Annotated in this window: 264 protein-coding genes, 1 tRNA gene and 4 riboswitches (2 of these 269 running past the window's edge); of the genes, 64 read left to right on the plus strand and 201 right to left on the minus strand. The window is 43.2% G+C overall.

All coding sequences use genetic code 11. The features are described from left to right. On the minus strand, positions 1 to 207 hold the beginning of the coding sequence (locus ACXQIQ_RS06660) for an oxidoreductase (RefSeq protein WP_439299547.1). 903 nt of this gene lie to the left of the window's left edge; 207 of the gene's 1,110 nt are visible here — the first part of the coding sequence; the start codon lies at positions 205 to 207; the stop codon falls past the left edge of the window. Between the two features lie 163 nt (positions 208 to 370). Continuing rightward, positions 371 to 445, minus strand: a tRNA-Gln gene (locus tag ACXQIQ_RS06665). A 128-nt stretch (positions 446 to 573) separates the two neighbouring features. Here ACXQIQ_RS06665 and ACXQIQ_RS06670 point away from each other — a divergent pair. After that, on the plus strand, positions 574 to 834 hold the full coding sequence (locus ACXQIQ_RS06670; RefSeq protein WP_439299546.1) for a DUF6154 family protein: 261 nt from the start codon (positions 574 to 576) through the stop codon (positions 832 to 834). Here the strand turns inward: ACXQIQ_RS06670 and ACXQIQ_RS06675 are convergent, their stop codons facing one another. Both ACXQIQ_RS06675 and ACXQIQ_RS06680 read right to left on the minus strand, forming a co-directional pair. Beyond that, a complete protein-coding gene (locus ACXQIQ_RS06675; RefSeq protein WP_439299545.1) occupies positions 835 to 1,191 on the minus strand; it encodes a hypothetical protein in 357 nt (118 codons plus the stop codon). After that, positions 1,188 to 2,054 carry an STAS domain-containing protein gene (locus tag ACXQIQ_RS06680; protein ID WP_439299544.1) on the minus strand — a complete coding sequence of 289 codons (867 nt, stop codon included), beginning with the start codon at positions 2,052 to 2,054 and terminating at the stop codon, positions 1,188 to 1,190. Before ACXQIQ_RS06680 ends, ACXQIQ_RS06675 begins: the two co-directional genes overlap by 4 nt. Before the next feature lie 158 nt (positions 2,055 to 2,212). Here ACXQIQ_RS06680 and ACXQIQ_RS06685 point away from each other — a divergent pair, with 158 nt between their 5' ends. Continuing rightward, on the plus strand, positions 2,213 to 2,725 hold the full coding sequence (locus ACXQIQ_RS06685) for a DUF1572 family protein (RefSeq protein WP_439299543.1): 513 nt from the start codon (positions 2,213 to 2,215) through the stop codon (positions 2,723 to 2,725). Between the two features lie 14 nt (positions 2,726 to 2,739). On the opposite strand, the gene ACXQIQ_RS06690 is transcribed toward ACXQIQ_RS06685, so the two are convergent. The 4 genes from ACXQIQ_RS06690 to ACXQIQ_RS06705 all read right to left on the minus strand — a co-directional run bounded on the left by ACXQIQ_RS06690 (position 2,740) and on the right by ACXQIQ_RS06705 (position 4,846). Beyond that, positions 2,740 to 3,054 carry a hypothetical protein gene (locus ACXQIQ_RS06690; protein ID WP_439299542.1) on the minus strand — a complete coding sequence of 105 codons (315 nt, stop codon included), beginning with the start codon at positions 3,052 to 3,054 and terminating at the stop codon, positions 2,740 to 2,742. Positions 3,055 to 3,070: 16 nt separating this feature from the next. Then, positions 3,071 to 3,796, minus strand: coding sequence for a class I SAM-dependent DNA methyltransferase (locus tag ACXQIQ_RS06695; protein WP_439299541.1), 726 nt, complete (start codon positions 3,794 to 3,796; stop codon positions 3,071 to 3,073). 96 nt (positions 3,797 to 3,892) lie between these two features. After that, positions 3,893 to 4,318 carry a hypothetical protein gene (locus tag ACXQIQ_RS06700; protein WP_439299540.1) on the minus strand — a complete coding sequence of 142 codons (426 nt, stop codon included), beginning with the start codon at positions 4,316 to 4,318 and terminating at the stop codon, positions 3,893 to 3,895. 9 nt (positions 4,319 to 4,327) lie between these two features. After that, the gene (locus ACXQIQ_RS06705; protein WP_439299539.1) at positions 4,328 to 4,846 is read right to left on the minus strand and encodes a hypothetical protein; all 519 of its coding nucleotides are present in this window, start codon (positions 4,844 to 4,846) and stop codon (positions 4,328 to 4,330) included. A gap of 190 nt (positions 4,847 to 5,036) precedes the next feature. On the opposite strand from ACXQIQ_RS06705, the gene ACXQIQ_RS06710 reads away from it, so the two are divergent. Next, positions 5,037 to 6,272: an aminopeptidase gene (locus ACXQIQ_RS06710; RefSeq protein ID WP_439299538.1), complete on the plus strand. Its 1,236-nt coding sequence runs from the start codon at positions 5,037 to 5,039 to the stop codon at positions 6,270 to 6,272. 40 nt (positions 6,273 to 6,312) lie between these two features. Here the strand turns inward: ACXQIQ_RS06710 and ACXQIQ_RS06715 are convergent, their stop codons facing one another. The 8 genes from ACXQIQ_RS06715 to ACXQIQ_RS06750 all read right to left on the minus strand — a co-directional run bounded on the left by ACXQIQ_RS06715 (position 6,313) and on the right by ACXQIQ_RS06750 (position 10,814). Then, the gene (locus ACXQIQ_RS06715; protein ID WP_439299537.1) at positions 6,313 to 6,573 is read right to left on the minus strand and encodes a VVA0879 family protein; all 261 of its coding nucleotides are present in this window, start codon (positions 6,571 to 6,573) and stop codon (positions 6,313 to 6,315) included. A 312-nt stretch (positions 6,574 to 6,885) separates the two neighbouring features. Then, complete coding sequence (locus ACXQIQ_RS06720; RefSeq protein WP_439299536.1) at positions 6,886 to 7,458, minus strand: competence protein ComK; 573 nt, start codon at positions 7,456 to 7,458, stop codon at positions 6,886 to 6,888. Positions 7,459 to 7,648: 190 nt separating this feature from the next. Continuing rightward, on the minus strand, positions 7,649 to 8,191 hold the full coding sequence (locus ACXQIQ_RS06725; RefSeq protein ID WP_439299535.1) for a GNAT family N-acetyltransferase: 543 nt from the start codon (positions 8,189 to 8,191) through the stop codon (positions 7,649 to 7,651). A 16-nt stretch (positions 8,192 to 8,207) separates the two neighbouring features. After that, the gene (locus tag ACXQIQ_RS06730; protein ID WP_439299534.1) at positions 8,208 to 8,633 is read right to left on the minus strand and encodes a hypothetical protein; all 426 of its coding nucleotides are present in this window, start codon (positions 8,631 to 8,633) and stop codon (positions 8,208 to 8,210) included. A gap of 139 nt (positions 8,634 to 8,772) precedes the next feature. Then, entirely contained in the window at positions 8,773 to 9,630 is an 858-nt protein-coding gene (locus ACXQIQ_RS06735) for a CPBP family intramembrane glutamic endopeptidase (RefSeq protein WP_439299533.1), read from the minus strand. Beyond that, the gene (locus ACXQIQ_RS06740) at positions 9,630 to 10,076 is read right to left on the minus strand and encodes an NUDIX hydrolase (RefSeq protein WP_439299532.1); all 447 of its coding nucleotides are present in this window, start codon (positions 10,074 to 10,076) and stop codon (positions 9,630 to 9,632) included. The genes ACXQIQ_RS06735 and ACXQIQ_RS06740 overlap by 1 nt, the downstream gene beginning before the upstream one ends. 16 nt (positions 10,077 to 10,092) lie before the next feature. Next, positions 10,093 to 10,293 carry a hypothetical protein gene (locus tag ACXQIQ_RS06745; RefSeq protein ID WP_439299531.1) on the minus strand — a complete coding sequence of 67 codons (201 nt, stop codon included), beginning with the start codon at positions 10,291 to 10,293 and terminating at the stop codon, positions 10,093 to 10,095. A 14-nt stretch (positions 10,294 to 10,307) separates the two neighbouring features. After that, the gene (locus tag ACXQIQ_RS06750) at positions 10,308 to 10,814 is read right to left on the minus strand and encodes a hypothetical protein (RefSeq protein ID WP_439299530.1); all 507 of its coding nucleotides are present in this window, start codon (positions 10,812 to 10,814) and stop codon (positions 10,308 to 10,310) included. Positions 10,815 to 10,942: 128 nt separating this feature from the next. Here ACXQIQ_RS06750 and ACXQIQ_RS06755 point away from each other — a divergent pair, with 128 nt between their 5' ends. Next, entirely contained in the window at positions 10,943 to 11,704 is a 762-nt protein-coding gene (locus ACXQIQ_RS06755) for a MerR family transcriptional regulator (RefSeq protein WP_439299529.1), read from the plus strand. A gap of 49 nt (positions 11,705 to 11,753) precedes the next feature. Here the strand turns inward: ACXQIQ_RS06755 and ACXQIQ_RS06760 are convergent, their stop codons facing one another. The 3 genes from ACXQIQ_RS06760 to ACXQIQ_RS06770 form a co-directional block, all read right to left on the minus strand. Next, on the minus strand, positions 11,754 to 12,242 hold the full coding sequence (locus tag ACXQIQ_RS06760; RefSeq protein ID WP_439299528.1) for a GNAT family N-acetyltransferase: 489 nt from the start codon (positions 12,240 to 12,242) through the stop codon (positions 11,754 to 11,756). A gap of 18 nt (positions 12,243 to 12,260) precedes the next feature. Then, positions 12,261 to 12,536 carry a hypothetical protein gene (locus ACXQIQ_RS06765; protein ID WP_439299527.1) on the minus strand — a complete coding sequence of 92 codons (276 nt, stop codon included), beginning with the start codon at positions 12,534 to 12,536 and terminating at the stop codon, positions 12,261 to 12,263. A 154-nt stretch (positions 12,537 to 12,690) separates the two neighbouring features. Then, positions 12,691 to 12,789, minus strand: coding sequence for a putative holin-like toxin (locus tag ACXQIQ_RS06770; RefSeq protein WP_439299526.1), 99 nt, complete (start codon positions 12,787 to 12,789; stop codon positions 12,691 to 12,693). Between the two features lie 238 nt (positions 12,790 to 13,027). Between ACXQIQ_RS06770 and ACXQIQ_RS06775 the strand changes: the two genes are divergently transcribed. The 3 genes from ACXQIQ_RS06775 to ACXQIQ_RS06785 all read left to right on the plus strand — a co-directional run bounded on the left by ACXQIQ_RS06775 (position 13,028) and on the right by ACXQIQ_RS06785 (position 15,294). Beyond that, the gene (locus ACXQIQ_RS06775; protein WP_439299525.1) at positions 13,028 to 13,495 is read left to right on the plus strand and encodes a flavodoxin; all 468 of its coding nucleotides are present in this window, start codon (positions 13,028 to 13,030) and stop codon (positions 13,493 to 13,495) included. Positions 13,496 to 13,561: 66 nt separating this feature from the next. Beyond that, positions 13,562 to 15,049 carry a flavin monoamine oxidase family protein gene (locus ACXQIQ_RS06780; RefSeq protein WP_439299524.1) on the plus strand — a complete coding sequence of 496 codons (1,488 nt, stop codon included), beginning with the start codon at positions 13,562 to 13,564 and terminating at the stop codon, positions 15,047 to 15,049. A 56-nt stretch (positions 15,050 to 15,105) separates the two neighbouring features. Then, positions 15,106 to 15,294, plus strand: a complete 189-nt coding sequence (locus ACXQIQ_RS06785) for a hypothetical protein (RefSeq protein ID WP_439299523.1) — start codon at positions 15,106 to 15,108, stop codon at positions 15,292 to 15,294. Positions 15,295 to 15,472: 178 nt separating this feature from the next. On the opposite strand, the gene ACXQIQ_RS06790 is transcribed toward ACXQIQ_RS06785, so the two are convergent. The 3 genes from ACXQIQ_RS06790 to ACXQIQ_RS06800 all read right to left on the minus strand — a co-directional run bounded on the left by ACXQIQ_RS06790 (position 15,473) and on the right by ACXQIQ_RS06800 (position 18,446). Beyond that, on the minus strand, positions 15,473 to 16,315 hold the full coding sequence (locus ACXQIQ_RS06790; protein WP_439299522.1) for an STAS domain-containing protein: 843 nt from the start codon (positions 16,313 to 16,315) through the stop codon (positions 15,473 to 15,475). A 136-nt stretch (positions 16,316 to 16,451) separates the two neighbouring features. Next, positions 16,452 to 17,777 (minus strand): TrkH family potassium uptake protein, encoded by a 1,326-nt coding sequence (locus tag ACXQIQ_RS06795; protein WP_439299521.1) that lies wholly within the window; start codon positions 17,775 to 17,777, stop codon positions 16,452 to 16,454. Positions 17,778 to 17,780: 3 nt separating this feature from the next. After that, a complete protein-coding gene (locus tag ACXQIQ_RS06800) occupies positions 17,781 to 18,446 on the minus strand; it encodes a potassium channel family protein (protein WP_439299520.1) in 666 nt (221 codons plus the stop codon). Positions 18,447 to 18,577: 131 nt separating this feature from the next. Next, positions 18,578 to 18,734: riboswitch (cyclic di-AMP (ydaO/yuaA leader) on the minus strand. 244 nt (positions 18,735 to 18,978) lie between these two features. On the opposite strand from ACXQIQ_RS06800, the gene ACXQIQ_RS06805 reads away from it, so the two are divergent. Then, positions 18,979 to 19,800, plus strand: coding sequence for an MBL fold metallo-hydrolase (locus tag ACXQIQ_RS06805; protein WP_439299519.1), 822 nt, complete (start codon positions 18,979 to 18,981; stop codon positions 19,798 to 19,800). Between the two features lie 98 nt (positions 19,801 to 19,898). Here the strand turns inward: ACXQIQ_RS06805 and ACXQIQ_RS06810 are convergent, their stop codons facing one another. After that, on the minus strand, positions 19,899 to 20,465 hold the full coding sequence (locus ACXQIQ_RS06810; RefSeq protein WP_439299518.1) for a beta-class carbonic anhydrase: 567 nt from the start codon (positions 20,463 to 20,465) through the stop codon (positions 19,899 to 19,901). A gap of 198 nt (positions 20,466 to 20,663) precedes the next feature. Between ACXQIQ_RS06810 and ACXQIQ_RS06815 the strand changes: the two genes are divergently transcribed. Together ACXQIQ_RS06815 and ACXQIQ_RS06820 are read left to right on the plus strand one after the other, a co-directional pair. Continuing rightward, positions 20,664 to 21,236, plus strand: a complete 573-nt coding sequence (locus ACXQIQ_RS06815; RefSeq protein ID WP_439299517.1) for an LOG family protein — start codon at positions 20,664 to 20,666, stop codon at positions 21,234 to 21,236. 115 nt (positions 21,237 to 21,351) lie between these two features. Beyond that, complete coding sequence (locus ACXQIQ_RS06820) at positions 21,352 to 22,059, plus strand: DUF4396 domain-containing protein (RefSeq protein ID WP_439299516.1); 708 nt, start codon at positions 21,352 to 21,354, stop codon at positions 22,057 to 22,059. Between the two features lie 31 nt (positions 22,060 to 22,090). Here ACXQIQ_RS06820 and ACXQIQ_RS06825 read toward each other — a convergent pair whose 3' ends face one another. The 8 genes from ACXQIQ_RS06825 to ACXQIQ_RS06860 all read right to left on the minus strand — a co-directional run bounded on the left by ACXQIQ_RS06825 (position 22,091) and on the right by ACXQIQ_RS06860 (position 31,443). Further along, positions 22,091 to 23,617, minus strand: a complete 1,527-nt coding sequence (locus ACXQIQ_RS06825; protein ID WP_439299515.1) for a diguanylate cyclase — start codon at positions 23,615 to 23,617, stop codon at positions 22,091 to 22,093. A gap of 342 nt (positions 23,618 to 23,959) precedes the next feature. Beyond that, positions 23,960 to 25,228, minus strand: coding sequence for a glycosyl hydrolase family 18 protein (locus ACXQIQ_RS06830; RefSeq protein ID WP_439299514.1), 1,269 nt, complete (start codon positions 25,226 to 25,228; stop codon positions 23,960 to 23,962). Positions 25,229 to 25,331: 103 nt separating this feature from the next. Then, positions 25,332 to 26,120, minus strand: a complete 789-nt coding sequence (locus ACXQIQ_RS06835; protein ID WP_439299513.1) for a C40 family peptidase — start codon at positions 26,118 to 26,120, stop codon at positions 25,332 to 25,334. A 257-nt stretch (positions 26,121 to 26,377) separates the two neighbouring features. After that, positions 26,378 to 27,010, minus strand: a complete 633-nt coding sequence (locus ACXQIQ_RS06840) for a hypothetical protein (RefSeq protein WP_439299512.1) — start codon at positions 27,008 to 27,010, stop codon at positions 26,378 to 26,380. A 103-nt stretch (positions 27,011 to 27,113) separates the two neighbouring features. Then, positions 27,114 to 28,367 carry an MDR family MFS transporter gene (locus ACXQIQ_RS06845; RefSeq protein WP_439299511.1) on the minus strand — a complete coding sequence of 418 codons (1,254 nt, stop codon included), beginning with the start codon at positions 28,365 to 28,367 and terminating at the stop codon, positions 27,114 to 27,116. A 368-nt stretch (positions 28,368 to 28,735) separates the two neighbouring features. Beyond that, entirely contained in the window at positions 28,736 to 29,551 is an 816-nt protein-coding gene (locus ACXQIQ_RS06850) for an aminoglycoside 6-adenylyltransferase (RefSeq protein WP_439299510.1), read from the minus strand. A 17-nt stretch (positions 29,552 to 29,568) separates the two neighbouring features. After that, positions 29,569 to 30,132, minus strand: a complete 564-nt coding sequence (locus tag ACXQIQ_RS06855; RefSeq protein ID WP_439299509.1) for a pyridoxamine 5'-phosphate oxidase family protein — start codon at positions 30,130 to 30,132, stop codon at positions 29,569 to 29,571. Between the two features lie 12 nt (positions 30,133 to 30,144). Continuing rightward, on the minus strand, positions 30,145 to 31,443 hold the full coding sequence (locus tag ACXQIQ_RS06860) for an MFS transporter (protein ID WP_439299508.1): 1,299 nt from the start codon (positions 31,441 to 31,443) through the stop codon (positions 30,145 to 30,147). 149 nt (positions 31,444 to 31,592) lie between these two features. Between ACXQIQ_RS06860 and ACXQIQ_RS06865 the strand changes: the two genes are divergently transcribed. Continuing rightward, positions 31,593 to 32,282 carry an aspartate/glutamate racemase family protein gene (locus ACXQIQ_RS06865; protein WP_439299507.1) on the plus strand — a complete coding sequence of 230 codons (690 nt, stop codon included), beginning with the start codon at positions 31,593 to 31,595 and terminating at the stop codon, positions 32,280 to 32,282. A gap of 41 nt (positions 32,283 to 32,323) precedes the next feature. On the opposite strand, the gene ACXQIQ_RS06870 is transcribed toward ACXQIQ_RS06865, so the two are convergent. The 4 genes from ACXQIQ_RS06870 to ACXQIQ_RS06885 form a co-directional block, all read right to left on the minus strand. Next, positions 32,324 to 33,679 (minus strand): GntP family permease, encoded by a 1,356-nt coding sequence (locus tag ACXQIQ_RS06870; protein ID WP_439299506.1) that lies wholly within the window; start codon positions 33,677 to 33,679, stop codon positions 32,324 to 32,326. A 12-nt stretch (positions 33,680 to 33,691) separates the two neighbouring features. Continuing rightward, positions 33,692 to 34,822, minus strand: a complete 1,131-nt coding sequence (locus ACXQIQ_RS06875; RefSeq protein ID WP_439299505.1) for a glycerate kinase — start codon at positions 34,820 to 34,822, stop codon at positions 33,692 to 33,694. A 116-nt stretch (positions 34,823 to 34,938) separates the two neighbouring features. After that, complete coding sequence (locus ACXQIQ_RS06880) at positions 34,939 to 35,994, minus strand: CdaR family transcriptional regulator (RefSeq protein ID WP_439299504.1); 1,056 nt, start codon at positions 35,992 to 35,994, stop codon at positions 34,939 to 34,941. Positions 35,995 to 36,007: 13 nt separating this feature from the next. Next, the gene (locus ACXQIQ_RS06885) at positions 36,008 to 36,265 is read right to left on the minus strand and encodes a hypothetical protein (RefSeq protein WP_439299503.1); all 258 of its coding nucleotides are present in this window, start codon (positions 36,263 to 36,265) and stop codon (positions 36,008 to 36,010) included. A gap of 107 nt (positions 36,266 to 36,372) precedes the next feature. Here ACXQIQ_RS06885 and ACXQIQ_RS06890 point away from each other — a divergent pair, with 107 nt between their 5' ends. Continuing rightward, complete coding sequence (locus ACXQIQ_RS06890; RefSeq protein WP_439299502.1) at positions 36,373 to 36,999, plus strand: metal-dependent hydrolase; 627 nt, start codon at positions 36,373 to 36,375, stop codon at positions 36,997 to 36,999. A 41-nt stretch (positions 37,000 to 37,040) separates the two neighbouring features. Here ACXQIQ_RS06890 and ACXQIQ_RS06895 read toward each other — a convergent pair whose 3' ends face one another. After that, on the minus strand, positions 37,041 to 37,442 hold the full coding sequence (locus ACXQIQ_RS06895) for a GNAT family N-acetyltransferase (protein ID WP_439301921.1): 402 nt from the start codon (positions 37,440 to 37,442) through the stop codon (positions 37,041 to 37,043). Positions 37,443 to 37,498: 56 nt separating this feature from the next. Continuing rightward, a complete protein-coding gene (locus ACXQIQ_RS06900) occupies positions 37,499 to 38,494 on the minus strand; it encodes a serine hydrolase domain-containing protein (RefSeq protein ID WP_439299501.1) in 996 nt (331 codons plus the stop codon). A 317-nt stretch (positions 38,495 to 38,811) separates the two neighbouring features. On the opposite strand from ACXQIQ_RS06900, the gene ACXQIQ_RS06905 reads away from it, so the two are divergent. Next, the gene (locus tag ACXQIQ_RS06905; protein ID WP_439299500.1) at positions 38,812 to 38,970 is read left to right on the plus strand and encodes a DUF1540 domain-containing protein; all 159 of its coding nucleotides are present in this window, start codon (positions 38,812 to 38,814) and stop codon (positions 38,968 to 38,970) included. Between the two features lie 455 nt (positions 38,971 to 39,425). On the opposite strand, the gene ACXQIQ_RS06910 is transcribed toward ACXQIQ_RS06905, so the two are convergent. From ACXQIQ_RS06910 to ACXQIQ_RS06930, 5 genes are all read right to left on the minus strand, one after another. Next, on the minus strand, positions 39,426 to 40,661 hold the full coding sequence (locus ACXQIQ_RS06910; RefSeq protein WP_439299499.1) for a homoserine dehydrogenase: 1,236 nt from the start codon (positions 40,659 to 40,661) through the stop codon (positions 39,426 to 39,428). A gap of 113 nt (positions 40,662 to 40,774) precedes the next feature. Next, on the minus strand, positions 40,775 to 42,097 hold the full coding sequence (locus tag ACXQIQ_RS06915) for an O-acetylhomoserine aminocarboxypropyltransferase/cysteine synthase family protein (RefSeq protein ID WP_439299498.1): 1,323 nt from the start codon (positions 42,095 to 42,097) through the stop codon (positions 40,775 to 40,777). Positions 42,098 to 42,116: 19 nt separating this feature from the next. Continuing rightward, positions 42,117 to 43,181 carry a homoserine O-acetyltransferase family protein gene (locus ACXQIQ_RS06920; RefSeq protein WP_439299497.1) on the minus strand — a complete coding sequence of 355 codons (1,065 nt, stop codon included), beginning with the start codon at positions 43,179 to 43,181 and terminating at the stop codon, positions 42,117 to 42,119. 99 nt (positions 43,182 to 43,280) lie between these two features. Beyond that, positions 43,281 to 43,398: riboswitch (SAM riboswitch) on the minus strand. A 137-nt stretch (positions 43,399 to 43,535) separates the two neighbouring features. Further along, positions 43,536 to 44,096 carry a GNAT family N-acetyltransferase gene (locus ACXQIQ_RS06925; protein WP_439299496.1) on the minus strand — a complete coding sequence of 187 codons (561 nt, stop codon included), beginning with the start codon at positions 44,094 to 44,096 and terminating at the stop codon, positions 43,536 to 43,538. Positions 44,097 to 44,308: 212 nt separating this feature from the next. Then, positions 44,309 to 44,494, minus strand: coding sequence for a hypothetical protein (locus ACXQIQ_RS06930; RefSeq protein ID WP_439299495.1), 186 nt, complete (start codon positions 44,492 to 44,494; stop codon positions 44,309 to 44,311). Positions 44,495 to 44,704: 210 nt separating this feature from the next. Here ACXQIQ_RS06930 and ACXQIQ_RS06935 point away from each other — a divergent pair, with 210 nt between their 5' ends. Beyond that, positions 44,705 to 45,484, plus strand: a complete 780-nt coding sequence (locus tag ACXQIQ_RS06935) for a sulfotransferase family 2 domain-containing protein (protein WP_439299494.1) — start codon at positions 44,705 to 44,707, stop codon at positions 45,482 to 45,484. Positions 45,485 to 45,524: 40 nt separating this feature from the next. Here ACXQIQ_RS06935 and ACXQIQ_RS06940 read toward each other — a convergent pair whose 3' ends face one another. From ACXQIQ_RS06940 to ACXQIQ_RS06955, 4 genes are all read right to left on the minus strand, one after another. Next, on the minus strand, positions 45,525 to 45,947 hold the full coding sequence (locus ACXQIQ_RS06940; RefSeq protein ID WP_439299493.1) for a hypothetical protein: 423 nt from the start codon (positions 45,945 to 45,947) through the stop codon (positions 45,525 to 45,527). Further along, positions 45,944 to 46,774, minus strand: coding sequence for a TIM barrel protein (locus ACXQIQ_RS06945; RefSeq protein ID WP_439299492.1), 831 nt, complete (start codon positions 46,772 to 46,774; stop codon positions 45,944 to 45,946). The genes ACXQIQ_RS06940 and ACXQIQ_RS06945 overlap by 4 nt, the downstream gene beginning before the upstream one ends. Positions 46,775 to 47,032: 258 nt before the next feature. Continuing rightward, positions 47,033 to 47,566 (minus strand): hypothetical protein, encoded by a 534-nt coding sequence (locus tag ACXQIQ_RS06950; RefSeq protein ID WP_439299491.1) that lies wholly within the window; start codon positions 47,564 to 47,566, stop codon positions 47,033 to 47,035. 379 nt (positions 47,567 to 47,945) lie between these two features. After that, entirely contained in the window at positions 47,946 to 48,965 is a 1,020-nt protein-coding gene (locus ACXQIQ_RS06955; protein WP_439301920.1) for a CotS family spore coat protein, read from the minus strand. Between the two features lie 308 nt (positions 48,966 to 49,273). Between ACXQIQ_RS06955 and ACXQIQ_RS06960 the strand changes: the two genes are divergently transcribed. The 5 genes from ACXQIQ_RS06960 to ACXQIQ_RS06980 all read left to right on the plus strand — a co-directional run bounded on the left by ACXQIQ_RS06960 (position 49,274) and on the right by ACXQIQ_RS06980 (position 52,680). Beyond that, on the plus strand, positions 49,274 to 50,404 hold the full coding sequence (locus tag ACXQIQ_RS06960; RefSeq protein ID WP_439299490.1) for a glycosyltransferase family 4 protein: 1,131 nt from the start codon (positions 49,274 to 49,276) through the stop codon (positions 50,402 to 50,404). A gap of 177 nt (positions 50,405 to 50,581) precedes the next feature. Then, on the plus strand, positions 50,582 to 51,646 hold the full coding sequence (locus tag ACXQIQ_RS06965; RefSeq protein ID WP_439301919.1) for a CotS family spore coat protein: 1,065 nt from the start codon (positions 50,582 to 50,584) through the stop codon (positions 51,644 to 51,646). Then, complete coding sequence (locus tag ACXQIQ_RS06970; RefSeq protein WP_439299489.1) at positions 51,639 to 52,106, plus strand: hypothetical protein; 468 nt, start codon at positions 51,639 to 51,641, stop codon at positions 52,104 to 52,106. Before ACXQIQ_RS06965 ends, ACXQIQ_RS06970 begins: the two co-directional genes overlap by 8 nt. 120 nt (positions 52,107 to 52,226) lie before the next feature. Then, complete coding sequence (locus ACXQIQ_RS06975; protein WP_439299488.1) at positions 52,227 to 52,442, plus strand: hypothetical protein; 216 nt, start codon at positions 52,227 to 52,229, stop codon at positions 52,440 to 52,442. A 37-nt stretch (positions 52,443 to 52,479) separates the two neighbouring features. Further along, complete coding sequence (locus ACXQIQ_RS06980; protein WP_439299487.1) at positions 52,480 to 52,680, plus strand: hypothetical protein; 201 nt, start codon at positions 52,480 to 52,482, stop codon at positions 52,678 to 52,680. Positions 52,681 to 52,751: 71 nt separating this feature from the next. On the opposite strand, the gene ACXQIQ_RS06985 is transcribed toward ACXQIQ_RS06980, so the two are convergent. Both ACXQIQ_RS06985 and ACXQIQ_RS06990 read right to left on the minus strand, forming a co-directional pair. Beyond that, on the minus strand, positions 52,752 to 53,708 hold the full coding sequence (locus tag ACXQIQ_RS06985) for an NAD-dependent epimerase/dehydratase family protein (RefSeq protein ID WP_439299486.1): 957 nt from the start codon (positions 53,706 to 53,708) through the stop codon (positions 52,752 to 52,754). Next, positions 53,705 to 54,988 carry a UDP-glucose dehydrogenase family protein gene (locus ACXQIQ_RS06990; RefSeq protein ID WP_439299485.1) on the minus strand — a complete coding sequence of 428 codons (1,284 nt, stop codon included), beginning with the start codon at positions 54,986 to 54,988 and terminating at the stop codon, positions 53,705 to 53,707. Before ACXQIQ_RS06990 ends, ACXQIQ_RS06985 begins: the two co-directional genes overlap by 4 nt. Positions 54,989 to 55,162: 174 nt before the next feature. Between ACXQIQ_RS06990 and ACXQIQ_RS06995 the strand changes: the two genes are divergently transcribed. Further along, on the plus strand, positions 55,163 to 55,978 hold the full coding sequence (locus ACXQIQ_RS06995; RefSeq protein WP_439299484.1) for a UTP--glucose-1-phosphate uridylyltransferase: 816 nt from the start codon (positions 55,163 to 55,165) through the stop codon (positions 55,976 to 55,978). Positions 55,979 to 56,266: 288 nt separating this feature from the next. Here ACXQIQ_RS06995 and ACXQIQ_RS07000 read toward each other — a convergent pair whose 3' ends face one another. The 3 genes from ACXQIQ_RS07000 to ACXQIQ_RS07010 are packed head-to-tail and all read right to left on the minus strand — an operon-like array spanning position 56,267 to position 58,721. Next, positions 56,267 to 57,397, minus strand: coding sequence for an MGDG synthase family glycosyltransferase (locus ACXQIQ_RS07000; protein ID WP_439299483.1), 1,131 nt, complete (start codon positions 57,395 to 57,397; stop codon positions 56,267 to 56,269). Next, entirely contained in the window at positions 57,394 to 57,984 is a 591-nt protein-coding gene (locus ACXQIQ_RS07005; RefSeq protein WP_439299482.1) for a DedA family protein, read from the minus strand. Before ACXQIQ_RS07005 ends, ACXQIQ_RS07000 begins: the two co-directional genes overlap by 4 nt. Further along, entirely contained in the window at positions 57,981 to 58,721 is a 741-nt protein-coding gene (locus tag ACXQIQ_RS07010) for a polysaccharide deacetylase family protein (RefSeq protein WP_439299481.1), read from the minus strand. Before ACXQIQ_RS07010 ends, ACXQIQ_RS07005 begins: the two co-directional genes overlap by 4 nt. A 260-nt stretch (positions 58,722 to 58,981) precedes the next feature. On the opposite strand from ACXQIQ_RS07010, the gene ACXQIQ_RS07015 reads away from it, so the two are divergent. Beyond that, positions 58,982 to 60,061, plus strand: a complete 1,080-nt coding sequence (locus ACXQIQ_RS07015) for a CotH kinase family protein (protein ID WP_439299480.1) — start codon at positions 58,982 to 58,984, stop codon at positions 60,059 to 60,061. Positions 60,062 to 60,082: 21 nt separating this feature from the next. Here the strand turns inward: ACXQIQ_RS07015 and ACXQIQ_RS07020 are convergent, their stop codons facing one another. Next, positions 60,083 to 60,706, minus strand: coding sequence for a class I SAM-dependent methyltransferase (locus ACXQIQ_RS07020; RefSeq protein ID WP_439299479.1), 624 nt, complete (start codon positions 60,704 to 60,706; stop codon positions 60,083 to 60,085). After that, positions 60,693 to 61,550, minus strand: coding sequence for an alpha/beta fold hydrolase (locus ACXQIQ_RS07025; protein ID WP_439299478.1), 858 nt, complete (start codon positions 61,548 to 61,550; stop codon positions 60,693 to 60,695). Before ACXQIQ_RS07025 ends, ACXQIQ_RS07020 begins: the two co-directional genes overlap by 14 nt. A gap of 137 nt (positions 61,551 to 61,687) precedes the next feature. Between ACXQIQ_RS07025 and ACXQIQ_RS07030 the strand changes: the two genes are divergently transcribed. Next, positions 61,688 to 62,278: a hypothetical protein gene (locus tag ACXQIQ_RS07030; protein WP_439299477.1), complete on the plus strand. Its 591-nt coding sequence runs from the start codon at positions 61,688 to 61,690 to the stop codon at positions 62,276 to 62,278. Between the two features lie 62 nt (positions 62,279 to 62,340). Here the strand turns inward: ACXQIQ_RS07030 and ACXQIQ_RS07035 are convergent, their stop codons facing one another. The 17 genes from ACXQIQ_RS07035 to ACXQIQ_RS07115 form a co-directional block, all read right to left on the minus strand. Next, positions 62,341 to 62,763, minus strand: coding sequence for a DoxX family protein (locus ACXQIQ_RS07035; RefSeq protein ID WP_439299476.1), 423 nt, complete (start codon positions 62,761 to 62,763; stop codon positions 62,341 to 62,343). A gap of 21 nt (positions 62,764 to 62,784) precedes the next feature. Continuing rightward, on the minus strand, positions 62,785 to 63,489 hold the full coding sequence (locus ACXQIQ_RS07040; protein WP_439301918.1) for a pirin family protein: 705 nt from the start codon (positions 63,487 to 63,489) through the stop codon (positions 62,785 to 62,787). Positions 63,490 to 63,669: 180 nt separating this feature from the next. After that, on the minus strand, positions 63,670 to 64,518 hold the full coding sequence (locus ACXQIQ_RS07045; RefSeq protein ID WP_439299475.1) for an alpha/beta fold hydrolase: 849 nt from the start codon (positions 64,516 to 64,518) through the stop codon (positions 63,670 to 63,672). Between the two features lie 161 nt (positions 64,519 to 64,679). Beyond that, positions 64,680 to 65,183, minus strand: a complete 504-nt coding sequence (locus ACXQIQ_RS07050) for a DUF4188 domain-containing protein (RefSeq protein ID WP_439299474.1) — start codon at positions 65,181 to 65,183, stop codon at positions 64,680 to 64,682. A gap of 2 nt (positions 65,184 to 65,185) precedes the next feature. Then, entirely contained in the window at positions 65,186 to 65,743 is a 558-nt protein-coding gene (locus tag ACXQIQ_RS07055; RefSeq protein WP_439299473.1) for a PadR family transcriptional regulator, read from the minus strand. A 303-nt stretch (positions 65,744 to 66,046) separates the two neighbouring features. After that, complete coding sequence (locus tag ACXQIQ_RS07060) at positions 66,047 to 66,496, minus strand: GNAT family N-acetyltransferase (RefSeq protein WP_439299472.1); 450 nt, start codon at positions 66,494 to 66,496, stop codon at positions 66,047 to 66,049. Beyond that, complete coding sequence (locus tag ACXQIQ_RS07065) at positions 66,493 to 66,915, minus strand: ester cyclase (protein WP_439299471.1); 423 nt, start codon at positions 66,913 to 66,915, stop codon at positions 66,493 to 66,495. Before ACXQIQ_RS07065 ends, ACXQIQ_RS07060 begins: the two co-directional genes overlap by 4 nt. 118 nt (positions 66,916 to 67,033) lie before the next feature. After that, positions 67,034 to 67,327, minus strand: a complete 294-nt coding sequence (locus ACXQIQ_RS07070) for a DNA-binding protein (protein WP_439299470.1) — start codon at positions 67,325 to 67,327, stop codon at positions 67,034 to 67,036. A 70-nt stretch (positions 67,328 to 67,397) separates the two neighbouring features. Further along, positions 67,398 to 67,739, minus strand: coding sequence for an ASCH domain-containing protein (locus tag ACXQIQ_RS07075; protein WP_439299469.1), 342 nt, complete (start codon positions 67,737 to 67,739; stop codon positions 67,398 to 67,400). Beyond that, positions 67,729 to 67,974 (minus strand): hypothetical protein, encoded by a 246-nt coding sequence (locus ACXQIQ_RS07080; RefSeq protein ID WP_439299468.1) that lies wholly within the window; start codon positions 67,972 to 67,974, stop codon positions 67,729 to 67,731. Before ACXQIQ_RS07080 ends, ACXQIQ_RS07075 begins: the two co-directional genes overlap by 11 nt. A 97-nt stretch (positions 67,975 to 68,071) precedes the next feature. Then, positions 68,072 to 70,477: a S8 family serine peptidase gene (locus ACXQIQ_RS07085; protein WP_439299467.1), complete on the minus strand. Its 2,406-nt coding sequence runs from the start codon at positions 70,475 to 70,477 to the stop codon at positions 68,072 to 68,074. A 463-nt stretch (positions 70,478 to 70,940) separates the two neighbouring features. Next, entirely contained in the window at positions 70,941 to 71,561 is a 621-nt protein-coding gene (locus tag ACXQIQ_RS07090; protein ID WP_439299466.1) for an FMN-binding negative transcriptional regulator, read from the minus strand. Positions 71,562 to 71,572: 11 nt separating this feature from the next. After that, a complete protein-coding gene (locus ACXQIQ_RS07095) occupies positions 71,573 to 72,103 on the minus strand; it encodes a GNAT family N-acetyltransferase (RefSeq protein ID WP_439299465.1) in 531 nt (176 codons plus the stop codon). A 27-nt stretch (positions 72,104 to 72,130) separates the two neighbouring features. Next, a complete protein-coding gene (locus tag ACXQIQ_RS07100; protein WP_439299464.1) occupies positions 72,131 to 72,580 on the minus strand; it encodes a GNAT family N-acetyltransferase in 450 nt (149 codons plus the stop codon). A 133-nt stretch (positions 72,581 to 72,713) separates the two neighbouring features. After that, complete coding sequence (locus ACXQIQ_RS07105) at positions 72,714 to 73,925, minus strand: M14 family zinc carboxypeptidase (protein WP_439299463.1); 1,212 nt, start codon at positions 73,923 to 73,925, stop codon at positions 72,714 to 72,716. A 155-nt stretch (positions 73,926 to 74,080) separates the two neighbouring features. Continuing rightward, positions 74,081 to 74,362, minus strand: a complete 282-nt coding sequence (locus ACXQIQ_RS07110) for a hypothetical protein (RefSeq protein WP_439299462.1) — start codon at positions 74,360 to 74,362, stop codon at positions 74,081 to 74,083. Positions 74,363 to 74,490: 128 nt separating this feature from the next. Continuing rightward, positions 74,491 to 76,032, minus strand: coding sequence for a BCCT family transporter (locus ACXQIQ_RS07115; protein WP_439299461.1), 1,542 nt, complete (start codon positions 76,030 to 76,032; stop codon positions 74,491 to 74,493). 198 nt (positions 76,033 to 76,230) lie between these two features. On the opposite strand from ACXQIQ_RS07115, the gene ACXQIQ_RS07120 reads away from it, so the two are divergent. Further along, on the plus strand, positions 76,231 to 77,136 hold the full coding sequence (locus ACXQIQ_RS07120) for a DMT family transporter (protein WP_439299460.1): 906 nt from the start codon (positions 76,231 to 76,233) through the stop codon (positions 77,134 to 77,136). A gap of 168 nt (positions 77,137 to 77,304) precedes the next feature. On the opposite strand, the gene ACXQIQ_RS07125 is transcribed toward ACXQIQ_RS07120, so the two are convergent. From ACXQIQ_RS07125 to ACXQIQ_RS07235, 23 genes are all read right to left on the minus strand, one after another. Then, positions 77,305 to 77,931 carry a DJ-1/PfpI family protein gene (locus tag ACXQIQ_RS07125; protein WP_439299459.1) on the minus strand — a complete coding sequence of 209 codons (627 nt, stop codon included), beginning with the start codon at positions 77,929 to 77,931 and terminating at the stop codon, positions 77,305 to 77,307. 151 nt (positions 77,932 to 78,082) lie between these two features. Further along, positions 78,083 to 78,280, minus strand: coding sequence for a hypothetical protein (locus ACXQIQ_RS07130; protein WP_439299458.1), 198 nt, complete (start codon positions 78,278 to 78,280; stop codon positions 78,083 to 78,085). A 22-nt stretch (positions 78,281 to 78,302) separates the two neighbouring features. Beyond that, on the minus strand, positions 78,303 to 78,653 hold the full coding sequence (locus ACXQIQ_RS07135) for a DUF2200 domain-containing protein (protein WP_439299457.1): 351 nt from the start codon (positions 78,651 to 78,653) through the stop codon (positions 78,303 to 78,305). A gap of 23 nt (positions 78,654 to 78,676) precedes the next feature. Continuing rightward, on the minus strand, positions 78,677 to 79,123 hold the full coding sequence (locus tag ACXQIQ_RS07140) for a VOC family protein (RefSeq protein ID WP_439299456.1): 447 nt from the start codon (positions 79,121 to 79,123) through the stop codon (positions 78,677 to 78,679). A gap of 415 nt (positions 79,124 to 79,538) precedes the next feature. Beyond that, positions 79,539 to 79,979 carry a hypothetical protein gene (locus ACXQIQ_RS07145; protein WP_439299455.1) on the minus strand — a complete coding sequence of 147 codons (441 nt, stop codon included), beginning with the start codon at positions 79,977 to 79,979 and terminating at the stop codon, positions 79,539 to 79,541. Between the two features lie 494 nt (positions 79,980 to 80,473). After that, positions 80,474 to 80,920, minus strand: coding sequence for a hypothetical protein (locus tag ACXQIQ_RS07150; RefSeq protein WP_439299454.1), 447 nt, complete (start codon positions 80,918 to 80,920; stop codon positions 80,474 to 80,476). Next, a complete protein-coding gene (locus ACXQIQ_RS07155) occupies positions 80,920 to 81,339 on the minus strand; it encodes an NUDIX hydrolase (RefSeq protein WP_439299453.1) in 420 nt (139 codons plus the stop codon). Before ACXQIQ_RS07155 ends, ACXQIQ_RS07150 begins: the two co-directional genes overlap by 1 nt. Positions 81,340 to 81,350: 11 nt before the next feature. Next, entirely contained in the window at positions 81,351 to 82,100 is a 750-nt protein-coding gene (locus ACXQIQ_RS07160) for a phosphorylase family protein (protein ID WP_439299452.1), read from the minus strand. Between the two features lie 99 nt (positions 82,101 to 82,199). After that, positions 82,200 to 82,901, minus strand: coding sequence for a DUF459 domain-containing protein (locus ACXQIQ_RS07165; RefSeq protein WP_439299451.1), 702 nt, complete (start codon positions 82,899 to 82,901; stop codon positions 82,200 to 82,202). Between the two features lie 434 nt (positions 82,902 to 83,335). Then, positions 83,336 to 84,046 (minus strand): hypothetical protein, encoded by a 711-nt coding sequence (locus tag ACXQIQ_RS07170; RefSeq protein WP_439299450.1) that lies wholly within the window; start codon positions 84,044 to 84,046, stop codon positions 83,336 to 83,338. Positions 84,047 to 84,193: 147 nt separating this feature from the next. Then, complete coding sequence (locus ACXQIQ_RS07175; protein ID WP_439299449.1) at positions 84,194 to 84,637, minus strand: GNAT family N-acetyltransferase; 444 nt, start codon at positions 84,635 to 84,637, stop codon at positions 84,194 to 84,196. Then, positions 84,627 to 84,842 carry a short-chain dehydrogenase gene (locus ACXQIQ_RS07180; RefSeq protein ID WP_439299448.1) on the minus strand — a complete coding sequence of 72 codons (216 nt, stop codon included), beginning with the start codon at positions 84,840 to 84,842 and terminating at the stop codon, positions 84,627 to 84,629. Before ACXQIQ_RS07180 ends, ACXQIQ_RS07175 begins: the two co-directional genes overlap by 11 nt. A gap of 26 nt (positions 84,843 to 84,868) precedes the next feature. After that, positions 84,869 to 85,408: a GNAT family N-acetyltransferase gene (locus ACXQIQ_RS07185; RefSeq protein ID WP_439299447.1), complete on the minus strand. Its 540-nt coding sequence runs from the start codon at positions 85,406 to 85,408 to the stop codon at positions 84,869 to 84,871. Positions 85,409 to 85,419: 11 nt separating this feature from the next. Next, the gene (locus ACXQIQ_RS07190; protein ID WP_439299446.1) at positions 85,420 to 85,677 is read right to left on the minus strand and encodes a hypothetical protein; all 258 of its coding nucleotides are present in this window, start codon (positions 85,675 to 85,677) and stop codon (positions 85,420 to 85,422) included. Positions 85,678 to 85,770: 93 nt separating this feature from the next. Continuing rightward, positions 85,771 to 86,904, minus strand: a complete 1,134-nt coding sequence (locus ACXQIQ_RS07195) for an aminopeptidase (protein WP_439299445.1) — start codon at positions 86,902 to 86,904, stop codon at positions 85,771 to 85,773. Positions 86,905 to 87,029: 125 nt separating this feature from the next. Beyond that, positions 87,030 to 87,401 carry a hypothetical protein gene (locus tag ACXQIQ_RS07200; protein WP_439299444.1) on the minus strand — a complete coding sequence of 124 codons (372 nt, stop codon included), beginning with the start codon at positions 87,399 to 87,401 and terminating at the stop codon, positions 87,030 to 87,032. 2 nt (positions 87,402 to 87,403) lie between these two features. Beyond that, positions 87,404 to 87,928, minus strand: coding sequence for a hypothetical protein (locus ACXQIQ_RS07205; protein WP_439299443.1), 525 nt, complete (start codon positions 87,926 to 87,928; stop codon positions 87,404 to 87,406). Between the two features lie 5 nt (positions 87,929 to 87,933). Continuing rightward, positions 87,934 to 88,461, minus strand: a complete 528-nt coding sequence (locus tag ACXQIQ_RS07210; protein WP_439299442.1) for a P-loop NTPase family protein — start codon at positions 88,459 to 88,461, stop codon at positions 87,934 to 87,936. Continuing rightward, complete coding sequence (locus tag ACXQIQ_RS07215; RefSeq protein WP_439299441.1) at positions 88,454 to 89,350, minus strand: hypothetical protein; 897 nt, start codon at positions 89,348 to 89,350, stop codon at positions 88,454 to 88,456. The genes ACXQIQ_RS07210 and ACXQIQ_RS07215 overlap by 8 nt, the downstream gene beginning before the upstream one ends. Before the next feature lie 20 nt (positions 89,351 to 89,370). Continuing rightward, positions 89,371 to 89,838: an 8-oxo-dGTP diphosphatase gene (locus ACXQIQ_RS07220; protein ID WP_439299440.1), complete on the minus strand. Its 468-nt coding sequence runs from the start codon at positions 89,836 to 89,838 to the stop codon at positions 89,371 to 89,373. A 13-nt stretch (positions 89,839 to 89,851) separates the two neighbouring features. Next, positions 89,852 to 90,349 carry a GNAT family N-acetyltransferase gene (locus ACXQIQ_RS07225; protein WP_439299439.1) on the minus strand — a complete coding sequence of 166 codons (498 nt, stop codon included), beginning with the start codon at positions 90,347 to 90,349 and terminating at the stop codon, positions 89,852 to 89,854. 1 nt (position 90,350) lies between these two features. Then, positions 90,351 to 91,061 (minus strand): class I SAM-dependent methyltransferase, encoded by a 711-nt coding sequence (locus ACXQIQ_RS07230; protein WP_439299438.1) that lies wholly within the window; start codon positions 91,059 to 91,061, stop codon positions 90,351 to 90,353. Between the two features lie 15 nt (positions 91,062 to 91,076). Beyond that, a complete protein-coding gene (locus ACXQIQ_RS07235) occupies positions 91,077 to 91,559 on the minus strand; it encodes a hypothetical protein (protein WP_439299437.1) in 483 nt (160 codons plus the stop codon). A gap of 223 nt (positions 91,560 to 91,782) precedes the next feature. Here ACXQIQ_RS07235 and glsA point away from each other — a divergent pair, with 223 nt between their 5' ends. Next, a complete protein-coding gene (gene glsA / locus ACXQIQ_RS07240; RefSeq protein ID WP_439299436.1) occupies positions 91,783 to 92,736 on the plus strand; it encodes a glutaminase A in 954 nt (317 codons plus the stop codon). Positions 92,737 to 92,765: 29 nt separating this feature from the next. Here glsA and ACXQIQ_RS07245 read toward each other — a convergent pair whose 3' ends face one another. Then, a complete protein-coding gene (locus ACXQIQ_RS07245; protein ID WP_439299435.1) occupies positions 92,766 to 93,338 on the minus strand; it encodes a DedA family protein in 573 nt (190 codons plus the stop codon). 217 nt (positions 93,339 to 93,555) lie between these two features. Between ACXQIQ_RS07245 and ACXQIQ_RS07250 the strand changes: the two genes are divergently transcribed. Continuing rightward, a complete protein-coding gene (locus tag ACXQIQ_RS07250; RefSeq protein WP_439301917.1) occupies positions 93,556 to 94,599 on the plus strand; it encodes a DUF2332 domain-containing protein in 1,044 nt (347 codons plus the stop codon). Between the two features lie 46 nt (positions 94,600 to 94,645). On the opposite strand, the gene ACXQIQ_RS07255 is transcribed toward ACXQIQ_RS07250, so the two are convergent. Next, complete coding sequence (locus ACXQIQ_RS07255) at positions 94,646 to 94,816, minus strand: hypothetical protein (protein ID WP_439299434.1); 171 nt, start codon at positions 94,814 to 94,816, stop codon at positions 94,646 to 94,648. Between the two features lie 173 nt (positions 94,817 to 94,989). Here ACXQIQ_RS07255 and blaOXA point away from each other — a divergent pair, with 173 nt between their 5' ends. Both blaOXA and ACXQIQ_RS07265 read left to right on the plus strand, forming a co-directional pair. Then, positions 94,990 to 95,799, plus strand: a complete 810-nt coding sequence (gene blaOXA / locus ACXQIQ_RS07260; protein ID WP_439299433.1) for a class D beta-lactamase — start codon at positions 94,990 to 94,992, stop codon at positions 95,797 to 95,799. A gap of 31 nt (positions 95,800 to 95,830) precedes the next feature. After that, the gene (locus ACXQIQ_RS07265) at positions 95,831 to 96,181 is read left to right on the plus strand and encodes a VOC family protein (RefSeq protein ID WP_439299432.1); all 351 of its coding nucleotides are present in this window, start codon (positions 95,831 to 95,833) and stop codon (positions 96,179 to 96,181) included. 710 nt (positions 96,182 to 96,891) lie between these two features. Here the strand turns inward: ACXQIQ_RS07265 and ACXQIQ_RS07270 are convergent. Both ACXQIQ_RS07270 and ACXQIQ_RS07275 read right to left on the minus strand, forming a co-directional pair. Beyond that, positions 96,892 to 97,719, minus strand: coding sequence for a DUF4397 domain-containing protein (locus ACXQIQ_RS07270; RefSeq protein WP_439299431.1), 828 nt, complete (start codon positions 97,717 to 97,719; stop codon positions 96,892 to 96,894). A gap of 148 nt (positions 97,720 to 97,867) precedes the next feature. Further along, positions 97,868 to 98,530, minus strand: a complete 663-nt coding sequence (locus ACXQIQ_RS07275; protein WP_439299430.1) for a peroxiredoxin — start codon at positions 98,528 to 98,530, stop codon at positions 97,868 to 97,870. 211 nt (positions 98,531 to 98,741) lie between these two features. Between ACXQIQ_RS07275 and ACXQIQ_RS07280 the strand changes: the two genes are divergently transcribed. From ACXQIQ_RS07280 to ACXQIQ_RS07290, 3 genes are read left to right on the plus strand one after another with little or no spacing between them, the layout of a single operon-like run. Then, positions 98,742 to 99,194 (plus strand): PH domain-containing protein, encoded by a 453-nt coding sequence (locus tag ACXQIQ_RS07280; protein WP_439299429.1) that lies wholly within the window; start codon positions 98,742 to 98,744, stop codon positions 99,192 to 99,194. A gap of 15 nt (positions 99,195 to 99,209) precedes the next feature. Then, positions 99,210 to 99,662 (plus strand): hypothetical protein, encoded by a 453-nt coding sequence (locus ACXQIQ_RS07285; protein ID WP_439299428.1) that lies wholly within the window; start codon positions 99,210 to 99,212, stop codon positions 99,660 to 99,662. Between the two features lie 30 nt (positions 99,663 to 99,692). Continuing rightward, positions 99,693 to 100,016 (plus strand): hypothetical protein, encoded by a 324-nt coding sequence (locus tag ACXQIQ_RS07290; protein ID WP_439299427.1) that lies wholly within the window; start codon positions 99,693 to 99,695, stop codon positions 100,014 to 100,016. Positions 100,017 to 100,053: 37 nt separating this feature from the next. Here ACXQIQ_RS07290 and ACXQIQ_RS07295 read toward each other — a convergent pair whose 3' ends face one another. From ACXQIQ_RS07295 to ACXQIQ_RS07315, 5 genes are all read right to left on the minus strand, one after another. Beyond that, positions 100,054 to 100,461, minus strand: a complete 408-nt coding sequence (locus ACXQIQ_RS07295; RefSeq protein ID WP_439299426.1) for a hypothetical protein — start codon at positions 100,459 to 100,461, stop codon at positions 100,054 to 100,056. A 66-nt stretch (positions 100,462 to 100,527) separates the two neighbouring features. Then, positions 100,528 to 100,980 carry a hypothetical protein gene (locus ACXQIQ_RS07300; protein ID WP_439299425.1) on the minus strand — a complete coding sequence of 151 codons (453 nt, stop codon included), beginning with the start codon at positions 100,978 to 100,980 and terminating at the stop codon, positions 100,528 to 100,530. A gap of 83 nt (positions 100,981 to 101,063) precedes the next feature. Next, the gene (locus tag ACXQIQ_RS07305; RefSeq protein WP_439299424.1) at positions 101,064 to 101,231 is read right to left on the minus strand and encodes a hypothetical protein; all 168 of its coding nucleotides are present in this window, start codon (positions 101,229 to 101,231) and stop codon (positions 101,064 to 101,066) included. A gap of 26 nt (positions 101,232 to 101,257) precedes the next feature. Continuing rightward, positions 101,258 to 101,812: a DJ-1/PfpI family protein gene (locus ACXQIQ_RS07310; RefSeq protein WP_439299423.1), complete on the minus strand. Its 555-nt coding sequence runs from the start codon at positions 101,810 to 101,812 to the stop codon at positions 101,258 to 101,260. Between the two features lie 108 nt (positions 101,813 to 101,920). Next, positions 101,921 to 102,769, minus strand: coding sequence for a DUF1206 domain-containing protein (locus ACXQIQ_RS07315; RefSeq protein WP_439299422.1), 849 nt, complete (start codon positions 102,767 to 102,769; stop codon positions 101,921 to 101,923). A 138-nt stretch (positions 102,770 to 102,907) separates the two neighbouring features. Here ACXQIQ_RS07315 and ACXQIQ_RS07320 point away from each other — a divergent pair, with 138 nt between their 5' ends. Further along, on the plus strand, positions 102,908 to 103,438 hold the full coding sequence (locus ACXQIQ_RS07320; protein WP_439299421.1) for a hypothetical protein: 531 nt from the start codon (positions 102,908 to 102,910) through the stop codon (positions 103,436 to 103,438). Between the two features lie 135 nt (positions 103,439 to 103,573). Here the strand turns inward: ACXQIQ_RS07320 and ACXQIQ_RS07325 are convergent, their stop codons facing one another. The 5 genes from ACXQIQ_RS07325 to ACXQIQ_RS07345 form a co-directional block, all read right to left on the minus strand. Beyond that, a complete protein-coding gene (locus tag ACXQIQ_RS07325) occupies positions 103,574 to 104,098 on the minus strand; it encodes a GNAT family N-acetyltransferase (RefSeq protein ID WP_439299420.1) in 525 nt (174 codons plus the stop codon). A gap of 116 nt (positions 104,099 to 104,214) precedes the next feature. Next, positions 104,215 to 105,132 carry a cytochrome c oxidase assembly factor CtaG gene (ctaG, locus tag ACXQIQ_RS07330; RefSeq protein ID WP_439299419.1) on the minus strand — a complete coding sequence of 306 codons (918 nt, stop codon included), beginning with the start codon at positions 105,130 to 105,132 and terminating at the stop codon, positions 104,215 to 104,217. A 23-nt stretch (positions 105,133 to 105,155) separates the two neighbouring features. Next, entirely contained in the window at positions 105,156 to 105,746 is a 591-nt protein-coding gene (locus tag ACXQIQ_RS07335) for an SCO family protein (RefSeq protein ID WP_439299418.1), read from the minus strand. Between the two features lie 89 nt (positions 105,747 to 105,835). Further along, entirely contained in the window at positions 105,836 to 106,279 is a 444-nt protein-coding gene (locus ACXQIQ_RS07340) for a FixH family protein (protein WP_439299417.1), read from the minus strand. Positions 106,280 to 106,432: 153 nt separating this feature from the next. Continuing rightward, entirely contained in the window at positions 106,433 to 106,903 is a 471-nt protein-coding gene (locus ACXQIQ_RS07345; RefSeq protein WP_439299416.1) for a hypothetical protein, read from the minus strand. A 168-nt stretch (positions 106,904 to 107,071) separates the two neighbouring features. Between ACXQIQ_RS07345 and ACXQIQ_RS07350 the strand changes: the two genes are divergently transcribed. Next, positions 107,072 to 108,625 (plus strand): alkaline phosphatase family protein, encoded by a 1,554-nt coding sequence (locus tag ACXQIQ_RS07350; RefSeq protein WP_439299415.1) that lies wholly within the window; start codon positions 107,072 to 107,074, stop codon positions 108,623 to 108,625. Between the two features lie 164 nt (positions 108,626 to 108,789). Here ACXQIQ_RS07350 and ACXQIQ_RS07355 read toward each other — a convergent pair whose 3' ends face one another. Next, the gene (locus tag ACXQIQ_RS07355) at positions 108,790 to 109,614 is read right to left on the minus strand and encodes an MBL fold metallo-hydrolase (protein ID WP_439299414.1); all 825 of its coding nucleotides are present in this window, start codon (positions 109,612 to 109,614) and stop codon (positions 108,790 to 108,792) included. 157 nt (positions 109,615 to 109,771) lie between these two features. Between ACXQIQ_RS07355 and ACXQIQ_RS07360 the strand changes: the two genes are divergently transcribed. Further along, positions 109,772 to 109,960, plus strand: a complete 189-nt coding sequence (locus ACXQIQ_RS07360) for a hypothetical protein (protein WP_439299413.1) — start codon at positions 109,772 to 109,774, stop codon at positions 109,958 to 109,960. On the opposite strand, the gene ACXQIQ_RS07365 is transcribed toward ACXQIQ_RS07360, so the two are convergent. Continuing rightward, complete coding sequence (locus tag ACXQIQ_RS07365) at positions 109,957 to 110,121, minus strand: hypothetical protein (protein ID WP_439299412.1); 165 nt, start codon at positions 110,119 to 110,121, stop codon at positions 109,957 to 109,959. The two genes, ACXQIQ_RS07360 and ACXQIQ_RS07365, sit on opposite strands and share 4 nt — an antisense overlap. 69 nt (positions 110,122 to 110,190) lie before the next feature. On the opposite strand from ACXQIQ_RS07365, the gene ACXQIQ_RS07370 reads away from it, so the two are divergent. Then, positions 110,191 to 110,484 carry a hypothetical protein gene (locus ACXQIQ_RS07370; RefSeq protein ID WP_439299411.1) on the plus strand — a complete coding sequence of 98 codons (294 nt, stop codon included), beginning with the start codon at positions 110,191 to 110,193 and terminating at the stop codon, positions 110,482 to 110,484. Positions 110,485 to 110,504: 20 nt separating this feature from the next. Here the strand turns inward: ACXQIQ_RS07370 and ACXQIQ_RS07375 are convergent, their stop codons facing one another. Further along, the gene (locus ACXQIQ_RS07375; protein WP_439299410.1) at positions 110,505 to 111,038 is read right to left on the minus strand and encodes a hypothetical protein; all 534 of its coding nucleotides are present in this window, start codon (positions 111,036 to 111,038) and stop codon (positions 110,505 to 110,507) included. Positions 111,039 to 111,150: 112 nt separating this feature from the next. On the opposite strand from ACXQIQ_RS07375, the gene ACXQIQ_RS07380 reads away from it, so the two are divergent. Next, entirely contained in the window at positions 111,151 to 111,567 is a 417-nt protein-coding gene (locus tag ACXQIQ_RS07380; protein ID WP_439299409.1) for a DUF3888 domain-containing protein, read from the plus strand. Positions 111,568 to 111,618: 51 nt separating this feature from the next. On the opposite strand, the gene ACXQIQ_RS07385 is transcribed toward ACXQIQ_RS07380, so the two are convergent. Further along, positions 111,619 to 112,164, minus strand: coding sequence for a YhcN/YlaJ family sporulation lipoprotein (locus ACXQIQ_RS07385; protein WP_458025987.1), 546 nt, complete (start codon positions 112,162 to 112,164; stop codon positions 111,619 to 111,621). A gap of 143 nt (positions 112,165 to 112,307) precedes the next feature. Here ACXQIQ_RS07385 and ACXQIQ_RS07390 point away from each other — a divergent pair, with 143 nt between their 5' ends. Together ACXQIQ_RS07390 and ACXQIQ_RS07395 are read left to right on the plus strand one after the other, a co-directional pair. Next, a complete protein-coding gene (locus ACXQIQ_RS07390) occupies positions 112,308 to 112,490 on the plus strand; it encodes a hypothetical protein (RefSeq protein ID WP_439299407.1) in 183 nt (60 codons plus the stop codon). Positions 112,491 to 112,596: 106 nt separating this feature from the next. Then, positions 112,597 to 113,661, plus strand: a complete 1,065-nt coding sequence (locus ACXQIQ_RS07395) for a DmpA family aminopeptidase (RefSeq protein ID WP_439299406.1) — start codon at positions 112,597 to 112,599, stop codon at positions 113,659 to 113,661. A gap of 150 nt (positions 113,662 to 113,811) precedes the next feature. On the opposite strand, the gene ACXQIQ_RS07400 is transcribed toward ACXQIQ_RS07395, so the two are convergent. The 5 genes from ACXQIQ_RS07400 to fabI form a co-directional block, all read right to left on the minus strand. Beyond that, positions 113,812 to 114,114, minus strand: coding sequence for a DUF4190 domain-containing protein (locus ACXQIQ_RS07400; RefSeq protein WP_439299405.1), 303 nt, complete (start codon positions 114,112 to 114,114; stop codon positions 113,812 to 113,814). 104 nt (positions 114,115 to 114,218) lie between these two features. After that, entirely contained in the window at positions 114,219 to 114,716 is a 498-nt protein-coding gene (locus ACXQIQ_RS07405; protein WP_439299404.1) for a GNAT family N-acetyltransferase, read from the minus strand. Further along, complete coding sequence (locus ACXQIQ_RS07410) at positions 114,713 to 115,063, minus strand: YunG family protein (protein WP_439299403.1); 351 nt, start codon at positions 115,061 to 115,063, stop codon at positions 114,713 to 114,715. Before ACXQIQ_RS07410 ends, ACXQIQ_RS07405 begins: the two co-directional genes overlap by 4 nt. 82 nt (positions 115,064 to 115,145) lie before the next feature. Beyond that, positions 115,146 to 117,596: an EAL domain-containing protein gene (locus ACXQIQ_RS07415; RefSeq protein WP_439299402.1), complete on the minus strand. Its 2,451-nt coding sequence runs from the start codon at positions 117,594 to 117,596 to the stop codon at positions 115,146 to 115,148. A 154-nt stretch (positions 117,597 to 117,750) separates the two neighbouring features. Next, complete coding sequence (gene fabI / locus ACXQIQ_RS07420; RefSeq protein ID WP_439299401.1) at positions 117,751 to 118,530, minus strand: enoyl-ACP reductase FabI; 780 nt, start codon at positions 118,528 to 118,530, stop codon at positions 117,751 to 117,753. A gap of 130 nt (positions 118,531 to 118,660) precedes the next feature. Here fabI and ACXQIQ_RS07425 point away from each other — a divergent pair, with 130 nt between their 5' ends. Further along, entirely contained in the window at positions 118,661 to 119,152 is a 492-nt protein-coding gene (locus tag ACXQIQ_RS07425; protein ID WP_439299400.1) for a GyrI-like domain-containing protein, read from the plus strand. Positions 119,153 to 119,196: 44 nt separating this feature from the next. On the opposite strand, the gene ACXQIQ_RS07430 is transcribed toward ACXQIQ_RS07425, so the two are convergent. The 10 genes from ACXQIQ_RS07430 to ACXQIQ_RS07475 form a co-directional block, all read right to left on the minus strand. Continuing rightward, positions 119,197 to 119,667 (minus strand): hypothetical protein, encoded by a 471-nt coding sequence (locus ACXQIQ_RS07430; protein WP_439299399.1) that lies wholly within the window; start codon positions 119,665 to 119,667, stop codon positions 119,197 to 119,199. Positions 119,668 to 120,039: 372 nt separating this feature from the next. Then, the gene (locus ACXQIQ_RS07435) at positions 120,040 to 120,318 is read right to left on the minus strand and encodes a hypothetical protein (protein ID WP_439299398.1); all 279 of its coding nucleotides are present in this window, start codon (positions 120,316 to 120,318) and stop codon (positions 120,040 to 120,042) included. Further along, positions 120,319 to 120,684, minus strand: coding sequence for a hypothetical protein (locus ACXQIQ_RS07440; RefSeq protein WP_439299397.1), 366 nt, complete (start codon positions 120,682 to 120,684; stop codon positions 120,319 to 120,321). A gap of 18 nt (positions 120,685 to 120,702) precedes the next feature. Next, a complete protein-coding gene (locus tag ACXQIQ_RS07445) occupies positions 120,703 to 121,173 on the minus strand; it encodes an immunity protein YezG family protein (protein ID WP_439299396.1) in 471 nt (156 codons plus the stop codon). 5 nt (positions 121,174 to 121,178) lie between these two features. Continuing rightward, on the minus strand, positions 121,179 to 122,975 hold the full coding sequence (locus ACXQIQ_RS07450; RefSeq protein WP_439299395.1) for a DNA/RNA non-specific endonuclease: 1,797 nt from the start codon (positions 122,973 to 122,975) through the stop codon (positions 121,179 to 121,181). A gap of 153 nt (positions 122,976 to 123,128) precedes the next feature. Continuing rightward, positions 123,129 to 124,178, minus strand: a complete 1,050-nt coding sequence (locus tag ACXQIQ_RS07455; protein ID WP_439299394.1) for an ATP synthase beta subunit C-terminal domain-containing protein — start codon at positions 124,176 to 124,178, stop codon at positions 123,129 to 123,131. Positions 124,179 to 124,309: 131 nt separating this feature from the next. Continuing rightward, positions 124,310 to 124,660 (minus strand): VOC family protein, encoded by a 351-nt coding sequence (locus ACXQIQ_RS07460; protein WP_439299393.1) that lies wholly within the window; start codon positions 124,658 to 124,660, stop codon positions 124,310 to 124,312. 76 nt (positions 124,661 to 124,736) lie between these two features. Next, positions 124,737 to 125,393, minus strand: coding sequence for an RNA polymerase sigma factor (locus ACXQIQ_RS07465; protein ID WP_439299392.1), 657 nt, complete (start codon positions 125,391 to 125,393; stop codon positions 124,737 to 124,739). A 312-nt stretch (positions 125,394 to 125,705) separates the two neighbouring features. After that, the gene (gene argF / locus ACXQIQ_RS07470; protein ID WP_439299391.1) at positions 125,706 to 126,689 is read right to left on the minus strand and encodes an ornithine carbamoyltransferase; all 984 of its coding nucleotides are present in this window, start codon (positions 126,687 to 126,689) and stop codon (positions 125,706 to 125,708) included. Between the two features lie 189 nt (positions 126,690 to 126,878). Further along, a complete protein-coding gene (locus tag ACXQIQ_RS07475; protein WP_439299390.1) occupies positions 126,879 to 129,347 on the minus strand; it encodes a S8 family serine peptidase in 2,469 nt (822 codons plus the stop codon). A 425-nt stretch (positions 129,348 to 129,772) separates the two neighbouring features. Between ACXQIQ_RS07475 and ACXQIQ_RS07480 the strand changes: the two genes are divergently transcribed. Then, positions 129,773 to 131,257 (plus strand): S8 family serine peptidase, encoded by a 1,485-nt coding sequence (locus ACXQIQ_RS07480; protein WP_439299389.1) that lies wholly within the window; start codon positions 129,773 to 129,775, stop codon positions 131,255 to 131,257. 75 nt (positions 131,258 to 131,332) lie between these two features. Here ACXQIQ_RS07480 and ACXQIQ_RS07485 read toward each other — a convergent pair whose 3' ends face one another. Beyond that, positions 131,333 to 131,557, minus strand: a complete 225-nt coding sequence (locus tag ACXQIQ_RS07485) for a hypothetical protein (protein ID WP_439299388.1) — start codon at positions 131,555 to 131,557, stop codon at positions 131,333 to 131,335. 221 nt (positions 131,558 to 131,778) lie between these two features. On the opposite strand from ACXQIQ_RS07485, the gene ACXQIQ_RS07490 reads away from it, so the two are divergent. Further along, positions 131,779 to 132,246 carry a hypothetical protein gene (locus tag ACXQIQ_RS07490; protein ID WP_439299387.1) on the plus strand — a complete coding sequence of 156 codons (468 nt, stop codon included), beginning with the start codon at positions 131,779 to 131,781 and terminating at the stop codon, positions 132,244 to 132,246. Positions 132,247 to 132,378: 132 nt separating this feature from the next. Beyond that, on the plus strand, positions 132,379 to 132,624 hold the full coding sequence (locus ACXQIQ_RS07495; protein WP_439299386.1) for a hypothetical protein: 246 nt from the start codon (positions 132,379 to 132,381) through the stop codon (positions 132,622 to 132,624). A 54-nt stretch (positions 132,625 to 132,678) separates the two neighbouring features. On the opposite strand, the gene ACXQIQ_RS07500 is transcribed toward ACXQIQ_RS07495, so the two are convergent. The 5 genes from ACXQIQ_RS07500 to ACXQIQ_RS07520 form a co-directional block, all read right to left on the minus strand. Continuing rightward, positions 132,679 to 133,632 carry an alpha/beta hydrolase gene (locus tag ACXQIQ_RS07500; RefSeq protein ID WP_439301916.1) on the minus strand — a complete coding sequence of 318 codons (954 nt, stop codon included), beginning with the start codon at positions 133,630 to 133,632 and terminating at the stop codon, positions 132,679 to 132,681. A 111-nt stretch (positions 133,633 to 133,743) separates the two neighbouring features. Next, positions 133,744 to 133,998: a YczI family protein gene (locus ACXQIQ_RS07505; protein WP_458025988.1), complete on the minus strand. Its 255-nt coding sequence runs from the start codon at positions 133,996 to 133,998 to the stop codon at positions 133,744 to 133,746. A 112-nt stretch (positions 133,999 to 134,110) separates the two neighbouring features. Further along, entirely contained in the window at positions 134,111 to 134,599 is a 489-nt protein-coding gene (locus ACXQIQ_RS07510; protein ID WP_439299385.1) for a small multi-drug export protein, read from the minus strand. Positions 134,600 to 134,631: 32 nt separating this feature from the next. Beyond that, positions 134,632 to 135,054: a hypothetical protein gene (locus ACXQIQ_RS07515; protein ID WP_439299384.1), complete on the minus strand. Its 423-nt coding sequence runs from the start codon at positions 135,052 to 135,054 to the stop codon at positions 134,632 to 134,634. Further along, positions 135,054 to 135,263: a helix-turn-helix transcriptional regulator gene (locus ACXQIQ_RS07520; RefSeq protein ID WP_439299383.1), complete on the minus strand. Its 210-nt coding sequence runs from the start codon at positions 135,261 to 135,263 to the stop codon at positions 135,054 to 135,056. The genes ACXQIQ_RS07515 and ACXQIQ_RS07520 overlap by 1 nt, the downstream gene beginning before the upstream one ends. A gap of 588 nt (positions 135,264 to 135,851) precedes the next feature. On the opposite strand from ACXQIQ_RS07520, the gene ACXQIQ_RS07525 reads away from it, so the two are divergent. Continuing rightward, positions 135,852 to 136,559 (plus strand): CPBP family intramembrane glutamic endopeptidase, encoded by a 708-nt coding sequence (locus ACXQIQ_RS07525; RefSeq protein WP_439299382.1) that lies wholly within the window; start codon positions 135,852 to 135,854, stop codon positions 136,557 to 136,559. Here ACXQIQ_RS07525 and ACXQIQ_RS07530 read toward each other — a convergent pair. Further along, positions 136,556 to 137,278 (minus strand): MerR family transcriptional regulator, encoded by a 723-nt coding sequence (locus ACXQIQ_RS07530; RefSeq protein ID WP_439299381.1) that lies wholly within the window; start codon positions 137,276 to 137,278, stop codon positions 136,556 to 136,558. The two genes, ACXQIQ_RS07525 and ACXQIQ_RS07530, sit on opposite strands and share 4 nt — an antisense overlap. A 460-nt stretch (positions 137,279 to 137,738) precedes the next feature. On the opposite strand from ACXQIQ_RS07530, the gene ACXQIQ_RS07535 reads away from it, so the two are divergent. Together ACXQIQ_RS07535 and ACXQIQ_RS07540 are read left to right on the plus strand one after the other, a co-directional pair. Next, positions 137,739 to 138,197 carry a LytTR family DNA-binding domain-containing protein gene (locus tag ACXQIQ_RS07535; RefSeq protein ID WP_439299380.1) on the plus strand — a complete coding sequence of 153 codons (459 nt, stop codon included), beginning with the start codon at positions 137,739 to 137,741 and terminating at the stop codon, positions 138,195 to 138,197. Continuing rightward, on the plus strand, positions 138,190 to 138,588 hold the full coding sequence (locus ACXQIQ_RS07540; protein WP_439299379.1) for a DUF3021 domain-containing protein: 399 nt from the start codon (positions 138,190 to 138,192) through the stop codon (positions 138,586 to 138,588). Before ACXQIQ_RS07535 ends, ACXQIQ_RS07540 begins: the two co-directional genes overlap by 8 nt. Positions 138,589 to 138,704: 116 nt before the next feature. Here the strand turns inward: ACXQIQ_RS07540 and ACXQIQ_RS07545 are convergent, their stop codons facing one another. The 7 genes from ACXQIQ_RS07545 to ACXQIQ_RS07575 all read right to left on the minus strand — a co-directional run bounded on the left by ACXQIQ_RS07545 (position 138,705) and on the right by ACXQIQ_RS07575 (position 144,030). Continuing rightward, complete coding sequence (locus ACXQIQ_RS07545; protein ID WP_439299378.1) at positions 138,705 to 140,087, minus strand: L-cystine transporter; 1,383 nt, start codon at positions 140,085 to 140,087, stop codon at positions 138,705 to 138,707. 186 nt (positions 140,088 to 140,273) lie between these two features. Next, on the minus strand, positions 140,274 to 140,567 hold the full coding sequence (locus ACXQIQ_RS07550; RefSeq protein ID WP_439299377.1) for a hypothetical protein: 294 nt from the start codon (positions 140,565 to 140,567) through the stop codon (positions 140,274 to 140,276). A gap of 152 nt (positions 140,568 to 140,719) precedes the next feature. Further along, positions 140,720 to 141,664, minus strand: coding sequence for an ABC transporter permease (locus tag ACXQIQ_RS07555; RefSeq protein WP_439299376.1), 945 nt, complete (start codon positions 141,662 to 141,664; stop codon positions 140,720 to 140,722). Continuing rightward, positions 141,661 to 142,596, minus strand: a complete 936-nt coding sequence (locus ACXQIQ_RS07560; protein ID WP_439299375.1) for an ABC transporter ATP-binding protein — start codon at positions 142,594 to 142,596, stop codon at positions 141,661 to 141,663. Before ACXQIQ_RS07560 ends, ACXQIQ_RS07555 begins: the two co-directional genes overlap by 4 nt. A 236-nt stretch (positions 142,597 to 142,832) precedes the next feature. Next, a complete protein-coding gene (locus tag ACXQIQ_RS07565) occupies positions 142,833 to 143,303 on the minus strand; it encodes a DinB family protein (protein WP_458025990.1) in 471 nt (156 codons plus the stop codon). 89 nt (positions 143,304 to 143,392) lie between these two features. Further along, positions 143,393 to 143,719: an antibiotic biosynthesis monooxygenase family protein gene (locus tag ACXQIQ_RS07570; protein ID WP_439299373.1), complete on the minus strand. Its 327-nt coding sequence runs from the start codon at positions 143,717 to 143,719 to the stop codon at positions 143,393 to 143,395. Between the two features lie 146 nt (positions 143,720 to 143,865). Then, positions 143,866 to 144,030: a hypothetical protein gene (locus ACXQIQ_RS07575; RefSeq protein WP_439299372.1), complete on the minus strand. Its 165-nt coding sequence runs from the start codon at positions 144,028 to 144,030 to the stop codon at positions 143,866 to 143,868. A gap of 189 nt (positions 144,031 to 144,219) precedes the next feature. Between ACXQIQ_RS07575 and ACXQIQ_RS07580 the strand changes: the two genes are divergently transcribed. Next, entirely contained in the window at positions 144,220 to 145,143 is a 924-nt protein-coding gene (locus ACXQIQ_RS07580; RefSeq protein ID WP_439299371.1) for a DMT family transporter, read from the plus strand. A 111-nt stretch (positions 145,144 to 145,254) separates the two neighbouring features. On the opposite strand, the gene ACXQIQ_RS07585 is transcribed toward ACXQIQ_RS07580, so the two are convergent. From ACXQIQ_RS07585 to ACXQIQ_RS07600, 4 genes are all read right to left on the minus strand, one after another. Next, a complete protein-coding gene (locus ACXQIQ_RS07585) occupies positions 145,255 to 145,818 on the minus strand; it encodes an alpha/beta hydrolase (protein ID WP_439299370.1) in 564 nt (187 codons plus the stop codon). A 71-nt stretch (positions 145,819 to 145,889) separates the two neighbouring features. Continuing rightward, entirely contained in the window at positions 145,890 to 146,030 is a 141-nt protein-coding gene (locus ACXQIQ_RS07590) for a hypothetical protein (RefSeq protein WP_439299369.1), read from the minus strand. Between the two features lie 311 nt (positions 146,031 to 146,341). After that, the gene (locus tag ACXQIQ_RS07595) at positions 146,342 to 147,850 is read right to left on the minus strand and encodes a sodium:solute symporter family transporter (RefSeq protein WP_439299368.1); all 1,509 of its coding nucleotides are present in this window, start codon (positions 147,848 to 147,850) and stop codon (positions 146,342 to 146,344) included. Between the two features lie 113 nt (positions 147,851 to 147,963). After that, entirely contained in the window at positions 147,964 to 149,349 is a 1,386-nt protein-coding gene (locus tag ACXQIQ_RS07600; protein ID WP_439299367.1) for an LLM class flavin-dependent oxidoreductase, read from the minus strand. 76 nt (positions 149,350 to 149,425) lie between these two features. Beyond that, positions 149,426 to 149,530: riboswitch (SAM riboswitch) on the minus strand. A gap of 117 nt (positions 149,531 to 149,647) precedes the next feature. Beyond that, a riboswitch (SAM riboswitch) is annotated at positions 149,648 to 149,752 on the minus strand. Positions 149,753 to 149,975: 223 nt separating this feature from the next. Between ACXQIQ_RS07600 and ACXQIQ_RS07605 the strand changes: the two genes are divergently transcribed. After that, positions 149,976 to 150,443: a hypothetical protein gene (locus ACXQIQ_RS07605; protein ID WP_439299366.1), complete on the plus strand. Its 468-nt coding sequence runs from the start codon at positions 149,976 to 149,978 to the stop codon at positions 150,441 to 150,443. Between the two features lie 79 nt (positions 150,444 to 150,522). On the opposite strand, the gene qoxD is transcribed toward ACXQIQ_RS07605, so the two are convergent. From qoxD to qoxA, 4 genes are read right to left on the minus strand one after another with little or no spacing between them, the layout of a single operon-like run. Further along, complete coding sequence (gene qoxD, locus ACXQIQ_RS07610) at positions 150,523 to 150,807, minus strand: cytochrome aa3 quinol oxidase subunit IV (protein ID WP_439299365.1); 285 nt, start codon at positions 150,805 to 150,807, stop codon at positions 150,523 to 150,525. Between the two features lies 1 nt (position 150,808). After that, complete coding sequence (gene qoxC, locus ACXQIQ_RS07615) at positions 150,809 to 151,405, minus strand: cytochrome aa3 quinol oxidase subunit III (protein WP_439299364.1); 597 nt, start codon at positions 151,403 to 151,405, stop codon at positions 150,809 to 150,811. A 2-nt stretch (positions 151,406 to 151,407) separates the two neighbouring features. After that, complete coding sequence (qoxB, locus tag ACXQIQ_RS07620) at positions 151,408 to 153,342, minus strand: cytochrome aa3 quinol oxidase subunit I (RefSeq protein ID WP_439299363.1); 1,935 nt, start codon at positions 153,340 to 153,342, stop codon at positions 151,408 to 151,410. Between the two features lie 48 nt (positions 153,343 to 153,390). Then, positions 153,391 to 154,338 (minus strand): cytochrome aa3 quinol oxidase subunit II, encoded by a 948-nt coding sequence (gene qoxA / locus ACXQIQ_RS07625; protein ID WP_439299362.1) that lies wholly within the window; start codon positions 154,336 to 154,338, stop codon positions 153,391 to 153,393. Positions 154,339 to 154,925: 587 nt separating this feature from the next. Between qoxA and ACXQIQ_RS07630 the strand changes: the two genes are divergently transcribed. After that, a complete protein-coding gene (locus ACXQIQ_RS07630; protein WP_439299361.1) occupies positions 154,926 to 155,462 on the plus strand; it encodes a sigma-70 family RNA polymerase sigma factor in 537 nt (178 codons plus the stop codon). Next, positions 155,455 to 156,081 carry a hypothetical protein gene (locus ACXQIQ_RS07635; protein ID WP_439299360.1) on the plus strand — a complete coding sequence of 209 codons (627 nt, stop codon included), beginning with the start codon at positions 155,455 to 155,457 and terminating at the stop codon, positions 156,079 to 156,081. Before ACXQIQ_RS07630 ends, ACXQIQ_RS07635 begins: the two co-directional genes overlap by 8 nt. A 38-nt stretch (positions 156,082 to 156,119) precedes the next feature. Here the strand turns inward: ACXQIQ_RS07635 and ACXQIQ_RS07640 are convergent, their stop codons facing one another. The 4 genes from ACXQIQ_RS07640 to ACXQIQ_RS07655 all read right to left on the minus strand — a co-directional run bounded on the left by ACXQIQ_RS07640 (position 156,120) and on the right by ACXQIQ_RS07655 (position 159,103). Further along, on the minus strand, positions 156,120 to 157,463 hold the full coding sequence (locus ACXQIQ_RS07640) for an FAD-binding oxidoreductase (RefSeq protein ID WP_439299359.1): 1,344 nt from the start codon (positions 157,461 to 157,463) through the stop codon (positions 156,120 to 156,122). Between the two features lie 127 nt (positions 157,464 to 157,590). Then, positions 157,591 to 158,148 carry a hypothetical protein gene (locus ACXQIQ_RS07645; protein WP_439299358.1) on the minus strand — a complete coding sequence of 186 codons (558 nt, stop codon included), beginning with the start codon at positions 158,146 to 158,148 and terminating at the stop codon, positions 157,591 to 157,593. A gap of 1 nt (position 158,149) precedes the next feature. Then, on the minus strand, positions 158,150 to 158,698 hold the full coding sequence (locus ACXQIQ_RS07650) for a DUF1697 domain-containing protein (RefSeq protein WP_439299357.1): 549 nt from the start codon (positions 158,696 to 158,698) through the stop codon (positions 158,150 to 158,152). Between the two features lie 3 nt (positions 158,699 to 158,701). Further along, entirely contained in the window at positions 158,702 to 159,103 is a 402-nt protein-coding gene (locus ACXQIQ_RS07655) for a bleomycin resistance protein (RefSeq protein ID WP_439299356.1), read from the minus strand. 480 nt (positions 159,104 to 159,583) lie between these two features. Between ACXQIQ_RS07655 and ACXQIQ_RS07660 the strand changes: the two genes are divergently transcribed. After that, positions 159,584 to 160,339, plus strand: coding sequence for a hypothetical protein (locus ACXQIQ_RS07660; protein WP_439299355.1), 756 nt, complete (start codon positions 159,584 to 159,586; stop codon positions 160,337 to 160,339). Between the two features lie 34 nt (positions 160,340 to 160,373). On the opposite strand, the gene ACXQIQ_RS07665 is transcribed toward ACXQIQ_RS07660, so the two are convergent. The 12 genes from ACXQIQ_RS07665 to ACXQIQ_RS07720 form a co-directional block, all read right to left on the minus strand. Further along, the gene (locus ACXQIQ_RS07665) at positions 160,374 to 161,291 is read right to left on the minus strand and encodes a hypothetical protein (RefSeq protein ID WP_439299354.1); all 918 of its coding nucleotides are present in this window, start codon (positions 161,289 to 161,291) and stop codon (positions 160,374 to 160,376) included. 93 nt (positions 161,292 to 161,384) lie between these two features. Then, positions 161,385 to 162,527 carry a CehA/McbA family metallohydrolase gene (locus tag ACXQIQ_RS07670; protein ID WP_439299353.1) on the minus strand — a complete coding sequence of 381 codons (1,143 nt, stop codon included), beginning with the start codon at positions 162,525 to 162,527 and terminating at the stop codon, positions 161,385 to 161,387. Positions 162,528 to 162,698: 171 nt separating this feature from the next. Next, entirely contained in the window at positions 162,699 to 163,121 is a 423-nt protein-coding gene (locus tag ACXQIQ_RS07675) for a very short patch repair endonuclease (protein WP_439299352.1), read from the minus strand. A gap of 108 nt (positions 163,122 to 163,229) precedes the next feature. After that, positions 163,230 to 164,357, minus strand: coding sequence for an AIPR family protein (locus tag ACXQIQ_RS07680; RefSeq protein WP_439299351.1), 1,128 nt, complete (start codon positions 164,355 to 164,357; stop codon positions 163,230 to 163,232). Between the two features lie 143 nt (positions 164,358 to 164,500). After that, the gene (locus ACXQIQ_RS07685; protein WP_439299350.1) at positions 164,501 to 165,838 is read right to left on the minus strand and encodes a DNA cytosine methyltransferase; all 1,338 of its coding nucleotides are present in this window, start codon (positions 165,836 to 165,838) and stop codon (positions 164,501 to 164,503) included. A gap of 112 nt (positions 165,839 to 165,950) precedes the next feature. Beyond that, positions 165,951 to 166,931: a PD-(D/E)XK motif protein gene (locus tag ACXQIQ_RS07690; protein WP_439299349.1), complete on the minus strand. Its 981-nt coding sequence runs from the start codon at positions 166,929 to 166,931 to the stop codon at positions 165,951 to 165,953. Continuing rightward, positions 166,921 to 169,587: a Z1 domain-containing protein gene (locus ACXQIQ_RS07695; protein ID WP_439299348.1), complete on the minus strand. Its 2,667-nt coding sequence runs from the start codon at positions 169,585 to 169,587 to the stop codon at positions 166,921 to 166,923. Before ACXQIQ_RS07695 ends, ACXQIQ_RS07690 begins: the two co-directional genes overlap by 11 nt. Then, a complete protein-coding gene (locus ACXQIQ_RS07700; protein WP_439299347.1) occupies positions 169,580 to 170,941 on the minus strand; it encodes an ATP-binding protein in 1,362 nt (453 codons plus the stop codon). Before ACXQIQ_RS07700 ends, ACXQIQ_RS07695 begins: the two co-directional genes overlap by 8 nt. Before the next feature lie 92 nt (positions 170,942 to 171,033). Further along, positions 171,034 to 171,399: a Swt1 family HEPN domain-containing protein gene (locus ACXQIQ_RS07705; RefSeq protein WP_439299346.1), complete on the minus strand. Its 366-nt coding sequence runs from the start codon at positions 171,397 to 171,399 to the stop codon at positions 171,034 to 171,036. 12 nt (positions 171,400 to 171,411) lie between these two features. Further along, a complete protein-coding gene (locus ACXQIQ_RS07710) occupies positions 171,412 to 172,278 on the minus strand; it encodes a phosphorothioated DNA-binding restriction endonuclease (protein WP_439299345.1) in 867 nt (288 codons plus the stop codon). A 140-nt stretch (positions 172,279 to 172,418) separates the two neighbouring features. Continuing rightward, on the minus strand, positions 172,419 to 174,116 hold the full coding sequence (locus ACXQIQ_RS07715; protein WP_439299344.1) for a DUF2207 domain-containing protein: 1,698 nt from the start codon (positions 174,114 to 174,116) through the stop codon (positions 172,419 to 172,421). Positions 174,117 to 174,228: 112 nt separating this feature from the next. Further along, on the minus strand, positions 174,229 to 174,933 hold the full coding sequence (locus tag ACXQIQ_RS07720; RefSeq protein WP_439299343.1) for an MBL fold metallo-hydrolase: 705 nt from the start codon (positions 174,931 to 174,933) through the stop codon (positions 174,229 to 174,231). A gap of 231 nt (positions 174,934 to 175,164) precedes the next feature. Here ACXQIQ_RS07720 and guaC point away from each other — a divergent pair, with 231 nt between their 5' ends. From guaC to ACXQIQ_RS07735, 3 genes are all read left to right on the plus strand, one after another. Continuing rightward, positions 175,165 to 176,148, plus strand: coding sequence for a GMP reductase (gene guaC / locus ACXQIQ_RS07725; RefSeq protein WP_439299342.1), 984 nt, complete (start codon positions 175,165 to 175,167; stop codon positions 176,146 to 176,148). Between the two features lie 118 nt (positions 176,149 to 176,266). Continuing rightward, entirely contained in the window at positions 176,267 to 177,496 is a 1,230-nt protein-coding gene (locus tag ACXQIQ_RS07730) for a DHH family phosphoesterase (RefSeq protein ID WP_439299341.1), read from the plus strand. Between the two features lie 242 nt (positions 177,497 to 177,738). Continuing rightward, positions 177,739 to 178,992, plus strand: a complete 1,254-nt coding sequence (locus ACXQIQ_RS07735; protein WP_439299340.1) for a beta-propeller fold lactonase family protein — start codon at positions 177,739 to 177,741, stop codon at positions 178,990 to 178,992. Positions 178,993 to 179,240: 248 nt separating this feature from the next. On the opposite strand, the gene ACXQIQ_RS07740 is transcribed toward ACXQIQ_RS07735, so the two are convergent. The 12 genes from ACXQIQ_RS07740 to ACXQIQ_RS07795 form a co-directional block, all read right to left on the minus strand. Beyond that, positions 179,241 to 180,413, minus strand: a complete 1,173-nt coding sequence (locus ACXQIQ_RS07740; RefSeq protein WP_439299339.1) for an MFS transporter — start codon at positions 180,411 to 180,413, stop codon at positions 179,241 to 179,243. Positions 180,414 to 180,657: 244 nt separating this feature from the next. Further along, a complete protein-coding gene (locus tag ACXQIQ_RS07745; RefSeq protein ID WP_439299338.1) occupies positions 180,658 to 182,682 on the minus strand; it encodes a peptidase G2 autoproteolytic cleavage domain-containing protein in 2,025 nt (674 codons plus the stop codon). A 359-nt stretch (positions 182,683 to 183,041) separates the two neighbouring features. Beyond that, positions 183,042 to 183,542: a VOC family protein gene (locus tag ACXQIQ_RS07750; RefSeq protein WP_439299337.1), complete on the minus strand. Its 501-nt coding sequence runs from the start codon at positions 183,540 to 183,542 to the stop codon at positions 183,042 to 183,044. A gap of 116 nt (positions 183,543 to 183,658) precedes the next feature. Then, on the minus strand, positions 183,659 to 184,369 hold the full coding sequence (locus ACXQIQ_RS07755; RefSeq protein WP_439299336.1) for an ATP-binding cassette domain-containing protein: 711 nt from the start codon (positions 184,367 to 184,369) through the stop codon (positions 183,659 to 183,661). A 15-nt stretch (positions 184,370 to 184,384) separates the two neighbouring features. Beyond that, complete coding sequence (locus ACXQIQ_RS07760; protein WP_439299335.1) at positions 184,385 to 185,143, minus strand: ABC transporter; 759 nt, start codon at positions 185,141 to 185,143, stop codon at positions 184,385 to 184,387. Positions 185,144 to 185,177: 34 nt separating this feature from the next. Continuing rightward, positions 185,178 to 186,131: a YcaO-like family protein gene (locus ACXQIQ_RS07765; protein WP_458025994.1), complete on the minus strand. Its 954-nt coding sequence runs from the start codon at positions 186,129 to 186,131 to the stop codon at positions 185,178 to 185,180. Positions 186,132 to 186,299: 168 nt separating this feature from the next. Then, positions 186,300 to 187,421: a YcaO-like family protein gene (locus ACXQIQ_RS07770; protein WP_439299333.1), complete on the minus strand. Its 1,122-nt coding sequence runs from the start codon at positions 187,419 to 187,421 to the stop codon at positions 186,300 to 186,302. Then, a complete protein-coding gene (locus tag ACXQIQ_RS07775; protein WP_439299332.1) occupies positions 187,418 to 188,248 on the minus strand; it encodes a nitroreductase family protein in 831 nt (276 codons plus the stop codon). The genes ACXQIQ_RS07770 and ACXQIQ_RS07775 overlap by 4 nt, the downstream gene beginning before the upstream one ends. Further along, positions 188,241 to 189,104: an McbB family protein gene (locus tag ACXQIQ_RS07780; protein ID WP_439299331.1), complete on the minus strand. Its 864-nt coding sequence runs from the start codon at positions 189,102 to 189,104 to the stop codon at positions 188,241 to 188,243. Before ACXQIQ_RS07780 ends, ACXQIQ_RS07775 begins: the two co-directional genes overlap by 8 nt. Positions 189,105 to 189,167: 63 nt before the next feature. Next, a complete protein-coding gene (locus ACXQIQ_RS07785) occupies positions 189,168 to 189,329 on the minus strand; it encodes a hypothetical protein (protein WP_439299330.1) in 162 nt (53 codons plus the stop codon). A 184-nt stretch (positions 189,330 to 189,513) separates the two neighbouring features. Further along, a complete protein-coding gene (locus tag ACXQIQ_RS07790; protein ID WP_439299329.1) occupies positions 189,514 to 189,678 on the minus strand; it encodes a hypothetical protein in 165 nt (54 codons plus the stop codon). A gap of 227 nt (positions 189,679 to 189,905) precedes the next feature. Beyond that, positions 189,906 to 190,709 carry an alpha/beta fold hydrolase gene (locus tag ACXQIQ_RS07795; RefSeq protein ID WP_439299328.1) on the minus strand — a complete coding sequence of 268 codons (804 nt, stop codon included), beginning with the start codon at positions 190,707 to 190,709 and terminating at the stop codon, positions 189,906 to 189,908. Between the two features lie 229 nt (positions 190,710 to 190,938). On the opposite strand from ACXQIQ_RS07795, the gene ACXQIQ_RS07800 reads away from it, so the two are divergent. Then, positions 190,939 to 191,508 carry a biotin transporter BioY gene (locus ACXQIQ_RS07800; protein WP_439299327.1) on the plus strand — a complete coding sequence of 190 codons (570 nt, stop codon included), beginning with the start codon at positions 190,939 to 190,941 and terminating at the stop codon, positions 191,506 to 191,508. Here ACXQIQ_RS07800 and ACXQIQ_RS07805 read toward each other — a convergent pair. The 3 genes from ACXQIQ_RS07805 to ACXQIQ_RS07815 are packed head-to-tail and all read right to left on the minus strand — an operon-like array spanning position 191,488 to position 196,723. Then, complete coding sequence (locus tag ACXQIQ_RS07805; protein ID WP_439299326.1) at positions 191,488 to 192,972, minus strand: SagB family peptide dehydrogenase; 1,485 nt, start codon at positions 192,970 to 192,972, stop codon at positions 191,488 to 191,490. The genes ACXQIQ_RS07800 and ACXQIQ_RS07805 overlap by 21 nt on opposite strands. 14 nt (positions 192,973 to 192,986) lie before the next feature. After that, positions 192,987 to 194,912, minus strand: a complete 1,926-nt coding sequence (locus ACXQIQ_RS07810; protein ID WP_439299325.1) for a TOMM precursor leader peptide-binding protein — start codon at positions 194,910 to 194,912, stop codon at positions 192,987 to 192,989. Further along, on the minus strand, positions 194,909 to 196,723 hold the full coding sequence (locus ACXQIQ_RS07815) for a putative thiazole-containing bacteriocin maturation protein (protein WP_439299324.1): 1,815 nt from the start codon (positions 196,721 to 196,723) through the stop codon (positions 194,909 to 194,911). Before ACXQIQ_RS07815 ends, ACXQIQ_RS07810 begins: the two co-directional genes overlap by 4 nt. 190 nt (positions 196,724 to 196,913) lie before the next feature. On the opposite strand from ACXQIQ_RS07815, the gene ACXQIQ_RS07820 reads away from it, so the two are divergent. Continuing rightward, on the plus strand, positions 196,914 to 197,330 hold the full coding sequence (locus ACXQIQ_RS07820; RefSeq protein ID WP_439299323.1) for a hypothetical protein: 417 nt from the start codon (positions 196,914 to 196,916) through the stop codon (positions 197,328 to 197,330). Here ACXQIQ_RS07820 and ACXQIQ_RS07825 read toward each other — a convergent pair. Genes ACXQIQ_RS07825 through nikA form a run of 5 tightly spaced genes read right to left on the minus strand, consistent with a single transcriptional unit; the run spans position 197,327 to position 202,351 of the window. Continuing rightward, the gene (locus tag ACXQIQ_RS07825) at positions 197,327 to 198,082 is read right to left on the minus strand and encodes an ABC transporter ATP-binding protein (RefSeq protein WP_439299322.1); all 756 of its coding nucleotides are present in this window, start codon (positions 198,080 to 198,082) and stop codon (positions 197,327 to 197,329) included. The two genes, ACXQIQ_RS07820 and ACXQIQ_RS07825, sit on opposite strands and share 4 nt — an antisense overlap. Then, on the minus strand, positions 198,051 to 199,049 hold the full coding sequence (locus ACXQIQ_RS07830; RefSeq protein ID WP_439299321.1) for an ABC transporter ATP-binding protein: 999 nt from the start codon (positions 199,047 to 199,049) through the stop codon (positions 198,051 to 198,053). Before ACXQIQ_RS07830 ends, ACXQIQ_RS07825 begins: the two co-directional genes overlap by 32 nt. Positions 199,050 to 199,060: 11 nt before the next feature. Continuing rightward, complete coding sequence (gene nikC, locus ACXQIQ_RS07835; protein ID WP_439299320.1) at positions 199,061 to 199,894, minus strand: nickel transporter permease; 834 nt, start codon at positions 199,892 to 199,894, stop codon at positions 199,061 to 199,063. Further along, entirely contained in the window at positions 199,891 to 200,832 is a 942-nt protein-coding gene (gene nikB, locus ACXQIQ_RS07840) for a nickel ABC transporter permease (protein WP_439299319.1), read from the minus strand. The genes nikC and nikB overlap by 4 nt, the downstream gene beginning before the upstream one ends. 1 nt (position 200,833) lies before the next feature. Beyond that, positions 200,834 to 202,351, minus strand: a complete 1,518-nt coding sequence (gene nikA / locus ACXQIQ_RS07845; protein WP_439299318.1) for a nickel ABC transporter substrate-binding protein — start codon at positions 202,349 to 202,351, stop codon at positions 200,834 to 200,836. A gap of 303 nt (positions 202,352 to 202,654) precedes the next feature. On the opposite strand from nikA, the gene ACXQIQ_RS07850 reads away from it, so the two are divergent. Further along, a complete protein-coding gene (locus ACXQIQ_RS07850) occupies positions 202,655 to 203,551 on the plus strand; it encodes an alpha/beta hydrolase (RefSeq protein WP_439299317.1) in 897 nt (298 codons plus the stop codon). 41 nt (positions 203,552 to 203,592) lie between these two features. On the opposite strand, the gene ACXQIQ_RS07855 is transcribed toward ACXQIQ_RS07850, so the two are convergent. Continuing rightward, positions 203,593 to 203,889: a hypothetical protein gene (locus tag ACXQIQ_RS07855; protein WP_439299316.1), complete on the minus strand. Its 297-nt coding sequence runs from the start codon at positions 203,887 to 203,889 to the stop codon at positions 203,593 to 203,595. A gap of 186 nt (positions 203,890 to 204,075) precedes the next feature. On the opposite strand from ACXQIQ_RS07855, the gene ACXQIQ_RS07860 reads away from it, so the two are divergent. Together ACXQIQ_RS07860 and ACXQIQ_RS07865 are read left to right on the plus strand one after the other, a co-directional pair. Continuing rightward, positions 204,076 to 204,411, plus strand: a complete 336-nt coding sequence (locus tag ACXQIQ_RS07860) for an ArsR/SmtB family transcription factor (protein WP_439299315.1) — start codon at positions 204,076 to 204,078, stop codon at positions 204,409 to 204,411. Positions 204,412 to 204,453: 42 nt separating this feature from the next. Next, positions 204,454 to 204,975 (plus strand): SRPBCC domain-containing protein, encoded by a 522-nt coding sequence (locus ACXQIQ_RS07865; protein WP_439299314.1) that lies wholly within the window; start codon positions 204,454 to 204,456, stop codon positions 204,973 to 204,975. A gap of 69 nt (positions 204,976 to 205,044) precedes the next feature. On the opposite strand, the gene ACXQIQ_RS07870 is transcribed toward ACXQIQ_RS07865, so the two are convergent. Next, a complete protein-coding gene (locus ACXQIQ_RS07870; protein WP_439299313.1) occupies positions 205,045 to 205,221 on the minus strand; it encodes a hypothetical protein in 177 nt (58 codons plus the stop codon). Between the two features lie 333 nt (positions 205,222 to 205,554). On the opposite strand from ACXQIQ_RS07870, the gene ACXQIQ_RS07875 reads away from it, so the two are divergent. Then, positions 205,555 to 205,752 (plus strand): DUF2188 domain-containing protein, encoded by a 198-nt coding sequence (locus tag ACXQIQ_RS07875; protein WP_439299312.1) that lies wholly within the window; start codon positions 205,555 to 205,557, stop codon positions 205,750 to 205,752. Between the two features lie 189 nt (positions 205,753 to 205,941). Here ACXQIQ_RS07875 and ACXQIQ_RS07880 read toward each other — a convergent pair whose 3' ends face one another. The 4 genes from ACXQIQ_RS07880 to ACXQIQ_RS07895 all read right to left on the minus strand — a co-directional run bounded on the left by ACXQIQ_RS07880 (position 205,942) and on the right by ACXQIQ_RS07895 (position 208,821). Next, the gene (locus ACXQIQ_RS07880) at positions 205,942 to 206,151 is read right to left on the minus strand and encodes a hypothetical protein (protein WP_439299311.1); all 210 of its coding nucleotides are present in this window, start codon (positions 206,149 to 206,151) and stop codon (positions 205,942 to 205,944) included. A gap of 105 nt (positions 206,152 to 206,256) precedes the next feature. Beyond that, complete coding sequence (locus ACXQIQ_RS07885; protein ID WP_439299310.1) at positions 206,257 to 206,964, minus strand: nitroreductase family protein; 708 nt, start codon at positions 206,962 to 206,964, stop codon at positions 206,257 to 206,259. A 113-nt stretch (positions 206,965 to 207,077) separates the two neighbouring features. Then, entirely contained in the window at positions 207,078 to 207,488 is a 411-nt protein-coding gene (locus ACXQIQ_RS07890; protein WP_439299309.1) for an RrF2 family transcriptional regulator, read from the minus strand. A gap of 61 nt (positions 207,489 to 207,549) precedes the next feature. Next, positions 207,550 to 208,821: an alpha/beta hydrolase gene (locus ACXQIQ_RS07895; RefSeq protein WP_439299308.1), complete on the minus strand. Its 1,272-nt coding sequence runs from the start codon at positions 208,819 to 208,821 to the stop codon at positions 207,550 to 207,552. Between the two features lie 119 nt (positions 208,822 to 208,940). Here ACXQIQ_RS07895 and ACXQIQ_RS07900 point away from each other — a divergent pair, with 119 nt between their 5' ends. Next, positions 208,941 to 209,312: a hypothetical protein gene (locus ACXQIQ_RS07900; RefSeq protein ID WP_439299307.1), complete on the plus strand. Its 372-nt coding sequence runs from the start codon at positions 208,941 to 208,943 to the stop codon at positions 209,310 to 209,312. A 151-nt stretch (positions 209,313 to 209,463) separates the two neighbouring features. On the opposite strand, the gene ACXQIQ_RS07905 is transcribed toward ACXQIQ_RS07900, so the two are convergent. Beyond that, the gene (locus ACXQIQ_RS07905; protein WP_439299306.1) at positions 209,464 to 210,357 is read right to left on the minus strand and encodes a hypothetical protein; all 894 of its coding nucleotides are present in this window, start codon (positions 210,355 to 210,357) and stop codon (positions 209,464 to 209,466) included. Between the two features lie 121 nt (positions 210,358 to 210,478). After that, entirely contained in the window at positions 210,479 to 211,654 is a 1,176-nt protein-coding gene (locus ACXQIQ_RS07910; protein WP_439299305.1) for a S8 family peptidase, read from the minus strand. Positions 211,655 to 211,979: 325 nt separating this feature from the next. Between ACXQIQ_RS07910 and ACXQIQ_RS07915 the strand changes: the two genes are divergently transcribed. Then, complete coding sequence (locus ACXQIQ_RS07915) at positions 211,980 to 212,108, plus strand: FbpB family small basic protein (protein ID WP_226548057.1); 129 nt, start codon at positions 211,980 to 211,982, stop codon at positions 212,106 to 212,108. Between the two features lie 43 nt (positions 212,109 to 212,151). Here the strand turns inward: ACXQIQ_RS07915 and ACXQIQ_RS07920 are convergent, their stop codons facing one another. From ACXQIQ_RS07920 to ACXQIQ_RS07940, 5 genes are all read right to left on the minus strand, one after another. Continuing rightward, positions 212,152 to 213,084, minus strand: coding sequence for an aminoglycoside phosphotransferase family protein (locus ACXQIQ_RS07920; RefSeq protein WP_458025997.1), 933 nt, complete (start codon positions 213,082 to 213,084; stop codon positions 212,152 to 212,154). Continuing rightward, positions 213,065 to 213,373 carry a MazG nucleotide pyrophosphohydrolase domain-containing protein gene (locus ACXQIQ_RS07925; protein WP_439299303.1) on the minus strand — a complete coding sequence of 103 codons (309 nt, stop codon included), beginning with the start codon at positions 213,371 to 213,373 and terminating at the stop codon, positions 213,065 to 213,067. The genes ACXQIQ_RS07920 and ACXQIQ_RS07925 overlap by 20 nt, the downstream gene beginning before the upstream one ends. Before the next feature lie 67 nt (positions 213,374 to 213,440). Continuing rightward, positions 213,441 to 214,415: an NAD-dependent epimerase/dehydratase family protein gene (locus ACXQIQ_RS07930; RefSeq protein WP_439299302.1), complete on the minus strand. Its 975-nt coding sequence runs from the start codon at positions 214,413 to 214,415 to the stop codon at positions 213,441 to 213,443. A 120-nt stretch (positions 214,416 to 214,535) separates the two neighbouring features. After that, on the minus strand, positions 214,536 to 215,432 hold the full coding sequence (locus ACXQIQ_RS07935; RefSeq protein WP_439299301.1) for a vanadium-dependent haloperoxidase: 897 nt from the start codon (positions 215,430 to 215,432) through the stop codon (positions 214,536 to 214,538). 208 nt (positions 215,433 to 215,640) lie between these two features. Beyond that, the gene (locus ACXQIQ_RS07940; RefSeq protein ID WP_439299300.1) at positions 215,641 to 217,110 is read right to left on the minus strand and encodes a methyl-accepting chemotaxis protein; all 1,470 of its coding nucleotides are present in this window, start codon (positions 217,108 to 217,110) and stop codon (positions 215,641 to 215,643) included. Positions 217,111 to 217,326: 216 nt separating this feature from the next. Here ACXQIQ_RS07940 and ACXQIQ_RS07945 point away from each other — a divergent pair, with 216 nt between their 5' ends. The 4 genes from ACXQIQ_RS07945 to ACXQIQ_RS07960 all read left to right on the plus strand — a co-directional run bounded on the left by ACXQIQ_RS07945 (position 217,327) and on the right by ACXQIQ_RS07960 (position 221,039). Continuing rightward, on the plus strand, positions 217,327 to 218,562 hold the full coding sequence (locus tag ACXQIQ_RS07945) for a glycoside hydrolase family 18 protein (protein ID WP_439299299.1): 1,236 nt from the start codon (positions 217,327 to 217,329) through the stop codon (positions 218,560 to 218,562). Between the two features lie 50 nt (positions 218,563 to 218,612). After that, a complete protein-coding gene (locus ACXQIQ_RS07950) occupies positions 218,613 to 219,620 on the plus strand; it encodes an oxidoreductase (RefSeq protein ID WP_439299298.1) in 1,008 nt (335 codons plus the stop codon). Between the two features lie 134 nt (positions 219,621 to 219,754). After that, positions 219,755 to 220,654 carry a DMT family transporter gene (locus ACXQIQ_RS07955; protein WP_439299297.1) on the plus strand — a complete coding sequence of 300 codons (900 nt, stop codon included), beginning with the start codon at positions 219,755 to 219,757 and terminating at the stop codon, positions 220,652 to 220,654. An 85-nt stretch (positions 220,655 to 220,739) separates the two neighbouring features. Further along, positions 220,740 to 221,039: a DUF3243 domain-containing protein gene (locus ACXQIQ_RS07960; protein ID WP_439299296.1), complete on the plus strand. Its 300-nt coding sequence runs from the start codon at positions 220,740 to 220,742 to the stop codon at positions 221,037 to 221,039. Positions 221,040 to 221,085: 46 nt separating this feature from the next. Here the strand turns inward: ACXQIQ_RS07960 and ACXQIQ_RS07965 are convergent, their stop codons facing one another. The 4 genes from ACXQIQ_RS07965 to ACXQIQ_RS07980 form a co-directional block, all read right to left on the minus strand. After that, complete coding sequence (locus tag ACXQIQ_RS07965) at positions 221,086 to 221,493, minus strand: VOC family protein (protein WP_439299295.1); 408 nt, start codon at positions 221,491 to 221,493, stop codon at positions 221,086 to 221,088. Between the two features lie 120 nt (positions 221,494 to 221,613). Further along, complete coding sequence (locus ACXQIQ_RS07970; protein WP_439299294.1) at positions 221,614 to 221,751, minus strand: hypothetical protein; 138 nt, start codon at positions 221,749 to 221,751, stop codon at positions 221,614 to 221,616. 73 nt (positions 221,752 to 221,824) lie between these two features. Beyond that, positions 221,825 to 222,541: a 5'-methylthioadenosine/adenosylhomocysteine nucleosidase gene (locus ACXQIQ_RS07975; protein ID WP_439299293.1), complete on the minus strand. Its 717-nt coding sequence runs from the start codon at positions 222,539 to 222,541 to the stop codon at positions 221,825 to 221,827. Between the two features lie 67 nt (positions 222,542 to 222,608). Then, positions 222,609 to 223,458 carry the 3' portion of a sigma-70 family RNA polymerase sigma factor gene (locus ACXQIQ_RS07980; protein ID WP_439299292.1) on the minus strand. 98 nt of this gene lie beyond the right edge of the window, so the window shows 850 of its 948 coding nt (coding positions 99-948); its start codon lies off the right edge, out of view — the gene reads right to left on this strand; it ends in the stop codon at positions 222,609 to 222,611.

Here is a 223,458-nt window from a genome sequence, read left to right on the forward strand (position 1 = left end):
TCCCTGGCTGTACGACTCATCCAGATAAAGCCCTTCAGAGATCACGGTACCGAATCCGCCTTCAGCATAACGCTCGTAATAGGCCTTCATTCGGTCGTTAGCCTGACCATCTTCATCAGCACTTACCCGTGTCATTGGGGCGACGATGTATCGGTTTTTCACGGAAACATTTCCTAATTTACCTTCTTGAAAAAGTTCGTTTGACATTGTATCCCTCTTTCTTTTTGTTAGTTATTTTACATTTTAAAGTTACCATGATGATATCAAGGATTCATAATAGGTCCAAATGTTACGCTTCAACGAGGTTAGGTTACCCTTATTATGCATATAAAAAAACACTCCAAACTCTGGAGTGTTTTCATGTTATGTATGGCTGGGCTAGCTGGATTCGAACCAACGCATGACGGAGTCAAAGTCCGTTGCCTTACCGCTTGGCTATAGCCCAACGACCACATTTTCTAGTATGAAGTTATCGTTCGATTTTATACTCCCATTATACAAAATTTCTTTGAAAATCTCTACACGTATGAGGGCATTTGTACGTGGGTAAATTAACACGGAGGTGATTGCACAATGAAATTGGTCGACGAAATATATGACACGTTCAAATTCCACTTCTCAGCCGATGAAGAGGACATCTACCCGATTGTGTTCGGCATCCTGGATTCAAAAAGTAAAGAAGAGATCTTCGACCATCTCGATGAGTTGGCACATGAAGATCTCGCTGAAATGGTGACGCTCTATGTATTGGAACAACTGCAGAAAAAGCTGGCGGAAGAAGGAATAGGTAGAGTAACGCTAGGACAAGATTACACCGACGATTATTTGCAATAATCATACTGATTCGTTCATCTCGTTTGTACCTTCGTTTATCTTTTTCTTATGTTCGATAAACCAAGGTAACAATAAACCGAGGAACGCTGAGGAAACTCCATCATGTCCCTCCATATATAAGTTGAGTGCCAACATGAATCCGGTCAATCCGAAAACCCCTGCCATCAACCAATAAATCCTTCTAGTCAAAATGACTTTTTGCCAGGTTATGATCAACTGTATGAAAAAGAATATCCCTAAAAAAATGCGCTCCAATATATATTCGCTTAGATCCACCCCGATCGGTTTGATCAACCACTGAAGCAGGAGCAACAGGACGACGAGCTCCCAATTGATATACTTTTTCATATGGATCAAATAATGGTTTCCTCTTTCACTTTCCCATATCCTAATGCTTCTAGAGCAAGCTGCAGTGTCGTATAGATATTCAAGTCGTTCAACTCGATTCCCAGATTGACGGCTGTAATCGCTACTGCTGATCGGATGCCTGTAATGGCCGTTTTCACACCGAGCAAGCGTAGGGTTTTGACCAGTTGGAAGAGATGCTGTGCAACCATCGTATCTACTACACTCACACCAGAAAGATCGATGATGATTCGATCAAGCTTCAATTCCTCGCAACGCTCAATTGCACGTTCTTGAATATGCTTCGCCCGATTCGTATCAATATCTCCTATGATCGGCAAAACAGCTATTCCATCAAATAGTGGAACGACGGGTACAGAAAGTTCAAGTAGCGTGTCCTGATAACGAAGGGCTACTTCAATGTTGTATTCTACATAACTTTTGCTGTAACCATAGACCGCTTGATCGAGGATTGGATCCAATCGGTTCGCAATCTGAATGATCTGATCATTCGTCAGCGCTTCAGTTTGTGCAAAATCAGCAATGTAAGCCCAGAGGACTTGCCGATAATAGGGTGTATTTCTCAAAGCTTCAGATATCGGAGCATCCAATACCACTGCTTTCTTCCCCTTTTCAGATCCCCATCGGATGATTTCTTCGTATTCATCTTCTCTATCATTAGGCAGGTGTTCAGCGATGAGAGTGATCATTTCGACCGCTCTTTCCTTCAGCGATTCCTCGGAAAAGAACTCATTTTCTGTATCCATGTTGTTCATGCGTAAAGATACAATATCATCAGCGATTTTCAGTTTATGTTCAATTAATTGTTCAGATAGTTTTTCCACTTTGCGTTTGTCTTGAATATGATTCGGCATTTTATTTCCCCTTCTTTTCTACTATATTTCGACTAACTACTTCGTTACTATATTCATAATCCCTTCCTACATTCTAAAATCGTTCACGGCGAATTAAAAGGGTTTTTCCTAAGTAACTTCGAATGACTGAAAGGAGACTACAAAAATGAGGTGTAAATATGTCAGAACTAGAGAAGGTCTATCTTGAAGAGATCAGAGAGAACTACAGAGGGCTGAAAAAGCAAGCAGAAAGGGTTTTCGATCAACTCAGTACCGAGGAGCTTGCTTGGACACCGAATGAAGAATCGAACAGTATTGCAATCTTGATTAAACATATGAGTGGCAATATGAAGTCGAGATGGACCGACTTCCTTACTACAGATGGTGAAAAACCGGACCGTTATCGAGATAACGAATTCATTGATGATATGGAAACGCAGGAACATATGCTAGAGGTTTGGGAAGAAGGCTGGGGTGTCTTATTCAATACGCTCAATTCCTTGACGGAAGCGGACTTGTTGAAGACGGTCTACATACGAAGCGAACCGCATACCGTCATTAAAGCATTGCAGCGCCAAGTCACCCATTACGCAGCACACGTTGGTCAGATCATCTATATCGGTAAACTCGCCAAAAACAAAGAATGGAACACACTAAGCATTCCAAGAGGAAAATCCGAAGAATACAAGTAGGTGCCAGGCACCAATCAGAAACTGTTGCGTTTCAACGGTTCTGTTTCGGTGCCTGGTACGTTAATGGAGGTTTCGATGTCGCGAATGAAGTGCTCCCTTTCGTATTCGTTCTTCAAGAGGAGTCTGACGTTTCTCCGCTTTTTCAAGAATTTTTTCAGCTTCTGGTCCTTTTCCATCAATGCATCAAAATCATTTCCATACAATCGGCTGAACCATTGCTCCTTTTTCAAACGGTCGATGTTCCGTTGAAGTTTGCTCTTTTCTGGCATGAACCAGAAAAGGAATTCTCCAAAAGCTTCTAATAATAGGAAGAACAATTCAAAAGCCACCGCTAATCTCCTCCAATCAAGGTTTCCGGGCAGATAAGATGAGGACTACAGGAATCCTACTTCTACGTTCATATTCTTCTGTTTGGCTGAAGAACCGTTCATCCGGCGTTCCTTCTTTCAAGCCTTCCAATTGAAAGCCTGCTTGCAATATTTCGGTTATGTATTGCTCCGTCGTCCTATGGTATTTTGTCACCATCTGATCCATCCATGGTTCTGTGCGCTCCCCTATTTTGAAATAATCATCTACGATCCAGTTTTCACGTTTCCCACCGCTTGCGCTCTTCATTGAAGCTGTTATGACAGGGTGCTGCACACTGAAAACGAAACGACCTCCATGGGTTAAGCTATGAAACACCTTTTCAAACACAGGCTGTACGTCTTTCAGGTAATGAAAAACGAGCCGGGACACAACCAGGTCATAATGGTTTTGTTGAAGTTTCAATCCTTCTAAAGAGCGGCATTGGAATTCTACTCGTGTATCCTCGAAACCCTTTCTTGCTAGTTCAACCATCCGTTCCGATCCATCAATTCCGTGATAGTGCACTGCGCCTCTTTCAAGTAACTCTTTTCCAAACAAACCGTCTCCGCAGCCGAGATCGAGAATCCGATCTCCTTTTGGACTGCCAATTAAATCATTGATTGCAGGTCCTTCAAGAACATTGTTCGGACTTTCCGAACGATTCCTCCGCTTTTGGAACTGGTTGAAAAATTGTTCATTTTCATAAAAAGTAGATCCGTTCATCCATATTCAGCTCCCTATCTAACCTTATTTACGACTGTTGTAGCCAAAAGTTCCCATAAAAAAGCTTGGCTAAGCCAAGCTACTTAAAAATCAAATCTAAGAATAGTGTCGTTCCAGCAACTGAAAATCCTTTGTCTTTTGGATCTCAATCTGATGTGCAATTGCAAACTGTTCCAGTTTAGCACAGTACGTTTTAGGTTCAAAGTCAATCAATCGGATATTCTTTCCCTGTCGAATATGAATGACCGCACTTTTCCTCGTCCAACTCGTTCTTTTGAATGTAATTTTTCTGATTTGCTCAGGTTTGATCGTTTTTTTATAGATGGCATATTTAAAGATGAGTACCTCGAACTTTAAGTTTTGCTCATATATTTGAATAATAAAATTAAAAGAGCTAACGAGATATGTAAGCAGAAATACTGCCAGGAGATAATACCAGCCGTAAGTCTGTAAAACGAACGTATAGAGAGGAACAAATACGAGCATGAAGTAAGGAGAGATGCTAGATTTATATGTGTCCATCCTATTCACCTACTGAGTCTTTTCGGAAGATCGAATGACATCTACCTCGACTTCCACTTCCTGATCCTGATCATTTTCTAAAAGTTCAAGGACGTGTGGGTTCGCTTCCTTTCCTTCAATATCCTGCTCAAATAAAGCCAACAATTCATTATACAGTTCAATTGAAGGTTCTTTTAATTGATAAAAGTCCCTTCCTAATCCATCTTCTATTTCAGTTAGAACTAGTCGTCCGTCATTCAATACAAGCAATGTTGTACTTGGTACTTCCTCCGTCGTTTCAACCATCAAATCAATCGATTCATATTCAGGTTTATTCCTGAGCATATGGATCTTTTTCATTTCCTCTGTTGAAGCTTTCATTAATTGTTTATCGTTAATGAGTTCAATTACAGACTGGATCTGAGCATCTTCTTTCGTCCTGACAGTCGGCCGATCCAGAACACTAACCTGAATTTCTTCCGTCTTCTTAATCTCGAAAAACGTGCTACTCTCAACCATTTTGTCAGAACAACCAACGCTCAACACCATTAAAATAACACCTAAAAAACCTGACACAAGCCTTTTCTTCAAAACCTCACCACCATAATTTTCCTAATACGCCTACCAAAATCATTCTATCATACCTGTGTCATAATTTGGATAATTCTAAATACAATTGCTCATTCCTAACACCTTTCCAGAAACTATGATAAAATTTGCCTAGAGGAGGGTTATACATATGAAAACATTTGAAGAAAAGTTAGATCAATATGCACAATTGGTAGTCAAGGTCGGACTGAATATTCAAGAAGGACAACGCTTGTTGATCCTTTCTCCGATCGAAGCCAAGGATTTCACTCGTAAGGTAACCAAGTACGCTTATGAGAATGGATGTAAGCGTGTCATGGTGAACTGGGTCGATACAGCTACGACTCGCATCCATTTGGAAAATGCACCTGAAGAGACGGTGAAAGATAACCTGCAACCATGGGATATCGACAAGTTCAACAGCTTGTCTGAACACAACGATGCGATGTTGAACATTACAGGTGATGATCCAAACGCCTATGCTGGTGTTACACCTGAGCGTCTCATGTGGGTGCAAAAGGACAAAGGAGAAAAGCTTCAAGCGTTCTCTAAAGCTCAATTGAACGGTGACATGCATTGGGCGATTGCTGGTGTACCAACAGCTGGTTGGGCGAAAAGTGTATTCCCAGAAAGAAGTGAAGAAGAAGCGATCGAAGCACTATGGGATGCGATTTTCCACACGGTACGGATTGACCAGGAAGATCCGGTCGCTGCATGGGAAGAGCATGGTAAGACGTTGACGGAAAAGGTCGACTACTTGAATGAAAAACGTTTTAAATCGTTGCATTACACATCTGAAGGTACAGACCTTCGCATCGATTTACACCCGGATCACCTCTGGATCGGCGGTGGTCACACGTCTACATTTGGAACATCTTATATTCCGAATCTCCCAACTGAAGAAGTATTCACGACCCCACATAAAAATGGCGTCAACGGAACAGTAGCGAGCAAGAAACCTCTATCTGCAATGGGGAATCTCATTGATAACTTCAGCCTGACGTTTGAAGATGGTAAAGTTGTAGATTTCTCAGCTGAAAAAGGTTATGAGACGCTGGAACAGCTGTTGAACATTGATGAAGGTATGAAATTCCTTGGGGAAGTCGCATTGGTACCATACGATTCTCCAATCTCGAATTCCGGCATCATTTTCAACAACACACTTTATGATGAAAATGCAGCTTGTCACCTTGCAATCGGAACGTCCATTACGATGTCCGTGAAGGATGTCGGTCATTTGAAGAAGGAAGAACTAGAAGAGATCGGTGTCAACCAAAGTCGTGGACACACCGACTTCATGATCGGGTCTGCTGACCTTGATATCGTCGCGGAAACGCAAGACGGTGAGAAAGTGCAACTCTTCAAAGATGGCAACTGGGCTATCTAAATAACTATGAAAGAGGCTAACCCTTGGGCTAGCCTCTTTTTCATGCAAAATCGAAGACTTCGAGATTATGATTTTGATTGACTTGGACGATTTTCCCTTTGCCGAAGGTCCCTTGCTTCGCTTTGTAATGGCAGGTTCTACAATAAGAGTAGGCGAGATCCGGAGGATAACCTTCTTTCAAGAATTCTTGGACGGACTGGATGTGAAAGCAATTCGGACATTGAAAGTACCATTTCCGCTTTTCTTTTCCGAACAGCACAAGGCCATGCATTTCCCATTCATACAACGAATATTTCAGCATCGTAAGGATACACCATCCTCTACTCATTGTGATCTTATTCAAAAACCTTATCGTCACCCTAAATCATAGAAGAACATTATTAAACTTGTTTTAATGAATCATGTGGATTTGATTACAGGGAAGAAGTGTAAAGAAAACTTGATAAGCCTAGACTTTTGGCGAAGGCATATTTGCACATATACTGAAGAAAGTATTTAAACTTTCTTCAGTGAAAATAGACAGCTACTCGAACCGTAGCTGTCTACCTTCTCTCCCCATTTTTCCCTCGACCTCTCGTTTATGTATGCTGTTGTCTTATCATGATCCGTTCCTTTAAACGTGAGGATTGTGTTCATTGAATGAATAAGCACCTGTTGTTTCCATGATGAATGCTTGCTCTAAATTCATCATTTCTGATAATGGACGTTCCATTTCCCTCTGCTGGAGACTCATCAGATGTCTGTATTGTGCTGCCCGGTTGACTTTGGATTCCATTGCGGCTCGGCTGATTTGGACTGGGACTGTCGTCTTGTTGCGCAGTACGACTGAGCTGCTCTCAGCAGTAACAGAAAGGATTTCTTTTATATACTCGTGTGCAAACCATATACAGGCTTCACTCTTAGGAGATTGAGTCGGAAAGAAATAGATGCCTGATCGGTTGCAAACGACAATCGGAACCATCCGATTATATTTCGTCAAATGTGAGGCTCCTTCCACCCTTCCTTGATAACTCGATCCGTAATAGAGACAACTGTTGTTGATGATTTCCATCGGTTTCTGTGCAACGACCAAATCCTGACCAAGCTCCGATACCAGTGAGTATAGATGACCATGCTCATTATAATGCGGTAAGATGACCATCGTTTCTCCATTGATCAAATACTCATGTTTTTCAACCTTCTCCATTCATATCCCCCTCGAATTGAACTTTTTTTGAAGGTCTAAGGTGCTCATCCATCCCTCCTCCCTGTTGATTAGACCTATAGTACCATATAATGGAATTAAAATGTATGATTATTTAAATTTTTTGTTAAAATTTAATATATTTAATATTATTAGAGTGAAAAAGAAAGAAACATGCTGAATACATGTTCCTTCATTGAGCCTTATGTGGTTGATAATCTGCTTGTAAAACACTCATTATGTATGAATCTTGCCACTTCCCGTTGTGGAAACGTGCCTCCCTCAGACGGCCTTCCTGAATGAATCCCAGTTTTTTATACATTTGGATTGCGCGTTCGTTGTCTGCAAACACCCGCAAGGACAATCTATGCATGTTCATTTCCGCGAAAACGTATTCCATCATCAGCTCCATGGCTTCATAACCGATGCCTTTTCCTCTATACTCCGCTTCGCATAGTGCAATATAGCATTCTACATTTTTATGGTAGTGATTGATGTTGAACAATCCAAGATAGCCGACCGGCTTTCGATCCTCTAAATGTTCAATGATGTAATTTCTCCGGTTGTCCGCCCCTAACAAACTTTGGAGATTCTTTTCGACCTCTTCGAGGGATTGTAGTTCGATGAATGGATTCACCAACGGCGCAATTTCCATATCATTCTGCCAGCGATGATAATGCTCTGCATCCCCCAGTGTCATTTTCCTTAAACAAACTTGTTCTCCTCTGAACAGCATGGCTCCGCCTCTTTTCTTAAGATTGGATTGGTTCTTTTGGAACGGATGAAATAGGGACACTTGCTTCAATGTAGCTTCTGATTAATTTCCAATCACCGTTCATTTGTTTGAAAGTATCAGTGAAAAAATGTGCAGATTGGACCTTAATACCATCAAGTTCTAATGTCACCCAGAAAGATATGAGCATTTCACCTCGCCGAAGCGGCATCCTATTCACCTCATGAAAGTCCCATTTAACTTCTTTATCTTGAAAGGCCTCGAATGCTTTTTTCCATCCTTTTATGGACTCCGCATACCCGTAATCCTGAACAAGAAATTCACCATCAATTTCTCGGACTTCTCTTGCCTGAAAATCTTTCCAGGTGCTCAGTTCGATGACCTCCAGAGAGCAATTTCTCCATCCAGTTATGTATTCTTCAAGGAATGTGTCGAATTCCTTCAAGCTTTAACCCCTCCTTTTTACCCACCCCCATTACTTTCGATTCATGACACGAAATTCCTCTAATTAGGTCAGCTATGAGTAGCTGAAATCTACAGAAATCCCAATTTCCAACCACGCTCACATAAAAAAAGCTGTGTTCTCACACAGCTTTTTCATCACTTTTAAGCACATGTTCAGTTTCACGTAATCCTTTGATCATTTTTACAGCGATCCATATAAGTAGCCCCAAACAAATGAAAGCATAGATGCCGACATAAGGACCGACCATTTGGATCTCAGCAACCGCTTGTGAGAAATCCAATTCACTTCCTCCATCTACCGTAGCGGAGGAGAAGGCGATCAAGTTATTCAAGGCATGACAGAGAATCGGAACCCAGATGTTCTGTGTTTTCAAGTAAAAGATACTCAAAAATACACCCATGGTAAAATGACCGATCATACCGCTGTTCATATGGATCAAACTGAAGATCGCAGATGAAATCAGAATTCCGGCAACAGTACCGAACCTCACCCGAAGCTTCTGCAGCAACGTCGCTCTGAAGACCAATTCCTCCACGATAGGAGCAACCAGTACGACGAGCAGGAACGAAGGAATTGTCGTCGATGCCATGAATGAGCTTGTGGACATATTATCCTCTAAAATATCAAAAAGAAAATCCGGTACGATCAAAGAAAAAAGATAAAACAAAAATACCGCGATGGAAAGGGAAAACGTCAAATGAAACAGGGTAAACCCCAATTTCTTCACTAGCCCATCGGACTTCCGGATCGGCTGGAACACAGATTTCAATTGAAGATCATTTTTCCGATAAGCCCGTTTCAGCCATAGAAGCTGAACCGCGTATATCGCAAATTGACTGAACAGGATCACACTCGTAAGTGCTGATGGTCCATTCTTCATGACATAGAAGAAGCCCCCACCGAAAAGAACAACTCCGGTCAAGATCATCCAAAGAATCAGATAGCGGAATTTCACACCACGGTACGCAGGATTCATCAGCGGGCCTCTGCTTTCTCCTGAAGGACTTCTTCTGCCCTCCTCAGGCTTTCTACGAGATACTCTGGTGCTCTCGGGTCAGCGGCTATTTCTTCGTAAGTCATCCACCAGACGCCATCCACTTCATCTTTACTCTTCGCGTAGGCTTCGCCACTTTCATGCTCACATAAGAAGACGATATCGACGACATGGATATCGTCACCTACCGTAAAGGAAGTACTATGTACGTATGTCATTTCACTTTTCACATGAATACCAACTTCTTCAAGGACTTCACTTTGGACCGTCCTTTCCAAGATGTCGGATAGATTGCCTTCCGGTTCGACTTTTCCACCGACCAAGGAGAGCAGCCCCCCAGCATGCTCTTCCTTTTCACTGCGCTTAATGATCAACCAGCGCCCATTTTTGTAAATTGCACCCTCGACATTTACAATGAATCGATCCATACCTTACCCCCACGTGCTAATCGTTTTTCTTGTTCCTCTTCTTTTTCTCTGTAACGATCGCCAAATACAAGACTCCGATAAGGCCCATTAGACCAAAGGCTAATGCAACGATATCGGCAGTGTTGTACGGTTTATAATAGAAGAAATTCGAAATAACAATGACACCAAGTACGATGAACAGAACCCAGTGCCCATATTGACAGAATAGTTTTTTCAAAAGTTAAAACCTCTCTATTTGTACGTGCCTGACCAATGCCCATCGTCCGATTTTTTGAAATCGGTTGTTCTCACATCGGTTATTTTCCACGCATTGAATCCATCCTCGACTAAATGAAAAACAGCTTTTCCAGTGTAATTCCCTTCATGGATGTAGTTGTCTTTTTTAGCGGCAGATGGGTCATATCGTACGATTTCAAACGAGACAAATACCATCTTAACATGAGGATGGATATTTGACATACTTTCTTGATAGATGATCAATTGTTGGATGTGCGGCTCCAAAAAATGTTCAGTTTCAGTCGTGATTTTGAATACAGGGAAACCATAAAATTTCGGCCCCTGAATTAACTCCTTCAATTGATTACGCTGATCGGTCGTGATTTCTTCACTGTTTTCTAAATTCAGCATGATATCTTTCACTTCTTGAACAGGAGTGACCATTATAACATGATGGTACACTAAATAGAGAATGAAAATAATAGAAAGTAGAATCAACATAGATTTCAGAAGCTTCATCATACAACTCTCTTTTTTTGGCGTACGACTTTTATATCGGTCAGCAGGTGCCTATTTTTCACATTATTTCAAAAAAAGCAATTGACCCTTACGTTACGTCATAGCTTACGATTAATCTTGAGGTGATTGAGATGTATAAAGTGAAAGATGTTTCGAACATCGTTGGCGTCAGTGTGCGCACACTCCACTACTATGACCAGATTGAATTGTTGCAGCCAGAATCCATTACCCCGGCCGGGTATCGACTTTATACAGATCGAAACCTCGAGCGACTTCAGCAAATCTTGTTTTTCAAGGAGATCGGTTTCCCACTTACAAAAATCAAGGAAATACTCGACAGGCCTGATTTTGACCGGATGCATGCGTTACATGCTCACAAGGAAATTTTACTGGAGAAAAAGAAACGGATCGAAGAGATGCTCAGCACGGTCGACCAGACGATCCACTCAATTGAAGGAGGAACGAAAATGAACGAAGAGGATATGTTCAAAGGCTTTGATATGAAGGAAATTGAAGAACATCAGAAGAAATATTCCGATGAAGCGAAACAGAAATATGGAAAAGAGATCGTGGAGACGGCAGAAAAAAGAACAGCCAAATACACGAAGGAAGATTGGGTACGGATCCAACAAGAAAATAATGACATTTACAGAAAGATTGCCGATCGGATGCATGCTGGACCTTCTGACCCTGAAGTCCAACAAGCGGTATCCGACTGGAGACAGCATATTACAGACCATTATTATGACTGCACGCTTGAAATCTTCAGAGGACTCGGTGATTTATACGTGAACGATGAGCGCTTCACGAAGAACATCGACAAATTCAAACCTGGATTAGCCGCTTTCATGAGGGAAGCGATGCACATTTATTGTGATCAACAAGAAAGTTAAACCTACAAGAGCTGCCTCTCACCTATTCAGGTGGTAGGCAGCTCTCCTTTTATATTTCTAGCGTTAATAATTGTTGTGGACCGATTTTTCCCATCTTCCGTTTACCATGATCCACAAAGCCACAAGACTGATAGAGCTTTTGCGCGGCAATGTTTTTCTCATTTACGGCTAAAACGACTTCCCTTACTTCAGGAAAGTTCGTTCGGACATAATCCGGCAGAAGTTTCAGTCCTCTCTTTGCATAACCTTTTCCTTGATGATTCGTATCAATAGAAAAAGCAATCAGCAATAATCCGTTCTTTTCATCCGTATACTGCTCCACACGCTCTCCTGCTTGTAATACGAAAAATCCGACAGGGTAATCCTCTGAAAGGATGATGACAGGATGACGGGTAGCGTCCTCCTTTGCCAACCGAATCATTTCCTCAGGATAAGCCGTGAATCGTAGTTGTTCGTCAGGAAGATAAAAGGAAAATAAAGCCTTGTCATATATGGGACTGTACGAAATCAACTGAACATTCTTTACCGATTTCAGCATGTGCGAAAGAACTCCTTTTTATCCGAAAAGTGCTCCGATGAAAACAATGAAGGTGAGCATGATGGACAGTGCTCCAGTCATCAGAACCGTTGAAATCGTCCGAGCTGCAGACTTCCAATTGTCCACTCCGATTGTGCCGACGACTCCTATGATAAAAGTAAACACAACACATCCGAAAATCAAGGGATAGCCGAGAGACTGTGGCAAATACGCTTCAAAGAATACTTGAGTCAAAAACCACACGACACACACCAGCATAAGTAAGAAGGACCCGATATTCAGAAAAGAACCCATTACAATCCCCTCCTTATTCGCGTTACTTTTATATTTAATCTATTCGCTTCTTTTCTTCTAATATCCTTTAACGAATGAAAGTCAAATACCGCTATGGAAAAACAAAAAAGAAGCGGTTCCTCCAAGGAAGAACCACTTTCAACAAAATACCTCTTCAATTCACTGCGTTCATGATCAAAATCGTGACGGTGATGATACCGATCGTGTACATCCCGAACTGGAGCATCAATCCAATCGCTTTTTCAGGTGACATACCCATTTCCCCTTTCAGTATTGACCTTCTCAAGGACCCGCAGTGTCACAACTTTGTCTCTTATGTACTAGGATGTCTGAATCAAGCTTGTCTCAAACACGCAAAAAGCATTTTTCAATGTTTCTTTTTTATGACGGAGAAGGATGTTGACAGTGAGAAGTATTCTCAACTATGATAGGAATATAAGTGATAATGATTCTCAATTTCAAATAAAATAAATACATAAGGAGCGATGATGATGAAACGGGTTTTGATACTATTCGCAAGTATGTCAGGAAATACCGAGGATATGGCGGACCTCATCGAACAAGGGATGAGTGACCAGAACGTGGAGATTGTGAAAAAGCAAATCGAAATTGACGAGATTGCTGTAGAAGAATTAAAGGATTTCCACGGAATCCTCTTCGGATCCTACACGTGGGGTGATGGCGACTTGCCAGATGAATTAGAGGATTTTTATGATGAATTGGATGTATTGAATTTCACGGGTATTCGGGCAGCGACATTCGGCTCTTGTGACTCGATGTATCCGAAGTATGGCGCTGCAGTCGATATTCTTAGTGACAAACTTCATGAACTCGGGGCGGAAATCATCCTAGGCGGGTTGAAAGTGGAACTCACACCAGAAGACGAAGAAGTAGAAAGATGTAAGCAGTTCGGCAAGACATTTGCGGAACTATTATGTAAAGAGAGTGTACAATCTTAAAACGAACTCTCCCTTCATATTTCTATCCCTCCTACAATATATTTCTTATTCAGGGGGTATGGAAACATGTGGAAAGGACTAGATGAGACACTGAATGGCATATTGTCCTATCCGGATGAAATGCTATCCATCATTCAAAACGGGTTACAGAAAAACACCAAACCAAAGCATGTAATGATCCTGGGTGCTGGCATGGCCGGACTCGTTGCAGGTTCGTTATTGAAGCGAGCCGGTCATACAGTTTCCATTTTGGAAGGAAATAGTCGAGTCGGCGGAAGGATTTTTACCATGCGTCAACCGTTCTCAGAAGGGAATTATTTTGAGGCTGGTGCCATGCGAATTCCGGAAACCCATGTACTTGTTTTAGAATTGATCAAACGTTTCAAGCTCCCTTTGAATCCGTTCATCAACTCGACTCCCTATGACATCATTTACGTGAACGGAATCCTTACGAGACGCTACCTATATGATAAGGATCCTGACGTTTTGAAATACCCTGTAGGAGATAAATACAAAAAGCAGACTGCATTGAATATTTTTTTGGAAGCCGTGCAGCCTTTTTTTGATTTGTATACGAATGCATCCCCTGAAGAACGGATCCGACTGAAAAAGAAATACGATTCGTATTCTTTCGGTTCGTTCTTGAAAAACAACCCCTTTGGAAAGTCTCTGGATGCCTCTACGGTCCATCTCATACAAATCTTGTTGGGTATTGAAGGTTTTCCGGAGTTATCATTCGTCGATATCATCACCGACATCGTGTCGAACTTATTCAGCAGTGATTTGAAATACTATGAGATCATTGGCGGGAATGATCGACTCCCCTGGTCATTCATGAAAGAACTCTCCAGCAATCTCTATCTCTACGAAAATGTTACTGATATCAAACAATATGACAAATCTGTTGTTGTTTCTACTGTTGATCCAAGAACCGGAAAAAGAAGCGGAATACAAGCAGATTATGCCATCACGACAATTCCCTTCTCCGTCTTCCAGTTCATCAACATTGAACCTTTTTCATCCATCTCGTTCGAAAAAAGAACCGCCATTCAAACGATGCACTATGTTCCTGCAACGAAAATAGGACTTGAGTTCGGTTATAAGTTCTGGGAAAAAGACCAGTTGTTCGGTGGCAGTATGACAACGGACTTCCCACTCCAATTCGCTTATTATCCGAGTCATAACATCGGTAAACCAGGTCCAGGAGTGATGTTGGGCAGTTACAGTTGGGAAGATAATGCGGCGTTGTGGGATGCACTACCAGAAGACCGCAGGATTCAGGAAGCGCTTCAAATGCTTGCCAGAGTCCACGGTCCAGTTGTGTTTCAGACCTTCCGGAAAGGCGCGTCTTTCAGTTGGGCTCAAAACCCATTCTCTGGTGGCTGCTTCACTTTGTTCAAGCCTTATCAATATTCAGAGTTTGGTCAGGTGATCAAACAGCCTGAAGGTCGACTTCACTTTGCCGGTGAACATACCTCCTCTTTTCACGGGTGGATTGAAGGGGCAATCGAATCCGGCGTTCGAACTGCTTTTGAAGTGAACGCACGTGATTGACCCTTTTCCGTCTTTTCTATTTTTTGGTATAGTGGAATTCATAGGGGGGATGGAAAATGAAGATTTCTAGACTAGTATTACTTGCTATGGTGATCGGTTCCATCAATTTGGGGCTATACGCACACCGTATGTATACGACAGGGGAACTCGGCTACAGCATCACGCTTGTTGTATTGTCACTCTTCTTTATAGGATTGACGATTTTCGGAATTTTACGGAACATCAAGCTTTCTCAAAGTGAATGACTGTGTGATTGAAGAAAATGAGCCACCTGTGCTCGATGGTGTTGATCGTGCTCAACCATTCCTGATACATAATCGGGAAGACTGATGACAGTCTTCCCAATTTTCAAAGTCCAATCACTGTTATCTCTAGCCAATGATCCATAGATTCTTCCATTCAATCAGCCTCCAACTCTACTTGTCAGCAAGATTGTAAATCACCTAGTAAGACTTCTGTAATCGCTTGTTGGAGATTACCTTTCACTATTGCTTTACCCTTAAACGAAAGCCCCTCTCTCACCATCTTACTCGCAATATCGGCACGAGTTCCTGTAATGATCGCTTCACATCCCATTAAAGAAATACCATCAATGACTTTAAGCAAGTGATGGGTGACGGAACCCTCCATGTCGACCACACCTGACAAGTCAATAATCAGGGTTTGGATTCTGCCTCTACCTACTTCAGCCAAAACCTTATCTTCTATCGTCTCGGAACGATATCCATCCATTGTTCCAATTAACGGGAATATTGCTGTGTTTGAACTGATTGGTATGATTTGGACAGATAGGTTTTCCACCAGCTCCCGTTCAGCTTCAAGAAGCTTATCTTTATAAGTAGAATAACTGATAAAAAATACATTCAGGAATTTGTCGATCTGTTCATTGATTGTTTTTTCAAGTGCATAAAATTCTTCTATACGATCTGATTTATCTTGCGCAACATCATATCTATATAGAAAACTCCATAACGTTCTACGTATTGCGTGAATCCAATCGAGTTTAAACATCAATGTCATGGAATATTTCGCCCACACGATTCCTTCTTGTTCAGCAAATTTCTCAAGATCTTCGGTTTGCTGTTCCACCACATAACCGATAAGTTTATGGGCGTTTTCAATCAAATTGATGTTACCGATCATCTGGATTTCTTCGATTTTACCTCTTACATTTTCAGCTTCTGAGAGCAAGTTTTCTTCGATTTCTTTTTGATGTTGATTAAAGAATTCCTTGATTTGTTGTCCTTCTTGCAAAACTAAACTCATATCAATCACATCCCAATATCTAGATTTAGGCTAGTCATGTAAATGGTTTACTTTATTTTAGCAAAGTCTGATAATTCCGCAAATTTTTTATGGTCGTGTGGAATCCAGAATCTCAAGACAGCTCATAGTGATGTCATTACCCTGCCAAGATATCTTCTTTCGGATAGCGAATATTTTCAAGACTGTGTCTGGACAATGTAAAAGCAAGCGTCAACGGCCCAAGTTTTCCAAGGAACATGATGAAGATGATCATAAATTTGCCGAACATCGTAAGATCCCCGGTCAAACCCATCGATAGTCCCACGGTACCAAACGCCGAAAAGACTTCAAATATGATGTGCAAAATCGGTGCATTCTCAGTCATGCTCAACAATAAGATTGCAGTGAACACGAACGTCAATCCGATCGTTGAGATCGCTAATGCTTTTACGAGTAGATAAAAATCGATCGTTCTCCGCAAGATAACGATTTCATACTTGCCTTTCAAGAAAGTGAAAACGGCGAACGTGATAATCAGGAATGTCGTCAGCTTGATTCCCCCAGCTGTTGATGCACTACCTCCACCAACAAACATGAGCAACAGCATGAAAAAGATGGACGGATCCTCCATACTGCCGATATCCAACGTATTGAATCCGGCCGTTCGTGGCGTTACCGCCTGGAAGTAGGATGCTAGGATCTTCTCTCCTGATGATAGCTGACCGATTGTAGCTGGATTATTGGATTCGAATATGAAAATGATTAGAAAAGCAACGATGTTGATGATGAAAGAACCGATGATCATCAACTTCGAATGAAGGCTCAGATTCCGGAAGTTCTTACTGTGCCAAAAATCTGTGAGAACCGTGAATCCGATTCCACCTGTTATGAACACGGCCGTGATGACGATGTTGACCACCGGATCGCCGACAAATCCCATCAAGCTGTCTGACCAAATTGAAAATCCTGCATTATTAAAAGCGGAAATGGAGTGGAACACAGCAGCATAAAAGCCTTTCCCCCATCCCATCACTGGACCCCAATGAAGGGTCAAGAAAAGTACCGCAACAGACTCGATGGCAATGGAAAAGATGAATAGTCTTTTCACGAGCAAGATGACGCCGCCTATGGACGTCTGGTTGAGTGCCTGTTGCACGAGCAATCGATGTTTCATGCCGATTTTTTTCCCGATCATGATGAAGATCAATACGGCAAAGGACATGATTCCAAGACCGCCGATTTGGATCAGTGCCAGGATGACAATCTCACCGAACAGAGTAAAAACCGTTCCTGGATCGATTGTGACGAGACCTGTCACGGTCATGGCGGACGTCGAAAGGAACAGTGCATCCGTCCAGCTGACTGTCTCTTCGGTTGCAAACGGAAGCTTCAATAACAATGTTCCTAGTAAGATAAAAGCTAGGAACATGAGCACCAAAAATTGTGGCGGTGTGATATTCAGTTTTCTCGGTAACCATTTCATAGGCTACAATCCCCGATCCTCAAATCGTTTTAAATCATCATTCGTTCCGATGATGATGAGCGTATCCCCTTCATGGAGTTCCACTTCCGCAGACGGGGAAACCATGATTTCAACGCCTTTTTTGATCCCAACAACATTGCACCCGTACTTCGCCCGAATATCCAAATGTCCGAGCGTCTTTTTATGGACTTTATGGGTTGCGATCAGTTCAACGATACTATGATCAGGTGATAGCTCGATGTAATCGATGATCTTTTCAGAAACGACATGGTGCGCAAGTCGCTTCGCAATATCCCGTTCTGGGTGGATGATCCGGTCTGCACCGATCTTCTCGAGTACCATGCGGTGATATTTCGATTGCGCTTTTGCCCAGACCGTCTTGACACCAATCTCTTTCAGGACGAGTGTCGTCAATATGCTCGATTGGATGTCATCTCCTAAGGAAACGATGACCAGATCGAAGTTCCGGACACCAAGCGATTTCAACACGCCTTCATCCGTCGAATCTGCTACAACGGCATGCGTCGCAAATGAAGAATACGCGTCCACTCTGTCTTCGTTGCGATCGATTGCTAGTATCTCTGTATTCAACTCAGCGAACTCCTTACACAAACTTCCTCCGAAATTCCCGAGTCCGATTAGTCCGATTTGTTTCAGTCGAGTGGCCATAATCCATTTCCCTTCCTACCGGTTATTCCTATTTTGCCTGTATTTAACAATAACTATGATGATTTTTTACGCATACAAAAAACCACAGAGGTAAGACACCCGTGGTCAATAAAGTGGTTCGATCACTGTTATCATCCTCTCCTTATACGCTTACGAGGTTAGCTGTCGGATTCGGGCGTAAAGAGTCGCCCTACCTCTTTCTAACAAGAGGATTCACCCCAAGTGATGACTTCCCATCACATCAAGAATTGGTTCCCCCGCTTTTTTCAAATTCAGCGTTATGGATCAAAAACTATTTGATTGAGATGAACATAATAATACGCCTCTCAAACTCCCGATGTAAAGTGGATTTTCCCACCAAATTTATCCGAATTCATTCATTTGTCGTCATTTAATATGAATTAGATTCTCTTTTCTAATCCTTAGAAGATATTAATCGATGTTGCACTGTTTTTCAATACATTCTGTTGTTTTTTTGGATGCTTTACAGGATTTTTAAAAATCTTATGGAAAGGGTTAGGATAGATTTTTTATGGAAGAAGGCATGATGATGACCACACAACAGATTGGTAACGTCGAAAGCCTGCATGTGAAGTGTTATGCAGGAGACATGTATTTGAATTACTTCCTCTACTATGTGGATGGAATGCTGGTGGACACAGGCCCGAAGAGCTGCGCAAGTGAAATCCACCCATTTCTAGAAACGAAAAAGATCAATACAGTCGCGTTGACACATTTTCATGAAGACCATACCGGGAATGCTCGATGGGTTCAGGAGCAGATGAATCCGGAGATTTACATCCATCCCATGGCGATGGAAATCTGTGCGAGAGACGGGGAATATCCTGATTACCGGAATGAGTTCTGGGGTCCGAGGGAAGGGTTTGAGGCTAAGCCGATTCGAACGAGCGTTCAGTCAGATAAGTTGGAATGGGAAGCGATTCATACGCCCGGCCATTCTCGAGATCACCTTGTATTCTTTAATGCTAAAACCGGTATGCTGTTCTCCGGTGATTTGTTTGTCACACCGAAGCCGAAAATTTCAATGTGGCAAGAATCCATTCCAACCGTCATGGATTCGATCCGAACCGTGTTGACGTATGATATCGGGGAGATGTTCTGCGCACATGCAGGGTACATTGCGGATGGGCGTAAAATTTTAGAGAAGAAGCTGGATTATCTGGTGAGGACACATGAAGAAATTCAGCATTTGTATGGGAGAGGGCTATCTGTGGAAGAGATTGATGCTCAGTTGTATCCTGAATCCTCACCGCTCAAGTACATATCAAAGAGAGAATGGGATTCCAAGCACTTCGTCCGATCGATGGTGATGGATGAGCCGAGTTTGAGGTAAAACGCTCTTTCTGTCCTTCATTTTTGGTTTTCCGCTTTTTCAGGGACAGAATCAATAAAGAAAAGACTGGCGATTGCGCCAGTCTTCCCATTTTCCAATTACTTTTCTTCATATCCGTTTACTACGAGGTCCAATTTACCTGTATCAGGCGCGATGACGAGACCATGCACTGGAGTTCCCTCTGGAAGTAGCGGATGGTTTTTCACGATTTCCACGCTATCCTGAACACTCTCTTCAACACTGTCGAATCCTTCGAGCCAACCTTCAAGATCAAGCCCTGCATTTTCGAGGGTTCTTAGCGTATCCGCAGAAACGCCTCGCTCCTGGAACTTCTTGATCATTTTCTCAGGATCGACACTCGACATGCCGCATTGGTGATGACCAATGACGAACACCTCGTCCGCATTTAGTTCATAAACGGCTACTAGAATGCTGCGCATGACACTGTCGAACTGATCCGTTACGATCGCACCGGCATTTTTGACGGATTTGAAGTCACCGTTTTGCAAGTTCATCGCTTTTGGAAGAAGCTCAACTAGACGTGTATCCATACAAGAAAGGATGACCATCTTTTTGTTGGGCAGATTTGATGTTTCGTAGGGTTCATAGCCCTTCTCTTTTACAAAGGACTCATTAAACTCCAAGATTTCATTCAATAATTGCATATTCTTCTCCCTCTCTTCTACTAAATTCACTCTACTTCAACTATACCAATTTTACGTGCGAGTGTCATTTGAAGCTCTTGCGGGGTGGCGATCATGGATTTTCAACGAGATTGGGGTGCGCAAGACCACTTCCAAAACTTTCATACGAACTTAATATTCTTCATATATAATATAAATAGATGAAAGGTGGAATGCGGAATGTATCGTTTTTCTTCCATTTGTGTGTTTTGTGGTTCAAGTTTCGGGACAAGCAATCTCTACAAGGAAGAGGTCAAAAAGCTAGGCAAACTATTGGCGAAAAACAACATCAAGCTAATCTACGGCGGTGGGAATTCCGGTCTGATGGGTGTTCTGGCACATGAGGTCATGGAAAACAATGGTGAAGCGACAGGCATCATTCCGAGGAGGATTTTTGAGAATGTCGATCATCTGGAACTGACTGAGCTGAAAGTCGTTGACAGCATGCATGAGCGAAAAGCAATGATGTATGAGCTGGCAGATGCTTTCATCGCCCTACCAGGAGGCATCGGAACGATGGAAGAGATGTTCGAAGTGATGACCTGGAATCAGATCGGCTATCATTTAAAGCCGCTCGGCATATTTAACATCGACCACTACTATGATCCACTCAAGGAAATGATCCAGCATATGTCCGAAGAAGGATTCGTTCAGAAGCAGCATTTGGATCAGACCATTTTTGAAGACGACGCTGAAAAACTATTAAACCGACTCAACTCACAAGAAATCACAGAAATGAATAAGTGGAATTGACTGAGAAACTTGCCGATTAGGTGAGTTTCTTTTTTACATATAAATGGGATCATCCGTTTAATGAATGCCCCCATAGGGTATCCAAAATAGACAGTTTTTCTATGGAGGAGGTAGCATGATTACACTAACAACCATCGCTTACATTGCGGTTATGATGGGAGTTGGATCTGCACTGTTCATCCTCATCGACGTCATCAGACACCCTCAACCGATGTTCATCATGAATATCGTCTGGCCAATCAATGGCTTATATTTGGGACCAATCGGGGTTCTGGCTTATTGGCAAATGGGACGGTCCGATGCTCAAATACAGCATGATCACGAAAACCATCACACAAATCACGAGGACATGCATTCCGAAAAACCCTTCTGGCAGAGTGTATTCGTCTCAACCAGCCACTGTTCGAGCGGTTGTGCATTCGGTGATGCTGTGGGTGTTCCGCTTGTCGCTATGACCGGACTCACCATCGCTGGTTCAACCCTGTTGACCCACTACGTCGTCGAGTTTACGCTCGCCTACCTATTCGGCATCTTTTTCCAAGTATTCTCGATTGTACCGATGAGCAAGATGATGGGAGACCATATGGGCTGGGGTCGAGGCTTCATTCAGGCAATTAAAGCAGACACGCTTTCTTTAGTTGCGTTTGAAGTCGGCATGTTCGGTTGGATGGCAATCGTCCATTTCTTCCTGTTCACCGAACCACCTAAACCGGACACGATGACCTTCTGGTTCATGATGCAGATTGCGATGATTCTTGGCACGGCAACCAGCTTTCCAGCAAATTGGCTCCTTGTAAAGAAAGGTATTAAACACGCAATGTAAAGTCCATCGTACAAAAAAGCGCCAGGTGCAATCACCTGACGCTTGTTTCTTCTCCTTGCACTCTCTCTGACTGATCCGTGTCATTATAGAGATGAACTTGATTCCGTCCATTTTTCTTAGCGGTATAAAGAGCTTCATCCGCATCCACGACTAGCTGAAGATGATTCATATCCTCAGTAGGCTCTACGACTGCCACCCCTACACTGACAGTGACAATCGGTTTTACTTTTGAATTGACGTGCGGAATCGCCAATACTTGTACACTCTTTCGGATCGCTTCCGCTACTTTTAGAGCACCGTTCTCTTTTGTATCCGGTAAAATGACGGCAAACTCTTCTCCGCCATAGCGTGCTATCAAGTCATGTGGTCTGTTCAACACCGTTTTCCCAACGTTAGCAATCTCCTTGATACATTCGTCTCCCTGTTGATGACCGTACGTATCATTGTAAAACTTGAAGTAATCGATATCGAACATGATCAATGTTAGTGGCGTTTTGTGATGGATCGCCTTCGCCCATTCTTCCTCCAGCATCGAGTCAAAATAACGTCGGTTGAAGATTTCCGTAAGACCGTCCATATTGGATAACCGCTTCAATCGGTTGTTTTTCTCGATCAGGTCACTCTCTAAATCTTTACGGAGATCGACATCTCGGGAGGAACAGATCAGTTCATTCTTTTCAATCCCAAGGTCTGTCATCCGTTTAGAGGTGGTTTCTAACCAAACATAGCTTCCGTCTTTCTTCCTGAACCTGTATTCCACAACCGATTCCTCGCTGGATTCTTTTACTGTATTATGAGAGTCCGTAATTCTTTCAAGGTCCTCCCAATGATAAAAGTCGTACGGATTTTTTCCTATCAACTCGTCCGGTTCATAGCCTAAAATAGCTTTACTAGAAGGTGATACATATTTGAATCTACCATCCAGGAAATGCGTTGAGATCAGGTCAGATGAATTCTCAGCAAGCAATTTGTAATACTTGATATCCCGGTGATTCTGGTTCGCTTTTTTCAAGGTTTCCGCTAAAAAGTATGTAAAAATGTTGCCCCCGATTGCAAAGGGGATGAAATAGGAAAGAACGAGAGTCGTTAACCCCGTATCCTTCAGTAGATAGAACAATGTAGCTGCAAAAGCGAGCATCCCAAAAGCATTCAATAAAAGGTAACGATAAAGGGTTTTCGGTAGTCGGATCAAGGAGAGAAGTCCCATGATCACACCTGACAAAATCGTCACTGCACACGCTACAAGCGAGGCAGTGCTTATCCCATATAACCCAATCCGCATGACACCAATGACTACCGCAGACAGAATCGCTGATAGTGGTCCCCCGAACACTCCTGCCAAAACCATCGCCAAATGACGAAGATCGACGATGACCGTTTCATTCGGATGAATGGAATTCAACATGAGTAACGTTCCGAGAATCCCCCCACCTACACCAAGCATCAGCTTGGTTTTATAGGTATTATCCTCATTTAACGGGCGGTTCTGGAATGCCTTCCCCGCCACGAACAGAAATGCAGTCGTTATCGCAATATTATTCAATAGATCAAGAAACATCAGCCTCAGCTCCATTAGCTTGCAAAATCATAGTAAGAAAATCCCAGTTTTTATGTATATCGGTTTAAATAGCACGTTCCTATAGAGCAGAACGTTAATAATTATACCTTTCTTTCATTATTTTGGAAAACTACTTTTTTGTTGCCGTCATTCGTACCATAGAATCACACTCAGCCCACTTTTGACAGTGCGAATATGGCTGTTTCGTACCGTGAGATAACACCCACCCCTCTTTTCACGGTACGAATAACGCTCTTTCTATCTGCGAATCCACTTCACTACCACTCTTCACGGTACGAAAAAAGCTTATCGGACCACCTTCCGATAAGCTTCCTCAACCTATCACTTCAACACGAGTAAGTTCTTTTTCACATATGCCCAGTTCTGCGGGAATTTAAATCGGAGTCTCCAGTAGGTGGCCCCGAGCAAATTGTACACTTCCAGCTGTTTGTATTTCGCAGTGACGCTTTGAATGTCTTCGAACCAGACTTCATGATCAGCATTCATTTTCCGATATCGGTAAAAAGGCGCCTCAGCTGTCCAGTCATATTGAACTGGGATCCAACCATCAATCGCACGGTTTTGTGCATTTTGGACGGAGAGCATTTCAGCCGCTTTCCCTTGAACTTGAGGAACCGTCCAATCATAGCCGTATAAACTCATCGCCATCATCACTTTACGCCGGTTGATTTGACCGGTGGCATACATCAATACCTGTTCCACCCACCAGGTCGGTGAAATCGGATCAGGTGGACCGATTGCATAGCCATAATCGATCGTCATCACCGAAACGATATCGACTATCTGGCCAATTGCTTTATAATCGAGAAAACCGACCAACCTGTTCGTCGGCAGATCACTGCTTTTCGCATGCGCATTCACTTGCAATATCCGATTTCCGAGTGCTTCTTTCAACTCTTCTAAGAACAGGGTGAAATCATCCCGCCGTCCTGGAGGCACGAATTCAAAGTCTATGCTTACGCCTGCGTAGCCATTATCATTCACTGTGTTCACAAGGTTTTGGATCAACGTGTCCCGCACGTCAGACTTTTGAAGCACTTCCTCTGCGAGTTCTGGACTGAATTGGTTTTTTTCATAGTTGCTGATGACAAGCAGAGGCTTGATGTTCAATTCCTTGCACTTCTGTAAAATCGCCGCATCCTCAACCGGCACCAGTTTCCCGTCTCGCAAAAACGAATACGTGAAAATGGCAAGATACGAGATGCTTGGAGCTAGATCTTCCAGGAGCTCCAAATACTTGGAAGTCTCCAAAGCATCAAAGAACACGAGCGATTGCATCGGATACTTTTGCCAAGTCGGAATCCGGACCCGCTGGCCGATGGTAAGCGCATTGGGATTGAGATCTGGGTTGGCGGTCATAATGGCTTGAACGGACGTCTTGTAAAGCTGGGACAGTTTCCAGTAAGTATCACCTGACCGGATCTGATAGTAACGTTCGGGCGGTTGTTGGTCCGGAATATACAGATGCAATCCTGGAATCAAGGCATCTGAGACGAGACCGTTCACAAGCTTCAGCGTCGAAATCGGTACACCGTACGCGATGGAAATCTTCCACAAGTAATCGCCGGGTGCCACAGTATGAATCGCCATCCCCATCCCCCATTACGTAAAAAAGTCTTTACTGAGATACTTATTTCAGGAAAGGGCTCGACATGATAAAAAACCCTTCCATTTGGAAGGGGTCAATTCATAACTAGTTTGGAATTTTGAAAGTTTTACCTGGATAGATCGTGTTCGAGGATAGATGGTTCGCACTCTTTAATGCACCGACCGTTACGCCGTGCTTTCGGCTGATGCTCCAGAGTGAATCCCCTGATTTTACCGTATACGTTGTCGCGTTGGAACTTGATGTAGTACCTGCGACTTTCAGCTTTTGTCCAATATAGATGGTGTTTGATGAAAGATGATTCAGTTGCTTCAGTTTGGAAACAGTTGTGTGATGCTTTCTACTGATTCCCCATAATGTATCTCCGCTGCGAACCGTGTATATGGAGCTGTTAGAAGTCGTTTCACTCGCGACTTTCGTATCAGAATTCAACACACGTCTTGCTTGTACAAATCGATCCCCCCAGTAGTACCGTGAGAACGCATCTGTAAAAGCAACACCTGTCGAAGACTGTGCCCCTAGCATCTTCCCATTTCCTGCATAGATCGCAACATGGTTGACGGTGCCATTATAGTTCGTATCATAGAAAAGCAGGTCGCCTTTTTGTAAGTTCGATTTGGATACAGCATGACCGACCTTTGCTTGTTCCCTACTTGAACGAGGCAAGTTGATACCATGTTCCTTGAAAACGGTTACAGTAAAAGACGAACAATCGAATGAACTTGTATTTCCGACGGGTGCTCCATAATGATATGGTGTACCTAAATAATCATCCCCTGTGTCAATGATGTCACTCCCAGTTGCGCCAAACGCTTGTCCAGCTCCTGAGAAAATGATCCCTGCTGCAAGAGCAATCGGTAATAACTTTTTCTTCATTTTTTCTCCTCCAATTGGAATTTTGTATTTTCTGGTTGGTAAACCAATTGGGAAGAGCGTCTATAAAGTAGAAAAACAACTTTTATCTTCTATATATATCAGCATATCTTTATCTATCGCCTCTTTTTCTAAAACCTTCTACTTTCAACAACCTCCCCCATAACCCATTATTATCGTAACATAACATGGAGTTTTCTAACTTTACAGAATTATTACAAATATTAACGTTGGTTGGAGAACATAAAAAAGAGCCGACTTCAATTGTCAGCTCTTTCATATGCGAGACCGGTATATTCGAAAAATTCAAGTTCAGGTTTCATAGCTTTGGTCCCCTTCTCCGATTTGAAATAGACCATCTCATCTTCTTTATAAAGTACTTCAATTCCCAGATTTCCAATTTGGAGTTTACTATTCTTGCTGTGAGGTTCAGTTGTTTGATTCCAATCTAAACTCGAATTAATGAGGTCGACGACTTTCTGTATCGTTTCACGATCTTCAATCGTACGACATGTGTCATCGCTCGCTTTTTCATACACACACATCGTTTCAGGAGCTTCATCAATCCAAACGGTGGCCGTGTGAATGTCGTGCTTATCAAAAACAACCTCTGTTTTCTTATCGCTTTGATCGTACATGGAACGAACATCAAGCTCCCAATTATACCCCTCTTTTACCCAGGTAGAATAGAAGCCCCCCCAGTCATTTTCCGGGTCGTCATCGTCCAATGATGAACCTTTATGTTGAAGTTTCCATCCATTGGCAGGAAGCTCCTTCATGTAAAAATCATAAACCTCTTGCCATTGATCACCTTTTACCGTATAGCGCTGTTCATCGACACGCAAACCTTCATATAGTGGGATGTCGTCATGTTCTTCAGGTATGATCGACATTCCATAATACGGATCATGCGTGTAATAGTCGTAGAAGAAATATCCCCCAGCAATAACAGCGACTGTGATGATTGCTGCAATCCACGTTTTGATAAAATCCCCCCTAACCCGCTTGCTTTAATTCTACTTCTGATTTCCGTTCATCTAATCCTGGTGTAATCATGAAATAAATCATTGTTCCAACAAGTCCGATGCTTGTAATGAGAACCGTCATGACAACCGAAGGAAGGAATGCTCCAAGAGTAACTGTTACAGAAGAAATCAACATGGAAAGATTGAATTTCAGACCGTTGAACGCCATGTATGAGCTTCTCGCATCATCTGGAGGGATTGAGGCCATGTAGGCATTTTCCACCGGAACCCGGATGACCTCAGCTACTGTTAAGACGGCCATCATCACGAACAAGATAACCAGGTTGTTGGAATAGGATAAGACCCCGTATCCGATTGTGAAAAAGAAACAGCTCCACACGAGCGTTGATTTATCTTTAAACGTCTGTGTCCATCTCGTGATGAACAACATCAAAATCGCCACCAGGATCGTGTTCTCACTTCGCAAGAAGCCCATCGTCTGGACCCCGTCAATTTCCCAGAACAAGAATTGTTGCGTCTCCATCTCGGCACTTAGACGGATCCCGATGTAGTTCGTCAATTGGAATTCCATCGACAGAATCAATACACCTGCGACCGTGAACATGACGAACAACTTGTCATGCAGCACTTTTTTATAATTGGAAAAGAGCTGTAAGACGTGACCGCCTGGTGTAAGGTCTGAATCGACCGGCGCGTAGCTTTCTTCGATGAAAAAAGCGACAAGGAGTGCTGCGATGGCTGCTGCCACACTCAATGCCAGGAAGAGCTGGAACAAGTAATCTTTGAACAAGAAAGCCCCGATGATCCCACCGATGGCGATGGACAAATTGTTCGCCCAGTATGTAATAGAATACATGAGCTTCCGTTGCGGTGGTGTACTGACATCAATGAGCATTGCCTGGTTGGCAGGTCCCGCAAGCCCCCAACAGATGCTGTTCACGGTCATCATCGCGAATGTGATGCCTGGTGATTCGAACCAAGGTGAATTGCAGATCATCATCGTGACGAAAGCGAGAAAACGGAGCGTCTCCGCGAATAACATGATTCTTTTCCGACCAAATTGATCCGCGAAATAACCACCGATGAAATTGATTCCGATTCCAACTCCTACATTAATTAATAGTAAGAGTCCTGCAATCTTAGCACCGAAATGGACGGCGAGGTAAATCGACATGAATGGGAAGATCATACTTCCGATGAACCGACTGATAAATGACTCTATGATCCGGATTTTGATATTTTTGTGAAAATCTCTGAATCTCATAGTATCCCTTCTCTCTCTATTGATACGTCAATTGTAAGCTGTTCCCGACAAATCCGAATCATGTCGTGGTATCAACTTTCCTACAACTTTGGATGTACGTCTCTCTCCCGGAGCTCTATCCGTTGTGCTTTTGACTTAGTATGGTTTTGGCTATATTGTAATCCTCTTTACGAACCCGAATGGTGTGAACCACCGGACCCGCAAATTGGATATCCGATATATTTGATTGTACTTGGTAGTCTAAAATGCCGCCTGCTTCCAGTTGCAGTTTTGCATTTAAAAAAGCTCCCGCATCTCTTGTATGATAGACAGTCATGTACGGAGTGAAAAGCCTTCTGATGAGGTTCCTTATCAAGGTATCGCTCCCTTTAACGAAAAAGATTGACGACTTCATCAAATTGACTCTGTTGTTCTTCTACATTCAATTTGTTACATAGATTCTTATATGTTTGATTCGCAGCTGGAATCATTTCATTCAAGACTGGTAAAAACTGCTGTTGCTCTTGAGGCAAGTTCCAAGCTTGCAGCATCTCTTGTTGTGCTTGATTCAACGGACTTCTAGAGCCCTCCATCTTCGACCAATCCCCGAAGGCATTCGGTTGGATTCCCTTTTCCATATACCAACCAGCTGCAATGAGCCATTTCAGACCGAGGATCATGGTTTGGGCGTAAGACAATTCTTCTCTCATAATTCGGCGGTACACTTCATGAAAATATGCGAACAGTTTCCCTTTCCATGCATCAAACTCCTGAATCGTAGGTTGATAGGATAGCCCTTGGGACAGTAGCTGGATTTTTTCCAGAGTTCCTGTTGCATCTTTCACAATACGAATCTTTTTCAGCCATATGGAAGGCTTCAAATCTTCCATCCTATAGTAAAAGCAATCTACTTTTACAAACGAGCGATAATGGACCACTGTGTAGGAAAGTTCGGGGTACGCTTGTTCATAAAACAGAACATCTCCCCATGCTTTCGCTCGTTCCATTTTGTCCTCTATATATGGTGAAAAAGCACTTTCTGAAACGACGATGCGGAGGTCGATATCAGAGTAAGGATCTGCATTCCCAGCTCCAATCGATCCACCATAGAAGACGCCTGTCACGTTGGTGTCTGCTAAGAGATCCGCTTCAATCCTCTCTATCAATTGATGTCGTTTTACTGTTAAGTTAAATTCCAATCCCACACATGTTGCTTCATCTCCTACTCTATGTTCTTCAGCTTTCTTCCTATTGGCGTCTCTATCCCATCCAGTGTGTAGCTGTTTTTCTGAGCTTGATAGTCTTGAAGTTTGTCGCCTTTTTTAATGCCCCATTCTTTCAATTTTTCTCGATCCCCTTCATATGAGAAAAACGGGACGCCATATCCGCAAGAAGTCTGGACTTTGTGTATGTCGGCTATGATGATCTGACGGGCGGCAGGAAGTTCGTCAAAGTGTTGGATGTATTGATTCCATTCAGCTGAGCCTTTTACGGCGACTTTTCCTTTTCCATAAAGCCTCAGAATTAAAGGTGCCCCTTCAAATGCACAGAACATGAACGTGATCCGGCCGTTCTCTTCCAGATGACCGCTTGTTTCGTTTCCGCTTCCGGTCAAGTCGAGGTAAGCGACTTGTGTCGGACTCAAAACTCGGAGTGTGTCGTAGCCTTTCGGAGACAGATTCACATGTCCATCTTCATTCAACGGTGCCGTTCCGACAAAAAAGAGCTGTTGGTTTTGGATGAACTCGATATGCTTTGGCATCATTTCAGTAAATTGTTGCCCCATCTTTTTTCCTCCTTACATCGCTTCTGCGGTTTGTTTTTCCTCATAATATGCGTGACCTGTCGGTAGCCATGTCATGAACAATAATGCTAAGGATACGAGCAGCATGAGTACGGATCCTGAAATGACAGCGATTTTGACATTGATGAGTTCTACTGTCATTCCGATCAATAGGATAAATGCCATTGTGAGAACGGATTCGAAAACATTAACAACACTTACGACCCGCCCCATGATATCGACTGGTAGGTTGTTTTGGTAAAAGGTGATGAAACCCGTGTGTGCACAAGCAAGGGCAAAGGAAAGAACAAATACACCAATTGCTCCTCCTATAAATGTACTCGACATGGCGTACATGAGGTATCCGACTGCGGTCATGGTCGTCCCGATCCCGATCATGTGCTTCAGCTTCAAGTAATTCGTCAGGACTGTCACGAAAACGGATCCGAGGATGAACCCGACTCCCGCAATACTGACGAGGACGCCGTAGCTTCCCTCCGAAAGTCCGAGAACTCTTCGTGTAAACACGACTTCCGTTGAATCGAGCGCAGCCGTGAACAGCATCGCTGCTTCGAATAAGGCATACACGCCCATGACATAGGCTGCGTTTTTACTAAAAGCAAGAACGACCGCCCAGTCTTCCTTCAACATTTTGAAGGAGAGGTTTTCCTCTGTGCTTGCCCGTTCCCCTTCCATACTCGGTAAAAAGAACAGCACCAAAGCGGATAGCAGGAACGACAGGGCATTCATGTAGATGGCAAAAGCTACCGAGCCCACAAAAACGAGTGCACCAGCGATGGCTGGCCCGATGACGAATGAACCGGAAGAAATCAAGTTTTGTAACGAGTTGAAGCGTTTCCTCCGTTCCTTGGGTACCAGCTTGGTAATGTAGGTGGTGGAAGTCGGAAAGAAGAACGAACTTCCCATATTGATGAGGAACACACATACATAAATGATTGGTAACGAACCGATGAATGGAATGATCGCGACAAGCAGAGCGCGCACGATATCGAGTGTAATCATGATCCGGCGTTTGTTGAAGCGGTCGATTATGCTCCCGGACCAAAAACTCGTGCACATGGAGGCGAGAGGTTTCAACATGTACAAGCCCGCGACTGCCGCTGCTGAGCCCGTCATGTTCAAAATCATGAGGTTTAATGCGATAAGGTAAATCCAATCCCCTAGATTTGAAATGCCAATGCCAGCTAACAGTATTGATGGATTCTTCCAATCCCTCTTCCAACCTGATAATGATTCTGTCCCAAATGAACCAACACCTTTCTGAACCCTGGATTTAAAGATTTCTATATACATTATCTCAACTGGGAAAAATACACAATAGGAAATTTTGTTTTTTGTAAAAATAAATTAAATTCTGTTAAAAGGCTTCCCGAACGAGTGGAAGTAGACTATAATGAGCGATAACTTTGTGAAAAATCAGGACGGACGAGGGGTGTTCATGAATGAAAACGATCGGCATGATCGGCGGGATGAGTTGGGAGTCTTCAGCAGAATATTATCGAATCATCAATCAGGAAGTGAAGAGGAGGCTTGGTAGTCTTCACTCTGCGAAGTGCTTGATGTACAGTGTCGACTTTGCGGAAAATCAGCGCTATCAGGCGGAAGGCGAATGGGATAAGGCTGGCGAAAACCTTGCGCATGTCGCGCAGTCTCTCGAGAAAGGCGGTGCGGATTTCATCGTCATCTGCACGAATACGATGCATAAGGTCATCGATGACATCGAACGCGCCATCACCATTCCTGTGTTACATATCGCGGATGCGACAACGGCTCGGATTCATGAGGATGGCATCCAGAAAGTCGGATTGCTCGGTACGAAATATACGATGGAGCAGGATTTTTACAGATCAAGACTTGAAGCGAACGGGCTCAGTGTGCTCGTTCCTGATGCCGCCGATCGGGCCATCGTCAATCAGACGATTTACGAAGAGCTCTGCCTTGGAAAAATCGAGCCTACATCGAAGGAAGCGTTCAAGCGGATCATCCAACAGCTTGTCGACAATGGTGCAGAAGGCATCATCCTCGGCTGCACTGAAATCGGGCTTCTCATCAAAGCGGAAGACGTGGACGTTCCGATTTACGACACCGCCCACATTCATGCCATTGAGGCGGTCAATCTTTCACTCGAATAGCAGAAAAAAAGGTTTCAGCATTACGCTGAAACCTTTCTTATTTAGACGAATATCAACCAGAGCAGCAAGGTCACAATGAGTGCGACGATTCCCTGGATGAGGGTAGCTGCTGTTTGACCTTTGTAAGCATCCGTAACGGTCATGCCGCTGAACTCCTTCACGACCCAGAAGTAGCTGTCGTTCACGTGGGAGACGACCATCGCACCGGCTCCGACAGCCATGACGACGAGGGCTAACGGTAACGCGCCTTCGATCCCGACCTGTGTCAAAAGTGGCGCAATCAACGTCGACGTGATGACGATGGCTGCGGTAGACGAACCTTGGGCTGTTTTCAACGCTGCCGCAATAAAGAATGGGATGAGCAGGAAGAATGCTCCGCCGATCAGACTGCTGTCACCGAATCCCTGGATGAATTCGGCAACGGGTGTCGCTTTGATGACCGAGCCGAATGCGCCACCCGCACCTGTAATCAACAGAATCGGTGCAGATTCCTTGATGCCGTGGCCGATCCACTGGGTCAATGTTTCTTCATCCAGCTTCGGAAGCAGTGTAAACGCAAACATTATTCCGATTAACAAGGCGACGACGGGCGAGCCTAAGAATAAGAGAATTTCGAAGAACTTCCCTTCCCAGCCGGCGAACGTGACAACAGAACCTAACCCAATCAACAGGATGGGAACGACGATCGGTGCGAACGATTTGAATGTGGACGGCATTTCACCGAAACTCGCCGCAATTTCATCGACATCGTACTCCAACTTGTCTTCATCTTTGACTTTGATTTTCGTTCCGACTTTGATCGCCCAAATGTACCCGGCGATGATGGCAGGAATCGCGACCACGATCCCGACGAGAATGATGACACCAAGATAGTTCTGTGCGCCGATGTTACCTGCTGCCGCAATCGGTCCTGGCGTCGGCGGTACGAGTGTATGGGTTGCGAATAATCCTGTGGAAAGCGCAATCGCCATAGAAGCGACCGCAACCTTCGCGCGACGTGCGAGTGACTTTTTCAATGAAGATAAGATGACGTAACCGGAATCACAGAATACCGGTACACTGACAATCGCACCGATCAAGCTCATCGCGAGCTGAGGCCGTTTCTCTCCGACGATCCGGAGCACGACTTCAGCCATTCTGAGTGCAGCCCCTGATCGTTCCAAAATGACACCGATGATCGTCCCGAACACGATGACGAGTCCGATCCCGCCCATCAATCCTCCGAATCCTGAATTGACTGCCGTAACGACATCTGCAAGTGGAAGTCCAGCCAGGATTCCCATCGCAAATGCGGCAATCAACAACGAAAGAAACGGATGGACTTTCAGCTTGGCTGTTGCAAAAATAACGAATAATACTCCTAGTGTAATGACAATTATGAGTCCAATACCTTCCATGATTGCATCCCCCTATTTTTGAAATGATTGAATGAAATGAAGTACATTCTTCGTTTGCTCGTAAAGCAATTCTTCACCTGACTCCATGCACGCTTTCAGCGGCATCGCACCGTTCGCTATTGAAAAACATCCTGCAAACTTTTCGTGTAAAGCGTCCAACTCTCCTCGTAGGCTGCCGGATAAAAGCACCGTCTTGACCTGGTGTTTCGCTGCGATCTCCGCGACATAACCTGGCGCTTTTCCAAAGAGCGTTTGTTCATCGCTCTGCCCTTCACCAGTCAGAACAAGATCCGCGCTTACTATCGAGCTTTCCAAATCAATCGCCTTTGCGATGAGCTCTGCGCCAGAGACGAGTTCTGCCCCGATGGTCATCAAGGCGAATCCGAGTCCACCCGCTGCACCGGCACCTGGTTTCTCTTTCCACGAACGTCCGGTTTCTTTTTCGATGAGGGCACTGTAATGATCAAGCGCAGTATCGAGGAGCAGGATCTGTTCGTGCGTTGCACCTTTCTGTGGACCGTAAATGTGACTTGCGCCTTTTTCCCCACATAACGGGTTCTCCACATCGCTCGCCACTCGGATCGTTACCTCATTCAACCGAGTGTCCATGCCCGAAAGATCGACGCGAGCGACTTCCGGCACGTTTTTACCGAAGCCATCGACCTCTATTCCCGACCGGTCGAGGAACCGGGCTCCCAACGCCTGAAGCATGCCGAGACCTCCGTCATTCGTCGCACTCCCGCCGAGCCCGATCAGGATCGAGTCAAAGCCATCATCGATGACCCGAAGGATCAGTTCACCTAAACCGCGAGAAGTCGTGAAGTACGGATCCCTGCGATCTACTGGAACTTGCGTGAGACCTGCAACCTGAGCCGTTTCAATGACTGCTGTCTTTCCATCACCGAGCACACCGTAAGCGGCTTTGATTTCATCGCCCAGAGGTCCTGTGCACTTTTCGTGTAAGCGCTTACCTTTTGTTGAAAAAATAAGCGTATCCAAAGTCCCCTCTCCTCCATCGGCCATCGGTTTCAGAATCGGTTTTTCATCTGGGAAGACCTCTCGACAGGCTCTTGCCATGGCTCGTCCCGCTTGCTCGGATGTCATACTGCCTTTGAATGAATCGGGAGAAATAACGATTTTCATAGCGCACTCCTTTATCTGTATTTATCTCTATTAAATAGAAAAACCAATTGCTAAACAATTGGTCGAATCCATGAAATATTCTAATTTTCTGTCTATTGATTTGTGCATGTGCACAACTACTGTTTGAAACAAAGGATATAAAGTAGCATCGCATCCGTGAACATCCGTGGGTTAAGACCTACTTTTTCATGAATCTGATCGAGTCGGTACATGAGCGTGTTCCGGTGGATGTGCAGTCGTTCAGCCGTCTCCTTCAATTCAAGATTGGACCGGAAATAAATGCGCAAGGTCTCCTCATAACTATCTTCCATGTTTCTGAGACATTCTGCATAGGTCGCAAATACATCCTCATATGTATGGTGCGGGATCTGATCGATCAGTTGCTCGAGCTTCCACTCTTCGATTCGGGTGAACCGTTTTTCCCTAGTGAACTTCATCGCTTGTTTAGCCTGGTCATACGATTCCCGAATACCCTTGACCCCTTTACCAGAATTTCCGACGCCTATAAGAAGATCCGGATTGGACTCTAGTAAAGGAAGCAGCACTGGCTCAAGTAGTTCAGTCTCTTTTACCGCGAGGACCAGTTCATCTTCCTCATGTCTGGAGACGAACACAGCATCCAGCTTCTGTCGGATTTCCTCTGTAAAAACAGCCGGATTCCTCGCTTGCAGTACGACCACTATGAGCGGTTCCGTTAGTTTGATCTTCAGAATGTGCTTCGCTTCCTGCTCGAGTTTTTCCTCATCAAAACCGTACGGATGCAGAAGCTGTAACAGCCAGTTGTACAGCGTGTTCTCCTGGAAGGCCGTTTGCTTCTGAAGATGGATCTGTTCGAGCGCAATTTCAACAGCGGCCTTCGTAATGTTCGCCGCTTGAATCACTTGATCCGGATGACCTGTAATGCCGACCACACCGACGAGCTCGCCGAAAAAATACATCGGCAGGTTGACGCCCGGTTTCGTTCCTGGGTAATCCACAACATCCTCCGGGTATAAGAGCAGCTCTTGTTGAATTTCGATCGCACGGATCGCACCACTGTGTAACTGGTCGACGCGCTCCGGGTCGGAACTCGCTACAATTTTACCGCTCGTATCCATTAAATTGATCGGCACGTCCAGATGCGGCCGCAACCGTTGGATGACCTCATCCCCTAGTTCATATGTCAATTCCATCTTGTCCACCAACTCACCTTAAATAAAAATAAAGCCCCATGACGATGATTGTAAAAAGGAAAGTGAACGCATAGATGAGCGTCAACACCTTGATGTTCAATCTCACGGATTTCGTTTCATATTCGTTGGAGCGTTTCAGCTGTGCTTCAGTCCGATTCGATTCTCGCTTATACTGTTCAGCTTCCTTGTCCACCTTTCTGCCTATGACCAATGTGCCGACCAGTGAAAGAATACCTACGGCAACGACGATGATGGTTAAGTATAAATACATAAATGCACCCCCAAGCATTTCGTTCTTTCCTTCTATTATATACAATATCTACTACTGCCCCTAACTTCACGCATAGAAAACCATACATAGAGAGATAGGTGAACGACATGAAAGGAACATCACATTTATTAGTCGGGGGCGTCGCAGGACTGGTCACATCCAATGTCTTCGAGACCGATCCCGTCACCACGGGGATTCTGATTGCAAGTGGCGGGATAGCAGGACTGATACCGGATATGGATGTGGACGGGACGTTGAGCAACAAAATTACCAATTCGCATAAATTCATCCAAACCCTCGCTCAAATCATCGGTGTGCTCATTATCGTATACAGCTTTTTGACAGGTGTCGGACAAGAAAAGTGGAACGGTGTCGGAGCGGGTGTTGGCATCATTGTGATTGCTTCCTTCCTTACAAGGAGACACATGCTGCTCGTTTCGGGACTTGGTGTTGTCGCCGCCGGATTGTTTCTGGAAGAAAACTGGTTGTTTTTATTCGGCGTATATATAGTTGTTGCTTCTATCGTTCCCCACCGCAGTTACACGCACTCCATTCTTGGGGTCATCTTCTTTGGCGTGATTGCCCGGCAAGTGGAAGCTGCTTTTGGTATAGAAGGCTTGTTTTGGGCACTCCTTGCCGGCTATGCGAGTCATCTGGTCGGCGATATGAAAGTGCTACCTGTTAACAAGCGCGGCATTAAGCTTCTCCTGCCGTTTTCGAATCAAGATTTTTAAAGTGTAAAAAAAAGCGTACACATTCGGTACGCTTTTTTCTGTTAGAGCTGCAATTTTAGTCCTTCATGGGAGGCTTTGAACCCGAGTTTTTCGTAAAACCGGATGGCGTCCTTTCGTTCTTTGTCAGATGTCAGTTGGACCAACTGACATCCTCTTTCTTTTGCTCGTTCAACGGCATATTGGATCAGCTGTGAACCAAGGCCTTTTCCGCGTGTTGCCGATGAGGTCCGAACACCTTCAATCGTTGCGCGCCAACCACCTTGTCGGGCAATGTGCGGTGTATAGGTGATCTGGATGACGCCAACGACTTCATCCCTTAGGCAAGCGACGATCAACTCGTTGTTCGGATCTTTGTCGATCGCGTGAAAAGCATCCGTATAACAATCTGGTAGTGGCTTTTCAAACCGCTCCCGCTTGCTCCCTAACACATCATCAGCAAGCATTGCTACGATTTTTTCCAGGTCGTGTTCTATCGCTGTTCTGAACTCTAGTTCTGTGTTCACTGGACTTTTTCTTTTATGAGTAACGGCTTTATTTGATCCATCAACTCAAAGGTGTTCACTTTTTCAAAGTTCCATAGCATGATGATGTTGATTTTCTCTTCGGGATATTGCCATACTTCCGATTTAAAACCAGGTGTTCCCCCAGGTACAAGTCTGAAATCCTTCCCTAAGAACCACCCATAGCCATATTTCAGATTCGGTGAAATTGTCGTCTGATGATAAGGCGTAAACATTTTCTCAGTTGATTCTTCAGAAAGCACAGAACCGTTGAGGATGGCGTTGCACCACGTGCTGAGGTCTCCAACCGTCGAATAGAGCTCGCCAGGCGCATCTACATCCGCCAACCTGTCATTTTTTGCGTTGATATACGTACCATCCTCAATAGAGTGGCCGTATGCGCGTCCGATGTTGATATTCTTCGGATCGTCTTGTCCCGTATTTTTCATATCGAGTGGTTTGAAAAACAGGTGATCAAGCAGTTGTTCGAACTTGAGACCGGTCACTTCCTCCATAATATAGCTCGTCATGATAAAACCTGTACTGCTGTAATCCCACTTCTCACCAGGTGTGAACATTTGCTCTTGATTGGATAAGTAGGTGAGAAAATCACCTTCCTCTTTATTCAGTTCGGCCATTTTCAACCTTAAGTCGTTTTCACCATAGATGTCGGGAAGTCCTGAAGTGTGATTAAGTAAGTGATGGAGTGTGATTTCTGGGTGGAGGTTTTCAAGGCTAGGTATGTAATGGCTCGGTTTTTGTTTCAAATCCAGCAATCCTTGTTCTTCCAACTTGAGGGCTGCAGCAGCGATGAACATTTTCGTCACAGAGGCGATATGGTATTTCGTCTCTACCGAATTGGGGACGCCAAGCTGAATGGATGCCTCCCCATACGCTTTTTTCATTAGGACCTCCCCATCCCTCTCGATCAGGATGGATCCGCTCAAGTAATTTTTCTCACTATACGCGTCAATTACTCTTTCTAACTCATTCATAAAAACTTTCCCCTCCCCAAAGATAAAAACTGCCATGCATCAATGATTATGGACAGTTTTGTTTCAAGTGATTTATGCGAGTGTCTCGATATGAGGTATTCTGTTTTTATTTGGAATATCCTGCTAGGAACTGTGACTCCCTCCACAGTTCCTACTTTCGACTCAAATTGATATGTTATTTAAATTTTCTGTCATTTTAGTGTACATTTTAAGAATTGAGGGTATGTAAGAGGCAATTGAATATAAATGATCCCACTTGATTGTATGAACTTTTGCGAAAAGGTCAACTCTAAAAACATGAAGGGTGGTGAATGATCATGGCACAAGATGTTTTATGTGAAGTAAGCAATTGTGTGCATAATCGTGATGGAAAGCAGTGCATGGCTGAGAAAATTTTCGTAGTCAGCCATAAAGGTGAAAAGGCACATAACAGTGAGGAAACAGATTGCAAGACGTTTGAACCACAAGGACTATAATGAAAATAGGGAAGGCAGCCAATGGCGTGGTTGCCTTCTTTCCTATTATTGATAATAATTATCAATCTTATACCCGACTAAGTCCATCATGGAGAGTAATTTATATGGTTCTTGAATAGCGGACAGATATGTACTTTTCATCTTCTTTATTTGCGTATCCTTCTTGTTCTGAGTGGTATTGAAATCCTTTTGCACAACCTTTATTTCGACTGGTCAGTTCCATTTCCTTCCTATACAAGTATCTGGCTTTCTGCAAAATGAGAATATAATCCGAAATTCAGATTTATAAACCAAAATAAGAATTTATAATCCAAATTCAGAAATTATAATCCAAACCCGGAAATTATAATCCAAACCCGGAAATTATAATCCAAACCCGGAAATTATAATCCAAAATCAGGATTTATAATCCAAAATTGAAAAAACACTCATCTGAAAATGAGTGTTTCTCCCCGTTATGCCGTTACGGAAGCTTTTCGGACTCCGGAAGGAAAGGTGCCGGAAATCGGATAGGCGACCAATCCAGGTGATTTTTCAACGATTTGCTCGACAACGGTCGGCCTCACTGTGACTACCTTTACCGCATGCAACTGACCATGGATCTGCAATGTGTGATCGATTTCCACCTTTCCTGGAACAGTCGTTTTACAGTTTCCGATTAGAAGGTAGGATTGCTCTTGCTCAACAGCGCATATATTAAGCTCTACTTTTCCAGGTAATACAGGCTCTTGAACGCCACGACCCACGTTCACCAAATCCTCCACTACTGCACTCGCTGTCGGGAACTTTCCGGCACCTGGTCCTTGGAGCTTCAACTGTCCGACGAAATCCCCTGTGATGACGAGAGCGTTGTCGACCCCTTCGACAGAATAAAGGGGATGATCTTCAGCTACCAATTTCGGTTCCACTCCGAGCGTCAACTTTCCTTCCCGCAACTCGAGTGATGCGATGTGCTTCAATCGGAATCCAAGCGCTTCCGCCACTTGAAGATCTTTTACCGAAACGTGCCGGATCCCTTTGTGGTTCACCTCGTCCCAGTTGACCCTGACCCCATACAATAACTCTGTCAGAATTACGGTTTTGAAAAAAGCGTCATGTCCATCGACGTCGTTGGACGGATCAGCCTCTGCATACCCCGCTTCCTGTGCCGCTGCCAACGCATCTGAGAAAGAACGACCTTTTTCACGTATTTCGGTCAGGATATAGTTAGAGGTTCCGTTCAGAATCGCGTCGATCTTCACCACCTGGTTGGCTTGGAGAAGCTGCTTCAACGTGCCGATCACCGGGATTCCGCCTGCGACTGCCGCTTCAAAAGACACCTCTACTCCATGGACTGCTGCCAGCTTTTTCAACTCATGCCCTTTATGTGCGAACAACTCCTTGTTCGCTGTGACCACATGACACCCTTTTTCAATGACACGCTTTAAGTACGTATAACCCGGTTCCACTCCGACGATTGCTTCAACCACAATATCCAAATCCGGTATGTGAAGAATCTCCTCGAAGTTCGATGTCACCAGTACGTCCTCATCAACCTCGCGAGATTTCGTTTCATCCTGGATCAGGACTCCGGCGACCTCGACCTCTTTGCCAAAAATCGTCCGGAGCCTATCTTGCTGTTTTTGAATGATCTCATACACACCGCTTCCAACAGTCCCGAAACCGAGTAACGCTATCTTCAATTTGGCCAATTTTTTACCTCCTTTTCTCAAACTACTATGAACCTGACCACCATACCTACCAACACGAGAACGAGAAAACTTCGAACATCCATAAGTGGTATGCGTTCTTTTTTCATAAAAGTTTAGCCGACCACTTTCGTTGTGTTGAAGGAGGAGAAGCCAGTCGCAACTTCGATCGCCTGCTCAAGGTCCTCAATCAGATCTTCGACGTTCTCGATGCCGACCGATAAACGGACCAGATCTTCCGTCACTCCTGAATCTTTCAACTGGTCCGGGGACAACTGCTGGTGCGTCGTACTTGCCGGATGGATGATCAAGCTCTTCGCGTCACCGACATTGGCGACATGCGACCAAAGAGCAACACTGTTGATGACCGCTGATCCTGAATCCCTTCCACCCTGGATACCGAACACGACAATCGAGCCTGCTCCTTTCGGCAAGTATTTTTTCGCCAGTTCATGGGATGGGTGATTTTCACTTTCCGGATACAACACCCATTTGACCGCCGGATGGTTTTCCAAGTATTCCACCACTTTACGAGTATTGGCGACGTGCTCCTTGATTCGCACGTGCAAGGTCTCCAAACCGAGTGCGATCTGGAACGCATTGTATGGGCTGATAGATGGCCCTGTATCACGTAAAAGCTGTACGCGCGCCTTCACGATGAAAGCTGCTTCAGGCAACGCTTCCGAATAGATGATGCCGTGATAGCTGTGATCCGGCTCTGTAAAACCAGGAAACTTCGGTGAGTTCCAGTCGAACTTTCCGGCGTCGACGATGATGCCACCGAGCGATGTGCCGTTCCCTCCAAGCCATTTCGTCGCAGAATGGATGACGATATCCGCTCCGTGATCGATCGGTCGCGAGAGATACGGTGTGGCGAACGTGTTATCGACGATCAACGGGATGCCTGCGTCATGGGCGACTTTCGCAACCGCTTCGATATCCAATACGTGAAGTCCCGGATTCCCGATCGTTTCTGCGAAAATCGCCTTCGTTTTCGGTGTGATTGCTCTTCTGAAGTTCTCTGGATCCTTCGGGTCGACGAAATGTGTCGTGATGCCGTGCTTTGGCAGCGTTGTCGCAAACAAGTTAAACGTCCCACCGTACAGAGTGGATGCGGAGACGACTTCATCCCCCGCTTCTGCGATGTTGAAGATGGCCGTTGAAATTGCCGCCATTCCGCTGGCCAGCGCCAAAGCGCCGATACCGCCTTCAAGTTGCGCCACCCGCTCTTCCACCGTCGTCACCGTCGGATTATGGATTCGCGAGTAAATGTAGCCTTCTTCTTTTAACGCGAATAAGTCCGCAGCATGATCCGTATTTTCGAACTTGTATGCGTTCGATTGATAGATTGGTAGCGCTCGCGCACCTGTTACAGGATCAGCCTGCAGACCACCATGTACCCCGATTGTTTCTAAACGATATTTCTTGTTTTCACTCATTTGAACCTCTCCTTTTCATTTATGCTTGTTTGTGTTGGACCAATGTGTCGAGCTCGGTTAATTTTTCCTGAATGAACCAGCCCCATTTTTCAAATTCGACGAGAAAGCCGTCATGACCGAATTTTGATTTCACCTCGTAAAACTCCGCGTATCCTCCTTCTTGCTGAATCGCTGAAATGAAACCTGCCAATACTTCCGACGGATAGACGAGATCCCGGGTGAATCCGACACCGAAAACCGGAACCTGATACCCGTGGATGACTTGCTCGAGGCCACCTCTTCCCCGGCCGATGTCGTGTGTGTTCATCACATCAAGCAGCGTCAAATAACTGTCTTTGTTGAATCGTTCCTGCAATTTTTCCCCTTGATAACTTAAGTAAGAAGCGATTTCGTACGTTGGAATTCCATCTTCTGCAATGCGCTGGTTTCGGTTGAACCGCTCATTGAAGAGCACATCCGAACGATAGGTCATCATGCCGATCATACGGGCGATGCTCAAGCCTTGGTCCCCTCCGTTCCGGATCGCTTCACCGGAAATATGGTTGAACGCGATGCCGTAGTCGCTTAAGGTTGGCGTCACTGCAATCGGAAACAGCGCATTCACGAACTCCGGATACATGAGTCCCCACTCAAGGACCTGCATGCCCCCAAGTGAACCGCCCATCACACCCTTCAACCGTTTGAACCCTAAGATTTTCAAAGCGACGTATTGGACTTCGACGAGATCCCGGACTGTGAGACGCGGAAAATGCTCCCCGTATGGCTCACCCTTTTTCGGATCCATTGACTGCGGACCGGTCGAGCCGTTGCACCCACCGAGTACATTGAAGGTGATGACCTGGTACTCTGTTGTATCGATATAGCCGCCATCCTCAATCAATCCTTTCCACCAGCCGGGTTCATCCTCTGTTCCCACAGTCAGATGTTGACCGGTCAGTGCGTGGCATACAAGAATCGCTGGGGCATCCCGTGGTCCGCACCGTTCATAAGCGAGTTCCACCTCCACCAGGCTCTCACCCGACTCAAGCGTAAAATTAGGAATCTGCACGATGCCCGTTTTGTAAAAGTTTTTCTGACTACTCACCAAATCGATCCCCCTTTGTCTCAGATTGATTTATGAAGATTCGAGAAACGTAAAAAGCCTCTCTGTATAGACAGAGAGGCAAAGTTAGCGAATTTGTCTCTCTCATCTCCCAAAGCGCATAAACGCCTTGCAGGATTTGGCACCATTTCAAACGTGACGTACGTTTGACGGTTGCCGGGCTTCATCGGGCCAGTCCCTCTGCCTCTCTTGATAAGAGCTTGCATATGAAATTAAGTTTTAAATTATCTGAATCTTAGCACGGTGATTTCAACGTGTCAACATCCAGATTTCAATTTTCCGAGTTGTACATCTATTCCTATTCAGAGTATAGCGAAAAAGTTCCAGCCAATTTTTTTAAACGGATTCTTTCTTCGGAACGATCGCACCTTTCTTGGAACGTAACGTCGTAATGAAACCGTCCAGCACCTCGTTGCTATAGACGAACCCTTTTCTTTTATAAAATTCGAGGGCCTTCTCATTGCCGTTGGAAACGAACACAAAGTAGTCCTCTACTTCCCGGTAGCTGTCGAGCCATTCCATCGACATGTTGAAAAGCTTGGACCCGATGCCGAGATCGCGGTACCCTTCATCGATGTAGAAGTTCGCCAAGCAGCCCACTTCTTCTCCCTCCACCGTATCCAGGTCGAAGAACGTGGCGAAATCCATGTCGTACGTCTCCTTAGGGGCGATGTTGGAATACACGTAAGCCACCGCTTTTCCATCGATCTTCGCGACCACGGTAAAATTATGTGTAGACCGTTGTACGGCAGGAATCATGCGCGATTCGAAGCTCATCGAGTCGAACAGCTCTGGGCGGAAATGCGCCATCGACTTCTGGAACTTCATCAATTTGTTGCAAAGGTCCCTGCAACATTCAATTTCGTCATCTTTGACGATTTCATATGTAATTTCCACTGGATTCACTCCTTTTTCAGCTCAAAACCTCCACTCGGTGGTCGGTTTTGGCACTTTTCGTGGGCGGTTTTGTAAAAAACAGCGTCGGTTTTAGAAAAATCAGGGGTGGTTTTAGAAAAATCCACTCTGGTTTTGCAAAAAATCACTGACGTTTTGTAAAAATGAAGGGTCGTTTTAGAAAAACGACCTACATTATTTTATGTGTGGGCCACCTATTTCTTTTTCACCGACTTCGACTTCGCTGATCCCGTAAACGGATTCATCTCGTACGTTAAGTCTTTACCAGCCGCTTGTTCCTCTTCATGAACTGCTTTTCCAATTGCTGCATAGTACCAGATTCCCGCGCCTAATGCGATGATTCCACCGACAACCGGCACCCAGACAAAGAACTGATCCATGTCGACCTCCTATGTCCTTTTACTCTTTTTCAAAGTTGTATACACTGAACCGCTATAAAACTAGCAGTTCGGCACCTTATACTCTTCTCCTTCTACATGAAAAATCCTCTTCCTAGGTGTGGAATAGGTGTTTCCTCCCATCACACAGGGATAAGGTCGTTCATATGATATATAATCGAGCATTGGACAACCCTTCTGGAGGTACACAATATGACAAGTCATAGTTTTCATAAACGTAAAATTGCGAACCACCTGATTACCCGGCCAATCCCTCTTTTTGATGAAGATTTTCCTATCATATTCTTCTGGAATCCTAAATGTGGATGTACTTCTCTCATAAAATGGTTTTTCTATCAAATCGGGAAGCTACAGGATGCTACGGAATACGATGAAATCATCCATACTTACAGAATGAAAATATTTGAACAACAAGACAACCATACGAATAAAATCCGGAAGCATTTGTTGGATGGGACGAAAGATGTTTATAAACTTGTCCGTGATCCTTATACGAGAGCCGTCAGCTCTTACTTCCATACACTCCGGACCCCGAGCATCATGAACTCGGTTGCTCCAGGCATGGATCAGGGATTGTCGTTCAAACAATTTCTGTATCGTGTTCAAAATATGGGAGTTGAACGTGGTAACATCAACGGGCATATGATACAGCAATATCTTGATGGTGAGAAGATGTTCATCAAGAACTTTATCAAGCTTGAACAATTCGCTCCCTCAATCAAAAAGATAGAGGAAAAGTATCAGCTACCCCCTTCACCGCTGGAGGAAATTATCAAATCTCCTCATCACGTCACCCAGAAGATGAATACCAGCGACAACCGTAACTTTGCCAACATGAGATTATCTAGCCAATCATTTTATCAACCTTTGCCACCATATGAAAATTTCTACGATCAAGATACCTTGCAATTAGTCAGTACAATTTATCAAAAGGATTTCATCAATTATGGGTACGACCTCAAAAAGATCTAAAGAAAAAGAGCTGATATGAAGTCAGCTCTTTTCTCATGATTTAACGTCCTGATGAAGTGCTAAAGTGCGTTTCTTCCCCGTTTTTGAAAATCGCAAGACGATCATAATCTCTGTCGAATTGGACTTCATAGATCATCCTGTTATCTAGCTCTTTGTTTTTATCTTCTGTTGTAGTTTGTTCCTCATAATAAATGTTCAAGGTATCGCCTTCTGGATCAACTTCGAAGTTACTGAAGCTTGAGGCTGCTTCACCTTGTTTCACGTTCCACCCGTTCAAAAATACATATATTCTTTCCCCTTGATCTTGAAAAAGGTAAATCCCATTCTCATCTTGTTCATTGAGAAAAAATGAGCTGATTTCTTTATCCAATTCATCCATTTTGACTTCCTTATGGACCAACTCGTTTTGACTACACCCTGCTGATAGAAGGAACACAACCAACATCACAAGTATTTTCTTCATCTTGAGATCTCCTGTTCTTGAGGAGCGATCGACTTCACCCATTCGAATCCTTCTTTTACAAAAGACGCACTTGGATCGGTATGCGGTGTGTGCTCAAATACAAACCGCAGCCCTTCAATACTCGCCAGATACTTCAGCAAAGGCTTTAGTGTGTACAACTCTCCTTCATAAGATGGATGTACCATCGTCCAAATGTACTTGTCACCGTGAAAAGTCACATTATGAATATGCGCGACAGCGATATGTTTTTCCCACTTTTTTATGTAATCGAGTGCGGATTCACCTTTTGCCATCAGGTAATCCCCAATGTCGATACAGAGCTTCAGACCATACGTGGACCACGTCTGCTCTGAAAATTGATGTAAATATTCGATGCCTGCAGTTGACCTGTTCAATCCAAGTTTCGGTTCACATACAATCGGCAGCTGATATCGTTCTTGGATAGTGCTTAATTTCTGAAGACCTTCCTCAATGCGCTCGTTGGCGTCTCCATCATTCTCCCCTTTAAAAAATGGAAAATGGACGAGCAGATACTCCGCACCTAGCGACGACAAGCGCTCCGCTTCCTCTTCAAGCCTTTTCCAGGCAAACGACGGATCGTGGACGACTTTTTCCAAAAGATCGTATTTACTATCCTGTCGAAACACTGGTGAATGAACACCAAAGCTTGCCCGATGTTTTTTACAAGTTTGCAAGAACAATTGAAAGTCTTCTTCCTTCGCAAATTCGCCAATTTCAATATGTTCGATTCCCTTCCAGAACAGATCCTCAAATCGATCTGGATCAGATAAGATGGTACTTCCGGATACTGCATAAGTCAAAGCCAAACTAAAACCCCCAATGAACAGCTATATTTCTACCATAAACATTTCATTATGAGCTCTTCATTTTCCTTCTATGAATTTGAGAAGTACATAAACGCAAAAAAGCATCCAACAGCGGATGCTCATAAGCGATTTCGTATAAAAAACTGGAAGAACTCCGCCCGAGTGGTTGGAGTCCTTGTGCTAGATATTAGAGCCCACTCTGAGCATAGTTGGAAAAAAGGCAGGGTGTTTGTCCATTTTCGCAAAACGAAAAAAGGATTACCAGCGCTTTTTCTTCTTTTTCTTGCAACGGCAAGTAAGCGGGTACGGAGAAGTCAAGATGTGTGTGTAAGAATCTACTGCATAGCCTTTAGAGCATTTGCATTTCTTGTGCTTCTTATGGCTCTTTTTGTGGTGGTGGCTGGATTTTTTACCTGAAGATCCTGAAGATCCTGAAGAACCATACGGATCATTGTACATGTACTTTTCGTTTCCATGTTTGCTTGCTTTCTTGTAAGCTTCAGATACCTTCTTGCAGCTTTTCTTACCTTTAGAATGTTTTTTGCCGGAAGATTTACCAGAGGACTTGCCTGAAGATTTGCCTGAGGACTTTCCAGAGGATTTACCAGAAGATTTGCCTTTACTGCATTTTCCAGATGACTTTCCGGATGATTTTCCAGAAGATTTACCGGAAGACTTACCAGAGCTCTTTCCTGAAGACTTTTTCTTCTCCTTTTTGTCATACTCAATTTCTACATGTTCTTCTTTTTCGGAGCTAGAAGAACATACGTAAATCTTTTCATTACTTTCCATTAAGATTTCCTCCTATTTTAGATGTGAAAGCTTGTACTTGCATTATATGTAGGGCGTGAGGAAACGTTATGGTCATCCGTTTAAATCTTCATCCAATTCGTATGAAAGACTAGTAAACACCCATATTTTCCATATCACTGGACTGAAGAAAAAGAGAATAGAGTACGAGACATCGTATAACAAACATAGGCCTTTTATCTTAATTGACGTAATAATCCGTTCAAATGATCAGAATACGCACTGAAATGAACAGAATAAGCAGTGAAATGCACAGATTCATCCTCAGATGACCAAAAAAAGCGTCCAAATGACCAGAATACACCTCCAAATAACAAGAAAAGGAGCGAACGACTAAGTTCACTCCTTCAAATCCTCTTTTTTATCCTAGATCCGAAATGATCCGGTTGATTTCAGTGACTTTCGCCCGCTCGAACTGCATCGCGATGGCCAATTCATCTTCCAGCACTTCATTTTTCTTTCCATACTTTTCGCGGGTAATTTCATGTAATTCATACGGAAACAGCATGTCAGTGAGCATGACCTTTTTCTGATCGACAGATAATGGATTGACTGACTCGTAGCCTTTCAGCATATGGTTGATGACATCGTCATTCCATACGCCTGTATCACCCATTGAAGGTATGATCATTTTACGTAAGTCCCGGATCGGTAAGTCGAATGTCGTTGTATCCAAGTCGATGACCCAAACTTCGTCATTCGCCAAAAGGGTATTCCCTGTTCCATAGTCCTGGTGGCATAGATTCGGTCTTGCCTTACACTGTGCGACCCACTCCGGATAATGAGAGTCTTGTAACTTCAGTAGCGTCTCTTCTCCAAAATCTATGAAATAATCAATCTCCTGCACATATAACTTGGAAAAAGGATCCTCAGGCGTCTTTTCCGCAAGCATCTTCCATGAGCGCATTTGCTGGCACCTTTTCACATAGTGGTTCGGCCATCTACCGAGCTTCGTAAAAATTGGGATTCCACTAGGCGGCACATAACCGACAGAATCCAAATGGTAGTTTGCAAGACCTTTCATGATCCATTCCATGTCCTCGGGTAGCGTGATGTCGAAGGTACGTCCTTCTACCCAATCATATAAGACGAAAAGGAACGGTCCCTGTTTCGCATACAGGCTACCCTGTTTCGTCGGTATGATCCCGGGTACTCTCGCACCTTTTTTCGCTAGATAATTCTGTGCATTGATGGAAAACAACGACTTCTTCTCAGGACGGTTCATCCTCTTCAAACAGCGCGGACCATCATCCGTCATGATCTTCCATACCAATGCCATCTGCCCGCCCTGGATCAGTTCGATACCTTGTACATTCACATCCCAGTGAACGATCAGCTTTTCTGCCAACCGCTGCAGACTCTCCAGCATCTCGGGGGTCATATCGGGGTTTGCCTCGGTCTCCTCGACCTCTTCTGTTTCCTCTACCCATTCTCTTTCATTGTTTTCTTCAAACTCTGAATTACGAGTTGCCATTCTTTCACCTTCCTATTGCTTAACATTCTCTTATTATGTGTATGGCGGAATAGAAGATATGTCCTAGTTACTCGTCCATCCCTTGCAAATAGGGCGGTTGATTCAGTAGATTCGCCTTTTTTGCATTCCGATTTAAGGATTTTGCACAAAGACTCGTCTAGCTTCGTAACATGAAGAGAACCTAAAAAAATTGGAAAAGCTTTGGAGGAAAGAGAATGAAAATAGCTTTAATTGCGACAGAAAAATTGCCTGTTCCTGCAATTAGAGGTGGAGCGATACAAATATACATCGAATCTGTTGCACCGATCATGGCAAAAAGACATGAAGTCACCGTGTATTCGATCCAAGACCCGAAATTACCGCATAAAGAAAATGTACAAGGGGTCCAGTACGTTCGGTTCGAAAGTGAGAACTTCTTAGATGGAATCATCCAACATATGAAGGAAGAAAGACACGATGTCGTTCATGTTTGCAACCGTCCACACTGGATCAACATTTTACATGACAAAGTTCCTGGACCGAAGTATATCTTGAGTGTCCATAATGAAATGTTTGCGGACGGTAAGATTGAACCAGAAGACGGAGAACGCTGTATTTCGACCGTTTCGAGAATCGTCACAGTCAGTGACTTCATCGGACGTACGATCACGGAACGATTTCCGAGTGCGGATGGAAAAGTGAAAACCGTCTACAGCGGTGTGGATCTGGATAGCTACCACCCAAAATGGACAAGTGAAGGGCGAAAAATCCGAAACCGTATGAGAGAGAGTCTAGGAATTGAAGGGAAGAATGTCATCCTTTTCGTAGGAAGGTTAAGTAAGGTAAAAGGACCTCATATCCTCATCCAATCCTTACCTGAAATCATCAAACAGCATCCGGATACGTATTTGGTATTCGTCGGATCGAAATGGTTCGGAGATGATTTCGTCAACAACTATGTCAAGTATCTATATCGACTTGGAACGTTGCACATGGATAACGTGAAATTCATCAAATTCGTTGAACCTTCCGATATCCCGAACTACTATTCCATGGCCGATGTTTTCGTATGCTGTTCGCAATGGCGTGAGCCGCTGGCACGCGTACACTATGAAGCTATGGCTGCTGGTCTCCCGATCATCACGACCAACCGGGGCGGGAATAAAGAGGTCATCCAGACGGGTGGCAACGGTTATGCCATCGACAATTTCGATGATCCGTTCGAGTATTCGAAGCACATCAATAAGTTGCTGGATAGTCGATCTCTATGTGAAAAGATCGGTAAAAAAGGTCGTTCCATCGCTGAAGAATCTTTCGGATTCGAACGAGTGGCACGACAGCTTCAACAAGTATATGGAAACGCTTAACCTTAAAAAACACGACTACGATAAAAACGAAAGGATGGGACTTGAATGGAGAATGAACAACTCCGACACGATTTCATCGAGGAAATCGATGAAGAACAACTTGAAAAAGCGATAGAAGAACTTGAAGAAGATGATGGCCAGAATCTTCTCGAAGAACTGCCCGATGAAGAAGAGGAAATGTCTTCTCAGTTAAAAGACGTCAATCAATATGCCGAGCGCGTATTAAGATATTACCCGATCAAGGTGAATGGAATCAAACTCAAATCCAGCAAAAGCGGACGTACGAAATGGATCGTGGATACCGATCAAGGAAAAATGGTGCTGAAACAAGCCATCATGCCACCCGGAAGAATGCTTTTCATCAGCAACGCACACGAGCACCTTCAGGAGAACGGCGTTCCAATCGCAAAAATCATCAAAACCAAAGGCGGGGGCCTCTGTGTAGCCGCGGATGACCATGCATTCATCCTTTATGAACACCATGAAGGTAAAGAAGTGCTGTATTACAGTCGGAACCATTTGAAAAAAATCATGGAATTCATGGCAGACTTCCACATCAAATCGAAAGGATTCCATCCGATTGAAGGAACGAAGAAACGACGTCGAGTCGGAAAATGGGAAAAGCTTTATCGCTGGAAGCTTCAAGAATTGGAAGGATTCAAAAAGCTCGCCCAGAACTATCAGACCGATCCATTTTCTGAACTGTTCCTTCAACATGTCGATCAAATGCTGGAACTAGGCAGACAATCTTTAGAAGAACTCGACCATGCGGAATTCGAAAGCTGGACGAAAGATGTCATTGAATCGAAGATGTTCTGTCAACAGGACTTCACTTTGGCTCGATTGATCTTGAAAGACGATGAAATTTTCATGAGTGAACTTCATTCCGTCAACCACGATCTCCCTTCTCGAGATTTGAGATTGTTCCTGACTAAGGTCATGAAGAAGCAACACGTATGGGACAGCCAGCTATGTTGCGAAATGTTGAGAGCTTACGACCGCAAAAACCCACTCACAAAAGGGAATTACAAAGTCCTCTGGACCGATCTGAAATTCCCGCACCTCTTCTGCGCGATCATCCACAAATATTATTTAAGCCAAAAGAAAGCCTGGTCCGATGAAAAATATTTAGCAGCGCTGAAAAATACGATCGCGGTCGAAACGACAAAAATGGATTTCATCCACCAGTTCGATGACATGGTCGAACGCATCAAATTAGAAGGAGCGAAGGACAATGAGTAAACACATTGATATTCCAGTCGTCGATCTCGAGGAATTCGTGTTCTCCCCACCTGGTGCAATGGGTTGGAGTGAATCCGAATATCAAAGAGTGATGGACGAAGAACCGGATGCTTCAATGACCAACTTCTCCAACCTCTATAACATCCGAAAAGAATCCAAGCAATTGAATGTACTCCCACCTGTCGGAGAGATCGATTTAGAAGAAACGTATACCATCGAACAAGAAGAAACGCACAAAGAACCTATTCATGAACCTGTCTTGGAAGAAGTACCACAACTCGAAGAAACAGAAGTGGAAGAAACGGAAGAGATTGAAGAAGAGGAAAAAGAACTTGTGGCACCACACAAAATTCCGGAAGTGGTCCTCAATTACAAATTGAAGGTCAAGAAGTTGTCGACGACCCCATCTCTCAACAACAAAAAGAATGTGAAACAAAGCAGCATCTTCGCAAGAGGGTAAGCTTCAGTATATCTCGATTTGAAATTCTTCCCCCTCGTTCAGCACGTACCCAAACAAATGATAGGAAACCCCATATCTTAATGGTAGTAAGATTAACTCAATAAAAAGGAGGAGTATGTCTTGTTTCGTAATAATGATGAAGTTTTGGCTCTTATTACAAACTGTTTGAGCAAGAAAACTTTCTCAGAAATTGAAGTCAAGATCAAGATGCCGAATGGAGACGAAGTGGAGATCGAATTGCAAGGGGATTCTTTACCGAAAGGAAAACCTTCAAAGCCTTGGGTTTCGAATGAAGTGTTAGTGAAGAGGATCAACTCTGCCCCTTCCCTACGCTAAGGAATTCAGATCACCCGAATAGAAGGAGGGGTATAAAGTGTCAAAACACAAAAACCGGTTGTTACAAGAATTAGCCGAGTGTTTATCGGGACATCCCGGTTCTAAGATCAGCATTAAATTCAAGCATCATAGTGGAGACGATATCGAATTGTTCCATGACGTCATCGAGCTGGACGATGAAGATGATGAGGAACTGGATGATGATTTTGACGATGAAGAAGGTTTTGGTGACGAATAATTCGTCCATCAAATAAAGGATGAAGGGGCTGACGTACGTGTCGTGAGAGCCCCTTTTTACATTGTCACCATTTAAGGCAACTTCAGGTTATACAGTTTCAACAAGTCATCAAGCTCATGCTTCAACCCTTCCTTCAAACTTGTTGAAGGATTGTAGCCGAGTAATTGCTGTGCAGTGGAAATGTCTGCCCACGTATGTTTCGGTTCCCCTTTGGCATCTGGGCCAAATTGTAAGGTCGCTTTTTTGCCGACGAGTTCCTCCATGATCGAGATGACCTCCAAGATCGTTGCATTCTCTTTTCCACCGATATTCATCGTCTTTCCGATGCAAGCATCACAATCGAGCACAGCTGCTGTTCCTTTTACACAATCCTCAATGTAGGTAAAGTCCCTGCTCTGCTTCCCATCCCCGTTGATCGTTATCGGTTGGTTTTCCAGCATCTGTTTGATGAATATATGGAAAGCCATGTCTGGCCGTTGTCTCGGCCCGTACACCGTGAAATACCGTAAAATTGCAATCGGAATCTGCCAGCTTTTGTGGTACGCATGACACAAGTACTCCCCTGTCAGCTTCGTAATGCCATACGGTGAGAGTGGATCGGGCTTCAAATCCTCAGACACTTTCCCATGCTTTTCACCATACACAGACGAGGTAGAGATATAGATGAATTTTTTGATCGGTAAACCTTTACTGGCTTCTAGTAAGCGTTGCGTCGCCAGGATATTGTTCTGTACATATTCTGTGAACTCGTTCCCCCAGCTCGACCGGACACCCGGCATCCCTGCAAGATGATACACAACATCGATTTCTTGTAAAATCGGTTTCAATTCGTCCGTCGCCAGATCGACGGGTAAACATTGAAAGCGAGGATGATTGACGAGATAGCTCAAGTTTCGATTCTTGATCTCAGGCTCGTAATTGTTTGTCAATTTATCAATACCGACAATGTAGTGATTAGGATCTCGAAGCAAATATTCACTTAGATGAGAGCCAACAAATCCGGCAGCCCCGGTGATGAGAATCTTCAATGCCTGCCCACTCCCAAGTATTGAAACCCGTATTGGTGCGCAACTTCCGGATCAAGGACATTTCGTCCGTCCAAAATCACACTGCCTTTCATATTCTGCTTCACTTTGTTCCAGTCGACATTTTGGTGAAACTCTTCCCATTCGGTTACAAGGATGAGTGCATCGCAATTTTTGACGGATTCATATAGATCATCCAGTTGTCGGAAGGAAGGATGGTTCAGGACGGCAACAGGATCATATCCTTGCACTTCACATTTGTGCTCGGAAAGACGCTCCAGTAAGCGGATTGCCGGTGAGTGCCGTGTATCATCCGTCCCTGGTTTGAACGCGAGCCCCCATAAAGCAATTCTGGCGGTTGAGAGATCCGGTATGGAATCCTGTAATTTTTCAAGGTAATAATCGACCTGCGTATCATTCACTTTTTGCACAGCATGAAGTAGATAGGGTACGACTTGTTTGCTGATGGCTGAGAATGTCAATGTCGTCAGGTCCTTCGGAAAGCATGAACCTCCATACCCGATACCGGCATTTAAAAAATGTGGGCCGATTCGAGGGTCTGTGCCCAAAGCTTTGGAGATGGTTTTGATGTCCACATCGAATGCGTCACTAATTCGTGCCAACTCATTTATGAAGGAAATTTTAGTGGCCAAAAACGCATTGGAAGCATATTTGATCAATTCCGCTCCATTCAGATTCGTCACGATATATAACGTATCAAGCCCCTTATACAATTGTTTGACGGTATCGACCATCTTCTCATTCGTCGTCCCAACGACGATTTTATCGGGGTTCAGCATATCTTTAATGGCTGTCCCCTCTTTCAGGAATTCTGGATTCGAAACGAGATCGAACAGATCAGGTCGGACGCCTTTTTGAATGAGTGTCCTGTTCATCCATTCATTCGTGCCCACAGGAACGGTGCTTTTGGTGATGATGATTTTATAAGAATTAATGCTGTTGGCAAGATCCTCAATAACACTTTCCACATAAGACAAATCAGTCGTTTGATCCGGTCGTAATGGTGTCCCGACGGCAATCATGATGATTTCGTTCTGTTGAATGGCTTTCTGGACTTCCGTGGTGAATGACAACGTCCCTTTTTTCGCATTTTCTTGTATCAGTTCTTCCAGTCCCGGTTCATAAATCGGAACCTTTCCATCGTTCAATGTTTTGACTTTATTCTGATCTAGGTCTACACAGGTGACGTGATGACCAAGTTGTGCAAGAACTGCACCAGTGGTGAGGCCGACATAACCAGAGCCAATTATACATACGTTCATTCAGATCATCCTTTGCTAACGGCTCTTATATCGTATTAACCATTTCAGCGTACGTGCATCGGTACAAACATGGACAATTGAAAAATAGGCAATCGGACATTTTGTCTCCCTTTAAGCACGTACTTGTTTACATAGGAATAAATAATAAAAGTATGATATTTAGGGGGAGGAATATTGATTAAAAAAGCGATCATCCCAGCAGCTGGTTATGGTACCCGGAGTCTTCCGGTTACAAAGGTCATCCCGAAAGAAATGTTCCCGATCGGTGGCAAACCAGCCATTCATTATATTGTAGAAGAAGCGATCCAATCAGGAATCGAAGAAATATTGATCGTCGTTTCCAAATGGAAAAACATCATCGTCGATTATTTCGACGCTTCTCTTGAATTGGAAGCGTTTTTAGAAAAGAACAATAAACTGCATCTATTGAAATATACAGAGATGCCTGACGTTCATATCCAATATGTCCGCCAGCCTTATTCGAGGGGATTGGGAGATGCGATCTTACTCGGAAAGCGGTTCGTCGGCAATGAACCTTTTGCTGTGTTGCTCCCGGACGACATCATCATCAACGCCAAAACTCCCGCTCTTTCTCAACTTGTGGAAACATATAACTCCACAAACGCAAGTGTCATCGGACTGAATCAAGTCAGTCCGGAGCTCGTCAAGAAGTACGGCGTTATCGATGGAACCCCTGTGTCCTCGAACGTTTACAAGCTCAACGGGATCGTTGAGAAGCCTCAAAGCAATCCTCCATCCAACCTGGCTGTCATCGGCAGATACCTTTTTGATCCTGCTATTTTTTCTTTTTTAGAACAGGTGACACCAGATCAATCCAATGAAATACAGTTGACTGAAGCGATATCAAAAATGCTTGGTGGGCATGATTGTTACGGGGAATTGATTGATGGGGACCGATTTGATATCGGAAGCGATGATGAATATACGGAACTGGTGAAGAAATTTACTCATCCTAAGGGAAAAAAGTAAGCCGCCTTTGTCGGCGGCTTCTATCATTATTGAAGAGTGGACGTGGGTTGAAAGGGTCATTCGTGCATTTCGGCTTATACTCCAGATTTCGAAATTATAAACCCAAATCGTCAAATTATAATCCAAAATCGGGATTTATAATCCAAATCCCGAAATTATAATCCAAATCCCGAAATTATAATCCAAATCCGGAATTTATAATCCAAATCTCGAAATTATAATCCAAAACAAAAAGAGGCTGAGATTAAAAGGACATTGCACTTCCTTTTGAATCAGCCTCTTTTTACCTTAACCTGGTTGAACACTGAGCATCGGTGGTGTTTCAATCAGCTTGACGATTTCGTTCTTCGGACAGCTTTCTTTCGAATCCAGATAGTCGTCCATGCGCTGGAAAATCTGCTTGCGGCGCCATCTATTTTCCAATACGTGCGCAATGTTCTCTTCAAAATTGTCCGCTTCAATCGGTATGATCAGCTGTTTTTCACTTAAGCCCTTCAGGTTGTATTGTTCCTGACCGGGGAGTGCTGAATGAACGAAAATCAACAGCCTCTTCTTCAATGCTTCACTGATCGTGATGCCTCCAGGCTTCGTAATAATCGCATCAGCTTGCTCATATAAACGGTTCATCTCGCCACGACTCTCGATATACGGTCTGGGCTCGATATGCGCGACACCCCATGATTTCAGTTCCTTGTAGAGCTTTTCATTTTTACCGCATAAGACCGTGTAGCGATATCGGGAGTCAGAGCGAACGGGTTTCAAATATTCGAGTATGCTTCCGACCCCACTGCTGCCGCCAGCGAGCAGTATGTGCTTTTTCTCAGATGGTCGTCGTACTGTATATGAAACGATGTCCTCACTCGTCGGTATGCCTGTAATCACGATTTGATCTTCAGCAACCCCATGGTTCATCATCAGATCTCGTTTCATCAGCTCATCATTGACAAGATGGAGATCGATGCCTTCCTTCCCCCAGATGCCGTTGATGAAAAAGTCCGTATACACGTTAACGGTCGGAACATCGACGCGATGGTCCTTTTTCAACCGGTTCAGAATACTGGATGGAAAACAATGCGTACAAACGATCAAGTCGGGTTGTTCCTCTTCAATCAATTCGAGCATTTTCGCTTCAAATCGGAGCAACTGCACATAATCGAGTGGCATTGCGATCTGTTGATTCCGAGTTTCATACATGAAGTGCTTGTACACCCAATGATACGTTTTCGGGAGGGAGTTGATCCACTTCAAATACATCTTTCCGATTGTCTTTTCCAGCGTCTCATTCCAATAGCTGAGGAAATCGATTTTCTTACACTCGATTTCATCCTCGGAATTCCGAATGGATTCGATCAGCGCATCTGCCACTTGATGATGACCTGATGGCATTTGGAACAACGGCAGGAACAGTATTTTCTTCATGCTTCGCTCCCTCCTCTCCATCTCCACTTTTTCACCAAAACAACCCCGACGAATACAACGAGTGCAAGGACACTTAACCATGGTAAAAATTGCAGCGGAATCCGATCGCCGATCCAGAAACCGACCATAATGTAACCTATTGTCCAAAGGGCACTACTGATGAGTCCAAGAACGGTGTAGACACCGATCGGGTAGCTGCTTGTTCCGGCAACGTACGGAGCAATCTGTCTGAACCCAGGAACGAACATGCTGAACAGGATGGTCACTTTCCCGTATTCATGGAACTTCCTGCTGACTTTTCCCCACAGATCAGGCGTGATTTTCACATAATGCCCATATCGTTGGATGAACGGTACGCCGAAATAACGGCCGATGGCGTAAGAAACGGCTAGCCCTAAGATGGTCCCGGTGAACGCACTGAATAACGTCCAGCTGAGCATCAAATGGAACTGAGCTGCCAGCATGCCAATCAACACCATAAACGTTTCTTCCGGTGCAGGAATGCCGACGATTCCACAGAACAACGTTAACAGAATGATCCAATATCCATATGTCTCAAGTGCAATCATCACATTGTCAAAACTCATAGTATCCTCTTCTTCTGTTCCTTTTGTAATGATTTCCTATCAAGGTGTTCGTCCAGGTTGACGCATTTATAGCCTTTATTCAACGCTTCTGGCAAGAAACGTTTCAGAGCTTGAATCGTGCTTTCAGGTGCAGTCATATCCGCTGTTCGGTTCGATCCATCATCATGTAAAAGATAGATTTCCCCGTCGGACAAACGGTCGAGCATCTTTTCCTTCAGCTGACCAGGGTCTTGCACTTTCCAGTCTTGAAAAATCGAAGACCATAGCACCAATGTATATTCCTTTGCATAGTGGAAGGTAAACCAGTTCAGGCGACCATATGGCGGTCGATAATAGACGGGTCTAATTCCGGTTGTTTCTTCAATCAAATCTGCGGATCTCTCAATCTCTTTTTTCAAAGCAAAAGGTGTCAGGTACCAGCTGTCAGTATGCGTATAATGATGAACCCCGACCTGATGTCCTTCTGCCACCATCCGTTTTACCATTTCAGGATGTTCTTTCACATGATCAGCTACGACAAAAAAGGTCGCTTTACAATCATATCGTTTCAATAGTTCCAACAATTGCGGTGTATATTGCGGGTTTGGCCCGTCATCAAACGTCAATGCAAGTGTCTTTTCCTGATGTCCTTTTTTAATCATGCCAATGGATGATGTGCGGAACAGCACCGTAGGAACGACTCCATAAAGGAGAAATGCGCACAAACCTACGACAAAAATCCACAAAATGATATCCATTTCTACTTCACCTTCATACATTTGATAAATACTTTCACAATCATAACACATCCATCACAGGTGGCTGTTGAAAAAGCTACAACCTCCCTGATTCTACCAAATTCGAGCTTGTTCGGGAAGTGAGTTTAATAGCTCCAAGGTAAAATTTGTGCGTTCCCCTCAAACTTCCTGAATTCCTTTGTTCCCCTTACAAACGACCATACACTCCCTCTCAAAATACATATAGTGATAGGAGGAAATAAAACGTAAAGGAAGATTGGATGAGTAACAAGCTCCCCTCTTTTTATATAGATCTTGATCGATTCGACTGGAAAGCGATGAGGAACAATTTTTGGTCGGATGAGCTGTATGATGCGACCTTGACTGCACATAACCAAGAACACGATATCGGGTTTGCCTTTCGTGGTAACCATACCCGTAAAGTGGAAAAGAAATCATATGAATGTATTTTCCCTTTGGTGACCCAAGGAATTAAAGAGTTGCATTTGAATGCTGAATTCTACGATAAATCGTTGATCCGGAACAAATTGTCTTTTGAATTTTTCTCAGATCTAGGCGTACTTGCCCCAAAGTCTGAGCATATCACCCTGACCATCAACGATCGATTTAAAGGTGTTTACTTGCAAATCGAATCTGTAGACCGGTTCTTCTTGAAAATCAGAAATCTACCTAGTGGTGCAATCTTTTATGCAGAAAATGATAACGCGAATTTTTCATTGATGAGTCCGATCCGGAATGAACTGAAACGGAGACTGGATTCAGGATATAGCTGTAAAGAAGGAAATGAAGAGGATAAAGAAGCTTTGAGGGATCTCGTCTATCAGATCAATACGATTGAGAGTTCGAGATTCGAAAAGGACATTCAGGACTATGTCGATGTAGATCGATACTTGCGCTGGTTAGCAGGCGTTGTTTGTACGCAGAACTATGACGGATTCATCCATAACTATGCGTTGTATAAGCGGAGCGATACGGGTTTATACGAGATGATACCGTGGGATTACGATGCTACATGGGGTCGCGATATTCACGGAGATATCATGGAATTCGACTATACGCCGATCACCGGATTCAACACGTTGACTGGCCGAATCATAGATACACCCGCTTTCCGCGAACGCTACTACCACTTGATGAAGGATATCCTGGATCGAGAATTTACGGAAGAATATCAACGACCAAGAATCGAAGCGATGTATGAGAGCATTGCGCCTTATGTGGAAAAAGACCCCTTTCTGCAAGATACACTCCATCATTTTTACGATGAACCAACCGTTATCTACAACTATATCAACGGACGTAACCGATTCTTACGTGAACAATTGAACCAATTGAAATAAAGGCGTTTCATGGAACGCCTTTTAATTTTTTCGTAAAATGACCGACTGGAAGTGGAATGGTCCTCCGACGAGCTCTTTCGGTACAACATTGAAGTATTCGATCTGGAAGATTTCTGATAGGACTTCTTTCAGGTCCTCGTCCTGGAAAAACGAAAAGAACCGTTTCGGCTCGTGGAAATCGCCTTCCCAAACGCCTTCTGAATCCTGACCGCCATAAACACCCATGTAAAAAAGACCACCCGGCTTCATCACTCTTTTGATCTCTTTTAACACGGAAGGCAAATCGGATTTCGGAATATGAAGAAGACAATTCAGAGCCCAAACGGCATCAAACTTCTCGTCCGGAATCTCCAGGTTGTCGAAGCTCATCACCTCTGCATCAAGGCCTTTTTCACGGCAGATTCGAACCGATTCAGGTGAGAGGTCGGTACTTAACGTCTTTAGACCTTGTTGTTGGAAAAACAGACTGTCTCTCCCAGGTCCTGCGCCGACTTCAAGTAATGTCTGCTTTTCTTCGTTTTGGAGATGTGTTAGGAAGACATCCCGCTCAGCGACCTTCCAATCTTGTGTCGGACTCTCATTTCGTGCATCGGACTGTTGATCATATGCTGTGGCTAAATTCTTTTTGATTTCACTGTACAACATCTGCATTCTCCTCGATCCATTTAATGATTTCTTTTGCTACATCCTCCGGACAGTCCCAGTGGACGTTGTGTTTTGTATTCTCAATTCCTATAACATTCAGATCGTTAATTTTCTCATATATGCTCTTTATGGCTGCACTTCTTGTAGGGTCCTTTTCCGGTTGGGTCGCATGGAACAACAACACAGGACAATGAATGTATTGATATGTCGTCGAACAAGGTTCTGAGTAAAATGCTCTTATGGTTGAGATGACACTGAATACGTCTGCCTTCAAATGATATTTCCCATTCACCTCACGAAAGTTTGACCTGATGAGATGATTAAACGAGGCATCCAATGCACCTGTCGTATAATCCTGATAAGTATTGAGAACCCCATTCCAATCTTTGTATCTCGCGGATTCCATGTATGCTTTCCAAGCTTCAAGTGCTTGTTCTTCTGATAGGTTTACGTTTTCCGGGAACATGTAACCCCCATCAATTAATACAACTCCCCTCACCATGCTCGGGAATTCTTTTGCAAAGTGAAGCGCAAGATCACCACCCCACGAATGACCGATTATGGAAAATGGTTCTGTTGTGATGGTCTCGACAACTCGATTGAGCTTATCGACCATTGTGGAAAACCGATAATCCCTCTCCTTTGTAAAAGGATCCGTATCACCATGGCCTGGAAGATCCAAAAGAATCAGGTGAAACTTCTTATTGAGAAATTCCGTAAGTTGAACAAAAGAAAAAGAATCACTCGTCAATCCATGAAGACAAAGGATTTTCGGGTTCTGAGGATTTCCGGATTCATAACCGTAGAACGTGTGACCGTCTATTGTTCTTGTGAAATCTCTCATAACGTCTCCTCCATTTTTAAACTTCCACTCTGTTGTATACGAGATTTGAAGTTGGTATTCCTGCTTTTCATCGCTTTTAACGACTGTTGGGAGACTGGATTTCATGATACACTGTTTGTTGGTTTGGAGGAATGATTATGGAAGAACCCCCGTTAAATATACATAACACCTATGTGATCGAAGAAGGCGCATTTACTACTCGGCAAATCCGGTATTGTTCGGTGGATGGTGAGCTTGTATTTCAGATAGAGGATACGAAGAAATCCATCAGTGAGCGGATCTTGAAGGTCATCCCCCTTTATTCATTGTTGAGCTCAATAAGAAGATCTCATTTTATCTCAACCGCACCCGATCGGGAGCAGCCACTTTTTCATGTGGAAAAGAAACCAGGATTTACGGAGCACTATCGGGTTTATGATGAAAATGGTGATTTCGTAGCACAAATTCGAAGTGCCTCGAAGTGGAAATTCCAACTTGATGTGGGTGTCTACGAAGAACACCTTGGTACCATTGAAGGCGGAAGTGGTTGGTGGACGTTTGACTCTCCGGAAGGATCCCGCTATTTAGATTACAAACAAAACAGTTATTTACCTGAATATAAAACCAAGAATCCTTTGACAGGCCCAAATGTAGCCAAAATCTCAAACACCTCATCCAAAACACTTTCAATCGTAACCCACGCGATTCCTTTTATAATTGAAGAATTCACCCAAAGACAAAGTTCATAAGGAACGACTCACTATTCAACAAGAAAAAAACACCGGGAACGAATTTCCCGGTGTTCTCCTATTTATGCAGTTTCTTTCAGTTCCTTGTTCTCTTTGTTGAAAAGGACTTGGTCTAGGGCGAAGAGCTTACTGCCGCTTACTGCAAGGTAGATCGTCATCGCTAACAGCGCGAGATCAAATTCATATCCTGCCATCTCCCCATTCCCTGTGAATCCGACTGAAAGTTTTACCGTAAAGATTGCTCCTACCATGATCAGACCGAGCAAGATGGATACAATCCGAGTAGCAAAGCCGATGATCAACGCAATCCCTCCGACAAGCTCAATCACAGCAACCACATAAGCAAGAAATCCGGGCAGGCCGATACTACTGAACCATCCAGCAGTATTCTCCAGTCCTCCCTGGAACTTTCCGAGTCCATGTACAAAGAAAATGATTCCTAACGTAATACGTAAAATGACTGCTCCGATTTCACTGGTGTTCATTTTGTCATTCCTCCTTTTTCATTATGGTAAATCAATCAACATGAAACGCGCGCCAGATTCCGAGACAAGTGCCAATTCATCCAACTCTGTGATGCGTGCAGAATCTCGGTTGTTTAAGATGGCTTCCTCATTCACTGCCACATCTCCTTCAATGACGAATAGGAATATCCGACGATTTTCACCTGGTGCAAAAGTAATCTTTTTCCCTTTTTCAAGTTCGGATAGGTAGATGGTCAAATCCTGATTGATGTTTGCAACGTCATCATTCGAAGCGTTTTTGCTTACAACCGGCAGCAGCTGGTTCTTCATTTTTTCCACATCGAAATTCGTTTGTTCGTATGATGGTGTAACGCCTGCGACCTCGGGCTCGAACCACATTTGCAGGAAGTTCACCTTCTCCGTTGCAGACGGGTTCATTTCTGAGTGAACTACACCGGTACCGGCAGACATGCGTTGTACACCACCGAAAGTGGTTGTCGCTGTATGACCGCCATTGTCTTCGTGCTGCAGATGTCCGTCGAGAACGATCGATACGATCTCCATTTCCTTGTGCGGATGAGCACCGAAACCTCTCATCGGTTCTACGATGTCATCATTCAATACCCGCATCGGTCCGAAATTCATGTTCTTTGGATCAAAATACTCCGCAAACGAAAAACTGAAGTTGCTTTTCAACCAGCCATGATCGGCTGTGTATCTGGAATCTGCTGGATAAACTTTAATCATCATGATTGCCTCCTCATAGTTATCTTGAATTCGAGATATTAGGGTAAAAAAATCTAGTGGACCTTTAAGAAATTATCTCGAATCCGAGATATATTGTATAACTTGCAGTCTTGACTTGTCAACACTCCATATAAAAGAAGACCTCACTTTAAATGTGAAGTCCCCTATCGTACAATTATTTTACTGTAAAAAAGCAATAGAAACGAGGCTCGATTCGACTGGATGAGAAAGCATCAACAAGTGATCAGACTTATTGATCTGTGTAATTTGCAAGTCCGACATGATCCTCTTGTATTCGAAAAGATCGATTTCATTTGAATCACGGAACTCTTTCGGTAAAATCAATTGATCCGCCAAAATCAGAAGGATCGGCGCTTTAACTTTGGATGCGACATCCTTTCTGAAGTTCATCGACGCAACATCCTCAAGATACCCTCTCAGAGCATCATCCGGCGTTTTATGGACGAAAACCCCTTCCTCAGTCTGTTCAAAACAGATTTTGTGAGCGTTCTTAATAAGGGGAATGACATCTCTCGTTACTTCGACTCCTGCCAGCTTCATCTCTTTGATATGTTCACTCAAGTGGCTGTCCAGCTCCCGCTCTGTTTTGAAAGTCGGCTGCGACAGATCGCCTTCGACTGAGTCCACTTCGTAATAACCGCCATCCAACAAAATCACACGATCGACTTTTTCAGGGTAATGGAGCGCAAAATACTGAGCGACCCAACAAAAATAAGAACCAGCGACAATGGAGACGAACTCGATTTTCAAATCTTCCAACACGAGCAAAAGATCCTTTGATGCCTGTTCAAGTGTGTAAGGGCCTTCTACAAGCGAGTCCCCGTGCCCTCTGAAGTCCAAGGCAATACAGCGATATTGACCCGCGAACTGCTCAATCATCTTCTCATAAGATTCTTTTGTTTCTCCCAATCCATGTAAAAACACGACCACCGGAAGGTTCACCTCAGCTGTATCTATAAAAGAGATTCCGTCGACATAAGAAATATTTTTCGTCAATGAATTGGTCATCTGATCTCTCTCCTTTTTTCGAGGATATGTAACCCTTCGAGAAATGGATTAGTTTTCCTTTAACCTTTTTGTAAAAAATGTCGCTGATGAATACTGAGGACTTTCGAAGTGTATTGAAAAAGCGACCTCACTCTATCGTGAGATCGCAGGCTGTATGTGGGTTAGGAATGGACATGCTCTTTCTTCGTTTTCGTTCGAAGTCTTTCGCTTGCTGTTTTAGTCGAGTGACTCACCGGCTTCAGTCCTAATGCTTTTGCTAATCCGAACTTCGGCATGTTCCCATAGATTGATTCAAATTGATTCGGCTTGATCAGATACGTTTCGTGATAAATGCCGACCGCTTCATTTTTACCCACTTTCTTGTTGAAGTCATTCCATGCTTTCAGATGCTTCTGGCCTCGGGAATACTTCATCAAATCCTCTTCCGTTTCCCAATACTGTACCATGAGGGTCGTTCGTAAGTTGAAAAAATTCTCCATCGTCAGGAATCCTAACTGTTTATTCGTGTATAGCTCTTTGATCATTGGTGGCATCGCGAGAAAGACGGGTAGCCATTTGTGGATGGCCCACCATTTGTTGATTCGCATGCCAATCAGAAACACCACGAACTCATCCGAACCGCTTGTTTCAACCGTATACCTTCCTTGAAGAATCTCCTTCGCCATCCTTACTCCTCCTTAAGGTTTAATATGGTTTGTTTCGTTTTCACACACCAGTCCATTGCCGCTTCTGTCGTACACAGTCCATAATCCAAAGTAATGATCCAAAATGGTGCATCTCCTTCATTGCATAAATCGGATAAAATCATCTCTTTAATCCCTGCATATGTGTTGTATCTCTCGTTGAGTTTTTTGTGGTATGTGTCCAGTAAATCAATCGTAGTGGATGTTTGTTGATGACGGCTGAAAAACAGCTTCAAAAGCAGGTCGTTCTTTTCAGAAGGCAGTTCTTGGATGGGTTGCTGGAGCCAGTTTCGTAGGGTTTCTTCTCCTGTTGGTGTAATAAAGTATTCTTTTTTGTCTGGCTTTCCTTCTTGAGAGGAAAGCTTCACGTCCGCAAATCCTTGATCTACGAGCCGTTTCAATGTCGGGTAGATTTGTCCGTAGCTGATTTTCCAAAAATGATTCAGGCTACCGTCGATCATCTTCTTCATCGCGTATCCGGTATGATATCCCGTAGTCAACAGTCCGAGAATGGCATATTGCGTGTAGTTTTCTTTAGCCATTGTACACCTCATTAGTAATGTATCTTTTTGATACATATCTATTTGATATATACTGTAACAACTTTACACTCGTAAGTAAACCTTTTAGTTGAAAAAATGGTCCCGGATCTTTTTGTAGGGAGGAGGATTGCACTGTTTTCAATACCGATGAGAAATGATGAACCCAGATTCGTGATTTATAATCCAAATCCAAGAATTATAATCCAAAACCTCATTCTATACTGAAAAATTTCCGATACGATCGGAAATCTCCTCATTAAGAAAAAGACCCCGAAGGTACTTCCTTCAGGGTCTCCCTTAAACTTATAACGTTTTAACGACGGCCATTTCTTTTCCAAAGCGATCGCCATGGTCGACAAATCCAAGGCTTTCATACAATTGGTGAGCCCCTTTGTTCTCTGGATGATAGCCAACGACGATTTTCTTCGCATCCGGTAGCTTTGCCATTTCACCGAGCATCAATTCAGTTGCAATTTTCCCGATACCTTTTCGCTGATACGCTTCATCGAGCATGATTCGGTAGATCCAGTAGCCATCGAGCTCTTCTTTTTCACTATTGAACATCAAGAAACCGACGACTTTTTCACCATAATAGATCGCAAAAGCTTTCAAAGAGGGTTCAAATTTCGTCTGTGCAATGGAGACTGCATTCGATTCCATGTAAGCTTCTTGATCCTTTGTTAAGGTTAACTGACAGCATTCATACCAATTTTCTTCATTCAATTCTACGATTTCTACTTCGTTGTTTTTCATGTGTTGACTCCTTTTGCTTGTAGTGGCCGTAATTGATCCAATACGTGAAGGTCGCTCATTTCACACCAGATCTCTTGGATCCGACCTTCTTCAAACCGGATGATCATCAACCCGGTTTCTTTTACACGCTGGTCGGTAGACGGAATGTCCAACCACCCACCCTTGTACGTCATGTGACCTGTGTATCGGACTACAGCCTTTTCTCCACTTTCAAAATAATCCTCAATGATCCACTCATCATCAACGAAAACATTTCTGAACCATCCCATGAAGTCGGCAATGAATTCTTCTTGCCCGTTGAAGGCATGATTTGGAACATGCACGATTAAATCTGAATGAGTAATTTCTTTTAAACTATGTACATCCCCTTTGGTAAAAACCTCGCTGAACCATTTCTTGACGATATGTATGTGTTGCATAGGATCACTCCTTGGACTAAGGTTACTACCACCTTCTCCTTCTGTTGAAGGACCCCTTCCAAAAGAAGCGAATGGTCATAAAAAGGACATACTTTTATCTAGTGGATGTTAATTGAGATTAATGATCCCCTAGTTCAGTCATCCACTTCATTACTTTTTTCCGCGGATAATATATATTCCCATTCAATCGGATGTGTGGAATATCCGGGTATTCTTGGATTAATGCTTTCGCATCTTCTTTCGAAACTCCAATATGATGATGAATCTGGTCTTCCTTTACAAAGTTATCAGAATCCGATGAATCAAGGCTATCCATCAAACTTTTGCCATTTGGATTTTTGAAGTTCTTCAGCCCTTCTCCAATAAAAAAAGCAGCCCCGACCAGACCGAGCCCAATCCACATTAAATCCATTCCAATTCCCCCATGATTGTTGTTATGTTCCTTTTATACGTTTTGAAAAATTAGAAGTTTCAGGTGAGCACTATGTTACACGAACCTCAATGGCCAGTACTCCATATTGCTTCTCTTGCTCAGGTGTATAAATTTCATAAGTTCCGTCTACTAATTCTTGAAGTGTCCAGCCTGCGCATCCCATTTTTGAGTAAGGGAGATCTTCGTATAATTCATTGAAAGTTTGATAGTGTTTCAGCTTAATAACATCCACTTGCAATGTCTCATCCTGATCTGGCAGTTTTGTAAACTCGATTGTGTCCCCGATTTGAATACGTCTTCTCTTCTCATCATTCAACCGGATTTCAATCGTCTTATGTCCAGACTCCATCAAATCAAAATACTCTTCATACAAGCTCATCTTATGTAACATGTTCATCTCTCCCGTTCGCCTGTTCCTGCAAATAATGCTCGTATGCTTCAACGTGTTTTTCTTTATCGGGTACGAGTACGTCCATTTTCTTCTTCAACTTAAGTATTTGATATAGTCCGTAGAGGATGCTGCCAAAAACAAGCCCGAATGCGAGAATTCCTCCTATTAATGGCCCCATGCTCATGAGCACGAATCCTAATATACTGGCTAACACAATAAAAATAGGTAAGTACATCTCATCCCCTCCCCCAAACCATGTTAACATATATTTCCTTTATTGAATGAACTAAAAAAGAAGCCTTCACATGCAGAAGGCTTCTTCTTAAACGTTATTAATAGTTATTAAAAAAGCGTGTCATCGCTACTGCAAAGTCACCTCGCGTCAGTTCTTTCGCTGGGTGGAACTCTGCATGGATGGTCGGTTCCTTGTCGTAAGGGCCTTGGCTTGATGTGAAGTGTGCGTTGAAGATACCAAGGTCTAGTGCCAACTGCACGTATCCTTTCAATTCTGCCGGGATGTCTCCAGCATCCTCCACCGGCAGTCTTTCTCCTTTATAAGCGACTGTCACATCGCCTTCAAAGCTACGCGCTTCCTCTTGAAGTCCTAAGCTTTGGATGAGCGTATAAGCGAGTTCCGCTCGAGTAACGCTCTCCTCACCGTCCACTGAATTCATAACGCCATCGTGTGTATACTCACCTTTTAACGCTGAACCTTTCGTAATCACTGCGTCAACTGCCGCATCAGAACTTGTCTGATCGACTTGGCGGATTCCCGCTCCCATGAGAAGGTAGCTTGCCAGGTCTCCTTCAGTCAACAGGTCATCTGCGTTAAAATCGCCTTCGGCTTCCGCATCAAACAACCGCTCGTTGATTCCAAGCTTGATTGCATCTGCTGCTGCATGCCCTTCAATGTCTCCGAGACCATTCATGACACTCGCTGTTTTTTGGGTGAGTGTACCGACGACTTTTTCCGGTAAAGCGACTCCTGGATAAGCACTCACTTCAAGCTTCCATTCACCTGCAACCGGATTGTCGACCGTAATCGTGTTAACGAGGTCGATGCTGTACGTCGGGTTGAAACCTGATTCATACACTTCTCCGTTCGGATCCGTAATCGTGAACACGAGCGGATTTCCACCTTCTTCAGTAAACGTGTCTCCGTCCGCATACATTTTCGCTACGAGCTGTGCTTGGTTTTCTTTTACGTTGAAAGTCGTTTCGTTCGTTCCAGTAGGATCATAATCCATTTCATAGTTTTCACGTGTGACGTCCATAGAACTATAAGCGTTGAACGTCTTGTCTTTGTTCACCGTCGCTCCGTACTTTTTATCAGGATGGAAAGCCAGGTCGACTGCGCCGTATGCATTCACATATCCAGAGCCGACTTCATACGCTTCACGACCTGGAATGTTCGTTGCCGTACGACTGATGAGCTCCTTCACTTCACTCGGTGACAAGGTCGGATCTGCATCTAAAAGTAAAGCGACGATACCAGCGACATGAGGGGTCGCCATCGATGTTCCGTTCAACATCGTATAGTACGGTAGGTAAGCTGCCGGGATGTTGTCTTTATCTTTATCCGTCGCGATGACACCGACAGGAGAAACGGTCCGCGCTGAGATGATATCCACTCCAGGAGCGGTCACTGTCGGCTGGTCCTTCCACGTCCATGTTTCTCCATCGACTTCAAACGTTTCTTCCACGCCTCTCGTTCCACGGGATGAAAAGCTTGCGAGCGTGCCATCCTTCACACCTGCTGCTACTGAAATGACCCAAGGCGCTTTTGCATATGGATTGTGTGTATCCTCATCCGGTCCTGCATTCCCAGCTGCGAAAAGAACGGTGATTCCGCGATCAAAACAGTCTTTCGTCGCAACGTTCACTGGATCGTCTACGAAAAAGTCGTCATTCGATCCCCAGGAGTTGGTGATGACGCGAATGTTGTACTCATTCTGATGTGTAATCGCATAGTCGAATCCACCGACCAGATCGAGAATCAGCACGCCTCCTCCTGAGCCATAACCAATCAGGTCTGCGCCGGGTGCAACTCCTTCATAAATTCCGCCTGAAGCTGCGCCAGTTCCTCCAACCGTTCCAGCTACGTGCGTTCCATGTCCAGAGTTCGTATCCGTATTCACCACATCTTCTTGGTAGACAATAGGCGTCAGTCCTGTCGTCTTCGCCATGTTCGTCGTGGCTAGTACGTTTTGCACGAGATTCTTACCAAGTTTCAGGTCTGGGTGCGCACCATCAACACCACTGTCGTTGACGACAACGCCGATTCCTTTACCAGATACAGGGAACCCGTCGTTCGCCTTCTGCATGTCTTTGTCAGTTCGAACTTTGTTGACGCCTGTCAATTCCGTCGCGTCCCCATTGTACATCTCCACTTTACGGTTCAAGTAAAGGGAACGGACATCGTCCTTTTGAGACAATGCTTCAATTTGATCAGCGGTTGCCATCACACCTGCAATCGGTAGGGATTTCATCGTAATCCCCGTGTTGATGCCTAATGCTTTTAACAGATCCACGTTCTCTATTGTTGGAGCCCCTTCACCATGGAAGGTGACGATGACATTCAGCAGCCCAGTCGAGTCTTTCATTTTATCCAAAAGGTGCTGGTCGATCGTTGCTGTGCCATTATCCGTTGTTGCACTGCCACTACTTGTTGGTAAAAATAATCCGATAACCAATACTGCAGCCATCAGTATTGAAATGAGTGATTTGTTTCTCTTCAAATGAACGCACTTCCTTTTCCTGAAATTTCTGACATTCTCACTACATCAATTATCACACCGTTCAGGCCCGTAATCTATTAGGAGAAAGGCATATTTGCAGGTGAAAGAAAGTAGTAGATCGAGCTAGTACCTAAGGGGTAAGCCATGATATTTGGTCTAATAAAAATGCGACTACCTTTTACAGGTAATCGCAATATGTACAATTTAAGCATGATCAGTGAAGACTTTTCGGTAGGTAACGAGCAGTCCTCCAACTAACACGGATAAGACAACGAATGAAAGCACAAATAGGATAGGTGATACAGTAAAGCCAAATGCCACTTCATTCGAGAGAGGTGTTCCATTTGATAGTTCCGGGGTATAGTTCCATGTTTGAACAAAACCTATAACAAGGATGGAAACAAAATAAATAAGGTGTAAGATGGCAGAAACCATCATGGATTTCAGTATTAATTTCTTCAATTTAAAACTCCGTTCCTTTCCATTTCATTTTCATTCGGGATGCGATCTCTTGTTCATTCGTGCCTGGGCTTTTCTCCAGTTCTTGTACGACACGTTTTTGTCGCTCTGGAGAATGATTTTGACTCAGCTTCTCTTTGCCTTCCACTTGATCAATCTTGATCCTGAAGCCCTGAACCGCTTTACTCATTCCCTCAATATAACCGGTATCCACTTCATTAAGCTGATAAGGACTGTCTTTCTCTTCATATTTTTGTACCATTTCACGAAATGAACCCATCAGCTCTTCTTGGTCGGTCACAAGCTCCAAGGTTCCATAGACGTGGACCGTCACATAATTCCAGGTCGGAACCGCTCGATCCGTTTCATACCAGGAAGGAGAAATGTAACTGTGTGGACCGTGGAATATGGTAAGCACACGCTGGTTCTCAATGTCCTTCCATTGCGGATTCGCACGTGCAAAATGGCCGTATAGGTATGTCCGATCATCATTGATCAGAATCGGCAAATGGGTTGCAAACGGTATACCATCATGCTGGGAAATGAGGGTTGCAAAGCTATACTCATCTATGAACTTATAAGCCATTTCAGGCTCTATCATTTTAAAATGTGAAGGGATATACATGAGGTCCTCCTCTAGACAAGCTTATACATCAGAATATCATCTGCGTATTCATTTTCGTTGAACTTGAATTCGTTCACCTTTCGTCCTTCTTCTAAGAAACCTAAGCTCTTATACAATGAAATCGCTCTATGGTTCGTTGAAAATACACCCAAACTCACTTTTTCAATCAATGAGTTCTCTTCTGCCCAATTTAAGAGAGCACTTACGAGCAATCGTCCAAGTCCGCGGTCTCTAAACTCTTTTCGTATCATCAATCCAAAGGATCCTGTATGAGCCATACGCTTTCGTTCTTGTGCAATGAACACGATCCACCCAACTACATGGCCATCAATTTCAGCCACTAGCAATGTATCCCGCTCATTCTCGATTCTCGCTTGAACCCATTCTCTTTGTTCCTCATGTGTTCTCGTAAACTCGTCAGAAACTGCAATGAAGTAGTCACCTTCCGTAATCACATCGATATGTATGTCCAAAACCGCTTCGGCATCTTCTAATACGGCAGATCTAATCAGGCAGATTTGATCATCTTTTAACACGGTCATCTCGGTCTCCAATCTATCTCTAAATACTTATCCAGCTTTCCATTCATAAAGTATATCGGGCAGATTCTCTTCGTTTTCATGGCCTCTGCCAATGATCTCAAATCCCTTTTTCTCATAAAAATGCTGTGCTTTCTTATTCACCTCAAAAGTGTACACCTGCAATTTCCCAGTTGAGTGTGCCATTGCGTTCTCAAGCAGTCTACTCCCGATTCCTAAGCGTTGATAACCGGTATGAATATAGAGCTGGCTTATTTGAGAATCATGATATGCGATGACGCCAACCACTTTCTCCTCCACAACTGCTATCTCAATTTTGAATTCTGTAGGTAAGATGTGATCTAGAAAGTATACATGATTTTCAAAGCTATGCACTTCTTTCTGACCAATCGCCTCGTATTTGCTATCTCGCCACATCTTGACTGTTTGTACAGCATATTTAGGATCATAAGGAATAATCATGATGTCATTCTGTTTCAATGCATTACATCCTTTCGATTACAATCATCTCTTGTTCACAATCCGCAACTTAAAGTTTCGATTTATTCGTTGCTGAATCCTTTATTTGTCATAGAAAAAGAAGCTGCTTGTTACAGCAGCTTCTTTCAACAAATCAATGGTGTCCGTAATGTTGGCTTCGGTCCGTGAGCGGAATGTCATCGTAGCGATCCGGATCGATGTCATACACATCTCCTGATGCCATGCCATTGATTATACCGTACAGACCCCTCTCAACCGCTTTGACAAGTTGTCCAATCCGCTTTTGACCATAGCTTTGCGTTTGACCTGTCACTTCGAACAGCACTGCTCCACTTCCATTAAGAGCAAAAGATCCAAGTGCCGTACCTGGGAGATCAAGATTTTGTGGATATAATGAAATATTGCCGAACGGTGAATTGCCCATTTCTTGCAACGCATCATAGGCTGCAACATTCAATTGCTTGGATAAATCACCATCATACGTGTCGGCATACTCACTATACTTCTCACCTTCAGATGAACTCGGATCTGGTACGAAACTTCCTGATAGGGATAGGGTTACAGGCTCTCCGCTACCTTCAACCTTATAGACTCCTTGATGATGAAGGTCGATGAAACCATCAACTGTACCAAATTCCTCAGTCAAGTTTTTATACACATCTCGTACTGTTTGGGCTTCTGGTGTAATGTACCATCCTGGCTCAGAAGATTGACCTGGGAAATCTTCCGGTTGAGGGACGTAATCCAAGTCTGGATTGAAATCCCGGTTTACATCGAATCCAGGATTAGAAGCATAGTCCCAATATTCATTTTGGAACGTGTAGTAATTCCATGAAGGAGTGACCCCTTCTAATTGTGGAAAGTCCTCTTCTACTTCACTCCAAGATCGATCGTTTCCACGGCGATCCAATTCGGTCGCATCGGGATTGATCATCGGCATGGCAACAATCGTCACTTCATCTCGAATTTTTTGAGCTTCAGGCGAGTTATTGGATCCCAAATGCTGAAGAATGTTCAACAGTGCTCTTGTTCCTGTTTTCTCGTTTCCGTGGATCTCACTTTGGATCAACAAGACTTTATCTCCATTACCCACTCTGGCAGTGTAAATTTCACGGTCATGATTGGAATATCCAGCAACCTCTACATCAACAGTTCCTTTGCTGTTCTTTTCAATCTGTTCAAGCTTCCGGCTTAACTCATCATGACTGATGAAACCTGAAGTTGACTGGTTTTGGTTCTGATCGTTGTTGGGACTATTACCTGGCGAATCCGCATAAACAGGACTGATTAATCCAGAGACTAAAAGAATCGAACTGCACAACATGGCCATCTTCTTACTTCGCATAGAATCCCTCCTGATATTTTGATCTTTTTTAACATTCTTTTTCATATTTCGAACTCCTTGCCAAAAAGAAAAAACACAACATTCGTCGTGTTTTGTAAGGTCTTTATTTAGTTCAATCTCATTAAGTGTAGGTACATGTAAGCATACCTTATTGTTTAAAAGTACTTCTTTCCTTTCTTATTCACTAATGTGGTGATGGAATCAGAGACCATCATGATGATGCTGCTTCCTAACAATCCAGCAGCAAAGATGACCGCACCAGTCGCGATATCCTGAGACTGATGATAGGTTGCCCATCCCAGAGCGAATATCCCGTATAGAATAGAAACCATAACCATCGCTAAGCCTAGCTTCATGTTCGAACGGCGGTGCATTTTATTTCGATAAAACAACAACCAACCTCCCAAGAACAAAAAGAGAGCCAACACCTCAATCATTTCGCATCCCCCTCCTTGGTCAATCCCTACTTGTAACATTCGATTTTATCGTGATAATACCTCCTTATTCATTTTGAACCATAAAAAGAACGCAATTCACAAATGAATTGCGCCCTTTTCAATATTTTTCACCCGTTCGATAGTGCAGATTTTTTCTTCTGTCGGATGCTTTGTAGGTTTTCGGCGTTCTTCGCCTTCACTTCTTTAAAGGCAGCTTTATAGAACGCCATTCCCATCAAGAGGATCACCAATGAAAATGGGAGTGCTGTAATAATCAACACATTTTGCAAGCCCTGGGTACCCCCGAAATACATGATGATGGCAGCCATCGTCGATAAGGTAAGTCCCCAAATGATCTTTACTCTGCTCGCCGGATTCAACGATCCTTCAGTCGAAAGCATACCCAGTACGAAAGTGGCTGAATCGGCTGAAGTAATGAAGAAAATAGCAATGACGAAAATGGTGATGAACGACATTAAGGTTCCTAACGGATATTCCTGTAGGACTCCGAATGTCGCCGTTTCTAAGGCAAATTGAGAGATTGTTGCCAACCCGTTCTGTTCCAGGTACAAGGCAGATACCCCAAATACTGAGAAGAAAATGAAACAGACGAGAGAGGGTACGAACAAGACACCGAGCATGAACTCTTTGATCGTTCTTCCTCTTGAAATCCGAGCAATGAATATGCCGACGAACGGAGACCACGAAACCCACCATGCCCAATAGAAGATGGTCCAGTTATTGACCCACGTCCGATTCTCTTCATTCAATGGTGCGATATTGAAACTCATGTTGAAGAAGTTCGTGATGTACCCTCCAACGCTCTGTGTAAACATATTCAAAATGTATAAAGTCGGACCGACAATGAACAAGAGTACCAATAGTAAGAACCCCAGTCCCATATTGATATTGCTCAAGTATTTGATGCCCTTATTGATTCCAGACCATGCTGAAATGATGAATAAAACGGTCGAGACGGCAAGGATCAGGATTTGAACGGTAAAATTACTTGGTGTTCCGAATAAGAAGGACAACCCTTCATTAATCTGTGCTGTCCCGAAGCCAAGTGTAGCTGCTACACCGACAACAGTCGCGACGATCGCCAGAGTATCAATCATCTTTCCTAAGATACCTTTCATTCTCTCTACTCCGAACAAAGGAACCAACGTTGCACTGATCAATCCAGGATAACCTTTATGGAATTTAAAATAAGCAAGAACGAGTGCCACCACTCCATAAATCGCCCACGCATGTAATCCCCAATGGAAAAATGAATATTGCAAGGACTCAAGGATGGCTTTGTCCGAACCGGTCTTAGAAACAGGTGCATTTTTGAATGCGTGCGAAATCGGTTCTGCTGTCGTCCAGAACACCATCCCCATTCCCATACCTGCACTGAATAACATCGCGAACCAGGTCGGTAATGAGAACTGTGGTTTTTCATTCTCTCCACCTAGTTTGATTTTTCCAAACCGAGAAAAAATCAAATACACGCAAAAAGCAAGCATGACCACAATGATTAAGAGATAATACCACCCAAATTTATTTGAAATCCATCCAGTTAAGCTACTCGTCATCTTTTCCAAATGAGAAGGTGCAAAACCTCCCCACAGAACAAAAGCTGTACATATGGTAACTGCGTACCAAAACACTGATGTCACATTCTTCATATTTCCACCTCGTATATATGTAATCGTCTTCCCCCACCCATTTCACACGAGTGTACTTACCCTTCATACCACCGGTAGTGGAAAGAAAAACATTTTTCAATTACGTTTTAGCCAGAAAAATTCTGGGAAAAGCGGGTAACACAAATGTTTCAACACGGTCAAGCTGTATCGGTTTAAAGCATAAGGGAGGACTCTACGATGGAAAAAGCACAAAATAATGTAGCATTTTATTATGGACTCGCGTTTGTGATGTTCGCCTCATTCCTATGGGGAGTGACAGGTGGACTTTCAGGTTTCTTGCTTGATAGAGGCTGGGACCCTCTTGTCATTGCGACTTTCCGTGGATTGGTAGGTCTTCTCTTTACGGTGCTTTGGTTGCTCAGCAAGGGAACGATAAAAATCACTCTCAACCGTCATCTCATTCTCTGGTCTGTATTTGCCGGTGTGGGAATTGCAGGAAACTATGTATTTTATTACTTTAGCATCTCTCAGACCAGTGTGGCGATCGCCGCAACCCTGATGTATACTGCACCTATTTTTGTCATTATGATATCCGCGCTTTTGAACTTGGAAAGAGTGACAACATTAAAGCTTGTCTCCATTGTTGTCGTCATCATCGGCATTATCCTGTTGACGGGTTCCTATAAAAAAGACCTAGCGGATTTGAATCTATTCGGCATCATTGCTGGATTACTTTCTGGTCTCTCTTATGCAGTGTTCATTTTCGGATTGAAAAACAGCTCCAAAAATGGAGATCAAATCAGCGTATTGGTACTGGCATTCCTCGTCCAGTTTCTACTCGTTTTCACGTATGCTGATAAACAACAAATCGCTCAAGTGTTATTCGAGTTCAAGGACATTTGGTGGTTCATCCTGACAGGTATTGCCGGCGCTGGACTGTCGTTCTTCTTTTACATTAATGGGTTGAAAAAAATCAACCCAGGGATTGCCTCGATTGTTGCGATGATTGAACCCGTAACGGCTTCTCTGTTCGGAGTTCTTATTCTCGGCCAATTCTTATCACCCGTCCAACTCGTCGGAATGGCGATGATCCTCTTCATCATCACTTTCTTGTGCAAACAAACGCTCAGAAGTGGAGAATGAAAATTGTCATACTTGAGGTTAAAAGACTCGTTAGTTGCGAGTCTTTTTATTCGTGTTATTTTGCCTATGCGCAACTTTATTTCTTGTGTGCTACAATAAGTCTGCAAGGTAGTTCGTATACGAATCAGTCCCCCAGGGTGGTAGCTGGGGGACTCCTCCATTTAATTTTTATTTCTCTAACGTCTGCAATAAATCATAGAAATATTTTGCGTCACTGGTATCAAAGTAGTTGTACCAAGCTTCAAGCGTATCCTCAGAGAATAAATCTAACTTCTCTATAATAGTACGGGCGAAAAGTAATCCACCCCCGGAACTTGCAGTGATCAAATTACCATCCACTATTGCTTTCTCATCTCTATAGTAGATTTCTCCATCATAATTCGGACAAAACATCTTCAGATACTCAAGACTGTTACTCGTATGTAGTCGTTTGTCCAATATTCCAGCCTCGGCAAGTACAGTTGTTGCGCCACAAATCGCCCCAACGGTACCACCACACTTTAGTAGCTCTTTTGCTTTTTCAACGATAGGAGCATGCTTTGGATCATCCCACGTATCAGCTCCAGGTAACAATAAGACGGACGAAGAATTGAGGATCATTTCATCCACTTCCATGTCTGGGATAACTGTCATACCTCCTTTTGTCACGATAGATTCTTTTGTAGCTCCAACGGTTTTTATGGAAACAAGCTCGCTATCTTTTTTAAAATACTGACCTGAATTTAGTTCAGCAGTAACATATCCAAGTTCCCAATCCGCTAGTGTGTCCAATACATAATTGTAAACATTAATCATACATACCCTCCTGGTTTCTTGCAGCGATATTCTTAATACTACATAACTTCTGAAGCAAAATCATTAAACAATCCGTTTTACAAAAGCTCTTGACCAGAACAAAAGAAGCTTATCGTATCCCGATAAGCCTCTAATAAATTCATAGAATAGATTATGCAACACTTCTGTCCTTTTTAATTTGATTCAGAGTAATCATCAAGCCAGTAAAGCCGGCAGCAAAAGATGGTGGAAGACTCCACGCAAGATATCCCCAATTCCCTGTATTCATGGATACAAAGAGAAACAGAATTGGAAAACCGATTAAAACAATTAATGAAATCATAAGTGCGGATCTGTTATTCTTTTTCATAGCGAACCTCTTTCCCAAAGCATTATTTTCTCAAAATCTTCTCCATTGATTTTCCCTTCGCTAACTCATCAACGAGCTTATCCAAGTAACGGATTTCCTGCATGGTCGGTTCTTCAATATCTTCAACTCTGACGCCACAAACTACACCTTTAATCAAAGATCTTGAAGGATTCATGTGCGGAGCCTCAGCAAAGAAGGTCTCAAAGTCTGTCTTTTTTTCCAGTTTCTCTTCTAATTGTTCCTGGCTATAGCCTGTCAACCAACGTATAATTTCATCGACTTCTGATTTTGTCCGCTCTTTTTTCTCTGCTTTGGTGATGTAATGGGGATAGACACTTGCAAAACTCATCGTATAAATTCTATGTTTAGTCATGATACATCCTCCTTTAGATTAACTTAATTTAGAAAACTAATTTTCTCTGCCAACTCTAAAATAATTCCTTCTGGCCCTCGAACGTAGCATAATTTATATGTATTTTCATAGTTTTGTATCTCGCCTATAAGATCTGCACCTTTCTCTTTCAATCTTACAACAACGCCTTCAATATCATCCACAGCAAATGCAATATGTCGTATACCTAAGGTGTTTGCGAAAGAGGGCTGCATCCCTAGATCATCTGATGGCGTATGGAATTTGACCAACTCCAAAGTTGCCTCGCCGTCCGGCAACCCCAACATGACAACCGTACTTTCAACGTCATTAAGCCCTACGATCCGTTCTACCCACTTGCCTTTGACTTTAGCTTCCCCTAGTTCTTCCAGTCCGAAAACAAGAAAAAACGCTTTAGCTGCCGATAAATCATTCACCACTACACCCACATGATCTATCCTAAGGGCTTTCATCTCTCATACCTCCGATATTCTTAAGGTATTTACAACTTCCTCCTAAAGCTTCTCAACAAATGAACGCCGTTTGCTTCTTTTTGCTCTCCAGCCATTTTCTTCTTAACTAACTATCATTTTTACTGATTCTCTTTATACTGGGGTATCCCTGTTTATGGTGTGTTATGATCTTCTAGTTTTTTCGTAATCTGTTTTATTTCATTCCTTAGTGATCTAACTTCAACCGAAGAGTCGATACCAGTTTTCACTGCATAATGGATTATTAAGTAAAACAACCCCAACCCTAAAAGTCCGTAGAATAACAAAGCAAGAATATTAATGATTCCCAATTAACTATCCCCCATAGTATTTAAGATTTTGACTTGCACACTCCTTCACTTATAAAAGTTAATTGTTACACCCTAATCTAAACTACTTAGTCATCTTCATCATAATCAATCCAATCACCATTTTTCGCTTTTACTTTAGAAATGGTGACTTTACCCGACATAAATTCAATTGTGTATTCTTGGTCTTTATACTTTGTAATAGGATACTCAACCGTCAATAACTCATAATTAAGATGTTCATCTATTACATAGAAGGCGTGAAAGGCTTTGTCTAAACCTTCTCGGACTTCTTCAGCCACCAAAGCATATTTCTTAGAAGACTCTAGCCTTTGAGCTAATTTCCTTTGATGATGTACAATTTCTAAAAACTCAGTACGGGATACGACTTTGGTTTCAGTAAAAACTTCTTTGTTATGATCAAACGAATATTTAATCAGTTGTGCTTGTAAAGAAGGTATGTACATGAAAACGATTAAAAGAAGAAAAACCACTGAAATAATAATTAATAGTCTCCTATTTTTCTTCAACCTTTCAACCCAGCCCCCATCTTATCGATAAACTCATCCCCATATAAAATCCCAAGGGGGATGAATTTGTTTTTTAATTAATAAAGATAAACTACAAAAAGAAGAGTAACGACAATATATACAATCGTGCCTGCTAACTCTGGAGTCAATTCAAACTCATTAGAAAGCGTTGACGGATAACTACCTTCAATTCTTTTATCAGCTTCAATATTGTTTATACTTTGTAGTTAATGATTAACCTTTTTAGGATTAAGTATGTAGGTACATAGATTACTAAGAAAATACTGAATTCAGCTAGTAGCAATAGTAAATTAAACTTGTCTATAACCCAATTATAATCAAGCCCGATAAGATAATGGATCCAATCAGAGACAATTTCTGAAATGAAGATGCTAATAAAAATGATTATGAGTTCCTTCATAACACCACCCCCTTGGAAATAATTTATGCCATTCGTCAATTATACTTTTTCAGTCGGCTTCGTTCATTGCCTTCTACTTCCATTTCTCGTTGTATGTTTTGATCCATTCGATATCAATCGGTCCGTTGACAACTTCGTAGTATTTTCCGTTCAGAATGTGAACGTAGTTTTCCATTGAATGGACGATCGCTGGATTGGCCTGCCTATGATAGATGGTCGTTTCGAAATTTTCCTCAAGTGCCAAAAATTGATTGTATGTATCTTCGTCGATTCTTTTCACACGGTATTGACTTAGGAAGTCCATTAGTTCATCTGCTGATTCCTGGTCCCTCGATTCCCATTCAAAGAAACCATCCCCGACTTTTGAACGATCTTCAGTAAAGTGGATCCAAAGAAAATCCTTCGGTTGATAAGGGATGAGATCAACAAGATCCCTCTCACGGTAGTCGTTGTAAACTCTGATGGAAAGCGCAGTGAGGATACTTACCACTACAATAAGCACAAATCTTTTTTTGTTCATCAGTATCTACCCTGATACACATACGGAGCAGCGGCACCTAGCAAACCACGAACTCCACCTGTGTAATATGGCATGAGCTCATTTGCTGTCTCTATGTCTTTCCACTGCACATCGGATATGGTTGCTGTGTCCTGGATAGCAATCTCACCTCCAACGATCTTTGCTCTGAATGTTATGAAATACGCATGGACGTCTTTTGTCTCCAGAAATGCTTCATTCACGCTAACGATTTCTTCAACGTCAATGGTAAGACCGGTCTCTTCCTTTGCCTCTCGAATGGCTGCTTCCCGTAGCGTTTCGCCTTTTTCCACAGCTCCTCCTGGCAACGACCAGTTATCATGTCTGATGTTTTGGACCATCAATACTTTGTCAGATTGCTCATCATAGATCAAAGAATAAACGACATCTACTCTTTCCATACAAAATCTCCTTATCTCTTTAACGTTGAAAGATACAACGCGATTTCTCTGATTTTCTCATCTGTTTCGTCAATTTGTTCGTCTCTTGAATCTCCAACTGAATAGAATGTATCGCCCTTAATGATATGATCAGATAAGTTCAACAAGCCGACTGCCTTTCGGTTGAATCTTTCAGCGATCGCAAACGTTGTAGCGGTCTCCATATCCACGCCGATATGTCCTTGTTCCGCCCACCCCTTTACCATTTCTGAAGTTTCGACCATGATCGCTCCAGTTGTAAAAATAGATCCAGTCACATAGCGGTAGCCCTTTTCTTCACAATACTTGATCGCTTCTTCAACAAGTTGTGGATCAGCAGCAACGGTTTTCCGATCGTTCACGTACCACTGGGAAACCCCATCCTCCATTACAGCCGACGTCACAATGAAAATGTCGCCGTACTGAACCTCATGGGATAATCCGCCAAAATATCCAGTTTGGACGAAAGTCTCTGTGCCTAGTACAGCGAAGCGATGGACGATAGCTGCTGCAATGGGGCCACCGAATACATTCGCAAAGCCGATTTGATGCTTCTTATACTTTCCGACGATGGTATTCCAGATCGGAATCCATTGCTCTTCACTTAAGATTTCTTTCCATGTAGATAAGTTCCACTCATGCTCCCATTCCCCATGTAAAATGAATGATGGCGGAACCTTCTCTTCAGTTATTTTGAATGCTTCTAACCAATCCTCTTTTGTAAAGTCACCATATAATTTCATACTAAACCCCCGACAATTTCCAATAAATAAAGAGCCTTAACCTTTGTTAAGACTCTTCCATTTATGTCCTATTCGACTTTTATTTGGATATTCCTATGTCTAAAAATCATATTCTTTTACGATTCGTTGCGTAATCAGCTTATAGCCAGACTTGTTCGGATGGAGGGAGTCGCTGAAATATTTGTGTGACTTCTCTTCAAAAAGATTGTCTGTCGGAATGAACTTCATATGGTCATGCTGTTTGACGATTTGCTGACTCGATCGGTTCCACTCATCAATGACTTGCTGAATTTTATCAGACGATGGATAAGGATTATATAGTCCTAAAAATAAGATTCGCGCGTCTGGATTTTTTTCACGGATGATTTTGAAGATCTTCTGGAGATTATGCTCATAATCTTCTTTACCGATCTCCAATCTGTCTTCACGAATCGGATTTAAGTCCTTACCATTGCTCTTCACCAAGTCATTCATACCAATAAACACCGTGATGTAATCCGCTTCTTCAACATCATTCAACACTTCTGGTTGCCCTAATTGAGCGAGCAATCCATCGGACTGTTGACCGGGAATTCCGTGATTTTCAACCGTCACTTCCTCCTGTTGGTTTTCCTTAAGTAAATATTGAAGATCACCGACATAACCGCTTCCCTGCTGGTCACCCACGCCATGGGTCAAAGAATCACCTAATGCGACAAACACTTCACTGTTCTTCATCTTTACATCTTCAACCACATTGATCATCATAAATACCGCAAGAATCAGAATTGGAATAAGAGAAATCAGCAGTCGTTTATCCATGATGCCCTCCTTCGACTTACAACCTAGAACTACCCGGTAGGACATAAGCTTAAACAAGCCACCATGAAAAAAGACCAGAGTGTCACCACTCTGATCAGATTGAACCTATGTAACTGTAAGATAAGTAAACGCATAAGATTGCGGCGATGAACATCGGGACTGAAACTTTGAGATTTCTACGATATTTAAGACCAAAAGTACAAAAGAAAACCGCCGCACTGCCCTTTGCGATACTTTCGAATAAGGGGTTATGGGAGAAGTAAGTACTACTGAACACGATTGAACTGATGAAAGTAGCTAGGATCAGTACTTTGAACCACATCGGCTCTCGAAGGAATAGCTTGAAAAATCCTTTGATTTGGTTCACGGAACGCCTCCCTTGTGTAAATCTAAATTTTTTCAAGAGTATGTTCGTGTTGCAACGAATAGTACGCTTAGAATCTCTTCACGCGTTCATTGAGCTTCTTCTCAATCTGGTCTTGAACGGATTCGATCTTTTCTGGCAGGATGAAAAGATATTCAATGAGTCCCTCTAACAATTCCATCAACAATACCGCTGTCTCGTCGTCAATTTCACGCTCCAGATCAAGCATCGCATTGAAGGGACGATCAGGATGTACGAGTTGACTCAAGGAATAGATCGGTTTCGTCAAATCCACATGTTCCGGCAGCTGCTCGAATTGTTGGGCAAGAGACTGATCTTTCGTCCGCTCTCCCATGAAGTTTTTCAAAACACTCTCAAGGACTCTTTTCGACATGACGGCAGTTGCTGAATTATCTTGAGACTGACTGACGTTCAACGCGGATGTATAGGAACGGACAAGGTCAATCGGCATATTCTTGTTCTGTTCAAAATGCTCAAGACGTCCTTCCGAAGCGGTCGGATCGTATATGTAGATGTCGGCTTCTTTCACCTGTTGATTCGGTTGATCTTTCAGCATGATGACGAACTCGGACGGCTTCTTACACTCTGAACAGATCCCCTCCCCGAACAATCCGGTTTTCCGAACCTGGTAAAAGTTCGCTTTTAACGCAAATTCTCCTGTCTTGCTGCACTTTGGACATTTGGTTTTGATGTTCTTTGCTACCTTCAAGTAACCGTATTGTGTGTAGGATAGAATAGACCCCGGCAAAATTTTTCTCACGTTGTACCTCCCTGGATTCTAACCATGTCTTTAGGTTACTTTTTCTATACACAGATAGTAATTTCCTCTAAGATTCCATGATTTGTGTAACAAGATTTCACCAAATTCTACAAAAAACACCCAATTGCACAGGATTTTTACAACATGTTAGGCGAACTTTTTCACTAAGGTGTAATGGCTGACGCCAGGTGGATAGTCTTTAATTTCACCGACGACTTCAAATCCATGCTTTTCATAAAAAGAACGAGCCTGGAATTCAAAGGTCGTGACAAGTACTTTCGTGACTCCTTTCGCCTTTGCCTCTTCCTCCATTTTCTCGAGCAATTGTGCGCCGAGCCCTTTTTGACGGTACGCCTCACTAATCCAGAAATAATGGAGTTCGCACCAGTCCCAATAAACATCTGCAGTCAACCCGCCGATCCATTGTTCCTGATCATCGGTCAAAATGACGCGAATTGGCTTGCGCGAACCTTCTTTTCTCGATTCCTTATGATGAATGGATTTTGAATTGTTGTATTCCTTGAGCTTGTTCGTAATGAATTCAGAGAACGCTTCGTACTTTTCTGTAGAAACTTCTATTTTATAGTTCATGATGGTCTCCTTCGTTTTTAGTAGGACCTTTTATTTCAAACCACTCAACAAACCATTGGTTTTTATCCAAAATAAACGTACCAACTATCGTGGCAAGGAAAAATGAAATGGAGGGAAATGCTGTTTCTAGTGTGGAAGTCACAATAAAAAACAATAGAAATGAAACTGAAAACAAAGCACACACGTAAGCTAGTCCTTTTCTCATGTGATCCCCCCTATAGAATTTATCTACTATTCCCATTCAGGCATTAACAAAGAGAAGATGAGCGCATCGTGAGACTGTTGATTTTGATAGAGATAGCCTCTTAATCTACCTTCTTCCTTGAAACCAAGATTCATGAGCAGATTAATAGATGCTTCGTTTTGTGGATATGTGACTGCTCCCAACCGGTACAATTCCAGCTCGGTGAACGAATAATCCAACACTGCTTTCACCGCTTCAGAAGTCAGCCCCATTTTCCAGTAGTCAGGGTGCAATTCAAATCCGATTTCCGATTTATTGCTCCAGAGACTCAAATTGTTCAAGCCTAAAGTGCCGATGAACTCCTCTGTTTCTTTATGCACCATTCCCCAACGTATCGCTTGTTTCTTTTCAAAATGACTTTGGAATGAATCAATGATTTTAGATGCCTGGTCCATGCTCGTCAGGCGATCCATTCCATAATATTGGATAACATCATCCCTTGATAGGATGTTGTAGAAGCTTTCAGTGTGTCCCTGTTTAATTTGAACCAGATGTAGTCGTTCTGTTTCCAGCTGCTGAAATTCCATTCGATCTCTCCCTATGTAAGATAAGCTGTACTTGCCCATATGAGTAGGCCCACTGTAACGAGAACAAAAAGATAATCACTTTTGCGACTCTTCTTATTTTCAAGTTTATCTCGAAGTAAATAATGGATGCCCTGGATGAACATCATCACAATGAGCAGATATTGGCCATAATGGTCGTTATTCGGGTTATCATCGTATAACATTTCTATGATTCCAACGATTATTACAATATATATAACTGAAAAAGTGTATGTAATGACTTTCTTCATGGTGCACTCCTTACACTTAAATAATGAACCTATCAAATGGAAAAACCGAGTACAAACTTTTCCGTTCATACTCGATTTTCATTCCACCTTCTATCAAACCTGTACTTTTTCTTCCTTTTTCACCAGTTGTTCTGGGTTCAATCCTTGCAGCTCCGCTGGTTGGAAGATGCCGTTCTTCTGAATCAGTTGATCATCGAAGTAGATTTCTCCGCCACCGAAGGCTTCCTTCATGATCAATACCATATCCCAGTGGACCATGGAGCGGTTGCCGTTGTCCGCACTTTCGTACGCTTGCCCTGGTGTAAAGTGGATACTTCCATTGATCTTCTCATCAAACAAGATGTCTCCGACTGGATTATTGATGAGTGGATTGAGTCCGATTGCGAACTCACCTATATATCGAGCTCCTTCGTCTGAATCGAGGATTTCGTTCAATTTTTCCGTGTTGTCACTCGTCGCCTCAATGATTTTACCGTCTTTGAACGTAAGGGAAACATTGTTGAACGTTACACCGCGATATGGACAAGGCGTGTTGAATGTAATCGTTCCGTTTACGCTGTCTTTTACCGGTGATGTGAAAATCTCACCATCTGGAATGTTTCGTTTCCCATGGCTTGCAACCACTGGGATATCTTTAATGGAGAACGACAAATCTGTGTTCGGTGCAACAAGTCGGACTCGGTCGGTTCGTTCCATCAATTCCACAAGTGGCTTCTGTTTTTCCGCCATCTTCTCGTAATCGACACTGCATACTTCCAGCAGATAATCTTCATACTGTTCTGTACCCATCTTCGCTTTTTGAGCCGCTGCAGGTGTCGGATAGTTCAACAGCACCCACTTCCGTTCGTTCATGATACGGGTGTTCACACTACGAATGACTTTTCCATACTGCTGGAGGATTTCAGAAGGTACGCCCGACATTTCCGCATCGTTCTCATTCACACGGACAAAGATGAAGGCATCAAGGTCTTCAAGTTTTCGTTCCATCCATCCCTTTTGGATTTCCGCCGTACGTTCTGTGGAATCTTTTACAATCTCCACCAACAACTCGTCGTCTTTCAAATCCAAGAAGGGCAAGCCACCGATCCGATATACCTCACGGATGATTTCTTTCATCAACGGCTTGGCGATGACACTGCCTGATATCAAAACCTTTTCATTTTCCTTTAATTCCACTGAATGATTGACAAGTGTTTTTGCTAATTGAACAAGTCTTTCGTCTCGCATTCCTTCATCTCCTAACGATTGGTTTCATCTGAATTCTATTTCGCTTAATTGGAAGGGAATCCCTTTTTATTGTTATGGATTTGTCGTCTGTTTTCTCTCACTTAACTCAACAAGCTCCACCTTCATCATCTTTCAAAAAACGCCTTCACGTCATCAGGTACAGGTTTCACATCAACAATTTGGTAATGTTCATCGTCTTCCAGTTTTGGAGCGAATTCTACAAGCAGCATTTCCCCATTGGTAAAAGTGACAAGCATATGCTCTCGAAAATCGGTACTTGCAGTTGTCAACTTACCAAGTTCATCAAACTCTTCCATTGTGACTTCCCCTTTGGATGCTTCATGGAACAACTGTTTAAACGCTTCATAGTTTTCAATATTCATTCGGTGCTTCATCAATGTGGCAGCATTCATCGCAGTATCTGGCTCTAATACTTTTTCATTATTGCAACCGGACAAAAGGGCAAACAAGAAGATGCATAGTATAGATTTTTTCATTTCTACTCTCTCCTGAAAGACACGCATACAAAACAAATAATTGTCGCAACAACCGTGACAATCATCGCCATGATGAGTCCGATGGCAGCCATAAAGGTATCCTCACCTGGATAAGAGGGCTCAATATTTATGTACATGTAAAGGAAAATAAGAAACATAATGAGATAAAAGCTACTACCCAAAGTTCCCAACTTATAACGGCTACGTTTAGTTCCTTCATAAGAACTTCCTACTGTCACCCATGAAAGGATGCTGACGATGACCGCACTTAGCATGACTATCAAGTGGATATATGGGATGTGAATCAACATGAGTAGATAGAGAATGAGTATCGTTAATCCGAAATATAATGCATTCATCAAGAACACCAATCCCCCGCTCAACCATGGGCTCCGAAACCACTTTTGAGAAGCCATCCATTTGGTGAGCCGATTGTTAAATCCAGCCGTTTGATACATCTGTTTCCTTCGAGTAAGAAGGAAGAAAATAATGACAACACCCAATAGAAAAATCAATGATAATGACAACTTAATTATTCCTTTCTATTCCTAGTTTCATCTAGGAACCTTTCAATCTCTTTGTTGTTTTTTAAAATGACAAGTTTCTGTTCGTATGAGGCGAACTGCTCCAGCAGATCGTCTTTGCCTCGATATTCAAACTTGTAGTTCCATTTATACAACTTGAACAGATGCCGGAACTCATGCTTGTAATTCAATTGTTCATAGCCCAGCTTGAACCGGACGTAACGCCTTAATATGCGGTAGTTCCGGATCCAGAGATGCGGATACAGCATGATGATCAGGTCCGCTCTTCGGAAGCCTTCGCTCGTCCACCCATATTGTGCACCTTCAATGATCCATTCCTCTTTGGAAATCAATTCAGCGAACTGGCGGTTCCGCTCTTTTTCCGGATGACGAACATCCTCTGTTCCCGAGCGATCCCACACGACATTATCAATCTCGTAAAAAGGAATGCCCATCACCGAGGACAATTTCCTCGCGAAGATAGTCTTCCCACTGCCGACCGAACCGATGATGTGGATTTTCATTTGATCATTCATGGGCATCGTCTTTTGCATTCAAAACGGGTTCAAATAGGTAATTGGCATAGGTTGTACAATCTTCCACTTTTCCAGAATAGCCACACATATCGACTGTATATCCATAGACTGGGAGTTGATCATTCGTGATTTCAAAAACTTCACTTCCCGTTACCCCATACTTTTCGTTTTCTTTCACAGCATAATAGGACTTGGTCAAATAATGAGCCGTCACATGAAACCTCTTAGAAGATTCACCAGGTTGCATTTCCCTCAAGTCCACCTCATCCAACATACGGAAAAATTGGTTGACTGTCAGCTTTTCTTGTTCTTCCTGCCAATGAGGAGGTTGTTCATACTCTGAACGAGATCGCTGCACATGCCATTCCTCGGAGCCTTCCAATTCGATGAAGTAACGAACCTGGTCAATACCATTACTATGATCTTCCGCCTGAAAACGGAAATATTCGATGTGCCCATCCTTTGTATACTTTAGATCAATCATCTCGATTATGGCAAAATTGATATTGAACTCTTCCTTTAGCTTTTTCCAGTTATCCTGAAACTGAAAATCATAGATGCTGTTTGGTCCTTTCGCCTCGACCTCACGCGGAAACTCGTAAAATTTCTCTTGAGCGTAAGGAATCGTGATGGAAAGAATCACAACCGCCAACCCTGTATAAACGGCGTAGGATTTTACTTTTTGATTGATGGTAGGTTTTAATAATAGAAGGAATATTACAAGCCCTAAAGGAATAGGGAACCCATTGAATTTGAACGTAAAAATGCCCAGCAAATAATAGCCAACGAGCTTCCATCCCAAATGTCGCTCCTCGTCCTCTCTCCTCTTGAACCAATACCATAAAACGAATGCCACTAACCCTAACAAAATCAAATCTATGTATTCCATATGGTAAACCAACCTATCATTCATGTTCGATTAATCGTCACCTCTTCTTCCTCGTTCTGCACGTTGTCCCAGACGACATGTATTTCAAAGGTCCCATCTTCAAAAAACAGCGGGAACCTCCGCTTGAACGACTTTTGCATCGGAAGTTGAAGGGCTTCATCAATCGGCACCCAGTAAAGTTTCCCTTCCGGTGGATTCTCCAGCAGTTCGCCTTCAAAGTCTTTCGTCAAGTAATTGAAGATCATATAACGAGCATTCGTCGTAGGATTCACGTATTCATTCAGCCCTTTGAACTCCAGGTTGCGCACCGTCAGTCCAGTTTCTTCCTTCACTTCACGTATGGCACAGTCCATGATGGACTCTGGGAATTCCACACTGCCTCCAGGCGGAATGAAACCTTTGAATACTTCTTTCTGTCGGTCGATCAGCAAGATCTTGTCTCCGTCCTGAATCATACAAAATGTCCATATTTTATAGTTGACCGTCATGCTCTCTCCACCTTTAAATCAGTTTCGCCATGTAATATTCATCAATGTAAGTACCATTCACTTGCATGGAATGACGCTTGACCCCTTCAATTTCATAGCCTGCTTTATTATATAATGCGATCCCTGCTTCGTTATGGACCATCACCGTCAACTCGAGTCGATGCATTCCATTTTGCTTCGCCCATCGTTCCACTTCCTCAAAAAGCTTTCTGCCGATGCCCTGTCCGACCCACTGTTGTAAGATCCCGATTGCAATATGAATGCTATGACGCCTTCGGTTTTGCGCATTTCCCATCGCTCCGAGGAATCCGATGAGTCGGGCTTCTTTTTCAACGACAAAAATGGTCGAATGCGGGTCATGGGTAATGGATTTAATCTTGGAAGCTTGCTCATTGATCGTCGTTGTCCGCTCTCCGTCTTCAAAAAGCATGAACTCGGTCTCGCCATCCAATTGTTTAAGAAGCTTAAGGAATGCTTTGGCATCAGACTCCTTGATCTGGCGAATCTTCATCTCATGCTTCATCCTCTTTCTGGAACAATCCGACCCATAAAAACGGAACGCCGAACGTGTCCGCGGGCTGTTGAATGTCTTTCATTTTTCGCATCTCCACTGGTTTGAAAGCATTGAAGATCTCCTTCAGCTTCTCATCGGTATACCCGAGCCCGCCCTTCATGCTGCCTTGACGATACACTTCCCAGTCCGAGATTTCTGAGCCCATGTCCCCTGCCGCAAAACAGGTGATGACAAAAAGACCGCCTGGCTTCAACGCTCTCTGGATGAGGTTCACAAACGTCATCCGACGGTGAGGCGGAATGTGATGGAAACAGCCGGAATCATAAATGATATCATAACTGGCTTCCTCCACTTCCAGCTCATAGAGGCTTCCGTTCATGAAGTTGATCTGGACCTGCTTTTCGTCCGCTCTTTCCTTCGCCCATTGGAGCGCTTCTATCGATAAGTCGATTGCATCCACCTCACACCCTTGCTCTGCGAAGTAGACCGAGTTGCGACCAGGACCACATCCTAACTCTAGCACGCGTCCCGGTTTTGCCCATCCTTTTTCGAAATACTCGACGAGGTTCTCATCCGGCACATTGACGAAGAATGGGATCTCCTTCTTCCGATCTTCGTAAAATGAATCCCAAAATGCTGCCTCGTCACGCAGCATCGAGTCGAGCATCTTCAGCACATCTTCCGTATTATGTATGGTTTCGGTCTTCATCTCTAATCCTCCATCCTATTTTTCCTTGATCCAGTAGGTAGATCCGTCTTCTTTCACAGCTTTGATGGGATAGTTGTAGCCGTTGGGTTCAAGGTGGATAAAATATTTGAAATTCCCTTCGCTATTATAAAATTGAGCTGGCTGTTCACCAATGAGAATCTCTTCAACATCAGGCTCAATTACAATACCCGTATAGAACCATTCCGGTCCAACAGTGAAAAAGCCCCACCCATCATCTTTTATTTCAGTACCTCTTAAGAGGTTCCATAAACCGAGTTTTCTTTCAAAACTGACAAGATACAGCTCATCCCCCTTGGAGTACGTCACAAATCCGTATTGTTCGAAAGTCTCCTGATGGATGATTGCATCATTGGATACATATTGTGCAACCACTTCATTGAAGTCCGCTCGATTGACTTGGTTCACGTACCAATCTGCTGTGTAAACAACTACAAATACAAGTACCGCAAGCCAAACAGGAGCCTTGTAATCTTTCATGTTCCACACCTCTTTTTCTGCGCCTACAATACTTCTGTACATGGGTGTCGAATTCCTAGCAAAATACAAAAATTACTGGAAAACTGAAACAGTGCCAGGTACCGATCGAGAACCGTTGCCCTGCAACGGATTCCCATCGGTACCTGGCACCATCTTAGTTTCAAATTCCCTAGGAAGTGGAAAGCTACTGTTTAGGAGTGCAATTCGATTGGGGTGTTAACATATGAAGAAATTGACGAATGAGTTTCTGGATGAACTTGTGACGGAATGCAAGCCTTATTCACGAGAAGGAGAAGTCGTGAAAGATATACCGGGGCAAGATGCGGTAGATCAGAACAAACTCGGGGTGTGCATCATCGACATGAACGATCAGGTCTACTCTGCGGGTGACACGGATCTACGCTTCACGCTCCAGAGTGCTTCCAAAATCGTGAGTCTGATGATGGCACTCGATGACTTTGGGAAGGAAGAAGTCTTTCAGAATGTCGGCATGGAACCGATGGGCGACTTTTACAACTCCATCAGCCACCTCGAGTCCCATGACGTAAGTAAACCATTCAATCCGATGGTCAATGCAGGTGCAATTGCCGTTGCAGCGATGATCAAAGGAAAGGACACGGACGAAAGATTCAACCGTGTGCTCAAACGCTTGAGACAAATCACGCATAACAATTCCTTGAAAATGAACCAAGAAGTGTACGAATCGGAGAAGCGGAAGGGAGATCGAAACCGTTCCCTTGCCTACTTCATGAAAAGTACCGGAGCGATTGCTCACGATATCGAGGAATCACTGGACCTGTACTTCCGGATCAACTCCATCGAGGTAACGACGACCGATATTGCGAAGATCGGCGTGTTTTTCGCGAATGGCGGCCTTTGCCTCAGAACCGGGAAGCAACTCATTCCAATGCATCACATCAATACGATTGAAGCGATCATGATGACATCGGGTATGTATAATGAAGCTGGAAAGTACGCTGTCGAAGTCGGATTCCCCGTCAAAAGTGGCGTCAGTGGCTGCATCGTCGGTTCCGTCCCAGGTCGGTACGGTATCGGCATCATTGGTCCCGCCATCAATGAAAAAGGGAACAGTACTGCGGGTGGTGAATTGCTTCAACGCATTTCGCGACAGCTGGAACTGAATATCTTCTCTGTCATACGACAACAAAAAGATTGACCTCGAATGGTATCGAGGTCAATCTTTTTTTATCCTGTCTGATGGGCTTTCCGCTGTCTGTACACAAAATAGATCAGTACAGCCAGTCCAAGTGCGACGAACCCATATAGTTGAATTTCATCGAGAAACCCTTTGATGGATTTCAAGTTTCCTGTACTTCCCAACCAGAGCATCGTCATCGTCCACGGAAAGATTCCAATGAAGGTGAGGATCCCGAACTTCCATACGTTCACCTTACTGACGCCGGCAATGTAAGACACATAGTTTCCGAGTCCAAGCGGTCGCGTTAAGGCTATGCTCCAGCTTCCACATTTCTTGAACCAACGCTGTGCTTTTTCAATCTTGTTCGTGTTTGTCTTTTCCTTCAACTTGTCCTCAAGCTTATGCCCGATTCCATAAGGGATGAAGCTGAACAACGTGTACACGGCACTTGCCATTAACGAGTATGTGAATAGCTTCGTCCATGACGGATCCAGGAAATAACCGAAGGTCAGCGTAACCAGCCCTCCTGGGAAAGGTACAGATGAGGCTTCCAATGCGACACTTAACAGTAATCCCCAAACACCATATTCTTTTATCAAATCTATCACCATTTGAAACATACGCTTGTCCTCTTTCGTTTTAGACTTTTTCCTACAGCTGTAGTTTCCTTTTTCACCGTTCTGATGGGATTTAAACATTACGGACCGGTAATATTACTGGAAAATTTGTGGCGAACGAGCAGGATCTCCTGCTCGTTCACTTTTTCTGGGAAGGAGATTGTGAGGGGAATGTGTAAAGTAGAACGTGTGGAAAAAACGAGTGCAAACGAGGAGGTCTATCATGAATACAACCCAATTATCCGAACGATTTATCAACTTCGCAAAACTGGAATGCAGTGGATCGAGTGATTTATATGAGCACTTATCCTACCAGATTGCAGAAGATGACGATTTGCTAGAAATATGTACACACGCACAAGAAGGTCAGCCAGTGCCGAACCTGTTCTTAGGTGCCGTCCACTATCTACTGTTAAAAGGAAAAGATCATCCATTACGCGCTTATTACCCGAGCGTAACAGATGATCCTAAAGCACCTGAGGAAGCGTTTGACCATTTCAAGGACTTCTGTCTGATGCATCGTGAAGAGATCCTTCCAATTTTACAAACCAGACTCGTGCAGACGAATGAGGTCCGCCGGTGTGCGTACCTTTATCCGATATTCTGCTATATCCACAATAAAGTCCAGAAGCCCCTTTCGCTCATTGAAATCGGGTCCAGTGCTGGCTTGCAGCTTTTATGGGACAAGTATCAATATTCCTATGGTACAGACGAAGTGTATGGTGACCCGTATTCACCTGTACATATCACATCCGAAATCAGAAGTGCGCATACACCGACTTTCCAAAAAGAGAGTCCTCCCGTCGCTTCGAAAATCGGATTGGATCTCCATATCAGTGACCTGAGTGATGAGGACGATTTCCTGTGGCTGAAGTCACTCATCTGGCCGGAGCATGGAGAGCGTCTCGAATTGTTTGAAAAAGCGGCTAAACGATTCAACGAGGAACCGGCGAAATTGATCGAAGGCGACGGTGTCAGGTTGTTGCCTGAAATCGTGGAAACCCTTCCGGAAGATACACCGATCTGCATCTTCCACACCCATGTCGCCAACCAAATCCCTGAAGAGCTGAAGCATGAGCTGTCGTCTACAATCAAAACACTCGGGCAGACACGGGACGTCTTCCATTTGTACAACAACATGTGGGACCGTGAGCTGCACCTTGATTTTTACTTGGATGGAAAAGAATACACCAACACGATCGGAAAAACCGACGGACACGGAAGATGGTTCGAGTGGAACCTCGAGGCTTCAGTAGTGAAATAACTAAAGTAGAGCGATTACTGACATTCGTAATCGCTCTTTTTCCCATCTAGAAGAAGTTGTTAAAATCGTTTCTGTCCTTATTGTAGTAGGCTCTGTTGTTTTTGAGGTTCTCGTTCAGTTTTCTCTCGTCAATTCTTCGTTTTGCCCGCTTGTCATAGATATAGCCGAATAACATCAGCAAGCCGAAAACAAGTAGCAGCCAACCGAAAAAAGGCATGTGAGTCCTCCCCTTGGATGATAAGTTGTGAACGTTTCTAAGTGTATGTGCATTGATGAGATGGTATTAATCAATAAGGGAAAATAAGACATTCACACTATTTATAAAATAGGGATTTTGCCTTTTCCTCATCTCTTTACCAACGTTTAAGATGAGTAAAGGAGGCGATTCTCATGAAGAAAATAATCTGGTTTACAGTAACCTTTTTACTTTTTAGTATGGTGGGATGGTCAGTAGGTACAAATGCGGATGGTGAGAAACATGGAAATGGGAAAATGAAAGAGATTGATGTTAGTGACGCATTCGGTGAACATGAAGGAACTTTCATTCTAAAGGATCTCAAGCGAGACAAGACCTACGTCTATAACCCTGAACGGGCGAATGCCTCTTTCACACCAGAATCGACCTTTAAAGTGCCAAACGCATTAATTGGCTTAGAGGTAGGAGTCGTCCGAGATGAGTATGATGTGAAACGTTGGGATGGTGTTGAACGGGAATTTGACATCTGGAATGATGATCACACTCTTGGTTCTGGCATACGATACTCTGTCATCTGGTATTACCAGGAGATGGCGAGAGAAATCGGGCATGAGCGGATGCAAACATGGGTGAACGATCTTTCTTATGGTAATCAAGATCTCTCAGGAGGTATCGACCGATTCTGGCTCGATAATACACTGGAAATCACACCACTTGCACAAGCCGATTTTATGGAAAAGCTATTTGAAGAGGACCTCCCTTTCTCTGAAAAAAGTATGAAAACCGTCAAACGGATGATGATTCATAAAGAAAACGACGATTACATCGTATACGGAAAAACCGGGACTCGTTTGTCGGACTACGGACTAGGATGGTTCGTCGGTTTCGTTGAGAACGAGAAGGGAGCATATATCTTCGTCACCAACGTCAGTTCATCTGGTACGACTGCTACGAACATTACCTATGACATTTTAAGAGACCGAAACATCATAGCTGATGAATGAAAATCTTGAAGTTATGGGAGTGAGATTGGATATGAAAGTATTAAGGATTGTCTCAAATATTGATACCACTGAAATCGAGAAGGCGAAACGCTTTTATCAGGATGTTCTCGGACTTGAAGAGTTGATGAACCATGGTTGGATGGTCACATATGGATCAGAGGGAACATCAAAAGTTCAAGTGAGCTTTGCATCGCAGGGTGGTTCAGGCACACCGACACCGGATCTGTCGATTGAAGTTGACGATTTGGATGAGGCGTATCGGGTCATGAAGGAAGCAGGTTTTGAAATAGAATATGGACCTGTAGAAGAACCTTGGGGCGTGCGACGGTTCTTCGTCCGGGACCCATTCGACAAACTGATTAATATCCTTACTCATATGTAAAAAAACAGGCAGCTCATCTTAACCGGTTCGGTTATCTATCACAAACAATAAATATGTTGACTAAAATGTGCCCCGAATTGCATAGCAATTTGAGGCACTATTTTTGTTGATAAATAAGGATTATTGCTCAAATAGAACAATTTGTAACCTTACAGAATCCCCTGTATGTTTGCAAATTGACCTGCATTTTACTATTAATTGTTTTTGTTAGAATGCGGTAGGTAATCAAGATTTTAAACTTATTGTTATTCAACAAAAGGACAGGATTGTTGAAGGTGGGAGATAGGGTTTAACGGACATCAGATCCGTTATGTGTGACAAAAACGCCAATTTCGGTGTGCAAACGGACATCAGATGCGCTATTTTTTAAAAAGTATATTGTTTTTGATGATTTTGAACCAAATAAGGTATCATATGTCCGTTAAGTTTAGTGAAAATGAATAAGTTATAGAAATAAGGTCCTCAATGTCCGTTAGATTTATGAATTAGTCATTCTTCATTAATTATCGAGCGCTTTAGTTTAAAAAACTGGAATAAAATAATAGCCGCACATCGATCCGTAATGGATTGAAAGTTCGGCTTATTTTTTATCTTATACGATATGAAATACAGTGAAATTATCTATGCATTTCCATATGCAATTTCTTAAGTAAATTACGGTTTTGTGACAGGTATCAGAACCCGTTAAGCTCATCTGCCTGTTTTCTTGTTTATGGTTGTAAGAAGACGGCTTCAAGCGGAGGATCTTCTCCCGCCAAACCGACCGCCGTTGCCGTATAGACTTGATTCGGCTCAAGCGTCACTTCCGGAATGGTCAACACCGGTTGCTCGGTACCAGCGATACGAACTTCTAAGTCTGACGTGGTCGGTGGTAACGTCAGATAGCGAGTCGCCTTTCCGAATGGGACATTTCGGAAAAGTACGTCCCCACCTTTGACTGCGATATCGACAGCCGGGGCATTCGGAGATAAGTGCCAGACCCTAACTTTGGATTGACCAGGTGAAACGTTGTCACTGTCTAACACAGCAATCAAGCGCAGGTTTTCCAATGTGTCTGCTGCAGCGACCGTGTACATCTTGCCAGGTTCCACCATCACCATCTGGCTGAGCACGGGTTGATTCATTTTACCAGCGGGATAGATTTCAATCTGATATTGACCTCCAGGTACGCTTATATACTCGCTCTTCTGTTGATAGGAGATGTTCTCCAGGATTTGTTGGCCATTCACGTACACATCCACGGCAGGGGCATCCGGTGACGCGTGAAGGACCCGGACCTTCGCCATACCCATATTCCCCATACTTCCCATGCCCATGCTGTTCGGCATGCCCATTCCCATGCCATTGCCCATAGCATTGCCCATACCCATCCCATTGCCTTCTCCCCGCTCATACATGACCCATCTCTGCATACACGCCAGATGTTTTTTATAGTAGTAGATGTGTTTTTGCGGATCGCAGTATTTGTAATAGTTGGAAAGCATATCGTATTTTATAGCCTGCCATGCCAGTTGATCGCAGTTGTCATAATAATTCATCGGCAGCCTCCTTTTATCTAAAAATCTCCCATCATAAACCTATTCATTTTTTTGAAAAAGAGAACTATTTGGTGCGTGTTTGATAAGCATGTATTGCATTAAAAGATAAAAAAACATGTCGCTCTTTCGAACGACATGCTTCATATATTTATTCGGCTTTCTTTTTACAAAGATACCAATCGATGCATTCCAGGCTATCATCCTGTGATCTTTCTTCAGCCTCTTGCTGCGTTTTCGGTGGCGGGACAAGAACATTTTCACCTGGCTGCCAATTTGCAGGGGTAGGTACCTTTTCCTCTTCGGTTTTTTGAAGCGCCTTGACCAGCCGAAGAATTTCTTGCATATTCCGACCAGTGGTTAATGGATAATAGATGATGGATTTCACTGTCTGTTCGGGGTCTATGACAAATACAGCTCTTGTCGTTTCGGTGGAGCTTTCTTCCGGCATGATCATTCCGTACTTCGTTGAAACATTGCGATCAAGATCTGCTATTACTGGAAATTCAATTGACGTATTAAAATTCTTTTCAATGTTCCGTATCCATGCAAGGTGAGAAGAAATACTGTCTACACTTAGACCAATTAGTTCCGTGTTCAAATCTTCTAATTCACTAAAGATTTCTTGGAACGCGACAAACTCTGTTGTACATACTGGAGTAAAGTCAGCTGGGTGAGAGAACATCACCACCCATTTTCCTTTATAATCCGATAATCGAATCTCCCCTTGAGTCGTATTTGCTGAAAAGTCAGGAGCAGTCGATCCAATTCGAGGCAACGACACCTGCTCGACTTCTTCTTTTACACCTTCCATTCTGAATTCCCTCCTTAAGCTTCGTATGGTTTAGGTGTACCCACTCAAGTTATGTAATAACAGAATTGCAGAAATCTAGTTCTTTTTTAATGGTGTCCGTTTTCACATATAGGGTGAATAAGTCTGTAGTGGTGGTTCTCAAAACAATAAAGTCCCTTCCCCTACTGGAATATTTTTCATATAATGAGACTGAAGGATTAGGAGGGAGATTATGAGATTCGAGACAAAGTATGACGGGACGTTTCTATCCATAATCGGTGGGACAATCATTATGATTCTAGGCGTCTTTCTCATTCCTCTTTTTTTGGAAGAGAGCCTCACAGCTATCGAAATAATTGTTTCTCTATCCATCGTGATCGGCGTCATCGGTTCCTTGCTCTGGCTTATGTTTTCCACCTCTTACACCTTATTGGACAACCATCTACTTGTTATAAGTGGGCCGATTCGAAGCAAAATTCCATATGAAGAGATTACTAGAATTGCGCCAACAAGTCAGATTATAGTCGGATACAGAATCCTAACTTCTAAGGATGCCATTGATATCTCATACAAATCCGGATGGATGGGAAGCGTCAAAATCTCGCCGAAACAGAAAGAACGGTTTGTAGGAGAGCTGTTTAAACGGTGTCCGAATGCGAAAGTTGAAGGATTTGATTTAGGATAGAAAGGATTACAAGGGATGACCCAATATTGGTATATTGCCTCACCTATTAAACTACCTGTAGGCTCATACGGGTTAACTCCCGTATCACTTGAACGACCAAATGTTTTTCGTAATGAACTGGATTTCACACATTTGTACTTTGAAGATAATATTGAAAACAGGTCAAAGAAGAGGATTTCTTTCAGTCCTCATTTCAGTTTTGAATATCAAGTAGACACAAGCCATAACTTCATGCCCTTGAAAGGTTCAGAAACCGGACATCCTAATGAGGAAAAATGTCTTCATATTCTTTATTGCTATTTAGATGAAGCACTTCATGACAGTGGAATTGTTGAGATTTTTACGTGTGTTAGTGGAGATGAGCATCGAGCAATAAACAGTAAGAAACAAGTTAAATGGAAGGATATCCAATCCCCATATGACCTTGTAATGATGGATCGGGAATTTTGGGTGATTCATTTAAATTAAGTAAAAATCAAGTTTGAGGAGTTGTAAGGCATGCCGTTAGAACAAGAAGCACTTTCTATGATTTCAGGAGGAATGACGATTGTTATAGGGATAACGTTCTTCTTCACAATTCTTTTCTGGCTCAGACAGAAAAAACATCACGCAGGGTTTGCTTTGACTATTTTATCCCTATTGTTACTGTCTCTTGCTGGCCGGTTTATGGTAGAGATTTTTCAATATGATGTGACACATCCAATGGCATCTGAAGAGATATCACTTCAACTCGGGGTATCGGGTGTAACCTGGGCGTTCAGTATGGTGTGCTTGGTATTGGGAATCTATCATTTTACGAAGAATAGGACGAACGTTGGATAAAATAAATAAGCAGCCAGTTCTGGTCTCGTGTAGTCCATTACTGTCTGCTTAACCTTTCAATATCGGATTCAACTTTGTACACTCTTTTGTTTAAAGCTCCCGTTTTGTCATCAACATGATCCATAATTCTATCCGTGAATCCACCTAAACTCTCGATAATATTCTTTTGCATCTTTTCTTGGCTTTCTTCTAACCTTCGTTGGCCTTGCTTCAAGTCGCTGATGTCTGTTTTCATATCAGAAATATCTGTTTTCATATCACTGATGTCTGTTTTCATACCAGAATTATCTGTTTTCATGCCACTGATGTCTGTTTTCATACCACAAATATCTGTTTTTATATCACAGATGTCTGTTTTCATTCCAGAGATTTCTGTTTTCATATCACTTATATCCGTTTTCATGCCTTTGATTTCACTTAGGATTTGGTTTAACGTATTCTCCATATTCACTCCTCCCTTCTCTTTTCCTGCTTATTATACCATTTTTAATCTTGTTTTTGAGCCGCACCATTATATGACTTCTTTTAATTGTACCTCTATATTGTCTCCGTTAAGCATGCAATTGTCGGCCCTTACAATGGTGTATGTAAAGGATTTGTCCCCGATTATTAAAGGTTCTTTCTGAGTTTCTTCTGTATATGAATAATGGAGTGTGATCCCTTTAAAGAATTGGGACTCCCCTTTATGTATCATAATTGCTTTGTTGTCTGTATGCTTCTTCCCAATGAAAATATAAGGTGTCATTTCATAAGAAAACATAAAGCATGATAATTGTTTCTCATCGTTCAAGAAGTATTTGTTTACCTTCATCATCATTAAAAACCGTTTGCGAACTTTTTCATCCAATTCATCCATTGAGAATTGATGAAACCCTGGCCTTTGTTCAGATTGAGATTTCTTTATTGAAAAGTAAAGTCCGATGATGGGTAATGCAAATAATAGAATGATTAAGAATTTCCACATAAAATTCTCTCCTAGTTGTTGTCATTTAAAGTGAAAAATCTTCTAAGCAACATACCTATTTCTCTTTTTCCTTACCTAACTTCTTAGTTCCTATCAAATCTGAATAAACTAATCATGAGTATGAACAAAGCACCAATCAAACCAATCATGATGTTTTCCCATCTGATTTCCTCGAACATGAAAAAGCTCGCAATGGTCCATCCTATGAAAAATCCTATTGCAATACGTAATCCTTTCTTATGTATGTGCATCTCTATCTCCTTGTTTACTCGTTTGATTATGATTTTAATTCATACCAGGCCTTGTTATATTGAAGATGTAATAAGTCTCCGAACTTAAAGGCAAAATCTATGAAAGCTGACCCTCTTGCGGTAACGATATAATCATCTACAACTACTGGCAAATCGACATAGTTCGTTCCATCAAACGTGCCCAGAAACTCTCTTTGTTCCCTTGTTAATCCAGTAGTATATTTTTTATCACCCAGTATGCCACTCATAGACAACAAATACGGTGCACTGGAGATGGCAGCTATAATTCTCTTTTGATTATCTATCTTTCTTAAAAAGTCAGACAAAACGTTGTGGTCAACTAAGTGTTCAAAATCATCCACTCCAGGTAGAACGACACCATCAAGTGTTTGAACGTCAACCTCTCTAATGGTCGTTTCAGGTACACAAGGTAATCCAGCTTCTCCTATAACAACCTCATGATTTAATCCAATATAAATCGGCTGTTTCCCACCTTGCTTAATAACAGAAAGAAGGACCGACAATTCATACTCACTGAATCTTGGGTAAAGTAGAATTCCTACCTTTTTAGAGTTGTTCATTTACCTACCACCTTTGAAACTTCATTATCCTAATTTTACCATAATGAATTCGCAGTTTGGGCTTATTCTCCATTAAAAAAACGACTCGTAACCACGAGCCGTTTCCGTTTAGTAAAGTCCCATATGACGGTTTTTCCCTTTGAGGAGCTGGAAGACTCCATAGAGGAAGAGTCCGATGGCAACTGCTCCAAGCATGAATTGCCCGAACGGTTGCTGGGCGATTTTCGCAAGTGCGCCATCCAGTCCAATCACTTTATCGGTATCAGTCGTCAATGCCGTTTGAATGAGGAAATAGCCGATGATGGCAAACGTGATGCCTCGGGCAATCAAACCGATCTTACCGATTTTCTTCCCTACTCTTAATTCGTGTGAGCTCATTTCACTCGTTTTGAACCTTTTCGTAAATTCCTCACGGTAGCCTCTAATCATCTGCTTTACACCGAAACCGATGATGATGACACCGATGATACCGACCATCCATACGCCGAAGGGCTGACTCATCAATTTTGCCGTCCAAGTCTGTTTGGAATCCCCCGAGCTTCCAGCATGCATCGCCACTTTAAATGCTTTAAGCGCCAAACCACCGTAGATGATGCCACTGATGAGATATCCAATCCTTGCTCCGATACCTTTCAAGCTATTTCCTTTATTTTCTGGGTCCCAGAATGTCTGGATCAAGCGCCAACAAACGTATCCGATGAGTCCTACACCTACGATCCAGAGAAGAACTTCCCCGAATGGTTTGCTTGCAACTGAAGCAAATGCACCAGATGAATCCGTCGTTTTACCACCGACACCTGCGGCGGCCAGCATGGATAAGACACCTATGAGGATATATACCGATCCTTTTGAGAAATAGCCGAATCGCGCGAACCACCGGATCCATGGCTTCACATCGTTTTGGGCTTGCCTCGCTTTACGGCTTGTTTTGACTTTATCTAGAACCGAATCCATCATACATATTGCTCCCTTCGTTTATCAATCAGCAGTGCTTACAAGATTCCCTGAAACTTTGAAAAAGAAACTTATTATAGGAGAAAAGGAATTCAGATGTATGTAACGAAGGTGTAGATAACAATTCGAGGAGGGGGGCTCATGTACAGAATTCTGTTCCTTGCCTGTATACTTTTGCTTTTTGTAACTGTGGAAGGTCAAACGTCTACACGAGAGCAGTTGTCACCTGAAGAAATTTTTGAAAAAGCAGATGTGATCGTTTTAGGGAAATTACAACTGGACAAAGAGCCCGTATCAAATTTCGTTTTTCGCGGATATCCATTCGAGGTGGAGAAGGTGATCAAAGGGGAAGACATTCCGAAAGTGATCACAGCTGGCATTGAAATGTATGATGTACCCTCTATGGAAAATTTCCAAAAGAATGAGGGACGTTTCTTATTGTTTTTGGAGGAAAATGAACTTACCGGGTTTTTGACATCCGTAGGCGGTTCTCAAGGGATGGTCTCAGTGAAGCATTCTGTCATCCTCTCACCAGAATATATTCAGTTCAACGGTCTTTTGCATAAGGATCTCGTGCAAAATCGGGTGTTCCCGGCTATTTTCTGGCTGATTTTGTTAGGTGGAGCTGTTGTTGGGGTTATTGTGATGCGAAAAAGGAAGAAATCACTCTAAATTAGTACTCTCATTTATCGTGTTTCTCGATTTTTGAGATTTGTCTTGCCAAAAAGAGGTTAGGTTCGGCTATTCGGTCCTATCTTACTACCTATAATGTAAAAAAAGAGTGATCCACTCACTCCTTTCCTTATTCTAAACTTCCAAAAAAGCATCCGGGTAGCGGACGGTGCCTTCCACTTCATCCAACGCTCCTGGATCAAGCTCCAACACCATAAACACTTCATCGGAAACATCAAACGGCGGTTTGATGCCTTTTTCACTTGCCGGGATGAATCCGAACTTAGGGTAGTACGTCGGATGACCGAGCACAACGACCGACTCGTAGCCAATTTCCTCAGCTCTCTTCAATCCTTCACGTACAAGCGCAGAGCCGATTCCCTTGTTCTGACTCTCGGGTTTGACCGCCATTGGAGCGAGTGCCAGTGAATGTGAATCCACCATCCCGCTCTCTGTCTCAATCCTGATGCGGCTGAAAAGAATATGCCCGATGATCTCTTGTTGCTCTGTCTCTGCTACAAGAGACAACTCTTCAACAAACGCCTCCGACTCGCGGAGTTTCGCGATCAACTTGCCTTCGTTCTCCTGCTCGAAAGCCGAATCGTTCACTTCTCTAATCTTCTCAACATCAGACGGCTGCTCAGCCCGAATCGTATACATCTCCAACATCCTCTCTCAAATGGAAGTGCCAAATGGAAGTGCCAGGTACTGTTTAGGAACCCTTGTTGCACAAGGAGTTCAAAACGGTACCTGGCACCGAAATCACTTCTTCTTCTTTATTCCAACCGTGTTGCTGGTCGTGTTGCAGATAGCAGGCGGTTGATCTCTTCGTCGTCCTTCGAGCGTTCTGTGCGCACCCATTGGAAGAACACGTAGCCTAGGACAGATCCATAGATGATCTCCTGCATGACCTTCATGATGATACCGCCAAGCTTCTGATCTTCAAGCGGTGCCATCGGCACGAACTGGCTGTACAACTCTGGTGAAACCGGTCCACCCAGCTGCAAGCAAAGCCCCAAAGCATACGACCATGTCGCCGGGTTGCTGTATGTTTCATACAACATGGAGTCTGAGAAGATGATCAGCGCACATGCTGGCGTCAGCAAGACCCCGTTCCCGAAGATGTACGCGACTTTTTTCAAACCGGACATCGTATCCCATTCCGGAATCGGACAGATCATCGGCCACCACATGATGACCGCGGCAACGAACAACACCGCGAGGAACAGGATATGTTCCACGTAGTTCGTCATTAAGTAATCAAAAACGATCGGGAAATGGTAGAACGAGAACATCATGTTGAACAGCACCAACGCCACAAGCGGCTTCGTCAAGAACGCCAACGGTCGCAAGAACCCGCCATGTTTCACGAATGGACGAAGCATCCATCCCGGTGTCCCGTACAACAGCAACGGCGGCACCAATAAGAAACAGACTGACATTTGCACCATGTGGATGCTGAACATCAAGTGGGAGATCAGATAAAGCGGACCTCCGAATCCGACGTAGAACGTCAGCGCTCCTGCCACAAAGGAGGTTTTCTTTTTCCAATCAACAGGTTCTGCACCAGCAATCTTATGCCGCCATGGTCCCGTATATAGGATGTATAGCAATATGACAATGAGGGTTCCCGCTAGGAAAATCGGGCTCCACAACTGGCTGAAGCTGAAGTTGGTTGTGATTTGATCCCACATAGTAACACCTTCTCATTTCGCACTTATTGTTGAAGTGCTTTAATATCGTTGATGACCTCTTCGTCATCTTCGTTCGAACGGTTCACCCCGTCGTAACGTGTACGGACAATGCCTTCCTGATCGACGAGATAGAACGCCGTCCCGTGTGTGACCTGGTCATCGTCTTTCGGTTTCTGCACAATCGTCTTGAAGCTATCTTTTGCGAACGCTTCAATCTCAGACTGCTCATAGCCCGTCAAGAAATGCCAGTTGGAGAAGTCAGCATCGAACTTCTGACCGAATTCCTTCAACACTTCGGGTGAATCTACGCCTGGGTCGACACTGAACGAAACGATCTCAACGTTCTCAAGACCTTCCTTCTTCATGTTCTCCTGAAGGCTCGCCATGTGATTCGTCATCGGCGGGCAGACCGTTTCACAATTTGTGAAAATGAAATCGGCAATCCATACCTTGCCTTTCAAATCTTCCAGACTGACCGATTCGCCATCCTGGTTCGTATAAGTAAAGGATTGTACTTCAAAATCGTAATCATCCGGCTTGTCCATATTTTGTCCGCAAGCGGAAAGGAGCGTGAGGACAAAAAGGATGCTAAGTATAGAAAGTATTTTTTTCAAAGTAAAGCTCCTCTCTAACTCCACTACTGCCATTGTACATAGGTGATGAAGGTCGATTCAAGTCCCGAATGGTACAAAGCAGTGACAGTTTATTCCGATTTCGTCACGGTTACTTGCTGTTTCGGCATTGTATGCATGCTTCGGGCGGTGACATGGGACTGTACGAAGAACGTCCCTTCTTCATCGAACGTCGTTTCGATCGAGTACATGCCTCCCCCCTCGTTGCTCGCTTCGATCATCTTGCTTTCGTCCTTCGCGCCCTCTTTCCAGATCTCGAACATCACTTCATCTGCATCGGCAACATGTTCTTCCCCTTGTGTGACCATCGCTTTGAACGTGACGGAATCCCCTTGCTTCACTTCTTCCGGTCCATCAAGCTTCACTTCAAGAGCTTCCATGGAACCGCCCATATCTTCTCCATGCTCGCCATGACTTTCGTCTTCTGAATGACCGTCGTGATTTCCTTGATCCCCACAAGCAGCCAGGACAAGCATTAATACAAACATCGGTAGAAATAACTTGAATTTTTTCATATATGTACGTCCTTTCAATCGGTATAATTAGGTTCATTTTAACCGTATAAAAAAATTCATAAACGAACAAGGTGATATCGCGGTGGTTCTGTGAAGGTTTCTTGACAGTTAAAAAGGACACTGTTCAGGTTCAAACAGTATCCTTCCCGTCCCCTAGTAAAATTTCTCGTTCGTCTCCCACGACTCGACCATTTTGTACGCCATTTGGGGAGGGACACCCTTCCCTAGCAGGTAACTGATCGCCGCCACTTCTGTCATGGCATGCTTGTAAGACGTTTTCTTCGCTTCCTTCATGCCGTAATCCACCCACTTGTCGACCTTCATCAACGTTTCATGCTTCAAGTGATGGTGGTGAGAATGGTGGTGCATATCTTTTTCCATTTGGTACGGCATATATCCCATGTAGTGCGGGTTGTGACCGCCCATGTGATGCGGGTTCGGCCCACCCCAATCAAAAGGACTCTGCCCTTCCATATGATAGGGCATCGGCATGCCTTCCATATGGTAAGGCATCTCTTCTTGCATATGGTAGGACATCGATTCATCCATCTGGTACTGTTCCGTCTCCATCTCGTAAGGGCTTCCCCATGACCCTTTCGGCTTCGGCTTTTTCTTTTTGAACATGCTTGACACCTCTCCGTTAGAATTCAATTCACCATCATCATATGTCCAACCCGGTCCATCTGCGCAATAATTCCACAGACACCTAGACAGCCTGTTTAAATTGAACCTCCACCCCACATACTAACCAGGAGTTTACATTTCAGAGGATGATTTAAGGTGATGCGAAAAATGTTAGCAGTTTTCATTGTACTTTTACTATTGTTGATCGCATTGTATTGGTTTGGTTTTGCCACCGACGCGAAGGGGTTGGAAGACCGTTCGACGCTAAAAGTTTCAAAGCCTGTCGTGTTGCTTATCGTGGATTCCTTGATGGATGAACCTCTGCGAGCAGCCATTTCGGAAGGCCGCGCTCCCGCCCTCCAGTTTTTAATGGAAAAAGGACTGTATTATCCTGAGATGGTCAGCTCGTATCCTACGATGTCCGTCACGATCGACAGCACCTTGTTGACCGGGACGTATTCGGATGAACATCGCTTGCCAGGACTGGTCTGGTACGATGAGGCAGAACAACGGGTCATCAATTACGGAAGTGCACGAGGAGAAATCATGCGCCTCGGTACGAAGAAAGTTCTTTTTGACGGTGTCTATCAGATGAATCACGATCATTTAAGCGAAAAAGTAGAGACGGTCCATGAAGCCCTTTATAAGGATGGTCTTTCGTCCGCTTCCATCAACGGGATGATCTTCCGTGGAGATGTTGAACAGCACTTGACCGTCCCGAGGGCGATTTCCGGTTTGAACTTTTTACCGAAAAACCTGGAGATTAAAGGACCTGAACTGTTTGTGCTCGGGAGCTTGTCCCGCTACAATCCGAAGAACCAGATGAAAGGGACCGCTTGGCAAGCGTTCGGGATGAATGATTCATTTGCGATCCAAGAAATGAAGCATTTGATTTTGAAGGATAAGATGCCCGCCTTTTCGCTCGTGTATATGTCTGACCTCGATAAGTCTGTCCATAAAAAAGGACGGATGGATTTGAAAGGCGTAGAGCAAGTCGACAAAGAGATTGGGAAATTGTTAGATGCATACGGATCGTGGGAGGAAGCGAAAGAGCAGGCGGTGTGGATTGTGCTCGGAGACAGCGGTCAAGCACGCGTGAAGGATAAAGATGAGGATTCATTGATTCGGCTCGCTTCTCTTACCGACCATTACCAGGTGGATGTCGGAACGAAGCGCCCTGCTGCCGATGATCAACTCGTCTTCGCATTGAATGAACGGATGGCGTATGTTTATTTGATGGATGACAGTCTCGCGTATAAAGATGTCTTTTCAATGGTGAGTACAGATGACCGGATTGGGTGGATTGCCTGGAAAGAAGATGACGTGAATCATGTGGTTTCTGGAACGAAACGCATGCAGTTCCAGCCTGGAGGAGATCTGGTGGATGAGTACGGGAAATCGTGGAGCTTGGACGGAGATGCTACGGTGCTGGATCTCTTTATCGAGGATGATAGGACGATTCGTTGCGGGGATTATCCCGATGCCTTGTCAAGGTTGAACGGTGCTCTTCATTCCCATGAAGGTCGCTATCTGATTTTGGACGCGAAGCCGGGGTTTGAGTTCGCTACCGAACACTCTCCGACACATCCGGGTGGAGCTAGCCACGGCTCCCTCCATCGAGATGACTCGATCACACCGATGATCGTCACCGGAACCGACGTCCGCCCAGCTACCAACCGCCTCGTCGACCTCAAAAGTTGGATACTGGAGTTAGTTAGGTAGAGGTAGCGTGCCAGGTACTATGAAAGAACCCTTGTGTCCCAAGGGATTGAAAACAGTGCCAGGCACCATTCAGAAACCCTTGAGCCACAACGGGTTGAGAATGGTGCCTGGCACTTCCAATGAACTCTTGCGCCACAGGGGATTGAAAACGGTACCTGGTACCGTTAAGTATTGAAAAGCCTGCCTTCGAGGGCGTCGATGTAGCGCTTCGCTGATCGTTGCACGGCTTCGTTTGCATTCTCCCGGACGATCTTATGGAAAGCGTTGTAGACGCGGTCAAACGACAAAGGCTCGACGCGGCAAGCGATGTCCGCTACTTTGCTTGCTGGCAATGGAATAAGGTTAGGATAGCTGTACATGAAGCTCACCCACTCTTGGTCGGCAACGACCTGGATGATGTCACCCGTCAACAAGATGCCTTGTCCTTCCTTGCCGCCAGACCAGTGCAACACAGCACCTCCAGCAAAGTGACCACCCAATCGGTGCAACGTGATGCCCGCTTCAAGCTCTAACTGCTCCCCTGACCAAAACTCGATCCGCTCACTCGGCTCCATCACCCACTCTTTATCATCTCCATGGATATATACCGGAGCATCAAATGTTTCTGCCCAGTGCGCAATCGTTGAATAATAATGCGGATGGGACATCGCAATCGCATCAATGCCGCCGAGCTCTTTGATCTGCTCAATCGTTTTTCCATCTAAGTATGTCATACAATCCCACAAAATATTGAACCCGTTTTTCTGCACAAGATAAGCTGTCTGACCAATTCCGAACTGTGGTGTCGTCTTGATGCTGTACAGTCCTTCTTCCTCTTTTACTATCGAATTCTCATATCTTCCGCTTTCCTTCATCTCACCGAGCGTCGTCCATTCCTGCCCATCAGGATTGACATACTGCCGCTCCTCATTACAAATCGAGCAGCTCTTTGGCGCGTAATCACTTTCAGGATATTGAACCCCACACGTCGTACATATGTATTTACTCATCGTCTTCTCTCCCTTGTCATCTAAGTCTGATTTCATCATAGCGCAATACTTCCATTGGCAACACCTTCCTCTGATTGAACAAATCTACAACTTTTGATGTAGATTCATTTTCCATTTCGTGTAAAATAGAACTATCAATCATTCGGAGGAGATTTCGATGTTTACAAAAATGATGCACGTCTTATCCATCCTATTGCTGACAATGTTTTCACTCGCCATCCTAACAGAACGCTTTCCAGCAACACTTCCATACATCATGTACAGCTCACTCTTGTTTTTACTGTTCGCAATCGGATATCTTATCGTCCATTATGTAAAAAGAATCAGCCACATCATCAGAAGTTAATCTTCATCACGCATATTGAACGCTTTTTTAAGTGTTGTATGAATGTTCTCTAGCGTAATCAGAATCAGTCCTAACATGATGAACGTTACGACCTCAGCCGTAAACCAAGATACAATCGCCAAAATAAAGAAATAAAGTATGTACCATTTGTTTTTGAACACGACATAAACTCCTTTCAGAGATTTCCATGTAAAAGCTTACCATATTCTTGGGGTGAAAAGAGGTGACCTATGGATATTGAAAAAATAATATTATTGATTTTCGGAACCGGTCTTATTGCTTTTCTTATCATTCAAAGCTTCAAGCAACTTCGAGAGAGAAAGTATGCTGATTTTGTTGGCGCAGTGCTTGTGACTGCTGGCTTTGGAACATTCCTTCTTAGCCATCTTCACCACGGGATCGACGGTATTTTTTATGGCATGTTAGGGTTTATGTTCATCGGTTCAGGCTTTCTCTGGTTCATCATCACTCTCATCGTCCGGTCGGTTAGTGAGAAAACAAAACTAAAAAAAGAGCTTCCCTAGAATAGGTCAGCTCCTCAATCTCATCTGAACGCATTTGCAATTTCCACCAATGTTTCCGGAGGAACCGTTTCAATTACTCTTTTGTCTATTGATAAAATATACTGCCATCCGTCTCGCTCAAAAACCAACATATTCGCACCATTCAAAGGTTTTGTGAAATACTCTGCCTTATTGCCGTTATCAAGCGTGAAAACCTTCTCTGGTCTATGGTTCATCATAGAAATCCCGTGTTTGATTTGCCTCATCTGAATATTATAATGATTTTTTGGTTGTTGAAAATTTGTAACATCGACTTCAAAGTTGTCATTTACTTCTCCATCCGAATCATTACATCGCCCTACCATAAAAGTAAACGGAATCGGTGGTACCTTATAAGGTAGTTCGATGCTCTTCCCAAAATGCTTTTCACATTCTTCTAGCGCTTGTTCAAAGGGTTTATAGCCTATATCAAAAATCATCTCTTCATTATGTTTTTGAATCTCTTTCATATTTTCTGCTAAAGCATCTTCTTTTACAAAAATCATCACTAAGACAATAACTATCAGTATCCTCATACTCTTCTCCTATATCCTTTTCAGCTATTTTTCCAAGATCCCCACTCCATCATTCATAATAAAACTCTCTGAATGGCACATTAAGACGAAGCCTGAAAAGGAGTTGGATAATATGAAACGTCTCATTCTCATTGCAGTATTAGTGCTTGCACCCTTCAGCACAGTCCATGCAAACAACCTGCCCGTCCCACCTGAAAAATCAACAGAAGAGCTCTACCACGACCTCTTCATTTCACTTTTATCCGATGATATCCAAAAGCACGTAAACGAGTATTATTCCATTTTGCTGAAGGATGATCCGCTGGTTTATCCGTATGAAGTGTACATAAAGCAAGCGAAACGGACGCAAGGCCACCGGTCTTTCCGCTTCACGGTCGTCATGGAAGTCACACCCGTCATCGGTGCTCACAATTCAGTAGGGAAAGACGAACTGACCTACGACATCCAACCTGGACATGCGAAGCTCATCAAGTACAAACACCTAGAAACGTACGAAATCCCACCTCACCTGAAAGGTGTCCAACTATAAAGAAAACAGGGTGCCCTGAGTCATCAGGACACCCTTTTTACAAGCGATTTCTTATCGAGCGTTAGGGAATATACGACGAACCGTTTCGTTGAATTCTTCAAACATTCCTTCAATCGGCTCACCTTCCTCTACGCGCTCTGCGTAAGTTCCAGCACGATCGACGAACTCAGGATTCGTTGAAACGTAGACGTTGTCGATATCCGGGTCTGTCGCTTTCACATGCTTGGAAATTTTACGCTCCAAATCACGTGTCGCTTTGCCTTCCGTCTTCATACCTGTCTTCAATTCAGCAGCCACATACGCACCTTCATCGGTTACGAAAACATTTGCATCTTCTACTTCAGGCATGTTCGCAATTTTTTCAGCTGCCTTGTCCGCGATTTCAAAACGGTTGTTTCCGTTCATGTTACGGTCACGATCGTCGTCTCTGATGATGCCGCCATCCTCATTGATGTTCTCGATTTCAGCGCCATCTTCGTTCATTCCATCTTCACCATTGTCTTCGTCCATGTTACATGCGACTAAAGAAACGAGAAGCACACCTGCAAGAACCATAAACTTCGTGTTGCGACTCCATTTTTTCCAAAATTCCATCATGATTCCTCCTTATACTTAAAATCGATTATATGTTTCTTCATCGGAAGGAAATTTATACATGCGTATCTGAGGTATGAACCGACCTCCGTTAACGGACAATAAAAAGGCTCATGATGAGTACTTCTGAAGTGGAGGTGTCAGTAATGAGACAGCGACAATCCATGTTGTTACCTTTTATCACAGGAATCGGTGTAGGAGCTGCCGTTTCCGGAATGATGAAAGGCCGAAATGCGAACATGCAGAACATGGCGCAAATGATTCCTGGACTGAGCCAATTGACCGGTGCTACAACGACCGGAACCAATCCGACGAACCAGAATCAATAGCCTTTCCGAGCTCACCTTTTGGGTGGGCTCTTTTTATCAAGACAGGAATTCAAGGCGTTTATCCCGTATTAGGTAAAAAGAGAAATCATACACGACGGAGGTAATCATGCTATATCAGAAGAGAATTCGGGACTATGGAGTGGAAATCGGCCGATTACAGCCTGGAAAAAAGAATGCCATCACAGATGTGGAAGGCGTGACAGTCGGGCACGTAACATTGGATGAAGGAGATACACAAACCGGTGTGACAGCGATTCTGCCGCACCAAGGCAATCTTTTCCGCGAAAAATTGATCGCTTCTAGCCACGTCATCAACGGTTTCGGTAAAACGATGGGAACGATCCAGATGAGTGAACTCGGTACAATCGAGACGCCGATTGTGCTGACAAACACGCTCAGCATCGGAACAGCAGCCGATGCGCTCATAGAATATATGCTAGAGCAAACGCCTGAAATCGGAAAAACGACTGGAACGGTAAACCCGATTGTCGGTGAATGCAATGACATGTTCTTGAATGACATTAGGGCTCGGAATGTAACGATAGAGCATGTGTGGAAAGCGATTCAGAATGCATCAGAGGAGTTTGAAGAAGGAGCTGTCGGCGCAGGACGAGGCATGCTTTGTTACTCGTTGAAGGGTGGAATCGGAACAGCTTCACGCATGATGGAGTTTGAACATGGTACATATACGATGGGGATTCTTGTATTAGCGAACTTCGGAATATTGAGTGACTTGAGAATCAACGGAAAACCCGTCGGAGAAGAATTGAAGGAAGTCATCTTAAAAACGTGGGAAGAGAAAGACAAAGGATCGATCATGATGATTGTCGCAACGGATTTGCCAGTGTCTGAACGACAACTGAACCGGATCATCAAGCGAACCGTCACAGGCCTCTCTCGTACCGGTTCCATCATCACGACAGGCTCCGGAGAAATCGCAATCGGGTTCTCCACAGCGACGAAAATCCCGCACGAAAAGCCGGACCGCTTGCTTTCCGTTCCGACAATTCACGAAGAAGACATGGACACAGCCTTCCGAGCCGCTGGAGAAGCGACGGAAGAAGCCGTCCTCAACGTCCTCGCAACCGCAGAACACGTCACCGGCCGAGACGGAAACGAACGCCCCGCCTTCAAAGACCTGATTGAGGAACATGGGATCAGTCTTTTGTAGATCCGTACCAGGTACCATTTGAAAACCCTTGGTAGACTTGGCTTCCGAATTGGTGCCAGGTACCATTTCACTTCCCTTGATACGCTTGAGGTTTGAAATGGTACCTGGCACTAAAAAATAATAATAAAAAGAGCCTGGGATCCCAGGCTCTTACATCATTGTTTCAAATGAAGAGAAAGTCGCGAATGATACAATGATAAGCAATGCAAACAACAGATGAATTCCCACTCCCACGATGCTGCACACCAATCCTGCAGTCGCTAATCCTTTTCCTCTCTCATTTGTGGTTTGAATTTCTTTCTGCGCTTTCCTCGACATCACAATCCCAATTACTCCAAGAATGAATCCGATCACTGGGATTATAAGAGACAGAATCCCCATCACCAGACCTATAATCGCGTTACTATTTGTCTGGCCTGCTCTGTCATTAACAATTGCATTATTTTCACTCATCACAACGCCCCCTTTAAGCTAACTTTTAATTCCACAAAAAGTGCATTTCTCCTTTAAAGAAATGCATAATCACGAACTTTTATGATGATGCATATAAGAAGGCATCATATTTTCTTATAATAAATCACTGTCGCTTCTAGCTTGCTATCCAAAGACATGGCATAATCCGGTATTCTTCCCGCTTCCACATATCCAAGAGATGAATAAAGTAGGTTGGAAGGATCTCCTTCTCTTGTGTCTAGTATAAATAACGTACGCCCTTCACTTGTCGCGCGTTTTTCTGCTGCTTCCATTAATAATCGACCGATTCCCTTCCGTCGATAATCAGGATGAGTCATCAGTTTTGCGATTTCCGCACGGTGTCCACCATTTTGCTTCGTACACAGATGGACTTGAACACTTCCCACAATCCGTCCTTCAAATTTTGCAACAATTATTATGATCTCCGGGCTTACCACCGATGACCAATAACTCTGCATGATCAAACCATCGACGGGAGGCAAAAACCCAATCGATGCTCCGTTCTCTACGACTTGCGTCAATAAAGTTGAAAGCTCTTCAAGGTGTTCGTCAACTGTAGAAATTTCCTCAAAAGTGATCATACGCTCTTCCTTCCCCATGCTTTATGTACAGCTTGTTTCAAGTACATATATTGTGCTTCATTTGTATCAGAAAAAGCTTCCACACGATTAGACAAGAGATCCATATACTCGATAGGCTCGTTAAACTGAGACACAGTCAAATCATACCGAACCCCATCAATTCTATTGTAGTAGTGGGACCCTTGAAGCATTTCCGTTTTCAGTATTTCTCCACCTAACAAATCCTGGACGACGAGTGTCGTCACACCACACTGGCCTCTTGCAGGGTTTTTGAACATCCATTTCGAACTTGATTCTTTTGACCAGACTTTAAACAGGATTCTTTGTAACAATTCCAAGTTGTTCACTCTAATCACCTATAGCAAGTATACTTCAATGCATGTAAAAAAGCGCTCACCTTTTTTAGATGAGCACTTTAAAGAACTTTTCTTACACTTTCGAAGTCGGTTCGAATATTTTTGGCGTAATGAATTTGTCTGTAATTTGCGTGTAGGGTAAAGGCGGACTACATAAATAACCCTGGAATTCATTACAGTTACTTTCTAGGATACTTGCTAATTGATCCGTCGTTTCAATACCTTCCGCAATGACATTCAGTCCGAGTCTTTTTGCCATATGTACGATTGTTTCGACAACGGCTTTATCCTTCGCACTTAAATGAATTTCTTTCGTAAAGGATTTGTCGATCTTCAAAGTATCCAACGGAAAATCCTTCAGGTAACTGAACGAGGAGTACCCTGTTCCGAAATCATCCAAGGAAAGCTTCACACCCATAGCTTTCAATTGTTTCATGATTGGAATCGCTCGCTTAGGATCCTGGACAATGGTTTCTGTTAACTCAAGTTCAAGATTCTGTGGCATCAACTCTGTTTCAGCCAAAATATCCGCTACAATTTCCGGGAAGTTCGGCTGGCGGAATTGCAAGGCCGATATATTCACGGAAACATGTTTCAAGTCAGGTTTCACTTTCAACCATTCTTTGAATTCTCTGCAAGATTCTCTCAATATCCATTCACCCATCGGAATGATCAAGTTCGTTTCTTCAGCTAATGGAATGAAATCAGCAGGGGAAACGGTCCCCAGCTCTGGATGATTCCAACGGATCAGCGCTTCAAACCCGACAATCTTATCCGTCTTAACCTCCACTTGTGGTTGATAATAGACCTCTAATTCTTCACGCTCCAGTGCTTTTCGAAGACCTGTCTCCAACACCATTTTCCTTGAAATGATTTCATTGATCTCATTTGTAAAATAGTAATACTGGTTCCCGCCTTCTTTCTTCGCTTCGTACATGGCGGTATCGGCATGCTTTAGCAAGGTGCTAGCCGTTTCTCCATCTTCCGGATAAAGACTGATCCCGATAGAAGTCGAGGTATAGAGCTCTAAATCATCAATCACAACAGGTGTAGAAATGTTATTGATGATCTGTCTGGCAACGTAACCAGCCTGGTAATGGCTCGTTTGAGGTAAAACGACCACAAACTCATCACCGCTTTGCCTGGCCAGCAAATCTTTTGTGGAGAGACATCTCTGTATCCGTACTGCAATTTCCTTTAACAATACGTCCCCTATACTGTGGCCATACACATCATTGATCTGCTTGAACCGATCCAAATCGAGGAACAAGACCGCAATCATATGTCCATCCAACTTCGCTTGTTCAATATAGGAGGTCAGATGCTCCTTCAACATTCTTCGATTTGGTAAGTTCGTCAACTCATCTCGATAGACCAATTCTTTAATTCGTTTCTGACTTTCCACACGCTCTGTAATATTCCGGATGATCCCGGTAAAATAGCTGTTTTCGCCATCTTGCGTCGTTGATAATGACAATTCAATCGGAAATTCTTTTCCTGATTTATTTAGCCCCGTCAGTTCAACGGTTTGACCGATTACCTTCTTCTGATTCGTTTGATTATATCTTTCCATGCCATCTATGTGCGCTTGACGAAAATCATGAGGAACAATTGTATGTAGTGGTTTCCCAATCATTTCAGTTGAAGTATAGCCAAAAATCTTGCCAGCAGCTTCATTCCAGGACAGGATCACACCTTTATGATCCGACGTGATGATGGCATCATTAGCAGATTGAATAATCGAATGATACATCCTGTCGATGACTTCAAGACGGTGATCGCTGTCTTCGATTTTTGCTTTATATCGCAATAAGACAATGGTGAATCCAATGATCATCAAAATTCCGATCGCTACCAAAAAACCAAGGACTGTCGGGCCGACTTGACTGGTCAGATCATCCTGAGGCATTTTTACACTCGAATCATGAATGAACGTAGCTGACGCCATTCCTGTGTAATGCATACCAGAGATCGCTGCCCCCATGACGAGTGAACTAAGCGTAATCCATCTCTTCCGATTCTTTGCAGTTGAACTTGTCCGAAACAAATTCAGTGCTACAAATGATGCCACCATCGCAATCACTACGGAAAGCGCAACGATCCACATATCATATTGGATGACAGCCTGCATTTGCATCGCTTCCATTCCCACGTAATGCATCAGGACAATACCTGTTCCGATCAAAATCGAGGATGCAATTTGCGTTAGACGGGAACCTGATTTTTTGATTAAATAGAATGCAATTCCACTTGAGACGATTGAAAATAGGATACTGATGGTCAGTAAAACCGGCTCGTAGGTTACATTCATCCCCATATCATAGGCAAGCATAGCAACGAAGTGCATTGACCAAATGCCTCCACCAAGACTAAGGCTGCCCATCGCCAACCACGTCAACCGACTTTTTCCCTTCAAGTTATTCAAGCGAGCAGCTATTTCAAGAGAGATATACGACGATAATACCGCAACCGCTATTGATAAAAGGACGAGTCCAACATGATACTGCGCGTCCATTTCCCCCATTTTAATCTCCTCTATCCGTAAATTTACCGAAAGGCTAGTTTAATATATAAAAAGGATTATACCAGAAATATCTTTCAGTAACATAAATTGGATAACCATTTATGTAAAAAAACAGTAATCCCCTATCTGGAATTACTGTTCTGTTTATTTTGGGTTATCCCATAATGTTGTAGCCGGAATCGACGTAAACGATCTCGCCTGTAACGCCTCTTGAGAGGTTACTGAGGATCGCGAGTGTCATGTCACCGACTTCTTCTTGTGTCACATTTCTGCGCAGTGGTGCCGTTTCTTCGATTTTATGAAGAATCTGATTGAACGAAGGTACACCTTTTGCCGCAAGTGTACGAACCGCCCCAGCCGAAATCGCGTTTACACGGATATTCTCTTTCCCCAAATCAGATGCAAGGTAACGAACCGTCGCTTCGAGTGAAGCCTTCGCTACACCCATCACATTGTAGCCGTCTACGACACGCTCTGCCCCAAGGTAACTCATCGCAACAATCGATCCGCCTTCTGTCATGAGCTTGCTCGCCTCACGAGCCACCGCTACGAGGGAATATGCGCTTGTATCTTGCGCGAACGCATAGCCTTCACGGGATGTATTGACGAACTTGTCCTTAAGGTCATCTGCATGTGCGAATGCGATGGAATGCACGACACCGTGGATGGTCCCGACTTTTTCACCAATCTCCGCAAAAGCTTCCTTAATGCTAGCATCTTCATTCACATCACATTGGATGGTTAGCTTCGATTCGAATCCATGCTCTTCAAGCAGTTGCTCCAATTTTCCAAGTGAGCGTTCTTTTCTGTACGTAAAAATGAGGTTCGCTCCCGCTTGATAGAGGGATTTTGCTACGCCCCAAGCGAGACTTCGCTTATTCGCGACACCCATGATGACGATATTTTTGTCTTTCAGTTTCAATAAATCTTCCATTGTAGACCTCCGTTGTTATACCTGGTATTAACACCTGTTGCCAACACTCATTATAGCACAATTCAAACCCTGTCAAACTGTAAAAAGATGTATAATGGAAGAGATGAAAATATGGAGAGGAGCGTGTCCAATGTCTGTCGGACAGAAAAATGAAGTGAAAGTCGTCAGCCAAAAAGGTTTCCAAGCAGTCGGTTTGAAGTGGGAAGGTACGTTTGAAGAAGCGTTCGGTGGTGCCATCCGCAAAATCCAAGAGGAAATGCATCAGCGTCTAGCCGAAATTCCTCATGTAGCTGATTCGGATGTATTACTCGGATTGTCTTACCATGCATCACTCGGTGGAACAGGTTTCACGCATTATGCTGCAGTCGAAGTGGACAAAGTCGAGGAGTTACCAGATGGAATGGTACCGGTATCCGTCCCTGAACTTACATACGCCCAGACAGAACACAACAAAGGACAAAGCGTCAAACACTCCTATGACAACATCTATGTATGGATTAAAAGTGAAGGATATCAAGAGGACAACGCAGACGGCTTGACCCATTATGAGCGCTATCCAATGAGCCAAGATCCATATGACGAAAACCCCGAATTCACAATCCGCATCCCAGTGAAAAAGTAAAGAAATAGGGAAGGCTGATCGAGATATCTCGACCAGCCTTTGCTTCAGCTAATTAACGTCAATAGAGCAAAATTCACAACACCGAAGAATACTAGCCCTATGATGAAACTGACTACTAACATCTTCAGGGTATACCCTTTCTTAACGGTACCACGGTCGACCTTCCTGCTCTGTACATACACAGTAATGTTCATAAACACCATCAGGACAATCAAGATAAAGAACAAATCCGGAAAGGCGGTAAATACGAAAGGTTCATCGCCCATCATCCAAGCATTGAATAGCGCAATGACCCCTACAAAGGCTTGACCTCCCGCTGATACCTTCTTCTGCTTTTCCCACTCGTTCCCCATCATTAGTTTCTCATGCTCGTGGAGCTCTGCCAGTTTCCTTGATAAAAACAACATGATGGGTTTACCTTTTACAATCGCTACATAAGCTTGAACAAATAGTAGTACTGAAAGAGCAATCCAAAATGTCCTCATGGTAATCCCGGCAACTGAGACTAAACTCATAAAGGTGAAACATACCACCATGAAGACATTCATCCAGAGAATTTGAAACTTACGAAGCTTACTGATCCTTTCATGACTCATATTCCACACTACTTTCTTCTCTTTATCTGATGTCAACTTATTTACGCATGCTTATCCAGAAAGGTTTCATCACTGTTTCAAGACATAGGGTAGTAAACTTTGATCCCCTGCCGTGTACAGATAAAATATGAAAACCAATACTAAAGTAAGAATAGCGACAACTAGTTGTTTATTCGAAATCACAATATACCCCCTAAAAGTCCTAGTCCCTCTTCTTTTCTATACTACTTTTCCATTTTCCTTCCATGAAAAAAAGCAGGGTGGGATTCACCTGCTTCAAATCGGTTCATTTTAGTTTATACTTTCAAGTAATTCCTCAGCTCTATGCATCTCCTTAAGCAAGGGATTATCATAGTCACTATAACCATCAAGATATGCCCTTACTCCACCTGTTATAAATAGTTTATTTCTGTCAAATTCCCTACATTCCAGTAATTCTATAGCAATTGAATATCGTTTATATATTAAATCTAATACACCTTTTCTCTGTATCTCACTATATTTTTCTTCAATTAATCTTTTGACAATGTTTAATTGAATGACTAGTTCAGTTTTATTTTCATCATACACCTAATAAGCCTTTCCTTCCCTGGTCAATTCACCATTTATTGTATTAACAGAAAAATACCAATCACTCCAACCTTTTGTTGTCCTGGTATCCAGACATACTACAGCAGCACCATAAACTTTGTGATTAGTGAGATACGAGTATACATAGACGCTGGGCGGTTCAACTTCAAATTTTCGAACTCCTTCTAAAGTAAAACCGATTAACTTATTCGGAAAAGCATCAGGACCAGTTAGAAGCAAAACCGTATTGTTACGTAAATCTAATATTCCCTGTTTCAAATCGTTTAGTTGAACATGAAGGGTTTGATCTCTATATGTCCAAGATGCTCTTTGGCCTTCAATCCAAAAGTTTTGGCGAGCGTTCATATAACCACCTTAATATGACTAATCCTTTTGTTCTTCTAAATACGATGCAATTATTTCACTTTCCCAGTTTCCTTGTGGTATTATTTTGAAATTCAAATAATCAAAAATAACTTTATTTTCATATGGACCTCTAGAATTATTCCTATATTCATAATCTATTTTAAAAGTACCATCATTCTTCAGAACAAACGTTACATGTGTCCATAACTCTTGGGCATTATTTTTAAATTCATCTTGGAGTTTGTTGAAACTCTCATATATTTCATAGCTTTTTAACTCAAAAAAACTCTCATCTATGTTGAACTTATCCTTTATATCTAAACTATAAATATATTCTTCCCGATCTTCTGGCATGTAGTAAAAGAATATCTGTCCATGGTCTTCATCAATTTGTCCATGCAATAAAATATGTTGCCAATCTTCCGGAATAATTTCTAAAATATTATCGACTATTAGTTGGTAGATTTGCTCCATTTCCTTTGTTTGCATCCTAGTCACTCCTTGCTTGAATTTTTTAGAAATTTGCTTACTTTAATATCATTAATTGAATAGTTAATACTAAATGCCTCAGGTCTTAATGAATCACCTTTAAAAATTGGTTTTACATTTATTTCAACCTCGTCACCATTATTTAAAGCTTTAGCCCATTCATTCTCTATGGTTTTAAATGCTCCCCTATTTAGATTTGCATCCATAGGCACCAGGTTATCTATCTCACCAGATCCTTTAAAAATACTCGCTACTAAGTGACCTCCATCATCATTGGATAATCGATCATTTCCACCTACTGTTCTTTGTGCATAGGTATTTCTTTTCGCCTTACCTAATGACAATGTACCTTCTACACTTTTGATTCTACCTAATTCGTCTGTTTGATACTTGTATCCTTCTGGGGTTACATATCTTATATTGGACTGTAATACTTTCTTCCTGCCTTGTTTTACAATGTGGTCACCATAGTTGACTTCATTGATTTTTATTTTCGAATTGCCTATTTGGTTTTTAGTATTTATATTTTGTTTAAGATTTAGTGACAGATTGTCCCCAGCAACAGGTTTGTTCACTCCAACATTCGGAGCTGCTATGTTAGTCTTCACTGGATTAACCGTTATGTGGTTGTTTCCATCGATGATGGTTCGGGTTTTGGTTGCACTTTGGCTGACACTTGTATCTACAACGTTGGTTGTTGTTTTCCCTGCCTGGCTGACGGTTGTGTCTGATACTTGGGTTGACGATAGGGCAACTTGAGCTGGGTTTCCTTTTATTAAGGGAACCGCATGTGTCGCACCCATAACGGCAAGTGGGATGGTTGCTGCAATCACCGTCACTGTCGCTGCTGTCTTGAGGTTCGGCGCTTTTCCTTTAAAGATGTTGCCTAAGCTATATTCCGATCCACCGGCAACTCCGCTTCCTACCGACATTCCAGCAACTCTAGATCGGAGTAATGCGCTGGCACCTTTCATCGCTCCGCGTCCGAGTGGTCCGGCAATCGTTCCTGCCGCTCCCCAGACTACCATGTCCTGTACCATTGCTCCTGCATCAAGCGGCTGTCCATGGACGAAGTGGTTGTACAGATGTGTACCGCCTGCAAAGCCAGCGGATATTCCGCCTCCAATCATTCCGGTTCGGCCAATCAATCCGCCGACAAAGCGTAAACCAGATCCAGCAACGGACGCACCTCTTGCCCCCCATGCGGCAGCAGTTGTTCCTCTCGCAAGCCAACCTGCTCCACCAGGAACCATTCCGAGTCCCATGAACGCCATTCCGCCCCAGAAACTGACATTGTCTGTCGATGCTGCGTATAATCCGTAACTCAATGCGCCTCCAGCACCCATTACGAGTGCAGCTGTACCTGCTAATGGTGTAAGAACGACCGCTCCAGCTAAGATGACTGCGCCTCCACCGAGAATGATCAAGGATTTCGTGAACTTGTTCTGTTCACCCCACCATTCATTTGCGGCTTCCATGCCATCCTGTACTTTACCTTTCGTCCATTCATAAGCGTCTGTGACTTTTTCCTTCGTCCATTCGAAGGTATCGCCCACCGCTTTTTTAATAGGTTCAGGTAGATCGACATCTGGAATACCTAGTTTGTTCAATACCCAGTCTACTGGGTTGGGGTCTTTCTTCTCTTCAGGTGGATATCCTGTTGAATCAGTCGGTTTCAAGGAATTTCCTTCGTATTCGAACTTACCGATATTCGAGTTCGTTTCAGCTTCCGCGACCTGCTGAATAGCGAACCCTGAAGACAACACGATCAAAATGAGAATAAGCTGCAGGATTCTCTTCATTTTTCCAATATACGCCACCTTCCAAATCTATCCTACTAATATCATACCTACCCGTTTTTGGAAGTTCTATCATCCTATTGCAGAAAAATAAAAATGAGAGTTTCCTAACGTGAGGAAACTCCCATGAACAATAAAATCTCTAGTAAAATTTAATTACAGGCTCCCGATATAGTCCAGCTGGTCGACTTCTTTGGAGTCGGCGGAGCCATCGAGGATTTTTTGGACGTCGTTCAGTGTATTCTTCAGGCTGACCGTTTCCCCTTTTTTACCGGTGAATGGTTCGGCAACATAGAACGGTTGCGTCAAGTACGCTTCCAGTCGCTCGCCACGTTTGTACGTTTGCATTTCTGCGTCTGGTACAGCCTCAATTCCTTTCACATTCACGAATGCACGGAGCTCACGGTATCGGCGTAAAAGTTTCTGCGCGCGCTGTTGGATTGTGAGGTGGTGCTGATCCAGGTGAGCACCTTCCAATACAGAAGACGTCGAGTAGAGCGGGTTGATTGCCGGGAACTTATGGCGTGTCGTTAAGTCCATGTCGAATTGCCATAATGTTTCAAGCGGTCCGTATGGTAGGTCTTCGTCGACCGCTTCGCCTTTCAAGTCGACGAGGAACGTCGTGACGTTTTCAATTCCGATGCCTTGAAGACGGTCTTGAAGGTCGTGCAGTTCACCAGTCAAAACGTGTGACCGATCTGCTGAGAACAGGATGTCTTTTTTACCGAGAGAAGCCATTTTTTCGTACGTTTCGTCGATGGAATTCGTCACATGGTCGAAGTACTCAAGGATATCATTGACCTCTGGGTGGTCGCCTTCTGGTTTTAACAACAAAGTCGTGTAACCTTCTTTTTTCAATCGGTGGAAGGTTTCAGCCAGAATGACGAGCTGCCCCATACCTGGTCGTGCGACAAGTCCTACTGATCCGCCTTTGGCGAGTGGTGCAAATAAATCCAACGCTTTGATTCCCGTTTCGATCATATCGATCTTCTCCCCTCTGATTATGAGTTCATCCAAACTACATTCCGCGAGTGATGCGAGTGCGACGAGTGTCTTTACCTCAGCACGTCCGACCGGGATCTTACCGGTGCACAAGTTCGATACGGTTGCTGGGCGCAAGCCGACTGAGCGGGCTGCACTCGTCAGGTTCGGCACTCGTTTTCGTAAAAGTGAGACGTTCAAGCGAATATTTTCTAGTGTTTCCAAAATTTACACCTCCTGTTACGTTATATCGTATTCTAAGTTACGTTAAAAAGCAACATTAAATTACGTTAAAACGTAATTATTTTTTCTTCGTACACAAAAATGCCACCCTTACGCAGGATGGCATCTTTAATTTACCTAGTACAGGCAAGCAACATATTCCCTTCTGGATCGTAAAAGTGACAACCTCTCATTGATTCACCGAACGGCTCGATCGGATCCACTTTCGCACCCTTCTCAAGCAATTCCTGACGAGTCTTTTCTACGTCCTCCGTTTCAAAAAAGAAAACCGAGTAGGGTAGCGGTGTAATATCGTCCACTTGAGCCTTCAGCAAAATGAGCGGAGGTCCGTCCAGATTGAACTCCAAGAAATCGTCCCCCTCAGCACCGACCTCAAAACCGAACATCTTCTTGTACCACTCTTTCGATTTCTCGAAATCGACGAGGTGGATGAAACAACAATTGATTTGACTTTTCACAGGCATAGATATGTCCCCTTTCATGTATTTTCACTTAATAAACGTACATAAAGTTCAAATAGATACGCTCAAAATAAAAAAATTATCTTTGGATCATTCCTAAGATGTTGCCTTCCGGATCCTCAATCGTAAAGCTTTGCTTCTCTTTATCGTAAGCAATTGAGAATCCTGCTTGAGTCAGCCTTCTATATGCTGTACTGATTCGCGTTGGATCGTTATGGCGGATCGCTTGTTGAAAGACCTGTATCCATTCCATCGTCGTCTCTTCGTTCTTTTCCCGTTCAATCAGGTTTTTCACGTTCTTTCTTGCTCTATGTAAAACTGCCTTAACACTTCCAACAGAGGTGTTAAGCATTCCTGCCGTTTCCTTGGAGGTGAAGTGAAAGACTTCTATCAGCAACAGAACGGCAGCTTGCTTGGGAGGTAATGACGATGCGAGCCCTTCAACCATTTCATCCAACACGATAGGATCATTATCATGTGTTGGTATTTGAGTCATGCTGTGCTCATCCATATCCAGGACCACTTTCTTTTTCCGACAATGATCCATCCAAGTTGTGGATGCAACTCTTAACATGTACGCCTTCGGGTTGGGATGAGCATTGAGCTTTTCCTTAAATTGAAATGATTTTAAAAGCGTGTCCTGATACAGGTCTTCGGCATCCCATGGTGTACCGGTGAGCATCCTACAGTAATTCTTCAAATCCGTTTGATAATCATGGATAAGCTTGTCGAACAAACGAGCACCTCCTTCGCCCTCCTCACTTCGACTCTCTTCAGGATCTTTCCTGCTCATAGGAAAAAGAACGTAACTGCACAAGGCAGTTACGCTCCTTATTGAAGATCTAATTTTCTTCAGGAGAACCATTTTCCAGTTACGAACCACTTCTCTGGAGTTACGACCCGTTTCTCAGTGGTCTCGAACCACTTCTCTGAGGTTACGACCCACTTATTCGGTATTACGAACCACTCCTCCGCAATTACGAACCACTTCTCCAGAGTTACGAACCACTCCCCCGCAATTACGACCCACTTTCCCGAAACTAGCAACCTACTTCCCGCCCATCAGTGCCTCCATGATCGCTTTCTGTACGTGCAGGCGGTTTTCTGCTTCATCAAATACGACAGAATGCGGTCCGTCGATGATCTCAGCTGTCACTTCTTTTCCTCGATAGGCCGGCAAACAGTGCAGAAAGATGAAGTCGTTCTTCGCTTTCGAACACAACTCCGCGTTAACCTGATACGGCTTGAAGATTTCAAGCCGTTTTTCCGCTTCCTCTTCCATTCCCATGCTTGCCCACGTATCGGTCACCACAACATCCGCACCTTCAATCGCTTCCTCAGGAGAGTTCGTGATCACCACTGAGCTCTCGTTCTGTTTCGCGACAAGCTTGGCGTGGTCACGGATCCAATGGTCAGGCTCATACCCGAACGGACTTGCCACCGCGATGTCCATCCCGACTTTTGCCGCTCCCTCAAGCAACGAGTGCGTCATGTTGTTGTATCCGTCCCCAACATAACCGAGCTTCAGTCCAGAAAGCTTTCCTTTGTGCTCCAGGATCGTCAGCAGATCCGCCATCACTTGTGTCGGATGGTGCAAGTCGGTCAGTCCGTTGATCACCGGCACGTCGGCATGGGCGGCGAATTGCTCGATCGTTTGATGGTCGAACGTACGGATCAGGATGCCGTCCACATATCCGGATAAAACCTTGGCCGTATCCTCGATGCTTTCCCCGCGTCCGAGCTGGATATCTTTTGTACTGAGAAAAATCGGGTCCCCACCAAGCTGCACGACACCTACTTCAAAAGAAACGCGCGTACGTGTCGACGCTTTATCGAAGATCATCGCAAGCACTTTCCCTTCAAGGGGCTTACGGCGCACTCCGCTCTTTAGCTCTGCCTTGATTTCAACCGCTTTTTCCAGTAAGTAAAGGATCTCACTTGAATGAAAATCCGATATTGTCAAAAAGTCCTGGCCCGTGAAATTAGCAGCGGTTACCCCATATGTCTGTTGCGTTTCAATAGCGTATGCCAATGAACACCTCTCCAATCTCATCTGTATTTCGTATGATTATACGACAGTAATTATATTTATTCAATACATAATTTACTATCACTTTATTTAAAGCGTTTTCTTTTTATATAAATGCATACAGACGAATAAAAACCCGTATCAGGCAGGGGAACCTGATACGGGTCGGGGGAAATGACATTCATTCAGTTTTTACTCGAAATAAGTTGTATAGTAACGGGAGACGGATACTGCATAATCTCCGCGGGTTACCGTTTGATCCGGGTTGAAGGAAGCGACGATTGTCGGCTCCTTGTCATAAGGACCTTGCGTGACATCGAAGTAAGCGTTCAAGATATTCATGTCAAGCGCAAGTTGTACATAGCCTTTCAAATCAGCTGGAACAGCGTCCGCATCTGAAATCGCAACGCGCTCATCCTTATATTGAACCGTCAACGGCTCGTCGTTCAACGCTTTCGCTTCACTTTCAAGTCCTAACGCTTGAACGAGTGAGTAAGCAAGTTCCGCACGCTTCACCGCTTGATTTGGAGCAAAAGAACCGTCCCCACGTGCCAACATTACGCCAGCATCGCTTAAGTCAGTGTCTTTCAGTGCTGCCCCACCAGCAGTTACCGCTTGGACGTAAGCAGAATCAGCTGCTTTCACATCAGAGAATGTCAATCCATTTGTTAGGTTTTGACGGACAGCTGCACCCATTGTTAAGAACTTTGCCAAATCAGCACGCGTCAATGCACTATCAGGCTTGTAAGTGCCGTTCGCTTTTCCATCAAGAAGGCGTTCGCTGACACCCATTTTGATTGCATCTTCTGCTGGGTGGCCACTTACATCATTGATGCCTGTGAATCCGCCTGCTTTTTTATATGCCAACTCACCTTGGACTGTTTCTGGAAGTCCTGGACCACCGTCAAGTCCTTCGAGACGGAGCGTCCACTTCCCAGCCATCGGGCTCGTCACTTGGACAGTACGATCGGTGTAAAGTGTGAACACAAGATAGATGCCAGAAGAGTATTCCGTTCCATCTGGAGCTGTCAAGATCAGGTTCAACGGGTTGCCTGTTTCGCCAAGCAAGCCTTTCGCGTTCACTTTTGCTGTAAGCTCGGTCAATCCTTCTTCTACATTAAACTCGACCTGATTTGAAGAAGCCGTCGCCGGGTTGTAGTTCACCTCAACCGGCTCACGCGTTACGTCCATTTCAACGTTCGCATTGTATTCGTTCGTATGGTTCAATGTTTCACCGTATTCTTTACCGTTCAAAACCATATCGACTGCAGCGTATGCATTCGCATATCCCGCACCGACTTCCCACGCCTCATAGCCAGGCATGTTCGTCGCTGTCTTCTGGATGATGGACTTCACTTCCATCGGCGTCAATGTCGGATCTGCATCAAGCATCAAAGCGACAATTCCAGCTGCGTGTGGTGCTGCCATCGATGTTCCACTCATGTGTGTGTAATAAGGTAAGTGTGCTGGTTCAAGGTTCTCTGCATCTTGATCTGCGCCAAGTGCTGTAAGTGGAGAAACCGTCTTCGTTGAAATGATGTCTTTACCAGGCGTTGTTATGGTCGGGCGATCTTCCCAAACGAACTGCTCGCCGTCAACTGTCACTGTACCGCCTTTCCCTTTCACTCCGCGAGAAGAGAAATCTGCAAGTGAGCCTTGCTTGTCACCAGCTGCTACTGTAATGACCCATGGTGCTTTTTTATAGTTACCGGAAATCGTGGATTCTCCAGGACCGGAGTTACCAGCTGAGAATACGACGACGATGTTTCGGTCATACATTTTTTTCGTAGCGATGTTGATCGGATCTTCCGGATCGAAGTCAGTACCCGCATCACTTGTAGATCCCCAAGAATTCGTCACAACACGGATGTTGTACTGTGCTTGGTTCGTTAATGCGTAGTCGAATGCGCCAAGTGTATCGAGAATTGCGATTCCTGCTCCAGAACCGTAACCGACAAGGTCCGCTCCTGGTGCTACACCTTCGTATTTGCCTTTAGACATTGCACCGTTACCACCGACAATTCCAGCAACATGAGTACCGTGACCAGAATCTGTGTCCGTGTTCGGAACATCTTCCGTATATGTAACCGGAAGTACATCAACCAATGCATTCAAGTTCGTCGCACCTTGTACGTTTTGTACGAGATGATCACCAAATTTGATATCGTTATGTGTGCCATCGACTCCGCTGTCGTTGACTACAACACCGATGCCTTTACCGGAAACCGGCATGCCGCCGTTTTTCTCCGTCATGCTTGCATCGTTACGAAGCTCATCGACACCAGTCATTGCAGTGCCTGTATTGTTTTCATACTCCAATTTTTCATTATAATAAACCGAACGGACTTCAGGATTGTCTGCAAGGGCATTGATCTGGTCCGCTGTCGCGAGCACCCCTGCCATCGGAAGCTCATTGAATACAAGCCCCTTCGTAATGCCGACTTCTTTTAAAAGATCGACATGTTCAGCCTGCGGAGCATCATTCGTGTTGAACGTGATGATGACCTCAAGTGGTCCCGTTGCTCCCTTCATCTTCTCAACCAACGTGGCATTGATGGTCGTTGTGTTTGTCTGTGCCTTTGCCGATGATGCCGGAGAAAGGGCCATCATCCACGTCGAAAGTACGAGCATAACGCTCATCAGTAAGGTTAACCGTCTCATCTTTCCGCCTCCCATAGCGTAATCGTTAGAATACTTTAATTATTTCAATAAATCCACAACGACGCTATTCTGCAAAAGGTATAAAGTACGAACAACAAAAGATATAGAAGGACTAGAAAGAAAGTTGTAGTCGGTGCGGACAGGTAGTAGAAAGGGACTAGTTAACTTCATTAAGGTCAGGCATTAATGAACACAATCCTCCCCAATTTATAAATCGCATCGTTCTATCCTATGACCTATCTTTTCCCCACGATTCAACAAAGCATAGATGAAATATCGTCTTACCCACTACATAACTGTATCCAATGAACCATTTCGTGTAGAAGAGTGTCAGAATTTGATAAATCCATAGAGAAGGAGTCTATTTATGTGTATGGAATTATTTATCTTGCTACAAGAAAACATACCTTGAGAGGATGGAACAAATGAAGAAAGGCTTACTCGTATTTTTGGGGGTTTTACTCGCTTTATCATCATTCAGTTTCAGCGTATTTGCATCACCACAAGAGACATCCAGTTCAAAGCAGGCATTTTTAGTCGTATTCAAATCTGAAAACAGCCTGCCTGCCAATTACGAATCTATCATTGAAAAAGCTGGAGGAGAAGTGACCTATGAGGTAGCGAAGATCGGAACGGTTGAAGCAACAACTTCCAATCCAACTGCCTTCATTAAGGCTTTAGTTAAAAATACAAACATAGCAAGTCTTGCACCTGCGATGGAAGTTTCATTAAACTTACCGGAATTTGAAGTAACAGCTGCTGACGTAGAACAAAGTGGATTACAACCTGTTCCTGCAGGTGAAAGCATCTGGGAAGCTGGATGGCAATGGGATATTGAGCGCGTGACGAATAAAGGTGCAAGCCACGCCCTATCAAGTGGAAATAAAGATGTTGTGGTCGGTGTAATCGACACGGGTTTTGATTTTGACCATCCTGATCTAAAAAATAACATTGTTCCTGGGTCCAAAACCTTTGTACCTGGAACGGTTGATGCATGGGACGCACATAGCCACGGGACACACGTTGCCGGAACGATCGGGGCAAATGGTCGTATTAAAGGGATTGCACCTGAAGTCGGACTCCGCGCATACCGTGTATTCTCAACAGGTAGCGCTCAACAAATTTGGATTACTAATGCGATTATTGCCGCAGCAGATGATGGCGTAGATGTCATCAATATGAGCCTAGGCGGTACACGCGTTGTTGGCCAATGGTATTACACAGATCCAACTACAGGTGAAAAGATCCGTTTAGGTAATGACGCAGCCGATATGGTCGCTTACAACAGGGCAATTCGATATGCAACGAATAAAAATGTAACAGTTGTCGCTTCTGCAGGAAACGACGGTCAAGACTTAAGCAACCCTGCAAAGCTTGCAGATTGGTATAACCGCGTATTAGATGCAAATCCTGCTACAGCTGCTTATGATGTACAAGGTGCAGCATTTAAAGTTCCTGCACAGATTCCAGGAGTAATTACTGTTTCTGCCCTAGGTGGAGGGTTTGGTACTGAGGATCGGTTAGCATTCTACTCAAACTATGGAAATGGAAACATCAATCTTTCTGCTCCAGGCGGCGATTTAGGTCCTGATTATAACGGAACACGCGTACCTGGTGACTACAAATGGTTAGTATTGAGTGCTATTCCGACTTACATGAATTCTTCAACAGGCGTCGCCCAATTCGGAACGCAAGGTTATGGTTGGAAAGGTGGAACTTCAATGGCTTCACCTCAAGTGGCTGGAGTAGCCGCGGCTTACATCGCAAAAGTTTATGAGGAAACTGGAAAGAAGCCATCTCCTAACCAAGTGCAGACCCACTTACAACAAACTGCAGATGATGCAGGTAAAAACGGTTTTGATCCAATCTTCGGTCATGGCGTTGTTAATGCGTATCATGCAGTAAAATAAAAAAATCCCTTTCCCTTGTGTGAAAGGTTCCTTAATAAAGTAACGGTGTACCAAGTGAAAAGCCTAGGTACACCGTTATTTTTCATTTCCCCTCTTAAAGTTTCCCGTAATTTTTGCCATAATGAGCTGTTCTGCTTTTTCATCTTCAGCTGCGTCCATTTTCCTCAAGAACTTCTCCGCGTCTTTACCTTTTAAAATTTTCACTTGTTTTCCCTGATAGTCCACAAACACAGTCTGATCTTTATTCACACGATAACCAAACGGTGACTCTTTTAACCGATTCCTTTTATCAATGCTCATTTCTTCCTCCCGAGTTTATGATTCCATTACAAATTAAGTCTTCTTTACGTGCTCTATTAAAATGCATTCTTCCAACCCAAATTATTGATTAGAGTTAAAGTGATACTCTTAATTATTTAACAAACGGTTAACAATCACCTTTCTAAAAAAGAAATTAATAGAGTTATTCGTACAATCAACTTCATCTACCTAAAATATACTAGTAAAAAGGAGGTATTACCTTGAAATGTGAGTGTTTTGAGTTAAAAAGGGTAAAATCCTGTCCTGATCCTGTTCCTTCTAATGAATCACCTGAATGTACACTAAGGCGATCAGAAATTAATGGAGATATTTTCTTTACTGATTTAGGAGGTCAAATCTTTTTTATTAACTCTACTTTTAATTTTCCTGATGCTTTTCAGTTATGCCCTGACCTAGATAGTAGTTTCCATCTGATAACAGTAGAAGAGCTAAATACTACAGATATTCTTAATACAATCAAAGAAATGTTTACGGTAAATGGTAAGCCTTGTTCAATAGTAATCTGGTCAACAATAAATGGAAGACCCACATTAGTACGTCTTTTTAGTAAAAAGTGCTTTTGTGTTAATGAATGTCTTTCTGTTTGTCATGAAGTTGATTTTGAAATTTTAAATACCCCATCAACTAATTGCCTTGCTTTTTCTATATGTGTTGCACCACCAGCATAATACCCTGATCATGTTTATCTCATGATCAGAATATCTTTTATTATACATCAACAAAAATTGTGTACAATTTGAGAAAAGTATTTGACAAAATTGTGACAAAGGTTCAATAATAGAAGAAAGGGGATGAGGAACATGAATTCGAGAACAAAACTAATTAACGCTACAAAATTTGTTGGGGGATCCGTTCTTTCATTAGGCATCATGATGTTTTTAATCGGTTTCATTGTAAGCGATTTCAGCTTTCTGATGTCCATTGGAATTGGAACGGTGACCGGAGCTGTGTTCATCTTCCTGATCGGAATGTTTTTTGTAGCAACGGAAGAAATGCTTGAGAAGAGTGACAGAGGAACGAGAGAAACGACTCCTTCCAGATCGTAAATTGAACTACATACAATGATAAAAGGTGCAGCCACCAGCTGCACCTTTTTTAGGTCAATCCATATGTTTTTTCAAAAAGTCCTCAAGCTTTACTTCATAATCCTCGCGATGGCTCACAAACGACTCTCCGTGATTGGCTCCATCGTAAATTACGAGTTCCGCTTCACTTTTCGCATTTTTATAAAGTTCCTTAGACATGGTGGTCGGCACAAACGAATCATCATTTCCGTGAATGAAAAGTATTGGTGCCTCCGCTTTCTTCACTTGATCCAGAGCAGATGCTTCCGTTAATGAATAGCCCGCTTTCCATTTTGTCACCAGACTGGTCGTCGGCAACACAGGAACATCAGGCAGGTGATACATGCGATCCATCTGATACTCGAACAAGTCATATACGCTCGTATACGCGCTGTCTGCGACGATCGCTTTTACATTGTCGGGAAGCTCTTCTCCACTGGTCATCAGTACGGTCGCTGCACCCATGGAAATCCCGTGCATGACGATATCCGTCCCTGGACCTCGCTTCTCTAGCAACTTGTCCACCCACTGGACCATGTCCAACCGGTCATGCCAGCCGAAGCCGATATAGTCCCCTTCACTCATTTCATGACCACGAAGATCGACTGTCAGGACATTGTAACCGAGCTGTTCGTGATAATGTTCCGCATACAGTCCCATATCCTGACCATCCCCAAGATAACCATGAGCAAACACGACGGTTTTATCTGTTGGTTCTTTTGCTTCTAAAAAGTACCCTTGAAGCTTCAGCCCATCAGCAGACTCGATCTCCCAGTTTTCAAAAGGTTGGTTCCGGTACCAGGTACGCCAATCACCCTTAAGGAAGACATCCATCGCTTTAGCAGAAACTTCTAAGTCTTGATTGCCTGCTAGGAATTCTTTCACATCTCTTTTTATAGCTAAATCATAAAAATAAAAACTAGCAACAATATTGACCAAAAGTAAAATACACAAAAATCCTAGTCCAATTTTGACCCCTAATTTCTTTATCACGTTGTCTCCTTCCCCCTCGTCTCTCTCTAACTCCATTATACTAGGATAATAGAGGGAAGAAACCAGAAACAGCATGGTATTTCTTAACATATTCTAAGCTCAACTTTATTAATAAGTATAAATGGATACGTAAATGACAAATGCAGAGGTAAGAAATGAGAACATGGCTGTTAATTTCCTTTTCTCTTTTAGTTCATTTAAACCACCAACGAATAACATTAATCCAGCAAAAAGAAACATGTAAAAATTGAATGCATAGTTACCAGACAATAATCCATAAACGGATAAGCTTAACACGATTATCCCTAAAGAGATTTGTAACCATTTCAACAATTTCTCCACCTCAATTAAATGCAATGACATTTCCAATACTTATATATTAAGCAAAAAGAGCTAGTATCCTTGTTCAATAGAACGTGATTTCATGGTATTTGAGTGTGTGTAAAAGCAATAAATACCTTTTTCGTATAAGTCATTACTTGTTAATGAGATCGACAAGAAAACCGTCACCACGGTCTTGATAAAAGAAATCAACGCCATAATAGGTAAGCACTCCAGTTACAACTGCCCATAGGATTAAGCTGCCTTGCATCCAGAAGGCTACCATTCGTTTGTTCTGTACAAATGCCATGCTCAAAAAGGCTGCAAGGTGACTTCCAACTAGAATCGGTCCAAATAACGCCAAACCTGGAAGTCCATATTTCTTCCAAATCCTCTCTGCACGTTCACTTCGCTTTTTGGCGACCTTCCCTTTCTTTTCTCTTCTCTTCTCCAACCAGATCGTGATTTTTTCAATTAAAAGAATGACTAACAGAACTGTAAGAAGGTTTCCTAGTAAACTCACTAATATGACAACCCATGGATTCAACCCTGCAATGATCCCGATTGGAATAACCGCAATCATTTCAAAAAACGGCGTTGCAGCCAATAAAAAGACAATTAAATAGGCAATCATGAATTCCATCTGCCTTACCCCCTATGCTAGATTTCTAGTTTCTAATGCAAATACCGATATGCCTCATACCAATAAATACTGTATTGAACGGCCGCCATTACAAATAAAACGATAAGTGGTACTTCTGGAAAGATTGGATACATCGTGATGATTATAGCTCCAACTGGTACAGCAAAATAAAAGAAAACATAAACTTTGCGACAAGCTTTATTCGTCATCCATTCTTGACCTTCATCTTCTTCCTTCAATTCATAAGGAATCAACGTAAAAATGTTTACTTTTCGATCTGGATTTTTATAATTATGGACGACAATCATCAAAATGTACGCTGCTGAAAATGACAAAGTCACCCATAACATTAATGAAATCAAACCTTCATGTTCAGAAGTTATATATAAAAATAAGATAACCAATGCCATATAGAACATCATAGTAAATGGTGATCGAATGAATCTTTCTAGCATTATTCCTCTTCTCCCTTCTCCAGCCAAAACACTTCTTCTAGAGGTACTGTAAATGTTTCAGCAATTTTGAGTGCTAATGTGACTGAAGGGGCATAATCCCCTTTTTCAATCATGCCTACTGTCTGTCTTGTAGCTCCAATTCGCTTTGCTAAATCATTCTGCGTCAGATCATGACGCGCTCGCAATTCTTTAACTCGGTTCCGTAACATCTATTCCCCTTCCTTCTAAATACTGTAAGTCAAATTGTAAATGATAATTGTCATAATGTAAAGGATAGTTGTCATAATGTAAAGGATAGTTGTCATTTTGTTTAGAAAAGTTTACATGATTCAGTTTGTAGTTGAACTTAGAGCGTTTAGTAGAATTTAACTTTTATATTAAAACCATTGAACGTGAAAAAAAGTGGATAAGAGAATACCTGTCTCAAAACCCTAAGTATTCCAAGATTGAAAGATCCCTACATAAAATAGCGGAACAAGACAGGAAAAAATAATTATGAACAAGCCCAATAAAATAATGAGGAGCTTCTTTTTCCAGAGTCCGATATGCATGAGTCCAATACCCAGGACGTACCCGGCAAATATGGACCAACCCATGCTCATCAAGAATGTAAGTGCCCCCAGCAAGACAAAGATAATGAAACTGATCCACCATTTATACATGGTTGTTCCACCTTCTTATTTTTTGTTTTTAATTTACCATTTATGCGGTATGGCGATGTTGCTAAATTTTTTTAGATAAATCCTTGTAGGTGACGTTGCGTAACCTCTTACACTGTTAGTAAGGGGGAGATTTGTATGTTGAACAGAGAATCCTATTTTCGAGAGGTACCATGGAGTTGGAGACATTTTGTATCATTAATGTTGATTGTTCTTGTGTTGGTCCCATACTTTGTTGAATACCATCTGAAAAACTATGTAAATGAAAATTTTCAAAATGAATTATATTCTGGAACCTTCATTGGATTGGTCATGGCTTTCATATTTCTAATAAGTCTTTATTTTGTAGCCATAAGACCATTACAACTCACTTGGGTAGATGTTGGAGTGAGATCTTTTCCTAAAGGATACTGGCGATCTATTATAGGATGGACTCTTGCTGTAATCTTGCTCAGTATTATCATCGTCATAATTATGGACCTACTTATCCATGTTGGTACAGAGAATAGCAAAACTGAAAGCTTACAGTCACAATTAAACATTGTAACTTTCCTTATCGGCTTCATATCCGCAGCTATTGTTTCACCGATCTATGAAGAAATTTTTTATCGCGGATTTGTTTATAGGTTTTTACGATATAAATACGGAATACCAGCGGGGTTGATCATAAGCTCTACCATTTTCATGATCGTGCATATCCCAACCTATAACACATTACCGATTAATTTAGTAACAGGGCTTGTTTTTGCTTGGACCTATGAAAAAACAGGGTCTATCTGGCCAGGTGTCATCATTCATGGAACATTTAACGGAATTGCAATTGTACTTACTGCGATTAGTAGTTAATGAAAATAATCATAAGCCTGCTCAATAAAGTCGATTACCTCTGGTTTAACCGGATATAGATCAAGGGATTCTGAAGAACTTTGTGATCGACGTACTTTCCAAAACTTCTCGATAAGATCAGCATTCCCATCAAAAGTCTCTTCTGATAATAAGTCCATATCATCAGTGATAAGGCTCGCCTGAATAGAATGAGGAGAAACACCTTCTTCTATACAGAGTTCAATACGCTTGATGAGGTTTATCCATTTCTTTGTCATGATTGTATCCTCTTCAAGTTTAGGTAATCTTTCTTGTAAAATGGCTTCTTCATTTTCGGTGAAAAAATCGCTCCAATGACTTGAACTTTCTTTCGTCACTATTAAAGTCAATAGATCTTCCCATTTGATGGATCCTTCAAGCTTTAAGATATTTAACACTGAGTTAGTATGTGAGATGGACTGGCTCAGTGTCTCAGATTGTTCAATAAGTTGAGCCTTATGTGCTAATAATATTGTTTCTGTTGATTGCTCTTCTATTATTTTCTTTATTTCTTCTAAAGATAATGACAGTGACTTCAATAGAATTACCTTCTCTAGCTTTAAACAGTCATCCGACGAATAAAGTCGTTTACCACCTTCTTCTATCAAAGAGGGTTCAACTAATCCTACTTGGTCGTAATATCTAATCGTTCGAACAGAAACCTTAAGTTTCTTTGATAATTGGCCCGTTGATATGTACAAGTAATAGTCCCCTTTTAAAAATTTATTGTTTGCTCTTCTATTGCTACGCAACCATGAACACCGCGATGATACTTATCATCGCAATAAAGCCTAAACTCCACAACACGACTTTCTTACCTGTTTCACTTTTGTGGAACAAATAATTAAAACTTAAGTAGATTGCTGTCCCTATTGTATAAAAAACGATACCTGAAATAAGCTTCTCAATCTTATAACCGCCAAATATAAAATGTAGAAATGTAACGGGAATAAGAAACAGTATGATTCGATTGTGCAGTTGTTTTGTATTCAATGTATACCTCCCTTTCATTTACCTCTTAACGATCATTTACGATTCAAACGAGGTTAAGTTCCTTCATACACCCTTTCATGCATTTCATTCGACCCATTCTGCAGGTCATCCATATTTTGAAGCGAAAGTTAAAATATGGGTTTATCATCGTAACTGAGGTGTTGGGAAATGAAAATACAAATCGATATTAACGAAAACTATGAGGAAACATCAGTCACAATCAATGCAAACGCATGGACGGATGAGTTGGACCGGATCGTTCAGAAGTTAAAAGAACCCCATATGCAGAAGGTTCTCGGAATAAGAGGTGAACAATCCATTCTACTTTCCCCAGAAGATATTGAATTCGTATATGCGGAGAATCGAAAGGTCTTTGCGGAAACGGATCAATCGACGGTTGAGCTGAAACTTAAATTGTATGAAGTAGAATCGCTGCTCGGGGATTTTAATTTCACGCGATTATCCAAATCTGTAATCGGAAACATTACGCACATTCAGCGGTTTGAATTATCGTTCAATGGCAATCTGTGCGTACATTTTACATCAGGGAAAAAAGAATATGTATCAAGAAAATATGTCCCAATCCTCAAGAAAAAAGTGATTTTAGGAGGAGATTCGAATGATTGAAGCATTAAGAAGAGCGATTATTGGTGTGGGAATCGGAGGATTGGCAACGTTTGTCATGTTGACCATTTTCAAAATGAATGCAATCTCAGTAACAGTGGATGAATTATGGATCCATATGCTAGGGAGCTTAATACTAGGTATCTACTTTGGGGTCGGATCCCTCATCTTTGAAAAAGAAGATTGGAGCCCTTTAAAGCAGATTATCACTCATTTATCCCTTTCAGTAATCGTGTTCTTTCCGATTGCTTTGACAACGGGTTGGGTTTCGGCTAAACCTGTGCCCATCCTGTTCTGTCTGATCACATTTCTCATCATCTATGCATTATTTTGGTTTTCAATCCGCTGGTACTTAAAAAAGATGGAAGCCTCAATGAATGAGTCCATCCAATAACACACAGGGTCATCCGATTTTGATTGGATGACCCCTTTTTATGAATGACCATAATAAAAGCCCAACTTCCTGATCTTAAGAAATTGGGCTTCTGTCGTTATTTCATTAGCACCGATTTATACTTCTACAACATCCTTCTGCTGGTATACTTCGTTTTCGAATTCTCCTGTGGCTTTGCTTGTCAGGATACCAGATGTCATGGCTCCACTGACGTTTACGGCAGTTCGGCCCATGTCGATGAGAGGTTCAACTGATATGAGCAGTGCCACGATTGTGATCGGCAGGTTCATGACGGACAGTACGATGAGAGCTGCAAAGGTTGCGCCTCCCCCGACACCTGCAACACCAAATGAACTGATTGCGACTACGAGAATAAGAGAAATCAAGAATGATGGACTTGTAGGGTCGATACCAGCTGCTGGGGCTACCATAACCGCTAACATGGCTGGATAAACACCAGCACATCCATTTTGCCCAATGGTTAGTCCAAAGGAACCGGCAAAGTTTGCAATCCCTTCCGAAACACCAAAATCCTTTGTTTGTGACTTAATGGTCATCGGCAGTGTTCCTGCACTTGTACGCGACGTAAAGGCAAACGTTAAAGTCGGCAGACCTTTTTTCACGTAATTGACAGGGTTTAATTTTGCAAAGAACAACAATAGTAAGTGAATGATAAACACCACAGCTAATGCCACATAAGAAGCCACAACAAACGTGCCTAATTTCATGATGGCATCATAGTTACTTGTCGCTGCAACTTTTGCAATAATCGCTAGGATCCCATATGGCGTTAGACGGAGAATCAACGTGACCACTCTCATGACAATCGAGTATATACTATCAATGATTTTCGCAAATAATTCTGCATGCTCTGGTTCTTTTCGCTTCACACCAAGGTAACCCATCCCGATAATGGCGGCAAAAAAGACAACGGCAATTGTTGAGGTTGCACGAGCACCTGTAAAATCTAAAAATGGATTGCTTGGAATGAACTGTAGGATTTGCTGAGGAATCGTCATATTTTCTACAGTCCCAACACGTTCCTGTAATTGTTCATTCCGAGCGTTCTCCGCTTCACCAGCCGACAACTCAATACCATCCAGTCCAAATCCTAACGCAGATCCAATTCCAACAGCTGCCGAAATCGCAGTCGTTCCAATTAAAATCCCCACGACAAGGAAACTGATTTTCCCGATATTCTTCGTTAACTTCAACTTCGTAAAGGCTCCGACAATTGAAATGAAAATGAGCGGGATAACAACCATTTGTAGAAGCTTCACATAACCATTGCCAACAATGCTGAACCAATCAAGTGTTCCGGCTGTAACTTCGTGCTCTGTTCCATAGATCAGATGAAGAAGATAACCGAAAATGATACCTAAACCTAATCCTGTGAATACACGTTTCGAAAAGGATACTTGCTTCTTTTGCATGTAGTACAAACCAAGTATCAGCAACAATAATATTGCGACGTTTAAGGAGATCAGGAATATATTCATCTTTATCCTCCTTTTTGTTTGTTAATTTATATTACGAATTTTTCTGATGTGTATTCCTAATCTCTCCAGTAACCATTCCTATGTAAAAATAAAAACACCACAAAAAAACACTATCCATCTAGTTGGGTTAGAGGATAGTGTTTTTATGACTGCTTACATTAGTTACTAAATGAGCACACCAATTAATCAAAATAACAAAAATAATAAAGAGACAGCTGTATAACTGATTGCCACTAATAGACTTATGATGGTCTGGCGATCCAAACCATTACCACCGCTTTCTGGTGTAGACACAAATGATAGTGTTTGTGGATCCACATGACTTCCCGAGCCTTCGTGTGAAATATTCAATACTAAGAGCACGATCACGGCAGTAATCCCCACCATCACAGCAAGATCAAGAAAGTGGAAGCCTAATAAAAGAGCAGCAATGACATTTGCTATTACTAAAAGGCTAAGTGTAACCAGTACCCGCACCAAAATCTTTATATTACTCACCCCAATGACGATGTGACATCAGTCTATATTTGCAAAAGCGGTCTTCACATGAGCTTTAGTAACAACTGGGAGATCACATCAGAACTTCTTGGCATCAACAATATTATTGAAGAAACAATCAAAATGAGCTGTTTTTATATACTAATATCCCTCTTCTGGAAGAAGACGAATGTTAGGATCATGAAGATCGCATAGTACACAGTTAAGATCATCAATGAGAACTGCAGTGTGACGTCTCCCAGGATTTTATCCTGCAAAGCGTAAATCGTTAAGTCGAGATGCGGGAAAATCACAAATTTAGCCCACTCGTACTTCTCTGCCAAAAAGACCATCAATCCGCCTAGTGTGGAAGATACGAACAAGACAAAGATTCCAATACCAACCGCCAGCGCCTGACTTTTAAATAAAGTGGAGAGCATAAACGCGATTGCAGTTATGATCAACAGGCTCGGAAGGTAATAGGCCATCTTCAGGAAGAATTGTGGACCGACTTCTGCTTCCTTCTGTCCATCCATCGCCATCTCAAAGATTTTAGCTGAAAATTCCCCGTTACCGAATGCGATCAATCCTACAAGATATCCAGAAACAATCATTGTCACCAAAAGAATAAGTGAATAGATGAGTATGGATATATATTTAGAAAGGAGGATCGCCCACCTTTGATGTGGTCGGATCAAAAGCTGCTTAATCGTCCCATCCGCAAATTCAGAAGACACGCTTGCACTTGCCACAATAACAGAAAGCAATGTGACCAATATCGTGACCCCGTATACAACTTCATTCATAAAATGCCAGTTACTTTGAGCATCCGGATTCACGTCTTTATCCAGATATTGTTGTTTTTGTTGAATTTGTTCTTCAAAAAACTGCCTTTCTCCCTCAGGTACTTCTTTGGCATTTTTCTGTAATTCTTCGATCTCAGCCTTCATAGTAGCTTTCCAATCCTCATCAGCTTCACCTGCAACTGCATTGGAAATAATACCGCCCGCAATGACCGCGATCAGAATAATGATGAGATAGATCCAACTCGATTTCTTTTGGAACATTTTCATGAGTTCGTTACGAATTAAGGAAATCACTTCACTTCCTCCTTTACGCCTTGATTTGTAATCTCAAAGAAGCGGTCTTCCAGCGAAGCTTCTACACGGTTGATGCCATAGACATCTATTTCATTTGAAATCAAAAGTCGATTAATCATATTAATGCCAGCTCTATTGATATGGACGGAAAACTGTTGGTCTGAAAGTACTTTGATATTAGAAACTTCTATTTGTTCTTTCACGACATCAACGGCTTCTTGAGAGTTGTCCACCTCAAATACGACCTCTTTCGCTTCGTCAATCTCCGTCGTTTCATTCATGGATGAGATATGGATCAGCTTTCCTTTTTCGAGAATCGCAAAACGATTACACATCAGCTGCATTTCCGATAATAGATGAGAAGAAACGAGGACTGACATTCCTTCAGCTGCAAGGGTATGGAGGTAATCTCTGAATTCTCTGATTCCCTGCGGATCCAATCCATTCGTAGGCTCATCAAGGATAAGCAGTGACGGGTTATGTAACAACGCTTGAGCCACGCCAAGCCTTTGTCGCATTCCTAGTGAATACGTCTTTACTTTCTTATGCATGACGTCTTCCAGTTTCACTAATTTGACGACCTCTTTAATACGTTCATCTGACACTTCCTTAAGCGCCATATTTGCATAATGCTTTAAATTTTTGTAACCACTCATATACTTGTAAAATTCCGGGTTTTCAACGATGGCTCCCATTTCACTCATCGCATCTTTATATTGTTCATCCAGGTTGGTGCCATTAATGATAACAGCGCCATCTGTCCGTTTGATCAAGCTGACAATCATACGGATGATGGTCGTCTTCCCGGCTCCGTTGGGACCCAAAAGTCCAAAGATTTCACCCTTTTCCACACTGAAACTCACATCATCTACGAGCTTCTTCTTTCCAATGACCTTCGTCAACGATTGTACTTCTAAAGCATGTGTTGCCATAAGTTCCCCTCTTCCTATCTGAATTCTAAAGTTCTGTTTAAAAACTCCACCTATTCATACGATGAGAAACCAAAATAGTTCCCAATCTTAACCAATTTGTTTTTCTGGATTTTTCAACAAAAACAAAAACACATCAAAAAAGCTTAGGAGTAATCCTAAACCATTTCTTATATTTTTTTATAAAATCGCCTCTTAAGCTCCTGATTTCATTCTTCAAAACAAAATATTTCTTTCAGTTAACGGTTGGATGGCCACGACTTTTGCATTTTTCTGATTTGCATAATTTGACCAGTATGATAGGCGTCGTGAAGAAAAATGTCCAATAGCTTTTCTTCAAGTGAATTTTGCTCAAGCTTCTCAACAGAAGTGTTACTAAGTACCTCTCGCAACCGATGTTGAGCATTTTCTGCACGTACAACGACTTTCTTCCATTCTTCATCTTCATTAGATGGTGTAATGAAATGAAAGGTATCATCGCCATCAAGGTTGTGTGCCCACTCACGCCCTTCCATGTTTGTGGCAAGTCGCTCTTTGTAGTAAATGAGATGATTGACGTTTTCCCAGATTGATTTTGTCGCCTCTCCAGCTGGTTTCCAATTGGCTTGTTCTGCTGTGATTCCTTCAATTGCATGTTTGAACGGTGCATACCAACTCTCTTTATCATATGTTGAATCTAGAACGTTTAAAAGTAAGTTAATTTGATTCAAAATCATCTCTCCTTGTAAAGGTAGAATTCTAAAACCCTTAGTGCTGAGGCAATAGACATTACGTAATGAATAAAGTGCAGAAGTATGTATCACATTTCATAAAACTGATCTCTCTCCACCCTACAAACTCTAAGTACAAATTTTTTATACCATTCTGATTTGCCTCTATCTTGGGCAACTTGATGTGCTGAATGTTCCTTCCAATTCTTTATTGCATCCAGAGACTCCCAGTATGACACGGTAATGCCCAGCCCCTCATCACGAGCATTTTCCACACCTAAGAAGCCCTCCTGTTGAGAAGCGAGCTCTACCATTTTGTCCGCCATCTTACCATAACCACCATCAACTTCTGTTCGCTGTGAAGAAAAGATCACTGCAAAATACGGTGGTTGAGGAGTTTTTGCGATTCGACTCATATTGCTGGTCCCCCAATTTTCAAAAGAGAATACACTTTAAATTCTCCATCCTGCTCAACAACTCCTACTCGCAACAAAAATAAAAACACCACATTTAGTACTGTGATGTTCGTAGTAAACCTTTTTAAACACTTCTTATAAGGCAATCAGGTCTCATCATTTCTTTTTGGCTTTTTAATGAAGATCGGAGCTGCGTTGTTATTCAAGAGCGGGGCTAGATCAAGCGTGTCATTATCATCGCCGTTTAAAGCCTTGTTGATCTCTTCATTCGCATGTACTGCTTCATCTTCACCGCTTTTTCTTTCATTCATAGTTTGGACAACCTCCTTTTTGTGTATTTTAGCCCTAAAGTTGCAATGGTATGTCTTGTTTCATTCTTTATGTTCATCTTTCAAATTTCCAGGCAAAACCTGCCTCTCTTCGTTCCTTTTCGTGTTATGATTTGAAGATAATTCAGCTCGAATCAAACGAGAAGATCCGAAAGAAAGAAGATGATGGCTTTGACAAAACCAATCATTTATCTGTTACTGTTGATGCTCATGATTATCTGGGGCTTCAATGTCATTGCGATAAAAATTTTAGTGGACTATTTTGCACCAATCACGATCACGGCATTCCGGATTTTGACGGCAGGCTTTGTCGTGATGATTGTTTTAGGTATGAAAAAAGAATTTCGGAAAGTGAATCGGAAACAACTCTTTTATATCGTCATCTGTGCGTTGACAGGTTATTTGGGACATCATTATTTCCTAGCAACCGGATTGACGATGACGACCGCTTCAAACACAGGTCTCATTTTAGGTCTTGTTCCATTGATGACCTCGCTCTCCGCGATCCTGTTTCTTGGTGATCGATTGACGCCTTTGAAGCTTTTGGGGATTTTACTCGGATTGACTGGGGTTTCCTTCATCGTTTTGAATGGCTCAGGTAACTTGAACGGTATTTCCTTAGGGGATGTTTTCGTCTTCCTATGTGTCGTGGCACAAGCAATCAGCTTCGTATATATCAAAAAATTAACCCAAACGATGGATGCCCGTTTGATTACTGGATGGATGCAGCTTTTAGGTGCTGTATTCTTGTTTTTAGTCAGTTTTCAAATTGAACCTGGTGGGATGTCGACCCTGACTGGTAAACCGAGTTGGGTGTGGAGCGTCTTTTTCGCATCCGCCATACTCGCCACAGGCGTCGGGCATATGATCTACAACAAAGCGATCCATCAACTTGGTGCAGGTGAATCGGCGATCTTCATCAACTTGACGCCATTTTTCTCTTTGATGGGGGCTTGGCTGTTTTTAGGAGAAACCATTCAACTATCCCAGCTTGCCGGCTTTTTCTTCATCGTCACAGGAGTCGTACTAGGAACTGGCGCATTGGAAAACAAAAAGCACTATCGTGTACAGCGTACAGTCCAGAAGGGAAGCTGACGTTTCTATAACAAACAAAAGACCAAGTAGATCAAATTCTTTCTACATGGTCTTCTTTTTGTCTTTTCTTGGAAAGTGTCAAGTGGATGACCAGCTACTTTCGTTACCAATTTATATTTTGAGATTTTTTGCTTTAATATCATGAACAAGTTCTGGTAGATCATCTTGAAATAAATGCCCGTGGTTCTCGAATATTCTTTTCTGAGCGTGTGGAAGCTTATAGGCATAGTGTTCAAAATGTGAAAAAGGTACAACATCATCATTTCGGCTATGATAAAGATAGATTTGGGAGATTGAAGGTAGTCTCGTTTCAAAATTATCCGTGAGTTCAAATTCTTTATATTGCCAATCTTTATCCAAACCCCAAAAAGGTGAACCCATTACAAACAAACCAGAGATAGATACATCACAAAATTCTTCAGTTAGATACTTTAGAAGAACTGAACCACCTAATGAATGTCCGATCAAGATTACAGAACTCTTTAACTCAGAAAGTTTCTCTTCTAGTACGTTCTTCCATAAATCATAGCTTGGGTTTTCCGGATCCGGCATGGCAGGGGATGAAAAATGGAAATCCGAACTAATGGACTTTTGTAAATAAGCGATTAGTCTACTACTTCCTTGCTCTCCGTCCTGGGGTCCTGCACTGTGAATGAACAATACATGCTCCTTCAATTCATATCCTCCTCACGTTAATTTGAAAAAGGGTGGGGTGAAATAGTTAATCCATATTTAACTATTTCACCTTAGTGTTGAAGATCCCTTTTCGTACTTTCCACTTTCATAAGCACTCTTTGAGTGGGTGACTTCACCAGTTTCAGCGTTTTCACCCATCCAAAAGCACTCTTTGAGTGGGTGACTTCACCAGTTTCAGTGTTTTCACCCATCCAAAAGCCCTCTTTGAGTGGGTGACTTCACCAGTTTCAGCGTTTTCACCATATCAGAAAGCCTCTCTGGTTAGGTGACTTGACGGATTTGTCGTTTTCATCATGTCAGAACCTTTCGTAATAGAAAATACACCGTAATCATTCTCTTTGATAACTGACCTTTTGAATGTCAGGCTATGTCATCATTTCAACAGGAACACCTATCAAATTTTAGTGCAATTTGATAGGTGTTTTAATGTGCTTTTTAAATTTTTGTTGTGTTAGGTCACGTCTTCGTGCCTGTTTGCAAAAGGTGTTTGTTTTCGCCAACATCAATGATTAATTGAATACTTCAGCTTGCGTTTGACTGCTGGCTGTGTAACTAGACAAACCGAGATCATAAGGGTGAATCCGAGGATTGAACTGTAGAACAACGCGATGAACAGATTCGAGACGATTTCCAGACTGGTCAACGTCATGTAGAGTCCTGCTCCTCCGATCAAGGAGGCGAGTGCGCCGTACTTGTTCGCTTTCGGCCAGAAGTAACCAAGGGCAATCGGGGCTGCAATTCCACTGATGATTGCTGACGTTCCGAATTGGATCAATAGTGCTAGGGAATCTGGCCGTTGAACTGCAAGGTATAACGACAGTAACCCGATTACAATCAGTGATGATTTTGAGATTTTCACAGCCCGATCGTCGACCATTTTTACCGTAACCGATTTGTTCTTCAAAAGGAATGGACCGACCAATGGTTTGAAAATATCGTTTCCGATGCTTGAAGAGATCCCCAGATAGAGACTATCCGTCGTTGAGAGGATTGCTGAAATGATTCCCGTTAAAATGATGGCGACGATTACTGGATGAAACGCTTCTATTAAATACAACGGGATAGCTTTATCTGGCGCTTCAATGTTTGGTAAAATCACCCGAGCTGCTAGCCCCGCAAAAACGGTGAGCGTGGATAAGAGGAACAGGGAAATGCCGGCCGATAGCGTGAACGGTCGCAACTGCTTCTCATCATCCAACGTTAACACTTTGTTCAGTAGATGCGGCAATAAGACGAAGCTGAACAGTAGCCACTGAATCGATAAGATTGAAAATCCACTGTTGAACGGACCGTCGCTGGTCGAAGTCGCTGCCACTAGCTGAGGACTGATGGATGCGAGCTGGCCGTGGAGCCGGTCAAACACTCCGAGCCCACCGCCGACTGTCCACAACAAGGAAACGAAGATGATGATGGAGGTAATGCACATGATGATGCCTTGAACACCATCACTTACGAGTTGCGCAAAGGCACCGCCCCAGCCGACATAGAGGATCGTAATCGTAACCCCGAGCACGACGCCCCATATGTATGGGATTCCGACGATCGTCTCGAACAACGTTGCAAGACCGACATTTTGTCCGACGATATAATACACGTTGAATAGGATCAGAAAGGCGACAAGGATGCGGATCGTGTCACTGTCATACTTCTTTCCCAACCATTCCGGCAGCGTGACGACGCCGCCATTTTTCTGACCGTATCGCCAGAACGTCTTACTGAAAACCAGGAGGCCAATCCAGGAGATGCCGAAGCACCCGAGCGTCCACCATAGCGTCGAAACGCCATACGAATAGGCCCAGGCGGGGACCCCGAGGAACAGGTTGGCACTGGCAAACGAGGCACCGAAGCTCATTCCGACGATCCATGGATTCACTTTCCCTTTGGCGATCGTAAAGCCGACGAGGGTTCCGCTATGCGCAGACCCTTTCTTTCCGAGCCATATGACAAATGCGAAATAGGCGGCGAGCAATACAACAGTGATCCAAATGAATGAAATGGCGTATGATCCCATTACGACTCCCTCTCCTTACTTTCCTTCGGATACAGATGATTCCATAGACCAAGACCGATGACCCAGAAGACGAACAAACCGATTAGATAAAATGTGAACATTGGCCCCACTCCTTAAATATGTTGTAGAGTTTTCCCTTTGCGGTATTGTGTTCCTGTATGCGTATCCGGTAGCTTGACCTTCCCGTGCCCGAACAATTTCTCCCGGTAAGTCCCTTGTTCATATTCATGCTGAACGAGTCCACGATCCTGCAGGATCGGAACGACCAGCTCGACGAAATCCTCGAAAGTTCCAGGTGCAAGGGTATACGCGATGTTAAAGCCATCGACATCCGCTTCCCTCACCCAGCGCTCCAGTTCATCCGCCACCTGTTCCGGTGATCCAACGACAAGCGGTCCGCGACCACCAAGACCGACGTGCTTCGCCAGTTCCTCAACCGTCCATCGCCGGTTCGGATCGGCTGTCGTAAATACCTCCACGGAGGATCGCATCGCATCATTTTCGATATACTCAAGGGTCTGATCCGGACTGAACTGGGAAAAATCGATTCCTGTCCATCCCCCAAGTAGCGCCAACGCTCCGTCATAGCTGATGTAGCTTTTCTGTTCTTCGTACTTTTGCTTCGCTTCCTCTTCTGTCCGACCGACAATTGGTGTGAACACCGTAAAGACCTTGACACTATCCGCTCCACGCCCATTTTCATCAGCTTTTAAACGAATATCATCGACCGTCTTCCGCACGATTTGTGGCGTTGGACCGGCTACGAAAACACATTCGGCGTGCCTTGCTGCGAACTTTCGTCCACGTGGGGACGCGCCTGCTTGATAGAGGACGGGTGTCCCTTGAGGAGAAGGGTCACACAGGTGTATTCCCTGTACTTTGTAAAACGCTCCGTCATGATTGATGGCATGCACTTTTTCCGGATCGGCGAACACCCGCGATGTCTTATCGTGCTTCACCGCATCGTCCTCCCAGCTGCCTTCCCAGAGCTTGTAGCTTACCTCAAGGAATTCCTCCGCCAGCTCATAACGGTTATCATGACCGATTTGTCGATCAAGCCCGTAGTTCCGAGCAGCACTGTCGAGGTACGAGCAAACGATGTTCCATGCCACGCGCCCTTTCGTCAGGTGATCGAGGGTTGAAAATCGCCTCGCAAGTGTATACGGCTGTTCATAGGTAAGTGTATACGTAAGTCCGAAGCTCAAATGTTCGGTCGCCTGTGCCATCGCTGGAACGAGCAAGAGGGGATCATTGACTGGGATCTGCACGCCTTCCCGTATGGCCGTATCCTGACTTCCCTGATACACATCATAAACCCCGACCACATCCGCTAAAAACAGGCCGTCGAACTTTCCTTTTTCAAGGAGCTGTGCAAGCTCCACCCAATAATTCACATCGTTATACCGAAGCGACTGATCGTCCGGATGTGCCCAAAGCCCTGGTGATTGATGCCCCGCACACCCCATATCAAATGCGTTCAACAAGATTCGTTTCGTCATGATTACTCCTCCTTTTTCAAATAAAAAACCCTCTTCCAAAATAAGAAGAGGGCTGAAAATACGTTTCATATCGCTCTTCTTATCTTTCAAGCACATCGGCTTGCTGGAGTTGGCACAGTACTGCACGCAGTCTGTTGCCGAGGTTTCGCAGGGCCAGTCCCTCCACCTCTCTGGATAAGAAATGCAACTATTCTTTTTAAAAACATACCGTTCGTTCACCAATCACCTCTTTCAACAAAATAATAAAACCTCTTCTTAACGAATAAGAAGAGGTTGAAAATACGTAATCTCACGGCTCTTCTTATCTTTCAAGCACATTGACTTGCTGGAGTTGGCACAGTACTGCACGCAGTCTGTTGCCGAGGTTTCGCAGGGCCAGTCCCTCCACCTCTCTGGATAAGAATTCGATTCAGTTGTCATTTTTAATATGAATAATAATCTACTATCCACACGTGCACCTGTCAACAGGAATTTTGAATTTTTTTAAAATAAAAAAGGAGCACCCTACACAAATCCCATGATTTGTTTACACATAAACTATTGATATTAGTAAGTTCAAAAATAATAGGGTGCTTGTACAAGCAAACTCCACATTCCTAAATAAACTGTTAATAGGAGGTGCTTGCATGAAACGTTGCTCTATCAAAAGTTTTACTAGTGTATCTTGTCCTATTCCGCTTCCATCCAAAGAAAGCCCAGAATGTACACAGCGAAGAAATGAAATAGATACTGTTCCTTTTACAACCCCATCATTTGGACAAATATTCTTTATTAACCAACTATTTATTTTTATGGATGCCAAAACAGCTTGCCAAAATATTGATAATGAGTTTAGTTTGATTAACGAGCAAGATTTAAATGATCCTAATATTATTGTGACCCTTAAACAGATGTTTACCGTTAATAATACACTCTGCTCCATTGTTACGTGGGCACTAATAAATGGTCAACCAAAGCTTGTACAAATATTCGGGGAAAATTGTGTATGTGTTAACGGATGTCTTATCTTATGTGAAGATGTTGACTATGAAGTTTTGAAAACTCCCTCTTTGAATTGCCCTGCATTTGTTTTATGTATTAGACCACCTGCTTAAGGGCAGCTGACCATTACAATATAGAGAAAGCAAGAGTTCCCAAATGCGGAATCTCTTGCTTTCTTTGTGTGCTATTCTTTTATCCCATATCCCATACAAGTACGAGCAGTGTACCGAAGACGGTGAACAGGGCGATGATGACGCCGTAGTAGACGTTCGCGTAAATCGCGCCTTTATCTTCTGTTTCACCGGCGTGCATGAACACGACGAGCTGTAGGCCCGCTTGAAGGAACGCCGTGATCAGAAGGACCGTCATTGCGACTGCATACGACATGTCGAAGAAATAGACGCCCATCGCGACTGCCGTCAGTACCAATGAGAAGACAAATCCCATGATCTGTTTACGAGGAAAGAGTTCGCTCATATTACAACATTCCTTTCAAATAGATGAAACTGAAAATGAAGATCCAAACAACGTCCAAGAAGTGCCAGTACAGTGAGAAGATGAACGACTTGTTACCTGTTTCAGGCGTCAAGCCACGCTTCTTCACTTGCATCATGATGTAGAGACCCCAGAACAATCCGACAGTTACGTGCGCTCCGTGTGTTCCAAGTGTCGTGAGCAAGATCGACGTGAACGCACTCGTTTGGATGCCTGCTCCTTCATGTGCGTACGTAAAGAATTCGAAAATCTCTACGCCTAAGAATCCAAGCCCGAGGGCGAGCGTAATTCCGAAGAACCACAGCATCGCCTTCTGGCGACCGAGACGCATCGCATGAATTCCCAGTCCGATTGTAAAACTACTTGTCAAAAGCAAGAACGTTTCAATGAGAACCGGCGTGATCACGAAAATCTCAGCCCCACCCGGACCATTCCCTGTGCGGTTTTCTAGTGTGAAATACGTCGCGAATAGCGTCGCAAACAACATGATTTCCGCACCTAGGAACATCCAGAATCCGAAGATCTTCAATCTATTTTCTTCTGTACTATATTCTAACGGCAGCGAGTGATCGATTTTCATAATTAAGCACCTCGCATTTCTGATTCTGTGTCTTCGATTTCTTCCACAGAAATGTAATGACCGTGATCGATTTCAAATGAACGCATTGTCATGAAGACGAAGATTGCGATCGTTGCAATGATCGCCGGAATCCATAAGCTGAAGATGAGCGCGAAGCCCCATACAAAGAATACACAGCTCATGATGAACGGTATACCACTGTTGTTCGGCATGTGAATCTTCTTATACTCGCCTTTAAACAGCTCATGCCCCTTCTTCTTCGCATCCCAAAGTGCTTCGCTGGATGCGACTTCCGGTGTAACTGCAAAGTTATAGTGTGGTACTGGTGTGTGCGTCGCCCACTCAAGTGTACGCGCATTCCACGGGTCAGCACCGATATCACGTGAAGCATAACGGACACTGTGATAGATGTTGTACACAATCAGTACGAATCCGACTGCCATGATCGCAGCTCCGATAAAGGAAACCATGTTCATCGGACCAAATCCAGTAGACTCAGAATACGTGTACATACGGCGTGCTTGACCGTCCAAGCCTGTGATATACATCGGGATGAACGCGAGTATGAATCCAATCGATAGCAACCATGCCGTCCACTTTCCTATTCTTTCGTTCAGCATGAAGCCGAACATCTTCGGCCAGTAGTACGTGAGTCCAGCAAGCATCGCGAATACGACACCAGGGATGATCACGTTATGGAAGTGAGCGACCAGGAACATCGTATTGTGATACTGATAGTCCGCCGCTGACATTGCAAGCATGACCCCTGTCACTCCACCAAGTGTGAAGAGCGGGATGAATAGGATCGAATACAGCATCGGTGATGTGAACTCGATTTTACCCTTCCATAGTGTCAGCAACCAGTTGAAGATCTTGACTCCTGTCGGAACCGCAATCGCCATCGTCGTGATGGAGAAGATGCTGTTCGCGAATGCGCCTTGACCCATTGTGAAAAAGTGGTGGGCCCATACGACGAAGGATAGGAGTGAAATCAAGACCATTGATCCGACCATCGACTTGTATCCGTATAAATTACGACGTGCAAACGTCGAGATAATTTCACTGTAAAGTCCGAATGCCGGCAGAATCAGGATATACACTTCAGGATGTCCCCAAACCCAGAACAGGTTCGCCCAAAGCATCGCCATTCCGCCGTTATCGAGCGTAAAGAACTGTGTTCCGAATAGGAGGTCCATCGTTCCGAATGCGAGAGCAACCGTCAATACCGGGAATGCGAAGATGATGATGACACTTGTGATCAGGATTGACCATGTGAACATCGGCATCTTCATAAGCGTCATGCCTGGTGCTCTCATTTTCAAAATGGTCGTCAGGAAGTTGATCCCGGTCAAGAGTGTACCGATTCCGGCAATCTGGATCGCTATCATATAGTAGTGCGAACCGACCGACTCGCCATCAGCGAGCGGGAAGTACGATGTCCACCCTGCGTCCGGTGATCCACCGACCATGAATGAGATATTGAACAGCATCGCACCCATGAAGAACAGCCAGAAGCTGAGTGCATTCAATCGTGGGAACGCAACGTCACGCGCCCCGATTTGAAGCGGTACGACAAAGTTCATGAAGAATATGATAAAAGGCATCGCCATGAACAGGATCATGACAACCCCGTGCGTTGTAAAAATTTCGTTATAGTGCTGCGCATCCAGAATCTCGTTCTCAGGTACAGCGAGCTGGGCACGCATCATGATCGCGTCGACGCCACCTCGGAACAGCATCAAGAGTGCCGAGATGAGATACATGATCCCGATTCGCTTATGGTCAACAGTCGTCAACCATTCGCGCCAAAGGTATCCCCACTTTTTGAAGTAAGTAAGCCCTGCGAGGACGGCAACCAACGTAAGTGCGGCTGCGACCATGGAAGCGTAAATCGCGAAACTCGGATGTGGTATGGCAAATCGTTCAAAGAATTCCATACGATTTGACTCCTTTCAAGATATCTATAATCGGTAAAACCCGTTCATTTACTCGTGGTGTTTATGATCGTTGCTTTCGCTTCCCTTTTTAGAGGAAGCGTGATGGTCATGGCCATCTTTCTTTTCGTCTTCCTTGTGCATATCGTGTTCTTCGTACTTGTCACCTTCGTGGTGATGTTCCGGTGCCGGTTCGTATTGTTGCTGTGTTCCGGTGAACGTCATGCGTCCAAGGTGACCTGGCTCAAGCAGTTCCTCAAATTTCTCTTCAGTCAGAGGATCCGCGTTGTCTTTGACTTCTTTTACCCATTCGTCGAACTCTTGTTGAGACATCGCCGTTACGTCGAACGTGTTCTCGGCGAACCCTTTACCAGAGAAGTTGGCGTTCCGTCCCATGAAGTCGCCTTCTACGTCAGCCGCGAGATGCAGCGTTGTGACATGGGCGTTCATCGCGTATTTCTGTCCTCCAAGCTGAGGAATCCAGAAACTCGTGATCGGTCCGTGTGAGTAGAGTCGGAATTCTAGCGGACGATCGGTCGGAACGTATAAGTAGTTGACTGTTTCAATGTCTTGCTCCGGATAACTGAAATGCCACTTCCAGTCAGAGGAAGATGCATAAACGACCAATGGTTCTTTGTCTTCGTATCCTTGTGGTGCCGATTCAACGATATAGTTACTCTGAACAGAAACGACGGACAGGATGGCTACGATGATGACCGGAATCCCGACGAGAATCCCTTCCACCCATGGGTTCCCCTCGATGTGTGGTGGTTCATAGTCATCCGGCTGCTTGGATGCCCGATATTTGACGAGCATAATCACAAGCCACACCAGTACGGCAATCACAATACCTGCCATCATGATCATTGTAAAAATGATGTCACTCGCTAACCGTTCCGCTTGCGGTCCTTTCGGATCGAGCACAGTCAGCTGTTCACACCCCGTCAGGACGGAGAGCACAAACATCATGAGCGCAAACAAACCCAACTTGAGTTTCATACACGTTCCCCTCTTTCTCCTTGCTAAAATCTATGAAAATCACTATCATCTAAAGTTCTTGACCCTAATATATCAGGTTTTTCGGCGGACTTTGTGAAGTTTTGAACGTTGTCACTAAATCGCAAAAAACTTTTGACAAACCTTTGTCAGTTGTCTGAAAACAGTCACAATCTGGACAAAAATGTAGGACGGATCCCCGTGGGACCGTCCTTTCCTAATGGATTTATTGAAAATGAGGGACGGTTCTTTTGTGAACCGTCCTTTTCCTTATGGGGTTTTGTAGTAAGAATGAACCGATTTACAAGACGAGTGCTCGTTTTTACAAGACCGAAGCTGATTTTTCTAAAACAAGCCGTCATTTTTCTAAAACCACCAGTGATTTTTCTAAAACCAACACCAAGTTTTACATAACAAAGCCCCATATTGTCATTACACACTCAAAAAGCTGCGCAAAAGGTCCATTTTCACAGACTTTCTAGGCAGCTTTTTTACATAATGAAGCGATTGGAGATCTTTTTCAGTTAAAAGTGCACCTTTTTCCAACTGGGAGTCGTCTGTTTTGTAAAGAGATTATGCGGAGTGATTGTATGATTGAGTATTCGAATTGGGAGTCCGCGACAAATGAGGAGATCCTCCAGCTGTTGATGGAGGATTACGGGACCGATGCAATGCACGTCGCTTTTTCCTATGTAAAAGATTACGCCACAGCTGAAGACCTTGCTCAGGAAGCCTTCATCAAGGTGTATCAAAGCCTGCATCAATTCAAAGGGAATTCGAGCATCAAAACATGGGTGCTGAAAATAACGATCAACCACTGCAAGGATTATTTGAGGAGCTGGCATTACCGAACTGTAAAACTAGCAAAAGATGCGCAGCAGATTTTCGGCATCCAAAAGTCAACGGATCAAATCGTCTTGAAAAACTCGATGCAAGAACAGGTCACAAACCACGTGTTGGCATTACCATTAAAGTACAGAGAGGTCATTTTCCTCTATTTTTACGAAGAGTTGAATGTTCCGGAAATCAGTGACTTACTGAATGTGAATCCAAACACGATCAAATCCAGGCTACTTAGGGCTAAAAAAATTCTCAAAGATCAACTCGGGAGTGATTTCAATGCTTAATAAACATCTTAAGCAACTTCGCCCACATTTAAAAGAAACGAAGTTCAAAGACTTTACCTTTGACGAGCAACATCAAGAAAAGGTCTTTCATGGGATACGGGAAAACAAAGGCGTTCACTCGAAACGAAGTTATTGGAACTTCGGATTAAGCATCGCAGTTTCGTTGTCTTTGCTTTTCGGAATCGTATACTTTGGTGCCAGTCAAATGGATTTCTTTAATGGGTATAACGTGGCACATGAAGGAAAAGAGGTGAATTGGGAAGCTCGACAAGACTATAAAGAAGACGGCAAGCTTTTATTGTCTGTTTATCCTGACCCAGCACTTACAGCAGGTAAACCATACGGGTATCTCTTTCATTTCACCGAACCCTTCAAAACCTATGAAGGTAAGGAGCTAACGATCAATGCTTACCATAAAGAAACTGGTGAAAAGTTGATGGTGGTGCCTCCAACTACAATCACGAATCCTTCATCAGGGTATCCAAGCTTAGAACGTTACACCCCGACATTTGAGGTTCCAGAAGGCGGCTTATGGAGATACGAAGTCCTTTTAAATGGAGAATTTTATGCCGATGTGATTATTAGGGTTTCCTACGGGGATACGAAGAAAGAGGAATAGGGTCATCATGAGGAAATAGATGATGACCCTTAAGACCATTATGGAGCTGGTGGAATACTTTGTGGAAAACAGAAGAAGTTTTCGGGATCGTATTTCGCCTTCACTCTTCTTAAACGTTCGAAGTTCGAGGCGTAATACTCTTCTCCGAAGTTTTTAATATTCTGATCCGGTACGTTCACATAGGATCCTTTTACAAACGGTTGAAGTTGTTGACGGACTTTTTCAACGGAAGCAAGGTTCCTGGCTTCATCTTTCGGTTGATTCCAGCTCGCGTTCCATTCCGAATAAAATAACGGTTCACGCCAATAGAAGGCGGTCTTGTCTTTCGGTATTCGACGGATTTGCCCACCCCAATTCTCAAAAAAGAAATTGGCTTCTGTTCCAGTGGCTTCTTCAAGGTAATTTTTCATAATGGAAATCGGTTCTTCCGACCAAAGATCCAGTGACCAAACAGAGGAAAACTTCACACTCTGTGATGATTGTTCAGGGATTGGCTGAGGAGGATCTAAGTAATTGATCGCGTCAAGGTAGAACAAAGATTGTATATCGACTTGTGTTGGTGTTCCTGTTGTCGTTAAAGGTTCTAGTAATCTGACCGCCTCGGTTTTCGTTCCCAGGAAAATTCCATTAACGCGACAGAGCCCGTTGATTTTACTATATATCTCTAGATAGCAGCCTAATCGTTCGTCTACAAACGGAGCCCATCGTTGCCAGGTTCTAAATACCGATTCAAGCTGGTCCCATGGCCATACGATATTAAAAACAGTGGCGGTTTCCGGCGCACGAGGAACTCTGAATGTGTATTCCGTGTTATAACCGAAATTCCCTCCGCCACCACCCCTCGATGCCCAGAATAAATCTTCATTGTGGTGTGCATTCGCTGTAACGATTCTACCTTTCGCATCGACCATTTCAAGTCCGCGGAGGTTGTCACTGATCAGTCCGATCGACCTTGAGACCACTCCAAATCCCCCGCCCATCGTGATTCCACCGATCCCAACGGTTGGACTGTCGCCAAACGGGGCCATGAAACCATTCAAGGCTAATTCCTTTACAAGGGGACCGACAAGAATACCCGTTTGAACAGTTGCAAGTCCCTTCCTTTTGTCTATGGTCACTTTATTCATATCACTAACATCAATCACAAGCCCTCCCTTTACAACAGAGAGGTTCTTATCCAGCGCATGGCGACCACTTCTGACGCGTAATGGTACGTCATTCTCACGTGCCCATTTGATGCCATTACTTACATCCCTTGCGTTCTGGGCAAAAACAAAGACAAGAGGAAAGGTATCAACATAAGGATTCCAGTTCTTAATCGCTTCTTCATAACCGAGGTCTCCTTTATAGATGACCCGCCCGGTTAACTGTGTAGATCCCATATATTCAACTCCCACCAAACGTAATCTAGATAGTTAGTGTATGATGTGGGAGTTTATCCTGTTCGAAAGATATTAGGCTGTCAGTTGTCCACATTGTTGATGACAATATATTGGAGTTTCCTTGTTCTTATCTATTCTTCACAAGTGGATAGTACGAGTTCTCAATCAATTTAATCCCTGTAGTTTCATATCGCTTAAAAACACTGGTGCCATCCCAATCCCCATCTTTAACCATCACTTGTCTAAGACCTAACTCATTCAACAAATCGTCTTCTTTTCTCGTTATATAAGCAGTGAAATAATACTTTGACAGTTGTTCTAAAACCAATTTTTTATCTGGGTCATCTTTCTTGAGTTCTTCCATGATCTTTTTAAAATAGAGGTTCTTACATACGACGTGTTCACCTATAAAGGGTTCTTTCTTATTTTGTGAATATCGTTCTAACGCTTCAGGTGATACGTACTTATGTGCTTTTATACCTGTTCCCATTAGATCTATTCCGTACAATTCTTTTGCAGCCGATTTCATCGATCTGTATACAAAACCTTGGATGAAATTCATGTGAGTTTGAAAAATCTTAATAGATTCTTCGTCCATTAACTTGATCGCTTTGTAGTTCTGTATCAAGAGCTCTGTAGCTCTTTCATAGACTTTCTCTTCTTTTTCATTTAGTCGATGTATCATGTCATCCTCCGTCTTTGCCTATCTCTGCAATCTTCATAATGGAGTTCCAGTTGCGGGTGGTGGCAGCGACTTTCAGTTTCTTTTCAAGGAATGTGTTGGAGAAGACGGTCTTTTTGTAGCCTTGCCGACAAAGGACGTAGGCGGTCGTCCCCTGGAGTTTGAACTCGTCGATGTCACTTTCGGTCTCCTTCAGCTTCTGGATTCCTTCCCTACTCGGTTCTTCTGCTAAAAAGGAAACGTGCAGCTTTTCATCTTCTCTTAACGCATCGACATCAAACGGACACTTTTCCATCACCGCCTGCCATTCCTCTGCTGTTTTTACAATGACAGGGACGGCAAAGCCGAGCGCACCTTCAAGCTCTACCTCAATCCGTCCTGTCAATTCTCTGGCATCCTGATACTCCGCTTCAAAAATGACATTCCCACTCTGGATATACGTCTTCACATTCTCAAAGCCCATTGACGTAAAAATTTCCCTCAGGTTGTCCATTTTCACCTTTTTATGCCCACCAACATTAATGCCGCGCAGCAATGCAATATAAACCGCCATCCACTACCTCTTCCACTCAAAAAACGTGATCAGATTGCGATCCGGGTCTAACACTGAAAACTCCCGAGTCCCCCAGGGCTTGTCCTCAATGGGTGCATTCGGATGAATGATGTCCTTTGGTCCTAAACGCTCATACATGGCATCCACACCTTCCATCCCGATACGGCAGCCCGACGTCCCGGCGATGAACGACTCCGCCCCTGTCACAACGGGATTCCAATGCTCCTCCTTGCGCCAATTCTCATCGTCCGCAAGCCACAAATGCACCTGGACCTCATCAAGCCCAAGAACTACAAATTCATCCCCCACATGCAAAATCGAAAACCCTAATGTGTCCTTGTAAAACAACAGACTTCTCTCCATCTCTTTCACCGGTAAAGCCGGAATCGCCTCTATCATCTTCATAACCCCAACCCCTTTCGTTCTACTCATCTAAATTAAACGATTCGGCTTCCTCTTAATAAATCCTGCAAATGTGTATGAATTGGAAAATAAAAGGTGTATAGGGTCCAAGTATTGAAATTATTTAAAGGATATATGAGTTTATTGGAAGGTAGGATAACAACTATGAAAGACAAAAAAACAATGAATACGAGAAGTTTAGTCCAATGGACAGCCTTTGCGATTGCGCTTGGAACCTCTGCTGTATATGGACTGCTCTTTTTTACAAAGGTAGCTCAAACCATGTCAATAAACACCCTCCATAGCATCGCCCTCACTGGTTACGTGATTTCAATGATCGTTCTACTTTTTCTTTTAGAATGAAGAAATCGTAACGATATCTTTCCTTATACGGTTAGTGATGGACAAGTCCTCTAACACACACAATCCCTTTGAAAGCATATAGTGGCTAATGACATCATACATCGAAATGGGGATTGGATTATGAATCAATATCAATACCGACCTCGTCAGTTTCCTCCGTTCGGTCCGGGGATGGGTGGACCTGGAGGACTTGGTGGGTTACCAGGCTTAGGCGGTGGTATCCCTGGTGGCCCGGGTATGGGAGGCTTCCCTGGCGGACCTGGAATGGGCGGTTTTCCTGGAGGTCCTGGAGGAATGCCAGGATTCCCTGGTGGTCCGGGTGGAATGCCCGGAGGACCAGGAGGTATTCCTGGTGGGCCAGGCTTCCCTGGTGGGCCCGGTGGACCTGGTTTTCCAGGAGGTCCAGGCATGCCTGGTGGCCCTGGTCTCCCTGGAAACGGACCTTCTGCATTACCTGGTCAATTGACGCTCCAACAGCAACAGCAAGTCCAACAGATTTTACCGACATTATCCCAACCACAGAGTGGACCTCCACAAAACCTGGTCAGCTTGTACTCAACCTTATCGGCATTACCACAAACCCAGCTCCAATCATTGGTTGGACAGCAGCCTCAGAGCACGACCCAGATCACATCACTACTCGGAGGTCAGCCACGTCCCGAATTCGAGTATGAAGACAACGATGATCGAATCAACGGGATCTGGGGCTGTCAGGGCAGATGGACGTTAGTCTTCTATCAGACGCCATTCGGCGGAATCGGCATCGCACTCGTCTGGGTTGCGTTCGTCAACTTCTTCATCACCATCGGATTCTGCTACCCGACATTCAACCTATGCTTCTTCTACACACCACAGATCTTCCTTGCACTATGCTAAAAAAAGCAGGTTGGAATTCTCCAACCTGCTTTACTTAATTACCATCATTGTAGACTTCTTTTTCAAAGGTTCTTCCATTGTTATACGTGACTTGGACAACCAGTCGCATATCTTTAACTTTTTTCACCTTATCCAATTTGAAAGCGTTCATCATCGGATCAGCAGGATCGTATTGTTCATCAACTTCAAATTTTTCTTTATCTGATAAGGTTCCATCCTTATATTTCAGAAGATAAGCTTCCTCTATACCAGCGGAAGGAGAGTCCGCATGATGATTGAATAACATGATGCTAAAGTTTTCATCATTCATCAGCACGTCCGTCTGTAATGTACCATAAAGGTGACTGCCAAAATCACCTAAATGTTCCGTGTGGACCTTTCCACTCTTCACCATATCACCATAAGACACGGTTACATAGAACTTGAGCGTCTCTTCTAACATTTGTTCTTCCATCTCTTTCTCGGAGGTTACTTGTTGAGACTCAGCCGTTTCGTTCATGTATCCCACGTGCCACATCGGTCCCATATCCAATTTGATTGGAACCTTCACTTGAAAAAGACCTTGCTGGGTCTCTTCTGCTGGAAGCGCCTTATACTTTTCATCATCGCCATATGTATAATGGAACACGACTTCTGAATCTTTTTGAAGCTCTTTCACTTGCCATTGGAATGTCGCTTCCGCCTGATCACCCACTACCTCATTTGGATCGAGATCCATCCTGATCGGAGTGATCCAACTCTGTTCTGCTTGCATCTCATCCAATACACCAATAATTTGATAGGCTTGATCGTTCACATTATCCGATATGTTATATTGCATGTTAGAAATTGAATTCACCTGATTCTCCACCTGATTGATCTTCGAAAATAAGGTGAAATTCATAATCAGACTAACAACTAATGCACCTACTACAAATACTACGAAGATTTTTATCTGCTTCTCCCGTTCCACTATAATCCCCCTACATTACTATTTCCTTCCAAAATCATAACATAATTTCCATAAAAAGAAGGTTGGATTTCTCCAACCTTCTGCTGCAACATTCTATTGGTTCACCCAGATCGGACTTGAGTAAATCATCTCACCGTCTGCTTGAGTCATACGGACGAAATACCAGGCACTTTCAGAAGTTGCTGGTGTTGTGGGACTCCACTCAAAAGTCTGTCCACCATTACTAGGTTCATATGTTTCAACGACTTCTCCACCGTTCGTCACGAGTTCCGCTTTGACGATGGACTCTCCAGCATCAGGATCATGCCCGATCACATTCAACTGGACAGGTTGATGGGTCGTCAACTTCGCTCCCATCATCTGACCGTTACCTGTAAACACCATCTGATAGTTGGAGTCCTGCGTTGCATACACATGATGCTGTTCCAAGGCGGCTCTTACTGCCTCATGAGAATTTTCCGTAGCAATAATTCCAGTTCGCGCAAACGTCGGGTCTCCCCAATTTTCTCCGTGATGGTCCGATACACCGATGGCTCCGACATGCCAGCCCTTATCGAGAGCTTCTACATAAGTAGAGTCATAGATATCATCCCGGTTGAACACCTCAATGGAAACGACACGGTCATCCACTTCAGGGACATAAGCGAGATCATCCAGCTTACCAGGCTCACGACCCGGATGATTGAAACCACCAATTCCGTCACTGCCACCTAGTAACTGCGTATCCGTCTGGAACCAATTCCAGAATGGCTTCATCGTCGGCGTTCCAGGTGAACGGAACACATCTGTATAATGCTTCGAGAACCAGACGTTGAAATGCCCTTGATACGGATCGCTCCACTCGAAACCGCGGATTGCCGTAAACGACTCATCTGAAATCTGATCCGCTTGATATTGGACGTCCTCCCACTCCGTACGGTAAGGAAGCGGTGTATTCACACCCTCTTCTTCATTCGCAATCAGGTTCAACCCTTCCGAATGCTCCGTAATCGCGATAAAATCAAGCCCATTCATCTTCGCACTTTCATACGCCATCTTCGGAGTCCCCGAACCATCCGGAGAATAACCCGTATGATTATGTAAATCCCCAAAGATGATCTGCTTCCCTACCAACTGATCTTGAATCGCTTCATAAACCGAAACCTCATCACCATGCGCATTGACATCCTGTCCAAACATCATCATTGCAGCCGCACCAACAGCTACCACTTTCCATGTAAAACTACCTAACTTCATCTCTCCACCTCGTTCTACGTTAGTCTCTTTAAGTATGAAAACAAGTAGAGGTGAATTACAAGGGTTTGAATGTAAAGTAATTCTAAAGAATTAATTATTTTTGCGAATTACTAACAATATATATTCCTACAATCAGACTAAAGAATATTTATCATCCTACTTACTATTTGTTTATGTTTCTTTTTTGGCTTTATCAATAAAAGTACTAATCTTATCTATAGTACCATCAAATACGTTGTTGTTTAATTCATGTTCCCATACCCTCATAATAAACCACCCTTTTTGTTTGTAATAAGTTGTTACAATTTCATCTCTTTTTTTATTTTGTTGAAGCTTGTTCCTCCAGAACTGTGTGTTACTTTCAGGAAAGTTTCCATGTTCTGGGCATACATGCCAAAAACAAGAATCAATAAAAATAACTATTTTATACTTTTTTATGACTATATCCGGTGTACCTCTCAAACTTTTAACATTCTTTCTAAATCTATATCCACGTGCCCATAGTGCTTTACTGACCTTGTCTTCTAACTTAGAGCGCGAACGAATTTTACTCATCGTTTTCTTTCTTTGCTCTTTAGTCATTACATCACTCATATTAAAACCTCCCTTATCATCCTCTTTATAGTAATAACCTAAATTGAAAAGTAATAACTAAAATAGACAAAGAAAAGCCACCCTATAAGAGTGGCTCCTATTTCATGTTTATTTTGTAATCATAATTTGACGTTCAACTATCATGTAAAGCATTAGCCAAAGTTGAGAGTCTTTTCCTACAGCGTTTGGATTCCCACCAGTGACGGATAATTTTGAATGAATCTGACTTGTTAATTCAGGTAGCACTTCATCTAAAACTACCAATGGGTCAACTTTCCATTGATATTTTCCCTCATGCTCTTCTAATAAACTTCTAAAACTTGCTAACACAGGAAGAAGTAGTCCTGATGGAACATAGTAATCTATTGTATCACCATCATTTCCAAATAAAACTTGACGTGTTTCTCCTGCTTTAGCGCATTTATTTTTTCCATACATAGCACCTTTTTTACTGTTGTATGCTTTTTTCCATTTCTTTTCAATATTTTCGTGAAGATCAAAAACAGTTGGGTTAATTTGGGCGAGTTTATGGAACGGCTCAGGTTTTTCCAAAAAATAATCAATAGGTTTGGAATTTGCAACATAAGAAACTGTTGGTTGTTTCATATTGTCATAACGTTCTAGGTTAAATACATTCATAACTTGGAGTAAGTTCTTCACTTCAATCTCTTTATCTTCATTCTGTTTAAAACCTACTCTGTTTTCAAAAGGTTTACCCTTAATGGCCTCTTTTAAAAATTGAAACCTTCCTTCTAATTCAGCAATCGAATATTCCTTTACAGCAACATTTGTATTACGTGTTTTGGCCAGTTCAACAGCTTTTTCAAAATCTAATCCTGTAAAGACCTCAGCTCGAACATATTTTCCTGAAAGGTTAATCCCTTCTTCTTGTACTTCTAGAATTGATCTAGCTGTATGTCCACCATCAATCAAACCATCTTCAGAATTTGTAAATGTTAACGTAACCTCACCTGTATGCTTAACAAGATTAGAACATGTTATAGTAAGCCCCCTATTTAATACTTCAAAATAGGTCTTATTCGGATCCCTCAAAGTTTCCTTAATTTGTTTTACTACTTTAGTATTCATGTTTTGCTCACGTGGATTGGCTTCTGTAGGTAAATCAACAAGTGATTCACATGGTATGTAAAATTGGTAATGGGTAATCGAGGGATCATTAGGATTAGCCATAGATGTAAAGCTTGAATCGTTTACTTTCAAACTAATTTTCTGCATTTATTTTTTACCTCCTAAATTTATATCTATATACTATATTTTAACAGATTTTACTAACTAGACCATATTTTTATTATCGGGAATACCAATTATAAAATAGTCTTATGTTTTCAAAAAAAAAAGAAGCAATAATTACTAAGTAATTATTGCTTCGTATTATTTAATACTTCTTTAACTGCTTTTGCTACCACATTGGACATTGTAGGCGGGACTGCATTCCCAACTTGAACAAATTGAGCGGTTCTAGGTCCTTCAAAATAGTAATTATCCGGGAACCCTTGTATTCTAGCAGCCTCTCTCACCGTCAATGACCTTAATTGTTTTTGGTCAGGATGAATATTATAATGACCATCTTTAGAAATATGAGCAACTACTGTATGTGGCAATTCATTCCACCTGTGTACTTTAAATCTATCAAGAAAAGAACTGGTATTTTTATGAGTTTTTAAACTTGCTGGTAAATCAGAATAGTTTAATTGTTTACCCTCACTTGCTTTTTTAATAGCAATACTATATATTTTTTCATCTTGTTTTTGAAGTTTTCTTGCTTTATGATTTAGAATCCCTGGGCTATTTCTTCTCATTAGTTTTTGGTATTCTGATAAACTTGTTCTAGCTTCACTTTCATAACGTATAAGTTTGTGATCATAGCCCTGACCAGGTGTTAATGTTGGGAGATCTGATAATACATTTTTTGTGTTCATTTCTTCTGAAATTCTTAACGCATATGAACTAAAATCTGGATACTCCATTTTAAATTCACTTTTATGCCCAAACAAGATAAGTCTTTTTCTTCTTTGGTATGTACCATACTCAGAAAAATCTAATACATTCTTTTTATCATCATCTTCTCTTCCTGAAGATAATTTATACCCTATTTTATCAAATTCTTCTTGAATGATTTCAAACAATTTTCCTTTTTTCGCGGAAATTAATCCAGGTACATTTTCAAAAACAAATACTTTTGGTTGAAATTCTTTAACTAAATTTAAATAATGATAAAACAAAAAATTTCTACCATCTCTGTCCACATCTTGCTTCATACGCCCCCTACCAATTAAAGAATAAGCTTGACAAGGGGGACCGCCTATAATAGCACTAACTTCGGTCGTATTGTTATATATTAATGATCTTTCGATTAGTTTAATAATTTGCTTCGACGATGTTGCTTGCTTATCTTTCTCTGGATTTCCAAATTTCTTATTTAGAACTTCAATATTGAGTTTTTCTTCTAGATCTGGATACTTCTTAAATATTATCTTTCTTTTATCATTAATATCTCTATATGACTCTATCGAATTTAAATACTCATAATACAACGATAAATCATCATTAGATTCCAAATAATGGAATACACCTCTAGTTTTTAATGTCTCGCAAGCCCATGTATCCTTTTCTACTTGGGCAACAATATTAAATCCATGTTCATGAAACCCCTCACTAAGACCTCCACCACCTGAAAATAAATCAATAATATCCATATTTAACTCCCCTATTACTAAAATCAATAAATAAACGAACATTTGTTTCGTCTTAGTAAGTTAATTATTACATATCTTTAATAATAAATATATAGAAATTATCTAATTAATTTCAAAAGAAATTTGATGGTGTAGTAGCAATAATTGGACTTCTTGAAGTATCTAAGTTTATTACATAACTTACCTTCTCTATACCTTCTGGAAAAGTAACAAAAGAATCAGTGCTTAATTTAGGAAATAAATCATCTACTTCATAAAGTCTTTCTTCAATTATCCGAAATCGGAAACTATCATATTTCTCTTTATGAGCCTCAAAATATCCTGCTTGTGCAAGTCTAATTTCAAACAACTCTAACAATTCTTCATCATTAGAAATTAGATCCCGCACCTTATTTATTAGAGAGTCCAATGTATTGGTTGAAGATCCTTCTTTTCTACATCTAAGACTATAAAAATAAAGGTTTCCATTTTGGGGAATCAATAACTGATCCAGACCATTAATGGAATGTACATGTCCTTTAATTGATGTTGTTGACTTGACTTCTATACCAATATTAGGTAACTCAAAATCATTTCTTGATCCCGTAGGACCAGACCAATACTTTAAATAGTTTTTGTTTTTTGGTAATAACCAAACAAGCAAAAACCATAATTCACCAAACAATCCAATAATTCTTTCTTCTGTAAGGATTGCTTCATTGACTTTCCCCCAAAAGCTTCTCCATTTATTAATTACTTTAGAAACAGCTATTTTAGGATTATTTCCACTCTTCAATAAGTTAATAATATCTATTATTACTAGATTAAATAAATTATTTCCCTTTGGGTCTGTACAAACAATATCCAAAAATAGTCTTTCAGGATCTTGGTTTATTACCAATTTCTTTCCTTCAACCGTTATTCCTCTACTCTTTGTATCTTTAATAGAATCTTCAATGTTTTCAATACCAATGAGTAAATGCCTAAGTCCTTGGTAATCAATCCCTATCAAGACATCTCTATTTTCTAATAAATATTTAGCGTTTAACGATCCATAAGTTGGTATATTTTTATCAAGATCATTCCACTTATCAGTTACTACTTCAATTTTCATTGGATAATGCCCCCACTGAACCAACCACATATTGTACCGTAGCTGCAGTATTAGATTTAGGAAATACTAATGCCATTCCAATTATGTGCTGACCTTGATCAAAGTCCTCAAATAGCGGTTCTCGGTTATTTGAATCTTCATTATTGTTATACCTCAATTTGTAACCTGAGTATTTACTTATTGGATAAATTAGTAATAATCCTTCATCACTATCTCTAACATGCCTCAACGCTTCAACATAAGATAAATTATTATCATTTTCAGACATTTCCATTGCCAGTGCAAGCTGACTATCATTTAATCCTATTTCTTGATCATCTTGGGATACAATTGCCTTTAAGGAATTAGTTTCTTTTATTTTTGTTCTTTCTATCAGATTTATTCCATCTCTTCCAGTTATACCAAAGTCTATTTTACCTAATTCTTCATTATGTTTCGATCTTCCAATAATGCTTACGGTCCATTTATTTAGCTCTTGATAATTATTTTGTTTTATTATATATTCTCTTAGCTTTTCACATCTAACCCTAGTTGCAAAAGGATCCGTCTTATATTCAGCAAGAAAGTCTAAGATTAAAGAAGGTTCATTCAGTTTCCATACAGGTTTGTTTTTAGAAGAATTTAGGAGCGGAACCCCTAATGATTTGATAAAACCTTTAGTAATTTGAAGATTAGAATCAAGCCAAATTTTATTATTAAGTGGGAACGTAATTGTTTGTAGTAATTGATTTTCATAAGATATATTCAAGATCTGTGAAGCTTTCATTTTTAAAGGGCTAGTAACTAACATTGAAGAATGTTGTCTTATTTTTATACCCACTTCTAGAGGTGTCAATTTCTCACGTTGATATCTTGCTATTTCTCTGTGTAATTCCTCTTCAACTGTTGCTAAATCTCTAAACCACTTATCCAATATTGCAGTTGTGTATATTCTAGTTAAATCTGCATAATCTCTACGATATCCAAACCATCTTCCCATTTGCATTAGCGTATCATAAGTAGCTGAGGATCTAACAAAGTAACTTACTAACAAACCTTCAATTGTTAACCCCCTCGATAATCTGTTACCACCTATAACTATCACACATTGATTCGGATCAGTTTCATAATTGATTTGATCTTCAGATTCACTATGTAATTGTATAATGTCAACTTTTTCAAAAAAAGTTGATATATGTGACTCAATTTCATAAAAGCTTTTATCTTCATTTACATTAATAGAGCGAGTTAAAGGCCTGAATTTTTCATTCCAAATTTTTTCAAATTTACTTCTTAAACCTTGTTCGCGAAAATATCGCCAATCATCCCTTAACTCACTGAAATATTTTACTATCAAAGTGGTAAGTCTCTCTTGAATAAGAGTCCTATAACTTGTATGAATAAGCATTGAAGTTGGAACATTGGCACTTTCTCTTTGGTGTCTAGCTGCACCTGCCAAAATAAAATCTATAATTGCTTCTTTCAAGCTCTCCGGTATGTTCGGTTGAAAGGACTCAACTTCATTACGATGTTGAGGAACTAGATCCTTAATTTCATTCTTGGGAACATGCACGATAACATTTAATCGATCATCTGGATTATCTGATGAGCCAAATATTTCTGTTGCACCTAAATAATTGTTTGGTTTTGGTAGAGCAACAATAAATGATTTGGGATACAAATCATGACCCGCGTTAACATCAACAGCTTCATGATCAATCAATACATTCGCAAATGGTGTTGCAGTATATGCTATATAAGCTTTTTTAGTAAACATATTTAATAACTTTCTAATAAGATCATTAATTGTGCTTGGCGAGTCTTCGTTATCTTCATAATCAGGATCAATGTCAATAGGTTTGTTTCCACCTGTGTTAATAGAAGCTTGATCGGCTTCATCGTCTATTATTAAGCAAGGGACTGTACGCCTTGTATCCTCATGACTTTGTTCTAACCATGATAATAATCTTCTTAACACTGTTCCATTTTTCTTAACTACTAATAATACAGGATTATTTCCGCTTAAGCCGGCCGACGAATTTCCTGGATTAAAGTCACCATTATGCAGGTCTGCTTTTGTGAAAGTCTGCCATTCTTTTTCTGGAGATGGTCTTTTTACTCCGACTTGCCTTCCATTAGATATACCTACAAGTTCTTTATCTAATCTCGTTTGGGTTTGGTATCTTAATGAATTCTGCATACCAGCTAGGACTATAATTATTTTGTATCCTGTATCAACTGCTTTAGAAATAAGAGCAGTATAGTTAGCTGTCTTACCACTTTGGACATATCCAACTACTAAACCTTTAGTATCAAATTCTTCGTTAGATGACGGATTGTCCATTGCACCTAAAATTTTATCAGTAGCGTCATCAATAGATCTTACTGTTTCATTAGACCAACCTTTACTATCTATCAAATAATTTCTTAACCTTGGCCAGTAATACCAACTATTTCTATCAATGTATGGTAACCATTGTTTACTTTCTCTATTTGGATCAGTTACCACACTTGGGTCCCTTATAGTAATATAATTATCTTTGTAATACTCTTTTTTAATTTGTTCCCTATATTCTTCAGGAATAGCAGGATTAATTATTGCTTCTTCTATAGAACAATTTGTAGTGTCTATTAGAACATTTACAATTCTGAGATATGATTCTATAAGACTATTCATTATTTTTGCCCCTTTCTTGTAGCTTTTTAATCTCATCAATATTTGAAAGCCTACTTAAAATTTTATTTAGTAAATATTCTTCTTCACTTAGCTCTTGTTTAATAATGTCTAGAATCTTTATTATTGTATTATCCAAATCTTTATTGCTATGTAGAATCTGGGTTGAAGAGTTTTTTTTGGGTTTAGTCTTTATTTCTAATCCAGGTTCTTTTCTTGGATGTTTTTTGGGAGGCAGCTTTGCTTTTTGAGGAGGTCTCTTTGAATCACCCTTATTACGATAGACTTCATTTGCTTTCGCACTCACTTTTTTTGCAATTTCTAATAATTCCCCTCGAATAACATTAGGAATTTTCACTTTCATTTTTGAAATATTTATCTGAAATGCATTATCAGCTCTTGAGTCAAAATCTATTGCCAAACGGGCAAGTTTTGTATGCTCGTCAGCAGCTCTTAGCCTATTCCAACCTCCACTTTGTATCAATCTATTATTTCTATAGATATATAATCCTTGCTGCCTATTCCATTTTTTAGGTCCAGCAGCCTTAGCATGGGCTTGCTTAGATGAAAATTGAGATTCATGCGGGAGGATATAGGGTCTAACTTTAACATTTATTTCAGAGTTAGAGCTGTCTTTAAATTTCAATATTGAAGTATCTATAGCTTTTGTACAGGGTTCATCCACTACAAAAGGATCCCATGCTTGAATTAAATTCCCATTTATATAGATGTTAACCTTTGGAACATTTGTACCTGAAATAAATCTATGAAATACCATCCCTATATGCTCTTCAATTTGTCTACAAATTCCCGCAAATTCCCTTTGTGTGAGAATACTATCTTCGTCTTTATATAGAATTCTATCTAAATTCTCCCAAACTACTACTGTTCCATTGTTACTGTTTAACCTTTCTAAAATAATCTCGTTAAACTCATTCTCACTTAATTTTAGAGCTTCCCACTTGTCACTTTTGTTTATATGATCTAAATCCCAACATAGTGTATTAATTTCTTCATATTGGTTTTTACTAGCAATAGTGATTTTTTTACAATGACTTAATGAGGCTGTCTTAAGACCTAACCCAAATTTCCCTAAACTTTTTTCATTATAATTACTATTGCTTCCATAACGAAGGGCTTCATCTATCTCATTTGCACTCATGCCAACGCCATTATCAGATATCGAAATATACGAGTGGATACCAATGTATTCGACATCTATCCATATTTCGGTTGCTTTTGCTTCAATGCTATTATCTACTAGATCTGCAATAGATGTTGGTATATCATATCCTATATCTCTTAATGACTCGGTAAGTCTTGAGGCAGAAGGAACAATCATTACTTTATTATCCATTTACATAAACCCTTTCTACTAGTTCTTATATATAAGTATAACTTACCATAATAGTTAAATATAGGGTTTGGGTTTACTATTAATTACTATTGTTATATCTGTATAGTCTCAAGAAGTTGGTTATATGTGTTTCTCAAAATTTTGAACTCTGTTTCATCAAGCACAACGCAATGAGCTATTTTGTTTCTGATTGGACATAAATAATAGAGATTTGAAAATAAACTCCTAGGAAGGCTGTTGATAAAAATACGGCAACTTTTAAAGAAACTTATTAATTCATGAAATTGTAAATTTACAAATGATTTATTAGGTTGCCTTCTTAAATAAAATTTATATGAAGCTTCGTACCAGTTCTCACCATAAACCAACTGTAATTCTTTAGATATGTATTTTCTAAGTGTGTTCTCAATCTTATACAAAAAACCATACGCTTCCTTCATATGGTTTAATTCGTTCATAATTAACCTCCTTTAAAAAGGTCTGGCTTCTCCTCGGAAAACCTCTCTAAAATGCCAGTTAAGATATGCCTCATTTGGGGAGTAGGAATTGTTTATTGGACTCTTTAAATAATTTCCATGATAATTCATAAGCCATTCTCTAAATCCTTTCGTACCATGTGCTTCTTCTGATACAATTAATTGCCTCTTATTTGTCAGTGTGAAAACTCCTCTATCAAATAACTTATGATGTAGTGAACATAAGGCTATGCCGTTTTGTTCAGTATCCGGTCCACCCAATTGAAACCACTTGATATGCGCAGCTTCTATGGCAACCAGGTTATTTCCTAATCGGATATTAAATCCACACACAGCACAACTATACTCGTAAGCTCTTAATATTTTATTTCTAAACAATGGATCTCTAGTTTTACTTTTCTTTATCCTTATTTCCAATCCAACTGCCAATAGAATATCTTCATGTATACTTTGCGGGAAATGTTTATGAAGTATCAAGTCGGCTAATTCTTCTATAATATTGGGATTCCTGTTTAACAATTGACACACTTCATCGTTGAATCCACCAACCAATTCATTTTGGACAAGGTAGTTATTTTTGATATTGTCCCTTCCAACTTGTTTATTTAAAGACCATATACCATCATTGGTTAACCTTACAAAAGGATGCTCAGGATGATACGAATGTCGGTGAGGTCCGAACTCAGATAGTAACTTTTTTAACTTATCTTTAACCTCAATATACGGTAAGTCCCGAATCTTATCTCTTTGATATTTGGCAAGAGCATACAGTAATAATAATGGTTTATGAGGTGCTCTTTGGTCACCCTTAGTCCATATACTCAAATTTCCTATTTTATCTTTTAAAGTTTTTTCATTCATATAATTTCTCACCAACTTAAAAGGTAATCACTTTAATAATAGCAGAAAATGGTTTATAGACAGAGTTACCCAGTCATGTTGAACAACTCAGCTCTCGTTTCTTTATTGAAAGGCTTCCTCAATATAAATTTAATGTTACATCAGAATGCACCGGATCCACCTCCTCCACCGCCAACTCCTGCTCCAGATCCTGCTGTACTTGCTCCCAATGAGACTCCAGTGGATTGGTTGGCTGCCTGGAAGTTGTTGGAGCATGCTGCTCCCAATATGATGAAGCTGCTGACATCCGTGGAGGAATAGGCTACCTCCTCTGCATTTTTAGTACTTGGTGGATAGAATGATTTGGAGAACCTTTCATTCTTCTTAATGATTGATTTGGTTTTCGTACCGAGTCCGTAGATATAGGCGCGTAATTGATCGTCATCTGACCATGTTCTCCAGTCTTCTTCATTCAGGGTTTCAAATCGTTTCTTGAACTCCTTCCATTCATAATGGATCAAGGCTCCTTTTTCCGTTCTCGGATTGTACGAGAACGCATAAACGATGATTGCACCGACGAGAAGGACTGTTGTAATCATCCAGAGTAGCAAACCATGGAAGCCGAAGATGAATGGCATAAAAATGATACTGGATAACCCGATTGATATACGGTATGCTTTCTTGTTTTCATAGAGCTGGTTCTCGTTCACTTCTTCTTTTACGGCTTTCTGCCATTTCGTACTGTAGTTGCGATAAGTTTCATGGTTTATCTTTAGTCGTGTATAGCGTTTAAGATCATTGAAACCGAATTCACCGTTTTCTCCGATTACATCAAACAGCCATTCCATAAGGATTTGTTCATGCTTCAAGGCACCTTCCCTATGGATGATTTGGAAACGGTCTTCGGCAATGCGCTTCACATACTTTTTCCGTACGAGATCCAACATAGCGGCAGAGATGGCTTCAGGTGGAAGTTGCTTATAATTGGTGTAAGCAATGGTCGCCGATAGGCTCATCCTCTGTTTCGGTACATTGCGGGTAAGGTCCATCTCCCTTTCGGCTTCCCTTTTCCGATTGGCATGACCTTTCCATAACCCTATATAGTTTAAAACGATTAACAGACCTACAATCGGGAGGGCGATGCTTGCCGTCCTGTCGAGAGCCCTATGTCGTTCCGCTTTTGCTATGACTTGTGCCTGAAGATCCTCTTTCTCCTGTAAAATCTCTTCTTTCATCGGTTGATCGGAAAATGGAGTCGCGGATGGAAACAGAGCTTGATCATAAGCTACCCGGATATCTCCGTTCGTATTGTCCGGTACCCGACCCATGTCAAAATAGACCGTTCCATTCGGCAGAATGTCTTCATCTCCATACGCTTCATCATAACCGAACGCAATCACATCTTCGGTATCTTTCGGAGGGTGTATGGCGATCAACAGGTTTTCATACGTTGATTCATTACTTCTATCGTAAAAAGCCCAATAGAACTGAGCGACATCAGAATAGACTTCGACGCCTTTTTTAATCGTATAGGTGAGATCCACTTCGACCACTTCGTCCGACCCTTTCCGATGGATCTTGTAAAAATGATCGTCTCGTTCCACCTTCAACGCTTTTCCATCTTCAGTGGCTTTGAAGGCTTTGATCTCGGACCCTTTCTTCGGAATCACTTCCCTTGTGATGCCGTTGAACTTCCCTTCGAATGCATATGTAAATGTCTCCTCAACTTGTACGTCCCCGTTTTCCTGCAGATAGGCATCGATCCTTGCTTCCGTAATCGAATATTCCACAGCAAATGCTTGGTTCGGGAACAATAACATGACCAAGAAGAAAATAAGAATTGGAATCCATCGTTTCATTTCGTTCACCTGCTTTCAGTATCTGTTTACGATTGAAACGGGGAAAAAGTTTCATTATTTTGGAAAATAGAAAAAGACCAGCGTTCTCGTTTGAGACCCTGGTCTTGTATGCTTATCCTTTGAACACGTTCTCTTCCTTGATTGAATAGGTTTTCGTTGTTTCCTGGATGTATTGATCGAGGTGGTCTGCGGGATTCAGGACCGCTTTTCCATGACAGACTTCGAGGCGTTTTGGCTTCAGTTCTCCGACGATCTGGCTGCTCCGGACCGCTTCCTCCATGTCATAGGTGAACATCGGCATCGGTCGATAGAGCTTCTCATTTTTCGAAGTGAATAAATCACCTGCGAGCAACACGCCATCTTCCGGTTGATAATAGACAACATGACCTGGCGCGTGCCCTGGCGTCCAATACGGTTCCAGGTTGCCGATTTTGTTGAGCTTTCCTGTTTCGTCTTCCATCAATGGTTGTGCGAGATTTTCGGAGACATTTGCGGAAGGTTTCTTTCGTCCCGGATACGCTTTTTTACCTTCCATATACGGAATTTCATTACTGTGCACATATACCGGGACTTCGGTTTCTTTTAATATTGACTTCAATGCTCCGACATGATCGGGATGTCCGTGCGTCAGGACAATCCTTTTCAAAGGTCCAGCATCCAATCCATTGATGAATTTGAGAATTCCCTTCCCCATCATCCCGATACCTGCATCAACGAGTGTGACCCCGTCTTCTTCTTTTACAACCCATACGTGGATCGGCACAATCATCCACGTCTTCAAGCTCCAAATGTGCTCTGATATTTGTTTGATTTCCATTCCGCCAGCCCCTTACCTTTTTTACAAAAATGGTCGTGCCTTAATGTCCGATTCCTGTTCGTATGAACCTTTTTATTTTATGTAACCGTCTTTCCGATCTCAGGTCAAGAAATATTTTACAAATAACGAAAAGTCCCTTTGACTTCTTCTTCATAATGATTTACATTAGACTATGTACGAACAATTATTATAATTAACAATATAAATATTCGTGTTTAGGGGTGTTTCATCTTGGATAATGTATTTGATTATGAAGATATTCAGTTAATTCCCGCAAAATGTGTGGTTAATAGCCGTTCAGAATGTGATACAACCGTTACTTTAGGAGAGCATACGTTCAAGCTTCCTGTCGTTCCAGCGAACATGCAAACGATCATCGACGAGAAGATCGCCGTTTATCTTGCTGAAAAACAATACTTCTATATCATGCACCGCTTCCAACCTGAAAAGCGTTTAAATTTTATCAAAAACATGAAAGAGCACGGCTTGATCTCCTCCATCAGTGTCGGCGTGAAGGAAGAAGAGTACAGTTTCATCCGTCAATTAGCGGAGCAGCAGTTGGTGCCGGAATACATCACAATTGATATCGCTCATGGTCATTCTACTGCGGTCATTGAGATGATCCAACATATCAAATACCATTTACCTGGAAGCTTTGTGATTGCCGGTAACGTTGGTACGCCTGAAGCGGTAAGAGAGTTGGAGAATGCCGGAGCTGATGCAACCAAGGTCGGTATCGGACCTGGGAAGGTTTGTATCACCAAAATCAAAACCGGTTTTGGTACAGGTGGATGGCAATTGGCAGCTCTTCGGTGGTGTGCGAAGGCAGCAAGCAAACCGATTATTGCTGACGGCGGAATCCGTACACATGGAGATGTTGCGAAATCGATCCGTTTCGGAGCTTCGATGGTGATGATCGGTTCGTTGTTCGCGGGTCATGAAGAATCTCCTGGTGAAACGATGACGATAGACGGAAAGCTGGTTAAAGAATATTTCGGTTCCGCTTCCGAGTTCCAAAAAGGCGAAAAGAAAAATGTTGAAGGTAAGAAAATGTTTGTCGAACATAAAGGTTCCCTACAGGATACATTGACCGAGATGGAGCAGGATCTTCAATCCGCTATCTCTTATGCGGGCGGAACAAACATTGATGCCATCCGTCACGTCGATTATGTCATCGTGAAGAACTCCATTTTTAACGGAGACAAAGTTTACTAAAATCGAACGATTTGATGAGCAGGTCCCTTGTGGCTTGCTCGTCTTTTTTTGTGCGAATAGTTCCTTGTATTCTTAACAAACTAAAACAGCTAAGACTTACATACACAAGGAGACGGTTATGTACAAATTGTTCACGCACAATGATTTGGATGGTGTCGGATGTGGGATTGTCGCAAAGATTGCGTTCGGCGACCAGGTGGATGTTCGCTACAATTCGGTGATGGGGCTCGATCACCAGGTGGAGCGGTTTCTCGACTATTTATATGAGAAAAAAAACAAAGATTGGACTGTGTTGATTACCGATCTTTCGGTCAATGAAAAGAATGAAGAAGCGTTGGGTGAATGGTTTCATGATGGCGGAAAGGTCCAACTGATTGACCATCATAAAACGGCCCTCCGTTTCAATGACTATGATTGGGGTTATGTGAAAGTCGAGTATGACGACGGTCGCCTCGCATGTGCGACCTCCCTTTTATATGGGTACCTCGTTCATAAGGGACATCTGGAGCCTTCCGCTGCGCTAGAGGAATTCGTCGAGCTCGTCCGTCAATACGATACGTGGGAATGGGACGCGAATGACAACATCAAAGCGAAGCAGTTGAATGACCTCTTTTTCATGGTGTCGATCGATGAGTTCGTTGAAAAGATGGTGCCGAGGCTGCAAGAGCAGGCGCACTTCGAATATGATGATTTTGAAGTTAAGCTTCTTGATATGGAGGAGGATAAGATCGAGCGTTACATCCGCCGGAAAAAGCGGGAGCTTGTCCAGACGTTCGTCGGAGATCATTGCACAGGCATCGTTCATGCAGAATCGTATTTCTCTGAGCTCGGGAACGAATTAGGATTGGAAAATCCCCACCTCGATTACATTACGATCCTCAATATGGGCGGGAAAAAGATCAGCTTCCGGACGATCCATGACCATGTCGATGTCTCCGAGGTAGCCGGTCAGTTCGGTGGAGGCGGGCATGCGAAGGCGTCCGGATGCTCGATGAACGAAGAGTCCTATCAATTGTATGCTCGGGCTGCCTTCTTGATCGAACCGATGAGACCGGATGCGATCCGTAACCGATACAACCTGAAGGAAACGGCAGAAGGCAGTTTGTTCGAGAACAGAAACGAAGATCGCTTTTTCATTTATGCGGCTGATGGGGAAAATTGGGTCGTTGAAATGAATGGCGAGATATTATCTGAACAGTACGCTAGCTTTCAGGATGCTGAGCGTTTCGTGAAACGAAACCACTTGGCATGGTTGGTAAGAGATGAACACTATGTAGCGTTTTTGCGGGAAATTATTATGGAATTTAAATTAAATGAGAGCGAAAGAATTAGACCTAGCTCATTATAAATTGTCGTGGAGAAACCATAAATGTCATGTTTTAATTCTCTAATAGAACCCTTTTGACTTAGTAACTTTATTATCTAAAAAAAAACCTATCATGAAACCTCTATTACCGGTATGTAAACGAATCTTGTAATTTAAGGAATCATGTTAGGCTTTTCTTTTGTAACTCATGATGGGCTTGCCTATACCACTCCCCCTCCTCCTACATACATTAAGTGTACGAGCATAAAAAAGGAGGGTGGAAAATGAAGAAGTTCCCCTCATGTAATGATTCATGTTTATGTAGTATATTCAGACACCTACAAGCAGGTACCAGAGTAAATGTCCGTTTTGAGAAATCATCAGAACGGATTGGCATTGTCTTTTTGTGTTTCGATCATAAGACATGTTGTGTTACAGGCACAAACGAAGGCGATCCTGTTACATTTAGTTGCAAAAGTGTAGTTTCAGTTGATTTTGGACCAATTGAATCTTGCGATGTACTTTCTTATGTTCTTAATGAAGAGAGTAATAATGTTTCTGTAATCAATACAGCAACAGATTTAGTCATTGCAACTGTACCTGTTGGGGTAACCCCATCGGAAGTAGCAATAACACCAGATGGGACTAAAACATATGTTACTAACCTTAATAGTAACAATGTTTCTGTAATCAACACGACTACAAATACTGTTATTGCTACTGTTCCAGTTGGAGTTGGACCCAGAACACTAGCAATTACACCAGATGGAATCAAAGCTTATGTAGTTAATCAAGATGATAACAGTGTATCTGTAATTAACACGTCCACTAATACTGTTATCGCTACTATTCCTGTTGGGCTTGGAGCTTTTGATGTTGCAATAACGCCAGATGGAACCAAAGTATATGTTCCTAATATGGTTAGTAACAATGTTTCTGTAATCAACACTACTACAAACACTGTTATGGCTACTGTTCCTGTTGGAACCTCTCCTGCTAATGTGGCAATAACACCAGATGGCACAAAAGCTTATGTTACTAATCTCGATAGTAACAATGTTTCTGTGATCAACACAACAACAAATACTGTTATTGCTACTGTTTCTGTTGGAACCTCTCCCAGACAACTAGTAATAATACCAGATGGAACTAAAGTATATGTCTCTAATGGTAATAGTAACAATGTTTCTGTTATTAACACTACTACAAATACTATTATTACTACTGTCCCTGTTGGAGTTCGACCCGGCACACTAGCAATAACACCAGATGGGACTAAAGTGTATGTTGTCAATCGTTTTAGTGCAAATGTTTCTGTTATTAATGTAGTTACTGATACTGTTATCACAACAGTTCCTGTCGGAGATGATCCTATAGATGTTGCTGTTACACCCAATGGCACAAAAGCTTATGTGGTTAATAATGACAGTAACAATGTATCTGTCATCGATTCTTCAACAGATGCCGTTATTGGCACTGTTCCTGTTGGAAATTTACCCCGTAGACTTGCTATTGGTAAAGTATGTACAGCCCAATAAAACATAAAACCTAGCATGAAATCCCAATTTCAGGTATCATGCTAGGCAAAATCAGCTGAATGATTAACTAATATGTGGCCTCTCAAGGTTCAGATGAAACACTCATAACGCGTGTCTATCAATCTGTTCCTGGAGAGGTCTTTCTTACTTTCTAGAAGTAAGGGTTTACAAAGGTCAAGACCAATTGAAATGGTGTCTTAAAGTTTTCTCAGAAGAAGAACAAGCACTGAGTGATTCAGCGCCCTCTTTTATATGTCCAGTTCTTTTTTGTCCATCGTAAGGTATAGAAGGAAAATCGTACAGAAGATGGCGATGAAACCGAACCCTCCGAACAGATCGTATCGGGTTGAAAAATAACCGAACCCTAAACTTGTGAGGATCATGATGACGTTCAAGCCGAGTGATTGGAACGAATCAACCGTCGCCCGCATTTTAGAATCGATCCGGTGATGCAAGTATCCTGTCGTGAGCGGTTCCGTGATGCCTGCAAACAAGCAGACGATCAGGATCGCAATCAAACCGATACTTCCCTTGAACAGTGCAATGCAGGCGATACCAATCGAAAACACGACAGATACCGTGATGAGCAAACTTCGGTAGCTGAACGTACTTTTTAACAGATATGCGAACAGCGTCCCGGGTATCCTCAAGAGAAAAGTTGCTGCTGAAAAGATCCCGAAGAACACGATCGGAATCCCGATCCGGTCCAGATACAGCTGCCAAAACTCATCGATGAACGTAATCGCAGCTCCCGTTACCATCCCGACAAGGACCACCTGGAAAATGGCGGGATTTCTCCGGAACACATTGAATGAGGTACTGATGTATTCTCGGAAGTTCGTCGTTTCATCGGATTCATGCTGGTTCGGCGGTTCTACGAGCGTAAAAGAAAACAGCATGGCAATGGTCATTCCGCCAAAGGACAGCCAGTAGTTCAACTCGAAGTCGAAACGGCTCGCGAGGAAACTCCCGCTTAATGCCGCGATGATCGTCGACGTGATATCGATCGCATTGATCCGGCCGAGTTCTTTTTCAAAGTGTGTCTCTGCGCCACTCGTTTTCAAGGAATCGAACAGAAATGCATTCGCTGATCCGCTGTAGGCCGTGGTGGCGATTCCGGCAAGGAACACGACAACGGCGAAGTGCCAGAATTCCGTCGAGTAGATCAATAGGAAAAACTCGAGACTCCCGAGGAAGGCACAGACGACAATCATGTTCTTCCGTCCCCATTTATCGGCGAGGATTCCGGTCGGCACCTCTAGTAAAACGATCGTGGCCGCATAGATGATCTCCGCATAAACGACCATCTGAATCGTCATGCCTCGCGCTTTCCAAAACAGCCGCTCGATTACATAGGCTGGCATGAGTCCAAAAAAGAAACTGATGATATAGAGTTTGTGGATGTTTTTCGTATAGTTCATTTGAGCGCTCCTCTCCATGATGATTGCCTGGTTGCTGAATCATCTGGAGGTGCTCGAGAACTACGGAAGCATAGGGATTAACAAGGAGGTCGTGCGAACGTCATAGGAATCTCTCCTCTCTTCATTCTTCCTGTCTTTGATATTTTCATCATAATTGGGAAGGTTTGTTCAGGTCAAACAGATTTTGTTTCCCATTTAAAAAGAGCTGACTCATAGATAGTGGCAGCTCTCTGTAAAACTTCTATTAAGATGCTAGTAATTTCTGTTTCTCAATAAGGAATTCTTCTTCCGTCAGAATCCCCTGATCTCTTAATTCAGCCAACCCTTTTAGCTGGTCTACCTTGTTGTATTGATTGTTTGTTGTAGAGTTAATTAAGACCAGTACTTGGTTTGGTCCCGTTCGTTTCAAGACTAAGAATCCTTTTTTAGCATTGGTAGCTATTCCTTTTTCATTTGGCCAGCAGTACCCATGGGTTTTACAGGTTCCATCATCTCGGACCAAAATCTTTCCAACAAGTCCTACTGGAACCCACTCTGGACGCTTCTTTCTCGGAATATATTCACGTTGGGGATCCCAATCCGGATTAATGACAGGTTGAATTTCTGTTCGCTCAGGAATGATCTCATTTCCATCTCCGTCTTTCTGAGCTGGAATCGTAACTTCATGATAGGTTCTTCTTCCCCATTCGTCGAGGTCGTACCTGCCATGCCAACTTAGTCCCGCACTATCTCCTATTAAACTAGGGGTAGCACTGCTGATACCTAAGATGAAATCATCTTTATTGGTAGCAATTCTTATCTTGTCCTCTGAACTAACGGTTACAAAATAACCAACATCTATACTCTTGCCATCCTCTGTTTCAAACATTTCTGCGAAGTCTGCTCCACCTGTGTTGTAAGCTGCACCATCAATATACATCTCACCATCCGATGCAAGCCACTTTGCGCCTAAACCTCTCAAAACAGCTGTAGTACCATTTCCGATAAACCATGAGTGGGCTTCTTCTGCATCCCCGAAACGTCCCATGATATGAGCGTTTTGGAATCCTGCTGTAGTCGTGTTTTCTCCTTCTGCATGGGAGTTAAGACCGCTAGCTATAGTTCCATTCCCCTCAGCATGAGAGTTTCCACCGCTGGCAATAGTTGAACTGCCTTCTGCATGTGCATTTATACCCTGTGTTGGATCAGCTGCATCTCCTGTTGTAGTTCGAAAGCCTTCTGCATGAGAATTCTCTCCGAATGCTCTCGTCTCTCTTCCTTCTGTGTGGGAAGCTTCTCCCTCAGAAGTAGTAACTATACCTTCTGCATGAGCATAATTCCCATTTGCATTAGTGTTACAACCTTCTGAATGTGAAGCGAATGCATTTGCGATTGTTTCAAAACCTTCAGCATGAGAGCCCGTTCCATTAGCTTCAGTCCTTATTCCTTCCGAATGGGAAGCTACACCAACGGCGAATGTACTTGCACCTTCGGCATGTGAAAAATCACCAGTTGTTTGTGGACCAAGGTCTGAATTAACATCAGAAGTTCCTCCTTCTGCATGAGCCGCAAATCCACTAGCAATTGTACCAACACCTTCGGCATGAGAACTATCTCCACTCGCTAATGTAGGGGCTCCATTTCCGAGTTGATCAACCGCTCCTCCTTCTGCATGGGACGCTCTTCCTGTGGCACTGTTTCCCTCCCCTTCAGCATGTGAGCTATTACCAAAGGCAATATTAGCAGACCCCTCAGCATGAGAGAAATCCCCTTCAGCAGTTGAATCTACACCCTCTACATGTGACGATAGGCCGCTTGCGATGGTAGCGTTACCTTCTGCATGAGAATTTGCTCCTGTAGCTTGTGTATCAATTCCTTCTGCATGAGATTGATCACCACTAGCAATTGTATTCTCACCTTCCGAATGAGAGCCAACTCCACTGGCAGTTGTGTTTTTACCTTCAGAGTGTGAAGCTTCATTACTAGCAGTTGTTCCTCTACCTTCCGCATGAGAGAAATTCCCACTTGAGACCGTCTCCGACCCCTCCGCATGAGCAGCAAGACCACTCGCTGTTGTATTCACTCCCTCCGCATGGGAAGATTCACCACCAGCAGTCGTGCCATTCCCTTCTGCGTGTGATTGAGCACCATTCGCAGTAGTACTCTCTCCCTCTGCGTGCGAGGCAACTCCATTAGCGTTCGTATTGCTCCCTTCGGCATGTGCTGAAGTCGCTGAAGCTGATGTTTGTGTGTCACTTCCCTCCGCATGGGAACAATCCCCACTTGCCACTGTATTACACCCTTCTGCATGGGAAGCAAAACCATTTGCAACAGTCGTCTCTATTCCTTCCGCGACAGAACATCCATTTTCAGGATTGGTTCTAATACATGTTGTTCCTGGAGGTCCTGGTGGACCAGGAGGGCCTGGTGGTCCCGGTGGACAAATCGTACAGCTGTTGTTTTTTTCACAACATTTATCACATTCACAATTAGCATCACACTTTGATTTAGACTTTAGGATTTCATTTCGTATATAATTCATTAATTCTCTTTTAATCGACACAACAAAAACCCTCTCCTAAACATAAGTATTTTATCTTATGTTTAGAGAACAAAGATGACTGTACAGCTGACTAGGGCATTAGGAAGTTATCCTTCATAAGCCCGTTTGAGCGTTGCGATGTCGATCTTTTTCATTTGGAGCAAGGCTTGCATGACTCTGTTCACTTTTTCAGGGTCCGGGTCGCTGAGCATTTCTGGCAAGTTGGCGGGGACGATCTGCCACGATATTCCGAACTGATCCTTCAGCCAGCCACATACTTGCGCCTCTTCGTCTCCCCCTTCACTCAGCTTTTCCCAGTAGTAGTCGATTTCCTCTTGGCTCTCGCAATGGATGATAAACGAGATCGATTCGTTGAATTTGAACTGAGACCCGCCATTCAATGCGACAAATGATTGGCCCTCCAGTTGGAATTCCACGTTCATCACGGTGCCTTCCGGCTTTCCGTGGATTTCATACCCTTCCTTCCCGTAGCGAGTCATTCTCCCAATCTTGGAGTTTTCGAAAACAGTCGTATAGAAATGTGCCGCTTCTTCCGCTTGCGAATCAAACCACAGGTTCGTCGAGATCTTCTGGATTTTGTTCAACACCTTCACTCCTTTTCCAGTTCTTCTTACTTGTTACTTATACAACTTGTTGTCATCTCCTGCTTAATCGGTTAATCATGCAAAAAGAGCTGACTCGATGGAACGAGTCAGCTGCTTCTTTATAGGTTGATGCAATGGTCGAATGCAATGTCTGGGTTGGTGGTGTCATATGTGGCAAGGAATTCCTGATAAGAACCATGAAAGGTGATGCTTCCCTTGTTGATGATGAACAATTTGCATGCGATGAACTCCAGTTCATGAAGATGATGGCTCGACATGATGACCGTCTTGCCAGGTTCTTTCGCAAGCTTTTCTAACCGTTTACAAATTTTCAGCCTTGAAGACGGATCGATTGCACTGGTCGGTTCATCGAATAGATACATTTTCCTGTCTAGTTGAGATAAGAGAGTGACATACAACCATCTCCTCTCACCTACAGACATCTGTCCGATTTCACGCCACCATAGCTTCTCCAGCAATTCATTCTCCCGCTTATCCCCTAAATCGATGAAAGACGATGGAGACCCTTTTTGAAATTTCTTACCTGATATCTTGTACACAAGTCTTGCATAATCTTTTCCTAATATCATGAGTGATAAGAATGCACCTTGGATTTGATACAGGATTTCATCCATGGTAGGGATGTTATGGAATTCGCCTTCTTGTTTCGGATATACTCCTGTGATCAAATCGAAAAGGGTTGTCTTCCCCGCACCGTTCAAACCAGCAATCACGTTTACTTTGTCCGGATTAAAGGACATGGAAATATCATTAAGCACATTACTTTTGGATTTCGGATACCGATAGTTGATTCCTTTCATTGAAATCATGATTCAAACCTCCATTCATGTTCGAACAATCGTTGATACAAGCTTCAATTTTCTCCAGCATAAAATCCCGATCGTCATGTATAGGATCGAAATCGCTACAATGATCCAATTGTTATACGTTGCGATGTCAGTCAATTGGAATGTATTGCTGAGCAGGATGGACATTCGATAGACGTATTCGACCGGATTCAGACTGAATACGAAATTCAACAGTGGAAAGTTGATTACATCACGGTATACGGCAATGAAGGTTGCCGGGAAAATCAGCATGTTACTGATGGAATAGATCGTCATCGATCGGACCGATATGGACGGTAGCCACATCATCAACAGAAAAATCGGTAACGCCACCAGTATGTAGATGGATATAGCTAAATACAGTAACGTGAAGACAGGCAGTTGAAAAATCAAACCGTTCACGAATGTGAAGATGATCAAGGAGATGAAGCCCAGCCCCATCTGGTTCATCAACAAGCCGAATACGATCGGGTTTTTCGATCCAGCCATATACGTGAAACTCTTCAGAAAGCCGGTCTCCCTGAAGATGGACAGGCGTAACCCTACTCCATTCAAGAATATCGTAACGATGATGAACGCCCAGAATCCTGCAAAGTAGGAAATCATCGTGTCAAAATCCGGTTTATCATAAAACCATCGATAGTTGATCAGGAAGAATGTAATCAATGGGAGCATCATCGGCCATACAATCGCCAATTTACTTTCCTTCCATACGACCCGATTGAAAAAAACAAAGAATTCATACGTCTTAACCATGTTCGCACCTCTCTTCGTGTTGTCCTTCCATCCCTCATGGGAAGGGAATATGTCTCCCTCTATTCGGGAACCCGTTATGAGGGAATGAGCTGGATATTCGATAATCTTCTGGATCGAATTGTTCCGTATTCATATGTGGATAGGCCTCAGGTGAAAATATTTTCACGACTTTTTCTCTACCCGACTCTATGAAACTGGGGATGAATGTACAGTAAATCGGTACCTGCAGTTCTCTGCTTACCTTCTCGATGAGGGAATTGAAACTTAGAGCAGGCTGATCCGACCGCTTCCCCAGGGGAGGAGATTTCATCAAGAATTCGTACTTGCGGCGGAACTCCTCACCTGTTTGCTGATAGAAGATTTCCGTGTAAAGCTGACTATCTTGAAAGACACGTTCCTCAGTAGGTTTTTGATGAATCAGGATACTTCCTTCCACAATCATAGCGAATTCGTTCAATGATCCTTGTACTGCTTTATCAAGGTCCACGTCCGCGTCAATACCGATTGAAAAGTAATTCTCGTGAAAGCCGAGTGTCATGATGACGTACACTTCTTCTGTAATCGATATATTGAACTGGTGGATCTCATCCACATATTTGTTCATGTAATGGATGGACTTAAGGATCAACTCATCCGTAATGGATGCTTCCGTCACTCTTTCCCCCACTCGTTCAGTGAGCCAGGTTTGTATCAACGACTGGCGTTCCACGAATTCGAGAAATCCGTTCTGCATCGCATCTTTACTATTCAAATGTGCCGCCACTCCACACGTATCACTATAGAGCTTTTCTAAATTTCCATATCCCTTGAATACCGGAAGATTATATTCCAATAATACAGAGGCAGCTGGTACTTGAATGGTCTCTCCGGTTATCATGTTGAACGCATCAAACTGCCTATCACCATAGCCGTCTGGTCTCAGCTTGGATTTGAAAAGACTCAATCTTTCAAGATGCTCGCCGAATGAGGCTTTGATCACTTTTTCCATGCTGTAACCAACAGATCGACCTGAGGTCCCTTCATGTAGGTTTGGAGATAGTTTACAGCTCTTTATCCCGTTTGAAAAAACCGGCCTCCTGATGGAAACACGGGAAACAACGGAGGGAGAGCAGTTTGATTCGTTATGAAAGACGATATCCATGGCATTTCTCTCCTATTAGATGATTGGACATTCCGGTAAATGATGTAGCTCTGTCTTGCTCAATTTCAAAAATTCAGATAGGATTGGGGTTTCACATTCTGCAAAAGCTTTTTTAGGTATATGGTTGACGAGATCAGGCGAAAAGGCTTTGACCACTATCAAATCATTCCTCAAGGCCTGAGGCAAAACGGTTATGTATAATTCGGATACCCATTCCGGTAAACCATCAATGATTGGCGCGATGTTTTCTGGGGAATTCCCAGTACTTTCACCTTCATGAATATCAAGACTGTGAAAATGCTCGATGTGGGATTCAACGTCTCTCCTGATGGGTTGTAGAATCATTTCATTGTCATAGGAGGACGTGTTCGGATTTTCTTCTCCTCTGAAATAGAGCACATTATAATAAAGCCGTAACATGTAGGCTTCAGTCGTCGCTTTTTGGGATGCATCTTCCAAGTCAAAACCGGATCCGACACCGAAAATATATTTCAACTGTGTAAAGTGTTCAGGGTTATGACCAATCAGAATAACGACCCTTAATGGAGAAAAGAGATCAACGACATAATAGTTCAATTCATAGCCCATTCTTTCAAGTTTCCTTGCTAACCCATTTGAAATGTTATGGTCAAGCCTTTCTCCTTTCTTTCCATACCAGAAAGAGAATAAGGCATTCTTCTCCAATAATTCTTTCACAGCATATAGAGTGGCCATCTCAGTAGATGAGTGTGCTGCCGTTCCAGTCGTATCCACAATGAAAGGCTTCTCAGATCGAAAGGACGTAGTCGCTTTCGGAATGAGTGCTGGACACTTGTTGATCAGATCGAATGAAAAACTGTATTCCTCGAAGTCATTTATACCGAATGTACGCTTAGGCAATCGATCGTATAAAGGATCTTGTTTAGAAGCTACCTTCGCACCAATGGTCACCGCTCTTCTTTCAACCGATTCTGAGAAAGCTTTTTTTACCGCAAGAGAAGTGCTCCGGTCTATGCCCCCACATTCGATTGGACCGGTGTATCCATCCTTATCCAGGAAGTTGGGAATTCTTGAATAAGCTTGAACCAAGGGTTCCGTTGTCTGAAAGGATCGTGTCTTATAACCGTAGATTTCTCCTCTGTTCTTTTGAAAGATCATCGGACCATTCCAAACCACTGGATCAACAGAATCGGTGCCAATTTCGGATTCAATCCTGCAACGTGGGTCAATGCATTATCATTGAAACCAGACCAACAGAATTCTCCCATGTCTTCATATCTCTCCATACTGTGCCTGAAGCTCTGAGCCATGAGCCCGACTTCGATCAATCCGTGCCGGTAGCCTCTTCTTCGGTACTTCGTAATCGCACGTTTGAGGTCAAGGGCATAGCCAACTGCAAGAGACGAAAAGAAATCATCATTCGGACACAGATGGCGTTTCAGCTTTTCTATATCCGACGCGGTGAACGGCTTTATGAGTGAAAGTTTGTGATTGGTAGAATCATAGACATAACAGCCCTCTATCCCTTCAGACTCAATGGCACTAGAATCCATTACAAATAACAAAGGAATGATCGGATATAGTGCACCAGCAGATGGATAGGGTTTGCTTCTCCTATATGTATCTCGGCCAAAGGCACCTTGAAAAATTTCACCGATCCGTACTTTTGACAGTGGTTTATGTACTATGAAATCCCTAGTACTTTGAAACGGGTGCTCATGAGGCGAATCTTGGTCGAAGACGATTTCACCATCCGCATTTTCAGGTAGGACATCCGTATTTTCTACAAGGTCCATCCATTCTTGTGTATCTTCATCCAATCCCCAGTTGAAAGGCATGTTCCACGTTGTGGATTGATGAAATTTCGTGACGGTTTGTAACGTTCTCTCGTCCAGAACTTTGTCTTGAATGGCTTCAGAAAAGAACAGATCTTGTTTTTGCTTGAAAACATCGTAATATGGAGTTGTCTGACTGCTTCTACTCATAGCAATCACACATTTCCCAATGAATGGACGTATCTTGATAGGATTTCAACGTTTTCAAGTCGAGTAATGTACAATCCGTCATCTCTTCTGGATGAAGGTTCGATTGATGAAAGTCGTTCATGAATCGATTCAATTTGTTACTGATCAACGTCACGATGTTCATCTGTTGGGTTGTGGTGAGCGGAATATTAATTTTAAAATCCCGATCCACTGAGTAAAGGGAGGAAACCATTTGTTGATAGGTCATCGTGTCAGAGTCCGCTACCAATGACTGGCTTTCGATGTGTCCCATATGACATAGGTGACAAGGCATTTTCCAATCGTCACTATAAAAGCAGTCCATATAAAAACTGCTCTCATACACATAACTCATCAACATCATGGAATTCGGAGTGTTCCTTTGTCGATCTCTCAACTCTATACCAAGTGCTTTGTTGTATGGATTCAAGAATACGATGGACAACTCATTTTCCTGACTCGGCTTGATCGAATGGATATCGCAATGATTGACTTCAGTATGATTTTGATAATCATTTTTCAATGTTTTATGTAAAAGCTCTCCAATTTCACTATGATTTGAAATAACGGAAAGTCGATCGATGCTCAATTTCTTTTCTTTTACTTCTTCTATGATTCTATATGATTCGAGAAACTCGATGGCCTCCAAATAATCTTCAGCAAAAACGGCCTTGAACTCTTCTTCACTCGCGAGCGTTTGGTTCTTTTGATCCCAATTTTCAATGAGCTCCATCATTTCCATATGATCTGTGCGGACCATTCCTGCTTGGGTCTGGATGACAGCTTCCCCATTCGCCAAAACATGATATATGAATTTGTTGATTCTATATGTATCCATTTATAATAGCTCCTTTAAAGAGAAGTAGAGTAATGGTCTAGGACCATCACTCTACTAAATTGACTATTTTTTTACTTTAGTCGCAGCCCCGCAACCACTTGAACAACTACAAGCACCTGGGTTCGTATCTGCGTTTCTTACTGGTGTTCCTGTCGCACCTACACCAAACTTAGAACGAATTCCTGTAGGCTTTTTCACAGGGTTTTTACCTTTAGTATCAGCCATGTGTTTCACCCTTTCATTTTTCTGAATTTTGTAACTACACTTGGAAGTATGAATATTTTGTCTAATTATGTAAAGTCTTCTTATACTGGTAAAAATAGTATAATAGTCACTTGATATTTCTGCCCGATAAACGAGTGAAGTGGAGTAAGCCATTTAGTGTCACTTACTCCACTCCCCCTTATGATTATGCTTTCTTGACCTTCGTTGCAGCACCACATCCACTGGAACATCCACAACCACCACCTGGATCATGTGCGTTTCTATCAGGAGTTCCGTTGACGCCTACACCGAACTTGGAGCGCGTACCTGTCTGTTTTTTAATCGGATTCTTACCTTTTGTATGAGCCAATATGAATTCACCCCCTTTGTCATAATTTAGTAGATTTCAGAAAAGTATGTATTTTCCAAATTCTACTTGTAGTATAGAAAAGTTTTCCAAATAAAGAAAGTTTAATATCCAAATAATTGGAAAAATGAATCTATTGGACTATTTAACAATAAATGTAATGTTGACGTTTATAGACATGAAAAAAGGGCAACTGATGATCAGTCAGAAGCCCGTTAAAATATGACTATTTACAATGACTCAACAAATGCCTTTACAACTTTGTTGAAACTTTCTGGTTCTTCTAAAAACGGGCAGTGGCAGCTGTTTTCGAAAATGGTGAGCTGTGAGTTTTGCATACGTTCATGGATGTATTCTCCTGCTGCGACGGGGATGAGTTTCTCTTCGCGTCCGAAGCATAAGAGGGTCGGAGTTTGGATGCCTTCGTATTGCTCTCGGTAGTCAACGACTGTTTGATCGAAGAGAATCGCACTCGCAACGGACTCTGGCAGTTTCGTCGTTTCTTCGAGCATCCAGTCGAAGTCTTCTTGAGAGAGCTCGTTTTTAAACATGAGTGGGATGAACTCAGTCAGGAATCCGGTGCGGTTGTTCTGGACTTCGCGCATGAGGTGGATGAGGGTAGGAAAGTCGAAAGCGCCCATCGGGAAGTCCTCCCATTTGTAATCGGACGGCAGTTCATCGACAATGACCGTTCCTTTGACGTTGTGGTCGCCGAACTGCTGGAGATAATCCCAAACGACGAACGCTCCCATCGACCAACCGACGAGCACGACATCCTTGAGGTTCAGTTTTTCAATGAACGTCTGGACGTCTTTTGCGTAGTTGGCGACGGTGTGTCCGTGATGGCATTTGGTAGACTCCCCGTGTCCGCGGAGATCGAGCAGAATCGCACGGTGGTTTTTACTGAAAAACTCGGTCTGCTTCCGGAAGAACTTGCTGCTCATCCAGACGCCATGGATGAATATGACCGGCGTCCCCTCCCCGACATCTTCATAAAACAAGTCGACTTGATCCTCCACGCTTACATACGGCATAGTGATGACCTCCTTTTTCGTGGTTACATCTTACTAAATTCAAAGATCCACTTCGTTTTTTCTAAAACCACTCGTGATTTTTCTAAGACCCTTTATGAAATTTCTAAAACGAAGCTCCGAATTTCTAAAACCAAGGCCAAAAATTCTAAGACTACCCAACAATCGAATTATATGTTAACTTATTTATGTTATAAGTTAACATTTTTCTAATGAAAGAGGGGTTATGAAAATGAAGTTAGACAGAGTCAGAATGATTACGTTGTGCGCGATGTTCGCTGCGGTTACAGCGATCTTCGCACAGATTGAAATTCCGTTGCCGATCGTCCCGATCAGCGGACAGACGCTGGCAGTCGGGTTGACGGCGACGATCCTCGGTAGCCGTTATGGTGCGGTTGCGATGCTTTGCTATGTGGGCATGGGCGCGATTGGTTTGCCAGTCTTTGCTGAAGCGAAAGGCGGCGCGCAAGTGCTTGTCGGGCCAACTGGCGGTTACATATTCGGGTTCATCGTCACGGCATTCGTGACTGGATGGATCCTTGAGCGCACGAAGTTCAACCTTACGTGGGCGCTCGTTGCGAACACGATCGGAATGGTCATTACGCTCGTGATGGGCTGCATCCAGCTGAAGTACGTCCTCGATATGTCTTGGACACAGGCGCTTGCCGTCGGTGTGTATCCGTTCATCGTCGTCGGATTGATTAAGGCGTTTTTAGCAAGTTGGATCGGAATTACAGTGCGTAAGCGATTGGTTCATGCGAAATTGCTGCGCGTTTCCAAGCTAGAAAAGGCTGCCTCTTAGTGCCACTCTCGGGTGCACAGGTCCGATTGGAACTTGGATGAGGCAGGTCTCGTGGCGATACGAATAGATGTCATCGCAAAGCTTCACATCGAAACCGAGGAGCGGGTGGCCCCCGAGTCCGAGGACTGTGGCTGCTGTCAGCAACCGTTGTAACAGCCTTCCCGCTTCCATCTGCAGAATCCGATAATCCCGTTTACGGAATTCTTTCGGGCTGATGATATGGAAACAGAGCGGAACTTGATAGAGATTCACGTTATGGGCGGTCATTCCGGCTTGCAGCTGCAACCGGAAGTCGCCCTTTTTTAATAACCGCAACGTATGGGTGCAATGATCGTATTCATACGCTCCATCCGGTAACCCTTCTACATTGTAAAAGCAACCGGCAATTGCAAGAGATGGTGCTGAGTCACTTCTCGGGGGTGCATTCATCGTATGCTGAAGCATGGTTGCAACTTGCGATAATGGAATTTTTCCCATCGTAAAATCCATGCCTGGTGAGTATCTTCGCCGGTAAGCTTCCATCAGATTCTCTGACAGTGGCTCTCCATTCGGTAAAAGAAACCCTCCCTGAATCGGCTTCCTTCTTGATTTTACAGGTTCAGAAAATTGTTCGGTCGACTCGATTTTTATGGCGTCATTCATACGTTGGATCATCGGAAAATCGAGTACCTTTTGAGAATGGACGTAATGGTCGGATTGGATCGCTGGAATGCTTCCGACAACCGTTTCTGCGGTATACGTCTTCGTGTCCTGCGTACGGATTGTCTTTTCAGAAAGCGGAATCACGGCATAGACATTTTCGTCTTGGTCATCGAATCCGAGCAGATGATTCAACGGCTGATCGAGAAACTGATAGTACACATTTGTTTCGTAGCCGTATTGCTTGCTCACCTCCAGCAGTTGGCCGATGGCGACTCCTGCGTCCAGCCCTTGAAGCCGGTAACTGAAGTTGTTGTACTTGAAAAAGTTCTTCCAGAACATCGTTGAGATGAAAACAGCGGCGAAACATTCCGCCATATCGCATCGACCGCCGAGCGTTTTCTGGATATAGTCATCAAAGTTCCCTTCCCGCAAGCATACGAGACGGTGATGAGCGACGTCGTAATGGTAGATGCCCGGTGTGACACCCTCCACTTTTACATAAAGATAGATTTCGTTCGGATAGAGCCCTCCACCAGAAGGGACAAACCTGCGGAGGGACTGGGAAACGTCCTCTGTAAAAACATCTTTCGCTTGCGAAACCTGGTTCAATCCGTACGTGAACCAGAGAAAATGCGACATGTTTTCCATTGTCGGTTTCCTCTCCACTTTTTCAAAGGTAAGCGGCACTTCCGATGACAACGGGACGACCCGCAAGTTGCGATACAGCTTATACGGAAGCGGTGCGTCGTCCCAGTCTACCTCCCAATCCGGGGGGCTCACCCGCTCGATGTCGTAATGGAGGTTGTAGAGAAAGTCGTTCATGGTGACCCTCCTTCCTACGGGAACGGGTGCGGAAACGGGTTGAGCGTTTCGTAAGTGAGCGGTTCCTCCACATACCCGAGTTCCATCGGCACCTTGAGCACACGTTCGAGTCCCTTGTAACGGGTCAAGTGATGGCCGAACGTCATCGGCAGCATGCCCGGTATGAGGACTTTCATGCAATGGAGGCCGTTCTGCCGGACTTCCGGTGTCGTCTGGTCGACAACGATGACATCAAGCCCGAGTTCGTGTAGCTTCTGGATGATCTCTTTCAGTTCCTCGGTCAGATCCGGGTTCTTCGGTCGTTCCGGGAACGCCTGCCCGAACGTCTGCATCGGCCCGTTATCCTTCAGTAAAAAGTTCAGCCGTTCCTCCGCCTCCTTCAGTCCATACAGCATCCCGTGATCATCCATCCGCCGGACGAGTGAGTCATTATGGAGCATTTTCATGTGCTCTGCTTTGCCTGTTTCGAACTTTTCATCCATATTGAGCACCATACCGGCCAGTTCGTACACCGCGCTTTTCGTCGCGCGGATTGGGTCGAGGTGGGCACCCGCCGCACAAATGATGTTCATCCCTTCCTCTTTCCGGTTCTTCGCCATCGCCCACACACCTGGGATGCCGTGTTCCATTGTTGCATTGTACAGATGAAGGTCATAGCCTGCGACATCCCGCATCCGCGTCACCATCTGCTCGAGCTCTTTGTCACCGGCGGACTTCGGGTCGAGCCGCGGCAGCTCGAGTTGTGCGTACCAGGTGAGCAGGAACGCATCTCGTTCGATGACTTCCATAATTCCGTAAAAGATCGCTTCTTCCCGGCTTCCACCGAGCGCACAGCCATTGGATGTCTCGAATATGAAACCGCCACCGCAGCCCATGCTGTAATAGGCGAGCAGCTCAGGCACGAGCATCGGCTTTTCCTGTAAAAACGAGTAGCCCCACACCCAGTTCATTTTCCTGTCTGGGTCGAACTTTTTGAATGGAAAGTTCGGCAGCGCGTATTGTTCATCGGAATGAACGCCGACCGACAGCGGGTTCAACGCGTGATCCTTGATGTTATTATAGGCGTCACGGACGACGGTCTTTTTGCCTCGGGCACCGATTCCACACGATCGTTCCAGTGCTTCGAGGATCGCGGTCGATGTGCTCAGTTCATACGAGTGCGTCCGACCAGCTGTTCCTTCGTTTCCGTTGAAGAGCGGCAGATTGACGATCACGTCTGCGAAAATGGTCTGCGGGTCATACGTTTTGGAGTTCAGCATGCCGGTCCGGTTGTCGAGATAATCTTTCGCGAGCGCTTGCTTCAGCTCACCCATCGGACGGCACCGGTATGTGTCCAGGCTCACTTTCATGCTCGGTTCAAGTTTCATCTCTTCCGGAGCATCCGCCGGGATCTCTGCACAATTCGGACACATCGCATCCGGCAAGATGGTACGCCATGAGTTTTCAAGCGTTTTTAGACTGAGCAGGCACACATGGTTTTCAGACTGTGGATTCTCTCCTTTAAGAAGTTTGCAAACTTCCGACTGTAAAACGAGTGCCATCTGTAGGAAACCTGAGTTGGATGTCCAGGCGTCGGGGTTCCGGTCTTGAATCGACACCTGTTGCTGCCGTAGGTCCCACATTTCTTTCCGGTCACGCCCCGCCATCAACATCCGCGTATCGGCGCACTGGGAACAGCCCGCTTCTCCTGGTCGGACGAGGGGCCCGATGACACCTTCTCCAAATGAAACGAACCCTCGGAGCCATGGAATATCGAGCATTTCTTCCGCCTGTTGGTGGACTGCCGGCACCCATGTGTCATGTAAAACGAGCGCGAGTTCCGCTTGAGGCAATCCTTTTTCCACTTCAGCCCTTCGGATCACTTCACATTGACCTTTCAGTTGGTTGCACACATATTCTGCGAGCACGCCGTGACCAATCACGAGAACCGTCTGCATCATTCCACCACCTCCTCTCGCAAGAGGACACCATAGACACCGAGTTCATCCTTTTTGAACAGGGCCTCCATCTTCAATTCGTACACATCACACGTTTCGGTGATTTTGAAAAGATCGATTTCGAGTTGTGGAACGTCAAGTGCTTGTGGATCACACTTGGTTACGGTTACGTTTTCCGTACAGATCGCATTCGTGTGGCAATCCTTCAATATCGCTTTCTCCAGGCAGCATCTGAGTGCCTGCGTCACATTCATTCCGGCACTGCCGTACCAACAATCATTGACGCACACCCAGGTGACCGGATAACCGAATAGATACTCTCCCAGGAACACGCATGGTTCCTCCAACACGTTCATGTAAAACTTGCAATGGTCGTCAGTGACCTCACCTAGTTTTACAGGCGTTAATGTATGCTCACCGCGTGCTTTCAGTTTTTCCATGAGACATTTCTGTACACCGCGGCTGATGCCTTCTTCCGCCGTTTCACCTGCACCGACCCCGTTATAGGCGGGCTGGAACGAGTCGATCAGTCTTCCACAATAGTCTTCCACGCCGACTAGCCCCGCTTCTTTCCGCGCTTCCTCGTGCGTGAGTCCGCTGCAATTTTTCACCGGTAAAAGTTCCGCCGGTCCATCGCAGATCGGGTCTGCCACCTGAACCGCGCACTGCGACAGTGGAATCTGGTTGAGGTCGCCCTCTTCCCAGCGATGGAAAATGCCGGTCACCTGAGACGTCATCCTGCCGAACGTGAGGAACAACTCGCTCTCTTCCTTCTTCTCTCGATTCAGCGAATCGACTTTTACAATCGAGGTGCAGTCCGTCACCCTTGGATATGGTCGGAAGGTGTGCCATTTTCCGGTCAGTGTAAAAAGGTCCAACGTGTAGAGCTGGTTAGGGGTGGTGCTGACGCCTGTCATCGTCTTGAAGCCTTCAAACACGCAAAGGTTCGCGAGCAACGCGCCGGCGGTCGTTGCATATAGACCTGTCGAGTGCTCGTTTTCCAATGCGCTCTGATGCAAGCTTCGCCACGCCGATTCCCAACATGCCTCTGAATCCGGTGTAACGACCGGACCTGCCATCCCTACTTTTTCAAAACAGACGGCCGGAATGAATCGTTTGTTCTGATCGCGGCAGACAGCGTGAAGGACTCTGAGCTCCTCCAGCTCGCCCGTTTGCGAAACATAGTAGACGGTCTCGAACGGTTCGATGACCTCGCTCCATGAGCGGACCGCTTCTGCTTTCGTAACGACCTCGACTGCAACTTGCGGGTCGGTTTTACGGGCATGGGACGTTAATTCCGCGAGCCGCTTTCGGTTCGTCTCGACTTCTTCATTCACGAGTACGTGGAAATTCGGGAGACCAGACTCGAGAAGTGCATTGACGAGCGACAGGAAAAACGGACCCGAGCCGATTGCGAGCACTTTTTCCTTCCGGTATTGTTCAAAACGATAAGCGCCTGAACCGCCGAAACTGTTCAGGAACTCGATCTGTGATGCGTATTTGGTGAGGACGTCCTCCTTCAATCCATGTGGTTTGTAGTCGCTGATGTCCTGGACGAACCCATTCTGATGGAGGGCTTCCGCAATCTCGTAAACTCTCTTTTTGTATGGTTCCGGAAGGCCATCGGTGAGCTCTGCCAAACTATGGTCGCCGTTGAACATCGGCACTAGTTTTTCTATCCAGCGATCAATTGATTCCCCTTCCATTTGGAAAGATCCTGCGTTGTTCCGGAAATACACCCGCCCTGCGGCATCCGGCAGAAAGAACGTATCCCGGTTCACTTTCAAACGCATCGTCGGTGTCATTTTGGTCATACGCGCTCCTCCTCACTGTGAGAGCTGTCCTATCCTACAAAAACGTCATTCTTACTGATTGTATGAGCGGGAATTTGTCTCTTATGTATAGGAGTTTGATGGTATACTCGAATTATCATATTTTACCAGTTAAAGAGAGAAGGTTGGGGTGCAGATGAAGACTTCTTTTGCGGGTATAGGGGTGTTTTGTATGTTGCTTCTGGTGTTGCCGTTTCAAGCATTGGCGACATCCTGGGTGTATCCATTTGTCGTTTGGGACGGCTTTATGTATGAAGTGACCGATGATTATATCACGGACGTGGAGCGAGAAATCGGCCATGTGACGAGCTATTCGGATATGAACACGATGTCCGGTAACTTTTCAAACGCATATCGGAAAGGGACGAAATACTATGAGATTACTGGCGTGAGTACGGATGAGGCGATTGCGGTTGAAATCGGTAAAGTGCAGTATAAGAAGGCGTTCCGTCGCGGGGAATATGCTTATACCAACAGTCCAGTCCATGTTGTACAAAAGGGGACGACTATTGTTCTCATTGGACTCCTTATTGCAGCAGTGATCTATTTTTTGATTCGAATGAGGCGTATTGTGGGAGGGTCGAGCTAACCCTCCGCAAATTTAATCAGTGCTTTTGTATAATCATGCCGATCATGGTCCAACAGGCGTTTGGACTTGAATGTCTCCACAATCGCCCCGTCATTCATGACCATGATGTCCTCACATAGATAACGGACAGCCGCTATGTCGTGTGAAATGAATAAGAAAGCCATACCGAATCGGTTTTGCAGATCCTTCAAAAGGTTCAAGATTTGCGCTTGTACGGAAACGTCGAGGCTGGAGGTCGGTTCGTCTAGGATAAGTAATTTGGGATGCAAGCTGATGCCTCTTGCAATGGAAATCCTCTGCTTCTGTCCACCGCTCAATTCGTGGGGAAGTCTGCGTAGCAGTGCTTCTTCAATCCCGACCCTTTCACCTAATTCGACGGCTTTTTGATACAGTCTTTGCTTATTCCGTAGGGAAGGTGTCCATTTGTTGATGTGAAAATTGCTGTACGGTTCCATCATGCTCACCCTAACCGGTAATTTAGGATTCAGTGAGGAACTCGGATCCTGCAGGATGATTTGCATGTCTTTGTAGGTTTGCTTCCGTTTTTTGTGCAGGCATCTTTCGTCAAAGAAGATCTTTCCGGATTGAATCTGTTCAATGCCCGTGATGCATTTGATCAATGTACTCTTGCCACTCCCGCTTCCTCCGACGATTCCAAGGGATTCACCGTGCCCAAGCGCAAATGTGATATCCTTCAACACTTCGACATCGCCGTACTTTTTACTGATGGACTGGACTTCGAGCAACGACATGTTCATCCTCCTTCCAATCGGAAAGCTTCGAATAGTGATGACAGGCGAGACGGTGGCTTCCCTTTCCGCTCAATACGACTGGTATTTCAAAACACTCACTTCCTGAAAAAGGACACCTTCTAGCAAATGGACACCCGTTCCGATGGATGTCCCCTGGTTCTCCGGGAATGACGGAAAGAATTTGCACACCGTTCGTGATGCGAGGTTTTGCTTCCATTAGCAGTCTCGTGTAAGGATGGATGGCTTGACGTTTGATCTGTTGGATTTCCCCAATTTCCATGATTTCGCCCCCATACATCACAGCCACCACATCGCTGATTTTCAAGACTTGATTCAGCTGATGAGAGATGAAAATGATCGCTGTGCCAAAATCTTCGCGTAAACCATTGAGCAGATTCAAAATCTCTTCGGCGTTCTCCCCATCCAAAGCGGTGGTCACTTCGTCACAGATAAGCAGCTTGGGTTCAAGGATCATCGCAGAGGCAATGACTGCACGCTGAAGCTGTCCGCCGCTCAGTTGAAAGAGGTACGAATCAAACACCTTATGGGGTTGAAGCTTGACTCGCTCGAGCATATCGTAGATTTTGACCTTCCGTTGCTTCTTATTTAACGAGGTATGTGTTTGTAGAAGTTCATCCATCTGGTGACCGATTTTAAAAAATGGCGAGAACCCGCTGTTGTAATCTTGTGGGATATAACCGATGCTACTGCCGATCACCTTACGAATCTCGTCAAGATCATGAAATGACAGGTCCTGATCATAAAAGCGGATCGTACCACTCTTCTTCAATTCAGGCGGCAGCGCTCCGAGGATTGCGCTTGCTGTTATGCTTTTTCCGCTCCCGCTTTCACCTATGAGACCTACAATCTGCTTCTCCTCAACCTCTAGCGATAAGTTGTTGACAATAACCTGATCGTCAAGACTGTTAAAGATTTTCAAGCCGTCGATCTTTAGAATTGGATCCATCTTCTCCCCCCCTATCTCCGCTTGCCATCCAGTTGGTCACGAATCCCATCTCCTATCAGATTGAACGCCATGACCACAAGCATGATGGCGAGCCCGGGAAAGATGATTAAAGAAGGCGACGCATGAAAATAGAGCCTGCCTTCATTGAGCATCGTCCCCCATTCGGGTATAGGTGGTTGTGCACCTAGACCGATATAGGACAAGGACGAGATCAAGAGTATGACTTTGCCCATATCCAATGTAGCGAGTACGATGGTAGGTGCTAAAACATGCCGGGACAGATGAAGGGTAATCGTTTTCCATACACTGCTTCCGCTCAACTTCGAAATAGTTATGTAATCCTTATGCTTCTCTGTCAGGACAATCCCTCTCGCCAACCGGGCATAGCCTACCCATTTGACGAACACGATGGCCATCAGTACATTCCATATGCCTGGTCCTAAAAGGGCTGTGATGACGATGGCAACCAGAAAATCAGGAAATGCGACAAAGCTATCAATAATCCGCATCAGCACTTGATCCATCTTTTTTCCTAAAAAGCCAGATATCATGCCGAGCGGCAGACCAATGAGCAAGGAGACGAGAATTGCGACAAAAGAAATGCCTAAAGTATAGGTCGCCCCTTCCGCAATCCGTGCAAGGATATCCCGACCTAATTGATCGGTCCCTAGCGGGTGTTCCAGGCTGGATGGCAGAAGTCTCTCTCCCGTATTGACCGTATAAGGATCATGTTCAGTCCATAAAGGTATTCCAAGAATGATACCAACGATCATGATCAAAAGGAACCCACCGGTCAGTACGAAGGGGTTCCATTTGGTTTGAATGCGTCTTGTGAGCGTCGTCATGCTTGGTGCTCCTTTAATCTCAGTCTCGGATCCAGCACATAATAAGAAAGGTCAACAATCAAATTCACGAGCATCACAAAAATACCCGCGAACAGGATATAGCCTTGGATGAGTGGATAATCTCTATTAAGGATGGCTTCGACCGCCATTTTACCAAGACCCGGCCAGGAAAAGAGAATCTCTACGACGATGGCACCCGCCAACAGATTGCCGAGGCTCATGCCGAACATCGTGATGACGGGAATCAAGCTTTCTCTCAATGCATACTTGAAAGTCAAGCTCTTCTCTTTGATCCCTCTGATTTTCAAAAGGTGGATGTATGGCTTATTCATCGTATCAAGCATACTTGCTCTAAGCAGTCTGGCATAAACCGCGGCCATCGCCAAACCGAGTGTCACAGATGGGAGGATCATACTTTCAATCCCCTGGTAACCGATAAAAGGTAAAATGCCCAACTCCACACAGATCACTTGAATCAACAATAGCCCCAACCAAAAATTCGGAATGGATGCGCCTAAGAAAGCAAATCCCCTTCCGAGATGATCGATCATCTTGGATTGGTGTATCGCTGAATACACACCTAACGGAATCGAGACCATCAGTACGACGAGCATGCCTCCCCCCATCAGCTGAAGGGTAGCAGGAATCCTGTTCATGATTTCATCCGTGACTGGACGGTTGGTGAGATACGATTCGCCAAAATCGAATTGTAATGCCTGTTGCAGCCACCTGACATATTGGACGTGAAGAGGGAGATCGAATCCCATTTCACGTCTTACTTCTTGTATTTCCGCTTGTGTGATCGTCACTTCATCCACGTTGAGCATTGATTTTACAGGATCGCCAGGCGCGAGTTTAATCAAGATGAAGCTCAAGAACGTGATGCAGAAAAGGACGATCACTAATTGAATGATCCTGGATAGGCATAGCCGTAACATCTCATTCAACATCCAATGTGTGCGTGATCAAATAGTGCTCTTGTTCTCCAGGGTGAAAGTGTTTGACCCGATCGTTCATGGCAACGGTAAGCGTAGGGTGCACGATGAACGATTGGTAGACTTTCTCATTCGTGATGCCTTCTATGTCCTTCGCGAGCGCATTCCGTTTTTCAGGTTCTGTCATCTGGTTGAGTTCGGAAACTTTTTCATTGATAGCAGGATCATCGATCTCTCCGACATTCAGTGCCCCGTCTGGAAGATAGGCTACATTCAGGAAGTAACCCGCATCTCCTCTTGGAGCGGTTAGGTTGCTATAAGTTGCAATGTCCCAATCCTCGTTCGTACTTAAATATTCATCAATGTTATCCACGGTCTTGATGTTCATCTTCACCCCAAGCTGTTCAGCATTGGATTGGATCATCTGAGCAATCAACGGCAGCTCCGGTCTCGACTGATAGGTGATCATGTTCAAGACCAGTGGTTGACCAGCCTTCGACATTCTGCCATCTTTCTCTGTATACCCCGCTTCTTCCAGCAACGTTTTCGCTTTATGTACATCTAGTGAAGCCGGCTTTTCCCCAAGACTGAACGGGAACTCAGGATTGAACGGTCCGCCAGCAGGCACCGCAAGTTTGCCCATAATGTCTTTCGCGACCGCTTCCCGATCGATAAGAGCGTCAATCGCTTTTCTCACCTTCAGATCGTCGACTTGCTGACTCTTCAAGTTATACGCGATAAAATGCGTGCGTAAGCTGCTGTTGGATTCCACTTTGAGGTTCTTCTCCTCTTTCAGAGATGAAGCGATGTCAGATGGAAGGTAATAAACGATATCGGCTTCTCCTGATCTCAACGCCATCGCCCGAGCATTGGCGTCTGTGTTGAATCCGAAGTTCACCTTGTCCAACTTAGGCTCTCCATCCCAATAAGCCGTGTACTTGGATAGTTCTACATTCACTTCCGATTGGAACTGCTCGACCTTGAACGGCCCTGTCCCTACCGGCTGTTTACTAAGTGTTTCATCCTCATCCATTTTGACGATCGAGGTATGTGGATGCGTCAGTTCTGAAGGGAAGGCAGCGAGTGGTTCTGTCGTTTTGAAAATGACTTGATTCCCTTCCACACTGATCGTGTCAATTTTTAAAGCCGCTTTCACCGACTCACTCACGTCAATGGCTCTCTGGAAAGATTCTTTCACGGCATGCGCATCCATTTCAGTACCGTCTTGAAACGTAATGCCTTCCTTAATCGTGAAAGTCCAGGTCGTTGGATCTGTGTTCTCCCATTCACTTGCAAGCCATGGCTCGAGCTCCAAGTCCTCGTTCAGCTTTACCAGTGTTTCTGTAATGCCTGCTCTGACTGCTGTACTATTCTGATCAATATGTGGATCCAAGGTTGAGGCAGTAAAGTTAAAGAGAAATGTCAGTTCTTTTTCCCCTGAAGTCCCATTCGTCTGTCCAGATGAACAGGCTGTAACGACTAACATCAATACGAGTAATGTGAATAAGTGTTTTATTTTCATCTGATGTCCCCCTATCTTGTGGTAAATCGAAATTATTACGATTTAATCCGCAAAAAAATTTAGTTCCGATTGGAACCGACTAAAGATGTTGAACGATAAGACTATGTAAATGGAGCTTCTCCCCTTTTGAAAGGAAATGATGATGGTGCGCAAATCGTAATTATTACGTTTTGTATGTTACCTTCACCGGTTCATAAAGTCAATAGAATTTATTCTTTGTGCAATGTTTTATATAATTTAGTGAAAACCAACAGCTTACTTTATTCCTATACAGGGTAAACAGCTAAAAAAGGGGGGCTCCCTGTGTTGAAATGGACTGCTGCAAAGTTGATTCGACTTTTATCGAGTGAAGATGATCCAACGGTCGATCATCAAGAAGTGAAAGAAAAGAAAGACGTATTAATCCATACGAGTGTGAAGCCGACTGACATTACCATCTATTATCCGATGAACACAACCGTTGAAAAACTGCCGGTGTACATGAACCTTCACGGAGGCGCGTTCATCATGAATTCGAAAGAGATGGATGATGTGTATTGCCGGCGCATCGCCAATCATACCGGTTGCGCAGTGGTCAATGTGGATTATGGGAAGGCTCCTGAGTACTCATTTCCTCAGCCCATCCAGCAATGCTATGAGGTTCTACAATGGATTCGTGCGCATACGGAAGAACTGAGTTTCGACCGGGAAAAGATCATGATCGGTGGTCAGAGCTCTGGTGCGAACATCACTGCTGCCCTCTGCCTCTTTTTAAAAGAACGGAACGAGCCACAACCGTTGCTGCAGGTGTTATCTTGTCCGATGGTCGATTTCGTGACGCCGCATGCGGATAAGCCGGAACCCGATCCTAGAAGGGCGAAATATCCTCAGGTCGCGAACTTCATGAACCGGTGCTATGTACCGAATGCTGATCTTGAAAAACACCCGCATGCCTCTCCTGTTCTTGCTGATAACGTGGAAGGTTTGGCGAGCGCGCTTTTTATCATCGCTGAGTATGATGCTTTTCATCCTGAAGGAATAGCTTACGCAGATAAGCTAGAAAAGGCCGGCGTCCCTGTCCGGAAACACGTATTCAAAGATTGCTATCACGCTTTTACACATAAAGGTCCTAATGATCGGGCTGAAGAAGCCTGGGCTTTGATCGAGGAGACCATCAAGGAAACCGTCTCGCAAAAACAACTGCATGTAACGTATGAATAGGAAACGACCCGTAACTGGTACGGGTCGTTTTTTTCCACCTATTATTCCTCTTCTGATCCACCTGCGCAACCGCCGCATCTACCGCAGCCACCGCAACGGCCACATCCACCACATCGGGCACATCGAGCACAGCCTCCGCAACGTGCGCATCCGCCACATCCTCCGCAACGAGCACAGCCGAAACATCGGAAACAGCCAAAGCAACCGAAGCAACCTACACACGCACCAACAATGATCCGCTCATCATCAGAGTCTCCATGCTGCTCACTCGGCACCATTTGGCTCGCCTTGTAGTCCCCAACATTCAAGTCCCTGATGTCTTTGTGAAAATCGGTCATGTCTTAACCTCCATATGTTCAATTTAAAATTCCATGTGAAGAGACCTATTACCCTACAACAACTCTCCTCAACAAAATATGAACATAGGTTGGGCATTGTTACAGATTGAGTTTGTCGAAAACTTTTACGTGGAAAAATTTAAATATTCCTTGACGGGAATATTCCCTTTAGAGTATATTGGATGTATGGAAAAGATACTAAGTGCTCTCGCTGAGCACAACCGATTAAAGATTATAGAACTCTTGCGTGAACAGCATCTAACCGTAGGAGAAATCGCTGAGCAACTTGATCTCCGTCAGCCTCAGGTCTCAAAACACCTGAAAGTCTTGAGTGAAGCGGGTCTAGTCGCAGTCTTTCCAGTGGGCAACAAGCGGATTTACCAATTAAGGGGAGAGCCATTCAAGCAGTTGGATCGATGGTTGGCATCTTATCGTGACATTCAGGATGCGCGGTTCGATCGCTTGGATGCATATCTGAAAGAACTACAACGTAATGACGAGAATCATGGCAGTGAGCAGTGATGGCTTTACATTCTTTTTAAAAAAGATGATGGAGGAATGAAAATGTCAAACAATCCTGTAACAAAGAGCATTACAACGAGTGTAGAAGGTCGAGATCTCATTATGGAACGCGTTTTCGATGCCCCGAAGGAATTGGTTTTCAAGGCGTATGCGGAAAAAGACCATCTAGAAAAATGGTGGGGCCCTGAAGGCTGGGAGACGAAAGTTATGGCGTTTGAATTCAAGCCTGGTGGCGAATGGCGCTACTGCATGACTTGTGTGGATAAGAACCAGGGGGACTTCTTCGGGATGGAATCGTGTGGATTGGCGGAGTATCAAGAGATTTCCGCACCAGAGAAGATCGTTTACAAGGATTCTTTTACCGACAAGGAAGGCAATAAGCTCGAGATGCCTGAGATGCTGATCACAATCAACTTCGAGGATCATGAAGGAAAGACGAAGCTCGTCAGCCGTACACAATTTGCAACGGAAGAAGCGCTTCAACAAGTCATCGACATGGGCGTGGAACAAGGTGTCGCTTCCCAATTCAAGAAATTGGATGCTTACCTGGAAAAATTGCAATAACGAACAAAACCGAGCACTCCCTCTTAGAGGGGAATGCTCGGTTTTTCTTTTGACGTATGGAGGATGGGTTCAGGTCTGCTGGCTGCTCTCGATGGCGGCATCCCAATTCGGAAAATAATACAGTGCGTTTCTCATCAGCTCCGGGTTGGACTTCTTCACCTGCTTTTTGCGCGGTGCCTCCCCTTCCTTTTGTGCTAAGTTCGAAATCTGCTGGACAACTTCTTCAAGGCTCATACTCGCTTCCATTGTCTTTCCTCCCTTGTTTAGGTTAGTTACCATTCTAACCTTAACCCCCCTTCAAGATACCCTTATTTTTACTTTTTTCCTATCGAGGGCGGTGGTCTTTCTTTATAATTGAGGTAGCGGATTGTTTACGGAGGTGGATGTTGATGAGTGGATTGGCTGGATTGGGGATCTTTTTCGCAGGTCTCGGGGTCTTTTTTGCAGGTTGCGGATTTCTCTGGTGGTGCTCATTATATGAAAAACGGCACATTGGAAAAAAGCAGGATTAGATTGTACGTTTGACGGCTCCTCCTCGTGGGAAGTGTTGTATAACGACGCATTGAGGAGGTTGTACAAATGAAGAAGTATCATGTAGTTCCAGATAGAGACGTCCAGGGCTGGTACGTGAAAATCGAAGACACAGCCCCGGTCGATCATTATGAAATGAAAACCGATGCGATCGAGTACGCCGAAAAGATTGCGCAGGAAAACAAGCCGAGCAAGCTGTACATCCTGGATCAGGATCGCGAAGTCGTAGAAGAGCGAAAGTATTAAATGAAGAGGGCTGCCCTTAATGGGGCAGCCTTTCCGTATTTATGTAGGAAAATCGTACTGTTTTCTAAAACGAGGCAGTGTTTTTACAAGACTGCACCTCATTTTTGTAAATCGAGGTAGTATTTTTGTAAAACCAACTGCTATTTTTCTAAAACGAGGAGCGATTTTTCTAAAACAAGGACTCAAAACTCAAATCGGCCGGTAACAATTCGGGCATTCCTGGCTGTTTTTCCCTCTAAAAAACTCCGTATCGCAGTATTGACACTTAATGAGCGCAGAATTAGGTGCCATCAAGCCTTTCAAGCCACCTTTTTGGACCTTTCTGGACGAAATCAATCCATATTTCAGCTCCAGAACCAACAAGACGCCTAACAACAAAAAACCGAAAAAGATCATCATAGAAATCTTCTCCCTTCAGCATCTTCTTTCCCCTTTTACAGAAAATAACACACAAAAAAACTGGAGAGTATGCCTCCCCAGCTGAAATGAAGTGCAGCAGTGCACTTAGTACTTATTCCATTGTAAAACTTCGTCCAGCGGCAGGCGGTTCTTCTCAAATCCAGCCTTCGCGCCTTTTCCGAGTGCGATCAACATGACCGGCTCGAAATTCTCCGGAACACGGAATGCTTCGACGAACTTCTCCTGGTCGAATCCGCCCATCGGCACCGTGTCATAACCCTTAGCTTTTGCCGCAAGCATCAATTGCATGGAAACGAGCCCACCGTCGATCATCGCGATCTTCAATAAACGCTCTTCCGGAAAGCTTCCGTACCCTTGCGTAATGCTGTTCACATACGTGTTCTTCAGCTCTTCATCCATTCGGCCCATCTCGACGAGTTCTCCGAAAATGCGTTCAGCGTTTTTGTAGCCTTCACGATCTCCAAGGACAGCGATGACTGCGGATGCTTCCACGACCTGTTGTTGGTTGTTCGCGATCGGAAGCAACTCTTCTTTCGCAGCCTGATCCTGGATGACGAGGAATCTCCATGGCTGAAGGTTGGATGAAGACGGTGCCTGACTTGCCACCTCCAACAATTCACGGATTTCTTCTTCAGAAATTTTTACCGTCGGGTCGTATTGACGGACGGAACGACGTTCTTTGGCGACTGTGAAAAAGTCTGTATCCTCAAGAACTTTCGGTGCTCCTGCATCTTTATTAAGATCTTTCGCTTTATTTAAATATTCTTCTTTGCTCATCGTTTTTTGCGACATGTTTGTTGGCTCCCTTTAACTGTAATTATTTCAGGAACAGTATATCTGCTAAACTGTAACTTTGTCAAGAACAGTTAACTGGAGAAAAAAACGAAACCTTCTAAGTTTCGTTTTTAACGGATGAGATCCGCGATCGTCTTCTGTTTCAGGCCTTCGACGAGCCAGCTTTCCATTTCGTCCTTCAGTTCAAAAAGCGCTTCCCTAGTCGGCGGCGCAAAGCATTCCTTGCTTTCGACACCGAGGAAACCTTTCTGCGAATTCTCTGCTTTCATCGCCTCGTACACTTCTGCAAGTGTGATTTCCTCCGGCTTTTTCACAAGGGAATAACCACCGTCACGACCTTCCTTCGCCTGGATCAAGTCGGCCTTCACCAGGTGCGTCAATATTTTACGTAAAAAGGCGGATTGGGACTCGAGCTTCTCCGCGATCTTGCCGCTCGGACACAGGGTATCCTCTTCAGCAAGAACGATCAAAGCTTGCAGCGCCATTCCAAACCATTTCGTATTTGATACTTTCTCAGCCATCACGTTTCACCTCTTCATCCCTTCTATTCTGCGGCATCCGTGAAGGAATGTCAAAGCCTCCCTATTGTAAAAACTCCAGAATTCCCGAAAGCAAACCATCTGCGAGCGGTAACGATGGATCTGAATATGTCGCGATATTCTTCTCTCGATCCGCCGGCGCTTCCTTCAGCACGTGGTTCATTTTATCGACTAAAAGCAAGGTCGCATCCTCATCCACTTTTGCCAAAGCTTCCGCATCCTGCTTCGGTACTTGGATGTCGTGCGTTCCATTGATGATGAGCGCAGGGATGTCGAGTTTCTGAATTTCATTAGTCGGTTCGTATTTCATCCAAGAAATAAGGAACGGTTGGACGCTCGGTTTGAACATGTTCATGAGCTGTTGGTCGACCTCGGCGACGGTCTCCCCTTTTCTCAACGATTCCAGGATCTGCTCACTTTCTTTTTTGAGATCATCCGGTAAGGTCTGCAACTGTTCCGCTAAAACTTCATCGATCGAACGGCCCGCTCCCGCTATGGAAATAAACGCATCTGCTTCCGAATTTTGAGCCGCCACCATGCCAACGAGCGACCCCTGGCTGTGGCCGATTACGTAGATGTCCGTGAACCGCTCATCGTTGTTCAGTTTCTCGATCCACATTTCAGCATCTTTGATGAAAAGATCGAAACGGAGATCCTTTTCGTCCATGATCGCTTGCGCATTTTTCCCAGCACCACGCTTATCGTATCGGAGACTCGCAATACCTTCCTCTGCCAAACCTTCCGCCAACAGCTTCAGGCTGTTGTTTTTACCAGGAAGTGCAGGCGAATTACCGTTGCGATCCGTCGGTCCAGACCCTGGGATGATAATCGCGATCGGGGACGGTTCTTTTGTTTCAGGCGTAAGCAAAGAACCATACAGTTTACCCGTTTCTGTCTCAATCGTTAGAAACTCTTCTTTCTCTTCAGGCTCTTGGGCGTTTTCAGGTTCGCCTTTCACCACTTCAAACGGAAGCGACTTCCCTTGTTGTGTGAACGTACCCGTAATTTTCTCGTTTTTCAACGTTCCCTTGAAGTAGATGTTCTGTCCGGAAAACGGCATCTTGAACGAAACATCGCCTTCTTTAATGGTCACTTGAGTGAGCTCGAAATCCTCTACGTTTTGCACGGGAATCGAGATTGTTCCTGAGAGTTGATCTTCATTTTTAAACTTGAGGATGATGTTCAATGGCTGACCGGGCACTTCAATCGAGCCGTTCCAAGTTCCAACGAGTTGATCTGCCTCTTGTTCGTCACTACATCCTGTGAATACGAGCACCATCAAGGCTATTGTTGTCCATACAATCCACTTTTTCATATGTACCGCTCCTTTTCTCAACTACTATACATACGATTGAAGAGCTCGTTGGTTCCGTTTTGAAACATTCGTTACGATGATTCGTATACGTTTTAGCGGAAGAAAAGGAGGGCGGTTGCATGAAGAAGTTTGTGGTATTTACATTGCTGGTGGGTTTCGTACTCGGTGCTAGCATCTATTGGAACAAAAGCTGTCACGTTTTTCGATCAGATTTGATAAAAGAAGCGTTTACTCAAGCTAAGGTGATTCCTACGAATGGAGAAGAGGTTGCGCTTACGAAAGAAGAGGTATCTACACTGCTCACCAAGATCAACAACTGCCCACGTAAAGGAACTCAGGAAATGAGCTTTCCTGGACCTGATGGCCGGATTGTTTTTTCAAATGAAGAAGAGTCCGTTTCGGTTACTTATTTAGGCTCTCTCGAACGTGGACTGGACATCCTTTACTCCGGACATATCATCCGCACAGAGTTCCAGCGATCATCACCTTGATTTGAGCTATAAATTTCAATTTTTATTGGAAATAACACCCTTTTTATGGGAAATAACCGAAAACTGATCTATAATTTCTCATTTTTATGGGAAAACGCGAAAACTGATCTATAAATTGAAAAAAGAGGATGACACGAGGTCATCCTCTCCCTTATTGTTGTTCTTTCACTTCAATATTCAGTGAAAATCCTAAGCTCATATCCGTCCAATCGGCATTGATCCCGTAACCGTACATTCCTGGCTCGTTCGGGACTACCCACTGACCATCTGTAATCATCGTTTTCTGAATTTCATCGTTTTTCCAGTACGATATTTGAATCTCGGGTTCTTCGGGACTGTTCTCGAAAGTGAAGTTCAAAGTATCACCTGGCTCCACCACAATGTCTCCTTCAGACCCATACAGATTTGTAGAGGTGAGTGGATAGACGTCCCTTCCACATCGCTCTTTGTCATCATTATCCCAACAGGCCATCGGCTTTACATCGGTATATTCTTCACCATCCACTATGATAACCGGTTCTGGAAACCCTTCCTTATCCAACCTTGCCACTTCTTGGTCCGTTTGGATCTCGTGATTAATAGCAGGAATAATGTAAAAGCCAGTAATAATAGCTGGTAAAATCATAGCCAATAAGATTGGTTTCCATTGAACTTTCTTCTTTTTCTGAAGCGAGTAAACCAACTCATCTATGATAAAAAAGATAGCTGCGATTATGATTGTGGCTACGCTAAATACATATTCGGGCCAAAAGAGCGCAGTAACAGCAGCAAAACCAATATGTATGAGGTATGCGAAGGCCATACGTTTCCATCCACTCATTTTTTTCGTCAGAAATTCAGAAAGAATGGATACCGGGAGACCATATGCGAATATTACAGGTACAAAAAAGATTAAATAAAGGGTCAGCCAATCAGAAAAACCGTCTGTAATATGTTCTAAACCTGTTTCTCGAAAATAGGTGATGAATAAGCCAAGATAAGTTGAAATAAGGATGAATGCAAGAATACAAGTAATGACAGTGACTAATAACTTTCGTAAAAACATTTGAACCCCCAAGGCATGTGAATTTTCTCACATATCATCATACCTGTTTTTTACATATTTGGACAGGGTCGTTTTTCATATTATAAAAAAACTCCCCTCATTCGAGGGGAGTTTTCCCGTATTAATGATTCACTGCTTTTTCTGCGTTTACTCGTCCGTTTTGGAATAGGACGCCTGTTCCGGTTACATTGTCGGCTGTATCTTCAAGTGCTGTACGAATATCAGAAGCGCTTCGCCCTTGTGCTGCCAACAATCCAGCTACACCTGCAACGACTGGTGCTGCCATTGATGTTCCGGAGAATTTCTCATAGCCTCCACCGACGACTGTTGAGTAGATGCTCACACCAGGTGCTGCGATATCGACCCAAGTTCCATAGTTCGAGAAGTATGCGATTGTGTCATTTTTATCTGTTGCTGCGACTGCTATTGCGTTAGAGTAGTAAGCTGGGTAACTTGGTTTCGCTGAGCTTTCGTTACCTGCTGCTGCAATAACGACAGATCCTTTATTCCAAGCGTAGTCAACTGCTTCTCGTAACGTCTGAGTACCGAGCAATCCGCCAAGGCTCAAGTTGATGACTTGTGCACCTTGGTCAGCTGCGTAACGGATACCTTGTGCGACATCATCCAACGTTCCACTTCCGCCTGCATCAAGAACACGTACGGCTAAAATGGAAGCCTTCGGTGCAAGTCCTGCCATTCCGATTCCGTTGTTCGTGTTTGCTGCTGCGATTCCTGAAACGTGTGTCCCGTGGTCGTGCTCATCCATCGGGTCGTTGTCATCTTGAACGAAGTCGTAACCTTTGATGACTTTTCCAGCTAGATCTGGGTGGTTATAGTCAACGCCTGTGTCGATGACGGCGATTTTTACATTGGCAGAGCTTTGGGTAACGTCCCAAGCTTTATTTGCACTCACCTTTTGTGGTGCGTATTGCTGGGATTGATAAGCCGGATCGTTCGGCGTATAGCTCGCATGGAACGTTGCATTCGGCTCAGCGTACTCGACTAAGCTGTTTGCTTCGAATGCTTTCAATGCCTCATTGACTTGTCCGTCAACTTTAACAACGACAAAGTCTTCTGTCGTTTCAACAACATCTCCACCCAATTGGGACACAATCTGCTCTGCATTCGGTGCTAGGACCGAATCCTTAAAATGGACGATGAGTTCCTGTGGAGCAAGTTGCTCACTGGATTTGTTGAAAGTAGCTTCCTTGACTTCATAATTTGCTGCTGATGCTGGTGCCGCTGCCGATACGAGCAGGGTAGCTGATGCAGCAAGTGCTGCGAAACGCTTAAACATTCAATCACTCCTCTGTTGTTGTTCCCAGACGTCGGACTTTCCGGGTCATGACAGAGGATTCGTCGATATTCTACATATTCCTTTTTATTTCCCGATAAATAAAGAGAATTTACTATTTTAATAAAATGTATGCGGTGTTATCTGAGACCCCAATAGTACTAACAGGTAACTGGTACTAGTACTCTTTTTCTAATACCAATCGCAGAAACACCTAGAAAATTACTATTTTAAATTTCGGTTAATGAATTTTCACAAAAATGTAATAATTATTATGATTATTAAATAAGATTAAGTGGTAGTATTAAAAATGAAGGAGTTGATGAAAATGAGAAAGCGAAAACCTTCATTTGAACAACTATTGACACAAAATCGGAATCAATTAATCAATGATCCGAAAGAAATGGAAAAGATCGAGAAGAAGATCGAAAACAAACAGCTACAAAAGTCATCATGATAGATTGAAAAAAGCGAGACCCTTCATGAGGGTCTCGCTTTTGTTATATGAACATATCGCTCTTCTTGAAATGATGTTGGTAAAGAGACTGAAAAATGTCGATTCCACGGTAAAAGTCTTCACTGTAACTGCCATCCTTCGCGTCCACTGACCAGGCTGTCGAAAGGACAGCATGGGCATACCCCCACAATAATAAGCGCTTTTTGTTAAGGTTCAGTTCGTTCGTGAAGATTTCCACCCGTTGTCCAATCACTTCATATGCATTTTGTTGAGTTTGCCGGTTCAACATGAACTGAATGAGGTCATACTCAATCTCACCGACCAACCCTTTTGGATCAATCACCGTCCACTCCCCGTCTCCGGATGACAGCACGTTGTAATGATGGAAATCGCCGTGCAGAAGGTAACGCTGTTCGGTTGTTTCATTTAAAAAGGTGAAAATATCAAGTGACCGGTCTAGGATGTCTCTTGGGATTGGACCGATGCCGTTCGGATGGTTCCGAATTTGTTTCCTGAGATTTTCTTCTCTTGCTTTCGTTGTTGGAAGAATAGTCTTTGCTGGAGCTGGTGTGATCAGCTTTCTGATGGCTCTTGCCGCAATACGAGCCGTGTCCTCATGATCTTCTAACGTCGCAAGCGTATGACCTGGCGTTAGTATTTCAAGAATGAGCACACCCTTTTCAGCATCAGAATCGATAAGGCGTACCATTCCTTGTCCGTTGAACAGCTTTAACGCTTCTAGTTCGTGGTGGAACCCTTCTCCAGGGATACATAGTTTGATAACGACCTCTGTCCCATCATCCATAATAGCTGGAGCGACATAATTGATGGACAACTCGTAAGGTTCCCCTACTTCCATAGACCATTTCTCTTCACAATATCGAATCAGGTTAGGGAGCTCGTTCAGCCACTCTTCTCCCTGCTCCTGAAAATATAACTTCACATTTTTTACGAAATCATTCTGTAATGGCATCATGTTGCTCCTTGTACTTTTCCTTATTGATCTCTTCCTTCAAGTGAAAGGATTCTTCCAGGTCAATTTCATACACGTTTGCAAGAGTGGTTACATAGTACAAAACATCATACAGTTCTTCTTCAATCGTTCCTTTGATTGAACGATCATCTTTTAAGCGTTTGTCTTTGCGAATGGCTTCTGACAACTCGCCAACCTCTTCTATAAGCTTTTGAAAATAGCCATGTTTCAGCTCAGGTTTGTAATCTTTTTCTTTTATGTACGATTGTAGTTTCTTGATGGTTATGCTCATGATCAATCACTCTCCACATATTCTCCGATCATTTGATTGTTCCACTTCATCATTGGTGGTAAGTGATTCAGATCCCAGAATCACACAACCTAACAACCTTGTCGATACTTTTCATTTTCCTGAAATCCGGTTTGTTTTGCTGAGTGACATACCATTGATATGCTCTTTCTAGACCCTCTTTTAAGTTGATGGAAGGTACATGCAAACCAGATTGGTGTAATTTATCTACCGACATGAGGAAAGTTTCGTCCTTGTAAGGGAAAAAATCTTTGAAGCTCATGCCGTTTTGATCCATCCAATCATGGGATACCTGGACGAGGGGAGCATTATTCCCTACCACTTCCATTCCTGTCTTTATATACTCTATCCATGTAATATCCTCTGGAAAGGATAAGTTGTAGATTTGACCTACTGAGCTATCAAGATTTATTGTGCTGCTAAATCCCTTAACTAGATCTTCAATATGGATGAATTGCACCTTCGTCGTACCATCTCCTGGGTAAGGTATTGGTTCATCACTTTGAATGCGGTCAAATAAAAAAGCTTCTCTATAAATATTATTCCCTTCTCCATATATGTATGGTGGACGGAAGATGACTGCGGGGAATTCTTCTGCATGATATAGCTCCATCAAATAATTTTCTGCTTCAAACTTATCTTTCCCATATTGACTCCAAGAAGGATTATTACCAGTTGCCATTTCTTCCTGAACATGCCCATCACTTTGCGGGTAAACTGCCCCAGAACTACAAAACACGTATCCTTTCAGTTTCTCCTTATTCAATACGTTCGTAAGAATTTTTACATCCTCCTGTGTGTATGCAGTCACATCGAAGACATAGTCATATTGGATATCATTCAACTTCTCAAACAATTGGTGTCCTTCTTTCCGATCACAAATATGATGTTCATGAACACCTTCATAAATAGGATTACGATTTCCTCTTGTTAAAATATCTACTTCATGACCTTCTGAAATCAGTTGTTTAGCAACCGCTTCACTTACAAACTCAGTTCCACCCATCACAAGGGTTTTCATCATTATCAATCCACTCCTAAACTATCGAAATACATTTCTAGTCTCTTTTCGGTTCAAAAGACATTGATTCCTCCCTCAACGAAAAACTCTACTGCAACATGTGCAGTAGAGTGAATGACGAATTTAAAAAAACAGTCTTGGACGTCCGTCATATGGCGTCCGTTCACGGCGAGGTTTTTTCAGTTTTTTCCGATTAGAAGTGCAAGTGTCTTCGAAGTCATATGGTAAAGCTTGATCGTAGTTTGAGAAACGAAGATCTGCATCGAGATCTTCCTGATACGGTTTGTCGATCGGTTGACCGCTGGAATCCGTCTGACGTTTCAAATGCTCTACGACAGCTTCTCCAATCGTCCGTCCTACTACTAGACCGGCTTCATTATCAATCGGGAAGTGAATGCCTCCATATAATCTTGAAACGGCCGCTTCCTCAGCAAGTTCATGAAGTTTTTCCGACTCACCTGGGAAATAGTAGCTCAGGATGACTGCCGCACAGCCAGATATAGCGGAATGACCCGATACGTATGTCGGGAATCTCGGTGTACAAAGAATCGGTTCAAGGTCTGGATCGTACTGGATCGGACGAGCCACATTCCAGTGGTACTTGTAATACCAGACGACAGCAAAAGTATCATTGAGACCTGCTTCGACCGCAGCCAAAATTCGGCTTGCATATGGTGGTGTGCATCCGTACGTATCAATCAAGCGGTCGATGATCGGGGTCCATTGCTTTGTTGCGACACCTGTGCCCCAAAATTTAGCGATTTTGATTTGTTCAGGGGTGATATTGTCCATCGTCTCTTGCACAACCGCCAGTTCTGAATCCCAATCAATGTCATTCGGGTTTTGAATATTGAACTGGAGTGGACCTCTTGGACCGAAGAACCTGCTACCCCTCCGTTTGATGACATAGGTCGACCAGGATTCCGCAAGTGGATCGATTCCATCGTTCGGTGGTGTTTCTTCTCCTCCGTAAGGAAGCTGCGACCATTCTAAATAATTTGTTTTAGGTTTTCTCCTCATTTTTTTCTCCTTTATTCTCGTTAGTACTAGGCAATGCTTTTATATTGTATGAAGACAAGCAGATTACGCTTGTACATCCGTTTAGATTTGCTCGGTTTTCTATAAACGATCGCAATCGTTCCCCCAGAATGCGTACTTGTCCCGTCAACAAAAAATGCCTGCCACCTCCGGCCGTTTTCTGGAGGTAACAGACATTTCAACTCAAGTTTTATTTCGTTGTAGATTCAGCAAGACTTCCGACTTGTTCATTGATGTCTTCAATCTGTTTCACGATGATCTCATTTTGTGAAGTGTGCTGCTGGATGGATGCTGATACTTCCTCCGTTGTCGCAGTGGATTCTTCAATGACTGCTGCAAACTCATTGACAGATCTTTCAACATCCTGGGTGTCCTTGCTGACGTGTTCCGCGATGCTTTGGAACTCCGCCATTTCTGTGTTCAGCATTTGAATGGAAGCATTGATGCTTTCGAAAATCGCTTTCGTTTCTTCCGTTTCACGGATATTCTCTTCCATCTCCGTTGCAATGCTCTTCATCTGCTTCTGAGTACGTCCATTGCTGGAGTGGATTTCGGTCAGGTTCTTCGAGATACTGTCCGCTGTTTTTTCCGTCATGTCAGCAAGTTTTCGGATCTCAGATGCGACTACCGCAAAACCTTTTCCAGCTTCTCCTGCACGAGCCGCTTCAATCGAAGCGTTCAACGCAAGCAAGTTCGTCTGCGCCGTAATTTCTTGGATTGAGTTCAAGGAAGATACGGATTCTCCGACATGCTTTGTTAGGATGTTCATATCTTCTGCCATTGCGGAAACTAGTGTTTTAAACTCGGTGATTTGCTTATGTAATTGTTCGACTCGAGCTGTTCCATGGGAAGAACTTTCACCAGTTTGTTCCGTTTTCTCTAAAATCACTTCAGCACTTGCAAGCATCCGGTTGACGAGCTCGTTCGTACTTTCAATGGAGCTCATGATGTCACTGACACTTTCACTTTGTGATTGTGTACCGGAAGCAATCTCTTGGATTGCGATGTTCATTTCATTGAAGGAATGTTGATTGTGTTCACTCGTACTTGTCAGGTTCTGAAGTTCAACCGCAATGGACTTCGTTTTCTGTTCAAGCATCTGACGACTGGATTGCTCACGTTCTAGACGCTCTTCCACTTCACTTTGGAGTGTTTCCATCTTATTGTTCATATTCTTTGCAATCGCCAACTGCAAATAGAACACGACCAGAACGAGAATCATGACGAGCAACGTTTTTCCGAGCGTCGTCTCAAGCGTCGTTCCATACATCATGTAATAGGATACAACGAGTCCAAGCGCAAGGGTGGTCCCAACAAAAAAGACTTTGCGATCCAGATATAAAATAGAAAAAGCCAACAGGAAGTACACGAGAAATGCATTTTGATCCGAAGGGTTTGCATGCATGATGGTAGCGAGAATTGCACTTAAACCAATAACTCCTATGTAAGGCGCTAAGGTAATGAATTTCTTTTTGAAATGCGAGAAGGCTAAGATTCCCGTCAAAATGGTACCACCTATGAAGATAATCAAAATGTTCATGAGTGGTGCTTTCAAGCTAATGTCGATTCCGGTCGCTAGAATCGTACATAGGCCTGAAATGATCAACATGATTTTGTTCTTCTGCTTCAGAGCTTCAAGCTGTAAAGAATTTTGTTCCAACACGTCCACCTCATTTTATGTATAGTCCATCTATCCTATATATCGGTCGTTGTAATCCCTTCCTTTACATATTGTTCTACTTAAAAAATATTTCTTTATAGTAATTCGTTTTCCATAATGTACTAGTCTTCAATTCCTTCTGAACCCTTGGACTTCCCCAACTACTCTCGTATTCTATGAGAAGAGGATTTACATACGTCATGGGGAGTGAGCGTTATGAAGTTAAAAGGTTGGCTCGGATTCGGATTGATCATTATCCTAATTGCAGGAATGGTCAGTGTATTCAAAAGCCCTGGTGCAAACGAGGTGACGAATAAAATCATTAATAACAGTCTGCAGACGAAATCAAGTAACGTTGGTCCGAAAGAAGTGAACGCCACCAACAGTTCTACTAAAAAAGTGGTCGGTTATTATGGTGGCTGGGGTGCATATTCGGGTTATGAAGCGAAAGACATCAAAGCTAGCAAACTGACACACTTGAATTATGCTTTCGCTGACGTTTCTGACGGCGGAAAAGTAGTGATTGGCGACCCGGAAGTCGATCCGACGAACTTCCAGCAGCTCAAGCAATTGAAACTGGACAATCCAAACCTTCAAACGCTGATTTCCGTTGGTGGTTGGAGCTATTCAGAGAACTTTTCAGACGCAGCTGCAACCCCATCAGCCCGGGAAAAGTTTGCAGAAAGTGCAGTCTCATTCATTCAAAAGCATGGATTTGACGGTGTAGATATTGATTGGGAGTACCCTGTGAATGGTGGTGCTCCAAATAACAAACATAGACCAGAAGATAAAGAGAATTTCACCTTGCTGATCAAAGAGACGCGCAGTCAACTCGATGCACTTGAACAGAAGACTGGAGAACAGTATATCCTGACGATTGCAGGTACTGCTGGGACCAGTTTCCTGAAAAACACGGAAATGGACAAGCTTGCGACTCATTTGGACTTCGTCAACTTGATGACCTATGACATCAATGGGCAGTGGTATCAAAAGACTGGACACAATGCACCGCTCTATACCTCTTCAGGCAATCCTCCGAATAAATGGAGTGCTGATGATACGGTAAAAGTGTATGCGGAAGCTGGTGTACCAAAAGACAAACTCGTTCTTGGTGTTCCTTTTTACGGTCGGAAGTATGATGCAATTACACCATTGAACAAAGGCCTTCATCAACCGTTTGTCGTCGATGGCGGCAGTCTCACATACGATACGCTAGAAAAAAGTTATATCAATCAGAACGGCTATAAGCGACACCTGGATCCCGAAACGAAAGTGCCTTATCTCTGGAATGGAACATCCTCATTCATCAGTTATGAAGACCCTGAATCCATCGGGTTCAAGACCGACTATATTCATGACAACGGCTTAGCAGGCGCAATGATCTGGGAATTGAGTCACGACAGGAAAGGAAAGTTGCTTGAAGCACTTTATACTGGGTTGATGGCGAAATAGTGTGCTACAGTGGAGACGTGAAAATTTTTCCTTAGATTGGAGTCTTGATTATGAAGCCAGTACAAGTAGGATTGATTGGATACGGGCTGTCAGGAAAAGTGTTCCACGCACCCTTTTTCAGAACCCTTCCACAATATGAATTAGCACTCATCTCCACATCAAAACCAGATCATGTATACGAAGACATGGATGACGTAGAGGTTGTTCCTACTGCAGAAGAAATCATCCAATCTGATGATGTGGAACTCGTCGTCATCACGGCTCCGAACGAGCATCATTTTTCATTAGGAAAAAAGGCGTTAGAAGCCGGTAAACATGTTGTCATTGAAAAACCTTTCGTCGTCCACTCCGAGGAAGGAGAAGCATTGCAACGGTTGGCAGAAGAGAAAGGACTCGTCTTGAGCCCTTATCACAATCGTCGCTGGGACAACGATTTCCTCACTGTCAAAAAGATGATCGATGAAGGTGCGCTAGGTGAGATTATGAGCTATGAGGCTCATTTCGACCGTTTCCGACCTGACGTCCGCGATCGTTGGCGTGAGAAACCAGTGCCTGGTGGCGGTATCCTTTATGATCTCGGTTCACATCTGATCGATCAGGCATTGATGTTGTTCGGCACTGATTTCAAAAGTGTCAGTGCGGATGTAAAAGCACAGCGCGAGGAAGCAACGGTAGATGATTATTTCCACATCCGCCTCGATTACGATCCACTACAGGTCATCCTTCACTCGAGTGCACTTGTCCGTTCGCCTGGACCGAAGTTTCAGGTCCATGGAACGAAAGGAAGCTTCGTGAAATACGGAATGGATCCTCAGGAAGGTCAATTACGTGATGGAATGATGCCTGGTGAAACCGGCTGGGGATTGGATCAGGAACAAACGTATGGCATCTTGACGAATGACGAATATCCAGAGGGTAAACGGATCATGACGGAAATCGGAAGCTATGAATCCTACTACACTCAGTTGGCAAAAGCGATTCGAAACGGCGCTTCCCTACCTGCTACCCCCTCTCAAGGAACAGATGTCATCCGAGTCATTGAAGAATGCTTGAAATAATGAAGATTCAGTCCTAGCAGAGCCTATTTCTGCTAGGGCTTTTTATATGAAAAATAGATTATCTCCCACCATTTACTTCAGTGCAGTAAAGTGTTAAGTTTGGCTTAGATCAATAGATAGAGGGGGAATTCAATATGAACATGAAAGCATTTTTGATGGCTCTCACAACCGTCATCATTTGGGGTTCAACCTTTGCCGCAATCCGCGCCAGTCTGCATGGCGGATATACCGCAGGTCATCTTGTTCTAAGTCGATATGCAATCGCATCGGCTATTTTTATTGCCCTTGCTTTAGTGCCGGGCATTCGCATCCGGATTCCTCATAAAAAGGATCTCATCAAAATATTTCTGCTCGGCTTTGTCGGGATCACTCTTTACAATATCGGAGTTACGTTTGGGGAACTGACCATTACGGCAGGCAGTGCTGGCATGCTGATCGGTTCTACACCGATCTTCACAGCGCTCATCGCGGTTCTTTTCATGAAAGAACGCCTTGGTAAAGCCGGATGGACCGGATTATCGATTGGATTTCTCGGTGTCATCCTGATTACGGTCGGTACCTCAGGAGCGTCTTTTTCCATTTCAATCGGTGCTGTGCTGGTATTGATGGCAGCCATTGCTACCTCCATATTTTTCGTGTTCCAACAACCTCTTCACAAACGTTATACGCCTATAGAATTAACAGCATATTTTACATGGGCAGGTACAATCCCTTTTCTGATTTTCTCGCCAGGTTTAATGCAAGATATTCAGCAGGCGACTCTGGAAGCCAATCTGGCAGCTCTCTATACAGGTATCTTTCCGGCCGCAGTCGCTTATGTCACTTGGGCTACCGCTCTTTCACTCGGTAGAGCGAGCACAGTGACGAGCATGCTTTACGTTGAACCAGTCATTGCAATTGTCACCGCTTGGGTTTGGCTAAAAGAGTGGCCAAGCACCATATCGCTCATAGGCGGTCTAGTTGCCATCATAGGGGTTGTGGTCGTAAATGGAGTGGGTCGAAAGCACACGGTTTCAACCAAAGAAGCAGCTTGATGTTATGTAGATCATCGTTCTTCAAATGTTTAACATCTACTCTATGTGGTATTAGTATATTAATACAGCAAAAGGAGTGGATAAGATGAAAGATCCAAAAAATGCTGCAGCTGAATTGAACCAGGAAAAGAAAGAAGAAATCCTGGATAACTTCCAGAACTTTAAAGATTACTTAGGTGACCAAGTGAGTAAAGGTGAAAAGCTTGGGTTAAGTGATGAAGGACTTGCAACTGGCGCAAAACGTGTTGCCGATTACTTAGCGAAGCACGAAGAGCCTCGTAACCGTGAAGAAAAGGTACTGAACGAGTTATGGAATGTAGCGAACGAAGAAGAACGCCAGCATATGTCCCACGTATTAGTGAAATTGGCAGATCAAACGAATTAATATAAGAAAATCCCGCTTGAATGAGCGGGATTTTTTCATGTATCCATTATTCTGTAGGGTAGTTCAGATCCCAAGTGAAGCCATAAGCATCCACTACTTTTGCATATTTCGCACCCCAGAACATATCTTGTAGCTCCATTGCGACCTTCCCTTTCTCACTTAACTTCTCATAAAGGGATTGAATTTGTTCTTCGCTCTCCATTTCTAGAGTCAAAGAAATGTTGGTTCCTCTTTCCACTTCCTGTCCAGGAAATGTATCAGACACCATGAAAAATAAATCACCTTTTTTGAATCGTGCATGTAAAACCATTTCGTCGGCTTCAGGAGGTGTAGGGAAATCTGCCTCTCCGAACGTTTGAAGATCCGTCACTTCGCCACCAAAAATGTCCTTGTAATACTCAAGTGCTTCTTTAGCCTGACCATTGAATACGAGATAAGGTATTGTCTGTTTCATTTTTGAACACTCTCCTCAATTTTAAGTGGGCATTTCAATTCCATCATAATACATATTCAAATTTTTAACAAGAACAAATGTTCCCATTTAACTAAAATACATCCTAAGTCGTATAAGGAGTCAACTTTGATCCTCTTCCTCTGTTGCAGGAGCATCTTCATCCCCGATGATGATTTCTTGTTCCTCTCCAGGCCCGCTGCATCCGGTAAGAAGTAGAAGGAGAAATAGGGCTGTCATCCAAAATTTCTTCGTGTTCATCGACTTACACCTCGTCTTTCAAAAAACTGAGTGCGAATAAAAAACCAATCTCATCTTTGCGAGATTGGTCTTGTTATTTCTTATTCTTCGCCTTAAGCGCTTTAATTCCTTTCAACATTCTTAAAACAAGCAGTTGGGCATGAATTGCGACTTCTTCCAAAAGTTCTTGGAAATCGGTTGGAGCATTGGCATCTGCATCATCTGAAATCACCCTTACCACGACAAAGGGGATTTTATTCAAATAACAAACTTCACCGACCGCAGCACCTTCAGCTTCAACTGCGTCGCCTTTGAACATTTCCCTTAATTCCTCTTTTTCTTTGTCGCTTGCAATAAACTGATCTCCAGATAAGATTCTGCCTTTCTTCACTTTTATCCCTTTCATGCCTTTTCCTGCTTGAAGTGCCACTTTCACTAAAAGCGGATTTGCTTGATACGCTAAGGGCAGCCCTGGGATTTCACCAGGTGGATAACCGAGTGGAGTGAAATCCACATCGTATTCGACCGCATCCTCCGATACGACGATGTCCCCTGTTTTCAAAACCGGATTCAAAAGACCAGCGGTTCCCGCAACGATGACAAACCGGACATGAAAGTGATCGATTAGAAGCTGGGTCGTCATGGATGCATTCACTTTCCCGATGCCTGAATAGCAAAGGATGACATCCTCTTTATCAATTGTGCCGATGTAGAAATGTTTCTGAGCAATCGTTTCCTTCTGCTTGACCTCCATCTTTTCCAAAAGATAGGCGATTTCCTCGACGAGCGCACTCATAATACCAATAGCCAAGCGGTTCATCCCCTTTTCAAGTCCATATGAAAAGTGTATGAATGGGGAGATGGAATTATATTACGTCCTAATCAGCCCATGTTTCTGGAAACTTGTCCATTTGGGGTTCGCAACCTAATTCTTCTGCTGCAGCGATAAGCAATTCCTTCCGGAAATAAAAACTCTTATGGTAAACAATTTTATGATTTTCGACTTCTTGATATTGAATGTCATGGATTTGAGGACCCGTTTCACTGTCATAATAAATGACGATGACATCTCTTCCCCATAGTGTCTCCAGTTCTGCTCGATAACCAGGTAAACCAAACTGCATGGAACCTGAACGCATCTCATCCTTAGAGAACTCCTGGAATCCAAGCGTAGCTTCGTTATGTGCCTCATCACTGATCAAATCCAAAACACCTTGTAGATCTCCTTCATTCAAGGCTTTCAAATACGTTTTAATAAGAGGATGTATAGGATTCTTTTCATTGTTTTGTAATGCCTCTCTACCTTGTGTACTTGGCTGATTTTTCAGCTTCTCTTTCATACGTCGAACCGCTGCATAAACCGCACCGGGTGTCGTTCGGACGATTCCAGCAACTTCTTTTGCTGTAAAAGAAAACACTTCCATGAGAAGGAATACGGCCGTTTGGCGTGGAGAAAATCGATCTGCTAGATAACGTAGCGCTTCTTCCATGTCTAAATCATCTGAAAAATCCTCTGACGGAACATCTTCCTCTTCTAAATGACCGACAAAGCGCTTTTCCCGTCTGCAATGGTCAATCCACGTGTTGGTTGCAATGCGATATAGATAGGATTTCGGATTGGTAGGATGCCAACGTTGATAAAAACTACCAAAAGCTTTCATCACCGTTTCTTGGAATAGATCTTCACCATCCCAAGGAGATCCAGTAAGATGACGGCAGTATTTCCAG

It is taken from the genome of Pseudalkalibacillus sp. Hm43 (genome assembly GCF_054170705.1).

Bases quoted from the DNA above. Each gene is read 5' to 3' on its own strand.
- ACXQIQ_RS07535 (WP_439299380.1), top strand. From the start codon at position 137,739: ATGAAAATACAAATCGATATTAACGAAAACTATGAGGAAACATCAGTC.
- ACXQIQ_RS07570 (WP_439299373.1), bottom strand. From the start codon at position 143,719: ATGAGTCGAATCGCAAAAACTCCTCAACCACCGTATTTTGCAGTGATC.
- ACXQIQ_RS07090 (WP_439299466.1), bottom strand. From the start codon at position 71,561: ATGTATATCCCTTCACATTTTAAAATGATAGAGCCTGAAATGGCTTAT.
- ACXQIQ_RS07710 (WP_439299345.1), bottom strand. From the start codon at position 172,278: ATGAATGAAAAAACTTTAAAAGATAAAATAGGAAATTTGAGTATATGG.
- ACXQIQ_RS06680 (WP_439299544.1), bottom strand. From the start codon at position 2,054: ATGCCGAATCATATTCAAGACAAACGCAAAGTGGAAAAACTATCTGAA.
- ACXQIQ_RS06875 (WP_439299505.1), bottom strand. From the start codon at position 34,822: ATGAAAATCGTTATTTCTCCCGATTCATTCAAAGGCAGTATGACATCC.
- ACXQIQ_RS07540 (WP_439299379.1), top strand. From the start codon at position 138,190: ATGATTGAAGCATTAAGAAGAGCGATTATTGGTGTGGGAATCGGAGGA.
- ACXQIQ_RS07600 (WP_439299367.1), bottom strand. From the start codon at position 149,349: ATGACGAAACGAATCTTGTTGAACGCATTTGATATGGGGTGTGCGGGG.
- ACXQIQ_RS07930 (WP_439299302.1), bottom strand. From the start codon at position 214,415: ATGATGAAAACCCTTGTGATGGGTGGAACTGAGTTTGTAAGTGAAGCG.
- ACXQIQ_RS07935 (WP_439299301.1), bottom strand. From the start codon at position 215,432: ATGAGGAGAAAACCTAAAACAAATTATTTAGAATGGTCGCAGCTTCCT.
- ACXQIQ_RS07415 (WP_439299402.1), bottom strand. From the start codon at position 117,596: ATGGGGGAAATGGACGCGCAGTATCATGTTGGACTCGTCCTTTTATCA.
- ACXQIQ_RS07815 (WP_439299324.1), bottom strand. From the start codon at position 196,723: ATGACCAAAATGACACCGACGATGCGTTTGAAAGTGAACCGGGATACG.
- ACXQIQ_RS07150 (WP_439299454.1), bottom strand. From the start codon at position 80,920: ATGAACAAAAAAAGATTTGTGCTTATTGTAGTGGTAAGTATCCTCACT.
- ACXQIQ_RS07300 (WP_439299425.1), bottom strand. From the start codon at position 100,980: ATGTGGAAATTCTTAATCATTCTATTATTTGCATTACCCATCATCGGA.
- ACXQIQ_RS07245 (WP_439299435.1), bottom strand. From the start codon at position 93,338: ATGTTTCAAATGGTGATAGATTTGATAAAAGAATATGGTGTTTGGGGA.
- ACXQIQ_RS07350 (WP_439299415.1), top strand. From the start codon at position 107,072: ATGTTAGCAGTTTTCATTGTACTTTTACTATTGTTGATCGCATTGTAT.
- ACXQIQ_RS07045 (WP_439299475.1), bottom strand. From the start codon at position 64,518: ATGACCAATTCATTGACGAAAAATATTTCTTATGTCGACGGAATCTCT.
- ACXQIQ_RS07685 (WP_439299350.1), bottom strand. From the start codon at position 165,838: ATGGATATTATTGATTTATTTTCAGGTGGTGGAGGTCTTAGTGAGGGG.
- ACXQIQ_RS07050 (WP_439299474.1), bottom strand. From the start codon at position 65,183: ATGGCGAAGGAGATTCTTCAAGGAAGGTATACGGTTGAAACAAGCGGT.
- ACXQIQ_RS07810 (WP_439299325.1), bottom strand. From the start codon at position 194,912: ATGATGCAGACGGTTCTCGTGATTGGTCACGGCGTGCTCGCAGAATAT.
- ACXQIQ_RS07595 (WP_439299368.1), bottom strand. From the start codon at position 147,850: ATGGGATCATACGCCATTTCATTCATTTGGATCACTGTTGTATTGCTC.
- ACXQIQ_RS06820 (WP_439299516.1), top strand. From the start codon at position 21,352: ATGATTACACTAACAACCATCGCTTACATTGCGGTTATGATGGGAGTT.
- ACXQIQ_RS07440 (WP_439299397.1), bottom strand. From the start codon at position 120,684: ATGAACGCTCGCCAAAACTTTTGGATTGAAGGCCAAAGAGCATCTTGG.
- ACXQIQ_RS07120 (WP_439299460.1), top strand. From the start codon at position 76,231: ATGGAAAAAGCACAAAATAATGTAGCATTTTATTATGGACTCGCGTTT.
- qoxD (WP_439299365.1), bottom strand. From the start codon at position 150,807: ATGAGCGAACTCTTTCCTCGTAAACAGATCATGGGATTTGTCTTCTCA.
- ACXQIQ_RS07770 (WP_439299333.1), bottom strand. From the start codon at position 187,421: ATGATCTTTCAAAAGAACAGAGGAGAAATCTACGGTTATAAGACACGA.
- ACXQIQ_RS06865 (WP_439299507.1), top strand. From the start codon at position 31,593: ATGAAAACGATCGGCATGATCGGCGGGATGAGTTGGGAGTCTTCAGCA.
- ACXQIQ_RS07765 (WP_458025994.1), bottom strand. From the start codon at position 186,131: ATGGAAAAAGTGATCAAAGCCTCATTCGGCGAGCATCTTGAAAGATTG.
- ACXQIQ_RS07450 (WP_439299395.1), bottom strand. From the start codon at position 122,975: ATGAAGAGAATCCTGCAGCTTATTCTCATTTTGATCGTGTTGTCTTCA.
- ACXQIQ_RS07680 (WP_439299351.1), bottom strand. From the start codon at position 164,357: ATGCAGAAAATTAGTTTGAAAGTAAACGATTCAAGCTTTACATCTATG.
- ACXQIQ_RS06720 (WP_439299536.1), bottom strand. From the start codon at position 7,458: ATGGAGAAGGTTGAAAAACATGAGTATTTGATCAATGGAGAAACGATG.
- ACXQIQ_RS07445 (WP_439299396.1), bottom strand. From the start codon at position 121,173: ATGCAAACAAAGGAAATGGAGCAAATCTACCAACTAATAGTCGATAAT.
- ACXQIQ_RS07900 (WP_439299307.1), top strand. From the start codon at position 208,941: ATGAAGAAGTTTGTGGTATTTACATTGCTGGTGGGTTTCGTACTCGGT.
- ACXQIQ_RS06790 (WP_439299522.1), bottom strand. From the start codon at position 16,315: ATGAGTTTAGTTTTGCAAGAAGGACAACAAATCAAGGAATTCTTTAAT.
- ACXQIQ_RS06970 (WP_439299489.1), top strand. From the start codon at position 51,639: ATGAGTAAACACATTGATATTCCAGTCGTCGATCTCGAGGAATTCGTG.
- ACXQIQ_RS07820 (WP_439299323.1), top strand. From the start codon at position 196,914: ATGTTGCTTCTGGTGTTGCCGTTTCAAGCATTGGCGACATCCTGGGTG.
- ACXQIQ_RS07065 (WP_439299471.1), bottom strand. From the start codon at position 66,915: ATGCAACACATACATATCGTCAAGAAATGGTTCAGCGAGGTTTTTACC.
- ACXQIQ_RS06810 (WP_439299518.1), bottom strand. From the start codon at position 20,465: ATGCAATTATTGAATGAAATCTTGGAGTTTAATGAGTCCTTTGTAAAA.
- ACXQIQ_RS07495 (WP_439299386.1), top strand. From the start codon at position 132,379: ATGAATTCGAGAACAAAACTAATTAACGCTACAAAATTTGTTGGGGGA.
- ACXQIQ_RS07735 (WP_439299340.1), top strand. From the start codon at position 177,739: ATGAAGAAGTTCCCCTCATGTAATGATTCATGTTTATGTAGTATATTC.
- ACXQIQ_RS06845 (WP_439299511.1), bottom strand. From the start codon at position 28,367: ATGAGATTCAGAGATTTTCACAAAAATATCAAAATCCGGATCATAGAG.
- ACXQIQ_RS07160 (WP_439299452.1), bottom strand. From the start codon at position 82,100: ATGAAATTATATGGTGACTTTACAAAAGAGGATTGGTTAGAAGCATTC.
- ACXQIQ_RS07425 (WP_439299400.1), top strand. From the start codon at position 118,661: ATGTCTGTCGGACAGAAAAATGAAGTGAAAGTCGTCAGCCAAAAAGGT.
- ACXQIQ_RS06905 (WP_439299500.1), top strand. From the start codon at position 38,812: ATGGCACAAGATGTTTTATGTGAAGTAAGCAATTGTGTGCATAATCGT.
- ACXQIQ_RS07720 (WP_439299343.1), bottom strand. From the start codon at position 174,933: ATGGAAATCAAACAAATATCAGAGCACATTTGGAGCTTGAAGACGTGG.
- ACXQIQ_RS07715 (WP_439299344.1), bottom strand. From the start codon at position 174,116: ATGAAACGATGGATTCCAATTCTTATTTTCTTCTTGGTCATGTTATTG.
- ACXQIQ_RS07370 (WP_439299411.1), top strand. From the start codon at position 110,191: ATGGATATTGAAAAAATAATATTATTGATTTTCGGAACCGGTCTTATT.
- ACXQIQ_RS07025 (WP_439299478.1), bottom strand. From the start codon at position 61,550: ATGAGAGATTTCACAAGAACAATAGACGGTCACACGTTCTACGGTTAT.
- ACXQIQ_RS07730 (WP_439299341.1), top strand. From the start codon at position 176,267: ATGTACAAATTGTTCACGCACAATGATTTGGATGGTGTCGGATGTGGG.
- ACXQIQ_RS07785 (WP_439299330.1), bottom strand. From the start codon at position 189,329: ATGGCTGATACTAAAGGTAAAAACCCTGTGAAAAAGCCTACAGGAATT.
- ACXQIQ_RS07040 (WP_439301918.1), bottom strand. From the start codon at position 63,489: ATGATTAAAGTTTATCCAGCAGATTCCAGATACACAGCCGATCATGGC.
- ACXQIQ_RS06890 (WP_439299502.1), top strand. From the start codon at position 36,373: ATGAAAGGAACATCACATTTATTAGTCGGGGGCGTCGCAGGACTGGTC.
- ACXQIQ_RS06990 (WP_439299485.1), bottom strand. From the start codon at position 54,988: ATGAACGTATGTATAATTGGCTCTGGTTATGTCGGCCTCACCACTGGT.
- ACXQIQ_RS06755 (WP_439299529.1), top strand. From the start codon at position 10,943: ATGTATAAAGTGAAAGATGTTTCGAACATCGTTGGCGTCAGTGTGCGC.
- ACXQIQ_RS07140 (WP_439299456.1), bottom strand. From the start codon at position 79,123: ATGAAAGCCCTTAGGATAGATCATGTGGGTGTAGTGGTGAATGATTTA.
- ACXQIQ_RS07955 (WP_439299297.1), top strand. From the start codon at position 219,755: ATGAACATGAAAGCATTTTTGATGGCTCTCACAACCGTCATCATTTGG.
- nikB (WP_439299319.1), bottom strand. From the start codon at position 200,832: ATGTTACGGCTATGCCTATCCAGGATCATTCAATTAGTGATCGTCCTT.
- ACXQIQ_RS07705 (WP_439299346.1), bottom strand. From the start codon at position 171,399: ATGAACGAATTAAACCATATGAAGGAAGCGTATGGTTTTTTGTATAAG.
- ACXQIQ_RS06935 (WP_439299494.1), top strand. From the start codon at position 44,705: ATGACAAGTCATAGTTTTCATAAACGTAAAATTGCGAACCACCTGATT.
- ACXQIQ_RS07670 (WP_439299353.1), bottom strand. From the start codon at position 162,527: ATGAAGTTAGGTAGTTTTACATGGAAAGTGGTAGCTGTTGGTGCGGCT.
- ACXQIQ_RS07760 (WP_439299335.1), bottom strand. From the start codon at position 185,143: ATGGTTAAGACGTATGAATTCTTTGTTTTTTTCAATCGGGTCGTATGG.
- ACXQIQ_RS07775 (WP_439299332.1), bottom strand. From the start codon at position 188,248: ATGAGTAGAAGCAGTCAGACAACTCCATATTACGATGTTTTCAAGCAA.
- ACXQIQ_RS07185 (WP_439299447.1), bottom strand. From the start codon at position 85,408: ATGGAATTTCAGCAGCTGGAAACAGAACGACTACATCTGGTTCAAATT.
- ACXQIQ_RS06805 (WP_439299519.1), top strand. From the start codon at position 18,979: ATGGAAGAAGGCATGATGATGACCACACAACAGATTGGTAACGTCGAA.
- ACXQIQ_RS06725 (WP_439299535.1), bottom strand. From the start codon at position 8,191: ATGCTGTTCAGAGGAGAACAAGTTTGTTTAAGGAAAATGACACTGGGG.
- blaOXA (WP_439299433.1), top strand. From the start codon at position 94,990: ATGAAGAAAATAATCTGGTTTACAGTAACCTTTTTACTTTTTAGTATG.
- ACXQIQ_RS07480 (WP_439299389.1), top strand. From the start codon at position 129,773: ATGAAGAAAGGCTTACTCGTATTTTTGGGGGTTTTACTCGCTTTATCA.
- ACXQIQ_RS07510 (WP_439299385.1), bottom strand. From the start codon at position 134,599: ATGGAATTCATGATTGCCTATTTAATTGTCTTTTTATTGGCTGCAACG.
- ACXQIQ_RS07060 (WP_439299472.1), bottom strand. From the start codon at position 66,496: ATGAAAAACAACGAAGTAGAAATCGTAGAATTGAATGAAGAAAATTGG.
- ACXQIQ_RS07270 (WP_439299431.1), bottom strand. From the start codon at position 97,719: ATGAATTATTATGACAACTGCGATCAACTGGCATGGCAGGCTATAAAA.
- ACXQIQ_RS06930 (WP_439299495.1), bottom strand. From the start codon at position 44,494: ATGGATCAGTTCTTTGTCTGGGTGCCGGTTGTCGGTGGAATCATCGCA.
- ACXQIQ_RS06760 (WP_439299528.1), bottom strand. From the start codon at position 12,242: ATGCTGAAATCGGTAAAGAATGTTCAGTTGATTTCGTACAGTCCCATA.
- ACXQIQ_RS07755 (WP_439299336.1), bottom strand. From the start codon at position 184,369: ATGATTTCAATGAAAGGAATCAACTATCGGTATCCGAAATCCAAAAGT.
- ACXQIQ_RS07630 (WP_439299361.1), top strand. From the start codon at position 154,926: ATGATTGAGTATTCGAATTGGGAGTCCGCGACAAATGAGGAGATCCTC.
- ACXQIQ_RS06960 (WP_439299490.1), top strand. From the start codon at position 49,274: ATGAAAATAGCTTTAATTGCGACAGAAAAATTGCCTGTTCCTGCAATT.
- ACXQIQ_RS06705 (WP_439299539.1), bottom strand. From the start codon at position 4,846: ATGGTGTTGAGCGTTGGTTGTTCTGACAAAATGGTTGAGAGTAGCACG.
- ACXQIQ_RS07340 (WP_439299417.1), bottom strand. From the start codon at position 106,279: ATGAAAAAATTCAAGTTATTTCTACCGATGTTTGTATTAATGCTTGTC.
- glsA (WP_439299436.1), top strand. From the start codon at position 91,783: ATGAAGAAATTGACGAATGAGTTTCTGGATGAACTTGTGACGGAATGC.
- ACXQIQ_RS06780 (WP_439299524.1), top strand. From the start codon at position 13,562: ATGTGGAAAGGACTAGATGAGACACTGAATGGCATATTGTCCTATCCG.
- ACXQIQ_RS07255 (WP_439299434.1), bottom strand. From the start codon at position 94,816: ATGCCTTTTTTCGGTTGGCTGCTACTTGTTTTCGGCTTGCTGATGTTA.
- nikA (WP_439299318.1), bottom strand. From the start codon at position 202,351: ATGAAAATAAAACACTTATTCACATTACTCGTATTGATGTTAGTCGTT.
- ACXQIQ_RS07860 (WP_439299315.1), top strand. From the start codon at position 204,076: ATGGAAAAGATACTAAGTGCTCTCGCTGAGCACAACCGATTAAAGATT.
- ACXQIQ_RS06885 (WP_439299503.1), bottom strand. From the start codon at position 36,265: ATGTATTTATACTTAACCATCATCGTCGTTGCCGTAGGTATTCTTTCA.
- ACXQIQ_RS06895 (WP_439301921.1), bottom strand. From the start codon at position 37,442: ATGCTTGCTGATGATGTGTTAGGGAGCAAGCGGGAGCGGTTTGAAAAG.
- ACXQIQ_RS07505 (WP_458025988.1), bottom strand. From the start codon at position 133,998: ATGTCATTGCATTTAATTGAGGTGGAGAAATTGTTGAAATGGTTACAA.
- ACXQIQ_RS06740 (WP_439299532.1), bottom strand. From the start codon at position 10,076: ATGGATCGATTCATTGTAAATGTCGAGGGTGCAATTTACAAAAATGGG.
- ACXQIQ_RS06700 (WP_439299540.1), bottom strand. From the start codon at position 4,318: ATGGACACATATAAATCTAGCATCTCTCCTTACTTCATGCTCGTATTT.
- ACXQIQ_RS07010 (WP_439299481.1), bottom strand. From the start codon at position 58,721: ATGGATATCATTTTGTGGATTTTTGTCGTAGGTTTGTGCGCATTTCTC.
- qoxB (WP_439299363.1), bottom strand. From the start codon at position 153,342: ATGGAATTCTTTGAACGATTTGCCATACCACATCCGAGTTTCGCGATT.
- ACXQIQ_RS07345 (WP_439299416.1), bottom strand. From the start codon at position 106,903: ATGTTCAAAAAGAAAAAGCCGAAGCCGAAAGGGTCATGGGGAAGCCCT.
- ACXQIQ_RS06715 (WP_439299537.1), bottom strand. From the start codon at position 6,573: ATGCTGAAATATTCGTTGTATGAATGGGAAATGCATGGCCTTGTGCTG.
- ACXQIQ_RS07360 (WP_439299413.1), top strand. From the start codon at position 109,772: ATGTTTACAAAAATGATGCACGTCTTATCCATCCTATTGCTGACAATG.
- ACXQIQ_RS06825 (WP_439299515.1), bottom strand. From the start codon at position 23,617: ATGTTTCTTGATCTATTGAATAATATTGCGATAACGACTGCATTTCTG.
- qoxC (WP_439299364.1), bottom strand. From the start codon at position 151,405: ATGAAAATCGATCACTCGCTGCCGTTAGAATATAGTACAGAAGAAAAT.
- ACXQIQ_RS07225 (WP_439299439.1), bottom strand. From the start codon at position 90,349: ATGAAGATTCGCCAGATCAAGGAGTCTGATGCCAAAGCATTCCTTAAG.
- ACXQIQ_RS07865 (WP_439299314.1), top strand. From the start codon at position 204,454: ATGTCAAACAATCCTGTAACAAAGAGCATTACAACGAGTGTAGAAGGT.
- ACXQIQ_RS07640 (WP_439299359.1), bottom strand. From the start codon at position 157,463: ATGGGATCTACACAGTTAACCGGGCGGGTCATCTATAAAGGAGACCTC.
- ACXQIQ_RS07200 (WP_439299444.1), bottom strand. From the start codon at position 87,401: ATGAAAAAATCTATACTATGCATCTTCTTGTTTGCCCTTTTGTCCGGT.
- ACXQIQ_RS06880 (WP_439299504.1), bottom strand. From the start codon at position 35,994: ATGGAATTGACATATGAACTAGGGGATGAGGTCATCCAACGGTTGCGG.
- ACXQIQ_RS07175 (WP_439299449.1), bottom strand. From the start codon at position 84,637: ATGAACTATAAAATAGAAGTTTCTACAGAAAAGTACGAAGCGTTCTCT.
- ACXQIQ_RS07780 (WP_439299331.1), bottom strand. From the start codon at position 189,104: ATGGATACATATAGAATCAACAAATTCATATATCATGTTTTGGCGAAT.
- ACXQIQ_RS07105 (WP_439299463.1), bottom strand. From the start codon at position 73,925: ATGCGAAGTAAGAAGATGGCCATGTTGTGCAGTTCGATTCTTTTAGTC.
- ACXQIQ_RS07650 (WP_439299357.1), bottom strand. From the start codon at position 158,698: ATGGCGGTTTATATTGCATTGCTGCGCGGCATTAATGTTGGTGGGCAT.
- ACXQIQ_RS07190 (WP_439299446.1), bottom strand. From the start codon at position 85,677: ATGAAGAAAGTCATTACATACACTTTTTCAGTTATATATATTGTAATA.
- ACXQIQ_RS06785 (WP_439299523.1), top strand. From the start codon at position 15,106: ATGAAGATTTCTAGACTAGTATTACTTGCTATGGTGATCGGTTCCATC.
- ACXQIQ_RS07155 (WP_439299453.1), bottom strand. From the start codon at position 81,339: ATGGAAAGAGTAGATGTCGTTTATTCTTTGATCTATGATGAGCAATCT.
- ACXQIQ_RS06840 (WP_439299512.1), bottom strand. From the start codon at position 27,010: ATGTCGATCATACCTGAAGAACATGACGACATCCCACTATATGAAGGT.
- ACXQIQ_RS07635 (WP_439299360.1), top strand. From the start codon at position 155,455: ATGCTTAATAAACATCTTAAGCAACTTCGCCCACATTTAAAAGAAACG.
- ACXQIQ_RS06855 (WP_439299509.1), bottom strand. From the start codon at position 30,132: ATGGGGCAACAATTTACTGAAATGATGCCAAAGCATATCGAGTTCATC.
- ACXQIQ_RS07795 (WP_439299328.1), bottom strand. From the start codon at position 190,709: ATGCCGTATGTAAGCGTGGAGGATCAAGTCGACTTGTTTTATGAAGAT.
- ACXQIQ_RS07460 (WP_439299393.1), bottom strand. From the start codon at position 124,660: ATGCCTGTGAAAAGTCAAATCAATTGTTGTTTCATCCACCTCGTCGAT.
- ACXQIQ_RS07700 (WP_439299347.1), bottom strand. From the start codon at position 170,941: ATGGATAATAAAGTAATGATTGTTCCTTCTGCCTCAAGACTTACCGAG.
- ACXQIQ_RS07880 (WP_439299311.1), bottom strand. From the start codon at position 206,151: ATGATGATCTTTTTCGGTTTTTTGTTGTTAGGCGTCTTGTTGGTTCTG.
- ACXQIQ_RS06775 (WP_439299525.1), top strand. From the start codon at position 13,028: ATGAAACGGGTTTTGATACTATTCGCAAGTATGTCAGGAAATACCGAG.
- ACXQIQ_RS07740 (WP_439299339.1), bottom strand. From the start codon at position 180,413: ATGAACTATACGAAAAACATCCACAAACTCTATATCATCAGTTTCTTT.
- ACXQIQ_RS07320 (WP_439299421.1), top strand. From the start codon at position 102,908: ATGTACAGAATTCTGTTCCTTGCCTGTATACTTTTGCTTTTTGTAACT.
- ACXQIQ_RS07075 (WP_439299469.1), bottom strand. From the start codon at position 67,739: ATGTTACATAAGATGAGCTTGTATGAAGAGTATTTTGATTTGATGGAG.
- ACXQIQ_RS07325 (WP_439299420.1), bottom strand. From the start codon at position 104,098: ATGTATACGATTCGGGCTGAGCAGCCGTCTGATGTTGAGAAGATTAGA.
- ACXQIQ_RS07375 (WP_439299410.1), bottom strand. From the start codon at position 111,038: ATGAGGATACTGATAGTTATTGTCTTAGTGATGATTTTTGTAAAAGAA.
- ACXQIQ_RS07400 (WP_439299405.1), bottom strand. From the start codon at position 114,114: ATGAGTGAAAATAATGCAATTGTTAATGACAGAGCAGGCCAGACAAAT.
- ACXQIQ_RS07910 (WP_439299305.1), bottom strand. From the start codon at position 211,654: ATGTTTAAGCGTTTCGCAGCACTTGCTGCATCAGCTACCCTGCTCGTA.
- ACXQIQ_RS07925 (WP_439299303.1), bottom strand. From the start codon at position 213,373: ATGAGCATAACCATCAAGAAACTACAATCGTACATAAAAGAAAAAGAT.
- ACXQIQ_RS07825 (WP_439299322.1), bottom strand. From the start codon at position 198,082: ATGTCGTTGCTCGAAGTCCAGTCCATCAGTAAAAAGTACGGCGATGTC.
- ACXQIQ_RS07800 (WP_439299327.1), top strand. From the start codon at position 190,939: ATGAAGTTAGACAGAGTCAGAATGATTACGTTGTGCGCGATGTTCGCT.
- ACXQIQ_RS07905 (WP_439299306.1), bottom strand. From the start codon at position 210,357: ATGTTTTTACGAAAGTTATTAGTCACTGTCATTACTTGTATTCTTGCA.
- ACXQIQ_RS07095 (WP_439299465.1), bottom strand. From the start codon at position 72,103: ATGACCGTGTTAAAAGATGATCAAATCTGCCTGATTAGATCTGCCGTA.
- ACXQIQ_RS07830 (WP_439299321.1), bottom strand. From the start codon at position 199,049: ATGGATCCAATTCTAAAGATCGACGGCTTGAAAATCTTTAACAGTCTT.
- ACXQIQ_RS07230 (WP_439299438.1), bottom strand. From the start codon at position 91,061: ATGAAGACCGAAACCATACATAATACGGAAGATGTGCTGAAGATGCTC.
- ACXQIQ_RS06900 (WP_439299501.1), bottom strand. From the start codon at position 38,494: ATGAATGAGTTAGAAAGAGTAATTGACGCGTATAGTGAGAAAAATTAC.
- ACXQIQ_RS06710 (WP_439299538.1), top strand. From the start codon at position 5,037: ATGAAAACATTTGAAGAAAAGTTAGATCAATATGCACAATTGGTAGTC.
- ACXQIQ_RS06860 (WP_439299508.1), bottom strand. From the start codon at position 31,443: ATGTATATAGAAATCTTTAAATCCAGGGTTCAGAAAGGTGTTGGTTCA.
- ACXQIQ_RS07215 (WP_439299441.1), bottom strand. From the start codon at position 89,350: ATGGAATACATAGATTTGATTTTGTTAGGGTTAGTGGCATTCGTTTTA.
- ACXQIQ_RS06950 (WP_439299491.1), bottom strand. From the start codon at position 47,566: ATGGAAAGTAATGAAAAGATTTACGTATGTTCTTCTAGCTCCGAAAAA.
- ACXQIQ_RS07965 (WP_439299295.1), bottom strand. From the start codon at position 221,493: ATGAAACAGACAATACCTTATCTCGTATTCAATGGTCAGGCTAAAGAA.
- ACXQIQ_RS07395 (WP_439299406.1), top strand. From the start codon at position 112,597: ATGCTATATCAGAAGAGAATTCGGGACTATGGAGTGGAAATCGGCCGA.
- ACXQIQ_RS07525 (WP_439299382.1), top strand. From the start codon at position 135,852: ATGTTGAACAGAGAATCCTATTTTCGAGAGGTACCATGGAGTTGGAGA.
- ACXQIQ_RS07030 (WP_439299477.1), top strand. From the start codon at position 61,688: ATGGAAGAACCCCCGTTAAATATACATAACACCTATGTGATCGAAGAA.
- ACXQIQ_RS07485 (WP_439299388.1), bottom strand. From the start codon at position 131,557: ATGAGCATTGATAAAAGGAATCGGTTAAAAGAGTCACCGTTTGGTTAT.
- ACXQIQ_RS06830 (WP_439299514.1), bottom strand. From the start codon at position 25,228: ATGGCGATTCATACTGTGGCACCCGGCGATTACTTGTGGAAGATTTCC.
- ACXQIQ_RS07870 (WP_439299313.1), bottom strand. From the start codon at position 205,221: ATGGAAGCGAGTATGAGCCTTGAAGAAGTTGTCCAGCAGATTTCGAAC.
- ACXQIQ_RS07695 (WP_439299348.1), bottom strand. From the start codon at position 169,587: ATGAATAGTCTTATAGAATCATATCTCAGAATTGTAAATGTTCTAATA.
- ACXQIQ_RS06940 (WP_439299493.1), bottom strand. From the start codon at position 45,947: ATGAAGAAAATACTTGTGATGTTGGTTGTGTTCCTTCTATCAGCAGGG.
- ACXQIQ_RS06815 (WP_439299517.1), top strand. From the start codon at position 20,664: ATGTATCGTTTTTCTTCCATTTGTGTGTTTTGTGGTTCAAGTTTCGGG.
- ACXQIQ_RS07355 (WP_439299414.1), bottom strand. From the start codon at position 109,614: ATGAGTAAATACATATGTACGACGTGTGGGGTTCAATATCCTGAAAGT.
- ACXQIQ_RS06750 (WP_439299530.1), bottom strand. From the start codon at position 10,814: ATGATGAAGCTTCTGAAATCTATGTTGATTCTACTTTCTATTATTTTC.
- ACXQIQ_RS07015 (WP_439299480.1), top strand. From the start codon at position 58,982: ATGAGTAACAAGCTCCCCTCTTTTTATATAGATCTTGATCGATTCGAC.
- ACXQIQ_RS07265 (WP_439299432.1), top strand. From the start codon at position 95,831: ATGAAAGTATTAAGGATTGTCTCAAATATTGATACCACTGAAATCGAG.
- ACXQIQ_RS07660 (WP_439299355.1), top strand. From the start codon at position 159,584: ATGAATCAATATCAATACCGACCTCGTCAGTTTCCTCCGTTCGGTCCG.
- ACXQIQ_RS07945 (WP_439299299.1), top strand. From the start codon at position 217,327: ATGAAGTTAAAAGGTTGGCTCGGATTCGGATTGATCATTATCCTAATT.
- ACXQIQ_RS07220 (WP_439299440.1), bottom strand. From the start codon at position 89,838: ATGACGGTCAACTATAAAATATGGACATTTTGTATGATTCAGGACGGA.
- ACXQIQ_RS07805 (WP_439299326.1), bottom strand. From the start codon at position 192,972: ATGAACGACTTTCTCTACAACCTCCATTACGACATCGAGCGGGTGAGC.
- ACXQIQ_RS07315 (WP_439299422.1), bottom strand. From the start codon at position 102,769: ATGATGGATTCGGTTCTAGATAAAGTCAAAACAAGCCGTAAAGCGAGG.
- ACXQIQ_RS06835 (WP_439299513.1), bottom strand. From the start codon at position 26,120: ATGAAGAAAAAGTTATTACCGATTGCTCTTGCAGCAGGGATCATTTTC.
- qoxA (WP_439299362.1), bottom strand. From the start codon at position 154,338: ATGAAACTCAAGTTGGGTTTGTTTGCGCTCATGATGTTTGTGCTCTCC.
- ACXQIQ_RS07675 (WP_439299352.1), bottom strand. From the start codon at position 163,121: ATGAGTGATGTAATGACTAAAGAGCAAAGAAAGAAAACGATGAGTAAA.
- ACXQIQ_RS07035 (WP_439299476.1), bottom strand. From the start codon at position 62,763: ATGAACACCAGTGAAATCGGAGCAGTCATTTTACGTATTACGTTAGGA.
- ACXQIQ_RS07070 (WP_439299470.1), bottom strand. From the start codon at position 67,327: ATGGATTTAATGTGGATTGGGCTCGGTCTGGTCGGGGCTGCTTTTTTT.
- ACXQIQ_RS07915 (WP_226548057.1), top strand. From the start codon at position 211,980: ATGAGAAAGCGAAAACCTTCATTTGAACAACTATTGACACAAAATCGG.
- ACXQIQ_RS07020 (WP_439299479.1), bottom strand. From the start codon at position 60,706: ATGTTGTACAGTGAAATCAAAAAGAATTTAGCCACAGCATATGATCAA.
- ACXQIQ_RS06870 (WP_439299506.1), bottom strand. From the start codon at position 33,679: ATGGAAGGTATTGGACTCATAATTGTCATTACACTAGGAGTATTATTC.
- ACXQIQ_RS07920 (WP_458025997.1), bottom strand. From the start codon at position 213,084: ATGATGCCATTACAGAATGATTTCGTAAAAAATGTGAAGTTATATTTT.
- ACXQIQ_RS07055 (WP_439299473.1), bottom strand. From the start codon at position 65,743: ATGGCTAAAGAAAACTACACGCAATATGCCATTCTCGGACTGTTGACT.
- ACXQIQ_RS07430 (WP_439299399.1), bottom strand. From the start codon at position 119,667: ATGAGTTTAGTCTCAGTTGCCGGGATTACCATGAGGACATTTTGGATT.
- ACXQIQ_RS07655 (WP_439299356.1), bottom strand. From the start codon at position 159,103: ATGAAGATGATAGAGGCGATTCCGGCTTTACCGGTGAAAGAGATGGAG.
- ACXQIQ_RS07895 (WP_439299308.1), bottom strand. From the start codon at position 208,821: ATGAAAAAGTGGATTGTATGGACAACAATAGCCTTGATGGTGCTCGTA.
- ACXQIQ_RS06765 (WP_439299527.1), bottom strand. From the start codon at position 12,536: ATGGGTTCTTTTCTGAATATCGGGTCCTTCTTACTTATGCTGGTGTGT.
- ACXQIQ_RS07295 (WP_439299426.1), bottom strand. From the start codon at position 100,461: ATGGAGAATACGTTAAACCAAATCCTAAGTGAAATCAAAGGCATGAAA.
- ACXQIQ_RS06915 (WP_439299498.1), bottom strand. From the start codon at position 42,097: ATGAGTGAAAACAAGAAATATCGTTTAGAAACAATCGGGGTACATGGT.
- ACXQIQ_RS07545 (WP_439299378.1), bottom strand. From the start codon at position 140,087: ATGAATATATTCCTGATCTCCTTAAACGTCGCAATATTATTGTTGCTG.
- ACXQIQ_RS07310 (WP_439299423.1), bottom strand. From the start codon at position 101,812: ATGAACAACTCTAAAAAGGTAGGAATTCTACTTTACCCAAGATTCAGT.
- ACXQIQ_RS06800 (WP_439299520.1), bottom strand. From the start codon at position 18,446: ATGGCCACTCGACTGAAACAAATCGGACTAATCGGACTCGGGAATTTC.
- ACXQIQ_RS06685 (WP_439299543.1), top strand. From the start codon at position 2,213: ATGTCAGAACTAGAGAAGGTCTATCTTGAAGAGATCAGAGAGAACTAC.
- ACXQIQ_RS07180 (WP_439299448.1), bottom strand. From the start codon at position 84,842: ATGAGAAAAGGACTAGCTTACGTGTGTGCTTTGTTTTCAGTTTCATTT.
- ACXQIQ_RS07405 (WP_439299404.1), bottom strand. From the start codon at position 114,716: ATGATCACTTTTGAGGAAATTTCTACAGTTGACGAACACCTTGAAGAG.
- ACXQIQ_RS07890 (WP_439299309.1), bottom strand. From the start codon at position 207,488: ATGGCTGAGAAAGTATCAAATACGAAATGGTTTGGAATGGCGCTGCAA.
- ACXQIQ_RS07135 (WP_439299457.1), bottom strand. From the start codon at position 78,653: ATGACTAAACATAGAATTTATACGATGAGTTTTGCAAGTGTCTATCCC.
- ACXQIQ_RS07950 (WP_439299298.1), top strand. From the start codon at position 218,613: ATGAAGCCAGTACAAGTAGGATTGATTGGATACGGGCTGTCAGGAAAA.
- ACXQIQ_RS06695 (WP_439299541.1), bottom strand. From the start codon at position 3,796: ATGAACGGATCTACTTTTTATGAAAATGAACAATTTTTCAACCAGTTC.
- ACXQIQ_RS07385 (WP_458025987.1), bottom strand. From the start codon at position 112,164: ATGATGGAATTTTGGAAAAAATGGAGTCGCAACACGAAGTTTATGGTT.
- ACXQIQ_RS07875 (WP_439299312.1), top strand. From the start codon at position 205,555: ATGAAGAAGTATCATGTAGTTCCAGATAGAGACGTCCAGGGCTGGTAC.
- ACXQIQ_RS07210 (WP_439299442.1), bottom strand. From the start codon at position 88,461: ATGAATGATCAAATGAAAATCCACATCATCGGTTCGGTCGGCAGTGGG.
- ACXQIQ_RS07285 (WP_439299428.1), top strand. From the start codon at position 99,210: ATGACCCAATATTGGTATATTGCCTCACCTATTAAACTACCTGTAGGC.
- ACXQIQ_RS06795 (WP_439299521.1), bottom strand. From the start codon at position 17,777: ATGAAATGGTTACCGAGAAAACTGAATATCACACCGCCACAATTTTTG.
- ACXQIQ_RS07115 (WP_439299461.1), bottom strand. From the start codon at position 76,032: ATGAAGAATGTGACATCAGTGTTTTGGTACGCAGTTACCATATGTACA.
- ACXQIQ_RS07125 (WP_439299459.1), bottom strand. From the start codon at position 77,931: ATGATTAATGTTTACAATTATGTATTGGACACACTAGCGGATTGGGAA.
- ACXQIQ_RS07275 (WP_439299430.1), bottom strand. From the start codon at position 98,530: ATGGAAGGTGTAAAAGAAGAAGTCGAGCAGGTGTCGTTGCCTCGAATT.
- ACXQIQ_RS06670 (WP_439299546.1), top strand. From the start codon at position 574: ATGAAATTGGTCGACGAAATATATGACACGTTCAAATTCCACTTCTCA.
- ACXQIQ_RS07390 (WP_439299407.1), top strand. From the start codon at position 112,308: ATGAGACAGCGACAATCCATGTTGTTACCTTTTATCACAGGAATCGGT.
- ACXQIQ_RS07575 (WP_439299372.1), bottom strand. From the start codon at position 144,030: ATGAATGAAAGAAAAAGCGGTGAAGATGAAGCAGTACATGCGAATGAA.
- ACXQIQ_RS07195 (WP_439299445.1), bottom strand. From the start codon at position 86,904: ATGCGAGACGAAAGACTTGTTCAATTAGCAAAAACACTTGTCAATCAT.
- ACXQIQ_RS06770 (WP_439299526.1), bottom strand. From the start codon at position 12,789: ATGTCACCTGAAAAAGCGATTGGATTGATGCTCCAGTTCGGGATGTAC.
- ACXQIQ_RS07960 (WP_439299296.1), top strand. From the start codon at position 220,740: ATGAAAGATCCAAAAAATGCTGCAGCTGAATTGAACCAGGAAAAGAAA.
- ACXQIQ_RS07475 (WP_439299390.1), bottom strand. From the start codon at position 129,347: ATGAGACGGTTAACCTTACTGATGAGCGTTATGCTCGTACTTTCGACG.
- ACXQIQ_RS07970 (WP_439299294.1), bottom strand. From the start codon at position 221,751: ATGAACACGAAGAAATTTTGGATGACAGCCCTATTTCTCCTTCTACTT.
- ACXQIQ_RS06965 (WP_439301919.1), top strand. From the start codon at position 50,582: ATGTCTTCTCAGTTAAAAGACGTCAATCAATATGCCGAGCGCGTATTA.
- ACXQIQ_RS07305 (WP_439299424.1), bottom strand. From the start codon at position 101,231: ATGCACATACATAAGAAAGGATTACGTATTGCAATAGGATTTTTCATA.
- ACXQIQ_RS07005 (WP_439299482.1), bottom strand. From the start codon at position 57,984: ATGAGTTTTGACAATGTGATGATTGCACTTGAGACATATGGATATTGG.
- ACXQIQ_RS07380 (WP_439299409.1), top strand. From the start codon at position 111,151: ATGAAACGTCTCATTCTCATTGCAGTATTAGTGCTTGCACCCTTCAGC.
- nikC (WP_439299320.1), bottom strand. From the start codon at position 199,894: ATGACGACGCTCACAAGACGCATTCAAACCAAATGGAACCCCTTCGTA.
- ACXQIQ_RS07165 (WP_439299451.1), bottom strand. From the start codon at position 82,901: ATGGATAAACGACTGCTGATTTCTCTTATTCCAATTCTGATTCTTGCG.
- ACXQIQ_RS07130 (WP_439299458.1), bottom strand. From the start codon at position 78,280: ATGAAAAAGAATAACAGATCCGCACTTATGATTTCATTAATTGTTTTA.
- fabI (WP_439299401.1), bottom strand. From the start codon at position 118,530: ATGGAAGATTTATTGAAACTGAAAGACAAAAATATCGTCATCATGGGT.
- ACXQIQ_RS07690 (WP_439299349.1), bottom strand. From the start codon at position 166,931: ATGAAAATTGAAGTAGTAACTGATAAGTGGAATGATCTTGATAAAAAT.
- ACXQIQ_RS07080 (WP_439299468.1), bottom strand. From the start codon at position 67,974: ATGTACTTACCTATTTTTATTGTGTTAGCCAGTATATTAGGATTCGTG.
- ACXQIQ_RS07000 (WP_439299483.1), bottom strand. From the start codon at position 57,397: ATGAAGAAAATACTGTTCCTGCCGTTGTTCCAAATGCCATCAGGTCAT.
- ACXQIQ_RS07605 (WP_439299366.1), top strand. From the start codon at position 149,976: ATGAAACGTTGCTCTATCAAAAGTTTTACTAGTGTATCTTGTCCTATT.
- ACXQIQ_RS07280 (WP_439299429.1), top strand. From the start codon at position 98,742: ATGAGATTCGAGACAAAGTATGACGGGACGTTTCTATCCATAATCGGT.
- ACXQIQ_RS06735 (WP_439299533.1), bottom strand. From the start codon at position 9,630: ATGAATCCTGCGTACCGTGGTGTGAAATTCCGCTATCTGATTCTTTGG.
- ACXQIQ_RS06955 (WP_439301920.1), bottom strand. From the start codon at position 48,965: ATGACCCCCGAGATGCTGGAGAGTCTGCAGCGGTTGGCAGAAAAGCTG.
- ACXQIQ_RS07290 (WP_439299427.1), top strand. From the start codon at position 99,693: ATGCCGTTAGAACAAGAAGCACTTTCTATGATTTCAGGAGGAATGACG.
- ACXQIQ_RS07520 (WP_439299383.1), bottom strand. From the start codon at position 135,263: ATGTTACGGAACCGAGTTAAAGAATTGCGAGCGCGTCATGATCTGACG.
- ACXQIQ_RS07110 (WP_439299462.1), bottom strand. From the start codon at position 74,362: ATGATTGAGGTGTTGGCTCTCTTTTTGTTCTTGGGAGGTTGGTTGTTG.
- ACXQIQ_RS07885 (WP_439299310.1), bottom strand. From the start codon at position 206,964: ATGTCGCAAAAAACGATGAGCAAAGAAGAATATTTAAATAAAGCGAAA.
- ACXQIQ_RS07235 (WP_439299437.1), bottom strand. From the start codon at position 91,559: ATGAAAGATTACAAGGCTCCTGTTTGGCTTGCGGTACTTGTATTTGTA.
- ACXQIQ_RS07590 (WP_439299369.1), bottom strand. From the start codon at position 146,030: ATGGGTGAAAACACTGAAACTGGTGAAGTCACCCACTCAAAGAGTGCT.
- ACXQIQ_RS07645 (WP_439299358.1), bottom strand. From the start codon at position 158,148: ATGATACATCGACTAAATGAAAAAGAAGAGAAAGTCTATGAAAGAGCT.
- ctaG (WP_439299419.1), bottom strand. From the start codon at position 105,132: ATGTGGGATCAAATCACAACCAACTTCAGCTTCAGCCAGTTGTGGAGC.
- ACXQIQ_RS07855 (WP_439299316.1), bottom strand. From the start codon at position 203,889: ATGACCGATTTTCACAAAGACATCAGGGACTTGAATGTTGGGGACTAC.
- ACXQIQ_RS07560 (WP_439299375.1), bottom strand. From the start codon at position 142,596: ATGGCAACACATGCTTTAGAAGTACAATCGTTGACGAAGGTCATTGGA.
- ACXQIQ_RS07515 (WP_439299384.1), bottom strand. From the start codon at position 135,054: ATGCTAGAAAGATTCATTCGATCACCATTTACTATGATGTTCTATATG.